Source organism: Dubosiella muris (assembly GCF_004793885.1).
GTDB classification, from domain to species: Bacteria; Bacillota_I; Bacilli_A; order Erysipelotrichales; family Erysipelotrichaceae; genus Dubosiella; species Dubosiella muris.
Map to the genome: position 1 here is coordinate 1 of NZ_SRYG01000002.1, position 182,826 is coordinate 182,826.

A 182,826-nucleotide genomic window follows, 5' to 3' on the forward strand; every position below is an offset into this window, starting at 1 on the left:
AAAAGAGCTGCAACGCTCTAGTGATTTCTAAAAATCACTGATTCGTTACAGCCCCTTTTTTTTTGAATGGAGAAAAGAAAAAGATATAGCGCAAGCTATACCTTGAATTTACTCGGGCATCATCAACAAGGCGCAAAACCCGTCCTCGGGCTGGTAGCACTGGATGGCGCGCGGAACGGAGAGAAATTGAAATACGCGCTGTCCTCCGTTTAAGGCGACATCCGCGATTAAAACCAGGGTCTTTTTCTCGATATTGAACAAATAGAGCGATTGATTCAACACGTTTTCCTCCTGTTTGTCAAACAAACGCAAACAGGCGTCGTTGGCGTAGTGAACGATATAATCGAGTTCGTGGCCGTCGTGGTCGTATTCGATTCCGACCAGCGCGAACGGCAAAGGGCAATCGTCGAAAATCGCGCATTGCGCGTCGATTTCGAGCTCCTGGCTTTTTTTCGAGGTGTTGAATTTCTTTTCGTGCTCGTATTTTAAAAGGCGGGGCATCCGCGCCCTCCCTTTAAATATGCTCCCGTCGCGCATCGTGTACAAATCGTCCTTGATGTTGACGATTCGGCAGGTGGCGGCGACGATTCCTTTGTTGATGGAGAGAAATTCGTCGACCGGCAGCTCGTCCACGATCGCCTTGAGTGGCGTGTACGTCTCGACAATCCGCCCGTCGATGAGGTAAATACAAGTCTTTCCCTCTTCCCGTTTGATGTATTTGATTTCGGTTGGTTCAATATGATTTTTCAGGAAGAAGCGTTGAATCTTTTTTTCCATAAATACATTCTTTCTTTCTTTTGAATTCATTATAAACCTTTATCGAAAAAAAATCGAAAAAAATATTGAAAAGAACAATACATTCAAAAACGATTCTGCCACTTGCATTGTCCGACGACATTGGGTATTATAGGAGTTGCCCAAGGATATTTAATTTTTCCTACAAGTTGAGATAAGGGAGAACGGATGTTGGTCATTTGTGTTGAAGACCCGCTACGCGTGGGGATCCTAATTTTGATCACAGTTCACCCACCTGTATATACAGGGAAAAGTCTCTGTTCTTGGGTATCATATGATAAAAAGCGGCACTGCCGCTTTTTTTATCGCTTTTTTTGCGCCAAATAGCGCGTCGCTTTTTTCGCCTGGGAAAACTGATCCATCCGCCTGATGGTGTACAAGATGTTGTCTTTCACAAAGTGGGTTCCCGTTTGATGAAAAGAGAAAGCCACGCCATTCGCCTTGGCGTCCTGATAAATTCGCTCGATCCACTCAAACCGGCAAGGCCGGGCGTACCGGCCGTTCTCGCCGGAAACGGAAACGAGTTCAATCCGCATTTGGGAAAACCAGACCCGAAAATCAATCGGCTCCAGCAGCGGCGCCGCGAAAACCGCCTTGTGTTTGCACGGAATCTTCGAAAACAGGTGCAGCCGCTCATCGGCCCGACGCTGGTTTTCACAACTGACGGCGATCATGACATGCTTCCAGCCTTCGCCCCAGTCCGCCGGCAGACATTGCCCGATTCGCTCCACCCGCTTTGTGGCAATCAAAAAACGCAAATCTTCGCGAAAGCGAATAATCGACCACGCCTCATCGCGCCAAAGATCCGCCTCCTCCAAAAAGAAGTCCGATGTAAAACAAACCGCGACCTCGGTTCCGGACGGAATTTTCCAAAATCCGTTCCGGTCTTTGCGAAGCGGCAAGTCGAACGCGGAGCTGGATTTGCATACAAGCTCCGGATCGCGCCCATGCCGCAAATCGGAGGTGTGCATGAAACAGTATTTGCAGCCTTCCGAAAGCTTATGGCAGCCATGCCACGGGTTCCATCCCGCCTTGTTCATTGAAATACCTCCTCAAAATCCAAAGGGAAGCAGCGTCGCAAATCTTCCGCCTCCAGCTCCACCACACCCGGATCGGGCACTTCCTCTTTTTGGGCGATGGACTCGATGAGCGCAAGCAGCGCCTGGCCATCGACCATTTGCACATGGGTACAGCGGGCAAACGAAGCTGCCTCTTTTGTAAACGAGCTCGTCGTCACAATGAGCAGGTGAGGCGCCTGGAAAAGCTCGTTGGCGCCAACGAGCTTTTGGACGACGGGCCGGGAAATCTTGGACGAAGGCTGGTACAGCTTACATTCCACCAGACCGAACAGCGCGCCATCTCGCTCAAGCCGCAAGTCAAACCCGCCATCGTTGGATGCCGGCGTCTGCGTAACGGTATAGCCAAGCTTTTCAAAGAGCGTCGCGCAATACGTTTCAAAACGGATGGGATCGCGTTCAAAGCGTCGAATGAGCTTTTGAAGCGTGATGTCGGCAAACGACTCGCTCCATTCCTCGCGCCGTCGTCGCGCTTTTTCGCGCTCCTCCTTGCACAAGTCAATCTCCCATCCCTGGGCGCGAAGCTGTTTTGCAAGCCGAAGCAAAAGGGCAGGCTGTTCGCATATGATCCGAAACGATCCGATCCAGAGCACGCTTTCGGGATAGATCATTTCGTTTTCTTTTTTGCGGCGGTCCTTCGTGCCATCCGCCTTGGCGTGTTTCCAATACGGAAAGCGTAGCACGAAGCGGCCCGGGGAAACGACACGGCCTGATTCCTGCGCCCGGCATTCGTCCGGCAATTCGACGCCGTAGATCGTTTCAAATCGTTTTTTTCTCTTGGTGTTTTGCCAATTCTCGATCCATCCAGCCATAAAATCTGTCCTTTCTTTTAAAAACTACATAAATTTTATCATATTTTTGGAAAGAAGAACACATTCCAAGCCGGGAAACCGCTTGCCGGACCCGATTTCTTTCGTTACAATGAAAAAAACGGAGGACTTTTATGATACGGACAATCATCCATGACGAAGCGATTCTTTCCCGGCCATCCAAACCCGCCATCAAGGCCGATCGAGGTATCGGCCAGGATTTGCTGGATACGTTAAAGGCGCATTCGCACCATTGCGTCGGCATGGCGGCTAACATGATTGGCGAGCTGAAAAACATCATCGCCATTCAGGACGGGGACGACTATGTGCTCATGTACAACCCGGTCATCACCAAAAAAAGCATCCCATACCAGACGGAGGAGGGATGCCTGTCGGTGCGCGGCGTGCACGCCTGCACCCGCTACGAGCTAATCGAAGTCGAATACAAAGACAGCCGATTCAAACGGCGGACGCAACGCTTTGCCGGCTTCACGGCGCAAATCATCCAGCACGAAATCGACCATCTGCACGGCGTCCTGATTTAAAGACGCAGCCACGACGAATACGTCCGGTCGATGAAAAACGCGCCCAGCGGAGCGGTGACCAAAATGGCGGTGACCGCGATCGTCAAAATGGTTTCCCCGCAAGCCAGACCCATGGAAAGCGGCACGGCGCCAATGGCCGCCTGCACGGTCGCCTTGGGCATGTAGGCGATCATACAAAACGCTTTTTCCTTGCGATGGAGTCCCGTGCCCAGCAGGCAGCACCAGACGCCTGCCATGCGCACAAGCAAAACGCCTAAAATCAAAACGAGAGCCGGCAGAAAACTACGCGTGGCGAACGCCACGTTGACCGAGGCGCCGACAAGCACAAACAGCACGATTTGCGCCATCGTCCAAATCGAGGAAAACGAAGTCGAAAGCGATTTCGCTTTTTTTTGATTTTGGCGTGCGACGACCATGCCCGCCGCCATCGTCGCCACCAAGCCGCTAAACGCGACCGGCCCGTTGAGCGTGTCCTCAAGCGTTACAAGCAAAAAGCACACGCTCAAGTACACGAGCACTTCCTCGACGGGATTGAGCTTCCAGCGCTTGAATCCTTGCAGCAGCAGCCAGCCTGTCGCGATGCCGCCCGCGATGCCCAAACCGATTGACGTGGGAATGCGCCAAAACGTGGACAAGTCGACACCCTGGCCCGACTGCATCGAAAGGACGACACTAAACAGGACGAGCACGACGATGTCGTCGGCGCTGGCTCCCGCCAAAATCATTTGCGGAATGCTTTGTTTTACGCCGCGGCCCGATTCCATGACTTTGAGCATGTGCGGCACGATGACCGCCGGCGACACCGCCGCTAAAACGCAGCCCGCCAGCGCGGCGTCCAGCCGCGAGAGCGGAAAGACGAGCGGCGCGAGCAGCGTCGTCGCGGCGATTTCGAAGACAGCCGGAACGAAACACATCAAGATCGCCGGCCGTCCGGCTCGTTTTAAATCGGCCAGATCGAGGTTCAGCCCGGCCCGGATCAAAATCACGATGAGCGCGATCTTGCGTAGCTGCGCCGAAATATCCAGCACGCTTTTGTCCAGCGCGTTCAACCCGTACGGTCCGATGAGGATCCCGGCTACAAGCATCCCAAGCAGGGAAGGCAGTTTGAACTTTTCGCACAGCTTGCCAAGCAGCAAGCCGGCGCCAAAAAGAATCGCGAATGAAAACAACATGAAACAATCTCCTTTCACACAAAAAAAGCCGATGGCCCATACTGAAAACAGCGTAGGGATCATCAGCTTTCGCGGTTCGATTTCTCTGGAAGATACCATTTCCGGTTTCATTGTATCATCGGATCATAAAAAGCGGTATTTATTTTTTCTCCTTTTTTGCGTTTTGCCACAAGTGGATCTGCTTTGTGTTGGAGAGCGCCGTGATAAAGTTGTCGTGCGCCATCGGGTAAGCCGCATACAACTTGTCTAGAAACTCCTTCATTTCCTGGCGCTGCGTGAAGCCGTCGTTTGGACAGACGCGCCGGACACTGGGAATGCCGTTTTCCTCGACGACGCCGACGATCTCGCTTTCCTTGAGATACACCAGAGGGCGAATCATGTCCATATCCATGCGCGACATGTACTGTTTTGGCAAAAACGTCGCCACCTTGGATCCGTGGATCATATTCAAAAACAGCGTTTCAACCGCGTCGTCGCCATGGTGGCCCAAAGCGATCTTGTTGCAGCCAAGCGCCTTCGCCTTTTCGAACAGCACGCCTTTTTTCAACGTCGAGCAAAGCGAGCACTGGATTTTACCACGATGCAGATTTTGTTCTTTTTGCAAAATTTCGAAGATTCTCGTTTTCTCGATGTAGAGCGTCAAGCCATGCTGTTTGGCGAACGCTTTCATTTTTTCGTGCTCAAAGTCCTCGAAGCCGACATCGACGTGAATGCCGCACAACTCGAAATTTTTTCCTTTGAATTTTTGATACATGCCTAAGGCGACGAACAAAAGCATGCTGTCTTTTCCGCCGCTCAAGGCCACGGCGATTTTATCCCCGTCGCCAATTAAATCAAAATCGCGATCCGCGTTCCGGATCGCCCGTAAAACCGATTGAATTTTCATAAACTCTCCATTTCGTTTCGATTATAGCACACGCCAAAGTTGCCAAACCATGAAAAACCACATACAATGAAACAGGTGATAAAACATGATGGATGGAATCCTCGTAATCAACAAACCGTACGGCATGACGAGTCACGATGTCATCGCCCGGTTGCGAAAAAAATACAAACAAAAAAAATTCGGCCATACCGGCACGCTCGATCCCAACGCGACCGGCGTGCTTGTCGTCCTTTGCGGGCGCGCGTGCAAGGCGCTGCAGTTTTTGGAAAACCAGGACAAAACGTACATCGCGACGATGGCTCTTGGCAAAAAAACGGACACGGACGACATTTGGGGCGAAGTGGTCGAAACCAGGCCGGTTCAGCCCATTGAAAACTTGCAAGCTGTGCTCGACACGATGGTGGGGGCCCAGAAACAGCAAGTGCCGGATACGTCGGCCAAAAAAATCGCCGGCAAAAAGCTGTACGAGTACCAGCGGGAAGGCAAGGAAGTGCCCCGCGTATTCGCCGATATTGAGATTTACCGCGCGAAGGTGCTGGATGAGCAGGCGATGCGCTTTGAAATCGCGTGTTCAAGCGGGACGTATATCCGCTCGATTTGCCGGGACATCGCGGCCAAGACCGGCAACGTCGGGACGATGACTTCGCTGGTTCGCACGCAGGCGGGTGGATTCGACTTGTCGCAAGCCGAAGATCTGGACGCGCCAAGCCACACGCTGCATTCGCTCGAGTCGGCGTTTGAAACGATGGAGCGCGTCGCCTACGAGCCGGTCGACGACGTGTACAACGGCAAGCCGATCGCCTGCCAGGCGGAGGCCCAGCGCATCGCCATCACAGATGCCGGAAAAATCATCGCGATCTACGAGCGGGACGAAAAAGGCGTGTACCGCTGCAAAAGGGGGTTGTGGTAATGGAAATCGTGGAAATCGAACACACGGCGATTCCCTCGCTTCCCGAGACGGTTTGCTGTGTGGGGTATTTTGACGGCTTGCACAAAGGCCATCAGCTTCTTTTGAACAAGACGCTCGATTTGGCGAAGCAGGAGCATTTGGCCAGCGGCGTCATTTTGTTCGATCCCGATCCGTGGACGATTTTTCATCCCGAGCAGACGCTGGACTACTTGACTCCGCTGCCCAAGCGGCTCAGCATGCTGGCGAAAAAAGGATTCGACTTTGTGTACATTCTTCGCTTTACGAAATCGTTCGCGGCCTTGCATGAGCAGGCGTTTCACGACGTGCTCGTCGCGATGCATGTCCAAACGCTTGTGTGCGGCACCGATTTTCATTACGCCGCCAAAAACAAGGGAAATGTCGACAGTTTGAAAAGTGATCCGCGCCTGCGCGTCGTCGCGCTGGACCCCTTCATGGAAACCCAACAGCAAAAAATCTCGTCGTCGACTATCGAACGTTACGTCAAGGAAGGGAAAATCGAGCTGGCGGACGAGCTGCTTGGCTATATGTATTCGCTGGACGGAATCATCGGAAAAGGGTTCCAGCGCGGCGGAAAGCTGCTGGGCATCCCGACCGCCAATCTGGAATGCGATCCGGACTATGTGCTGCCCGCCACCGGCGTCTATGCCGGTTTTGTGCAAGTCGGGCGGCGTCTGGTGCCGGCGATGATCAACATCGGCTACAATCCGACGTTTGGCAACGAGAAAAAAACGATCGAGGCCCACTTGCTTGATTTCAACGAAAACTTGTATGGACGCCGGGTGCGGTTTTTATTTGCGGTCCGGCTGCGTCCGGAGCAGAAATTCGCGTCGATCGAGGCGCTGAAAGCGCAATTACACAGAGATATCGTGAGCACACGCGACATTCTCGCAAAAAAAAGCGTTAAAGATTGGTGCTTTGACTAGAATTTGTTATAATGAGGAAAGAAAAGGTGATAATTTTATGGCAAAAGAATTTATTCAGCTCACATCGAAAGATGATTTGGGAACGGTAACGTTAAATAAAAGCGTTTTCTCGACGATCGCGGCCAACGTGATCGAGGAAGTCGACCACGTACAGATCTTTGAATCGAACAAACCATTCAAAAACGGGATCACGACGCGGATCGAGGACAACAAATTGTTTTTGAACATCCCGGTCAAGATCGACTACAACGCGAATGTGACCGATGTATGTGCGGCTCTGCAAAACAAGATCTTTGAAAGCATTTCTTACATGACCGACCATAAACCGGAAGCGATCCAGATTGATGTAGTCGGATTCATTTTCTAGGAAATCTTCTCAAGAGATTTCCTTTTTTCGCATAAGGAGGAATCATAATGAGCGAAAATCAACCAAAACAGCTCACACGGCACGACATGCGCGAAATCGCGCTTCGCTGTGTGTATCAGCATCTACTGCTCGGAACCGATATTCGGAAGTGCGTGTTTGACGCGATGCGCGGCAACAACAACATTGACGGATATTTGTACGCGTTGACGATTGGAACGATCGAACACGAACAAGAGTACATTGACATCATTTCCAAATACTTGCGCAAAGACTGGTCGTTCGACCGTTTAAGCGTTTTGGAGCAGGCGATCCTGCTCGTCTCTTTGCAGGAGATCCTTCAAAACGACATTCCCAAGCCGGTCGTCATTAACGAGGCGATCAAGCTGGCGAAAAAATATTGCGACGATGATTCCTACAAACTGATCAACGGCGTCCTCGATCAACTATGAGCGCCCGCGTCGTTCCCGTATCGGCGCTTTTAACGCGCTTAAAAAACGTCATCGCGCAAAGCGTGCCGCTGGATGGCGTTTGGATCCAGGGCGAAATCAGCAACCTCACCAAACACCGCAGCGGCCACTACTACTTTTCCATCAAAGATTCCCGCAGCGAAATGAGCTGCGTCATGTTCGCCTCCTATGTCAACCGCCTGCGCTTTAGCGTGGAAGAAGGCATGCAGGTGCTGGTCAACGGCTCCGTCAGCATTTACGAGCAGCGCGGATCGCTCCAGCTGTACGTCAAGGCGATGCGCCCGGAAGGCATCGGCGAGCTGTATCTTGAATTTGAACAACGAAAACGGCGTCTCGAACAGCAAGGCTATTTCAGCGAGGAAGCCAAAAAGCCGCAGCCGGCCTGGATCGAAAACATCGGGATCGTGACCGCGCGCGACGGAGCCGCGCTTCAGGATGTGCTGGTCACTTTGAAAAAACGCTGGCCGATGATGAACGTCACGCTTTATCCCGCTCTGGTGCAAGGACGCGACGCGCCCGCCTCGCTCATGCAGGCCCTTCGCCGCGCCGACCGGGGCGGCCATGACGCGCTGCTGCTTGTGCGCGGGGGCGGAAGCTTTGAGGATTTGTTTTGTTTTAACGACGAAAACCTCGTCAAGACGATTTACGATCTCGACACGTTTCTTGTCGCCGGCATCGGGCATGAAGTCGACACGACGCTGGCCGAACTGGCCGCTGATGTGCGCGTCGCGACACCGACTTACGCCGCCCAGCGCGTGTCCCGCGACCAATACGACGCCTTGCGCTGGATCGAAGGCGCCAAACAGTTTTTAACGGACCGCACCCGGCAAATGATCGCGCATAGCCGCACCGTGTTGTCGAGCTATGAGAACAATCCGTATTTGCGCGATCCGCTCATGTGGGTCGTTGAAAAACAAATGCGGCTCGATCAGCTGTCCGGCGCGCTGGAAAACGCCTTGACGAAACGATACGAAATGGCATGCATCCGGGAGCGTTCGCTCAAAGACGCGCTTTGGGCCGCCTCGCCGCGGCACGCCATCGAGTCCGGCCGGCAGAAGCTGGATTCGGCGCGAGGCTTGCTGAATCAAAACACCAGGACGCAGCTGCGTCATCAAAAAGAGCGGTTCGCCCGCAGCGTGGCACTCTTGGACGCCTGTTCGCCGCTACAGGTTTTAAGCCGCGGCTACGCGATCGTGCAAGCCGAAGGCAAAGTGGTGCGCGCCGTCGACGAGGTTCGTCTTGGCGAGGAAGTCCGAATCACGGTATCGGACGGCACACTGAAAGCGGCTATCACAAAAAAGGAGAAAACGAATGGCTGAAAAAACGACATTTCGCCAGGCGATGGAGCGGCTGGACGAAATCGTAACCAAACTCAACTCCAACACGCTGGAGCTGGAAGAAGCGATGAAACTGTTCGAGGAAGGACTGAAGCTTTCCAGGCAGTGCGAAACGCAGCTCAAGCGGTTTGAAAACAAGATGAACGCGTTAATGGTGGATGAAGGAGAGAAAAAAGATGTCTGATTTCAACGCCTATATCCAGGAAAAAATTTTCGCCCTGGCCCCTTCGCCGGTGCGCGACGCGATGGAATACTCGTTGATGAATGGCGGCAAGCGCGTTCGGCCGCAGCTGCTTTTCGACGCTTTGAAGGCGTATGGCATCGCGCCGGAAGCCGGATATCCGATGGCGGCCGCCATTGAAATGGTCCACACGTATTCGCTCATTCACGACGATTTGCCGGCGATGGACGACGACGACTTGCGCCGCGGCAAGCCTTCGTGCCACAAGGCGTTCGACGAGGCCACCGCGATTTTGGCGGGCGACGGCTTGCTGTCGTACAGCTTTCAGATGGCGCTGCAAAGCCCGGTCAGCGATCGGCAAAAAGTGCAGCTCGCCGACAGTCTGGCGCAATACGCCGGATGCGAAGGGATGATTCTTGGCCAGTCGCTGGATTTGGAGGCGGAACAGCGCGAGGATTCGACGCTGGATCAGATTTTGGAAATCGACCGGTACAAAACCGGCCAGCTGCTTGTCCTGCCGCTCGTGTCGGCGGCGATTTTGGCCGACCGCGAGCAGGACATTCCCGCCTGGATCGCCATTGGCACGGCGCTGGGCATCCAGTTTCAAATCGTCGACGACATTTTGGATGCCACGAGCACGGAGCAGGAAATGGGAAAATCGCTCAGCGACGCCCGCAATCACAAAGCAACGGCCGTGTCGCTGCTTGGACTGGAAGAAGCCAAGCGCTACGCCAGACAATCTCTGGAAGGCATCGAGGCGTGGCTGGACCGGCTCGCGCTGGAAGACGAGGCGCTACGAAGCACGATCCACGCGCTGCTGGATCGAAAAAAATAAAACATTAGAATAGGAGGCGGCGTATGAAGATTACCGATATTCAATCCCCGGATCAAATCAAGTCGATGTCGACCAAACAGCTGCAAGAGCTGGCGGACGACATCCGCATGTTCCTGATTGGCTCGATTTCCAGAACCGGCGGGCATTTATCCAGCAATCTAGGCGTCGTGGAGCTGACGATTGCGCTCCATTATGTCTTTCACTCGCCTAACGATAAATTTTTGTTCGATGTCGGACACCAAAGCTACACCCACAAGATCCTGACCGGACGCGCCGGCGCGTTTTCGACGCTTCGCAAGCACAACGGCCTTTCCGGTTTTCAAAAACGAAGCGAAAGCGTGCACGACGCCTGGGAGGCCGGGCATTCTTCCACTTCGCTTTCCGCCGCGCTGGGGATGGCGATCGCCCGGGATTTGCAGCATGAAAACTTCGAGATCATTCCCATTATCGGCGATGGCGCCCTGTCGGGAGGCATGGCGCTGGAAGCGCTCAACGACATTGGCGTCAGCCACAAAAAGATGATCATCATTTTTAACGACAACAACATGTCGATTTCGAAAAACCACGGTGCCATTGAGAAACGGCTGACCAACTTGCGCTCGTCCAGCTTGTACCGGCATATGAAGCAAGACGTCAAGACAAATTTGAATCAGACGAAAACCGGCGTCAATTTGCTTCATTCCCTGACGCATTTGCGCGACTCGCTCAAAGACTCGCTCGTGGACGCCCCTTTGTTCAAAGAATTCAATCTGGATTATCTTGGACCAGTCGACGGACACAATATTCCGGCTTTGATCAAAGTGCTGGAAACCGCCAAAGAGCACGAAGGTCCGATCGTGGTGCACGTCATCACCCAAAAAGGGAAAGGATACAAGCTGGCGGAGCAGGACCGCACCGGAAAATGGCATGGCGTCGGCCCGTTTGATCCAGCCACGGGAAGACTGCTTGTCAAGCTGCCGCCACAGGAGATTTCCTGGTCGCAAGTCATTTCCAACACGTTGATCGACTTGGCGGCGAAAAATCCAAAAATCGTAGCCATTACGCCCGCGATGGCGCAAGGCTCGAAGCTGCTGGAATTCGCCAGCCGCTACAAAGACCGCTTTTTTGACTGCGGTATCGCCGAACAGCACGCTGTGACGATGGCGGCCGGCATGGCGGTGGGCGGCCTGCATCCTTTCGTGTCGATATACTCGTCTTTTTTGCAGCGGGCTTACGATCAAATCAACCACGACGTGGCGAGAATGAACGTGCCGGTGGTGTTTGGGATCGACCGGGCCGGTCTTGTCGGCGACGACGGGGAAACGCATCAAGGCATTTACGACATCGCGTTTTTGCGCAGCATTCCGAACCTTGTCCTTTCGCAGCCAAAAGACGCGAAAGAGGCGCAAAACCTGCTTTACAGCGCGTTCGCGTACAACGGGCCGTTTTGTATCCGCTACCCGAGAGGCAACGTCCATTACGCGCCCAACGAGCGGTATGAAGCCATCGAAATCGGGACGTGGACGTGTCACATTGTCGGGATACCGGAACAAATCGTCATCACTTACGGACCGGATGTCGACCGGCTCATTCAAAAAGCCAGGGAAAACGCTATGGGCGTCATGGTCATCAACGCGCGCTTCTTTAAGCCAATCGACACGAAAATGCTCGACACGGTCTTTAAGGAAAACCTTCCGGTGACCGTGTTCGAGACGGATTGTGAAATTGGCTCGCTATCGAGCGCGATTTTGGAGGCGATGAACAAGAAAGACCACCAAATCGACATCATTGGCATTCAGGACCACTTTGTTCCGCAAGGCTCGATCCGGGTGCTGCGCCAGGAGGAAGGCATTGATATCGACACGGTGTTTGAAAGGCTGGAGCGCAAAAATGCCTAGGCTCGATCAGGCGTGCCAATCGTACTTTCCGACGCGGACGAAGGCGCAGGACGCCATCAAAGCAGGACGGGTCATGGTCAATGGCAAAGTTGTCACGAAGCCGGCGTATGTCGTCGACGAAGCCGATCAAATCGACATCGAGAAAAAAGAAGTGGAATACGTATCCCGGGCCTTTGAAAAACTGGACGCCGCCCTGCACGCTTTCGATATCGACTTGACAGGACAAACCGTTCTCGATATTGGCGCCAGCACGGGCGGCTTCACGCAGGCGGCGCTTCTGGCCGGCGCGCGCAAAGTGTACGCGCTCGATGTCGGCCACTTGCAGCTGGATCCGGGTTTGGATGCCGACGAGCGAGTCGTTAAAATGGAAGGCAGAAACGCCAAAGCCATCGAGGCGAACTGGTTCGACGATCCAATCGACTTTCTTTGCATGGATGTCAGCTTCATTTCCGCCAAAACCGTTTTAGCCCACGTGCTGCCGGTTTTAGACGTCCGGCATCTGGTCGTGTTGGTCAAGCCGCAATTCGAATGCGGACCCCAGGCTTTGAATAAAAAAGGCGTATTGAAAAATCCGAAGCTGCGCCAGCGCATTTTGGAGGATATGGAATCGTTTCTGCGCCAGTATTATAAAAAAGTAGAGCAAATCGACTCGCCAATCAAAGGGCGAAGCGGAAATTTGGAAGCGCTGCTTTACGCAAAAGAAAAGAGGTGAAAGACTTGATCGAACAATTAATGGTCAAAGACTATATTTTATTCGACCGCGCGTTTATCGACTTCAACAAGGACATGTCCGTCATCACGGGAGAAACCGGCGCCGGAAAATCGCTGTTGATTGACGCGCTTTCGTATTTGTCCGGCAACCGGATCACGGGCAATATCGTCCGCCACGGCAAGGAGAAAGCGATTTTGCAGATGGTGCTCTCCCGGCCCAATCCCGAAGTGATCGCCATGCTGGAGGACAACGGATTTGAAATCGAGGACAATCTCATCATTCAGCGAACCGTGACAAGCCAGGGAAAAAGCACGATTCGCATCAACCAGCAAGTGAGCACCCTTGGCTTCGTGCGCTCGCTCATGGCGAAACTAATCGACGTGCACTCGCAAATGGATACGATTCAGCTGATGGATCCGGCGGTTCAGCTCGATTTGCTGGATCAATACGCGAAAAACGCCACGCTGAAAGAAGAAGTGCAAACCCGGTACAAAAGCTACAGCGCCGCCAAACGGGCGCTGTCGAAAGCGCAAAACGAAACGTTTTCCGACGAGGAGCTCGAGTCGTTGACAAACGAGCTCAACGCCATCACGGCCGCCAACGTGCAGGAAAACGAGCTGGCCGAGCTTCAGGAAAAAATTCGCCAGCTTTCGCGCGCCCAGCAAAACCTTGACGAGATGGGCGAGTGCATCTCGATGTTGACTAAAGACAACGGCATTCTCGACTCGGTTTACGAAACGTACAAAATCATGCGCAAAAACGAACAGCTGGAAAGCGAAAGCGAGTCTTTGCATTCGATTTACTATTCGCTTCAGGATATTTCCGAGACGATCAAGGACAAACGCGAGGAAATTTTTAACGCCCACGAAGATTTGGACGCCTTGCAGGAGCGGGAATACGAAATCAAGAAGCTGTACCGAAAATACGGCGGCAGCTATTCGCAAATGATGGAGCGCGCTAAGGAATTCGAAGAGCGAATCGACCGGATCATCCACCGGCAGGATGTTTTTGAAAAGCTGGAAAAGCAGCTTCAAACGAGCGAGGAAAGCTATTTTCAGGCGGCTCGCGCCTTGTCAAAATCCCGCAAGGCGGTGTTCGACGCGCTGTCGCAGGAAATCGAGACGCATTGCCGCGACTTGATGCTGGAAAACGCCCGGTTCCAGGTGGAGGATCACGAAAAGAAGCCGGCTGCCGATGGCATTGATGAAATTGAATTCGTCGTTTCGATGAATCCGGGTCAGCCTTTTTCGCCTTTGAAGCGTTCGGCCAGCGGCGGGGAGCTCTCCCGTTTGATGCTCGCGCTCAAGACGGTGTTCCAGACGCAGGAAGGCATCGACACGATCGTGTTTGACGAAATCGACACGGGTGTTTCCGGCAAAGTCGCCCTGGCGATGGGAAGCAAAATGTATTCGTTGTCCAAAAGCCACCAAGTGTTGTGCATCACCCATTTGTCTTCGGTCGCTGTGTGGGCGGATTCGCATTACTACGTGTCCAAATCGCAAAACGAGCAGGAAACGACGACTTCGATTCGCCAGCTTGACGAGGAGGAATCGCTCAAAGAACTCGCCATCATGGCCAGCGGCAGCGCGAAGGAGAGCGCGGTCGAGTCGATGCGCGAGCTTCGAAAGGAAGTCCGGCATGGCTAGCGTGCTGTTCCATATTGATTTGAACGCCTTTTTCGCGAACGCTGAAATTTTACGACACCCTGAATTGAAAGATAAGCCGGTCGCGATCGGCTCCCTCTCTTCGCGCGGCGTGCTTTCGACAGCCAACTACGAGGCGCGCAAGCACGGCGTCCATTCGGCGATGCCCGTTTACCAGGCCAAGGAATTGTGCCCGGAACTGGTTGTCATTCCCGGAGACTACGCGTATTACCGGAAGCTGTCGTCCCGGTTTTTCGCGTATTTGCGCCGCTATTCCGCCAAGCTGGAGCCTCTTTCGATCGACGAGTGCTTTCTGGATGTCACGGAGCCGATTCGAAAGTATCCGCGGCCGCTGGACATGGCGGTTCAAATCCAGCAAGGCGTGCTGCAAGAGCTTGGCCTGACGTGCTCGATTGGTGTGGGACCGACGCGGTTTCTGGCGAAAATGGCCAGCGACATGAAAAAGCCAATGGGTATCACGGTGCTTCGCAAATCGGAAATTCCCGCCAAGCTTTGGCCGTTGCCGATCGAGGAGATGATCGGGATCGGTAAAAAAACCGTTCCGGCGCTCAAAAAAGAAGGTGTGGAACGAATTGGCGATTTGGTGGATCCTAGATTCGAGCCGGCTGTGCGGCGGCTGCTTGGGAAAAACGCGTTCGCCATGATGCAAAAGGCGAAAGGAAACTCGTCTTCGAAGCTGGAGTTTTCCACTTCCCACAAAAGCATTTCCGTGTCCAAAACGTTTAAAACCGACTTGTATACGCTGGAGGAAGCGCAAACCCAGGCGCAAATCCTGACGCGCGAGCTGTGGAACAAGCTCGTCCGCGACAAGCAAAAAGGACGGCTCGTCTCGCTCGTTTTGCGCGACACGACGTTCCACAATCAAATGCGTTCGAAAACCCTCAACGCGATGACGGACAACTATGCGACGATTTGGGAGGTCGTTTCCGAATTGCTGCTGGAGCATTTCGAACCGGTCGGCTACCGGCATATTGGCGTGAGCATCGGCTCGCTCAAGCGCGCCGATCAAATCATCGAGCAGCCGACGATTTTCGAAGAGCCCGTCAACACGACGCAAGACATTGTCGCGAGCCTGAACCGCTCGCTCGATTCGAAAGTGTTTATGACAGCGGGCGATTTGCTGAAGAAGAAAGAAAAGGAAGGAAAGAACGAGCATGGTCAATGAAAGCGATTTGCGGCTGGACTATTTGGTGGATCCATCCATTCAGCTGTATCAAGATCCGAATCATTTTTGCTTAAACACGGACACGCGTCTGCTCGCGCAGTTCATGCGGATAAAAAAAGGCGAAAGCGTGCTCGATATCGGAACGAACAACGCGGCGCTGCTCGTTTACGCTTCCCGCTTTTCGTGTTCGAAGCTCATTGGCGTCGAAGTGCTGCCCGAGTCGTTTGAGGTCGCCCAGCTAAACGTCCGGCGTTTCATCGACGGGGAGGTGGAGCTGATCAACGCCCCGATCCAGCGTGTCGAGCACGAGCCGGTGGATGTCGTCGTCAGCAATCCGCCTTTTTTTGAGTTAAAGGAAATGCACCCCGACACGCGGCTGGACTTGCGGGCTAAAGGACGGTTCGAGTTGAACTGCACGCTCGAGGAGCTGGTCGCCAGCGCCGGACGGCTGCTCAAATCCAACGGCCGTTTTTATTTAGTGCACCGGCCCGACCGGATCTTTGAGATTTTCGCGGCGCTGCACGCGTGTCGTTTCAGTGTCAAGCGCATGCAGGTGGCTTACGACCGACGCTCCAAAGGGGCCAAGTCGCTGTTGATCGAAGCGATCAAGGAAGGCCACACGAAGACGACGATCGAGGACAGCTTATGGATATGACGTGGGAGCAGGCGCTCAATCAATACGAGATCCACATCCGGGTATTGGAAAACAAATCGCTGCGCACGACCGAGGCGTATATGAACGATTTGGTTCATTACGCGAACTGGATGGAGCAGCAAGGGCGTAAGACGCCAAGGCACGTTTCCATCGTCGATTTGGACCGGTTTATGAACGGGTATCGCCCGGGGCACGCCAGCGCCTCTTGCGCGCGCATGCTCTCGTCCGTTCGCTCGTTCCATCGCTTTCTGGCGCTCAAAGACGAAACGATGCCGGATCCAACGCTCAATTTCAAGCAGTCCTCGTCCTCCAAGCACTTGCCGGTGTATATGAGCGAGGCGCAAGTAAAAATGATCCTTGATTCTTTTGGTCCGGGTGATTATGATGAATTGGGAAAGACGGTGCTTGAAACCTTGTACGCCTGCGGATTGCGGGTGTCCGAGCTTTGCGCACTCGATCTCAACGATGTCAAGACGAAAGAGCAAATCGTTCGAATCCGGCACGGCAAAGGCGACAAGGAGCGGATCGTTCCTATCGCGCAAACCGCGGCCCGGCAAATCGAGCGGTACATTCGCCACGTTCGCTGTTCCAGCGCCTCTTCGAAGGAGAGCGCGCTGTTTGTGAACGGAAAAGGCCATCGGATCAGCCGGCAGTACGTGCACGCGCTCATCAAAAAGAAAGTGGCGGCGCTCGGGCTTGATCCGCGTATTTCCGCGCACAGTTTCCGTCATTCGTACGCGAGCCACCTGCTGGATGGCGGGGCGGATTTGCGCGTCGTGCAGGAACTGCTCGGCCACGCCGACATCAAAACGACGCAAATTTATACGCATATTCAAAACAAACGTCTAAGCGATGCGTATACGCGTTTTTTTCCAGACTTAGACGGGGAAGGAGATAACGATGTCTTGTGAAGGATGTCCAAACCAGGGAAGTTGTTCGAAAGACGCCTCCAGCTGTTCGGTAGAAACGAACGCCCAATCGAAAATCAAACACGTGATCGCGGTGCTGTCCGGAAAGGGCGGCGTCGGAAAGTCGACGATCACGGTCATGCTCGCGCGCGCGATGCAAAAACAAGGACTGCGTGTCGGGATCATGGATGCCGACATCACGGGTCCATCCATTCCGCGACTGATGAACGCCCACGAGCGTTACGCCTACGCGACAAAGGAAAATGAAATCATTCCAGTCGATGTCGACGGTATCAAGATCATGTCGCTGAACTACCTAGTTCAAAATGAAAGCGATCCGGTGATTTGGCGCGGCCCGATTTTGGGCAATGTCGTCAAGCAGTTTTACACCGATGTCGTCTGGGGCGAGCTGGACGTGCTGCTCATCGACATGCCGCCGGGCACCGGCGACGTGGCGCTGACGATTTTGCAGTCGCTGCCGGTTCAAGGCGTGCTCATGGTGTCCACACCGCAGCCAATGGTGTCGATGATCGTGACCAAAGCCATCAAAATGTGTCAGGAAATGCACGTTCCTGTTTTGGGAATCGTGGAAAACATGGCGTATTTCGAATGTCCGAACTGCCAGGAAAAAGCGTTGTTCTACGACGAAAACGAACTGGAGCAATTTCTTCATGAAAGCGGAACGAAGCTGTATGGACAACTGCCGATGAACAGTTTGATTCGCAATGTCCACCAGTACGACGCTTACGATTTGAAGCAGCAGGAAGCGACGATGGAAACGATGGCGCAAATCGCTAAAGCGGTGTATGCCGACGTGGAATGACCATCCGGTCGCCGTCGTCCGCAAACCGCATAACAAAAAAATTTATATGCGATACCAGGATGGAGCCCTCGTCGTTACGGCTCCATCTTTTATAACGGACGAGCAAATCCGGCAGTTTCTTTTCGACAACAAGGAATGGATCGAGCGCCAGGAAAAGAAACAGGCAAACACCGCGCTGCGCGAAGGCGGTTTTCTTTATTTGTTCGGCGAGCGGTACGGGCTGAAAAAAGGGGAATCGACACGGATTGAGAACGGCACGCTGTTTTATACGGACGAAACAGCATGGAAGTTGTTTATCCGCCATTACGCCACGCCCAGACTGCGCGCGCGCTTTGAACAAGTCCGGCTTCGATATGGATTCCAGGCGGTTGACTTGCGCTTTGGCTTTTACCGCTCGAAGTGGGGAAGCTGCACGCCGGCCAGGCGCTGTATCTCTCTCAATGTGAATCTCGCTTTCGTCCCGCTCGAATGTGTCGAGGCGATTATCCTGCACGAGCTTTGCCATCTGGAACATCCGGATCATTCCAAGGCGTTTTACGCCGCCATCCATCGAAGGATGCCCGACTACGACGAGAGAATGGCCCGCTTAAAAGATATAGAGATCCCGCATTTTTAGGGATCTTTTCTTTTGTCTCCTTTGTAGACATAAAATTCTACAAGTTGTCTACATGGGGCGGTGTGTTTCGGCGAAACGAGAAAAGAAAGAAACAAAAGGCGAGGCGCAAAAAAACACGAAAGGAGAAAGATCTTTCGTGCCAGGTTTTCGTTTTTTCTCTTTTCGTGCCGGCTCAATCGCTTTGATTGAGCGAAGGGGGAGGTGAATCGTTGAAATCACAAAAAAAACCGCATCACTGCGGCTTCTCAAAACTTGATTGCTGTTCGTATTTCCGAATCCATTCCAATATTTCTTCCGGCGATTCCTTCAATCCGGTTCGAATCCATTTGGATACGACAAAAATAAAACCACCGGCCTTATAAATCAACCCGTTCAGGATAACGGGATCGTCCAGATCCGCGTTGCGATATTTTCGAAACATGTATTGAAGCAGGTCGATTAAATACGATTGGCTGGCTTTGGCAAGATCGGGTGTTTGCTGGATCTTCGTCATCAAGACCGGTTCGTCATAAACGAAATGCAAACATTTTCGATACCATACCTCGGTCGGCTCGTCGCCGATTTCAGGCTCTTTCTCTAAAAGAGCGTTCACTTTTTCTTTAAAATACTGAATAATGATATCTTCCTTGGAAGAGTAGGTTCGATAGTACGTCATGCGGGAAACTCCCGCTTTGCTCGTGATTTCAGACACAGTGATATCTTCGTATCGCTTTTGCTGTAGTAGGATCATCAGAGCTTCAAAGATACAACTTCTAAGAAATTGGCTCGATTTCTTTTTTTTGACCATGATTCGCGTCCCTTTCTAAGTGAGTCTATATTTGAATGGTGATGCTGTTGATGTAACAAAATTTGCTGTGCTGTTATCTAAATGTATTATAACGAAACTCAAAATTCGATTAAACCTGAAGGGTGCAATAAATTACACATTTTGATTTTTGTAACTCTTTCTATGCTTCAAAAGTATGGAAAACCATCGAAAAAAAGCATTCGATTTTTTTAATCGGGATTTTTATAATGAAAACGGAAAGCAGGAAAGGAAAAAAATATGAGGCAAACACTCGCCGCATTCACCACCAAAACACCAAAGACCACCCGAATGTTCACCAATGAAGCGCTCGGAAAACTCATCGTGCCGCTCGTCGTCGAGCAAGTCCTCGTCATGCTCATTGGCATGATCGACACCATTATGGTGTCTTTTGCCGGCGAAGCCGCCATCAGCGGCGTCGCCCTCGTCGATATGATCAACAATTTGTTCATCACCGTGCTCGCCTCCCTCGCCACCGGAGGCGCCGTCATCGTCTCCCAGTACCTTGGCTCGAAAAACAAGGCCGAGGCGGATCTGGGCGCAAGCCAGCTTATCTTAAGCGCCACGCTGGCCGGAACCGGGATCGGCGTTTTCTGCCTCGTCTTCAGACAGCCAATGCTCACACTGTTTTACGGCGGGGTCGAAGCCGACGTCATGGAAGCGTGCGCCGTGTATTTTCTATTCACGCTTTGCTCGTTTCTCTTTCTTGGCTTGTACAACGCCGGAACCGCCATCTTTCGCAGCATGCAAAAAACCGGTACGACGATGGTTGTCTCGCTTTTCATGAACATCTTGAACCTCGTCGGCAACTATTTGGGGGTGTTCGTCTTTCAAATGGGCGTGGCCGGCGTCGCCATCCCGACCCTCGTTTCGCGGATGGCGGGCGCCTTTCTCATTTTCGCGCTCACGCTGCGCCCGGGCCAGCCTGTCCAGGTCCGCTGTCCGTACGTGCTTTCGTGGCAGGGAGCCATGCAGCGCCGCCTCTTTCGCATCGCGGTGCCAAACGGCATCGAAAACGGATTGTTCATGCTTGGCAAAGTGCTCGTCACGAGCATCGTCGCTTTGTTCGGGACGACGCAAATCGCGGCCAACGGCGTATCCAACTCGCTGAATACAATTGCCATCCTCGTCGTCAACGCCATCAATCTGGCCATCGTCACCGTGATCGGGCAATGCGTGGGCGCCCGGGAATTGGAACAGGCACGCGCCTACACGAAAAAGCTCATGAAGATCTCCTATGTCGCGACAGCCGCCTTGTCGTTGCTCGTATGGGCGATTTTGCCGCTTTTGCTGCGCCTTTACGACATGAGCGATGCCACGTACACTCTCACTTTCCATCTTATCCTGATCCACAACGCCCTGGCGCTGCATCCTACTTCGTTCAATTTGGCCAACGCCATTCGCGCCGCCGGCGACGTGCGGTACACGATGTGGGTCGGCATCGCGTCCATGCTTGTTTTCCGGCTTGGCTGCGCCTTCTTGTTTGGTGTCGGACTTGGATGGGGAATTTATGGCGTATGGCTGGCGATGGGCGCCGACTGGCTGGGTCGATTCATCGCGTTCCTCTTTCGATACCACTCTGGAAAATGGCTGCGCCATCGGGCGATCTAACACAAAGAAGAATGGCTTTGGGCATTCTTTTTTTGTCGTCCATGATATAATCTTGGAAAAGGAAATGAGTGAATTATGAGTAAGACACATCACCGATATATGCAAAACCGCGAGTTATCGTGGCTGAAATTTAATCAACGCGTTTTAGAGGAAGCCAGCGATCCAAACGTTCCTTTGTTTGAACGGCTGAAATTCCTCTCGATTTTCACAAGCAATCTGGACGAGTTTTACATGATCCGGGTCGGCACTTTAACCGATTTGTGCTATGGCGATCCCAACCATGTCGACAGCCGCAGTCAAATGACGGTTCAGGAGCAGCTGCAAGCCATTTTCAAGGAAACCAAGCAGCTGTACGCAATGCGCGACACCATATACAAGGCGCTGGAGGAAACGATGATCGACCTCCAATTCGCCAACCGCGCATGGAAAGACTTGTCCCGCAAACAAAAAAAGCATCTTCAAAAATATTTCCGGGAGCGGATCCTGCCTTTGTTGTCGCCGCAAATCATGGACTTCCACCATCCGTTTCCACACCTGGTCAACCAGCAGTTGTACATTGTCGTCGAACTGTATGAAAAGGAAAAAAAGAAGTTCGGCATCGTGCCGGTTCCTCCGTTTGTCGAGCCGTTTATCAAGGTTGGCGAGGAGGGACAGAACTTCCTGCTGATGGAGCAGCTCATCATCAACAACCTGGATCAAATTTTCACCAAGAGCACGATCAAGGACGCCGCCGTCATCCGCGTGACCCGCAACGCCGATGTCGAAATCGACGACGACCGGGCGAAAGACGACGAGGATTATCTCGACTTCGTTAAAAACGCGCTCAAAAAACGCTCGCGGCTCGCGCCGCTGCGCATGGAGGTGTACCGGTCGATTCCCGACTCGATGCTCAACTATTTATGCGAGCAGCTTGACATTTCCAAGGCGCAGGTATTTTTGTCCAAAACCCCGCTTGAATTGAAGTTTTTGTTCGATTTGATTGGCAAGGCGCCGCAGGCGATGAAGGAAATGCTCGCGTATCCGCCGTTCGCGCCGCAGCCATCCAAATACGTCGATCCCGACCGTGGCGTCCTGTCGCAGGCGCTCGATCACGATATTTTGCTGAACTATCCGTATCAGACGATCGACCACTTTTTGAATTTGCTCAAAGAAGCCAGCGACGATCCCGACGTGCTGTCCATCAAAATCACGATTTATCGTCTGGCCACGCCATCGAGAATTTTGGACTATTTGATTCGCGCTTGCGAAAATGGCAAGGAAGTCACCGTTTTGATGGAGCTGCGCGCCCGCTTTGACGAAGACCACAACATTCAGGCGGCCCAATGGCTCGAAGAAGCCGGATGCACGGTTCTTTTCGGTTTCGAGCATTATAAAGTGCACTCGAAAATTTGCCTCATTACCGTGAAAACGAAAAAGGGCTTGCGGCTTGTGACGCAAGTGGGGACCGGCAACTACAACGAGAAGACCGCCAAGCAATACACCGATCTTTGCCTGATTACCGCCAACGAGCAAATCGGCCGGGATGCGGCCGCCTTTTTCCAAAACATGGCGCTGGCCAACGTCGAAGGCCAGTACGAGCGCCTTTTGGTGGCCCCGTCCTCGCTCAAACAAACGGTTTTGAAAAAGCTCGACGAGCAAATCGAACGGGCCAAAGAAGGCAAGGTGGCCGAAGCGTGCTTCAAAGTCAATTCGATTTCCGACACGGAAATCATGGACAAGCTACGTGAGGCGAGCTGCGCCGGCGTGAAAATCGTGATGGTCGTCCGCGGGATTTGCTGCCTGCTCCCCGGCGTCGAAGGCGAAACCGAAAACATCGAGATCTACTCGATTGTCGGCCGTTTTCTGGAGCATTCGCGCATCTACATGTTTGGGCCGAAAGAGGAGAGGACGATTTATATCGCCTCGGCCGATTTTATGACCCGCAATACGAATCATCGCGTCGAGGTGGCGGTTCCTGTTGAAAATCCGATGCTGAAGGCCGACATTGAAACGTATTTCCACAATTTGCTGATGGATAACGTCAAGCGGCGCCGGCTGACTTGTACCGGCTGCTACGAGCCAATCGAAAGCGAAAAGGAAGACCGGTTCGACTCCCAGCAATATGAGCTGGAAGCCGCCAAAGACCATCCTTGCTTGTATAAGAAAAAGGAGAACGCCTTCCAGCGGTGGTTCCATCAGCGAAGACGAGGAACAAAAAAAGAACAATAAACAAAAAAAGGGGGAATTTTGATGACAAAGGAAGATTTGCTTCGCGAGCAAATCCGCCAGTACGGCCGCGTGGCGATCGCCTACAGCGGGGGCTGCGACTCCGACTTTTTATGGACGCTTTGCAAAGACGTGCTTGGCGAGGAAAACGTGCTGCCCATTTTTGTGCGCGGGCCAATGATCAGCGAGGAGGACGCAACGGCCGCGCTCGGGCGGCTGGAGGGGACGGCCCATCTTGTGCTGGAACTGGACACGCTCTCCATTCCGGCGTTTCGACACAACGCCCGCGACCGGTGCTATTGGTGCAAGCATGCCTTAATGAAACAAATCCAAGACGCCGCGCATCAGCGCGGCTTTGATGTGGTGATCGACGGACAAAACGCGGACGATCAAGCCGAGTATCGCCCCGGAAAAGCGGCTTGCCAGGAACTGGGAATCGTGTCGCCGATGGCGCGAGTCGGACTTGACAAGGCGGCGATACGGAAATGGGCGAAAACGCTGGGCGTGCCGACGCACGACAAACCCGCCAACGCCTGTCTGGCGTCGCGTTTCGACTATGGAACGACGCTGACGCGCGAAAGCCTGGACCGGGTGGCGCAAGCCGAACGCTATTTGCACGATCTTGGCGTGCTGCATGTCCGGGTCCGGGACATGGACGGGCTGGCCCGGATTGAGTGCGAGCGAAAAGACTGGAAAAAAATTTTGGAAGCCAAGGAGTTTGTCGACACATTTCGCCGGCTTGGCTACCGGTATGTCACCTTGGATTTGAATGGCATCACAACAGGAGGGTATGATCGAAATGGGAATCCAACAAATCGACTTTGAAAAACAATACACGATCGACTATGAACGAAAAAAGAGGACGGGCGCGCCCGAAATCATTTACGGGGAAGGAAAGACGAAGGAGCAAATCGAAGCCATCATCGCCGACATGCTGGAAAACGGCCAGGACGCGATTTTCGCTTCCCGTGTCGACGAGGAAAAAGCGGCGTACTTGCAGGCTCGTTTTCCAAAACTGGAATACGACAAGGCGGCCCGGGTACTCGTCTGGCGTCAAGACTGGAACACGGTGAATCCGGGACGGATTTGTGTCGTGTGCGCGGGAACCAGCGATGTGCCGGTCGCTATGGAAGCGGTGTGGATCGCCCGGTTTTTAGGCAACGACGTCGATTTTGTTTGCGATGTCGGCGTGGCGGGCATTCATCGTCTGCTGGCGCGAATGGATCAAATCAACGCCGCCAACGTCATCGTGGTCGTCGCGGGCATGGAAGGCGCGCTCGCTTCCGTCGTTGGCGGGCTCACAAATAAGCCGGTGATCGCCGTGCCGACGTCTGTAGGCTACGGCGCCAACTTCCAAGGTCTTTCCGCGCTGCTGTCGATGCTCAACTCGTGCGCAAGCGGCGTCAGCGTGGTGAATATCGACAATGGATTCGGGGCCGGATTCATGGCGCATACGATCAACTGTCTGGCCCGGCGCGGCGAGTAAAAAGCGGTATCCGGACGGATACCGCACACATATGATCTGATGCTCAGGGTCCCACCCCGCATTTGAAATAGGGGGTATATCCCAAAATTGGGCATGGTCCTTTAACACCATCTCCACGCAAGGCAGATTAAGCAGAAAAGAAGGATCACGACCGAATCCTTCTTTTGATATTTCTTCATTTTTAGGTAAAGCCGTGAATCAGAACAAGCTCTCTTGTTCAATTCCATTTTATGGATTAAAATGAAAAAAGTCAATTTATAATTCATTCTTTTCATGGATTTGTTTCAAAAATGCTTCAAGAATGAAGTAATTTGCAAAATAATTAAAAGAATGCACAAATGAATCTGTCTGTTTTCAATTTTCTTTCCACTCTCTGGAAAAAAACGAGAAAGTTATAGAAAATATAGTCTTTTAAAACGCTTTCTGTTATACTTTCCCTATCCCGCATGGAAGGAATAGGCGATGAACTATATATTGGTGGAAGCGCTTCCTTTTAAAGCCGGCACCCGCTCGCTGCTCAAAGAAGCCCGTTTCGATTCTGTCGAGGCGCTTCTGGAGCTGCCAATCGCAAAGATCGCGGCGCTGCCGGAAATCGACGCCGACAGTTTGGAAGAAATCGCGTCGTTCAAACGTCAGGTGGAAACCTGGCGGGCGCAGGGAATCGAAGTCCGGTTCAATCAGTCGCTGGATGGCCAGGCCACTGGCGACCATTGCTCGCTGCTGCACTATTTGTTTCCGCAAATCCAGCCCGGCGAACCGGTTGATTTCTTTTTTCGGGACGAGCAGGGAAACCAGGTTCGGGATCGTCTTGTAGACGAGGCCCGGATCTCGAGCCGTCTGAAGCATTCGCTGAAGGCCTGCGGTATTTTAGGGCTGAGGGAAATATTTCAGCTTGACTACCGGGCGCTGGACGATATTCGAAAGCTAGGGGAAAAATCAAAATCCGAATTGCTGGTGTATTTAAAAGAGAACACATGGCTTCAAATTGAAAAATAAGAGCGAAAACCAATCCAATGGATCGGAATTCGCTCTTTTTCTAAAGCAATGTTTCGATTTCATCGTCCGTTTCGATGAGCTCGTTTTCTTTGGCGATCGCGCGCACAAGCGGCAAGGCGCTTTCGGTCGCGAAAGCCATCAGCTTTTTAAACAGCCACGGATGCTCGTCCTTGCGGATCTCGAAGTTGTAGGAAAGCATGCCAATGGCTTCGCGAATCGGTTCCGATTCGAAGCTACACAACAAGTCGTACATGGGAACCTGGTACGCCCGGAAATCCAAGCCGCCCGACAACGTCCAAAAGACGTAGGCGTAATGGTTTTCTGGCTGCTTTTCGTCGCGGACAACGACTTCGGCCACTATCGGATTGGCGTCCCAGTTTTCCGGGTCAATCAAAACGTAGTTTGCGCGAAGATTGATTTGTTTCATGGCGCTCCTCCTTTCCTTTTGTTTCATTATACCGGCAGCGCCTTGTAAAAAAGAAGGAGAAGGCTCCCTACAAAAAAAACACCGCAACGGGTGTTTTCTATTGGTGAACAGGCTAGACGTTGATGTCGGCGTGCAAACCGAGATCGGCTTTGTTTTGGGCAAGAACCGGATCGACGTAGTCTTTGAAAAACTCCTCGGTTTGCTGCGGGGCGCGGCCGACAAAGTTTTTCGGATCCATGACTTCCAAAATTTGCTCTTTCGTCATGTTGAATTTCGGATCCGCCGCGATCAAGTCGATCAAGTCGTTTGGCTTGCCTTCTTCTTTCACGTGCTTTCCGGCTTCCATGGAGTGGACACGAATGGCTTCGTGCAGCTCCTGACGGTCGCCTCCCGCTTTGACGGCGTCCATCATGATGTTTTCCGTCGCCATGAACGGCAGCTCGCGCAGCAAGTCTGCCTCGATGACTTTCGGATACACGACCAGACCATCCGTAATATTCAAATACAAGTCCAGAATGCCGTCAATGGCTAAAAACGCTTCGGCCATGCTAATGCGCTTGTTAGCCGAATCGTCGAGCGTGCGCTCGAACCATTGCGTGCTGGCCGTCAAAGCCGGATTGAGCGCGTCGCAAATCACGTAGTTGGCTAAAGCCGCCATGCGCTCGGAACGCATCGGGTTACGCTTGTATGCCATGGCGCTCGAACCGATTTGTCCTTTTTCAAACGGTTCCTCGATTTCTTTCATATGCTGGAGCAGACGGATGTCGTTGCTGAACTTGTGGGCGCTTTGCGCGATGCCGACCAGCGCGTGCAGCACCCGAGTATCGTATTTGCGGCTGTAGGTTTGACCCGAAACGGGGAAGCAGGCGTCGTACCCGAGCTTTTCGCAAATCAGCCGGTCGATTTCTTTAACCTTTTCCGTGTCGCCTTCGAACAGCTCCATGAAGCTGGCTTGCGTGCCGGTCGTTCCTTTTTGTCCGAGAAGCTTTTTATGGTCGAGCAAGTACTCGATTTCCTCGTAGTCCATAAGCAAGTCATGCGCCCACAGCGCCGCCCGCTTCCCAACCGTGGTGGGCTGGGCCGGCTGGAAGTGGGTAAATGCCAGGCAAGGCAGATCCTTGTATTCGAGGGCGAATTTTTCCAAAGCGGCCAGCACATTGACGAGTTTCTTTTTCACCAGCTCGAGCGCCTCGTGCATAATGATCAAATCGGTGTTGTCGCCAACGTAGCAGCTCGTCGCGCCCAAATGGATGATTCCTTTGGCGCTTGGACATTGCTGGCCATAGGCGTACACGTGGGACATGACGTCGTGGCGGACGATTTTTTCGCGTTCCTGCGCCACGTCGTAGTTGATATCGTCCTGGTGGGCGATAAGTTCGGCGATTTGCTCGTCGGAGATGTCCAGGCCAAGCTCCTGCTCGGCTTGCGCCAGCGCGATCCACAAGCGGCGCCAGGTTTTGAATTTTTTGTCGTTGGAAAAAAGCGCCTGCATTTCCCTGGAAGCGTAGCGCTGCGAAAGCGGCGACTGGTAAATGGATGTGTCCGCCATCTTACTCACCAAACCCCAATCGTTTAAACACTTCCTGGTACGCGCCTTCCGGATCGCCCAGATCGCGGCGGAACCGGTCTTTATCGAGATGCTCTCCGGTTTCGATATCCCAGTACCGGCACGTATCCGGGGAAATCTCGTCCGCGAGCACGATCGTGCCATCGGCCGTCTTGCCAAACTCGAGCTTGAAGTCGATCAGCTCGATGCCGATTTCCCGGAAAAAGGCTTTCAGAAAGTCGTTGACTTTGAACGCATAGTCCGTAATCGTGTCGATTTCCTCCTGTGTCGCCGCGCCAATGGCTTTGGCCATGTACGAGTTGATGAGCGGATCGCCCAGGTCGTCGTCTTTGTAGGAGAACTCAAGCGTGGAGCATTTCAAAGCGGTTCCTTCCGGAATGCCGAGCCGTTTCGAGAACGATCCAGCCGCCTTGTTGCGGATAATGACTTCGAGAGGGATGATATCGACTTTTTTCACATACGTTTTGCGGTCGTCGATTTCCTCGACAAAATGCGTTGGCACGCCTTGCTCTTCGAGCTTGCGCATCAAAAAGTTCGTCATCCGGTTGTTAATGGCGCCTTTTCCAACGATCGTGCCCTTTTTCAAGCCGTTGAACGCGGTGGCATCGTCTTTGTAGTCGACGATCACCACATTGGGATCATCGGTTAAAAAAACTTTTTTCGCTTTACCTTCATAAATCATATCCAGTTGTTTCATTGTCTTTCCTCCATGTTTTACTTTCTCATTATACTCGATTTATATAAATAATCGAGATATGTTTTCGATTTCATGATTCACAACTTCGGTTTCCGTACGGTATAATGGGACAGTGAAAGGAGCGAATTATGCGCTTTTTATCTATATTGGCAACAAAATCAAGCGCGGCCATCCTTCAAAAGATGGGACGGGGCGGCAGTATGCCTGGTCAAATCGGATTGAAGCTGGACCCGCAGATTCTCAAAAAACTCAAGATCCACGCCCCGGTCATTTTGGTGACGGGCACCAACGGCAAGACGAGCACGGCGAACATGATCGCCAGCTTGTTTGAGCAAGCCGGCTACGAGGTGATTTCCAACCGCAAAGGGGACAACTTGCGGGAAGGCATCGTGACGACGCTGCTGTCGCACGCCGACCTTTCCGGACGGGTGAAGGCGGGAGCCATCGTCCTGGAAGTGGACGAGCTCAATATCAAACACATTTTGCCCAACCTGCCGGTGAGCGCTTTGGTCGTCAACAACTTTTTCCGCGACCAGCTCGACCGGGCCCGGGAAATGGAACAGCTGATTGAAAGCATCGAAAACGTGCTCCCCGGCTACGATCAGACTTTGATTTTAAATGGCAACGACCCCAATGTGGTCCGGCTTTCCCTGAAAGCGCCGCGGGCCCATATCGTTTATTTTGGCTTGGCGAAAAACGAGGCTTCCGTCACGTCGACAAGAGAGGCGAGCGAAGGAAAGTTTTGTCCGCGGTGCGGGCACCGGCTCCAATACGCGTACTATCAATATTCGCACATCGGATCGTTTTCGTGTCCGCACTGTCATTTCCGGACACCGATTTTGAATGTCGAACTCAAAAACATCGACTTGAAAAACCACACGTTCACGCTGCATGGCGAAACGTTCAAAGATCCGTATGACGGCTTGTATTCGATGTACAACTGCGCAGCGGTGCTGGCGGTGGCCGACTTGTACGACATTTCCAGCCATTGCGTGAAGGAAGTGTTCAAGCACGCCCCGCAGCCGAAAGGGCGCAACGAGCGGTTTGAACTGGATGGCCGGTCCATCATTTTAAACCTTGTAAAAAACCCGACCGGCGCCAACGAAGTCATGAAAGTCATCGAGGAGGACGAGGACAAAAAGTCGATCGTCATCGTATTGAACGACCGGGAGCAGGATGGAACGGACGTCAGCTGGATTTACGACACCCATTTTGAAAAGCTGATGAAGCCGACAACGCATCGAATCGTGACGACGGGAACGCGCGGATTCGACATGGCGCTGCGCTTGTACTATGGCGGCTATCAAGGGGTCCTGGAGGAGAAGGAAACGATCGAGCAGGCGCTGGATGAAGTGTTCCGGGATCCGGACGACATTTATGTCATCGCCACGTACACGGCGCTGCTGCCAGCGCGCAACGCAATCGTAAAGCAGGTGAAAAATTATGGATAGAACGATGCGAGTGGCCTGGATGTATCACGACGTGATGGATCTGTATGGCGACACAGGCAACATGATGGTGCTGAAAAAACGGTGCGAGGATCGCGGGATCCGCTTCGAGCTGGAAACCGTGGGCATTGGCGAAAAAGCGGATTTGGCCGCATTCGACTTGATTTTTCTTGGCGGCGGGGCGGACAAGGAACAAATGTCCATCATTCCCGATTTGCTTTCCCGCAAGGAAAACATTCAGGAAGCGATGGATAGCCGCACGTTCGTGCTGCTCATTTGCGGCGGCTACCAGCTGTTTGGAAAATATTACGAGGCCGCGGACCATTCCCAAATCCCGGGGCTTGGCTTTTACGACTACCATACCGATACAGGCAAGGAAGGATCCCGCTGCATTGGCAATGTCGTCATCGAAGCGGATCTGGATGGATTGAAAACGAAAATCGTCGGCTTTGAAAACCATGGCGGACAAACGGTCCATGTCGAGCATCCGCTTGGAAAGGTTTTGAAAGGCTACGGCAACAGCTTCGATGCGGGCTATGAAGGCTTTTACGACGGCCGGATCCTGGGCACGTATTTGCACGGGCCGCTGCTGCCAAAAAATCCGGAAGTGGCGGATTTCGTCATCACAAAAGCGCTACAAAAAAACGATCCGGACTTTAAACAAAGCGATTTGAAAAAGCTGGAGGATGTTTGGGAGACCCGGGCGCGGGAAGCGATTTTATCCAAGCTGGAACAATGAAATTTCAAAGAAGTCAGGCGAATTGGTTTGACTTCTTTTATTTCGTATAATAAAACGTAGAAAAGAGGTCATCGGTATGATTCAAATCATTTCGGATTCAGGAACGTTGTATTCGCAAATCGAGGCGGAAAAGAAAGGGCTGTATACGATTCCGCTTCAAGTCGTTGTGGATCACAAAAGCTATAAGGATTATGAGTCGATCACAAGCACGGAGCTGCTGCAAATGATCGACCAGAAAAAAGTTCCTTCCACCTCGCTGCCAAGCGTTGGCGAGCGGATCGAGCTTTACAATACATTAACGGGTAAGGGAGACGAGGTCATCGACATCACGATCGCCAATGGATTGTCGGGCGCTTACGCTTCGGCGCAAATGGCGAAAGAAGAATGCGAGCATCCTCAAATGGTGACGGTCGTGGACTCCAACACGCTGGCCGGCCCGATGCGTGCGCTGGTGGACGAGGCGCTCAAGATGGCGCAGGCCGGCGATTCGAAAGAAGCCATCGTGGCGATGCTGGACCATTCGATTCCGACGGAAGTGTCGTTTTTGATTCCGCAGGATTTTTCCTTTTTGAAGCGTGGCGGCCGCATTTCGGGCGTGGAAGCGGGAATCGGCGGATTTTTAAAGCTCATTCCAGTCATGATGCGCAAGCAGCAAAGCCACGAGGAAGGCTCGCGGCTCGTGAACTTCTCTTTGTGCCGGACGATGAAAAAAGCGTTCGTCAAAATGGCGGACCACATGGAAAAAAAAGGGGTCGGAGCCGGCTATACGATTTACATTTCGCATGCCAACAACATGGAGGACGCCGCCAAGGCGGAAGCGTATTTTGCCGAGCGCTTTCCAGACGCCAAGCTCGTCGTCATGCCGCTTTCTCCGGCGTTCATCACGCAGGGCGGTCCAAAGTGTCTGGCGGTGCAGGCCATTCAAATCATTCAGTGATTCAAAACAGGACGAAAACTTCGCGTTTTCGTTTTTTTTCGCCTTGTCTAGCCAGCGAATAGCGGTGTATGATGGAAAACAAGGAGAATCAACGATGTATTTTGACGACTATTTTTCACCGCTAGGAAAAATGCGGATCACCAGTGATGGCGAAGCCATTACCGGCTGCTGGTTTGAAGACCAAAAGCAGCCGGCTACCAAAAGCGAACGTTCCCCGTGTCCGGTAATCGTACAAGCCAAACAATGGCTTGACGCCTATTTTCAAGGAGAGCGCGTGCCGGTGACGTTTCCTCTTCGGCCGGATGGAACGCCGTTTCAAAAGGAAGTGCTCGCGACGCTGACAAATCTTGCGTACGGGCAGACGACGACGTACCAGGCGGTTGCCCGGCAAATGAACAAAGGTTCGGCCCGGGCGGTGGGCAGGGCGGTGGCGCGCAACCCGATTTTGATTTTGATCCCGTGCCACCGGGTGCTTGGCGCGAACGGAAAGCTGACCGGATACGCGGGCGGCCTGGCGCGCAAGGAGGCGCTTTTGCGACGGGAAGGGGTTTTGTGATGAAAACGCTGTGGTTGATTGGCGGACCGATGGGAATCGGAAAGACGACCGTTGGCCAGGCTTTGAAGAAAAAGCTCGACCGCGCGGTGTTTTTGGATGGCGACTGGTGCTGGACGCCGATCCATTTGTCGTGAACGAGGAAACCAAGACGATGATGATGCAGAACATCGCTTTTTTGCTTGCGCAGTTTTTGTGTTGCACCGTGTACGAAAACATCGTGTTCAGCTGGGTGATGGACGAACAGGAAATCATAGATTCGATTGTGGACGCCGTATCCTACAAAGAGGCGGTGCGCATTGCGGCGTTTTCATTAGTGGGCAGCGAGAAATGCCTGACGAAACGGCTAGAAAAAGACGTCGCGAACGGGATCCGTCAGCCGGATATCGTGGCGCGGTTATGCGCTCTTAAGCGGCAAATGGAAAAATAAAAAGTCTGCGTGCAGACTTTTTTAATCCGTGTTTATCGCTTGTTTGGCTTTGCTGCCGGTCAGGCACGGATAGCAAAGCAGCAGGCCAATCAGACTTAAAGCGACGCCAATTCCTAATACGAGGTGGACGCTGAGCATATCCATCAGCACACCGCCAAACAACGATCCGATGATGCCGGCCATGGTAATGAACATCGTGTTGACAGTTTGTCCCATTAAAATGTCGTATTCCGAAACGACCTGGTTGACATAGTACACGATGGCCGGGGTGAATAAGGCGTAGGCGCCGATTTGCAAAAAGGCGGCGAGGTAAATGCCCCAGACGTTGAAGGCGAAAAACGTGACAACGTGCTTGGCTAAATAAAAGACGAGCGATATTTTCAGCAAGCTTTCAATGCGGAATCGTTTGGCGAGTTTTTCGAAGCCAAACATGGCGGGCAGTTCGACAATGGCGGCGATAAAGACGGCGATTCCCATATTGGCGCTCGTGCCATGGACATTTTGAACAACTTGAATGTAAAAATTGTTAATGATGGAATGCGTCGTGTAGACGAGCATATAGCCAGTCAAAACGATTGTCAGCGTCTTGTATTTGGTCAGAAACTGAAGCAGCGTGATTTTGGATTTCTCTTCTTTGGCTTCAAAGGCTTTTTCGGTTTTTTGTTCCGGTTTGGACAGCTTGAGCCGATAGCTATGCACGGCCAGCGCGCTGATGAGCGCCAGAAGGAAATAAATCAGGGGCAGGATGCTGGGGGTTAGCGCGTCGATCAAGTAGCCAAGCGCCATGCTGACGATGGCGTAGGCGGCCGAACCGAGGCCCCGGGCCAAGCCATAGTTGATTCGCACGCCGAATTTCTCATACATGAAAGCGGCGGTATTGATCAGCGGCATCCCGCTCATCATGCAGGCGAAAATCAAAACGGTAATCATGGACAGCACGATGTTGCGTCCCCAGACGCGGCTGGATACGAACAGGAACAAGGAACCGAGCATGATGACAAGCAGCATCGCCAAAATCAGCCGCTGAAGAGGCACGTCGGGGTGTTTGTCGCCATACGAGGCGCAAAGCGGCTGTAAGATGAGCGAAACGACGGAATACAAAGCGAGGATGAGGCCGATTTCGGAATTGGAGTAGCCTAAGTCCAGCAAGTAGTTGGACGCGAAGGCGAGCATCGAGGCCATCATGGCGAAATACGAAAAGTTGATGAATTGATAGCGGGTGTTGAGTGACTTCATAATCCATTCTCCTTCGTCGTGTAGACGCTTTCATTATACCTGAATCACGCGTCTTTTCGAGGAGAATTTCTGGTTATCCAAAGGACTTTTCCGTTTTTCGAAGTAAGTATAACGTATAAATTTTGTAAACGACGGTTTTGATGGCGGAATCCATGAGTTTTTGCTCGTTGGAAGGGTCGGTGTACAGCTGGTACGTCAGCTGATCCGTTTCGAAAATCTCGTGGATGCTGTTTTCAAAAATCGCGATGAACCGGTCGTAGTGAAGCCCGATCTGGTCTTCTCCCATCGTGCGGTACAACTCGATCATTTCCGAAACCTCGTTGAGGGAGAAGCACTGTTTCAAAATGCATACGACGATTAAATAGCCAATATGCGCCTGCTTGTAATGTTTCTTGATGGGCGGGGTGATCATGCTGTTTTTCACGTAGTTGTTCACCATGCTTTTCGTAATAAAGACGGCCGGCTCTTCCATGGCCAGGCCTTGCAGGGCGCGGTTGATGTACTCGACGATTTGGTCCATATACAAGTCGATGTCGGGAAAATCGTTCCATTTGGGACATGAGAAAGCGAGCATGTCTTCTTTGATTTGGGTTGCGTTCTTTTTCATGTTCGAATCATAGCATAATCTTTAAAACCGTTCAATCTAGTTTTTAATACTAGATTATATTGACTTTCAAATCAGACCCTCTATAATGAACGGTAGAAAAGAGGACTTGAATATGGTTAAAATTATTAGCGATTCCTCCACTTTGTACACGACAAACGAAGCGGCGGCGAAGGGGATCGCGGTCGTTCCGCTCAATATCGTGGTGGATCAAAGCTCCTATAAAGATTTGGACGAGATGACGTCCACGAAACTGCTGCGGCTCATTCAGGAAAAGAAAATCCCGAGCTCGTCGCAGCCAAGCATTGGCGAAAAACAAGCGTGCTATGAACAATATCTCGAGGAAGAACAAATTCTGGATATCACGATGGCGCAAGGCTTGTCGGGAACGTACGACTCCGCCTGCATGGCGAAGCAGCTCGTCGACTCGGACAAGATCACGGTGTTCAACTCCAAAACCTTGTGCGGCCCGCACCGGGCGCTGGTGGACTACGCGAAGAAACTGAGCGACCAAGGCATGAGCGCGCAGGAAATCGTGGATTCGCTTGCGTCATGCGTCGAAACGGAAATCTCCTTTCTCGTTCCTCGTGACTTTTCCTTTTTGAAGCGCGGCGGCCGGGTCTCGCAGCTGGAGGCCGGCGTGGGCGGCTTTTTGAAACTCGTTCCAACGATGATCAAAAGCGCGAACGGGAAGCGGCTCGAGTCTTTCTGCGTGACAAAAACGTTTAAAAAAGCCGTAAAAAACATGATCGCGGAAATGAAGAAACGCCAGGTGGATTCCTCGTATACGTTTTTTATCTCCCACGCGTTCAACGAGGACGACGCCTTGAAAGCGCAGACGCTTATCGAGGAGCAATTCGAGGGCGCCCGCATCGTTTTGCTGCCGCTTTCGCCGGTTTTTATCGCCCAAGGCGGACCGGAATGCGTGGCGGTCCAGGCGATCCGCATCGCTTAAAAAGATTGGAAAGAAGCCCATTTTCTGATACTATTGAGTGGGTGATAGAATGAAGAAGTTTTTAAAGATCCTTTGCGTGTTTTGCATTGGCTTCGCCTTGACGGGCTGTTCCTCGAAAGAGGCCAAAACGGAAATCAAGGACGGAGTGGAATTTGAGCTGCTTGACGCGTTGCAGGTGACAAACGATACGACCAACACGGTGTACTATTATTTTTTAGGAAGCTTGTCCAACAACAGCAAAGCCGCGTATCATATGAGCGAGCTGTCGTATAAAGTGACGGACCAGGAAAACCAGGATGTCCACGCGATCGCCAGAGATCAGGCGACCAACATGGAAACGGTTCCGGCGGAGCAGTCGACGTTCGTGTATGGCTATGTGGGGTATCCCAACAACAACCAGAAAAACATGGGCATCTACTTTCCGAAAAACAAGGCGTTTTTATCGTTCGATTCGGTCAAGGTCCGCAAGATCAGCGATAAAAACGTGACGTATTCGACCGAAAACAAGTTTACCTTGTACGACGACAAGTCGTTCCAGTTCGATGTCGACGCCTCCAAGATGACGTATGATTTCGCGGATGGCAACTCCGTCGTGCAAGGCTTGACGATCACGTATACGAATAAGACCGACAAGCGGCTTGTCGTGCCGTACATCACGCCGGTGGCCACGCTGAAGGGAATCGACTTGAACGACTACAAAGACCGTGGCGACTTCAAGTCGATGGATCTTAAGCAAATCAAGGGCGTTGATTTTAAAACTAACGATATGGCGCCGAAAACGGAAGACATTGCGGGAAACGCGACCGGGTATCAATGCTTTTACCTGACGCCGAAACAGTCCGTCACGTGCAAGATCAACTTCACGTTTGAGCACGCGATTCCGGATTTCTCCAACTACAATCCGAAAGCCATTCAAATTGATTTGAATTCGGCGGCGCTTGGATATTCGCAAACGATTAGCGTCAAATATTAACAACAAAAACTGTTCAGCTCTGGACAGTTTTTTTATATAATGGGGGCATGGAAGAAAAAGTATACACCACACCGCTTGGCGATATTCACTATTGGATCCAATGGAAGGGAAAGGACGCGCAGACGCTCGTTTTTCTTCCCGGTTTAACGGCCGACCACCGTTTGTTCGACAAGCAAATCGAATATTTCGCGAACAAAGCGAACCTTTTTGTTTGGGACGCGCCGGGACACGCTTCCTCGTATCCGTTCTCCTTGCGTTTTTCAATGGACGACGAGGCGCGGTGGCTGATGGCAATTTTGCGAGAAAACGGCTTTTCCAATTTTGTTTTGGTTGGCCAGTCGCTTGGCGGCTATATCGGACAAGTGTTCACGCAGTTGTTTCCTGGCGCGCTACAAGGATTCGTGGCGATTGATTCGGCGCCGCTGCAACGCTGCTATATCACGAAAGCAGAGCTGTGGCTGTTAAAGCGCATGGAACCTGTCTATCGCTATTTGCCTTGGCAATGGCTGTTGAAGCAAGGCACAAGGGGCGTCGCGACAACCGAGTATGGCAGAAAGCTGATGCGTTCCATGATGCTTGTGTACGATGGCGACCAGCCGCGCTACGCGGCGTTGTCCGGCCATGGATTTCGCATGCTTGCCGAAGCGATAGAAACCAACCGCCCGTATTCTTTGACTTGTCCGGTTCTTTTGATTTGCGGAACAAAAGACCAGGCCGGCTCCTGCCGGCGCTATGCGAAAGCCTGGCACAAAAAAACCGGATTTCCGTTGGTATGGATTGAAAAGGCGGGGCACAATTCGAATACCGATGCGCCCGCGCAAGTCAATTCCTGTATCGAGCGGCTCATGAACAGCGCGCGAAAAAACACTTGATCCATTTATGTTCATCAGTGAAAGACAATTATGGGAACAATATCGAAACGGAAAAAAATGGAATTTCGATTGAATTTTTGGAAAAATATTAATTATAAAAATGGAAAACCCGTCGATTTAAAAAACCGGCGGGTTTTGTAGTCAAAAGACGCATCAATCGAATGAAAGACGCGTTCGAAAGCAAAGAATCCAAATCGTTGAAAAGAGATCCAAATACAGGCTACAGCAAACGATCCGGAAAACAACAACCACATTCATTACATAATATATATTATGCGAAGTAGTAAGTGAAATATAATTAGTCTGGATTTTTATCGCTTCCTACTGATTTGAATATCCAGATTTACTTTGGTATTTTTGGGTATTTTTAATTTGAATTGGTGCAAAAATGGTGCATTGTTTTTAGCCGGGTTAAAATCCGGATTCTTTCGCTAATCAAAAAAAAACAGAGAGAACATCCTCTCTGCTGGACCTTGTTGGCTTATACGATGGTTGCTCCAAACGGCATCAAAGCGAGCTTCGCCATTTTGAAGCACTGCAAACCAAACGGAATGCCGATAATCGTGCAGCACAAAATCAATCCATTGACCACCGCCTCCAAAGCGAGCGGGATGCCGCTCAACAACAGCCAAAACACATTGGCTAAAGTCGACATCGTTCCTCCGCCGTAGACGACTTCCTTTCCGAATGGAAAGAAGGCGAGCGACGCGAATTTAAAGCACTGGACACCGATGGGAATGCCAACGATGGTGATACACCAAAATAAACCGGCGACAAACCACGACAAACCTTGCCATAATCCGCAAAATATAAACCAGAGCAAATTTCCTAAAAAACTCATATTGTTCCTCCCTAGCGATTTGTTTTATTGTATCCTAAATAAGAAAACCATTCACGTCTTGTGAATGGTCGGTTGTTTAAAATTCTTTCGCTCTTGCCAAATAGAAGTGGCGCGCGTTGGCGTTGGCGACCTCGGCCGCCCTTCCCTCCAGCGCCGCTTTTTCCAGCACCGGATCGTGCAAGATCATGTTCAGCTGCAAAGCCATCTGGTACTGCTCCTGCATGACGCACGCTTTGATCTTTCTACGCAAATTTTCCTCGCCAATGAGCTCCAGCATCGTTTGCCGGTATTCCTCCTGCGGAACCGGAATCAAATTCGCCGCCTGGCCGTCGAACCAGCCTAAATAGCCGGTATAAATGGCTTTGACGGCCCATTCCACGAGGGAGAAGTATTCGCCAAGCGATTTTGTTTTGAAGCGCTCAGGCAGCTTTACCGCTTCGGCCGTTTCGTTCAGTGTCAAGCCGTCGTTCATGCAGCGCAGCGTTTCAAAGAGCACATACTCCAAAACGTCCCGGTAATTTTGAATGGATCGACGCGCCTCCTCTTTCCCGAGCAAAGGCCATGTGTGCCCCGGCAGAATCGTTTCCGCATCCAAAGCCAAAATCTGATCCAGAATTTCAATCCAGTTGGCTACATCGCGATACGACGAACCCCGCACGCTGTACATATTCGGAAAGACATTGGAGTAATTGTCCCCGACCGCGAGCACGTTGTATTCCGGCAGCAAAACCGAAATGGAATCTTTCGTTTCACCCGGCATGCTGATGAGCTTGAATTTGACGCCGTCAATTTCCCGTTCCACCGACTTTCCGGTATACAACGTCGTCGGCTCCAGCGGCACTTGCGAAGCGCCCGCCTTGATAAAGCCTTCGCGGGGGCCCAAACCATGGGTAATGGCGTCCTCGTCCGACAAGCCGTATCCCCGGGCGAAAATCTTTCGCATATTCAAAATGTTCTCCAGGCGGTCGTAGTACTTCAAATCCTCTCTCGCTTTCGCGAACGCGATGACTTCCTGCACCGTATCCGAAAATACGCCCGCTCCGCCCGTATGGTCGGGGCAAGTGTGGGTGTAAATAATCGTCCGGACCGGTTTTGGCGTGATCTTGCTCAATTCCTTCCGCAAATTTTTCGCGTACCGGTCGCAATCCAGCGCGTCGATCAAAATCACCGAGCTTTTTCCGATGACCGCCGTCGCGTTGCTGTTGCCAAAACCCGTAAAGAAATATACGTTTTCCGCAATCGCATACATCTTTTTTTGAAAATTCTCATTTGTGAACCGGATCAACAATTGTTCTCCATTCATAGTGTGTTTCCCCCCCACTAACTTCATGTCAAAATTGTTAATTCCCAAATTGTTTAACTTTCTTAAATTGTCTATTTCATTATAAAACAAAAAAGACAAAAAATGAATGAATATATACGTAAAACTCTATTTTTAATCTGAGAATTTCGCTTTCTAAGAAAAAAAGAGCTACAGAAACCCGTTCTGAAGCTCGATTTCATTTATCGCAACGCGTATTCTTCCAGACAAAGTCCGTCTTTTGTCATGGCTTGCGCCGCGTCCTTTCCCACATAACGAATGTGCCATGGCTGGCCGTTCATCTGCGTGTAAACCGCTTTGTCCTCCGGATAGCGCACGATAAAGCCATGTGCCGGCAGCCGGTCCAAAAGCCAGGCGTATTGCTCGTTTTGCGCGATATTCTGCTGGGCGTTTTCCCCCTCGCCGATCTGGATGTCCGCGCTCAGTCCCGTCTGGTATTCCGAAGAGCCGGGTCGGGAAAACGAGGCGTCGACCGCCGCTTCCCCATGGGCTTTTTTCAATTCCTCGTACGAGGCTTGAATCGAATCGTAAGGAATAAACGCGGTCATGATCCGCAAATCGACCTGGTTTTCTTTGGCTTCGGCTTCCAGCGCCCGATAGGCGTCGGCCGCCTCCTTGCGCAACGCGATGACGCCCTGCTCGTCCTGGACGACCACGTCCAAATCTTCCGGCATATAGTCCGAAGGCAACGTGTTGTACTGGTTGACCAAAACCGTGATCGAATCCGGATCCTTCACTTCCGCGGCGGACGTGTAGGGCTCCTGATCCAAATTCATCGCGACCCGTTTTTTGACTTCCGCCTCGCTCAAAGACGGATTCGCATCCGCGAATACGCTTTCCCGGGTGGAATACTTTGGCTGTTTTTGCTCCTGCCGCGTCTGTTCTTGGCCTTGCTCCTGGCCCAGCGTCTGAAGCATCATGAACCCGCCAATTCCGATTCCCGCGACCATGCCGACGCAAATCAAAACGATAAACAATTTTTTCATAATCGGATTCCGCCCTTTCCTATTCCCGATCTTTATTACATTTGGCTTTCAGTGTGGATGACGGTTTAAATTTTGGCAGTTTCGAAGCCGGAATGTCCATCGCGGTCTTCAAAACCGGATTGATGCCTTTGCGCGCTTTCCGGTCGAAAATCACAAACTTTCCAAACCCTGTGATGTCCACCTGGCCATCGCTGGCAAGCGCGTCGCCCATTTCGTCGAAAATGCGGTCGATGACCCGAATCGCGTCTTTTTTCTTCATGCCGTATTCTTCCATGAGAATCAGCGCCAAAGACGACTTGTTTACATATTTCGCCATTAAAATTCCGCCTTCAGCTTACGAATCATCAAATCGTTCGCGCAGTCTTTTGGTTCTTTGCCTTCATAAAGGATTTGGTACACTTCTTCGCAAATTGGCATGTCGATGCCTTTTTCCTTCGCCACTTCGTGAACGATTTTAGCGGTTCGCACGCCTTCCACTGTCTTGGTGTTGTCGCGGAAGAAATTTTCTACCGTGTTTTCCGAGCCGATTTGATGGCCCGCCTCAAAGTTGCGGGAGTGGACGCTCGTGCAAGTGACAATCAAATCACCAATTCCCGTCAACCCGATAAAGGTTTCCTCCTTGCCGCCAAAGTACGTCCCGTAACGAATCATTTCCTGAAGTCCACGCGTAATCAAAGCCGCCCGGGTGTTGTCGCCATAGCCCAAGCCGCTCAAAATGCCCGAAGCGATCGCCATGACGTTTTTAATGGCCGCGCCCAGCTCGCTTCCGACTTCGTCGTTGCCTGTGTAAATGCGCAGATACTTGTTCGAAAACAAGTTTTGAATGGCGATGGCGTCCGCGTCGTTTTGCGAAACCGCGTCGATCGAAGTCAGCTGCCGAATGACGACTTCCTCCGCGTGGCTTGGACCGATCAAAGACACGACGCTCGAAAGATGGTCAGGCGAGATACAGCGTCGAATGACGTCCGAAAGACGCTCGTTCGTTTTCGGATTGAACCCTTTCGCAACATTGACCACAATGGCTTTTTTTGTCAAAAGCGGGTCGATTTCCTTGCAAATCGGTTCGATCGCGATGGTCGGAACCGCCAAAACGACGACATCCGCGTCTTTCACGACGGAAAGATCCGTCGTCGCGCGCAAGACCGGATTCAACGCGGTTTCCGCAAAGTATTTAGAGTTTTTATGATTTTCATTGATATCGTTGACTTCAGCAGCATTGACGCCGTAAATCGTCACATCCTGCCCGTTATCGGCTAGAGTTTGCGCAAGCGCTGTCCCCCAGCTTCCGCTGCCGATTACTACCGTTTTCATGATATAGTTTGCCACATTCTTTTTTTGTTAAGCATACGGAACGAATTTGGCGAATGTGGCATCCTTTCCTCAATCGAATGTGCCGTTCAGTATGAGAAATCGCCCGCTACGATTTTTTACGGGCGATGATATGGATCGGCGTTCCGACAAAGCCGAACGCCTCACGCAGTTTATTTTCAATGTAACGCTTGTACGAAAAGTGGAAGAGCTCCGGATCGTTGACGAACAACACGAACGTCGGCGGTTCCACGCTGACCTGGGACGAATAATAAATCTTTAGCTGCCGCCCGTTGTGCGGTTTTGGCGGATTCATCATTTGCGCGTCCAAAACGACGTCGTTGAGCACGTTGGTCGGAATCCGCAGCGTGCACGCGTCGTGGACCTGGTCGATCAAAGGAATCAAATTCGACACTTTCGCGCCGGTTTTGGCGGATACGAACGCGATCGGCGCGTAATCCAAATATTTGAATTCTTCGCGAATCTTCTTCGTGATCTGGTTCATCGTCTTTTCGTCTTTTTCCACGCTGTCCCATTTGTTGTAGACGATAATCACGCCTTTTCCGGCTTCGTGCGCCAAACCCGCCACATGCTTGTCCTGCTCACGGATCCCCAGCTCGCCGTCAATCAAAAACAACGCGACATTCGACCGTTCGATCGCCCCCTGGGCGCGCAAAATCGAGTACTTCTCGATGGACTCGTAAATTTTGCCCCGTTTGCGGATCCCGGCCGTGTCGATGATCCGGTATTCCCGGTCCTCGTGCCGGAAAGCGGTGTCGATCGCGTCCCTGGTCGTTCCCTCGATGTTGGAGACGATCGAGCGCTCTTCTTTCAGGATCGCGTTTACAAGCGAGCTTTTACCAACATTCGGCCGACCAATGACGCAAAACGAGGTAATGCCCTCATACGAAGGCAAATTGCGATCCGGCATATCCTTGACGACTTCGTCGAGCAAATCCCCCAGTCCAAGGCGATGCGTGCCGCTAATCGGGATCGGATCCCCCAGACCCAGCTCGTAAAATTCATATGTGTTCATCCGCAAGGATTCATTGTCGGCTTTGTTGACCGCCAAAATAACCGGCTTCTTCGATTTTTGCAGCCGGCGCGCGATCGCGATGTCATCGCTGACGACGCCTTCCCGGGCGGATACGAGCATGACGATCACATCCGCTTCCTCGATGGCGATGTCGACCTGCATGTTGATTTCCTCGGAAAATGGCTGGTTTTCCAGCTGGATCCCGCCCGTGTCAATGACCCGGTACTGCTGGGTCAGCCACTCCACCTCTCCATAAATTCGATCCCGGGTCACGCCCGGCGAGTCTTCGACGATGCTTTTGCGTTCGCCGATCAATGCGTTAAAAATTGTTGATTTGCCTACGTTCGGACGTCCGACCAAGGCTATGGTTCCACGAATCATACGATTGCTCCTTTCTAGAGCGCTTTATCAATAATATCCTGTACGACTTCCTCCACCTCGTCGATGGTCAAGTCCGAAGTGTCCACCTCGATGGCGTCGTCCGCCTTTCGCAGCGGCGACACTTTTCGATGGGTGTCCTGATAGTCGCGGGCCACGATATCCTGATAAATCGTTTCATAATCGCTTTCGATTCCTTTTTCTACGTATTCATTATACCGTCGTTCGGCTCGCGCTTTTGGCGAGGCGCTCAAAAAGATTTTCACTTCCGCGTCGGGAAGCACGGTCGTCCCGATATCCCGGCCGTCGACGATAAAGTTTTTTGGCTCCGTGGCTTTTTGCTGGAGCGCCACCATGCGCTCGCGAACCATCGGAATCGTCGCGATCTTCGATGTGAAATTGGAAATTTCATTCACCTTGATCGCCTCGGTCACGTCGTTTCCGTTCAAATACACGACGGGTCCGTCAAACGAGATGCGAATCGTGTCCAGCAGCCGCTGAAGCGCCATCTCGTCATCGAGGGCGACATCGTTTTGCCGGATGGCCAAAGCGACGCAGCGGTACATCGCGCCCGTGTCGAGATGGGTCATGTGGTTGTGTTCGGCCAGCCGGTTGGAAATCGAGCTTTTGCCGACGCCGCTTGGCCCGTCGATCGCGATATTGATCTTACGCATTAGGCCGAGATCCCCATGACGAAGTAAATCGTCATCGCGATGGAGGCAAGCAGCAGAACGATCAAAACGATCAAGGCGATATTCAGCCACATACCGGATTTTTTCGACTTCTTCTCCGATAAATCGTTGTCGTAGTCTTCCGCGCGCATCCGCATTTTCGCGCTCGGCATTTCCACATCCTCTTTCACGACGACTTTTGTTTCTTCCCGTTTTGGCTTGGACGCGGCCGTTTTTTTCTTTTTCTTCTTTTTTCTAGGGCGGACGGGCTCTTCTTCAAAGTCGATTTCCTCCTTGCGCGTCATCAGCACGTCGAGACGGTCCGTATCCGCCTTTTCGTCCGCGCGGATGTCGTTGCTGGAAAGGACGATTTTTTCAATTTCCTTCTTTTCCTCGGCTTTCGCCTGCTCGATCATCCGGTTGACTTCCTCCTGACTGATTTCCGTTTCCTTGATCGCGACCGGATTGATGCGCGTCAGCTTTTGATTGGGCATCAAAGAGGAAAGCGCCGACTCCTCGCTAATGGATTTAGGCAGCTTCATCGTCGAACCGCCTTCGTCTTCGTCCTCCTCCATCGGCAGGAAGTGACGCGTCCGCTTTTTCGTTTCGGCCGGCGTGTCGAGCTGCCGCAAAATGTTGATTTGCGTATCGTCCGTGATTCGCGTTCCGTTGTCGATATTATACTGTTTCACTTCGCCAAGCAGCTCGTCCATGACAGGACTCGTCCGAAAATCGCTTTTCGCGCTTTGACGCGCTTTTGGATCCTCGTGCACATGCATCGGTCTGGACGCATGGGAAAGCTGATGGTTTTGCACCCGTGACAATCGAGGCTTGACCGGCTGGCTTTGCGCCGCCGTCGTTTCCTCGTCCAATTTATCTCTAAATTCCTGGTATTTTTTGGTTCTTGACAATTGAGCCATAGTGACCTCCCTTAAGTAATCTCATATATTATACACAAAACAAGAGTAAATAAAAACCGTCTGCGCATAAGTATCGGGCAAAACAGAAAAAAAGACATAGAAAAACTATGTCTGATTGCAAAAGACTATTTCGCGCGGCCCGAGTATTTTCCGTCGCTCGTATTGATGACGATCATCTCGCCCTCGCCAATGAAAAGAGGCACTTTCACTTCAAGGCCTGTCTCCATCACGGCCGTTTTCATCGCGTTGGTCGCCGTGTCGCCTTTGACCGCCGGCTCGCATTCCACGATTTGCAGCGTCGCCTTGTCCGGCAGGGATACACCAATGATTTCGCCATCGTAACTGGTGATGTTCACGTTGTCGTTGGCTTTGATGAATTTTCTCTCCCACTCCAGACGAGCCGTAGGAATCTCGACTTGCTCGTACGTTTCGTTATCCATGAAAACCATCGCGTCGTCCGTGTCGTACAAGTACTGCATTTCCTTTTTCTCGATCATGGCAGGTTCCACTTTTTCGCCGCCGCCCCAGGAAAGCTCGACGTTGCTTCCTGTCCGCAGGTTGCGCACTTTCGCTTTGACAACCATCGCGGAACGCGCTGTTTTGTTTTGGGAAATATCAAGAACGACATAAATATCGTTATCGACGCAAATCGTTTGTCCCGGTTTTAAGTCATTTGAGTTGATCATGATTATCTCTCCTTTTTTCCACTATTAAATGTAATGAACTTGGCGGTTTTTGTCAACCGCAAGAAAAAAAGCACCGAAGTGCTTTCTTTCTGTATCGAAAGGAATCGATATGAATAATATACTCACATACTTAAGGAAGGATGTATGTATGCGAGAAGTTGAGATTGAGCCTTGTCTCAACTTTTATCCGTCCTTATAGTACACCTATCGAAGAAAAATGTAAACCCTTACAAATTATTTCTTTTACAAAATTCACGATTCGGATTTCGAGCGGATGTACGCGTCCATCGCCGCCGCGCTTTTCTTTCCGGCGCCCATCGCGCTAATGACGGTCGCCGCGCCGGTTACGGCGTCCCCGCCAGCGTAAATGCCCTCTCTGGACGTCTGCTCGTTTTCATCCACGATCAAGCAGCCGCGCCGGTTGACTTCCAACCCTTGCGTCGTGTGGCGAATCAAAGGGTTTGGCGACGTTCCGATCGCCATGATCATACAGTCGGCGTCAATCGTGAAATTGCTTCCCTCGATCACGACCGGGCGTCTTCTGCCCGAGGCGTCCGGCTCGCCAAGTTCCATGCGGACGCACTCGACTTTCTCGACCCAGCCTTCCTCGTTGCCGATGACCGCGACTGGATTGCACAGCAAATCAAAAATGATGCCTTCCTCCATCGCGTGCTCAACTTCCTCCTTGCGGGCCGGAAGCTCTTCAAGCGAGCGTCGGTACACAATGTGCACTTCGGAGCCAAGCCGGCGAGCGCATCGCGCCGCGTCCATCGCCACGTTGCCGCCGCCGACCACGACGGTCTTGGCCGGACGCTGAATCGGCGTGTCCACGCCTTCCTTGTACGCCTTCATCAAGTTGATGCGGGTCAAAAACTCGTTGGCCGAATACACGCCTTTGAGGTTTTCACCCGGCAGTCCCATAAAGTTTGGCAGACCCGCACCCGAGCCAATAAAGATGGCTTCGAAGCCGTCCTCGATCAGCGCGTCGATCGTGTCGCTGCGCCCAACCACGAAGTTTGTGACGATCTCGACGCCAAGCTCCTTCAAATGGCTGATTTCCGCCTGCACGATTTCCTTTGGAAGCCGGAATTCCGGAATGCCGTACATCAGCACGCCGCCCGCGACGTGAAGCGCCTCGAAAATCGTCACGTCATATCCCATGCGCGCCAAATCGCCAGCCGCCGTCAATCCCGCCGGTCCGGCGCCCACGACCGCCACCTTGTGGCCGTTGGATTGCGGCTTGCTCAACGGCGCGTCGTGCTCGTTGCGATGCGTGTCCGCGACAAAGCGTTCCAGACGCCCGATCGCGACCGCCTCGGTCTTGATTCCGCGCACGCAGTATTTCTCGCACTGGCTTTCCTGCGGACAAACCCGGCCGCATACCGCCGGCAAAGACGAAGTCATGCCGATGATGCGGTACGCTTCCTCGAAATCGCCCTCTTTGATTTTTTCGATAAACTCTGGAATGTTGACATTGACCGGGCATCCCTGGACGCATGGCTTGTGTTTGCAATGAAGGCAGCGCTGCGCCTCCTCGATCGCCATTTGCGGCGTGTAGCCCATGGCGACTTCTTCAAAGTTGGTGATCCGGACTTCCGGTTCCTGGGTCGGCATCGCGACCTTGTTCGGGGACATGTTCGGCATTATTGAACCTCCTTCTTTAAAAGACGGCACGCGGCGTCGCGTTCGTGCCGTTCAAAATCGCCATACGCGCGGTTGCGGCTCATCGCCCCGTCAAAATCGACGGCGTGGCCGTCGAAATCCGGCCCATCCACGCAGGCGAACTTGATTTCATCGCCGACCTTCAAACGGCATCCGCCGCACATGCCCGTGCCGTCGATCATAATCGGATTCATGGACACGATTGTCGGGATTCCGTATTTTTTCGTCACTTCACAAACAAATTTCATCATGATCACCGGGCCAATCGCGATGACCTTATCAAACTTCTCACCGCTTTGAATGAGCTCTTCCAGCTTTTGCGTCACCAGACCTTTTTCGCCCGCGCTGCCATCATCCGACATCAAATAATAGGCATCGGACACCGCCTTGAACTCATCTTCCAAAATCACCAGATCCTTGTTGCGAAAGCCCGAGATCGTCGTCACGTCCGATCCCGCTTTGGCAAACGCCTTGGCAGTCGGATACGCGATCGCGCAGCCTACGCCGCCGCCAATCACGCACACCTTTTCACCTTCGATCTCGCTTGGCTGGCCAAGCGGGCCGACAAAGTCCGCCAGACTGGCGTCTTCCTCGAGCTCGTTGAGCAGCATCGTCGTCTTGCCCACGATTTGGAAAATGATCGTCACTTCCCCGCTGTCCGGATCGCTGTCGGCGATCGTCAGCGGAATGCGTTCTCCCTCGTCGTGAACCCGTAAAATGATGAACTGACCCGCTTTGGCGCGTTTGGCCACGTGGGGCGCGTCAATCACCATTTTGGTCACCGTTGGATTCAAGACTTCTTTTTTTAAGATTTTATACATTCCAAAGTCACCTCTCTCGTTTTTTGATATTACCTATCAATTATACTGAAAATTGTTTCAATGGTCTAGGCTGAAATTTTCAAAAGTTCGATGCTTCCGGAGCCACTGCACGCCAAAATCGCACAAATCGCGCATCGGCACGACCCGGCCCAGCTCGTTTTTTACGACGAAACCGCCCTGCCTTTCGTAGTCCATGCCAAGGCAAGCGAAGTCGCTGTCGTCGTAGTCATACTCGTCAAACGTCTTCCAAACCCGTTTTCCATCGACAAGAACGCTGGCGCCCTGACGCACGAGAGGAGTCGAGGGCAGATGAGCCTCGGACCAGTGCAAACACGTGCAGTTTCCATAGTCCACCCCCAGCAAAAGCACTTTCGCCTCGCGCGCGTACAACGTCTGAAGCGGTGAATCCGCCCCGAGCCCAAAGTCCAGTCCGTGACGTTCCACGATCGTTTCGGCGTGTGTTCCCCAGGCGGCGAACGAAACCTGGGGATGGGCGGAACGAACCACGGTTGGATCCATCAAAAAGTGCTCGACGACCTGCCCCATGGCGCGAACCGGACTCGTTCGGGAAAACGGCGGCATCGTGGCGCGGATCCGTGGCCACCACGAGGCGGGAACCGGCGGGTCCTGCCAGTATGACGGTTCGGAATTGGCGCCGGACTGGGCGGGCATGACAATCGTTCCCGCGACGGATTTCAACGCCTGGACGACGGTTTCGGCGCCGCCAACGACCCATCCAAGTTTTGAAAGCGAGGAATGCACAAGCACAATATCCTCTTTGCGGATCCCAAGATCCAAAAGCGCTTCGCGCAACGAGTCAAAGGTATGGGGCGCCAAGGTTTGCGCCACGACTTCTTTTTCTGTTGATTTCATCGGTTCCCTCTTTCTAAAAAAAGCGCATTCAAGCGCTTTTTTTGGTCTTTGTTTTTCCTGCGTCGGTAAAATCGCACACGTCGAAGTGGACCATTGGCAAATCTTCCGGCAGTCCCTCGTTGTACGTGCGGTTGCCGATAAAACGCAAAAAATCCTTTTCTTCGGCTTTGTCGTCAACGGCCGCCAAAAACAGCCGGATCGCCGTTTCGCCTGTGATGAGCGCCTTGTCGTACAAATCGAAAAACGATTCGGTCGACACGCGGTTCTCGTCGGCGGGATGGATCCACTTTTTATGCGTCAGGTTGCAGATGTCATAGTCGTCCACCGGGGCGTTTGGCACGATCAGTCCGGATGCCAGGTTTTTCGTGCCGGTCAGCTTTTCAAGGCTTTTGAGCGAAGCCAGTTTGACGCCTTTTGGATCGTGCTCCAGTTTTTGGACGCGGTGCCAGTCGTCAAGCGCGTCTTTGATTTGATGCGGCGCGATTTGCTCGTTGAAAACGGCCTCGATCGCCGGCACGTAAATGCGCGCGACTGCCCTGGCTTCCTCGAGCGAGCAGTTGGCGATCGCCGGCGTGTCGAATTGTTTTGTCGTTTCGCCGTTTTTCACTTTCAAAACGATCGAATCCAGCACCGATTCCATCCGGTGGTGGTTCCAGCTGTTTTGCGCCGAGCCGTGCCCCGTCCGGTAGTACACGTATGGATGGACGGTCGAATCGAGCGCCCAGTGGCTTAAATGACCGCACACGTAGGCGATCATGTCCTGGCGGATCGCCGGATCCTTCTCGTGTCGAATCGAGCGCAGCGCGCTTTCATAAAACGCGTTGACATGGCCTTTGTGCAGCTGCCCGCCATAGCGGCGCAAGGTAGCGCCTTTGAGCGGTCCGCCGGCGCCAAATCCATAAAAAAACAAGTAATCCGGTCCGTTGCTGCCTACGGTGAACAAATGCTCGCGCGCGTGCAGCCAGCCGGCATCGGGAAAGCGGTCCGCCATTTCTTTTGCGAACAATGAATGGGTAATGATGTTAGGCATAGTCCATCTCCTTTTCTAGTTGTTTTAAGTAATCGAGCAGCGCGTGCCAGACGACATACTCGGCGTACGTATCCATCATGCAGTACACCCGGATGGCGTGCTGGATGAGCTGCTTTTCGTTTTCGTCGGCCCGGTCGTAGTGCCGGTAGGCGAACACCGCGTTCATCCCGTCCTGGATATCCAGATCCTGGTACGAGTAGTCGGCGTTAAACACCGGCAAAACGCTTTTAAGCGAGTAGTGGCCCCGCATCCGGTTGTCGTAGTACAACCCCTGCTCGAACGGCTTGGACAAGTCGATCATCCGCGAGTACACTTCCTCGAGACGCTGCGCGTACTGGGGAAACTGCATGCCAAGCTGGACGAGCCGCAGCTTTTCGGCGCCCTCCATGTTGTACACTAAAATCGACCCTTTTTTCGGAATGTTTTCCAGCAGCGACTCGATAAACGCCTCGCGGCAGTCCCCGGTCGCGAAAAAATCCATATGGGATAGCGTTCCGTCCTTTTGCTCGACATGCAAAGAGTATTGAAAGCACAGCACGTCGAAAGGATGCATGTTCGGGTACGGGGGAACCGGAAACGTGTCCCATTCAAAATCAAGATAGGAAATGGGATATTCCACCTGCTCCATCCACGTGGACAGTGCGAACGCGTCGCAAAACGGCGCTTGCGTTTTCGACGCCATGAACTGCGCGTACTGCAACGCGAATCCTTCCATCTCGTCCGGATCCATCTCGCAAATGCGGCGGACGCCGTTTTCGTACGCGTCCAGCTTGGCGCGCGAGGTCGTCAAAAACAAAACCGAGTCGTCCGGCTCGTTTTGATCCTGGAAACATAAGTCGTAATAAGCGCATTTGCGCCCCGTCGTGCAGGCGCGGGTGCGCTGGGCGGGCGGCTGCTCTTTTTCCAGCAGCGCGCAAGTCTGGTCGATTAAAACGTCGAGATCGAGCTCGCATTCTTCCAGCAGCTCGCGAATCGTCTTGTTGGCTTTGTTGCGCTTGTTGAAAAGCGAATCGCTGCGAATCAAAAGCTTGGACAAGTCCAGCTCCTGCTCCCGCACATAGTCCTTGTTCAAATAGACGCTGTAAATCTGATCTACCTTGTAGCCAAGCCGTTCCAGGATCTGGACGTCGATCGCGATGTGCAAAATCTCGCTTTCCTTTGGATACGCGCTCAAAAACGGATAGTACAGCACGAGTCCGCGCTCCGTTTTTTGGAGGGCCGGAATTTTCGTGCGCAACGTCTTGTACTCGAACCGCGCGAACCGCACGACTTCGTTTTCCGCGATCAGCGCCGCGCTTTGCGCGTTGGAGTCCCCCGTTTTGCCGACCGCGCTTTGCTCGAATCCGAGAAAGCGGCTCCACAACGACGAAAACGACGTTTCCATATGGTAAAAGTTTTCCTGCTTTAATTTTTTATGTCTACTGTTCCACGCATATCGTTGGCAACGCTGCGCATGGAGAATGTCACTGACGTGTATCATTTCATCACCAGCCTTATCATACACAATCCGCCTGCCTTGTGCCAAACGGAACGAGCCGCAGCTCCTGATTTTTTCTATTCGTTTTCATATTCGCTTTCCAAATACTCCCGTCGCTCGAGCCGTCCTTTGGCGTCTTCCTTGATCAGCTGGTACAAACACGAGAAAACCGGAATAAAGAGAACCATCCCGATCACGCCGGCCAGATTGGCGCCAAGCGTCACGGCAACCATGACATAAATTGGCGGCAGCCCCACGGATTTTCCAACCACGTTGGGATAAATGAAGTTTCCCTCCACTTGCTGAATGCAAACAAACAATATCATAAAGTAAACGCCCTGCATTGGACTTTCGATCGCGATAAAGAGCGCCGAAATGATGGCGGCGCACAACGCTCCGAACATCGGAATGAGCGCTCCGATGCCGACAAGGATCCCGCTCAAAAACGCGAACGGCATCCGGAACAGCGACGAGAACGCGATCACGAGCGTGCCAAGAATCAAGCATTCCGTGCACGTGCCGCTAATGTAGTTGGTGAACGTGTTGCGCACCAGCTGCAAAACGTGGATCGTCTTCTTGTAGTGGGCGCCGGACAAGTACGCCTTCATGAGCACGTGCCCTTCCTTGACGACGGCTTTCTTGTGAAACAGGACGATGATCGAGAACATGATCGCGATTAGCGACGAAAACAAAATCGAGAACGTGTTCGAAACGACCGAGTATACGGAGCCGACGATTTCGCTCACGTTGCCGGAAACGACCCATTGCAGCACGCTGTCGATCATGGAGGAAATGTTGCCCAGATCGGCGTTGAGCGTGCGCAGCCACGAGTGGACGAGCGGAACGGGCTTGGAGGCGTAGTACGCCCAATGGTAAAGATTGTAGATCGTTTTGGGCATAACGGCGATGATCGTCTGCATGCTGGAGGCCACGCGCGGCACGACGATGAGCGCGAACACGAGCAGCAGCGCGACGATGACGAAAATGGCGCCGACGTTGGCGAAAAAGCGAATCGCTTTGTTTTCCTTTCGTTTCCCCGCGAAGCAAACCATGCGGACGAGATTGTTGGCGATGGTGTTCAGGACAAAGCCCATTCCCCCGCCAATTAAAAACGGCATGCAAATATTGAGGACGAGTCCGAAGATCCAGAGGATCTTTTCAAAGTACAGGGCGAGCATCGCGATGGCCACGCCAAATAAAATGATTCGCCGGTAAAGATTTTCCTTTTCTTTCATTGGTTTTGATATTTTCAGCATAGGTTGACTCCATGATTCCCAGTGGTTTACTTTTAATTTTAGCATAATTTAAAGCGGTTTGACGGGAAATGCGTGCAAAATGAAAGAAATTGAAAAGATGAAACAATATGCTTTGACAAACGGAAAGTCGTGGTGTATGAATAGCTTTGTTAAAATAGGTAGGTGGAATATGAGCGATACGAAATATATTTTTGTGACTGGCGGCGTGGTTTCCGGCCTTGGCAAAGGAATCAGCGCGGCTTCTTTGGGACGGCTGCTGAAAGCGAGAGGCTATAAGGTGACTTCGCAAAAGCTGGATCCTTACATCAACGTCGATCCGGGAACGATGTCGCCGTTTCAGCATGGCGAGGTGTTCGTGACCGACGACGGCTTGGAAGCCGATCTCGATTTGGGCCATTATGAACGGTTCATCGACGAAAATTTGCATACATACTCGAATCTGACGACTGGAAAAGTGTACTGGAACGTCATCAATAAGGAGCGGGACGGCAAGTATTTGGGCGAAACCGTCCAAGTCATTCCGCATGTGACCGACGAGATCCGCAACTTCATCATCCAGGCCGGCCGCCACGCGCAAGCCGACATCGTCATTACCGAAATCGGCGGCACGACCGGCGACATGGAAAGCCTTCCCTTCCTGGAATCCATACGGCAGGTGCCACTCATCGTGGGCCGCAGCAACTGCTTGTTCATGCACGTGACGTACATTCCGTACTTGTCTGGCAGTAAGGAGTACAAATCCAAACCGACGCAGCATTCGGTCAAGGAGCTTCAGTCCCACGGCATCAATCCGGACATGATCGTCGCGCGCTGCGACGAAAAGATCCCGCAAAACGTCCTGGACAAGATTTCCTTGTTTTGCAACGTGAGCAGCGATTGCGTCATTGAAAACACGACGCTGGAATCGTTGTACGAAGTCCCGCTGATGTTCGAGGATCAAAACGTGGCCGACATCGTCTGCGACAAGCTCGGCCTGGAAAAACGCCAGCCCGACCTGGAAGAGTGGCGCACGATGGTCGACAACATCAAAGCGTCCAAAGACCACGTGCGAATCGCGCTTGTCGGCAAGTACGTCCAGCTCCATGACGCGTATTTGTCCGTTTCCGAGGCGCTCAACCACGCGGGATTCAAAAACCACGTCCATGTCGATATCGACTGGGTCGATTCGGAAACGCTCGATCCGCAAGCGCTCGACACGGTGTTCAAAGACGTGGATGGCATTATTTTGCCTGGCGGCTTTGGCGGCCGGGGCATCGAGGGAATGATCGCGGTGGCCAACTACGCCCGCCGTCGCCAAATTCCATATTTGGGCATTTGCCTTGGCATGCAGATCGCGGCTATCGCGTTTGCGCGCGATGTGCTCCAGCTGCCGGACGCCAACAGCTATGAGTTCGATCCGCAAAGCGGCAACACCATCATCGACTTTATGGAGGATCAAAGCGACTCGATCCGCAAAGGCGGAACGATGCGTCTTGGCGCCTATCCGTGCGCGATCCGTCCCGGCTCGCAGTTGAGCGCCTACTATGGCAAAGACTTGATCGAGGAGCGGCATCGCCACCGGTACGAGTTCAACAACTTCTATCGCAGCGAGTTCGAGCAAAACGGCATGCGGATTACGGGCACGAGCCCGGACAAGCAGCTGGTCGAGGCGATCGAGTACGCCGACCACCCGTACTACGTGGGCGTCCAGTACCATCCGGAATTCAAATCAAGACCGAATCGGCCGCATCCCCTGTTTCTTGGCTTGATTGAGAACAGCATCGCGTATCGAAACAAAAAGGCGGCGTCCGCTGCCCAATAAAGCGGTTTTGTTTGTCCTTTTCTTTTTTGAAAAGGACTTTTTTTACGGTTTGTGAAAAACATGTGGTAAAAGATGGTATGATGTTTTGGAGAAAAAAGGAGAAGAGAGAATGAAAATCGTTGACAAGTATTTTGGATGTGATGTCTTCAGCAAACGGGAGATGGAAAAATATTTGCCGAATTCCATTTATAAACAAATGGTCAAGGTCATGGAAGACGGCGACGAGCTGCCGCCGCAAATCGCCGACGTCGTCGCCAACGCGATGAAAGACTGGGCGATGGACAAAGGGGCGACCCACTACACCCACTGGTTCCAGCCGATGACCGGCATCACCGCGGAAAAGCACGACGCCTTCATCAATCCGACCGGCCCGAACACGGTCATTTCGGATTTCCGGGGCAAGGAGCTCATCAAAGGCGAGCCGGACGCGTCCAGCTTTCCAAGCGGCGGATTGCGCGCGACGTTTGAGGCCCGGGGCTATACGGCGTGGGATCCGACCAGCTATGCATTCGTCAAGGAAAAGACGTTGTACATTCCGACGCTGTTTTGCTCGTACGACGGCAGCGCCCTGGACAAAAAGACGCCGCTGCTGCGCTCGATCGACGCGCTCAACACGTCGGCGGTGCGCCTGCTCAACCTGATGGGCTACGACACGAAGAAAATCAATATCACCGTCGGTCCGGAGCAGGAGTACTTTCTCATCGACGAGGCGATGTACAAGCAGCGCCTGGATTTGATGGTCACGGGACGGACGCTTTTTGGCGCCCCGCCCGTCAAGGGACAGGAGCTGGACGACCATTATTTCGGCAATATTAACGAGCGTGTGAAAGCGTACATGGAGGAAGTGGACGAGGAGCTTTGGAAACTGGGCGTATTCGCCAAGACCGAGCACAAAGAAGTGGCGCCTTGCCAGTTCGAACTGGCGCCGGTGTATACTTCGACCAACCAGGCCAACGACCAAAACCAGCTGACGATGGAAATCCTGCAGCGGTGCGCGACCCGGCATGGCTTTGTGTGCCTGCTACATGAAAAGCCGTTTGAAGGCATCAATGGCTCGGGCAAGCACAACAACTGGTCGTTTACGACCGACGAAGGCGAAAACGTGCTCGAGCCGGGCGACTCCCCGCAAGACAACATCCGCTTTTTGACGATGCTGGCCGCCATCATCAAGGGCGTCGACGAGTATCAGGACTTGCTGCGGATCTCGGTGGCGAGCGCGGGCAACGACCACCGTCTGGGCGCCAACGAGGCACCGCCGGCCATTATCTCGATTTACTTGGGCGAGGAGCTGACGAGTATTTTGCAGGCAATCGAGGAAGGCCGCGAATACGTCGACCAGATCGACAAGAAGCTCGAGCTTGGCGTCAGCGCCCTGCCGCAAATCGCCAAGGACTCGACCGACCGCAACCGGACTTCCCCGTTCGCGTTTACCGGCAACAAATTCGAGTTCCGGATGCTTGGCTCCAATTTGAACATTTCGTGTCCGAACACGATTTTGAACACGATCGTGGCCGAGGAGCTCGACCAGTTCGCGACCGAGCTGGAATGCTATCCAAAGGAAATGATGACCGAGGCGCTCATTGGCATCGTGCGCCGGACGCTCAAAGAGCACAACCGCATCGTCTTTTCCGGCAACGGCTACAGCGAGGAGTGGAAACAGGAGGCCGCGCGCCGTGGCTTGCTTGAGCTGAAAACGACAGCCGACGCCCTGCCCCACTACACCGATCCGAAAAATCTGGCGCTTTTCGCCAAGCACAACGTGTACCAGCCTCACGAGCTGCACGCCCGCGAAAACATCTTGCTAACAAACTACTACCAGGTCATCGTGATCGAGGCCAAAACGATGATTTACATGCTGCGCAAGGAGATTTTGCCGGCCATCTTCTCCTACGAAGCGAAACTGGCGCAAATCATCCAGACGAAAAAATCGTGCGGCATCGTGGCGCCAATGGAAGAAAAGATTTTGAAAGACATCAACTCGCCGCTGGAAATCGTGTCCGACCACGTCGACAAGCTGGAGACGCTGCTGCAAGTCAATCCGGAAAGCGAAAAAGAGGCGGCGCGGTTCGCGGCCGACGCCTTGCTTCCGCTCATGGAAGCCATTCGCGCCCTGACGGATACGATCGAGAAAAACGTGTCGAAATCCGAATGGCCGCTGCCGGACTACAATGATATTTTATTTAAGTCTTTTCAATAATTTTCAATGTTTTCAAGTTTTAAATCTATTCCGTTACCGTTTACAATAGTAAATGCATAGAGGAGGCAAATTATGAATAAAAAATTCGTTTTAGGTGCTCTTTCGCTGTTCCTGTTGGCTGGATGTGGCACAAGCACAGATACAACTAAAGAAGAAACAAACGAAGAAGCAACGACAACGGTTGACGAAGCCGGTGGAGCGCAGTCGAGCGCGGAAGTAACGGACGCGGACGGCGCGGTTACGAAAGCGGAACTGGAAGAGGAAAACGGAAAAATCACTTCGGTTTCGATCGACGTCATCGACAAAGACGGAAAATCGAAGAAAGAACTGGGTGACGAGTACAACATGAAGCAGGCTTCCGCCATTGGTAAAGAATGGTACGAGCAGGTAAAATACCTCGAACAGTTCATCATCGACAACGGAATCGACGCGGTGAAACTGAACGCGGACGGTTACGCGGAAAACGAAGACCTGAAATCCGGATGCACGATCAACTTGACGGACATCATGGAAGCAGTCAACGAAGCCAACAACAACAACGCCCAGAAATAAGAAAACTGATTTTTAAGGCATAGACCTGCGCAAGCGGGTCTTTTTTTATAAGTTATACTTTTATAAAGACAACTTTTTGTTTTGTCTGGTTTGCGGTCATTCCGATTGAAACGCCCTTTGAAAGCGCTAGAATAGAGTTAACAGGAGGCCAAGAATATGTACAAAAAAATCTCACTCGCAGCACTTTCCCTCGTCCTGCTCGCTGGATGCGCCAATGAAACCGCAAAAGAACCAGCCGCAGACGACACGGGCACGAAAGACATCGCAAACGAAACCATGAAAGGAACGTCCCAATACGACAATGGCGGCATCGTCAATGCCACCGTTGAAAAAGAAGGAGAAAACCTTTCAAATGTCATGATCGAATTCGTGGACAAGGATGGAAACGCCATTACGGAACTCGATCAGTTGTACGGGCCTGACAAAGACACCCAGACCAGTATCGACACGGAATGGCTGGATCAAGTCGACTATCTTGAAAACTACATCAAGGAGCATGGCGTTGATTCGATTACCGTGGATGAAAACGGAAAACCAACCAACGACGATTTGAAAGACTATGTCAGTCTGGACGTTCGTCCAATGCTCGAGGCAGTCAAGGGCGCCATCGGGAACGAAGCCGACGACTAACAGAGAATTTCCTTCGTTATGAAATAAGAAAAAAAGCCGATTTGTGAAAGAACCGGCTTTTTTTGGCGTCAAAACCCGAGATTGTCGTTGACAAGAATCACATGGATGCGTTCCGGATGTCTGGAAAAGCGGGTAATCAAAAACTGACAGCAAATCGTATCCGGCGACTTGCAGTCGAAGCAGGTGCCGGTTTTCGCGCACGGCGTATTTAAATCGAAACGCTGGGCGTTGATCGGAGCCGCCACGTTGCGCGCCCGCTTCATCGCCTCGTCGACATCCGAGCACACTTTGTTCATTCCCGCGATGAAAATCACGCGGCGCGGTCCTTGCGCGATGGCCGACACCCGGTTGGCGTTGCCGTCGATGTTGACAAGCACCCCGTCTCTTGACAGCGCGTTGATCCCGGACAAAAAGACGTCCGCGTCGTAGGCGGCCAGCATCGCGGCCCGCTTGTCTTCGCACTCGTCCCGGTCGATAAACGTGTAGTCTTTCGTTTTCAGCGCGTCCTTCAACCCGATTTCCTCCACGCTGACGCCTCCGCCCATCGTAATCGTGCTGTGCTTTGGAATGAGGTCCAGGGCGATGCGCAGCGCTTCCTCGCGGCTGGCGGCGTAATGGCCTGTCATATTCCGGCTCGCCAGTCCCTTGATGACGACTTGCGCCAGTTTGGCGTTGCGCAAGCTTTCAAAATCATTCATACTCTTTCTCCTTTGTGTTCCCTTCCATCTTATCAAATCCATAGACTGAAAAAAAGATGCCCGGCATCCAGGCATCTTTATTTCAAATGTTTTCTTAGCTCGTTTAAAACGACATCCACGTCGATCGGCTTTGGAATATGGGCGTCCATGCCCGCTTCCCTCGCCTTTTTGGCGTCGTCGACAAACGCGTCGGCCGTCATCGCGAAAATCGGCACGTCGCGATCTTTTCTTCGCAGCGCCCGAATGGCTTTCGTGCTTTCAAATCCATTCATTTTTGGCATCCGGATATCCATGAGCACCGCGTCGTAGTAGCCCGCTGGCGAACGGGCGAACATGTCCAGCGCCTCCTGGCCGTTTTGGGCCCACTCCAGCAAAAAGCCTTCCTCCTCGAGCAAGTCGTGGGCGATTTCCCAGTTCAGCTCGTTGTCCTCGGCCACAAGCAGGCGCCGGCCGGCGAACGAGAACGTTTCCGGTTTGGCGGCTGGCTCGGTTCCGGTCTGCCGGTTGGCGAACGGAACGAGTCCGGCATACAGCGAAGAGGCGAACAACGGCTTTTGAATGAATCCGTCGACGCCGGCATCCAAGGCTTCTTGCTCGAAATCCGACCAGTCGTACGCGGAAATCAAAATGATCGGGATGTGGTCGTCCAGCGTTTTGCGGATTTGGCGCGCGATCTCGATTCCATCCAGATCGTCCAGCTTCCAGTCCAGAAGAATCGTGTCGTAGCGCTTTTGGCGCAGACAGGAAAGCGTCTGGTGCCCGTCCGTGATGTAGTCGGCGCGAATGCCGATTTCCGCCAAAGCCGACTGTGCCGTTTGGCAAAGCTGCTCGTCGTCGTCGACAAGAAGCATCGTCCAGTTTGGCAGACAAAGTTTTTCATCCGGATTGGGCGCTTTTTCCAAATCCACCACGATGTGGAACGTGCTGCCCTCGTTGACTTTGCTGTCGATCAAAATCTCGCCATGCATCGCGTCCACGATGTGTTTGGTAATCGCCATGCCAAGGCCGCTGCCTTCCGTGCGCGTGACGCGCAAGTGGTCGTCGCGGGCGAACGATTCGAAAATGACTTTCTTAAAGTCCTCGCTAAACCCGATTCCCGTATCCGACACGATAAAATGGACTTCGACGTTTTGATCGGAAACCGAAGACGCCTTCTCGTACAAACCGATACGAATGCTGCCCTGTTCAGGCGTGAACTTGATCGCGTTGGACATAAGGTTGAGCAGCACTTGATTGAGGCGCAGCGCGTCGCAATACACGTTTTCAGTGATGATGTTCGAAACCGAGACGTCGAAATTTTGATGTTTCGCCTTCATTTGCGGCTGCACGAGCGCGACGAGGTCGTTGACGATCGTCTTCAGGGACACGATGTCGTTGGACAACGTCATTTTTCCGCTCTCGATTTTCGACATGTCCAATATGTCGTTGATCAACCCAAGCAAATGCTTGCTGGAGAGCGTGATGCGCTTCAAGCAATGAAGCACCCGGTTCTTGTCGTCGATGTTCGTCGTGGCGATCGCCGTCATCCCGATGATCGCGTTCATCGGCGTACGGATATCGTGGGACATGTTGGACAAAAACTCGCTCTTGGCCTGGTTGGCTTTTTGCGCCTCGACTTTCAGCTTTTCCGACACCTTGATTTGCTCCCGGGAGTAAATGTAGTAGCGGTAAAACAAGTAAAACAAGCCGGCCAAAATAATGAGCGTGCCGCCAATGTACAAGGTCAAGTCGGTTCTTGTCATGTCGTTGACGATGTTGTTGATGGGGCCAAACGGAAGTTCCGTAATCAAATACCACTCTGAATACGGCAGCGGCGTGGCGAAAATGTAGCTTTCCTGCCCGTTTTCGCTCAGCACCCCGGTAAAATCCTCGTTTTTGTCAATCGCCTGTTTCAGCTCGGCTAGTTTTTCCGTGTTTTTCTCGTCCTTCCACTTTTCAAAATACGTTCCGGCGAACTCGTGTCCGAACTCGCCCGAGTCGCGGATGACATACGTTCCGCCTTTTCGAATGATGGCCGATTCCACCATGGACGAGTTCTCGCTTTGAAACAGCGACTCCGCCAGCGAGGAAGCCGGAAATCCGACAACGAGCGCGACCGATTTTTCATCGCCTGGCATGGGATAGGAAACCGGATAGCTGAACAAGATCGTCCGCTCGCCATTGTCGCCAAGAACCGAGGCGATTTGCGTCTTGTCCTGCACCAGCGCCTCGACAAACTCCCTGGAGCCTTTGATGACAATCGGATCGCCATACACTGTGACGAATTTGTCGTCATCCATGTACAGCGACGCGCATTCGAAACCACGCAGGCGGGCTTCCTGCTCCAAACCGGCGAAAAACGCCGTTTCGTTTTCCGAAAGATCCAAACCGTCGACGAGCGCCTTCAACTGCATAATGCGCAGCTCGACAATCGTTTGAAAGTGCTGGATGTTTTTCTCGTTGATGCCTTTCATGTAAATTTCGCCGATCTCGTCAATCGAATTGCGGCTTTTTTGATTCGTGCAGTAAAACACGAAACTGAACATAAAGGCGGTGACGAAACAAAAAACAACAAACGAAAGAACGAGTTTGCGCGGAATCGTCAATTTCTTACGCTTCATAGCCGACGTGCCTTTCGATTGCCGTCATGACGCGCTCGTATTCCGTTTTCAGCTCGTCTGCTTTCGCCGCTCCTTCATCGCTCCATCCAAAACGGAAAAGCTCGCAAAGCGTGTCGGCTTTTTGGTATAAAGCCGTCATACTTAAGTTTTGCGCCACGCCTTTGATCGTATGCAAAGCCAGGAACGCGGCCTTGTCGTCATGCGCCGCGATGGCCGCTTCAAACCGGGAAAAGCTGGGATCGTCCGCGAACTTTCGCAAAAATTTAACGATGAGCCGATCCGCGCGCAGGCGGCGCTTCGCTTCCTCGTAGTCGCCATCCATCGCTTTATAACATTGTTCCAAATTCATATTCATTCCTCTTGGGCAAGATGGTCGATTCGATACGCGTTCTTGCCGCTTTTCTTCACTTCATACAACAGCCGGTCCGCGGTTTCAAACAAGACGTCGTAATCGCGGGCGCACGTTTCGGTCGTCGCGACCCCGACGCTTGTTTGAATCGGATATCCTTTGTATTCGCCTTGAATGCTATGGAAAATCCGGTCGATCACCGGCGTAATGTGGTCGTGGTACTGCAAAAACACAACAAACTCGTCCCCGCCGATGCGCGCGGCCACGTCGTAGGAACGAATACAGCGCGTGATACGGCTGGCGAGTGTTTGCAGCACCTCGTCGCCAAATTTATGGCCGTTTTCATCGTTGGCCGTTTTAAAGTTGTCCAGGTCGATAATCATCAGGGCGAAATGGTCGTTCGTCTTTTCATCCAGCCGCGACTGAATGAGCACCGGCGCGTACGCTTTATTCACCAGGCCGGTCAGCCCGTCGTGGTGGGCGCTGCGCTCCAGCGCCTCCCGCTTCACTTTTTCGTCATGGACATCCACGATCAATCCAAAGTAGCCATGGCATTCCTCCTCGTTGAAAATGCCATGCAAAATAAAGTTGAACCAGTGCGGCTCCCCATTTTCCTGAAGCGCCAGCTCCAGTTCGCATTCCGGTCGCTCCCACGAAAGCTGGCGGATTCGATCGCACAGGCGTTCAATGTTATCCTGTCCGAGCACCGCCATGAGATCGGGCTGGTCGAGCGGGTCGGCGATGACGAAGTCCAGGTTAAACTTATGGGCGGCCAGCATGCTAAGCGTAAGCACGGGTGGACTGAAGGTGTACTCGAACCGCATTTCCTGCGAGCGGCTCGTGTAAAACGCGTACTTGGTGCGTTCGTACACCAAATTCGAAATCGACTTCTCGTTGTAAACCGGCGCGCTCGTGGACAAGGACGAAGGATCGGCGGACGCGGATGGATCCGGGCCGAAATCGACTTGTTTCAACCGGCGGCGGGCGCGTTCCAGACAACGCAGCAGCCGCTGGGAAAAGCAGCCGCATTCCCCGTTCAAAATCATGGTCAGCGCCTGTTCGGGCGAAAAGGCTTTTTTATACACCCGCTCTTCCGTCAAGGCGTCGTACACGTCGGCAAGCGCGACAACCTGGGCCGAGATTGGAATTTGCTCGCCTACCAGGTGGTCCGGATAGCCTTTGCCGTCGTAGCGTTCGTGGTGCCAGCGCGCGATTTCGATCGCGGTTTTTACAAGCTCGTCATGCTGGTAGCTTGGCACCTTTTCCAGCATTTGGGCCCCGTAAATTGTATGGCGCTTCATTTGCTCGAATTCCTCGTCCGTCAGCCGGCCGGGCTTGTTCAGGATTTTCTCGTCGATCGACATTTTTCCGACATCGTGAAGGGCCGAAGCGAGCGCGATACGCTCGATTTGCTCGTCGTCCATCGTGAAGGTCGGATCCATGGCGCGCAGTTCCGTGAGCAGCAGCTTCGTCATCGCCCGCACATTCAAGACGTGCCGGCCCGACTCCTCGTTGCGGAACTCGACAATGTGGCTCAGGATGTTGATCAGCATGTTGCTTTGGCGCGTTTTTTCCTGCACCTGGGCGGCGACAAGCCGTTCGAGATGTTTTTGGCGCGCGTCGAGCAAAATCATGTTTTCGACCCGGTGCGTGACGATCGAGGCGTCAAACGGCCGGGAAATGAAGTCGTACACGCCAAGGTCGTACGCCTTATGAATGTAGTCGGCGCCGGTTTCCGCGGAAATCATGATGACGGACAACTGCGCGTTCCATCCGCGTTCCCGCATGACTTCCAGCACCTCGAAGCCATCCATTTCCGGCATCATGTAGTCAAGCAAAACGAGCGAGAGTTCGAATCCGTGATCGTTCATAAGCCGGATCGCCTCTTTACCGTCTCCCGCTTCGATCAAGTCGTATTTGTCTTCGAGCATATCCGTTAAAATGAGGCGGTTGATTTCCGAGTCGTCGACAATGAGCACTTTAGGTTTAAACGACATGGAGCTTTTTTTCCTTCAGCTTTCTGGAAAGCGTCGTTTTGTCCTGAGCGTACGCGATCGCGCTGTCGCGCGTGATCCTGCCCGCGTTGAACAAGGCGAGCAGCGCGTTGTCCATCGTTTGCATGCCGCCTTCCTGGCTGGAAAAGATCACGTTGTCGATTTGATGGATCTTTCCTTCCCGAATCAGGTTGGCGATCGCCGGCGTGACGATCATGACTTCGAAGGCGGGTACGAGCGTGCCGTCGATACCGGGCACAAGCTGCTGGCTGACCACCGCTTTGAGCACCATGGACAGCTGGACGCGGATTTGCGCCTGCTGGTTGGCCGGAAACGTGTCGATGATCCGGTCAATCGTTTTCGCGGCCCCCAGGGTGTGGAGCGTCGACAGCAAAAGCTGGCCGGTTTCCGCCGCGGTCAGGGCCGTTTGAATCGTGTCGAAGTCCCGCATTTCCCCGAGCAAAATCGTATTGGGGGTTTGGCGCAGCGCCGCCCGCAGCGCCGAGGCGTAGTCTTGGGTGTCCAGACTGATTTCGCGCTGGGAAATCAAACAGTTTTTGTGCGGGTGGATGAATTCGATTGGATCCTCCAGAGTGATAATGTGGCCGGTTTTCGTCCGGTTGATTTCGTCGATTAGGCACGCCAGCGTCGTCGATTTTCCCGAGCCGGCCGGTCCCGTCACGAGAATCATCCCGTTTTTTGTGCGCGCCAAGTCGATGACGGTTTGCGGAATGCTCATTTGTTTCGGGTCGGGCAAGCCGAATGGAACGATGCGGATCACGGCCGCGTACGAGTTGCGTTGCTTGTAGGCGTTGCAGCGAAAACGTCCCACGTTGCGAATCGAAAACGAGAAATCGTCGTCTCCGGTTTGTTTCAAGGTTTCCTGGCTCCTGCTGGCGTTTTCATAAATCTGGCTGATTAGCTCCAGACTTTGCGCGGGCATGACGGGCTGGCTGCCAAATGGCTCCATGCGTCCTTTGACTTTCACGTGGATCGGCGCCCCGGGCACAATAAACAAGTCCGATCCCCCTTTTTGGAGGCTGTCCTCCAGTATTTCTTCGATGTTCATAGTCTCAATCCTTTCCATCCCAGACCGGGATCGGTTCGGTTTGATCCCACGTGTTCTGGTTTTCAACGTATCGTTCGGCAATCACGTACCGGCCGTCCCGCTTTTCAACGCGGGCAATCAAATACTGGCCGTCGAGAATTTGCACGGAAATGTATTTTTTATCCTCGTCCATCCTGGTTTGATTCATCGCGTCCACCTGCTCGCTAATAGAGGCGAGCGCCTCGTAATAGCGGCTCGAATAGTCGATGGAAGAGCGGCTCATCCGGTTTTGCAAGTCGGCCTGGTAAAGCGCCAGCAGCGAAAAGCACGTCAAGGCGAGCACAAGCGCGATCAGCACGAACGAGGCGGTGCCGACACCGTTTCGCTTCATTTTGATTCCTCCTTGCTGATGGTCGTGTGGAAGTCGATCAACGTCGTTTCCTGTTCCTGGAGCGTGAGCGTGATCGAAGCGAGCGTCTCGGTTTCGCTGCGCTCGACACACAACAAATACCGGCCGTCTGGATCCAGGTTCATTTCCTCGTTGAAGCGGTACACCCCGTCTTGCGCCACCGGCGTGGCGGGATCGGCCATCCACTGGTTCATCAAATCCTCGAGCAGGATCTGTCCGTTGGCAAGGGCGATGTTTTGCTTGGAAAGCGTGAACGCTTTCGCGAACATTTGCAGCAGGATAAGCGAGGCCAGCGAAAAGAAGACGATGACGAGCATCAATTCAATCAAAGCCGGATTGCGTTTTCTTTTCATACGCCTACCTCCTGGACGTGCAAAACCTTTTCAAACCCTTCCCGGTCCGTGAGCCGGATAACGAGTTGTCCGTTGTCCGGACGGATCGAAAAATCTTCGACAGCGACGATCTTTTCGCCCTGCCCGTCTTCCAGCGGCAGCCCGTCCAAGGTGTAAAATTCGCAAAGAGTCCCGTCTTGTTCGTAAATATACGTGACGAGGTCGCCTTTTTTGAGCACGAGCACGTCATGGTCGGCGCCAACGGCGTCAAGACGGTTGCGCAGCTTGTTTTGAATGTACGTCATGGCGGTGCGGCTGTCGTGGACGCGTCCGCTTTCCGAAACGATGTTTTCATAAACGCGCGCCCCGATCACGACGAGGAACAAAGCCAGAAGCGCGAACATCGCGTAGACGAGAAACAAACTAAGCGAAGCGAACGTGTTTTTTTGTCGATTCATGGCCGGCTCCTTTCCGTCACCTGCACGCGCGGGCGGATGTTGTCGGCAAAAATATCGTAGACGATCATGTACGTGTCGGGGTCGTACGTGAATCCGTGCTCCTTGATCATGGATTCAAGCGAGGGCGGATAGCGCCCTTCTCTGGCGTACGTGTCGACGATGATTTGCTCCAGGGCGGTTTGGATCGTTTGCGTCGACTGGCGATACGCCGTTTTGGATATCCAGTCGAACACGAACAAAAAACAAAGCATCACGGCCACGAATTCCGCCAGCATGAGCGGTTTGTTTCGTTGTTTCGTTTTCATGGCCGGCCCTCACGTCATGGACATCAGGATGCCGACAAGCGGAAGCATGATGGCAAGCAGGATGCCGCCCACGATCAGCGTGAGCAGCGCGACGAGCACCGGCTCGATCGAGGCGACAACGCCGTCGATTTCGCTTTCGACTTGGTGGTTGTACAAGTCGGCCAGCTCGGTCATGACGGATTCGATTTGACCGGTTTGGTCGCCGACCTCGATCATTTTCTCGTGGATCGTGTCGTAAAAGCCGTTGGCGATCATGGCTTCGGTGAACTGGTTTGTCTGGCGCATCGTATCCAGACTGACTTGCGCCATCGTCCGGGACTGGGCATCGGGCATGAAATCGGGCGCCATTTCCATCGTTTCATCCAGCGAGAAACCGCTGCGCATCGCCATCGCGACGATGTCCGCGTAGCGGGCGGCCGCCTGCCCTTTGTGGATTTTTCGAAAAAACGGAAAGATTTTGGCCGCGCCTTTGAGCAGCGTTTCGGTTTTCCCTTTTTTCCACATCGCGATGACGACGATCGCGAAGACGCTCAGCAAGATGGCGAACACCATGACGGCGTAGCCGACAAAGATCCCGGCTGACAAAATCGTCTGGGTGGAGCCGTCGAGGCTGACGCCCATGTTGCGGAACACCTGCATAAAAACCGGGATGACTTTGACGACCAAAATCGCGATGACGACGCTCATCATCACCACGAGCGTCACCGGATAAAAAATGGCGTTTTGAATGTTCTCGTTGCGCAGCGCCTCTTTTTTATAATACTTGGACAGCGAATCGAGCACGACATCCAGATTTCCCGTCCGTTCCGCGATTCGCACCATCTCGATCATGTATTTTGGAAACCGGCCGGTGCTTTCGAGCGCCTCGTAAAACGGCAGGCCTTCTTCCAGCGCGCCGGCAATACGCTCGAACAACGCCTGCTCGCTGGTGTTTTCATACGTCGAAACGAGAATGTCGGCCCCGTCGTACAGTAAAATGCCGGTTTTCAGGATCATGGCCCATTGCGCGCATAAGAGCGAAAGCTGCGCCGGATCCAGCTTTTTCAAGTTTGTTTTTTTCTCCATCATCAATACCTCCTGTCGTCGACATAGTCGCTTTGCTCATTGGAGTTGGCGGACCCGTAGGTTGGATCGTACCAGCGCCACTGGCCATCCACATACACTTCGTTCCACGCGTGGTAAATCCCCTCGCTTGTCAAGTTTCCCATCACAAGCCGGGAGGGGATGTCCTGCGCCCGCAGCATGGCGGCCATGAGCGCGGCGTAGTCGAAACAAATGCCTTTCTTTTCTTCCAGCACACGGGTCAGATCCGGGATGTAGCCCGACTGCACGCTGGCCGCCTTGTCGGTGTCGTACGTCATGTAGTTTTCAATGTACCGGTAAATCGCGTCGACTTTTTCCTGGTCGCTAGAAAGCGACTGGCAAATGTCGTACGACAACAAAACCGCCGGATACTCGCGTGTGTACCACACAAGCTGGTTTGGAAAGACAAACACGCGGTTGTCCTCCTCGAGCGCCACCGCAAACGATTCGGAAAAAATTTGCGCGTAGCTTGTTCCTTCGGTGTTTTGGTAGACGGAAATCGTGTACTCGCCATCGCCCATTTGAAGCGGAAACACGACATATTCGCCATCGGATGGCAAATCGTATGTGTACTGGTCCGCCTCGTGGCTGATGCGGCACTTCAGACGGGTGTCGAATCCGCTCAGCGTTTTGATCATCAGGTAGCCGTCGGCGACATTGGACACGTCGACGAGGATCTGTCCGCCGGAAAGCACCTGGGCGTTTGTCGCTTTCGGCTCGTGGATCTCAATCGGCCCTTGATAAACCGATCCCGGCTCGATTTCATGGAACGGCTCCTCCTGACTGGAACAGCCATTAAAAAAAAGGCAAACAAACCCCAAAAAGAACCCGATCCATTTGCGTGTGCCTTTCATTCCCTTTCCCCCTTCTCGTTTTTTGAACGCGAATTATTGTAAGTCATCCTATTTTATCACATAAATTCACATTGTTCAATCACGCAGGCATATTCCTTGTGTCAAGCAAATGACTGTGTGATAATATATCTTTTTTTCATAAAAAAACCTGGAATTTCCAGGTTTTAGTGCGCCACGTGGACGTAGCCGATGAGCGGCTTGTCGCATTCGACGGATGTGACAACGGTTTGATTGCCCAGCCATCCGCCATGGACGGCTTGGCCATCGCCAATGTAAAGGGCGACGTGGCCGCTGTAAATGATGATATCGCCCGGAACCGGGTTGTTGGTGTAGCTGCCAAGCTGGGCGTATTCTTCCGGCCAGCCGTGGAAGTCGATGCCAACGGCTTTGAGCGCGTTGGTGACAAGCATCGTGCAGTCCTTGTAGCGTCCCACTTGCGAAAGCGCCGCCTGGGCGATGCGGTCGTAGAAATCGTCTTTTTCCACGACGACTTTCATCGCGCTTTTGGTTACGTTTCCGCTGGCGTCCTTGGCTTCGATGTTGACAGTGTATTCGCCGGGTTTGGCGTAGTCGATGGACTCATCGACTGTCAATTCCACCTGGCCGCTGTTGTCGCTGGCTTCGATGTGCTCGTTCAAATCGAGCGTTTGGTTTTCAGTCGTTTTCACGACTTCGGGAACGCGGATCGTTGGCGCCTGCCCGTCGCGGACGTCGATCACGGCGTTTTTTACCGAGACGATTTCCTTTTCGGAAGAGAGGGTGTTGGTTGGCTTGTTTTCGCCCACCTTGGCGGTGCGGCTTTTCATCGCCATTTTCACGATTTGATACCCTTCCTTATCCAGGTCGATGCCCTGGATGTCGATGATGGCGTCATCCAGCAAATAGCACAATCCGTTTTCCGTTTCTTTCAACGTGTATTGTTTTAGGTTTTTATGAAAGGCTTCTTCGACGATCGACGTCAGGGACGTCTCGTCTTTGTAGGCTGCTTCGTAGTATGCCATGGGGGAATGCGGCATTGAATTGTTTACGTTTTGGTCCGCGGCAAAAACCGGGGCGAACGCGTTGAATCCAAGAGCGATCCCAGCCGCAAAGCCGAATATTTTCGTTTGTTTCATCGTTCGTTTCCTCCTGTTTTCCAGTCTGATTTCGGACTGTTTGTTTCACAAGTCCCGACTTTACACGAGGAAACCGAACTTTTCAAACACATTCGTTGATTTTCCACGAATTTTATGCATTTATCTATACTTAGACGAAAATATTTGCACAAAACAAAAAAGAGAGCGAAATTTGCTCTCGAAAATCACAAATCACGATTTTTTAGTCAAGATCATGGCACCTTTGGCTGGAATTTGGACGCACCAGTCCACAAAAACCGGCTGCGAATCCGCAAGCCAGTCGACGCATTCCGCCTGAAAATCCACACCGAGGTCAACTGGCGAGTCATCAAGATTGATGGCGGTCCAAACCGTTTCGCCATCCAGCTCCCGGGCGTACACGCAAGCGGTGTTCGTCAACGCAACCTGGCGGTACGACCCTTCGTACAACGGGCGCAAGGCGTGGTGGATGTCGATCAGCGTATGGATCCAGTCCGTGAGCTCGTTCCATTCCAGCGCCTCGACGGCCGGGCGCAGGGCGGTGTCGTTCCAGTTTTTCTTTCCTTCCATTCCCCACTCGCTGCCGTAATACAAGCACGGAATGCCCGGCATCGTCATGAGCATGGCGTAGATGAGGGGCAAGTCGGCTTTGACGTTCAAAATGGAGGCGATGCGTTCCACGTCGTGGTTGTCGACAAAGTTGAACAAGTGCTTGCCTCGGTAAAGGCACCATTGCTCGTTGCCGAACTGCCGGTTAAACGAATACAGGATTTCAAAAAAATTGCGGGTGTTGAAGCTGGAATACAACCCTTTGTAGCACTCGTAGTTCGTGCAGGAGTCGAGCATTTGCTCGTTGACCCACTGGTTGTAGTCGCCGTGCAGCGTTTCGCCCATTAAAAAGAAATCGGGACGAATCGACTTGGTAAACGTATGGAGGGCGCGTAAAAAATCAGGGGCCAGACAATATGCGACGTCGAGCCGCAAGCCGTCAATGTCGAATGTGTCGATCCAGTCTTGGACGATGGAGCATAGATAGTCGACGACGGCTGGATTGTTCAAGTTGAGTTTGACAAGATTGGCGTTGCCTTCCCAGTTTTGATACGACAAGCCGTCGTCGTACTCGTTGTTTCCGTTCAAGTCGATGTCGAACCAGGAAAGATACGGGGAGTTTTCGCGGTTTTGGAGCACGTCGGCAAACGGGGCGAACGCGCGCCCGACATGGTTGAACACGCCATCCAAAATGACGCGGATATCGTTGTCGTGGCAGGCGCGCACGAACGCGCGCAAATCGTCGTTGTCGCCCAGACGGACGTCGACTTGCGTGTAGTCGGTCGTGTCGTAGCCGTGGGAGATGGACTCGAAGACCGGATTGAGCAAAACGCAGTCGATGCCTAGTTTTTTCAGACCGGGGATCCACGAGGTCAGTCTTGTTAGCCGATGCGTCTTTTTATGATCGTTTTCAAAGGGAGCCCCACACGCTCCCAGGGGGTAAATTTGATAAAACACGCTGGATTCATACCACATAGTTTTTTCCTCTTTTCTACGCCGCGTCGATGCGGTTTTTGATGTAGTCGTACATTTGGGTCGTGATTTCGGGTGTTGGCTCGTTGAACAAAATCGTACCGCTGTCCGCGGTCACGATCGCGATGTAGTCTTTGTGCGTCAAATACAAATACGCGCTGCATCGGCCGATCGTTTGAAAATCGGCGTTTCCATTGTAGTAGTGTTCAAACTCCACGCCTTCCTGGATCCCTTTTCGTTTCAGGTCGTAGTTTCTCAGCAGCTCGATCGAGCGGATTTGATCGTACGGCACTTGCTTGTAGATGAGGCCGTTAAACTCGATAAACCGGTCGGTGCAGGCGATTTCGGCCGGACCGGTCGCGGGCGCTTCGAGCGCCACCCCGATCATGACCATAAGAAAAGAGAACAGGAAAGCATAAACCATCATCCAACTGTACTTGTTCATGTTCCTATTCTCTCATATTTATGACTGTCAGTCATCTATTTTCATCCACGTTTTCCTCGCACAGCGCCGCCCTCACCGCGACGCGGCGGACGCCGAAAGGCGTGCACGTAAACAAAGTGAGGGCGTAGTCGGATTCGACCATGCGTTTCACTTCGGTTGGCTCGAGCACTTCCACTTTCTCGATTTGATAGCGGTACGACGCACTTGAGGTGCGGATCGTGATTTCATCGCCAAATCCTAACTGGCCGATGCGGCCGAAATGGCTGTCGGCGTTGTGGGCGCAGACGACAAGATGCTCCCCGTCGTTGGCGTACAGGCACGGGTACTGGTCCATCGCCTCTTGCGAGTAGGTGGACAGCACCGGAAGCTCCAGCTCGAGGGCCGGAATGAGCAGGTCGCCGAAAAAACGCTCGTCGGCCGGATTTTTTTCGGATGGCGTACGCAAAGCGGAGAGCTGCTGTCTGGCCAGCGCCGCCTTGGTCATGTTGTCGTTCCACTCGAACAGCCAGACGGCCAGCGCGGCCAAAATAAACAGGCAGCCCAGGCGCGTCAAATGCCGGGCGGTTTTATTTTTCATACGGTTCTCTCAACAGCCGGCCGCCAAGCAAACATGTAATGCCCAACATGGCGAAAACATAGATCAGCCATCGGGGCTGGGCGGTGTATGGCAGCGTGGCGTCGTGGCGGCTGGATCGTGGAAAATCGGGATTCGACACGACGGGCGCGGTTTTGGGCGTTTCCTCGACTTGCATGCCATCGGCTTGCAAATGGACGAGGTGCGGCTTGAACGGCTGCCGGTTGGGGGCGTGGCGCGTTTGCCGCAGCAAATACAGACCGGGTTCAAGCTGTTCAAAACGGATCGTGTTCGACGTAATGGCGGCGGTTTGGGGTTCGACGCCTTGGTCAAGCAGCGCGGCGACGAGTTCGTCGACTTCCAGATTTTGAAGCTCGACAGGGACCGCGTACAGAGCGACTTCACTTTCGCGATCTTCCAAATGGAGCACGATGCTTCCGTCGCTGGCGGCGCACACCGGTTGAAACCATGCTGTCATCCCAAGGGCGCATACAAGGCCCAAAAGCACGCTCCATAGCTTTTTCATCATTTTTCCTTTCTTCTCGAAACGAGTTGCGCGATGAGCGCGACCAGCATGCCAAGGCACAAAAAGATTCTTGGCCACGGAATGGCGTAAGGTTCGGGCTTGTCGTCCAGCGGAATCCGGTGTCCGCGCACGAGCAGGCGGTGCGTGTTCACCTCGAAGGGCGTACACGTCACCAGCGTGCAAAGATCGGCGTCCGGGTCGATTTCGACATAGGTCTCGTCGCCTGGCAGGACGGTTTTGATTTGATCGACTTCGTACAAAAGCCGCTGGTCGATCGTTTCAATTTGAAACCGGTCCCCTTTTTTCACCCGGTCCAGATGCGTGAACAGCTGGGCGGAAGGCAATCCGCGATGGCCGGAAAGAACGGCGTGCGTCCCCTTGCCGCCGACAGGCAGCGAGGAGCCGGGCATGTGTCCGATGGCCACGGCCAGCACGCCTTCGTCGGTCCCGTGGTAAATCGGGTACGTGATACCTAGAGTTGGAATCGACACCGATCCCATGACGCCGGTTTTTCCCGGATCCAGCAAGTCAAGATACGTCGCCCATTCCGATTCTGAAAAATTCCAGCGATCTTCCCGGGTCAAAAGCGTCTTGTTGTAGGAACGAGCCTGCGCGACCATTTCCTTCTTGAACGGCTCGTCCAGATCTTCCACCATTTGCGCGTATTCGGTCAGCATATGCGTCTGATGGATCGAGTTCCACCAGTCGGCCGCGGTCGGATAGGCAATCAAGCCAATGCCAACGAGCAGCATCCAGACGCTGAGCCGGTCAAGCCAATCGGGCTTTCGTTTCGTCTTTTTAGTCTTGTTCGTGACGGCGCCGTGCCATTCGAATGCCAAGGCCGCCTAGCGCCAAAAGACCGCCGACACCGTAAATCAGAGTTTGTCCAAACGCACCGGTCGAAGGCATTGTGAAGCCTTTGCCGTTTTCCACGACAACGCTCATCGTTCCAGATTGATCAATGCTTGTTTTCTTAACACCGTTCGCATCATTCGAATTTGTGTTAAAATCAACCGGTGAAGTAGCCTCACCAAAATCATAAACTCGTGATTTATTCGCAATAACCTCTACCGATTGCAATCCTTCCATGATATTATAACCAACGGGGGCTTTGATTTCCTTTAGGTAGTATGTTCCCGCATCCAATCCTTGGATTTCAAATCCTCCATTTTCTCCTGATATCAGCTTCGAAGCTGATTTTTCATCCTTTGTCCAACCCGTAAATTTATGAGATGTAGCATCCATCATCGCGTAAGAAGGGTTCTTTTGATCCGTATTCAATAAATAGAATTCCGCTCCTTTCAATGGCGTCTTTTTATCACTCGCATCTTTTTTTGTTCCAGACAATTTGTACGTCAGTACCAGAACCTTATCTTCCGGCGTTACAGCGTAGTCTGAATCCGTATACGGATGGTTGGTATACGCAAGATAGACTTTGTTCGTGTTTGGTGTATCGTTTCCATTTGCAATTCCAACAAGAGCGTTTGAATTGAGTTGGGCTGTGTAAGTTACTATTACCTCTTCACCACCATGATCTTTTAAGTTTGAAATTTTTACATGCAGTGAACAACCGTCTTTTGTTTCTTTTTGACCGTTAACAATGGTATAGTCTGTCCCTTTCGTTAATTTATCACCATCCAATAAAACCTCAATACTATCCTCGTTCAGATTCAACCCTTTACTTAGCGTATCGTGAAATTCATAGGTGTATTCATCATAATGCGTAGTCTCTGGAACTGTTGAAGTGATTTGGAACGGAACATCGTCTCCAATAGAATAATCCGCCACATCCTGATAATTTAGTGCACCATTTTCCCCATTGTTTTCTCCAACTTGTTTCTTAACAGTTGGCGTCTCAGCTTTTCTTTCAATCTTCATATCGCTTGTCAATTGTAGCAATGATTCATTCCACGTGAAATCCGGATTCGTCGTATTTTTTGTTACATCTTTGATCAAATAATACCCGGGAACCAGAGATACAGAGGTTCCTGCAATACTTGTGCTTGTTTCACTCAAATGTTTTGAAATCAGAAGAGCGATTTCTCCGGCACGTCTTTCTTTTTCCGTTTCATCACTACCTTGAGATACATACGTTTCAATCGCTTGCGCCACTTCTTTTGGTGTGGGATCTGTTGTGGTTGTTGAAATGATGCTTTTTGACCTCAAAGAGCTAATCAAATTATCTCGATCAACTCCATCGCCCCATTTCACATTGGATAATACTCCATTTGAAACATCACCCTTAAAGATTTGATAGGCGGCAAATGTGTGACCCTTTAAACTCTCAGGGATTGTCAGGTTCACTGTTGATTTGGTACCTGTTTCCGAAATGTCCGTTGACGTAGTGTCCCCAGTTTCCGTTGCTTTTATCGGAACGGCAACTGTCATTCCCCAAAGCAAGCACACGAGGGCAAGTGCTCCCTTCATCCGATTTTTAAAACTTTTTTTCATGTTCTCTTGTTACCTTTCTTTCGATTTTCGTCGATTCCATATCCGCACACAGATCAGACTTGCGATCATTACACCTCCTACATATGCACTGATCTGATTTTTATTCGCGCCGGTTTCCGGAAAAACAAATCCCCCGTTTTCCTTCCGCCGGTTCGTGACGACAATTTCAACCCCCGTTTCAGTCGTCAATTTTTCATACGTGGCATCGAAACCAGCCATTGGCTGTTCCTGCACGTCGTATGTATAGTAAACTTTTTTTCCGTTGATATTTTCTTCGGTTATCAAGTCAGGGATTGTCGTTTTATAGTCGTTTTGGTTGTTGAGCGGGATAGATTCAATAACTGTTCCATTCAACTCTGGTTCGATGAGTGTTACTTTTGGAAATCGTAAGCCCCAATTCTCCGCTGTTAAAATCAAGTTATTTTCCTGAAGCGGAATCCGGTAAGTAAAACGAGTATAGGTCTGCCAGGTTTCCTCTCCCGGAATCCCGGAAATAGATTCAACAGGTGAGTATCCGTTCCAATTTTGGTCATGGATAATCCCATCCCCAGAGCTAACATTTAGTAATTCAAATGTGATTTCAAGAACCGAACCTTTTTTAACTGGCACATTCGTCTGTTCCAGTAAAACAGTTCCACTCGATTTAATATTCAAACTATATTGAAACGAATCATCCGGCGGCTCGTCGTGAGTGTACCGAATCAAGTCCACCTCCGCCTCCCGGGTAGGACCGCTCAATTCCACACCTTGCGCGTCCAGCCATTTCTTGCGTACCGTCAATGAGGTCGTGTTCGCTTTGTTCGTGATATACAAGTTGGACTGGTTCATGTAGGTGTGAGTGTTGGGATCGGTTTCAAATCCATCGGGCATGAACGTTGTGCTTGACGTGTCCGTACCGACGATATAAAAGTAAAATGGTGTTTCGTCCAGCAAATAGCCGGATGGCGCTTCGATTTCCTTTAAGTAGTACGCGGTGTTGAAAGCCAAATCATTGAATTGTATGGTTCCGTTCGCGTTGCTGACTTGCGCCGACTTGTTGTCTTCTTTTACATAGTCATTTTTTTCCTTGTCATAGCGGTACAAATCAAACTTAGCGCCTGGCAGAAAAACGTTGATATCTTGTTCATCCACTTTTCGCAACGTCACATAACGAGTGCCCGCGTTCGCGCTGGATGTGATTGTCTTGGCGGCCACCGACGTGCTTGATTCGGCATACGACTTGTCGTTTACCGTCAATTCAATCGAATTGCCAATGCTTTGTTCTAGCGTCTTTCGTCCCCAAACCTGATAGCAATACGTCAGTTCAAGCGATTTGCCATCCGGCACATCCAAATCCAAATCAATTTGCTGCATGTCCGGATTCCACTGTTCGGGACCGATTTTATAGCGAAGATGCCAGTCTTTACGGTCAATCTCCTTTTTCTCTCCGTCGCCTGCCACTTCATACAACACGGTTTTCTCCGGCATAAAGTATACCCGATACGAATCGTAATCGCCTTTGTAGTGGTATTTAAGCCGGTCGTGCAAATGAATCAAGCCATCCTCGCCTCCAAATGTTTTTCCATCCGGATTGATCACGACGGTATACGACAATACACCCGTCGAAGAATCGTAGTTTCCTGTTTTTTTCAAGGCGTTTTCAAACAAGTTTTTCGTAATGGTCTGCGTTTGCTCGTCCGTATCGACGACGGTTCCCTCTTCTAAAACCTGGCATTCGTTTTTAAAGAGGCCCGTGGCGTTTTTAGGATGGTCTGGATCCACATTCCACGAAAAATCATCCTTGATGGAAAAGGCAAGCGTCAGCTCCAATGTCTTTCCACGCCATTTCACGATGAATTGTTCATCGAGCGCAAGCGACAACGTGTTCTCTTGAAGCGTGAAATTAGCATCAACTTCTTTCCCGTCACAACGGACTTTTCCCTCTTCGAACCGCAATCCTTGGGGAATGCTGTCCTGCACAGTCAGTGGTTTCGTTTGATTCTCTTCGATGTATTGGGCGATTTTCCAAATTACCTGTCCGTTTTCAAGTTCTTCGAACCGATGCGCCGTTTCCTTTCCGGACGCTTTCGGATCCGTTTTCTCGATTCGATTTCGAACGGTAGACTCCCAAATCGTTTGCGTCTGCTCGACTTTTTTCAATAGATCTTCCTCTTGAATGATTTCCGCCTGGTTTTTGACATGGATCCGCCGAATTTTTGGATCAGTCGTCTCGTCGTTGCGCCAAGTCAGGTTTTGTTCCACCAGCTTTGCCTCGACGACAAACGTGATTGTCTTGCCCTGATTGGCTTGAACAAACGCCTCATCCAATGTCCACGTCACCGTATTTCCCTGCACCTCCGGTTTCAATTCCTTGTCTTTGACAAAAGCGTTGGAATACGTCACTTCATTAGGAAGCGTGTCGACAAGCGTCAGCGCCTTCGTTTGGTGTTCCGGAATGTTTACAACGACTTCCCATCGCAAAATATCGTCTTTCAGCTCTTTTCGACTATGATAGGTCCAGCTACTGCCAGGCGAAAGCGGATCGTTTTTTCTTAAAATCGGTTTTACCGTCAACTCGCCCGAAGCGTTCGCCTCTTTTCCACGGTCTTTCAAAACGCCGTTGTTGTAGAGGTTCCCCTCTTCTATTTCTACTGTCGAGAAATACGTAAATTTAATCGTTGTTCCTTGCGGAAGCGAAGTTTTTCCGGTTATTTGAAACGTTTTCGCTTCGCTTTCCCATTCTTCTTTCACCCAGGAAAAGTCGATGGTATCGGATGTGAATCCATTTTCGTTCTCTACTTGATTGTTGGTCACGCCAAACGCGTTCGCAATCGCCTCCATCAGCGCTTTTTTCTGCTCTGCCGAGTACGAGGACGTTCCATCGCCCGAAAGCCGGTCGGTATACGTCCATCCCGGTGAAAGAGAGGAATAGTCGAGGTTTAAGCGCACCATCCATTCGGCTTCGTACAAATTCGGTCCAATCGGTTTCAGCGCGACGCCTTCTTTTTGAATCGGCTGAGCGTCTTCGCTGTCCGGCACATACACGCCGGTTTCCTGTTCGATTTTTTCTTCTTCGTTTTCCAGAACCACCTTGTTCAACGTCTGACTCGTGCCAAGAAGCACGTCGGCCGGCGTCGTGTAGGTAATCGTATACGTTGTGGTATCTGTACTTGAAAACGTGTAAGGAAGCGAAATTTTATCATTTCCGTCGACGGATGGCTTGATCGACACTTCCTTGACCGGAATCTGATTCCATTCGTCCTGAAGGGTCCAGCCGTTTAAATCCTCGTTCGCCTCGTTCAGCGTCACCGTCCATAAAATCGTTTTTTTATCCGCTTGCAAAACGCCAGTTTTTTCCAGCATCTTGCTCGTAAATGTCAAATCCGGCCCCCAGCTGCCTGTTTTGTTCGCGTCTGTGGTTTGCGCTTCCACATAGTTTTTGATCGTGTTCGTTTCGTTTTTCAGCGAATCCGCCTCCATCTCGTAGGTGATCGTGTACGACTCGTTCGCCAATAAAGGCGGCAGTGTCAGCTGAAACGATTGGTCCTGAAAGGAAGGCTCCACCGGCGAAACGGATGTTCCATCGCTTTTTTTCACAACGAGCGAGTTTTCCTTATACGTCGCGCTTCCGCTTTTCAACACATCCGTCACGACAACGTCTTCCGTTGTGTCCCCTGTTGCCGTTACCGTGATGGTGTAGCTCATCGTTCTGCCTTCTTTTTTCTCTCCGGTTTTTTGGACTTGAAGGCTTCCTTTTTCCGGCTCGGGATCAAGAGCTGGTCCGGTCAAAGTAAATTGATTGGAATTGTTGAATCGAATCACGGTTTCTGTTGAATTGTCAAGAACGATCTCCTTTCCTTTGATGTCAAATTGCAGATCGCCATAAACCTTTCCATCGACGTTTTCAGAAACGAGTTTTTCATAAAATTGCAGGACAACCTGCCCTGACGTGTCGATAGAATACGTGCCCACTGCCGTGCCTCCATTTTGGATGGTGCCAGAAACCGGACTTGAAAAAGTCAGTTGCGAAGGAAGCTGATACGAGCAGGATGGACTCTCCGCAGTTAGCGTCCCTTGCGGAAGCTCATATTTGATGGTAAGTTGATAAGTGTCATTCGGTTTGATCTCGATTGGTTTCGCCGAATCAATCGACTGAAATTCCGAATTCCACTCCGGGCGCACTTTCCAGGAAACAGAAAGAATCGTATTTTCAAAAGAATAAGAGGAGGACGGTGGCTCCTCGGCCCGCACAGGAAACGATGTTCCCTGGATCCACAACAAGAGCGCAAGAATCCAGGCAAACCAAATACGAATCCGATTTGCCACATGTACATGAGATTTCTGATTCATAAAAATTCCTTTCGTAAAAAAAACTCGGAAAGACAGTGTCGTTCCGAGGGTGATGCTTATTCAACTGAAGTGAGGGGTAAAGCAAAAATCCACATCGAACGACTTCTCCGTTGCGCGTTTCGATTTTGGAACCCCAAAAAGCGAAACTGCCGAACCGGTGTTTCGCTTCTTTCGTTTGATTGCCTTCCTTCCAATTCCCTTTCAAACCTTCTGCCAAAACACACGATACACGGATCGAGTTCTTTGTTCATCCTCATTGTAGACGCTTTCAAAAAAACTTCCACCCCTAATACATCATTATGTTATAACTATTGCCAACTTTTCCACTTTTGATACCGATTATACCAAATCAGCCGAAAAAACAAACCTGTTAGGTTTATTTGACAACAATAAAAAAAGAAAAACTGCGGGTGGAATTATAATATATTTCCGTCCCACAGTAGAAAATAAATCGTGGTATCGCGATTTTTCTATTATTTTTTAACTCCGGATCAAATCGTGAAATGCAATGTCGAGCACTTTTTCCAAATCGTTCGCGTTCGCCTCGATTTGCAGCCCGATTTTCCCGCCCGAAAAAAAGATCGTATCGTACAAAACGGCCTCTTCCTGGGCGAAGGTCTTCAACTCTTTTTTCATGCCCAGCGGCGAACAGCCGCCCCGAATATAGCCTGTCGTCTTTGTCAAGTCTTTCAACGGAAGCATCTCGACGTGTTTGACGCCGGCTGCTTTCGCGCACTTTTTCAAATCCAGCTCCTTGTCGACAGGAATCATAAACACGAAATACTCCTTCGTGTTGGCTTGCGTCACAAGCGTTTTAAACACCCGCTCGACAGGCTCGCCGATTTTCTCGGCCACCGCCACCCCGTCAACCGGATCATTCTTTTTATGCTCGTACGCGTGCTCTATGTATTCGATCCCGTTTTTTTCCAGGATCCGCATCGCGTTGGTCTTTTCGCGCTTCAAGCCTCACCACTCCTTTTCATATCCATGCGCGCCAGCAGCTGGTCGGCGATTTGCGCCCGCGTCGCCCCCGTGTCCATCGCGCTTTTTTCAATGTACCGGTGCGCTTTCGCCTCGCTCCACTGGAACGTGTGCATCAACTCCATTTTGCAGCGGTCGATCGTCTTGATCTCCACCAGCTTCTTTTGGGCGCGCGCCACCTTTTGCTCCAGACGAGCCGTCTGGTCCATGAACCGCTCCAGCATCGCAAGCACTTGCGCGACCACCATCTTGGAAACCGGCGTCGACAGCACAAACACTTTCGCCTCCCGCATCTGGTACGCCACTTGATCATACGCCTGCGGCTTGACGAACAAGAGGACGTACGTGTCGTAAACCACCGCGATTTCATGGGCTTGCTTGGGCTGCGCCAGCTTGGGCGCCAGCACGAGGTCAAAGCGCTCCCGGCTCAGCCGGTGCTTGGCTTCCACCGCGTTTTCGGCAAACACGCACGCCCCATACAACGAAGCCGGAAACAACTCCTTGTAAAGCGCGCCGCTTTTCTTTTCCGCGATGACGAGAACCTTTTTCCGCTCCTTCATACCATCCTCACCGGTATAAGGCGATCAGTCGTTCCGGAAGCCACTGGCGCAGCCACTCGTCCTGTACCGTTCGATTATAAGCTTCCTCTTTCGTGGACGGAAGCCGTTTGATCGTCGTCAAGTCGCAAACGATATCCAAAGGCTTTTCCAGCGGAATCTCGTTTTCGATTCCATCCAGCCCCGCCCGGATCAGCAAGCTGAAGCACAAGTACGGATCGCACAACGGATCCGGCGAGCGCAGCTCGAAAATATGGTCGTTTTTCGGATCGACGTGAATGAGCTCATGCGCATGCGCCACCGACCAGGCGATTTGATCCGGCGCGTTTTGTTTTCCCAGCCGCGCGTACGACGCCTCAACCGGGTTCAAAAACAACGTCAACGCGTCGATATGCGCCAAAATCCCCGCCAGAAAGTGTTCGATCTGATGTCGCGGCATCGTTTTCGCGAATTTCATCTTAATATGCATCCCGTTGCCCGGCTTGTCCTCCAGCGGCTTTGGCGAAAACTCCGCATGCAAGCCGTTTGCGTCCGCCACCGTCCGCACGACCCATTTGAACATCGACGCCTCGTCAGCCGCCTTCAACGGCGTCGAAGAGTGAAAGTCGATCTCGTTTTGGCCCGGCCCCGCCTGGTGATAGGAGGAACGGGGCTGCAATCCCATCGTCGCCAGCGTCATGCAAATTTCGCGCCGCACGTTTTCGCCCTTGTCCTCCGGCGCGACATCCATGTATCCCGCGTAATCCAACGGCCGCCACGTGTTGTTGCCCACCTCGTCCTGCAAAAACAAGTAAAATTCAAATTGCGTCGAAATATTGAACAACACATCCATCCCGGCTGCCGCCCGCAACGCGTCCTTGAGCATTTTCCGGCAGTCGAGCGCGTACGGCTCGCCATGGGCGTCGTACAAATTGCCCACCATGCACACCACGCTGCCATCAATCGAGCGCCACGGCAAAATCGTCAACGTCGAAATATCGGGTTTGACATAAAGCGTCGCGTCTTTCAACGAAGACAAGCCAAAAATCGCGTTCGCGTCGATCGCGATGCCATGCTTCAGCGCCTTGGGCAAAAGATCCGGCAAAATCGAAATATTCTTTTGAATGCCAAACACGTCAAAAAACGCCAGCCGGATAAACCGGACATCCTCCTCTTCAATAAAATGCAGTAATTCTTCTATTGTTGTCATCATAATCTCCAATCCTCTTCATTATAAAGAGCTATGTAAAAAATGAAAACAAAAAAATTCATTTCATCGGTTTCCAAAGTGTTTGATTCGTCTTTGAAAGCTTTTATCTATTTTCTGAAACAAATGAAATAATTTTCAGAAAATGGTTGACATCTTTCGGTGAACCGCTATAATAAGGGCATGTCAACGGCAAAGGCGTCGTAAAGCATTCCCAATGGGATGACTCTACCCGCTTTTGCCGTTTTTTTATCAAGAAGGAGAATCAATATGGATAAGGTCACAGAAATGTACGGCACCAACGTATTTAACGAACAAACGATGCGCCAGCGGCTCCCGAAAGAAACGTTCAAGGAACTGGAAAAAACCATTCAGGACGGCAAACCGCTCAACATCAAAATCGCCAACGCCGTCGCCCACGCGATGAAAGTTTGGGCGATTGAAAAAGGCGCCACCCACTTTACGCACTGGTTCCAGCCAATGACCGGCGTCACCGCCGAAAAACACGACAGCTTCATCAATCCCCAGGACGATGGAACGGTCATCATGGAATTTTCCGGCAAAGAACTCATCAAAGGCGAACCCGACGCGTCCAGCTTTCCAAACGGCGGCCTTCGCGCCACGTTTGAAGCCCGCGGCTACACGGCGTGGGATCCGACAAGCTACGCGTTCATCAAAAACGGCGTCCTGTGCATTCCGACCGCCTTTTGTTCCTATACCGGATTCGCGCTCGACAAAAAAACGCCGCTGCTTCGCTCGATGGAGGCCATCAGCAGGCAGGCGCTGCGCGTGCTCAAGCTTTTCGGCAACGAGGACGTCCGCTCCGTCAAAACGACGCTCGGTCCCGAGCAGGAATACTTCCTCGTCGACAAGCAATACTTTGAGCAACGCAAAGACTTGATTTACACCGGCCGCACCTTGTTTGGCGCCCCGGCCCCGAAAAACCAGGAAATGGAAGACCACTATTTCGGCACCATTAAGTCCCGCGTCCAAAAATTCATGAACGAGCTCAACGAGGAGTTGTGGAAGCTTGGCATTAGCGCCAAAACGGAACACAACGAAGTCGCCCCGGCCCAGCACGAGCTCGCCCCGGTCTTCTCGACGACGAACATCGCGGTCGACCACAACCAGCTCACGATGGAAATCATCCAGCGCGTCGCCAAAAAGCACGACCTCGTCGCCCTGCTGCATGAAAAACCGTTCGACGGCATCAACGGATCGGGCAAGCACAACAACTGGTCGATTTCCACCGACACCGGCGTCAATTTGCTCGAACCCGGCGACACGCCGTATGAAAACGCCCAGTTCCTCTTGTTTTTGACGGCCATCATCAAAGCCGTCGACGAGCACCAGGATTTGCTGCGCCTCGCCGTGGCGACCGCCGGCAACGACCATCGCCTGGGCGCCAACGAAGCGCCTCCGGCCATTATCTCGATCTTTTTAGGCGACGAGCTGACCGCCGTGCTCGAATCCATTGAAAACGACACGACGTACGATGGCGTCGGCAAGGAACTTATGAAAATCGGCGCCGACGTGCTGCCAAAATTCACAAAGGACACGACCGACCGCAACCGGACTTCGCCGTTCGCCTTCACCGGCAACAAATTCGAGTTCCGCATGCCGGGCAGCGCCCTCTCCGTCGCCCAGCCAAACATCATGCTCAACACCGTCATCGCGGACGTGTTGTGCGACTTTGCCAACGAGCTGGAAAACGCCGACGATTTCGAAAGCGCGCTCCACGCGCTCATCCAGCGCACGCTCAAGCAGCACAAGCGCATCGTCTTCAACGGCAACGGCTATGACGACGCGTGGGTCGAGGAAGCCAAGCGACGCGGCCTGCTCAATTTAAAAACGACTGTCGACGCCCTGCCGTACAGCATCCTGCCGGAAAACATCGCCCTGTTCGAGCGCCAAGGCGTCCTCAGGCGCGACGAAATCGTTTCCCGCTACGAAATCATGATGGAAGAGTACACCAAAGTGCTCAACATCGAGGCGCTGACGATGATCGACATGGCCAAAAAACAAATTTTGCCTTCCATCGTCCGATTCGAAAAAGAGCTGGCCGACACGATCGTATTGAAACGAGCCGTGCTGGAAACCTTGCCATCCAGCTACGAAACGGGCACGCTTGAAGCTATCTCGACCGCGATGGAGCAAGCGTTCGCGGCACTCAAAGCACTGGAAGTCAAAGTCGCCGAGCTGCACCAAATCGACGATTTCGAACTGGCCGCCGCGTTTGTACGCGATGTCATCATTCCCGCCATGGACAGCTTGCGGGCGCCATGCGACCAGCTTGAAATGCTGACCGACACCGAACTCTGGCCGTTCCCGACGTACGGAAAACTGTTGTTCGGCATCATCTAAAAACAAAATGCAAGTCAACCACCGACAGGAAACTGTCGGTGTACTTTTCAGGAGGTAAACGTATGTGTACGATATTTGGAACCACAAACTACAAACTTGGCGAAAGCCGCATTGCCAAAGCGCTGGAAAAAACAACGACTCGCGGTCCCGACGACCAGCGCATCGAACCGTTTGAATCGGGCTGGCTTGGCTTTCAGCGCCTCGCTATCATGGGCCTGCACGACGAAGGCATGCAGCCTTTTCACGCCCCGAACGGTTCCATGGTCGTATGCAACGGCGAAATTTACGGATTCCGCCCGATCAAAGAAGAACTCGAAGCCAAAGGCTACACGTTCCAATCCGATTCGGATTGCGAAATCCTGCTGCCGCTTTACGAGGAATATGGATGCGAGATGTTTAAACGACTCGACGCCGAGTTCGCCTGCGTCTTGTACGACGCCCGATCCAAGCAGCTTGTCGCCGCCAGGGATCCAATCGGCATCCGGCCGCTCTTTTACGGCTACGACAAAGAAGGCTTCCTCTATTTCGCCTCGGAAGCGAAAAACCTCGTCGGCCTCGTCGATCCCGTGCTCCCCTTCCCGCCGGGCTACTACTGCATCGGACACCACTTCGTGAAGTACGCCGACGTCAGCGACATTCGCTCGTACCATGACGACGACATGGAGCAAATCGCCACGTCCATTCACGACTTGCTCATCGAAGGCGTCAAAAAGCGCCTCGATGCCGACGCCCCGGTCGGCTACCTGCTTTCGGGCGGGCTGGACTCCTCGCTCGTGTGCGCCATCGCCCAGCGCGAAAGCGACAAGCCGATTCGCACATACGCCATTGGCATGAGCGCGGATGCCATCGACTTGAAATACGCCAGGGAAGTCGCCGACTACATCGGCAGCGACCACCACGAAATCGTCATCGACGACCACGACGTACTCGACAGCCTCGACGAAATCGTCGCCGCTTTGGGCACCTACGACATCACCACGATCCGCGCCAGCGTCGGCATGTATTTGTTGTGCAAAGCCATACGCCAAACAAGCGATGTGCGCGTTTTGCTGACTGGCGAGATTTCCGACGAGATGTTCGGCTACAAATACACGGACTTCGCGCCAAGCGCCGAAGCGTTCCAGGCCGAAGCCGAAAAACGGATGCGCGAAATCTACATGTACGACGTGCTGCGGGCCGACCGCTGCATCGCCTCGCACTCGATGGAGGCGCGCGTTCCGTTTGGCGACTTGAAATTTGTCGACTACGTCATGCACATCGACCCGGCCCGCAAGCTGAACACGTACGGCAAAGGCAAATACTTGCTGCGCCACGCGTTCGCGGCCGACAACCTGCTTCCCTATTCGATCCTGATGCGGGAAAAAGCGGCGTTTTCGGACGCGGTCGGCCATTCGATGACCGACACCATCAAGCGCTACGCCAACGCTTTGTATACCGACGAGGCGTTCGAGCAAAAAGCGAAGCGCTACACCCACGCCACGCCATACACGAAAGAGGCGCTGTTGTACCGGGAGCTGTTCGAAAAGCACTATCCGGGCCAAAGCCGGATGGTCAAGGACTTCTGGCTGCCAAACCAGACATGGGAAGGCTGCCAAGTCAGCGATCCATCCGCCCGCTACTTGTCCAACTACGGGGACAGCGGCGTATAAACAAAGGAGGAACACTATGCGATTTACCATGAACGAACACGACGCCTGCGGAATTGGAGCCGTCGTCCAAATCAACGGGCAAAAAAGCCACCAGGTCGTCGACCAGGCGCTGCAAATCGTCGAAAAGCTCGAGCACCGGGCCGGCAAGGACGCCTGCGGCACCGTCGGCGACGGCGTCGGCATCCTGCTGCAAATTTCGGATTCCTTCTTCTCAACGCTGCCTTTCGCGCTCGGACAAGCCGGCGACTATGGCGTGGGGATGTTCTTTTTTCCGCAAGACAGCCTCAAGCGAAACCAGGCGATGAAGCTGTTCGAAACGATCGTCGCCAAAAAGGGGGCCGAATGGATCGGCTGGCGCGACGTGCCGTGCGATCCGTCCATTCTCGGACAGGCGGCGCTCGACTGCATGCCCGCCATCGTGCAAGGCTTTGTCAAACGGCCCGAAAGCGTCCAGCCCGGACTGGATTTCGACCGCCTGCTCTACTTGATTCGGCGCGAGTTTGAAAAGTGCGCCAAAGACACGTACGTCGCCTCGCTTTCGTCGCGCACGATTGTTTACAAAGGAATGTTTTTAGTCGACCAGCTGCGCCAGTTTTACTTTGACTTGCAAGACGAGCGCTATCAAAGCGCGATCGCGATCGTCCACTCGCGCTTCTCGACCAACACCACGCCATCGTGGCAGCGCGCCCATCCTAACCGCCTCATCGCCCACAACGGCGAAATCAACACGATCCAGGGCAACGAAAACCGCATGCTGGCCCGCGAGGAAAGCATGCATTCGGCTCTCATCGAGTCCGCCTATCAGGAAGTTTTACCCGTCATGGACGTGACAGGCTCGGATTCCGCGCGGCTGGACAACACGCTGGAGTTTTTCATGATGAACGGCATGGACCTGGTCAAAGCGCTCATGATCACGATTCCGGAGCCTTTCAAGCACACGAAAATGAGCCAGGCGAAAACCGACTTCTACCACTACTTTGCCACGATGATGGAACCATGGGACGGCCCGGCCGCCATCGTGTTCTCGGATGGCGATATTGTCGGCGCCCAGCTTGACCGCAACGGACTGCGGCCGGCCCGCTACTGCATCACGAAAGACGGATTGCTTGTCCTCTCTTCCGAAACGGGCGTTCTGGATTTGCCAGCCGATCAAATCGTTGAAAAATCGCGGCTCGAGCCTGGCCGCATGCTGGTGATCGACACCAAAGGCGAAGGCCTGATCCAAGACGAGGATCTCAAAGCACGCTACGCCAGCGAGCATCCGTACGGCGAATGGCTCCACCAGTATTTAGTCCATTTGAAAGATTTGCGCGCGCCCGACAAAAAGACGCGTCTGCACACCCAGGCGCAGCGCGACGCGTTGTACAAGTTTTTCGGCTACACGTACGAGGACATGAAAGAACAAATCTTGCCAATGGCCAAAACGCACAAGGAGCCGATCGCCAGCATGGGAACGGACATTCCGATCGCGCCGTTTTCCAAACGCAATCCGCCGCTGTTTCAATATTTCAAGCAGCTCTTTGCCCAGGTTACGAATCCGCCCATCGACTCGCTGCGCGAACAAGTCGTCACCGACACGACCGTGTACATTGGCTCGGATGGCAACCTGCTTCACGACACCGGCAAAAACTGCCGCGTTTTGGAAATCGAGCATCCGATTTTGGACGCGCAAGACATGGATAAAATCAAAAATCTCGACCGGGACGGGTTCCATCCGCACATTTTATCGACGTTGTTTTACCGGGGCATGCCGCTCAAAGACGCCATCGACCATTTGTTTGTCGAAGCGGATCGGGCGTATCGCAACGGCGCCAACATCTTGATCTTGTCCGATCGCGGCGTCGACGAAAGCCATGTCGCCATTCCTTGTCTGCTCGCTGTCTCGGCGCTGGAGCAGCACTTGATCCGGACGAAGAAAAAAACCGCCGTCTCGCTCATTGTGGAAAGCGGCGAACCCAAACGCGTGCACGACTTCGCGTGCCTGCTTGGCTATGGGGCCAGCGCCATCCATCCTTATTTGGCGCATGAGTGCATCCAGGAAATGATCAGCCTCGACATTTTGGACAAAGAGCCAAGCCGCGCCATCGCCGACTACAACGAGGCGATTTTAGGCGGTATCGTCAAAATCGCGTCTAAAATGGGCATTTCCACGCTCCAGTCGTACCAGGGTGCGCAAATCTTTGAAGCCATCGGCATCCACCAGGACGTCATCGACACGTATTTCACGAACACAGTGTCGCGCATTGGCGGCATCACGCTGGCCGAAATCGAACACGACGTGCTCGTCCACCACGACAAAGCGTTCGATCCTTTGCGTCTTGGCGTGGACACGTCGCTGGATTCGATCGGCTTCCACAAGCTACGTAGCGGCAAAGACAAGGAAGACCATTTGTACGACCCGAAAACGATCGTCCTGCTGCAAAAAGCGTGCCAGGAAGGCGACTATGACGTGTTCAAGCAATACAGCGAACGGCTGCACGCCGAGCACCACCCGCACACGCTGCGCTCGTGCATGGAATTCCAGTCGAGCCGCGAGCCGGTCGCAATCGACGAAGTCGAAAGCGTCGCCTCCATCGTCCGCCGCTTCAAAACGGGCGCGATGTCGTATGGCTCGATTTCGCAAGAAGCCCACGAGTGCATGGCGATCGCGATGAACACGATTGGCGGCAAGTCCAACTCCGGCGAGGGCGGCGAAGAGCCGCAACGCTTTGGCACCTTGCGCAACAGCGCCATCAAGCAAGTCGCTTCCGGGCGATTTGGCGTGACGAGCGAATACCTCGTCTCGGCTAAGGAAATCCAAATCAAAATGGCGCAAGGCGCCAAGCCGGGCGAAGGCGGCCATTTGCCAGGCAACAAGGTGTATCCGTGGATCGCGAAAACGCGCTGCTCCACGCCAGGTGTCACCTTGATTTCTCCGCCGCCGCACCACGACATTTACTCGATCGAGGACTTGGCGCAGCTCATTTATGATTTGAAATGCGCCAATGACGACGCGCGCATTTCCGTGAAACTCGTTTCGGAAGCGGGTGTGGGCACGATCGCCTGCGGCGTGGCGAAAGCGGGCGCCCAGGTCATTCTCGTTTCCGGCCACGACGGCGGAACGGGGGCGGCTCCGCAAAGCTCGATCCACCACGCGGGGCTTCCTTGGGAGCTTGGCGTCATCGAAACCCATCGCGCGCTGGTCGAAAACCATTTACGAAACCGCGTTTTCGTGGAAACGGATGGCAAGCTGATGACCGGGCGCGACGTGGCGGTCGCCGCCTTGCTGGGAGCCGAGGAATTTGGTTTCGCGAGCGCGCCGCTTGTCACGATGGGATGCCGGATGATGCGCGTGTGCAATTTGGATACGTGTCCATTTGGCATCGCGACGCAAAACACGACGCTGCGCAAGCGGTTCAAGGGAAAGCCGGAATATGTCATCCACTTTATGGAATACGTGGCGCAGGAGCTGCGGGAAATCATGGCGGCGCTCGGTTTTCGAACGGTGGACGAAATGGTCGGCCACAGCGAATGCTTGCGAATCCGGCCAACGGATCGTCGCGACCACCATATCGAACGGCTCGAGCAAATGCTTGGCGATCCCCTGCCGCTGGCTGACGCGACCAAGGATCCTTACGATTTCGAGCTGGAATCGACAATCGACCAGACGCAAGTGCTGCCTGCTTTCGCTCCATTTATGAAGAAGAAGGCGAAGCCGCACGAGGCGTCGTTCGCGATTCGCTCGCTCGATCGCGCGTTTGGCACCCAGTTTGGCGCGCAAGTCACCCGTCAATACCAAAACACGCTGGAAGACGACACGTTCGTCTTGCGGCTGCGCGGCGTGGGCGGCCAGTCGTTTGGCGCCTTTCTTCCCAAAGGCATCACGTTTGATTTGCGGGGCGAGGCGAACGACTACGTTGGCAAAGGCTTGTCGGGCGGCAAGCTAATCGTCGCTGTCGAGGAAGACGCGGCGTTCAAGGCGGAAGACAATGTCATTATCGGCAACGTGGCGCTGTATGGCGCGACCAGCGGCGCGGCGTTCATCAACGGCAAAGCCGGCGAGCGGTTTTGCGTGCGCAACTCGGGCGCGATCGCAGTCGTGGAAGGCTGTGGCGACCACGCGCTCGAATACATGACGGGCGGGATCGCCCTCATTCTTGGCCGGACGGGGAAAAACGTGGCGGCCGGCATGTCGGGCGGTGTCGCGTACATTTACGACGAGGAGCACGACTTGTACGAGCGGCTCAACGACGAGCTGGTCGAGCTGGAAACGGTCGAGCACAAACAAGATATCGAAACGATCGCCCGCCTGCTGCGCTCGCATGTAAAGGCGACCGGATCCGCGAAGGCTGGCGCGCTGCTTGCGCACTTTGACGAGGCGCTCGTTCATTTCAAGAAAATCATTCCGCGGGATTTCAAGGCGATCAAAGCCGAAATCAAGCGTTTGGAAGATTTTGGGTTCACACACGACGAAGCCGAGCTGAAAGCGTTCGCTTCAATTCACGCATAAGGAGGCACTATGGGAAAATCGACTGGTTTTTTACAATATGGACGCGCGGAAAATCCGCATCGTCCCGTACAGGCGCGCATCAAAGACTTTGAGGAGCTGTACGAAACGCAAAGCGAAACCACCCGAAAGGAACAGGCGGCCCGCTGCATGAACTGCGGCGTTCCGTTTTGCCAATCGGCCATCGAGCTCAAAGGCATGGTGACGGGCTGTCCTTTGCACAACTTGATTCCGGAATGGAACGACGAGATTTACCAGGGCAATATCGCGTACGCGCTCAACCGCCTGCTCAAGACCAATCCCTTTCCGGAATTTACCGGCCGGGTTTGTCCGGCGCTGTGCGAAAAGGCGTGCATCAATGGCTTGGATGGCGAACCGGTGTGCGTGCACGACAACGAGAAATTCATCATCGAGTCCGCGTTCGAGCAAGGACTGATGAAGCCGCGCAAGCCCGCGGTTCGCTCGGGCAAACGCGTCGCCGTCATCGGAGCCGGTCCGAGCGGTCTGGCTTTGGCCAACGCCCTCAATCAGCGCGGCCATCTCGTTTGTGTGCTGGAGCGCGAGGAAGAAGCGGGCGGATTGCTCATGTATGGCATTCCGAACATGAAGCTGGATAAGCGTGTCATCCAGCGGCGCGTCGAACTCATGAAAGAAGAAGGTGTGACGTTTGAGATGAATACAAGCGTCGGGCGCGACGTGTCGTTCGACCAGCTAAAAGAGCGCTACGACGCCATCGCGGTGTGCGCGGGCGCGAAAAAGCCGCGGCCGGTGGCCGGCTTCGAGGACGATATTCATGGTGTCGCGTACGCGGTGGACTTTCTTTCCGCCACGACGCGGCGCCTGCAAGCCGGCGCTCCCCTGCCCGACTTGCGTGAATGCCATGTCGTGATTGTCGGCGGCGGAGACACGGGCAACGACTGCTGCGCCACGGCGATCCGGCTTGGGTGCACGAAAATCACGCAGCTGGAAATGATGCCGGAGCCACCGGTAACCCGGCTGGAGTCCAATCCGTGGCCGGAATGGCCCAAGGTCAAAAAGACCGACTACGGCCAGATCGAGGCGATCGAGGTGTGCGGTGGCGACCCGCGCGTCTACCAGACGACGATTGAATCGCTGGATACGGACGAGGGCGTGATCAAAGCCGTTCACACGTGCCAGGTGGGCATGACAAGCCATGGCCCGGAAAAGATCGAAGGCACGGAAGCGATCCTTCCTTGCGATCTTTTGCTGGTGGCAGCCGGATTTGTCGGAATCGAGGATTCGCTCAAGGAGGCGGCCGGACTGGAAACGACGCCGCGCAACACGATCAAGACGCTGCCGTGGCGCTACCGCTGTCAGGCGGATGACAAGCTGTTCGCGGCCGGCGACGCCCGTCGGGGCCAGTCCCTGGTTGTGTGGGCGATTCATGAAGGACTGGAATGCGCCAAGGAAATCGACCAGTTTTTAATGGGATACTCCAATATGGAGTCTTAGTCCGGGAAACCGGGCTTTTTTTATATCTTTTATTCGCCTTGTCATAGACATTTATTTGAAACATCTATAATATTATATATATCAGGAGAAAGGGGCTGACTATGGGAACATGGATTCAAAAACTCATTCATTTTTTAGAGCGGTGGACACCCGCGCCGGAAATTTCCATTGATCCGGATGGATTGGAAGACGAGCAGCCGGCCATCGTCGACGACTTTGCCAACTGCTCGGTACGCGATATTTTGTATTGTCAAATGCCGGTGTCGGCGCAAGACCGTCTGCGCATTAAGCCCGGGCACGATGTCCGGCCGTATTTGGTGATGAAAAAGGGCGAAAACGGGTTTTGGGGGTACCCGATGACGACTTCGCATCAGCGCTACGCCTACGATGAAAAGCTCATGTACAATTTGCGGGAAACCGGCCAGAGCGAAATCAAAAGCTCGTGCTTCTTGTTTGTGCCAAGCGTGTATGTGCCCGCTGAAAACGTCTTTTATCCGTGGGGACGGCTGGATCCTCGCTGGGAGGGCGCCATCGAACGGCGAATCGCCTGTCAAAAAAGCCGCCACATGTATTGCTCGTATCATTCGTTTGGCTTGCCGGTGCCGATCAAGGAAAGCGACGTCGTCTTTTTGAAAGACGGCCGGATCGGTTTTGTGGAGTCGCTTCACAACAACAAGGCGAAAGTCCGCCTGCTGCGGGAACATAGCCGGGGATCGCTTTCGTGCCCGGTTTCGATTCCGCCTCAAACGTGGTGGATGGACTTGGCGTCTTACGCGTTTTTGGCGGTGCAGGACCTCGCCTTGTACGCGATTTTACCTAAAAAGGACATCGACGCGATTCGTGGCTATTTAAAGCCGGAAACCGCTCCGGCGCCGGCAGCCAAGCCAAAGCCGAAGAAGCGCTATCCAATCGACCCGAGCCGGATTTTTTATCAATATCCGCCGGGTACGGTTTTGGAGCTGGGCTACAAGGAAAAACAATTTGTGTACTTTTTTTCGACGCAAAGCGCCGCCTACGTGTTTCCGGACGAGCTGCACGACCTGGGGCGTTTCAAACTCGTGGAAATCAATCCGGAACATTACCGGCCGGTCGCCAGCGTAAGCGACGACGAAATGCTGGAGAGCTGCGCCAAGCTTCAAAACGACAATTTGCCGTATGGCGCGGCGGTTAGAAAAGTCAAGGCGGATTATTTGGCCTCGTACGCCACCAAAAATCAAAGCGACTTGCATTAAAAAAGAGAAAGAACCCCGCTTTCTCTTTTTTACATTACTTTTAACGTTTGGCTTTTTTTATTTTTTCTTTCCACACGGGATCGTCACGCAAAAAGGCGTACGCCGGATCTGTTTCCATTTTTTGAGTCAGCCCGATTTTGTTTCGCCGGTTCAACAAAGCAGGATCCGGCCTGTTTCGAACGTCCTCGAAAAGCGGATCCAAAGCGAGCTCGTACCGGGTGTCCGGGGCGTGTAAAATCGTTTCGATCCAAAAAAGGCTGCTCTTTTTGTCTTTTTCCATCAGCGCCATCCGAAGCCGCGCGTGGTCGCTGAACGCCGGGTACAATCCGAGCGTCTGGACAAGGGAGTCCACGACTTGCAACACGCGGATGGCCCGGTTCGTTTTTTTGTCCCGCTCAAGCGCGTCGGCCAGTCCCATCCAATGCGCGACAAGATGCAACGCGTCGTTCAGCGCTTTTTCCGAAAGCGCGGCGCATGCCTCTCTCGTTTTCCCTTGTTTTTGAAGGGAGGCGATTTCCAGTTCGGATCGGTCGACAGTCACAGCCGGCAGCGTATGGATCCACCGCTCCGCCTCTTTCCATTCGCCTCGCTCCAGCTTTTTGCGAGCGACTTGCATCGCCGAGGTGTGGGCGACAGCCTGATTTTTGCTTTGGGCGCTTTTTTCATACCAAGCCAAAATTTGATTCTCGATTTCCTGCCGGCCGTTGAAATCGTCTGCCGCCAGACGCAAGCCGTTTTCCATGAGGAACGCGACGCATGCCATCATTTCCACACTGTCGGGATATTGCCGAAACAGTTCCCTCGCCTTGTCATATGCCGCCTTGACGCCGTCCCGTTGAAGGAGCGTCTGAAGCTGTTCAAGCCACGTGTCCATGTCCGATTCGGACAGCGAATCGTGAAAACCGAAAAGATCGTTCATATCGACGCCAAGCTGCCGGGCCAGACCGGGCAGCAAGGTAATGTCCGGAAAACTTTTGCCGTTTTCCCACTTGTTGACGGCCTGGGCGCTCACATGCAGCGCCAGACCGAGCTGTTCCTGCGTGATTCCTTTCTTTTTCCGGTTTTCCCGGATGATTTCTCCAATTTCCATGGTCTTTCTCCTTTACTTTATTGTAAAAAGAAAGAAAACCGCTGTCGAGTGAGGGCTTCGACAAGTCCGCCTTGAAAAAATCAACTATAGGTTTATCGTTTACAACGCTGTGATGGTCGCCAAAAAACCAAGCACGATGCCGGGTACGTTGGCGGCCACGATCGGCCAGTTTTTCGGCTTGCTGAAGAGGCCGTACAAAGTCCAAAGCACGCAGTTCAAGCACGCCGCCAAAGGCTGGATAAACGTGCCTTTATGGCCGGCTAAATTGTCCTGGATCTGGGCGATATACGACACGTACATCACGACCGACATAAAGGTCGCGGCCCATCCCAAATACTGGATCGCTTTAGAGTCTTGTGGTTTTGTCATCATATTATCACTTCCTGTGTTTTATTATAATAAATTTTGTTTTCCAATCCGCAAAAAAAGCCCGCTTTTTTGCGGACTTTTGATTGGCGAACGTATTCCAAAGCGGGTTAACACAAGACGCCAAGAGCGCTTCCGATTTTTCCACCTTGGATAAGAAAACACTTAACCGCGCGTTGAAGGGTCGTTTGCTCGGGAAGCGAGTGAATCGGCGTATCGACCGGCCTTTGATACAGCCATTCGATGAACTCGTCGTCGATTTTGTCGGTCGCCAAAATAACGTCTAGCCTCTTCCAGCGAAGCGAGCGCGTCTTTCATTTTACTCGACTTCGACGATCATCTCGATTTCGATCGGCGAGCCAAGCGGCAGTTCCGGCACCGCCACCGCCGTGCGGGCGTGCTTCCCTTTTTCGCCAAGGGCCTCGCCTAAAAAGTCGCTCGCGCCATTGGTCACCACGTGCTGCGACACGAAGCCCGGCGCGCTGTTCACAAAGCTTTGGACCTTGACGATTTTTTTGATTTGATCCAAATCGCCGATTGTCGCCTTGATGGCGGCCAGCGCGTTGATCATGCAAAGGCGGGCGGCTTCCTGCGCCTGCTCGAGCGTCACGTCGCTGCCGACATGCCCCTCGTAAATGAGCGCGTTGTTTTGGGTTGGCAGCTGTCCGCTTAAAAACAGCAGGTTTCCCGTTCGACTCACCGGAATGTAGCTTCCTTTGGGCGCCGCCATCTCTGGAAGCTCGATCCCCATTTCCTTTAATTTCGTTTCGACTTTCATGTTCGTTTCTCCTTTGTTTTCCTTTTTTAAATCCATCCGCAAAAAAATGGAGGTGTCCATCGGACTGTCGTTGTAGCGCGAGGCCGGCTCGAATCCGCAACGCTCATACAGGTGGAGCGCGCCTTGTAAAAACGGCAGCGTATCCAGCCACATCGACTCGTAGCCCATGGTTTTCGCCTGCGACACGATTTCCTCGACAAGCCGGCGGCCAAGATGCCGCTTTTGGAAAGCCGGCCGCACATACAGGCGTTTCATTTCGCAGCGCTTCGCGTCCAGACGCCGCAAGGCGACACAGCCCGCCACGTCCCCATCGACGGTCGCAAGCAATAACGCCCCGTCAGGCGCGCCGTATTTTTCTTCCAGATGCGCTCGTTCCGCCTCGTAGTTTTGCACATCCAGATAAGCCTGGAACGCCGGATCGTTGGCGACGAGCATTTGCGTGTACTCTTCGAAAAGTTCACAAACGGCGTCAGGATACGCCAGCCCGGATCGTATTTTGATCATATCGTTCCTTTCTATTCGAAAAAGTCCGGTCGCCCGGACTTTTTGTTTTTCCTACAGTTCTTCCCCGTTCGTTTCAATGACGTGTTTGTACCAGCCAAACGATTTTTTGCGGCTGCGCTCCAGCGTTCCGTTGCCGTCGTTGTCCTTGTCGACATAAATGAAGCCGTACCGTTTCTTCATTTCGCCAGTCGAGGCGGAAACGATGTCGATTGGCGCCCACATCGTGTAGCCGAGCAAATCCACGCCTTCGTAGTCGACCGCTTCCTTCATAGCCGCGATATGGTTGCGCAAATAGTCGATTCGGTAGTCGTCGTTGATGGAACCGTCTTCCTCGACCACGTCGACCGCGCCAAATCCGTTTTCCACGATCATCATTGGCTTATGCCAGCGGTCCCATTGCCAGTTGAGGGCGTAGCGCAAACCGGTTGGATCAATTTGCCATCCCCATTCGCTGGCCGCCACATGGTCGTTCGCGACAAGATCCTCCCACTCGTGATAATCGTAAGCCGGATCCTCTTTTTGGTCTTTGGTCGCGAAAGACATGTAGTACGAGAAGCCAACATAGTCCACCGTACCTTCGAGCAAGTCTTTTTGCTCCTCTTCGCTCAAGTCGATCTGGATGCCGTCGCGCTCCCACAACTTGCGGATCATTGTCGGCACGACGCCGGTGCAGTGCACGTCGCCAAACCAATAGCGCGTGTTCATCGCGTTGTACGTTTTCATGATATCGGCCGGTTTGCACGAATATGGATAGATCGGACAGAACGCGATCATACAGCCAACCATCATGTCCGGGTCGATTTCATGGGCGGCTTTCACCGCTCTGGCGCTGGCGACCAGCTCGTTGATGGCGGCCTGGTACATGAGCTGTTCCATATTGTCGCCTTCCTTGACAAGGATGCCGCTGTCCTGAATCAAGTGATGGGCGCTGTTCCACGAAGTCTGGTTGTTGATTTCGTTGAACGTCATCCAGTATTTGACTTTGCCTTTGTAGCGCTCGAAGCATACGCGGGCGAATTTGACAAACAAGTCGATGACGCGCTTGTCCGCGAATCCGTTGTATTTCTTCACGATGCCCCAAGGCATTTCAAAGTGGGAAAGCGTGATGACCGGTTCGATGCCGTGCTTGCGGCACTCGTCGAACATGTCGTCGTAGTATTTCAAGCCTTCCTCGTTTGGTTCTTCCTCGTCTCCGTTCGGGAAGATCCGCGTCCAGGCGATCGAAGTCCGGAACGCCTTGAATCCCATCTCGCCAAACAATTCGATGTCGCCTTTGTAGTGGTGGTAAAAGTCGATCGCCTCGTGGTTTGGATAGTTTTCTCCTTCCAAAACGCCATCCGTCACGCGGCGAGGCACATCCCGGGTCCCGGCGGTCATGACGTCCGCGACCGAGATTCCCTTTCCGCCTTCCTGCCAGCCTCCTTCAAGCTGGTGAGCGGCCACAGCGCCACCCCATAAAAAATCCTTTCTAAAAGCCATAATTTCTTATTCCTCCATCTGCTTTTATTATAATTGGAAACCGCTTAGAAATCATCAAAAAGAAAACAATCCGTGTAATTTATTGTGCTATAATTCCAACGAAAGGATGATACTATGAAAACAAAACAGCAAAAACCGATTGTCGGAATCATCGCGGCGGTCGTCGTCGTTTTGATCGCGGGCTATTTCTTTTGGCACCGCCAAAACACGCAAACCGAAACGGCGACCATCGACACGTCCAAAACGTATTTGGCCGACATCGTCGTCAAAGACTACGGAACGATCCAGGTGGCGCTTGACCCGAAAGAGGCGCCGTTGACGTGCCAAAATTTCATTGAGCTGGCCAACGACGGCTTTTACGACAACTTGACGTTCCATCGCATTATGAAAGGGTTCATGATCCAGGGCGGCGATCCCAACGGCGACGGAACCGGAGGCTCCGAGAAAACGATTCAAGGCGAGTTCCAGTCTAACGGCGTCGACAACAAACTCGCCCACGAGCGCGGCACGATCTCGATGGCCCGCTCCAGCGATCCCAACAGCGCCAGCAGCCAGTTTTTCATTTGCGACGCCGACGATCCGTTTTTGGATGGTGACTACGCCGCGTTTGGCCACGTTGTAAAAGGCATGGACGTCGTGGACAAGATCGCTAGCGACGCCAAGCCGCTCGACAACAACGGCACGATCGCCAAAGACGAGCAGCCCGTTATCGAGACGATCCAAATCACCGAGGAATAAACCATGGACAACGAAGTGGTTTTCCGCCACGACGCGCGTCTGCGCGCCGAGTCCATCGCGATTCGCACCGAAGTGTTCATCAAGGAGCAAGGATTTCGGGACGAGTTTGACGCGTTGGACGAGCGTTCCAGACACCTTGTGGCGTTTGTCGACCGCGTCCCTGTCGGGACGACGCGGTATTACCGGATCGACCAGAACACGTTCGCCATCGGGCGTTTGGCGATCGTGAAGTCGCACCGCGGCCAGGGCCTTGCCAAAGCGCTGATCCGCCAGACCGAGCGCGCCATTAAAAAGGAGGGCGGAAGCCAAATTCAGCTTCACGCCCAAAAACGGCTCCAGGCCATGTATGAGAAATTCGGATTCTCGTCGCTTGGCGTCGAAGACGAGGACGAAGGCGTCCCTCACATCTGGATGGCGAAGTCCATCTAGCATCCGGAAGCGAAAAGCGTTTTCTTTTTCCGCTTCCTTTTTTTTCGTCCGCCTGTATGAAAACAAGCTTGATCATGCGAAAGGATTTTTTTCCACAACTGTGCTTCAATACGTTTATGAAAACAATTCAAAAAGTACAATGGCTGACGGCCGCCTTGTTTGGCGTTCTTGGCCTGATAGCTATCCTTGCGCCTCAATCGTCGGCTTTCTTGTTGATTCGAACGATGGGCTGGCTGGGCGCGTTGTCCGGATTTTTCTTTCTTGTGGACGCGGTTCGTAAAAAGCGAAGCCTCGACGGCGTAGGCGGATTGCTTTGCCTGCTCTTTTTTGTCTGGGTGCTCGTAGGCTGGAACCACGACGACTCGATTTTGCAAGTGTTGTTTTGCGTCTATTACGCGATCATCGCCATCGTTTTTCTCATCCAGGCGTTTTTGGATGGAAAAGAGCGCGTCCAGGACTGGAAAGCGGAAACTGCGCTTGGACTGTTGTACGCGGCGCTATCCGCCTCGGGCGCGTTCGGTCTGGCGTACATCCAGAACTTGTTCGGCTTGTATCTTTGGCTGCAAGCGCTCCAGCTCGTGCTGGAACTGTATTTTTTTCGCCATCCTTACAACGTTCGCTATGCCGCCCTGCGCCCGTGGATGTGCCTGCCGGCGTGGATCGTCGGCGTTTTGCCAAGCTTTGTGATTGGCTTTCTTGTCACGCGGCGCATGGAAAACAAAGCGACGCATTTTGACGCGAGAAAAACTGACGAGCAACCCGATTTGCGCGTATGGATCCATACCGGAACGTACGGAACCAAGCTGTACGGCCATATGACGTTTTCAAGAGATTCGATCATGTATTCGTATGGCAACTACGACGTGCCGGCGATGAAGCTTTTGAAAACGATTGGTCCCGGCGTGTTTTTTTCCGTCAACGACGAAATTTACGCCAACAACTGCTGCATCGTCGAGCAGTGTCCGCTTTTTGAATACGGGATCCGGCTGACCGGGAAACAAAAAGAGGCGTTCGAAGCGATGAAAGACAGCATTCTGGCGCAGTCGAAGCCATGGCATTGCGCCTTGCAAAAAGCGGAATGGGCGCATGGACCGGTCGACTTCCAAGATTTCGAGCACGTGTACGCGAACCGGCTTTGGTACCGAACGTGCGCCCTCTTTCGCAAGTACACAAAAACCCGCTGGGCGTGGTATTCGCTGCTTGGCAACAACTGTTCCAACTTTGATTCCGCGATGCTGAACCAGATCGGGCTTGACATCCCTGTCAGTCACGGCATCGTTTCTCCCGGCGAGTTTTTTGAATATTTCGAGGAAGCGTATGAAGATCCGGATTCGAACGTCATCTCCAAGAGCTGGCATTCGGCTCGCGTTCCTTCGACTTTGTTCCCGACGATCGACTAGATCATCGGGATTTTTTTTCTATCGGATCTTTGATGTCTTTCACATGCTCGTCAATCACATCGAGCAAATGAAACGTCCCGTCTTCGTATTCGTATTCATAGATGACGCAGTTGGCGAACTTTCGCATTTTCCGCGCCCGTTTGGGTTCGACCCGGTTCGCGAATCGAAACGAATTGGAACCGTGCGCGACGATCAAAATGCTTTGGGCGTCGTCTTCCTCCACGAGATGCCGGATCGCCCTCTCAACCCGGTCTTCCACCTCTTTTGGCGACTCGCCGCCATGCGCCACATAAAACGTGTTCAAGTCGTCGCCTTTCTTGCAGCCAAGATCTGTGCTTTCCCCTTCCAAATCCCCGTAGTGGAACTCTTTCAAATCCTCGTTGCGCGAATACGGCATCGACGTGATGTCTTTGAGTGTTTCCTCCGTGCGGTGCAGCGTCGAGCAGCACGCTTTGTCAAACTGGATTCCCCGCTTTTCAAAATAAGCTTTCGTGGCGCGTGCCTGGGCGTGGCCAAGCGGCGTCAAAGGCGAGTCGCACCACCCTTGGATCTTGTTTTTTTATTAAAAAGCGTTTGTCCATGACGAACGATATAGACTTTCTTTTTCATTGATTTCTCCTGTTTTTCGTGTTTGATAAAAAAAGCATACCACCATTGGATATGCTTTTCCCATTCAAGTGAATGTTATTTCTCGTTTTCGATCGTCGCCTGCGCCGCGGCCAGACGGGCGATTGGAACCCGGTAAGGCGAGCACGAAACATAGTTCAAGCCCATTTTGTCGACAAAGTGAATCGAAGCCGGGTCGCCGCCATGTTCGCCGCAAACGCCCAGTTTGATATCCGGACGCGTTTGACGACCAAGGTTGGCTGCCATTTCCACGAGCTTGCCGACGCCGTTTTGATCCAGACGGGCAAACGGATCGTTTTCATAAATTTTCGCCGAATAGTACTGAGGCAGGAACTTGCCGGCATCGTCACGCGAGAAGCCGAACGTCAACTGCGTCAAGTCGTTCGTTCCAAAGGAGAAGAATTCCGCTTCCTTGGCGATCTCGTCCGCCAAAAGCGCCGCGCGCGGTACTTCGATCATCGTACCAACGTGGTATTTCATATCCGAACCGGCTTCCTTGATAATCTCGTCCGCCGTTGTCGTCACGATTTTCTTCACGTATTTTAATTCAGCTAAATCACCAATCAACGGCAGCATGATTTCCGGCACGATGTTCCATTCCGGATGCGCCTTGTTGACGTTGAGCGCCGCTTTGATGACCGCCGCCGTCTGCATTTTCGCGATACCCGGGTTGGAAACCGCCAGACGGGAACCACGGTGGCCCATCATCGGATTGACTTCGTGCAAGTTCGAAATAACCTGATTCAACTCGTCTTCGCCAATGTTCATTTCGCGAGCGAGCTCTTTGATGTCATCCGGGTTGGTTGGCACGAACTCGTGCAGAGGTGGATCCAGGTAGCGAATCGTCACCGGACGTCCTTCCATCGCCTCGTAAATGCCTTCGAAGTCTTTTTGCTGCATCGGCTCTAGTTTGTCAAGCGCCGCCTTCATTTGATCGTCGGTTTTCGCCACGATCATTTCTCGGATTGCCTTGATCTTGTCGCCTTCGAAGAACATGTGCTCGGTACGCACAAGACCGATGCCCTCGGCGCCAAACGCAACCGCCTGCGCCGCGTCGCGTGGCGTATCCGCGTTCGTGCGGATCTTCAGACGACGACGGTCGTCCGCCCACTTCATGAATCGTTCGAAGTCGCCCGAAATCGTAGCCGGCACAGTCTTGATCGCCTCGCCATACACGTTTCCGGTCGAACCGTCGATCGAAATCCAGTCGCCGCGGTTGAATTTTTTATCGCCAATCACGAAATAGCCTTCGTCGTCGTGCATTTCAATGTCGCCCGCGCCCGATACACAGCAAGCGCCCATGCCGCGCGCCACCACGGCCGCGTGACTCGTCATGCCGCCGCGCACCGTTAAAATACCTTGGGAAACCGCCATGCCTTCAATGTCTTCCGGCGAGGTTTCCAGACGGACAAGAATGACTTTCTTTCCTTTTTCCGCTTCCTCTTTCGCTTCTTCCGCCGAGAAAACGATTTGACCGGATCCGGCGCCTGGCGAAGCAGGAAGCGCGGAAGTCACCGCCTCGGCCGCCGCCAGGGCGTCTGCGTCGAACATTGGATGAAGCAGCGAATCCAGCTGCTGCGGCTCCACCATCATCAGCGCTTCGTCCGTGTTGATCAGCCCTTCGTCCACCATGTCGCAGGCGATTTTCAAAGCAGCTTGCGCGGTCCGTTTTCCATTACGGGTCTGGAGCATGAACAATTTTCCGTTTTCGATCGTAAATTCCATGTCCTGCATGTTTTTGTAGTGATTTTCAAGTTTCGAGCAAATATCGACAAACTGGTCGTATGCTGTCGGCGACACTTCCTTCAGCTGGTCGATTTTCTTCGGTGTCCGTACACCCGCCACGACGTCCTCGCCTTGCGCGTTCATCAAAAACTCGCCATACAGCTTGTTTTCGCCAGTCGCCGGGTTGCGGGTGAAAGCGACACCCGTTCCGCAATCCTCGCCCATGTTTCCAAAAACCATCATCTGCACGTTGACAGCCGTTCCCCAGTCGCCCGGGATGTCGTTCATGCGGCGATAGTAAATCGCCCGGTCGTTGTTCCAGGAACGGAACACGGCCTCGATGGCTTCCATCATCTGCTGTTTTGGATCCGTCGGGAAGTCTTCTCCAAGTCCCGTGCGGTAAAATTCCTTAAAACGCTCCACCAGCGTCTTCATATCGTCGGCGGTCAGCTCCAAATCGTCCTTGATGCCGCGTTCCGCTTTCAACTCGTCGATGATTTCCTCAAAGCGCTTTTTCGAAAGGCCTTTGACGACGTCCGCGAACATCTGGATGAAGCGGCGGTACGAATCGTACGCGAACCGCGGATTTCCACTTTTTTCCGCGATCGTTTCCGCCACGACGTCGTTGATTCCCAAGTTCAAGATCGTGTCCATCATCCCCGGCATGCTCGCCCGGGCACCGGAACGAACCGATACGAGCAGCGGGTTTTCCGCGTCCCCGAACTTCTTTCCGGTTTCCTCTTCCAGTTTCGCCAGATATTCCATGATCTGCGCCTTGATTTCATCGTTGATTACTTCGTCGTCTTCATAATACTTGTTGCAGGCTTCCGTCGTGATCGTGAACCCGTTTGGAACCGGCATTCCCAATTTGCTCATTTCCGCCAGGTTCGCTCCTTTTCCGCCAAGGAGATTGCGCATGTTCGCATCGCCTTCGTTAAAAAGGTAGACATACTTTTTTTCCATTACATTTCCTCCCTCAAATTTTGTAACCGTTTACATCATAAGGAGTATAACACATTATGTGATTTGATACCACAAAAATTAAAAAAAAAGCATCTTTCGATGCTTTATGTAATGTCGAGTACAAGCGATTCCTTTGATTCGTTCTTTCGAACGTCCCGGCAAATATCCAAATTCGCGCAGGAAACCGGACAACGATCTTCCAGCCGCAGCCGGATATGATGCGGAGTGAACGACGTGATCTCCTCGTCGTCAAACCCGACGACCATGTTGTTTTTCGATAAAATGATCGGCCGCTTTAAGATTGACGGGTTATTTTGAATGAGGCGGATCAATTCATTGGTCGACAGCTCGTTAAAATCCTTCTTCAAGGAACGATACACTTTCGAACGAAGGGAGATGATATCCTGCGTCCCGTTTTCACAGCGGGAAAGCAAGTATTTGATTTCATCTTCTTTCATCAAAGTGGTGTAAATGTTTTTTTCGATAAATTCAATGTGATTATCCCGCAGCCACTGCTTCGCCTTGCGGCAGCTCGCGCAGCCCGAGGATGAGTAAAGTATTAGCATAAATCCTCCCGCTAACCCATTTGAATTGTATCATTGTATTTAACGGAAAGTAAAGTATCCAAGAAAAATAAATATTTATTCTTCGAAAGATGATTGCTCGCTGTGATAGAATAAGACCAGCGCTAGGAGGAATCATACATGAAACGAATGTTAAGCGGAATCAAACCGACCGGTCGCCTGCATCTAGGCAACTACATCGGCGCGATCAGCCAGTTTAAAAAATATCAGGAAGAATACGAGATGTTTATCTTCATCGCCAACGAGCACGCCATCACCGTGCCCATCGAGGCCAAGGATCTGCGCAAAAACACGAAAGATCTGATCGCCTTGTATTTGGCCAGCGGTCTGGACCCGGAAAAAGTCACGATCTTTTTGCAAAGCGACGTGCCGGCCCACGCCCAGCTTGGCTGGGTCATGACTTGCATGGCCTACATGGGCGAGCTTCAGCGAATGACCCAGTACAAAGACAAAACCGCCAAAGGCGAAAGCGGCGTCACCGCCGGCCTGTTCACCTATCCGCCGCTTATGGCCGCCGACATCCTGCTTTACGACGCGGACTTTGTTCCTGTCGGCGTCGATCAGAAGCAACACGTCGAGCTTACGCGCAATTTGGCGGAACGGTTCAATCATCGCTATTCCGACACGTTTACCATCCCGCAGCCGCTCACAAGCACGGTGGGACAAAAAATCTACTCGTTGCAGGATCCGGAAAAGAAAATGTCGAAATCGGCCACCGATCCGAAAGGAACGATCGACCTGCTCGACGATCCGGCTGCGGCCCGGAAAAAAATCATGTCCGCCAAAACCGATTCGCTCGGCGTTATTCGCTTCGATCCGGAAAACCAGCCTGGATTGGCCAACTTGCTGACGATCCAATCCGTTTTATCCGGTGAGCCGGTCGAATCCATCGTTCAACGCTACGAAGGCAAAGGGTACGGCGATCTCAAAAAGGAAATCGGCCAAACCGTGTTTGATTTTCTAACCGACCTGCAAGCCCGCTACCGCGATATTTTGGACAGCGGAAAAGCCGACGAGGTTCTCAAAGCCGGCGCGCAAAAAGCGGCCGCCATCGCCAACAAGAAAATTCGAAAGGTGTACAAGAAAATCGGATTTACCGTATGATCGACCTCGACACCCTTTTATCGCAAGCCGCCGATCCAAACTACAAGACGTTTCACAGCCGGCTCGTTCCCGGCGTCGCGCTGCGCGGCGTCCGGACTCCCGCGCTTGAGCGGATCGCGCGCGACTTGGCGAAACAGTACGGCAAACAGGCATTGGACACCCTTTCGCCATCCGACTATGAGAAAACCGTGATTTACGGCATGCTCGTCGCCTACGTCCCGCTTGCGTTCAACGACCGGCTCGCCTATTTGGAAACGTGGCTCGCCCATAACGACAACTGGGCGTCCAACGATCTTGTATGCGCCCGCCAAACGTGGATGCGCAAACACAAAGCCGATCTCGTTCCCTTTTTAAACGCCTGGATGGAAAGCGGAGATCCCTGGAAACAACGCTTCGTGTACACGACGCTGCTATCCCACTACAAACAAAGCGACGATTTGCCCGTGATTTTCGAATTGCTGCGTCATCCCTACGTCTGCTCGTATTACACGCAGATGGGTCTGGCGTGGCTGCTTTGCGAATTGCTTCTTCGCGCCCCGGAATCCATCGAGCCCTGGCTCGTGCAAGGACGGTTTGACGCGTTCACGACGCAAAAAGCGTTCCAAAAGGCGATCGAATCCAAACGGCTTCCGGAAACGAGCAGGAATCGGTACCGGTCTTTAAAAAAACAAATCCAGCCGGCTTGATGGCTGGTTTTTTTCGTGTCGAAAAAAAAGACCCTTGGCCTGCCAAGGAGTCCTACAAATAAAATACCATTAAAATCGCGATGCCCAAAAAGATCCGATACCATCCAAAACCTTGAAACGTATGGTTTTGGATCCAGCGCAAAAACCATTTGATCGTGACCACGCTCACCACAAACGTCACCACCACGCCAAGCGTCAGCAAAATACCTTGCAAAAACGAAAGCGTGTTTCCGTTGTGAAAATAGGCGAACCCGTCCGCCAGTCCTGCCAGCACCATGACCGGCACCGCGATCAAAAAGGAAAACCGGCTCGCGACGGCTCGGGAGCAGCCTAAATACATACCGCCCAAAATCGACGCACCGCTGCGCGAAGTCCCCGGTACAAGCGCCAGGCATTGAAACAGCCCAATCGACAGCGCGGTCTTGGAGTCGATGCCATCCAGCCGCTCGATCGTCACCTTTGGCTCGTGAAACGAAATGAGCACGAAAATGATCCCGTACGCGATCAGCGTGATTGCGAAAACAAAATAAGCGTTCAAGTACGTTTCGATAAGCGAGCGGCACAAAAACCAGCCGGCACAAACCGGCAGCGAGCCGCACAACACGTTGCCCCACAGCCGCCACGTATTGAGCCGTTCCGCCCGCCGCTTTGTTTTCGACCACGGATTGAGAGTCTGGCAAAACACGTACAGCACCGCCGCGATCGAGCCAATTTGCAAAATCACTTTAAAAAACACATAAAACGATTCGGGATGGAGCGGCCAGCTACTTTGCAGCAAAAGCAGATGGGCTTTCGCGCTAATCGGCAGCCACTCCGTAATTCCCTGGACCAGTCCCAGAACGATGGCCTGGAGAAAGTCAAAAAAGATACGCATCGTCTCGATCAATCCTTTCCAAACGCCTGAACGATCCCCTTAAATATCTCCCCTCGCACCTCATAGTTTTTAAACTGGTCAAACGACGAGCAGGCTGGCGACAGTAAAATCACATCGCCCGGCTCGGCGATTTGGATAGCCTGGCCAAACGCCTCCTCCATCGTCTCGACACTTGTTTGTCGCGAAAAAACATCCTGAAAACGCGCTTTCGTTTCCCCAAACGAAAAACAGTGCTTTACTTTGTCGTCGTATTGCTTCAAATCCTCAAACGAGATGTGCTTGTCTTTGCCTCCGCAAAGCAAAATCACGTTTTGATCGAACGCCGAAAGCGCCGCGCACGCCGCGTGGGTGTTGGTCGCCTTCGTGTCGTTGTAAATGCGCACCCCGTTCCATTCACGCACGAACTCGATTCGATGCTCCACGCCATGAAACGAGCGAATGACTTCTTGAATGTCGGCGATAGACACGCCTAGCTTGTACGCCATGCAGGCCGCCATCATCGCGTTGCCGCAGTTGAAGTCGCCCACGATTTTAAGATCCGCCACGTCGAACAGCTTCAAGTCGCCAAGCCAGGCCGCCCCGTTGGCTTTATACAAGTCCACGTCGGTTCGCGTCAAGGAAAAGTCGATCACCGTGCAAGGAATGTCGCAAGCGTAACGCATGATTTCCGGATCGTCCACATTGCGGATGAACCAGTCGTCCGACTGGCAGTTGGCGTAAATCTTCATCTTCGAGCGATAATACGACGCCAGGGAATCCATGTAATCCAAATGATCCGGCGCCAAATTTGTCACCGTGGACACGACAGGATGAAAGCGTTCGGTACCCAGCAACTGAAAATTCGACAGCTCCAGCGCCACATCCAGATTTTCGTGACCGTGTTCCAAAACGATTTCGCTGAGCGGCACGCCGATATTTCCGGCCACCTGCGCGGCCTGGTCCTTCTTTTTCAGCATTTCGAACAGCAGCGTCGTCACGGTCGTCTTGCCATCCGTTCCTGTGATCGCGCCATATCGAAAGCCTGGCGCCAGACGATACGCCGTTTCAATTTCCGTATAGATCGGATTTCCCCGCTCCACGAAATAACGCACGAACGGCGCCGTGTAAGGAATGCCCGGGTTTTTCACGATCAAGGCGTATTCGTCGTCTTTTAAAGAATCCGGATGCCCTTCGTCGAATACTTGAATGCCTTCCAGTCCTTGCCGGTCGATAGCTTTCATGTCCGTCAACACGACGTCGTATCCTGCTTTTCGCAAAAGCTTCGCGGCCGCTTTTCCGCTGCGGGCCGCGCCAATGACCAATGCTTTTTCCATTTTACATCACTCCTAACCATAAACCGAGCAACGCGCAGACGATGCCCGCGATCCAAAAATTGCGAACGACTTTTTCTTCCGGCCAGCCGCCCTTTTCGTAATGATGGTGCAGCGGCGCCATCCGGAAGATCCGTTTTTTCGTCCGTTTGTAATGGGTGACTTGAATGATCACGCTCAAAACTTCCGCCACGAACACCGCGCCGATGAGAATGAGCAGGATTTCCTGCTTCAGCACCATGGCCACGGCCGCGATCAAGCCGCCCAAAGCCAGACTGCCGGTGTCGCCCATAAAAATTTTGGCCGGATGCAAGTTGAACACCAGGTAGCCAAGCAAGGCGCAAATCACGAGCCCGATCAAAAAGCCGACATTGGCTTGCTGCTGAAAAAAGGCGAACGCCAAAAACGGAACGAGGGCGATGACCATTTGCCCGGCGCAAAGCCCGTCCACGCCATCGGTGAAATTGACCGCGTTCGTTTCCGCGGTGAACATGATGAATACCAAGAAAAAGTACCACACGCCTAAGTCGATCGTTTGATCCAAAATCGGGATCCAGACGCCAGTCGAGGCGGTCGAGCGGTACAACAGGAAAAACACGACAGCCAAAACGGACTGCATCGCGAATTTCACCGCGGGCTTCAAGCCCTCATTGTCCTTCTTGACCACAATGATATAGTCGTCAATAAAACCAATCAACCCGTACCCGACGTACGCCAGCAAAATGATTCCCGTGTTCATGTCCAACAGTTTGAACGGCGTGCACAAGGAAAGAAGAAGAAAGACGAGCGTCGGAACGAGAATAAACGCGAGTCCGCCCATCGTTGGCGTCCCGTTTTTCTTTTTATGGGACTCCAGCCCTTCCCCGCGCTCCGTCTGCCCGAATTTGATTCGATGCAGGTAGTCGATGAGTGCCGGCATAAGTCCGAGCATGAGTCCGAGCGTCACGAGGCAGCCCGAAATCATATAAAGTGCTGATGACACATTCATAATTCTTAAACCTCACATTTCATTCCCGATTATAGCACAATTTGTGAAAAATAAAGTAAAACTGATGAATAAACACTTGAAAAACAGTAGGCAGAATGCTATTATATCTAAGCAATTGTGCAAATGGAAGTAAAGGGGGACAGCAAGATGTCAAGAAGATGTGCAGTATCTGGTAGAGGTCCTTTATCTGGAAACAAACGTTCTCACTCTATGCACGCGACTCGTCGTAAATGGAATGTTAACCTTCAGAAGGCGACAATCATGGTAGACGGCAAACCGAAAAAAGTTCGCGTAAGTGCTCGTGCCTTGAGAACATTGAAAAAGCAAAGCGCTATTTAATCTTTACTGGAAAGAGAAGAGGGATTTTCCCTCTTTTTTCTTTTGCGCCACAAAAAGCCGGAAATCTCAAGCGAAGAATTTCCGGCTTTTTTCCCGATAATCGTGCGCGAGCTGATCGTTCCATGGATGAATCGTCCGATAGACGATTGGACTTCCCCGCTTTCCGTATTCCGTTTCCAAAAAATCATAATACGTTCCCGGCGTGATGATGCCCCGCACGCTCAACACGTCGCTGCCAAGCTGCCCGAGAATAATGTCGATAAAAGCGGCGCAGTTGTCACCCAAAACCCAATACGTTTTGAACTTCCCTTTTTTCAGCTTGTAAAACTTCGCTCCCGTCCGGTAATGAAGCCGGGAAGGATAGTCGTGCCGGTACGCCGCGAAATTGTCGTAGCCGTCTTCCTGCTCGATTTTCGTGTACCAGCGATACGCCCGGCGCTCCAGCAAGTCAAGCTGCCGCTCCACTTCCTCGATCTGCTCTTCCTCCAGATGGATCCCGTATTCAAAGATGGAGTTTTTTTCCGCGCGCATCGCGTTGGGAATGTACTTCTCAAGCGGCACGTTAAAAAACGCCCCGTCGCCAATCGTCTGGTTGAACCGAAACGACGTCACGTCGTAGTTTCCATAGCTATAGACGACATCCTTGTACGCGAAACAAATGTGGCCGACTTTCTGGAACCCCTCCGGTCCAACGTGCACCATGACTTTTAACGGCGTCGACTCGTCCATTTTCCGGTCATACAGTTCCGGCGTCTTTCCTTCCGACAAATACTTGTTCACCGAGCGAATCGCCCAATCCGGAAAGAACACACACAAAACTGGCGGCAGCATAATGCGAATATGCCGTTTCCAGCGATACCGGACTTCCGGCTGCACGCTTTCCCAGGCGTCATGTAAATACTGGATGCCAAGCACCACAAAATACAAGCCGAAAAACCGCATCAGCAAACCGGTTTCAAACTCTGGATTGAACAGCAAAAACCCGCCAAGCAACGCGTACAAAAGCGTCAAAAACAAAAAGCCTATTTTCCCCGGAATGTGGTTGATGACATGAAGCACGTACTGGACCAGCATCGCCAAAGCGCACACAAGACAATACGCGCCAAACGTCACCCGGATGATCCATTCCGGAAAATGGGTATACTCTTTCAGCACGATCACAAAGAAAAAAGACAGGACGGAAAACAGCAAATCCGCCTTTTTCTTTTCCTTTGAGTACATATACGCCAAATACACGCAGTTCAACAAGCAATACACGACCGTCAAATCCAATATGAACGAGTATACTTGCGCCGGCATCGCCACGCAAATAAGACCGCACACCATCAGCATCCCGCCAATGGCGACGCGAACAAGCAAATCTTTCATTCCCGATTCTCCTTAGCGGTCCGTCATCACGCACAGCACAGCCCCGGAAGCAATCGTCACGATCCCTTCCTTTGCCACAATCGAGTTAGACAACGTGTAAATGTCCGCCACGTCGATCGCGCGCGAATCCAGCGGATACAAAAACCCTTCCAAAGTGATCACGCTTGGCTCCAAAGCGAAAAATGAAACGTTTCGAAAGCGAGCCGGCAGCCGGTGGACGCCCGCCTCCAAACAAAACGCCACCTGCCCTTGATCGTACAGCACCAGATTACGCGCCCGGTACGCGAGCAGCCGCAAATTCGCGATCGTGTGGTCGACACGTCCGCCAAAGGCGCCCGCCAAAACGATGCGATCGAACCCTTTCTCCTTGGCGATCGCGACCGCCAGCTCCGCGTCCGACTCGTCTTTCATGACCGGATGGCGCTCAATCGGAACCGTTTTTTTCATTTGTTCCAACGCGTCCGGACTCATCGAGTCAAAGTCCCCGACCGCGAAAGCCGGCGCAATGCCCGCTTCCTGAAGCCGCAGCGCCCCGGCGTCGACACCAATGTACGTCGCGCCCGTCACGACCGGAATATCCGTCGCCCTTGGCGTCGCTAAGATAGCCGTCTTCATTCCAGCATGCCGGCAATCGAGGAAATGACGTCGTTTTTAAACACGTAACTGCCGGCTACCAAGACGTCGCAGCCCGCGGCGACCGCCTTCTTGTACGTTTTGTCGTTGATGCCTCCGTCGATTTCGATCCGGAACGGCAAGTCTTTTTCCATTCGCTGCCGGTGCAGCCATTTCACTTTTTCCAGCTGGTCTTCCATAAACGACTGGCCGCCAAATCCCGGTTCGACACTCATGATCAGAACCAAATCCAAATCCGGCAGAATGCCGGCAAACGGTTCGATCGGCGTTCCGGGTTTCACCGTGATGCCCGCTTGGACGCCATGGCTGTGGATCTCGCGCAACAGCGCCCGGATCCGTGCCGGATCGTTGTCAAGCGCCTCGGTATGAAACGTAATCAAGTCGGCGCCGTTTTCCATAAAGACTTGCGCGAAAAAAACCGGGTCCTCCACCATAAGATGAACGTCCATAAACAGAGGGCACGCCTTTTTGAATCCACGCAAAATATCCGGACCAAACGTCAGATTCGGAACAAAATGTCCATCCATCACATCAAAATGAAGCCATTCGGCGCGCGAGCGTTTCAACAAATCTAGCTGGTGGTCGACATCCGAATAGTCCAGCGATAAAATCGAAGGCGCGATAATCAAATGATGCTGTTTCATTTATAAGTCTCCTTTCGCGGCGTCGCTTCCACGATCGCCTTATAGTCTTCATACAATGCCAAAGGCACCTTTCCTTCCTCGACCGCCTGTTTTAGAGCGCAGTCCGGCTCATTGAGATGGCGGCAGTCCGAAAATCGGCACGCGCCCACATACGGAGCGAACGCCTTGATCTTGCGATCCAGATTCGTTTTATCCAGCAGCGTAAAATCCAGACTGGAAAAACCTGGCGTATCCGCCACCCAGCCGTTGGCCACCGCATGCAGCTGGCAAAACCGCGTCGTATGTTTGCCGCGGCCAAGCGCCTTGGAAATTTCCTGCGTCTGAAGCTGGAAACCTGGATCGAGCCGGTTGAGCAGCGAGCTCTTGCCCGCCCCCGACTGGCCGCACAGCACGCTTTCCTTGCCGGCCAGCGCTTCGCGCAACCGGGTGTCGTCGCTGCCGGGATACGTTTTCAGCACGTCGTATCCGCACGCTTGCAGCGCGTCGAGCTGCGCCTCGATCTGGTCGCGTTCCGCTGGCGAGGCGAGATCCCATTTCGTCAGGCAAATGACGGGTTCCACGTCGGAAAGCGACACGAGAATAAGAAGCCGGTTCAGCAAGTGGATCGAGAAATCCGGATCCTTGCAGCTCGTGACGATCAGCGCCTGGTCGACGTTGGCGATGACCGGACGCAACAATCTGTTTTTTCGCGGACGCACTTTGACAATGCGATACGAATCCTGCACTTGCTCGTACTCGACGCAGTCGCCGACGACCGGCGCGGTTTGCCGCCGCATTTTTCCGCGCGGAATCGCGACGACGATTTCCTGCTCGTTTTCAATCGTGTAGTGATTGGAAATGATTTTTGTGATGGTTCCTTGTTTCATGGTCAATAATACAGTGTGACGACACTGTCCGTTCCTTCCTGTGTGTATTCGCTGCCAGCCGGCGGCGAGGTGGAGGTCACCTTGTTGAGCGTTGAGCCACTCACCTTGCGCGTCAGAACCGCGATGCCTTGCGAGTTCAAATAGTCTTTCGCCTCTTCCACGTCCATGCCAATGAGCGTGGACGGAATCGTGATTGTCGGATATTGGGAAACGACAAAATGAATCGGCACATTGGCGTCCGGGTCGATGCGGTCTCCCGGTTCGAGCAGCGACTGCTTCAAAATGACGCCGGGATTGGTGTTGGGTTCTCCCTGATACTCGATTTGCACATCGAGATGCACGTTTTGCGCCGCCAGTTCCTGCTGGACGCTCGCCAGCTCAAGACCGGTGTAGTCCTGCACAAGAAAGCCAAGCCCTTTGGACACGACCACGTCGATCGGCGAGTCGCTCAAAATGACGGATCCTTCTTTCTCGCTGGCGCGAATGACGCGGCCTTGTTCGACCGTGTCGCTCAACGCGTTTTCAAAACGTACGTTTTCCAGCGAGAAATGCGCCTGCGTCAAAGCGTCGCGCGCTTCCTGCTCGGTCATGCCGACGATTTCCGGCATCGTTTCATAGCCTAAAAAGCCGCTAAACCGGATGGCGCCTGTCACCGTGCCGATGGCGACCGCCAAAACGCACACGATCGCCAGCCCGGCCGTCCACATGCCCACCGTGATCCATTCATGCCGCTTCTTTTTGCGAACCTCCGGTTTGCGGGCGGCTTTTTTTTGCACTTTCACATGCCCGTCCTCGACTTCGATAATGTCCATCGTCGGATGTTTGAGCACGAGCCGCGGCATATTGCGATACGCCGTTTCCAAACAATGCTCTAAATCGTACAGCATCTCGTCGGCGCGCTCGTACCGCTCCTCCACGTCTTTGGCCGTCGCCTTGAGGACGATATTCTCCACCGACTGCGGGATGGAAGGGTTGAACAGCCGCGGATACGGCATCGGCTCGCGCAAATGCTTGATTGCGATTTCCGTCGGCGTACTCCCTCGAAACGGCACGTCGCCAGTCAGCAGCTCGTAAAAGACGATGCCCAGCGAGTAAATGTCGATTTGCCCGTTTGGCTCCTTGCCTTGCGCGGTTTCCGGCGCCAAATAATGCGCCGAGCCCATGACGGTGTTGTAGTAAGTCAGCTGTACCGCGTCGTTGGCGATCGCGATCCCAAAATCCGTGATCTTGACGGTGCCGTCGTCTTTGACCAGCACGTTTTGCGGTTTGATGTCGCGATGAATGATGTGGTGGGCGTGGGCCGTGACGATCGCGCTCGTCAGCTGATGCATGATGCCAATCGCCTCGTGGTAGTCCAGCGCCCCGCGTTGGGAAATGAGTTGTTTTAGCGTTCGGCCACGCACGTATTCCATGACGATATAATGGCAGCCTTCCGACTCCCCGACATCGTAAATGTCGACGACGTTTGGATGGGAAAGCTTGGAAGCCGCGCTCGCTTCCCGCTGGAACCGCACCAGCGTGACCGGATCCTCGGCCAGCTTGTCCCGCAGCACTTTGATGGCGACTTCCCGGTTCAGGATCTGGTCGAACGCCAAATACACATCCGCCATGCCTCCCTGGCCGATGACCGCCTTGATTTTGTATCGTTTCGCTACGATGTCGATCATGGCCGGTCACCTGCCTCTTTTTCCAGCAGCACGATCGTGCAGTTGTCCATGCCGCCGGCCTGGTTCGCCTTGCTGATGAGAAGATTGACCTTTTCAGACAGCGACAGCCGCAAGTCGTTGACAATGTCGCAAATCGCGCTTTCGCTCACATAGCCGTGCAGTCCGTCGCTGCACAACAGCAAGTGCCGGTAGTCGGAGTCGATTTTGTGCAAGTCCATCCGGTAGACGCGCCACACACCCAGCGCCGAAGTCAAAGTGTTTCGCTGCGCGTGCGACTTGGCCTCCTCCTGGGACAGCTTGCCTTCCCGCATAAGCTGGGCGATGACCGAATGATCCTCGCTCATTTGGATGAAGCCATCCGCGTAGTCGGCGTACAACCGGGAATCGCCCACATTAAATATATAAGTCGCGAAGCGGGTAATGAGGGCGCCCACGCACGTCGTTCCCATCCCCCGCTGGGTTTTGTTGCGCATCGAGCGCGCGAAAATCTGGTCGTTGGCTTTGTTCAGCATTTCCCGGATCCAGCGCTCGACTTGATAGTCTTTTTTCAAAACCGGCGACTTCATAAATTCATTGTACAGACACGTCGTGGCGATATTGCTCGCGACCTCGCCCGCCGCGCTGCCGCCAATGCCATCGCACACAAGCGCCAGCCAGTCCCCGTTGTCGTTGCGGGCGATGCAGTAGTCATCCTCGTTGGTGCTTCTTGTCTTTCCAATATCTGTATTCCCGCAAACTTTCATCGCTTCCTCCTTCCCGTTTCCACTTGTTTTGTTCGTTTCCTTGACCCCTTGTTCATGTCCTTCCCCTTTCTGTTTTGGCTCACGCGTCCAAATCCGACTCGGCTTTTTCCTGACGGGCCTTGATTTCCTTGATTCGCAGCTGGCCGCACGCGGCGTCAATGTCGTTGCCATGCTCCTTGCGAATCGTGCACCGGACGCCTTCTTTCATCAACGCGTCGTAAAAGACCATCGCCTCCTCGCGCGTCACGCTTTGAAACGTCTTCTCGTCCACGCTATTGTACGGAATCAGGTTGACATAGGCGTTGAACCCTTTCAGCAGCTTGGCCAGCTGGCGCGCATGCGTTTTCGAATCGTTGACGCCTTTGAGCAAAATGTACTCGAAAGTGAGCCGCCGGTTGTTTTTGGCGCCATACTCGCGCAACGCGTCCATCAGCTCCTCGAGCGGATACGCGTGGTTGATTGGCATGAGCTGATCCCGCAACGCGTTGTTGGGCGCGTGTAGCGAAATCGCTAAATTGTATTGCGTGTGGGCGTCGGCAAACGCGCGAATCTTCGGCACGACGCCGCACGTCGAAATCGTGATGTGTCTGGCGCCGATCCCGATGCCGCGGTCGTGGTTGAGCGTCGCCAAAAAATTCATCACGTTGTCATAATTGTCAAATGGCTCGCCGGTTCCCATCACGACGATGTGCGAAAGCCGGTCCCCTGTCTTGTCCAGTTCCCGCTGGACGTTCATGAACTGCGCGACCATTTCGCCGCTTGTCAAGTTCCGTTTCTTTTTGGTCAGCCCGCTGGCGCAAAACGCGCACCCCATATTGCATCCGACTTGGCTGGAAACGCAAATGCTTTTGCCATAGTCAAAATGCATGAGGACGCTTTCGAGCAGCGCGCCGTCCTGCGTCTGAAACAAAAATTTCGTCGTTCCATCCGCCGCCACCTGCTTGCGCACCAAAGTCAGCGGGTCGATGATAAACTCTTTGGCCAGTAGCTCCCTTGTGTCTTTTGACAAGTTGCTCATCTCGTCAAACGATGTCGCCCGCTGCCGGTACAGCCATTGAAAAATCTGGTGTCCTCGAAAGGATTTCCATCCGCAAGACTGCGCGAATTCCCCCATTTCCTCGTAATTCAGGTCGTAAATACTTTTCATATTTTTTCTTCCTTTCGTGTTCCAAAGTGTTATTATAGCACGTCGTCCGCTGATTTTTTCAGCTTCGCGACGTAAAATCCATTGGTCGTTTTCGATGGCTCGATCGTTTTTTCCATATCCAGGCTAAACGCGGGATGGGATTTTAAAAACTTCGCCACCTGCTTCTCGTTTTCCTTTTGATTGAGCGTACAAGTCGAATACACGAGCACCCCGCCCGGTTTCACATGAGCGGCCGCCTGCTCCAAAATCGCCGCCTGCACAGGAATGAGCGTGTCCATCGTGGCTGGATCCAAATGCAGCTTGATGTCCGGCTTTCTCGACAGCGTTCCATAGCCGGTGCAGGGCACGTCGCACAACACCCGGTCATATAGCCCCAAACCGCTTAAATCCGTCGCGTCCTGACAGCGCGCCTCCACGTTTTTTAAATGGAGTCGGCGAATGTCGTTTTGGATGAGCGCCACCCGGTGCGGATGCAAGTCAAGCGCCACGACGTGTCCCCGGTCACGCATCGTCTCGGCGATCGCCATCGTTTTTGTTCCCGGCGCGGCACACACATCCAAAATCATCTCTTCGGGTTTTGGATCGAGAACGCGGACGATTTCATACGCCCCCAGATCCTGCGGCGACACGACACCTTCGCGATACAAAGGATCGGCTTCCAGCGTGTTGCCGGTATACTGGTAAATCGGATCGCGCAACTCCTGAAGCCGGTCAACCTCCGGCTTGTCTTTCATAACGTTGCGGCGCACCGACAAAGACTGGGTATCCAGGCTCGCCTTCGCGAAAGCGAGCGCCCGATCCGCCCCGTACTGGGCGATCCACATTTTAACAAGCCAGGGCGCGATCGAATACGTTGTCGCGATCTCGTCGACATCGTCCCGGAACTCGATTTTCCGCTCCCGGTCCACCTTGCGCAAGATGGCGTTCACAAAACCCGCCGCTTGCGGACGAATCATTTTCGCAAGGGAAACGGCTTCGCTGATGACGGCATACGCCGGCACCTTTTCCAAAAAGAGGAGCTGGTATACGGACATCGTCAGCAAAACGCGGATCTTTTTGTGGACTTTGTTCCCGTTAGAGTACTGGCTCCACATCCGCTGGCAATACGTGTAGTTGCGCAGCGTGCCGTAAAAAATCGTCGTCGCCAGCGCCCGGTCTTTCTCGTCGACTTCGCGCAAGTGTTTTTTTAAATACAAGTTGCTGTAGGCGCCATCCGCGACGACCGCGCACAACGCCTCCAAAATCCAGTTTCTTACCATGGTTTATTCCTCCAGCATCAATGGATGCATATTGATTTCCATTTTCACATTGGACCGGTCGAAATGATGGACCAGATCCCACATCACCGTTTCCAAATGCGGCTGACTTTTGTCTTTTACCAGCAGCCGCACGCGCTTTTTCTTCATGCGCATCGAGATTTCAATCGGCCCAAGCACCCGCACGCCGTCCAGTCTTTCTTTCGCCTGCCTGGCGACGCGCTCCGCTTTTTCTAAATCGTCATGCGAGAAAACGATCGTGGCCATATACACATAAGGCGGATAGCTGCCCAAATGCCGATACTGCATTTCACGGACGAAAAACGACTTGTAGTCGTGGTTTTGCACGCTTTTCATGACGTAATGGTCCTGATCGAACGTCTGGATCAGCACCTCGCCTTCCTTTTCGGCGCGCCCGGCGCGTCCGGACGCCTGTTCCAGCATCTCATACGCGATTTCGCTTGCCCGGTAATCCGAGCGAACGAGTCCGGCGTCGGCTTGCAAAATCCCGACAAGCGTCACATTCGGAAAATCCAGCCCTTTGGCGACCATTTGCGTGCCAATCAAAATATCGCCTTCGTTTTCAAATTGTTCGAGCAGCCGGGCGTGGGCGTTTTTTTTCCGCGTGCTGTCCGCGTCCATGCGAACGATGCGAGCTTGCGGAAAAAGCGACTGGATGCGCTGCTCGAGCTTTTCGGTTCCCATGCCGTGATTGAAAAAATGCTTTGATCCGCAATGCGGGCACGTGTGGTCGAAAGCGTACACCGTTCCGCAGCAATGGCACATGAGCGAGTCGTTGGAGCGATGGTACGACAACGCGATCCCGCAATCCGGACACGTGATGACTTCGTTGCAGGCCTGGCATTTGACGACGGGCAAATAGCCGCGCCGGTTCAGCAGCAAAATCACCTGCTCCTTTTTTTCGAGCCGTCTGGCGATCGCGTCCAGCAGGCTTTGCGAAAACCCCTGAACGACCGGTTCCTGCCGCAAGTCGATCATTCGAATCGCCGGCATCGTTCTGGCGATTCGCTGTTTGAGCTCGACCAGCTCGAACACGCCCCGATACGCTCTGGCGTACGATTCAAGCGAAGGCGTCGCGCTGGCGAGAACGACTTTGCAGTGATGATACGCGCCACGCCACAGCACGAGGTCGCGGGTGTGGTATTTGGGCATCATGTCCTGCTTGTAGGACGTGTCGTGCTCCTCGTCCATTAAAATCAATCCAAGATTGGAAAACGGCATAAAACACGCGGAACGGGTGCCGACGACGATTTGCACTTCGCCGGTTCGCACTTTCTCGTACTGGTCGTATTTCTCGCTGGCGCTCATTTGCGAATGGTAAATGGCGATGTTTTGACGAAACCGCGAACGGACGCGGGCGATCATCATCGGCGTCAAGCCGATTTCCGGCACGAGAAAGAGCACTTGCCTGTTTTCGGAAAGCGCTTGCTCGGCCAGCCGCAAAAACACTTCCGTCTTTCCCGAACCCGTGACGCCATGCAGCAAAAACACGTCGTGGCTGGACGCGCTGATTTGGGCGATGGCATCGCGCTGCTCGTCCGTCAAGGCGAACGTCTGGTCTTCCTTTTCCGGCAAATCCAGCGCGCTTTCCTTGCGCCGCTTCTCGACGCGCAAATACCCGCGCTCCAAAAACGAGCGGGCATGCGACTTGGCCAGTTTTCGAAACGCGCTAGCCTTCATTGGCAGCGCATCTTTGAGCCGCTCCCACGTTTCCTGTCCTTTTTTTGTCAAAGGCTGCGTGGAATCGCCGGCGACAAACCAGTCCTCGTACACCACACTGGCGCGGCGGGTGGCGGGGCGCAAAGCGGGTGGCAGCATCGCTTTGAAACAGCTCATCATGCTCGAAACGTACGTATCGGCCATGTAGGCCGCCAAGCCAAAGAGCTCCTCGTTGAGTAGCGGCTGTTCGTCCAGCACTTCGATCACGTCTTTGATGCGGGAAGGATCGTCGGGCTGCTCGCACGCTTCCATGACAATCGCCACAAGTTCGCGATGGTTGAACGGCACTTTGACGCGCATTCCCCGTTCAAGCGCCGCGTCGTGACGGTAAGTGAAAGTTTGATTGAGATCGAGCGCGACATGCTCGATCCACACGTTGTAGAATGGCATACGATTATTGTATACCGAGATCGCCGAGGTGTGCAAACAAATGGCGCGAAAACAAAAAGGCGGTCCAAGCCGCCTAGTTTTCTGAAATGACCGCGCCGGAATTTTCCAGCGACATTTTTGAAATGTGTTCCGTCAGCCGCATTCCCTCAATTTGACACGTCATGCCGGTTCGGGAATGATCGTAAACGAAGCCGCACTTTTCCTGCACCCGTCTCGATTTTTCGTTGCCGTCGAAATATCCGCACCACAACGTGGACAAATGAAGGTCTTCTTTCGCGTACCGGATCAGCGCCGCGACCGCCTCGGGCACCAGTCCCTGCCCCCAGTACGGAACTCCGATCCAGTATCCGATTTCCGCTTCCTGGCTGGAGCGCGTCAAACGGGAAGCCTCGCCAATCATCAAGCCCGCGCTGCCAACCGGCTCGTTCGTTTCCTTTAAGACGATAGCGTACGTGCCGGGCGCCGAAAGAATCGTTTCAATGATTTGCCGGCTGTTTTCCACGCTTGTGTGCGGTGGCCAGCCCGCGCAAGGGCCAACGCGCGCATCGCTGGCGTACCGGTACAAGGAAGGGGCGTCTTCCGTTCGCCACGGGCGCAAAATCAGTCTTTGCGTTTCAAGATTCATAGACGTTCGATTCCTTCCATGTACGTTTTCAAATTGGCGTCCGCCTCGACGCGCGGAACGATCTGGCCTTCTTTTTTCGTGGTGGCCACGACGCAAACGCCCGGACCATGTCCGCTGGTAAACGAGTCGGAATGGACGATGACGCCAATCGACATCGCGCCGCGCAAGTAGTGCGGCCCATAGGTGCAATCGTGGTCCTGGATCGCGACAAAGTCGCCAAAGCGCAGCTTGTCGATGCCGTACTGCTTGTTGGCCGCCTCGTCCTGGGTCATGATGTCGTAGTCGCCTTCCATCATCGTCTGGCTGCCAAGTCCGCTCCCCATCAAATGCGCCGGCACGATCGTGACGACCGGCCACGACAAGGCGCCGTTTTCTTCACGCACCGGCATGGCGGCCAGCAAGTCGGGATCAAGGTTCATCATATGCACGTCGGGATGGTCAAGCAGTTTGAGCCCCTGCCCATACGCCTTGATTAAAAACGTTTCCGTCCCATCCATGTTTTCAATGACGTCCGGCGGAAAACAAGCCATCGTGTGGTCGACGCCGCCATGCGTTCCGCTGACGTAGCCTGTCTTCCCTTTTTGCTCGCCGTTTAAAATCTTTACTTCGTTGCCGACGCACGAGAACGTTTCCAAAGCGTGGTTTTCCTTGGGGCCGGCGTTGGCCATGGAAACGCCAGGCTCGATATGGTCGCCCGCGATGTTCATACACGAATCCCCGATGGCGTGCGAATACACCACGCCGCCGGTCCCGATCGGCATTCGGCCCTTGCCGTCGTAGCCGACATAAAAACCGGATACCCGCGGATGGTCGACTTTCGCGTTGAGCGCGATTTTGACGAGTTTATCTTGATTGATGTTCATGTTCGATCTCCTTGTTCCGTTTGGTGAAGGCGAAAACCGCGGCCGAGCTGGCGGTATCGAGGGCGTTGCGGTAGTCGCGGCCATATTGAATATAGATGTTTTCATCGGCGTGTTTGAGAATCTTTTTCGAAAGACCGCGCATGGCGCCGCCAATCGCGATGCAGCAAGTCGAAGGAAAGTCATATGTCGCCAGCGGGACGGCGTCTTTGCGATGCGCGCAAAGAAGCGGAATATGGTGCTTTCGCAAATAGTCGACGCATTGTTCCTCGCTGGCGTACGCGATGTCCAGTTTTTCGAACGCGCCCGCGCTCGCTTTTAAGATCGTGTCATACGCGTTGGACCAGTCCCGGGGCGGCAAAATGAGCAAATTGGCGCCCGCCGCGTAAATCGTGCGGCACACGCTGCCCAGGTTGTAAGGGTCCTCCAGCCCTTCGATGTAAAAAACCGCGCCGCTTTTTTTCCCAATCGTTTCAATGCTTGGAATCACGAGATCCTCGGCTTCCAGCGCCATGCCGCCATGGGTTTTGGATCCGGTTAGCTCGTCGAGTTTTTCCCGGGGCGTCTGAAGCACGGCCACGCCGGCTTTTTTCGCTAAATGAATAATGTACGAGAAGTCTTTTGTTCGCTTGTTGGGATCCACGTACAAGGGTCCCGCTTTCCGCTTTCCTGCCTCTAAAATCGCCTTGCAGGAAATGGTTCCTTGATAAAATTTGTTCATGGTTCCATTATACGCCGTTTTCCGAAAATGTCCGTTTAAATTGGGTTTTCCAATCGAAAACAAGATGATAGAATAAACACAATGCAGAGGAGGTGCTCGATGCATATTGAAATTTCAAAAGAGATGCGGAAGCGAATCATCGTCTATTCCTCATCTTTGATCCTCGCCATTCTTGCCTATACATTAATCAACCGGTTCGATGAAGTGATGGGTATTGCTGGCCGGATCACCAGTATATTGTTTCCGTTCCTGCTTGGTTTCGCGATCGCGTTCATTTTAAATCAGCCCGTCATGACCTTTGAGGAAAAAGTGCTGGGGCGCACAAAGCTGAACGGGCCATCCAAGCGGATTCTTTCCGAGCTTGTGATTTTCATCATCGCGATTGGATTGCTCATTTTGATTGTCGGCATGGTCGTTCCTTCGTTGATCGACTCGATCAAGACGTTCACGACCAATGTCCAGGAATACTCCAACACGCTGTATGAGTACATGGACTACATCGCCAAAACGTTCAACATTTCCTCGGATATGATTTCGAAGTGGTTCGCGGATCTGGATCTGCTGCCTTCGATTACCGAGGCGTTGCGCTCGTACTTGCCAAAAATCGCGGATTATTCGGTGGGGTTTGTCAAGGAGATCGCCAACTTCATCATCGCGATCGCGGCGGCGTTTTACATTTTGCTGGACAAGGAATCTTTGATTCGCGGAATCAAAAAGCTGAACTATTCGATTTTTTCCAAAGAGATCGCCAACTATTTGACTTTGTTCTCGCACGACGCCAAGGAAGTGTTTGAACAATACATCGTCGGCAACTTGCTGGATTCCCTGATCGTGGGCGTGATTTGCTATTTCGGGATGCTGATTTTCAAGATCCCCTACGCGCCGATGATTGGATTTATCGTGGGCGTCACCAACGTCATCCCGATTTTCGGTCCGTTTCTAGGCGCCATTCCGGTCATTATCATTTTGCTGCTCATCAATCCGTGGTTTTCGCTGATCTTTGCGATCTTCATTTTGGTTTTACAGCAAATCGACGGCAATGTGCTCAAACCGGTTATCCTTGGCGACAAGCTCGGGATCTCGGGTTTCTGGATTTTGTTTAGCGTGACGGTGGGCGGCGCGCTGGGTAGCATTTTGGGAATGTTCCTTGGCGTTCCGGTGTTCGCGCTTATTTACGCCAGCTTAAAAGATTTGGCGCAAATCAATCTGGAGCGAAAAAACATTGAAATCAACGACGAGTCCGGCATTATCCGGTAAACGAAAAGCGCGTGGCGCTTTTTTTGTATCTAGCGTGCAATATTTCGCGGAATGAATACAATGAAACTAGAATTGGAGGGATTTTTTGGATTTTTTCATCGACTGCATCCTGGATGCGGGGCACGACACGTGGCTCATGCTGCCGCTGTTGTACATCGCGTATTTGGTGATTGAATACTTTGAACGAAAGGACTCGAAAGACGATAAGCTGTTTTTCGCGCTGCAAAAGTACGGGCCGCTCGTTGGCGCGCTGATCGGGCTCATCCCGCAATGCGGGTTCAGCATTTTGGGCGCGATGCTCTTTGTGCAAGGAAACATCACGATCGGCACGCTGCTGGCGGTGTTTATCGCGACAAGCGACGAGGCGGTGCCGATTCTTCTCGCCGAGCCCGCCTTGTTTTCGACTTTGATTTTTTTGCTCCTATGCAAATTCATCCTCGCGGTGGCGGTTGGATTTTTCGTCGACCACGTTTTGTTCCGGCACCAGAAGATTTTGCGTTTCGAAGATCTTCCGGAAGAGGAGGACGTGGAAGTGTTCGAGGAGGATGAAAACAACGCGAGCGCCTGCCCTTGCTGCTATCCGGAGTACCCGATGGCGCTAAGCGCCTTGATCCGGACGATCAAGATTTTCGCCTTTGTCTTTTTGACGACAATCGCGTTCAATTTGCTTATCGGATGGATCGGCGAGGCGACCTTGTCTAAATTCCTGCTGACGGGTTCTCTTTTCCAGCCGGTGCTGGCCGCCTTCTTTGGTTTCATTCCGAATTGTGCGGCGACCGTTATCCTTTGTCAGCTGTTCGCGCTTGGCCAGCTGTCGTTTGGCTCGTTGCTGGCTGGATTGATTACGAACGCCGGTCTGGGCTTTCTCGTTTTGTTTCAATATGGCGAAAACAAAAAGACGATCGCCAAGATCGCCTTCCTGTTGTGGATCGTCGCCGTCGTGTGCGGCGTCGCGTTTCACTTGTTCGCTTGACGGTATCGCTCGATATCGTCTTTTTTTGCGCTATTCAATGGGCTGCTGGTAAAAGTTGCCGTAAAAGTTCGCCGTTTTGTACGTGTTGACGATGACTTTGGGATCCGCCTTGCGCACCTGGTCGATGACTTCCCTGGCCTGGTACGAGCTGACAACCGTTTTGCAGATGTAAAACTTTTTGTTGGAGTACGCGCCGTGGGCTTCGATAATGCTCATGCCATGCCGGCAGCAGCTCATAAACGAGTCGATCACAAGCTGGGGTTTGGCGGTCGTGAACTCGATCGTGATTTGCTCGTAGCGCTGATACAAACTGGAAATCGTCTTCGTGGACAAAAACTGGAAGATGATCGAATAGCCGGCTTCCTTCCACCCGAATACGAATCCGTAGCACACATACATAAAGCAGTTGAAATAAAATACATAGTCCCAAATGCCTTTATGGATCTTGTTCGAAACGTATTGCGCGATAAAATCCGTTCCGCCTGTCGAACCTCCCGCTTTGAGCGCCAGAGAAATGGAAAAGCCCCAGAGCACACCGCCAAACAAGATGTTGAGCACCTGGTCGGTGAAGAGCGGTTCGAACTGGCAAAATGTCAGCAGCAGCGACACGAGCGAAAACTGGATCGTGCTCAAAAGGACAAACCGTTTCGAAATGGCTTTGGCGCATAAAAGCGCGGCTGGAATGTTGAGCAGCAAAATCCCGGCCGACGTCGTGAAATCGACGTGGAACAAAGCGAACGCCTTGTGCATAAACAGCGCGATTCCCGTGAAGCCGCCGGAAATGAGATTGCATGGGTCCATAAACACATTGATGATGTACACTTGAAGAAAGGCGCTCACGCACACCATCGCCAAGGACAAGATCAATCGAAAGACTTTGTTTCGATTCAATCTTTTAAAAAATTCAATCATAATGTTCTCCTGATAATCGCTTCCATTATAACAATCTTTTCTTCAGTTGACAGCCACAAATACCAGTCGTTTCTTTTTCATCGAAAAGAGAAGCATTTTTTTCAAAAAAGAGTTGATTTTCAATCGGTGTCATGGCATAATAACTAAGCAATTGGTTCCGTAGCCAAGTGGTAAGGCAATAGACTGCAACTCTGTGATCATCGGTTCAAATCCGATCGGAACCTCCATTTTTTTTGGGGTCGTGGCGAAATCGGCAGACGCAACGGACTTAAAATCCGTTGGGAGTTTATCCCGTGTGGGTTCAAGTCCCACCGTCCCCACCATACTTTTGCGATTTAATTCCTCGTTCGAAGGAATTTTTTTTTGCGTCGACTCCTCGACGTCTTTTTATTTTTCCCTTGATCTTTCCCACAAAAAAAGGGCTTTCGCCCTTTTCCCGTTTGGTTTAGTCGCGGTTGCTGCTCATGCCCAGCAGACGGAGCACGTACAGGAAAATATTAATGAAGTCCAAATACAGCTCCAGCGCCATAAAGATCGCGAATTTCTCCTGCGTCATGCCCGACGTGTTAGCCATCAGCTGATTTGTCCGCTGCACATCCCAGGCCGTGATGCCGGTAAACAGCAGCAAGCCCACGATACTGATCAGCCGGGTGTTCATGTTGAATCCAAACAGCATCAAAATCACCTGCGTGATAATGAGCGCGCACAAGCCGCCAAGACAAATCGTTCCAAAGCTCGAGAGATCTTTTTTCGTTGTAAACCCGATGACCATCAGGCACGCAAAGTAAACCGCGCTCACTAAAAACGCGACGAAAATCGTTCCCAGCTGGTAAACGATTCCCAGGGATGTCAGCGAGATTCCCATCGTGATGGCGAAAACGACAAACAGCACTTTCATCGTCAAGCTTGACGCGCTGCGCATCGCTCCGGTAAATCCAAACGCGATTCCGAATTGCACAAGCATCAAAATCAGCGGCATCGGCCCGCGGATAATGGCGAAATACAAGTTGGTCGCGTACATCAAATACGAGGTGGCGGCCGTGATCAGCAGCCCGAAAAACATCCACGTATATGTTTTCAGAAGCCCGCGGCGCTGCTCGCTCACTCCCGTGAAATTCGAATAGTTATAATCATGATATTGAGGCATCCATTGCCCTCCTTTCCTAAATTACTACTCATTATAACACACGAACAATAAAAACATAGACAAAGGCATACCAAATCGGCATGCCTTTTCAATCAATTAATCTTTGCGAATGAACTCAAGCAGTTCTGTAGCCGCTTCGTGCAGTCCATGACGGTTCATCTTGTCAAAGCCAAGATGCGTGTAAATCTCGCCGACAAACACGCCGTTGTCTTTCAAAGACTGGAACACTTCGTCGATGAGCGGCTCGCACACGTCCTGCTGCTGCATCGGACCGAACGGATTGGCGAAATACGTTGTCGAAATGCCGACTTCCTGCGTCGTTCCCAGCGCCATTCGCTTCCCTTGCTTGCACGTTTCCTTGACTTCTTCCACTTCCAGCTCTTTCAAACCATATTCGTCGGTGTAGTTGTTGGCGTAGGCGAACAAGTCGATCTTGTGGTTCGATACGACCATGCGGTATGGGGCCGCCGGCACGATCATGCGCGAGTTTGGATTTTCCGGCGCCATGAACACCGAACGGTCCATATCCCGGTATGGCGTTCCCGGATCGAGATCGTCCAGACGAATGAACGCGCCGATCTCCGTTCCTTGTCCATACGGCACGCCGTTTTCGATGTGGATCGTTCCCATATCGTCGAATACGACGTCGATGTCTTTAATGATGTCTTTACCAACGACTTTGAGCGCTTCGATCGACTCCGATTTTCCGGCGCCCGAGTCCCCCATCAGCATGATGCCTTTGGTTCGCCCGTCTTTTAACGTGATATTGACAAACGCGCCGTGGATTGGCAGCCATCCCTGGCTCATCATCGCCAGATTGTGCAGCGTCAGCGCCATTTTCTTCATATAGCCGAAATATTCCACCCGCGGATGATCCGAGATCGAACCGACCCAAATATCGTTTTCCGTGTCGTGGTAGAACGTTGTCTCGTTTTTGTTGTCCTCGTTGCCGTACAGCACGATCAAGTCCGGTTTCTCCTTGGCCTCTTCGCGCGTCGCCAGCTCGAACAAGTTGGCCAGGGAAAGCGCCGTCGCCGTGTATTTCGAGTTGAAGTACACAAAGCAAAGCAGCTTGCCAACTTTCATTGGGAAGCAGAACCAGTCGTCTTTCTCGAACCGGAACGTATTGAGTGGATTTTGGTCAATCTCGGTAAACATGCCCGTTCGCTTGCTCGATTTTGGATGCAAAATCATTGGCGTCCGCAGCATGACGGTGTCAATGATCGGAATGTCCTCCAATTTCTTATATTGATCCGGTTTTGTAAATTCCTTCGCCTTATGCACCGAGAAACAAGCGTTGGTTCCCGCCTGCACCTGGCGATACACGAGGTTTGGCCGGCCCTGGACCTTTTCCTCGAACAACCGGTAGGTACGCAAGATCAAATCGTTCAGCGAGCTGTCTTTCTGCACCAAGTTGTTGATTCCAAAATCCGGCGTTTTCTCCGAATACATGTAACCAAACCGCTGCAGCGAACGCCACTCTTTGTAAATCTCTTCCAAAAGCTCCAAAAGCAGTTCGCGCTCCGTCAAATAGTCGCTGTCGATTTCCTCGATTTTAAAAATCGCTAATATTCGCAAGAATGTCACAAAGTTTTCCGTCGCCTCATCCTCCGTAAACTTTCCATGACGAGTGACATAATCATATAGTTTTGGACTTTTTTCTTGAACCGAATGAATAAAGTACCCGATAAACCGTTTAAACGATTCCGACCCGAGAAGGGTCTCGCGATTTTTCGGATAGGCCTTATTGTAATTCAAAATTACTTGTCGACTTCCAATATGAATTTTATTTTGCATTCTATACTACTCCTCCCATAATATAATCAACTATACATGAAACTTTTTGAAAAGTAAATGAAAAGAAAAGAAATTTTCTGAAAGACAAACAAAAAGGTGAAACTGTTTCACCTTTTTCAAATTATTGCCGATAAATCGCATCCAGACGCGACTTCGCTTCCTCGATTGAAATTTCCTCTTTGCCTTCCTTGGCCCGTTCGACCCATTCCACCAGGCCGTCCTTGGCACCGCGGCCCACCGTGATCCGGTATGGCACGCCAATGAGCTCCATATCCTTGAACTTCACACCCGCACGTTCCTTGCGGTCGTCCAGCAAAACATCGTATTTGTTTTCAAGGCAGTACGCGTACAAGTCGTTCGCGCATCCAAGCTGCGTCTCGTCCTTTACCTGCACCGGCACGATGCACGCTTTGAATGGCGCGACCTCCAGCGGCCAAATGATGCCCTGGTCGTCGTGGTGCTGTTCGACGATCGCCGCCATACAGCGCTCCAGCCCGATGCCGTAGCTGCCCATCCAAACCGGCTGCTGCTCGTTGTTCGCGTCCGTATACAGCAAATTCATCGACTTGGCGTACTTTGTTCCCAGCTTGAACAAGTTGCCGACCTCGATACCGTGGTCGAACGTCAGCTTCGCGCCGCACTTCGGACAAATGTCCCCTTCCTTCACCTGGCAAAGGTCAAGCACGGCCTTTGGCGTGAAGTCGTCCACGTTCACGTTGACGTAGTGGTGGTCCGTCTTGTTGGCGCCCACGATGAAGTTGCGCATCTTTTCGATTTGCCGATCCATATACACTGGCACATTCAAACCAACCGGTCCGGCGAAGCCGACTTTGGCGCCTGTCGCCTTTTCGACATCCGCGAAGTCCGCCAGCTCCATTTCCGCCGCGCCCAGCGCCTTGAGCGCCTTCGTCTCGTTGAGCTCACGATCGCCCGGAATGCAGAACGCGACGATGTTTCCGTCGACGTTATACAACAGCGTCTTCACAAAGTCTTCCGGCTGCTTGCCAAAGAACGCGGCCACTTCCTCGATCGTTTTCGCGTTCGGCGTCTCGACAAGCTCCATTTCCTTCTTTTCCTCGGTTGAAGCCTCTTTCGTGTCCATGACTTCCGTGATTTCCAAATTGCTCGAGAAATCGCACCCTTCGCAACCGACAACGATGTCCTCGCCGATATTCGTAATCGCCTGGTACTCTTCCGACAACAAGCCGCCCATCGCTCCGGTGTCAGCCCGCACGATTTTATACGTCAAATCGAAGCGGTCGAAAATGCGGCAGTAGGCGTCGTACATCTTGTCGTATTGCGCGTCCAGACCGGCCTCGTCGATATCGAACGTGTAGGCGTCCTTCATAATGAACTCGCGCACGCGGATCAAACCGTAGCGCGGTCTTGTCTCGTCGCGGAACTTCGTCTGGATCTGGTACAAGTTGTACGGAAAATCCTTATACGACTTGCCGTCCATGCTGGCCGCGATGGCGAACAACTCCTCGTGCGTCGGGCCGAGCACGTACTTTTTATTGTAGCGGTCCAGCAGCGTAAACATGTTGGACCCAAACGCGCTGCGCCGTCCGGATTGCACGTACACGTCTTCCGGAATGAGCGCCGGCATCAGCAGCTCCTGCGCGCCCTTGGCGTCCATTTCCTCCCGGACGATGTTTTCGATCCGGGACAGCACGCGCTTGCCCATCGGCATGATCATGTACATCCCGTTCGAGCTTTTCTTGATCATGCCCGCGCGTACGAGCAAATTGCCGGAAACCGAATCCTCGTCTTTGGAGTTTTCCCGCAATGTATAGAAGAAACTTTCACTTAATTTCATGTTATCCTCTCCTCTTTATTTGATTTTACGGATCATCGCGTCTTTCTCGATCGGTCCGTCCCATTTAGTATACACGATTTGCATCGGTTTATTGCAAACTTCGAGTTCAAAACCATCTTCATCGGTGATTTTGCCAACTTCGATTGCGGTGCTCGAAATATTCGGCCCGAAAATCTCCAGCGTCGAATACGGGCGGAAGTGGTTTTTCACCTGCAAGACAGCCGTTTTGGTGAATGGATCGAAGTCGAGCACCGAAGCCACGTATTCCTGCGTGACGATTTCATCGTGATCCACGTACAACTGCACATTCTCGTCCGGGATCCCCCGATAAAAGCCTGGCCCGGTCGGCCGGTTTTCCGCCTTGCGGATCTCGCGCTCGATGGCTTCAATGTCTTCCGCTTCCAAGTGGCCTTTCTCGTAAATCATGTCAATGAGCCGCCGATAGCTGGAAACGACCGTCGCCAAATAGTACGCCGATTTCATGCGCCCCTCGATTTTCAGCGAACTGACACCGCATTGGATGAGCTTTTCGACGTATCGAACCGCCTGCAAGTCTTTGGAAGACATGGAAAACAAATCGGATGGATCCGAGATTTCCGCGCCTCGCTCCATCAAATGGTACTTCCAGCGGCAGCTTTGCGCGCAGCCGCCCCGGTTGGCGTCGCGCAAAGTCATATGGTTGCTTAAAACGCAACGTCCCGAATACGAGATGCACATCCCGCCGTGGATGAACACTTCGATCGGCAAAATGTTTTTCTCGCAAATCGCTTCCACTTCGTCGAGCGTGCATTCCCGGCCTAAAACGACCCGATCCACACCCTGTCCTTTCCAAAAGCGAACCGCCGCCGAATTGGTGGACGAATGCTGCGTGGAAACGTGGATCTCGTAATGGCATCCAAGCGCTTTCGCCCGTTTCATGATCGCGGGCGACGCCACGATGATCGCGTGGACACCCGCTTTGTCGAGCGCTTGCAAGTAGTCGCTCAAACCATCAAGATCTTCATCGTGCGGCAGCAAATTCACCGTCACGTGGACTTTGGCTTGGTGAGCGTTGGCGAAGCGCACGAGTTCGGCGATGTCGTCCAGTGTGAAATTGGAAGCGCGGGAGCGCAGGGAAAACTGCTTTCCGCCAATGTACACCGCGTCGGCTCCATATAAAATCGCGATTTTCGCCTTTTCAAGATTTCCGGCTGGCGCCAGCAATTCGATTTTTTCCATTTAATCCACCTTCTTCTTGACTGTCGTCTGCCCATACCAGCGATCGCTTCCCGCCAAAGGGCGCGCCGGCTGTCCGCCCGCCAAAACCGCCGCGTACGCTTTGGCGGCCTCGATGATTTCCTCGTCATTCAAAAACAAGGAGTCGAGCCGAAACCGCCGGACTCCCGCGTCGTAAAGCGCTTGAATGTAATCCAGCGACTGAATTGGCTCGGCCGAGAATACGTGGGTTCCGCTTTCATCTTCCAAAACAGGCATCGCTTCGTCGCGGGTTTGCTCGACAAGATCATAGCGATCGCTCTTTTTTTCTTTGCCGATATGACGCAAATAATTGGTCACAAGCGGACGGCGCGAATACAAAATGGAAAAGTAGCCGTGAATCAAAATTTCCGCTTGCGGACAGTTTTGAACGATGCCCACGATTTCCTCGAGCGAGAGCTCGTGGGCGAGCGACACGCTTTTTACGCCCAAATCGAGGTAAAAGCGAACGTCTGGCGTATTGGTCACGAGCGTTTCGGGTTGATAAACGAGTTTCTCCTGCAGACCGAGCCGCTGCGCGATTTCAAACACGCCCTCGTCGGCGTAATAAATCGCGTCCACATCGACGTCTTTGAGCGCCTGCAAAAAATGTTCTAACCCGTCGACTTCCTCTTCCATAAACAGCTTGAGCGCGTTGACGGCCATTTTCAAGCCGTGTTGCTCGCAGGCCGCTTTCCAGTCGGCGAGCGAGTCGATCGGTTGTTTGGCTTCGCTGCGCAGCGAAAAGCCTTCAAACGCCACCACGACTGTGTCGATGGGGCTTGCCTGAAAGGCGGGCAAAGACGCCATGGACTGTATCGTACTAATAAACATGGACTGGTTTCCTTTCTATTCGTTGAAACGAGAAAAACCCGATTGGACAATCGAGTTGTTTATAAAGCATCAAATTCCGTATTTCTCGTCGTACTCTTTGAAATATGTCGCGTACTCGCCGGTCTTTTCGCGGCGGTACTGGCTTAAATACGCGTGAGAATCGTAGTCGGATGTCGCCATTTCGAGCAGACACACCGCGACATTCGAGCAATGATCCGCGATGCGTTCCAGATTGTTGAGCAGCTCGCTGTAGTAAATGCCCTGATCGAGCGAGCAAATGCCATCGCGCAGACGCTGGACGTGGCGCATCTTGAGCTCGTCGCATAAAATGCTGATGAGATCTTTTAACGGTTCGACATGTTTAGCTGTGTCCATGTCCTGATTTTCGAACGCGTCGATCGTCAAGTCCATAATGTCCTTGGTCGCGCTTTCCAAAATCGAAAGCTCGTGTTCCGCCACCGACGAGAACCGGATTCCTTTTTCAGACATGTCCTTGCCGATGTGGGCGATATGGTAGGCGTGGTCGCCGGTACGCTCGAAATCGCCAATGCAGTGCAAATATTCGGACACTTCTTTGGATTGGATCTCCGTCATTTCCTTTCCAGTCAGCTGGATCAGGTAAGCGCCGATTTTGTCTTCGTACTTGTCAACTTTCTTTTCCCTGTTTTGCACTTTTTTATACAGCTTGTCGGAGAAATCGCCATACAGCGTAAACGCGCGGCTCAAATTTTTCAAACAGCTTTTCGCCATCATGACAATCGAGCGGTGGCACTGGTTGATGGCGATGGCCGGATACGACAGGAATCGCTCTTCGAGAAGCTCGAAATCGTCGTCTTCGTCGTCATCCTCGTCCTTTCCGGGTACAAGCAGCGTCACGATTTTCTCAATGCCTTTGACAAACGGGAGCAAAATGATCATCGCGGCGGCGCGGTACACCGTGTTGAGCAGGGCGACCGAGAACGGCGACATGGTCATTGAGTAAAAATCAAAGTGGACGAACGCATTCACGCTGTAAAACAGCGTGGTTCCTAAAATCATCGCGAAAACATCGTTGATCAAATAAACGAGCGCCGTTCGTTTTCCGTACTTGTTCGTTCCCATCGCCGACAGCAAAACCGGGCAGGCGGCGCCGATGCCGATTCCCATGATCATTGGATAGGCGGACTGGAAGACGATCGCGCCGGTTACCGACAAAGCCTGAAGCACGCCGACGGCCGCGGATGCGGATTGAAGCACCGCGGTCAGCGCGATGCCAAACACAATGCCAAGAACCGGATTGGTAAACGAAGTCAGCATGGAAACGAAAGCCGGCGAATCTTTCAGCGGCGCCACCGCGCCAGACATCGTCTGCATGCCGATCATCAAGATCGCGAAGCCAAGCATGATATTTCCCAGCTGCCGATACACGTCTTTTTTAAGAAAGGTGCGGAAGATGATTCCAAGAATCGCGACGATTGCCGAGATGGTCGCGGTCGACAAAAGCTGGGCGATTCCCTGCTGTCCGTCGATGTACGACAAGCAGAGGATCCATCCGGTAATACTTGTACCGATGTTCGCTCCCATAATGATGCCAATCGCCTGCGCGACTTTCATCATTCCGGAATTGACGAAACCGACGACCATGACGGTCGTAGCGGAAGACGACTGGATCACGGCGGTGACGGCCGCTCCCAGCAAGAGACCTTTGAGAGGCGTGTTCGTGAGTTTGTATAAAATGAGTTCGAGCTTGTTTCCGGCCATTTGTTTCAGCCCGTCGCCCATCACGCTCATTCCATACAAAAACAGCGCCACCCCACTCAGCAAGGTCAAGACCAACACGATAGTATTTATGTCCATTGTTGCCTCCTAAAGTGTCTTTTTACTAAACAAGGCTATTATACCTGAAACGTTGATGAAAAGTAAATGATCTGAAAAATGGATTGTTTTCCGGGAAAAAACTTTTTTCGTCAATCCCCCTTTATTGACTCTCGCAAGGGTTGTTTTATAATGGAAACAACAGGTAAAAAAAATATGAACAAATACTCTCAACTGAAAGAAAAAACCGCGCACGGCACCAAACGCAAGCCCATTTGCCACTTGATGTTCGACATCAAAAACCAGCAGTCCATCTATCCGGATAATTTTTTCGTGGACCGGCACTGGCATCCGGAATGCGAGATTCTCTACGTGGAAAAAGGAATGCTGGAATTGGAGCACAACTTGAATAAACGCGTCTTGCATCAAGGCGATATCGCGTTGATCGACCCCGAGGATTTGCACGAGGTGACGGGATGCTCGAACGACACGATCCACCACGCGATTCTTTTTGATCCTTTGCTGCTGTCGACAACAATGAAAGACGCGTTTCAGGAAGATATCGTCGACCACTTTCTGGAACGGCGCGTCGGATTCACGACAGTGCTCTCCGCGGATCGTCTGGCGTACTCGCTGGTGGAAGCGCAAGTCAAGGATTTGATTGAGTGCCTGTCCCACGAAACGGAGTACTCCTACTACAAAGCCAAGGTCATGCTGTTTCAGTTGTTTTTGACTTTTTACGAAATGAAGCTGTTTATTCCAAAAAACGCCAATTTGAACGAGGAGCAACGTCTTGGCATCGACCGCTATAAGACGATTCAAATGTACATTGAGGAGCATTACAAAGAGGAGATCCATCTTGAGGAGCTGGCCGCCTTGATCGACTGCTCGGAAAATTACGTGGGCCGGCTGTTCAAGCGCATTCAGCACGACTCCCCGATCCACTATTTGATCCAGTATCGAATCGAAAAAGCGTGTGAGCTGCTGAAGAACACGACCTTGTCCGTGCTGGACATTAGTTTGGAAGTTGGCTTTACCAATGTTTCCTACTTCATCCGCCAATTCAAGGAATACAAAAAAACGACGCCTTTACGATATAGAAAAAGCTTTCAGTCTTCACGCTGAAAGCTCTTTTAATAATTCAATTAACTGCTTTTCGGAATAGACGACATAGTCCGCCGCTTCTCCTTCGGGACCATGGTGGCGGTTGAAGTGGATCGTTTTCATGCCGACGTTTTTCGCGCCCTCCATATCATTTCCATACGAATCGCCGATATAGTACCAGTCCATCGCGTTTTCGTTCAACGTATCCATCACTTCGGTGAACGCTCTTGGATCCGGCTTGGCGTAGCCGATCTTTCCGCTTGTGAACACGTGGGACGGATGAAAGTAGTCAAACACGCCCAAAGTTGACAGTTTGGCGTATTGATGGCCATGATCTCCGTTGGTCAAAATCGCCAGATCCGCGTCGGTTTCCTGAAAAAAGTCGACAAGCTGCGGGTCCATCGCGATATTTTTTTGATAATCGCGGTACATCTTCTGAAATTCGTCCGCGAACGCGTCATCCACCGGAATGCCGTAACGGCTGCATACGGTTTTAATGCGGTGGCGTCCGGATTCGTCAATCGAAATTTTTCCGGTCTGGATTTGATCAAAGATCTCGTCTCCCGCCTTTCGATAATCCAAATAAAACCGTTCCATGTCGATTGGATCCAGCTGTCCGTCGGCGAATAAATGGCTCGCGCTCATTCGAAACGGCCAGGAAAGATCGTATAAAGTATCATCACAGTCAAAACATAGTTTCAATTTCATATCCAAAATACTACACGCTTTTGCCGGTGTTGTCAAAACCAACGCAAAAAAGACAGTCGTGAGACTGTCTTTCAAGCGAATTAAATACCTTCTTTTTCAATCGCAAGCAACCGCTCGTGACGACGTTTCGCATCGCTGATCGCTTTCGCGAACATCTGATCGGCCGCTTCTTTGCCTTTCAGTTTCACGAGTTGCGCGAAACGGTTTTCCTTCATCATGAAGGCTTCCATCTTCGAGTAGTCTGGCTCTTTCTTCGTGTCGATTGTCAAAGGTTTTTCTTTTCTTGGGTCGTAACGGTAAATGTCAACGTATCCGCATTCAACAGCTTCGCGCTGTACTTGCTGATGGTTTCCAAGTCCGCCTTTGATTCCGTGCTCAACGCATGGTGCGTACGCGATGATCAAAGATGGTCCATCGTAGCTTTCCGCTTCCTGGAAGGCTTTCAATGTCTGCATCTTGTCTGCACCCATACATACCGATGCCACGTATACGTGACCGTAAGTCATGGCAATCTGACCGAGATCTTTCTTGGCTGTCGTTTTACCGCCGGCCGCGAATTTCGCGATCGAGGAACGCTGGCTCGATTTCGAGGACTGTCCACCTGTGTTCGAGTATACTTCCGTATCCAGAACGAGGATGTTGACGTTGACATTGTTTGCCAATACGTGGTCTACTCCACCGTATCCGATATCGTATGCCCAGCCGTCGCCACCGATGATCCAGTTCGATTTTGTAACCAGATCGTACTCGGCAAGCGTTTTAACATCTTCTTCAACATCCGCTTTCGCAACGAGTTCTTTGATTTTCGGTGCGAGTTCGCGTTGTTTTTCGCGGTCGTTTCCGGCTGCCAAGTATTGTTCGAACAAGTCTTTCAGTTCAGGAGTTACCTTATCCAGGTTTTCTTCCATGATCTTGTATACTTTCGAAGCGGTGTAGTTGTTGGCCAAAGCCATACCGTAACCGAATTCGGCGTTGTCTTCAAACAGCGAGTTTGCCCATGCCGTTCCGTTTCCGTCTTTATCTTTGACAAATGGAGTCGAAGGGTTGGCGCCACAGTAGATGGACGAGCATCCTGTCGCGTTGGCAATTTGCATGTCTTTACCGAACAGCTGCGAAGCCAGACGGTAGTATGGAGTTTCACCACATCCAGGGCAAGATCCAGGAACCTCGAAGTAAGGCATCTGGAGCTGGCTTCCCTTGATCATTGTTTTCGGGAACAGATCCGATTTGTATTCTGTTTCTTTGAACAGGTAGTCTGCCAGAGGGTCGAGATACAGCTGCGAGTTGATATCCGCCATCTGAAGCGCTTTGTTTCCGCCTTTTCCAGGGCATTCGCTGACGCAAAGACCGCATCCGACACAGTTCGAAGGCGATACTTGTACACGCCAACGCAGATCCGTGTTTGGTTTTCCCATCAAAGGCAACGTAGCGAATCCTTCAAATTCTTTTGGCGCGTTCGCGATTTCTTCCGGAGTCAGAGCGAATGTACGGATCGTCGCATGAGGACATACGAACGAGCAGAATCCACACTGGATACAGTTTTCCGGAATCCATTCTGGAACGTTTGTCGCGATTTCACGTTTTTCCTTGAACGCGATGTTGTTTTGCATCGTACCGTCAAGCACTTTGTTTTTCGTGAAGGCGCTGACCGGCATGTCGTATCCTTCAAGAGCGTTGATTCTCGAAGCGTATTCATCCCAGTAAGGATCACCGGTTTCTTTGCGCAGGCTTCCGCTAGGCAGTTCGGCCCATGCAGGATCTACGGCAACTTCTACGACGCCTTCTTTTCCGGCGTCAATAGCGCGGTAGTTCAATTCAACGATCGCGTCGCCTTTTTTGCCATACGATTTCTTAGCGGCCGCTTTCATCAATTCAACGGCTTTGTTGATTGGCATGATTTGCGGGTTCAAAGCGAAGAACGCCGACTGCAAAATCGTGTTCGTACGACGTCCCATGCCGATGGTTTCGGCGATAGCCGTCGCGTCGATGATGTAGAATTTCGCGTGTTTTTCTGCCAGTTCCTTCTTCAGACGGTTTGGCATGTGTTTTACAACTTCTTCCGGCGAGAATGTCGTGTTCAACAGGAACGTTCCGCCGTCTTTCAGGTTTCTTGCCAGATCGTATTTGAACATGTACGAGTCAAGCGAGCAGGAAATGAAGTCCGCGTTGTTGATGTAGTAAGTCGAGTGGATCGGGCTGTTTCCAAAACGCAAGTGGGAACGCGTTACACCACCGGCTTTTTTGGAGTCGTACGCATAGTAACCCTGCGCATACATATCCGTGTTGTCACCAATGATTTTAATCGACGATTTGTTGGCGGATACAGTACCATCCGAGCCAAGACCCCAGAACAGACACTCTGTGGCATCGCCTTTGATTTTGTATGATTTGTCCACTGGCAGCGAAGTCATCGTTACGTCGTCTTCGATACCGATCGTGAAGTTTTCTTTTGGTTCGTCTTTTTGCAGTTCGTCGTAAACCGCTTTGATTTGGTTTGGCTCCGTGTCGTGGCTACCAAGACCATAACGTCCGCCGACGATGTCGATGTCTTTGCCTTTCAATGCGGCCAAAACGTCGAGATACAGCGGATCGCCCATCGCTCCGCCTTCTTTCGTACGGTCGAGAACGGCGATTTTCTTTACGGTTTCAGGAAGAACGGCTTCCAGATATTTTGTCGAGAACGGACGATACAGATGCACTTTGATCAATCCGACTTTCTCGCCTTTGCTGTTGAGGTCGTTTACGACTTCAAGCGCTGTTTCCGTAACAGAACCCATCGCAACGATCACGCGGTCTGCGTCTGGCGCACCAACGTAGTTGAACGGCTTGTAGTCGCGTCCAGTGATCTCGGAGATCTTCGCCATGTAGTCGGCTACGACATCCGGTACGTTTTCATAGTGCTTGTTTCTTGCTTCCACGCCCTGGAAGAAGATGTCATCGTTTTCGTTTGCGCCACGCGTAACAGGGTTTGTGTGTGGCTGCATTGCGTTTTTGCGGAATGCGTCCAGCGCTTCCCAATCAATGAGTTCCTTGTATTTGTCTGTGTCGAACACTTCGATTTTATCCACTTCGTGCGAAGTACGGAATCCATCAAAGAAATGAACAAATGGAACATGACATTTGATCGCCGTCAAATGAGCGACACCGGCCAGATCCATAACTTCCTGAACCGAGTGGCTCGAAAGCATTGGAACACCAGTCTGGCGGATCGCGTAAACGTCTTCATGATCGCCGAAGATGTTCAAAGAACGGCTTGCCAGTGAACGGGCCGCAACGTGCAGAACGACCGGAAGGTTTTCTCCGACCCATTTATAAATGTTCGGGATCATCAACAACAAACCTTGGGATGCCGTGAATGTCGTTGGCAATACACCCGCCTGAGCGGCACCATGAACCGCTCCGGAAGCTCCGGCTTCCGATTGTAATTCGGCAATTTTTACAACTTCGTCAAAAGCGTTTTTTCTACCTTGACTTGCCCAGACATCCATTACTTCGGCCATTGGCGAAGATGGGGTGATTGGGTAAATACAGCTCATTTCAGTAAGAGCATAGGCATTATGGGCGGCAGCAGTGTTACCATCCATAGATTGAAACTGTTTTGCCATTAAAGTATTTCCTCCTTCGTTATGTAAATACACAATACATAGCAGTATCATTATAATTCTTTTTATCTCGTTTTGAAAGCGATTTTTTTAAGAAAACCCGGGAGTTTTCAACCCAAAAACAGTGAAAGCGGCCAAAGATTTCATTTCCCTGTCCTTTTCCGTCCCATCGCCTGCTTTTTTCGTGGTCTTTCTTCCCCGTTGTCCCATATCGCAATAAAAACCGCGGCTTATCTATTCCGCGGTTTCATTCGTTTTTCCAGCGCCACAAGACGCTTTCTTCCTTCTTCAAACGCGTCCGCCGGCACTCTTTGTTCCAGCATCCGCCATTTTTTTTGTTCGGCCACCAAATACGCCCCGTACGTCGCGTCCTCCACGACGTGATACCCGTAATAATCGGATGCCTCGTCGCCTGGCTCGTTTCCTTTTCTCACGTACAAAATCGGATAAAAGTGGTTTCCCTCCTGCACGAAACGCTCTTTTTCGATGCGCCATCCCGCCTTTCGCAAATACGAACGCAACAAATGCACGTCCTTATGCGGGGATAGGATCATCGAATCCAGCCGCATGGCGCGCGCTTTCGAACGCTCCAAAATGTGTTCGATCAGCTGGCCTCCCATTCCCGCGATCACGATTTGATCTACGTCGCCAGGCAGCCCCTCGATTCCGTCCATCAACAAGCATGGGATATCGGCTTCCTCCTGCTTGAAAAGCGCGCGGGCGCGTTCGAGCGGCTTACTCGCCACATCGCAAGCGTACGCTTTGATTCCTTTGTCCTGGACGCACCATAGCGGGATATAGCCATGATCGCAGCCGATATCCGCCACCACGTTTCCATCGACCCAGGCGTAAATCGCGTCAAGCCGAAGCGAGCGCCGAATCATGACTTCACAAAGTCTTTCAATCGTTTCGAGCGGTTCGGATGTTTCAGCTTCCGAAGCGCCTTGGCCTCGATTTGACGAATCCGCTCCCGCGTCACGTTGAATTCCTTGCCGACTTCCTCCAGCGTCCGGGTCCGGCCATCAAGCAGTCCGAAACGTAAACGAAGCACTTTCTCTTCCCGTTCCGTCAAGCCTTGAAGCACCGCGTTGATCTCGTCTTTGAGCAGCTGGTTGTTCGTGTAGTCGTCTGGCGAAAGCGTGTCTTTGTCTTCGATAAAGTCGCCCAGATGCGAATCGTCTTCTTCACCGATTGGCGTTTCCAGCGAAACCGGATCCAGGGCGATTTTCTGGATCTCGCGCACTTTTTCGGCGCTGATGCCTTCCATCTTTTCGGCGATCTCTTCCGGAAGCGGATCCCGGCCCAGATCCTGCACGAGCTGACGCTGGATCCGGGTCAGCTTGTTGATTGTTTCCACCATGTGGACCGGAATTCGAATCGTTCGAGCCTGGTCGGCGATTGCCCGGGTAATCGACTGGCGGATCCACCACGTCGCGTAAGTGGAAAATTTAAAGCCTTTCGTATAGTCGAATTTTTCAACCGCCTTGATCAAACCGCAGTTTCCTTCCTGGATCAAATCCAAAAAAAGCATTCCGCGGCCGACGTATTTTTTCGCGATTGAAACAACCAGACGAAGGTTCGAGGAAATCAAAAGCTGCTTGGCCTGCTCGCCATCGTCGATCTTCCGGTCGAGCGCCTTCTTTTCCGCTTCGTCCAAATTTGGATCGGAACCCAGTTTTTCTTTGGCTTCCGCCCCGTCCTGGATGCGCTTGGCAATGATTGGCTCCTCTTTGGGATCGAGCAAAGGAATTTGTCCGATTTCCTTTAAGTACATTTTGACCGGGTCGTTGATCTTGGCGTGGGACGCGTTGGCGAACGACTGCTCCAACTGCGAAATCGAATCGTCGATTGAGTTTTCGTCGTCGTCCATGTCGTCCGAGAGATCGTCTTCCCCTTCCAGTTCGTAATCGTCGCTGTCGACGACGAAGGTGATGTTGTTTTCTTCACACCAGTTAAACAATTCATCCGTCGTCTCGTCATCCAAATTCAAATGCGAGATCGAATCCATGAACTCGTTTTGCGTGATGTCGATGTTGCTGTCGCGGACAGCCTCCAGATACACTTTCGCGTCGTCAAGCGAGGCGAATTTCTTTTTCGTTAATTTTTTTTCCAGTGCCGGCATTGGATCAACCTTCCTTTCGATTTCTGATTTTATTGCGTTGTTCGATCAGCACCGCCTTTGTTTTCGCGAGGGTGGCTTTTTGAATCGGATCGTGAAGAACCTGGATTTGTCCGTTGATCTTCTCGATCTGCTCGTTGATCGTACATTCCTTGATTTTCCATAAACTGTCTTCAAACACCTCGTCGCTTAGCTCCTCGCGCTCGTACGCGATCAAAGAGGCAAGCAAGTCGCGCACCTCTTCCTCTTCGATGGAAGCGAAAAGCTGGTCCGCGTCGATTTCGTCATGAAGCCGATAAAGATCGTAAATATAAAGAGACAACCGTCGATACAAATCGTCTTTGAAAAAGCCGATTTCCTCCTTGAAGCGTAGCGAGTGCCGTTTGGAAGCCAAAATGGAATTTAAAATGAAAAATTCCGCCTTTTTCCGTCCGCTTTGCGGCGCTGGAATGTACGTCGGGCCTTTTGGGCGCGGCGTGGCTTTCGCCACGGTCTGCGGTTTTTGAGCGCTCGAGGAAAAATCGAAGCCCGTCATCTCTTTGAGACGGTTCCAGTACGCCGCCTGTTCAAACGGCAGTCCTCCGTTTTCGATGGCGCGGTTCATTTCCTGCGCGAACGCCTTCTTGTCTTCGTAATTGTCCAAATTGTATTGATCCGGCAAATATTGAAACAAAAATTCGACAAACGAAATCGTGTGGTCGGCAATTTGTTTCACTTCGTCGGCGCCATAGGCGCAATACACCTCGTCCGGATCTTTGGCGTGCGCGTCGCTTACGATTGAAAACGGAATGCCCGCTTTCGATGCCGCCTGTCCAAAATGATACGCCGCTTTGCGTCCCGCCTTGTCGTTGTCGTACCAGACGTGAACCGGCACTTTGAGCAAGCCAATCAGCCGCAGCTGCTCGTCGGTCAGCGCGGTCCCCAGACAGGCGATACCTTCATGCAGTCCCGCCTTTTCCAAACCGAGAACATCCATCGCCCCTTCGCACAAAATCAGGCGTCCCGCTTTGCGGGCGTGCTCTTTGGCGCGGTGATAGTTGAAAATCAGCCGTCCCTTCTCGTAAAGCGGCGTCGAAGACGTGTTGATATACTTGGGCACAAAGTCGTTGTCCCCAAGCCGGCGGGCCGTATACCCGACCGGAAGCCCTTTTGAGTCATGAATCGGAATCATGATCCGGTCGAAGAACACCGCCCGTCCCTCGTTGAGCACCCCGGCGTCCCGCATCCGTTCCTCGCCAAAATGCTTGGCTTTTAAAAAGTATTCCGACTTCTTTCCTTCCGGGGCGTATCCGATTTGAAAGCGTCGAATCGTTTCCTCGTCGAATTGACGGGCGTGCAGCGCGGCCAGCGCCGCCTTGCCATCCTCGCTAAACAATTCGTACTCCAAATAATCTGAATATTCCCGCAGAACTTTTCGCTCCTGCTCAAACGGATCCTTTTTTTCCTTGATTTGGATTGAATCGAGCGCCAGCGGATAGTTGATCCACTGCGCCACTTTGTATACGGCTTCCGGAAACGTGATTTTTTCGTATTTTTGCACGAACGAGAACACGTTGCCTCCCGCTCCGCACACAAAGCATTTGAAAATTTGTTTTTCCTCGGAAATGGACATGGACGGATCGTGGTCGTCATGAAACGGGCATTGCGCCTGATAGTTTTTTCCTTTTTTTTCTACCGAGATATATTTCGAGATGATATCGACGATATCCGCCTGCGCGCGAATCGCCTTCATATCCTCCTCTTTGATCCAGGCCAAGTCCCGCCTCTAAAACTGCGTCCGAACGCGCAGATATTCGCAAAGATCCTGAATGGCGACGCGTTCCTGCTCCATCGTGTCGCGATCACGCACCGTCACACAGCCATCGTTGGCGGTGTCAAAGTCAACCGTCACGCAATATGGCGTGCCGATGCTGTCCTGACGACGATACCGCTTTCCAATGCTTTGGGCGTCGTCGAATGTCGTCGAAAAGTTTTTCGCCAGAAGAGCGAACACATCCATCGCCTCCTCGCTTAGCTTTTTCGAAAGCGGCAGGACGGCAGCCTTGTACGGCGCCAGATTCGGATGGAGCTTCAACACGAGGCGCGTGTCGTTTTCACCAACTTTTTCTTCGGTATACGCCTCGCACATCACAGCCAACAGCAAACGCTCCACGCCCACGCTTGGCTCGATCACATACGGGATGTATTTTTCATTCGTCTCCTGATCGAAATACTCCAGAGACTGCTTACTCGTGTCCTGATGCGCCTTCAAATCGAAATCGGTTCGATCTGCGATTCCCCACAGTTCCCCCCAGCCGATTGGATGGGCAAAATTGTACTCGATATCGCTTGTGCCGTTGGAGTAATGGGCGAGTTCCTCTTGCTCGTGGGCGCGCAGCCGGATATTTTCCTCTTTTAAGCCAAGGTCTTTCAAAAAGCCAACGCACGCGTTGCAGTAATATTCAAACCACTCCAGATCGGTTCCCGGTTTGCAGAAAAACTCAAGTTCCATCTGCTCGAACTCGCGGGTCCGGAAAATAAAGTTTCCCGGCGTGATCTCGTTGCGGAAGCTCTTTCCAATCTGGCCGACGCCAAACGGCAGTTTTTTGCGCATCGTCCGCTGCACGTTTTTAAAGTTCACAAAAATTCCCTGCGCGGTTTCCGGGCGCAAGTAAATCGTGCTTTTCGCGTCTTCAAGCACACCCTGGAACGTCTTGAACATCAAATTGAACTGACGGATCGAAGTAAAATCATGCGCGCCGCATTTCGGGCAAGCGATACCCCGCTCCCGAATGAACGTTTCCATTTCCTCGTTGCTCATGCCCGCCGGATTGACTTCCCCATTTGTTGTTTCCTCGATCAGCTGGTCCGCGCGGAATCTCGACTTGCACGCCTTGCAGTCCATCAGCGGATCCGAAAAGCCGCCAACATGTCCGCTGGCCACCCACACGTTGGGGTTCATCAAGATCGCGCTCTGGATCCCGACGTTGTGGACGCTTTCCTGAATAAATCGTTTCCACCACGCGTTTTTGATATTATTTTTTAATTCAACGCCTAAAGGGCCAAAATCCCACGTATTGGCCAAGCCTCCGTAGATTTCGGATCCCTGATAGACGAATCCGGAATTTTTCATATGGGCTACTACATCATTGAATGTTTTCTCGTTCACTGTATTCTCCTCTTTCCATCTTCACACCATTCCTTGTCATAAGGATAGACTGTTTCATTATAGCACGTTTCCTTACTCAATGCCACAACCGAGCCAACGCGAAAAACAGGTTCCAAAGAACCTGCCCTTCTTCTTTTCTTATTTCGCCTCCAGCGTGCGAATGGAAGCCAAAAACCGGACGCTCGCCAGCTCCGTGTGCGAAAACAGCTCGAACCATTTCGCCAAAAACAAAAAATCGTCCAAGTCGTACCGCGCGCTTTGCGCAAACGGCTCCACCAGCGTTTCCTTCACAATAAACAAGGCGCGGATTTTTTCCAGTTCGGTTTTTTTCCACTTTGGATAGCGCCCCTGGTTGCAGCGCACGCATAAGAACCCGCCATCCGGCTTGGAGAGCGTCTCAATCTGCCGTTTCGAACCGCACCCTACGCACGCATCGACATGAGGCGCGATGCCTTCGTTTTTCAAGATTTGCGCCATCAAAAGACAAGCGTACGTCAGCGCGGACGACTCTTTTCGATTGTACGCCTGCCACACTTCTTTTAATAAAGAGGAGTACATCGGTACGATCGCGACCCGAAACAGGCAGTCCCGCAAAACAAAGCAGACGCTTTGGGCGACCAAATCGTCCTGGATCGTATGATAATACGCCAAAACGCTTCCTTTGATCAAAAAATCCATCGTGGACATTTTGCGATCCGCCACGATGAGCGAGACTTCCGAAAACGGATTGCACAGCCGCCGGTTTTTCGAAGCCGGGTTTTGAATGCCCCGGGCATACACACTCTGGATGCTTTCCGGTGTCAACACAAAGACGATGCCGTCTTTGTCCTTGTAGTCCTGCAGCGCGACAACAAGACCCGCCACATCGCTCATCGGGTGCCTTCGTTGAGCTCGTCCAATCCGAATTCACGGATTTTTTGCTCTTTGTTGCGCCAGTTTTTTTCCACGCGCACATACAACTCCAAGTCGATACGCATGCCAAGCATTTTGGAAAGCTCACGCTGCGACGCGATTCGGATCTCCTTGATCATCGAGCCTTGCTTGCCAATCAAAATGCCTTTTTGCGAGTCCCGGTCCACAATGACGAGCGCGTTGATAAACGCCTTCCCGTCCCGAATCTCCTTTTTTTCAAGCACGACAGCGATGCTGTGGGGAATTTCCTCCTCGGTTTTGTTGAGGATCTTTTCGCGAATGACTTCGCAAATCCGGAAATTTTCATCGTGGTCGGTTTTCATTTCGTCCGGATACATCGCCGGGCCGTCCGGCAAATAGTTTTTGATCGTGGCCAGCACTTCATCCAGATTTTCCTGGTCTTTGGCGCTTAAAGGAATGATTTCGTCAAAATCGTATTTTTGCTGCCACGCCATCAAAGCCTGGATCATTTTTTCTTTTGAGAACCGGTCGATTTTGTTCACCAAAAGCAAGACCGGTTTACGCAACGACTTGATGCGGTTCAAAATGAACTCGTCGCCCGGACCAAACCGCTGGGTGATGTCCACGATCCACGCGATCACATCGCAGTCCTCCATCGCAGTATAGGCGTTTTTATTCAGCACGCGGCCAAGCTGCTGCTGCGGCTTGTGGATGCCTGGCGTGTCGACAAACACGTACTGGACGTCGTCTTTCGTCAAAATTCCGGCGATGTTGTTGCGCGTCGTGTTCGGCGTGTCGGTCATGATCGCGATTTTTTCTTTCATTAAAGCGTTTAACAGCGTGCTCTTGCCGGCGTTGGGACGACCGACGATCGCGATAAACCCTGATTTATAATTTTCCATAGTAATACCTCATCCTATCAATTTGGGAACCATGATGACAATGGCGCTCACGAAGGCGAATCCGCACACGATCATGACGGCGGCCGCGGCCATGTCCTTGATCAGGCCCGCGCGCGGATCGCGTTCCAAAGAAATGTAGTCCACGCAGCGCTCGATGCACGAATTGAACGTTTCCGCCACGATCACCAGCGTCACGCAAAGCAGGATCCACAACCATTCCCACACGGAACAGCGCAGGATGGCGGCCGCGAAAAACGCCAAAAGCCCGCCGATAAACTGGAACCGGATGCTTTTGTCTTTCATGATTCCGTTTGTGACGCCTTGCCAGGCGTATTTGAACCTACCTTGCAACCACTTCATCGAGAATCTCATCTTGCAGTCCAAACATCACTTTTTCTTCTTCTTCCGTCATGTGGTCGTATCCAAACAAATGGAGCAGCCCATGGCAAAACAAAAAGCACGCTTCCCGGCGCTGGGAGTGGCCGTATTCCTTCGCCTGGTCGGCCACCGCCTGCACGTTAATAAAAATATCGCCCAGCTCCTCCTCTTCCTCCTCGATGAGAATGTTGGAAGAATCGTCTTGAAGCGCGAAGGAAATGACGTCTGTCGGCCGGTCGATTTGCCGGTAGTCCCGGTTGATTTCGTGGATCTTTTCCGGCGTCACGAACACGACCGACATCACGTACGGTTTGTCTTTGCGCAGGATTTCACACGCCCGTCTGCCGATGCGCGCGAAATCGTCGGCATACGTTTGTGCCATTTCGTTTTCCGTTTCGTTCACTATGATGATTTCCATAAACTCAGTATATCCTTTCTTCTCCTGAAAAAAAAGCCGGATCACTCCGGCTGCGTTGTTTGTCTTTGAATAAAGGTGTATCCGATCTCGATATCTTTGTTGTCCTTGACTTCGTCATCGTTGACGAGCATTTTTGTAAGCAGACGCATCGCGATCGCACCCATATCGTAATCCGGGAAGTTGAACGATGAAATCGTCGGACGCATCATCCGCAAATACTTGTCATCCAAAATCGAAATCACTTGCGTATCCTGCGGAATTTGATAATGCGCTTCGTTGCAGGCGTTCAGGAAAGCGATCGCCTGCGAGTCGCGGAACGTGATCACGAGTTCCGAAGGCTTGTGGGTCTTGAAGTACTCGGATAGGAAATCGTAGGAGGAACGGTACGTCTCGTCATACGAAACGTATTTCTTGAACTCCATGCCTTTTTCCTTGAAGGCGCGCTCGACGCCATGGCGAAGCTGCGACATCATCGAGAGATTCAGCTTGTCCTCCACAAGGGAAATGTCCGTGATTCCCTTTTCAAAGTACTCGTTGACCAGCTCGTAGGCGAGCTTTTCAAAGTCGACGTACACATTGCCGACGTTGCCGACTTTCTTGTCTTCGATTTTGCTGCCAACCACAACCATCGGGATTTGATACAAGTGCAACACTTCCAGCTCTTCTTCCGAAAAATTGTCGTTGAACAAAATCACGCCGTCGACGCGGGATTTGATGATCGACTCGATCACATCCTGCATTTTGGAAATTCCCTTGCTCGTGGTATGGAGCATGATATTGTAGTTGTAGATCTTGGCAACATCCATCAGGCCGTTCAAAATCTTGGCGTTGTAGGCGAACAGCTTCTCCGACATCACAATCGAGATCGTTGTGGTTTTGGAAAGAGCGAGTCCCTGCGCGATCGCGTTTGGCTTGTATCCTAGTTTTTCGATGGCTTCCTGTACGCGGATCCGGGTATCCTCGCGCACGACGTTGCTGTCGTTGATAACCCGGCTAACCGTGGCTAGCGAAACATCCGCTTCCTTGGCCACATCGTAAATGGTGATTCTTTTCATTGATAACTACTCCTCGTCCTTGTCCTCGTCGGATTTCATTTCGATTTCCTTGGGAGCCTGCGGCGTCTGTTTTGGCTTGAAAAACTTGTTGATTCCCGAAAAGATCGCGTTGTTCAGTTTTTCCGTCGCGTCCTGAATGTGGTCGACCGCATCTTTCAGGTTTTCATTGGCGCGCAGCTTTTCGATTTGCTCGTCGGCTCCATCGAAGACCTTTTTGATCGACGGATTTTGGCAGAGGGCGCCTTTGAGCTCCTTGAATCCTTCCCCGATCAAAGTACCGGTTCCTTTCAAAAAGTCTTTGCCCGCCTCCAGCGTCTGCTGAAATTCCGGACTGTTGGACACCTCGATCGCTTTTTCGCGCGCTCCGTTGAGCACCGCGATCGTCTGATCCTTCGCTTTTTCAATGTTGGCTTTGATCGCTTCCGGATCCGAATTTTGCTTCAACCACGCTTTCAAATCCGCGAAAATCTTTTTAATTTCGACTTCGGCGTCGTCGATGACTTCCTCGTTGGCCTCGTTGTTCGCCTCCTTGAGCGTCGCCAGCTCGTTGAGCGACTGTTTTTCCGTTTCGTCGATCATTTCGTCAATGGTTTGCTGGTCGTCGGCTTTCGGAGCCTGTTCCTCGTTTTCCGCCGGCGTCACGCGCACTTCGATTTCCTCGTTTACTTCTTCGTTATCATTCGGCTTCTTTTCCTGATTCATCTCTGACATAAATAATTTCCTCCTCTTCGTATGGGTCGTCCTGCACCGCGTTTTGGATCACGTCCACATCCGCTTTCAGAACCTCTTTTTCCTTATTCAATTTCGCGCTCAATTCATCTTTTTTAGCGGCGAGCTCTTCTTTTTTCTTTGTCATCCACGACTTCGCCTGCTCCATATCTTTATTCAGCGTCGCGGTCGCCTTTGTGACCATTTTCCGGGTCGCGCCATGGACGTCATCCACCGTTTTGGACAGCGATTCCACCGTGCTCAACGGTCCGTCCAGCTTTTTCAGCTCACTTTCCGCGGTCAACAAAGTCAGCGATACGTCTTTTAACGTTTCGATCAGCGTTTTGATCAGCAAGATCAAATAGATCAAAGCGACGACACCAAGCACAGGCAGCAGATAGGTGGCGACTTGCGCGATGGCGCCAAACAATGCGTCTATACTCATTTTAATCACCTCTTCAGGAATTATACCATGTTCCAACTCGGAAAATGAACTGTTTTGAAAAAAATTTTCAAAACTTTGTAACCGCTCCATTTGTGCCCGCCTTCCGTCAAAAAAAGCCATGCCCCAAATAAAGGCTGGCTTTTCTTTTATAAAATTTCTTTTAATTTGTCCTTGAGCAGGTAAATATCCTTGCTGGACATGAAAATGTATACCGCCGGTCCCATCGCTTTAAGCGCCTCGGCGCTTGGCTCGTCGATCTCAAGCAGCCGCGCGCCAGGACAGCGCGCCAGCAAATCGTCGATCGTCACCGTGATCGTCTCGTCCTCGCGAACCGCGTTTTTCGGAAAATCGAGCAGGCACACTTGATCCGCCGTATTTAAACTGCTTGCGAACCGGTCCAGAAAATACTGAAGCCGCGAGTAGCGGTCCGGCTTGTACAGCGCCACGATCTTCTTGCCCGGGTATCGGCTTCTGGCCGCCTCGATCATAAATTCGATCGCGGTTGGATGGTGGGCGTAATCGTCAATCAGCACGCTTTCGCCCACTTCCTCGCTCACAAACCGTCTGGCGATGCCTTTGTAGTCCAGCAGCCCAGCCACGATCTCGTCAGGCTCCATACCAAGCGTATGCGCCAAAGCGAACACGCCCAGCGAGTTGATCAAAAACGGATAGCCGATTTCCGGCAGCTTCACATGGTGCAACAGCGCCCCATGGAAAAACACGTCGTATTCGATGCCATCCGGCCCTTGCGACACGTTTCTGGCCTGGTAGTCGTTGCCCTCGTTCAAGCCATACCGCACGACCGGCACCGTATAGGAAAGAGTCGGCAAATACGGGTCGTCCCCGCAAATGACCGCTTTCTTTTTGATTTGATTCACAAAGGACTGGAACGCGTCGATATAGTCCTCCATGTTTTTATAATAGTCAATATGGTCGATTTCCATATTCGTGACAATCGCGTAATCCGGATGGTACGCCAGAAAGTGACGCTTGAATTCGCACGATTCCAAAACAAAGTTTTTCGCGTCTTTCGGCATGTGGCCGTGCCCGTCTCCGATAAGGAAACCGGTCTTTTCAAAACGGGAAAGCACCGACGCGAGAATGCCCGTCGTTGTCGACTTGCCATGCGTTCCCGCCACGCAAATCGACGTGTAGCGCTCCAGCAAATGGCCCAGGTATTCGTTGTAGTAGTACGTTTTGACACGCGGATTGTCCAGCGCCGCTTTCACTTCCGGGTGCCGGCTGTCAAACGATAACCCGACGATCACCGTATCGCCATCTTGAATGTTGGCGGCGTCAAAAGGCAAAATCTCGATGCCGCGCTCTTCCAGACCGTCCTGGGTAAAAATGTATTTTTCAATGTCGCTTCCCCGCACTTCCTTGTTTTCATCGTGCAGGATCTCGGCCAGCGCCGCCATGCCCGTTCCTTTGATTCCAATGAAATGAAACGCCATTATTTTTTGTCCTCTTCTTTTTCCGGCTCTTTCTGGTCGAGCATGTCGTCCAGGTCAAGCTTTGGCTTCGCCGCGCTGGACGCCTCCTGATACGTCGGGATCGACGCCACCGGAGCGGGTTCCGGAATGTTGTTGCCATACATCGGCGAAATGATTTCGATCATCGACGTATCTGTTTCCGGTTTTGGAAGCTGCACCGCGTCATGAACTTTGTCGAATTCTTTTTGCGAATCTTCCATATTGCCAAAAATCGGCGAAATAACCGACTGGTATTCCACTTCCTCCACCACTTTGCGCTTCCGGTTCAATTTCGAGCGGTCAAAATGGTAGCTTTCGTTTTTCCGCTTTGGCTTCGACGAAATCGTGTCGACATCCAGCCCTTCAAAAATACTTTCATCCACGGCGTTTTCGCCTGTAGCCGGCTGGCTGACAGGGGTTGGCGTCGGCATCGTGAACACAGGCTGCGGAATTTCACTGACAGGCTCGGCAGCCGGTCTGGAAACCGTTTCCTCAAAATGAACTTGCTCGTGCGTCGCTTCCTCTTCGTTTCCTTGTTCGTCTTCGACTTCTTCTATATCTTCTTCCACATCTTCTTTGAAGATGGCATGCATCAAATCTTTTAGCATTCGGTCTTTCCTCCTTCATTAAGCGTTTCGGTAAAATAGTGTTCGATCTCCTCTTTCGTTTTTCTCAAAGACGAAATAAACGAACTAATCTGGCGTCCGTTTTCGTACGCCACAAAACTTGGAATGCCCATGATACCAAGTTCAATCGCCAAACCAAGGCATTCGTCCCGATCCAGCTCGTAAAAATCCATTTTGCCGGCGAATTGCTTTTCCAGCGCCGGCAAAAACGGCTTAATATAAATGCAGTCACCGCACCATGGTGCCGTAAACAAAAACATATGAATGCCCGGCTGAGCAATGACCTTGTTCATTTCCTCTTTGGAATGGATCTTGTTCATATTGTCTCCTTCTCAAACACCGCCCGATAAATCGGGTTGCCCTGTTCGATAAATTTTTCCTCGTATTCCGTGATCGCGTCCTCATCGTGCGTTTCGCGCCGATAGTCGACGCTTAGCTCCAGCAGTCGAAACCCGTTGGCCAAAAACTGCGGAACGGAAAACTCGAATAACGACGCGTTGTCCGTCTTCATGATGACCTGCCCGTTTGCCGCGAGTACGTCAATGTACTGCTTCAAAAAGGAAGGGGCCGACAATCTTCGCTTCGCGTATCGCTTTTTCGGCCACGGATCGGAAAAGTTCAAGTGGATCACGTCGATTTCGCCCGCCGCGAACCACTCCGACAAATGATCCGCGTCGCCCTCGATGAGCGCGAGCTTTTTTTCCCTCGGGTCGTCGTCCATCTTTTTGGCCGCGATCCCGGCCGCGCTCTCGTTTTTCTCGATCGCGACAAATCCGGCTTCCGGCGTCATGGCCGCCATATCCAGCGAGTATTTGCCTTTGCCGCAGCCAATCTCGACATGCAGCGTGGACGTGCCGAGCCGCTTTTTCCATTTTCCCTTACAGCTGGACGGGTCTTTGACAAGCACCTTGCTTTCCGGCAAGTACTCGACCGCCCATTTCACTTTGCGCATCCGCATCGGTCTAGCCCGCCAGCGCCACGATCGCGTCCGCGTAGATCGCGATGGCCTGCATAAGTTCCGACACTTTCACGCCTTCGTCGCGCTGATGCGGTCCGCCGACGAATTGATCGGTCGTCTTCACCTCGTTTGGCAGCTCCGGTCCAAACGAAACAAAATTGTCAAACATGCGCGCGTACGTTCCGCCGCCAATCGTCTTGGCGCAGGAGAACGTGTCATTGGTGTATTGCCGGTAAATGTTCATCAGCTTTGTCACAAGCTCGGAGTTTGGATCGACGAACAACGGCGCCGAATCGGAATCGAGAGTCGCTGTGATGTTCGACTTCACCGCCGCGCACGCTTCGTCGAATCCGGCCATGATCGCTTTGGCGTCCAAATCGTTTGGATAGCGGATGTCGACCAAGATATCCGTGCGTTCGGGATCCATGCGCACAATGCCTGTGCTCATCGTCAAAAAGCCCATATACGCCCCATCCTTGTTGATGTGCTCGGGCTTTCCTTGCCAGTCCTTCAAAAGGCTGTACAAATCTTTCGCCAGCTGGTCGTCATAGGCGCAGCCGACAAAGTTCAGCAAATGAAGCGCCGCGTTCACGCCGTTGTACGGCATCGCGGCATGGGCAAAAACGCCATCCACATGCAGGCGGATGCCTTCGTCCGTCTGGTCGATGGAGCCTTTCAAATCGTTTGTTTTCAAATAAAACGCGAACTGCTCTTTTTGCCGGTCGCTGATTTCCTTCACAAAGCAATCCGCTTTGCCAATGACGATATTCGGTCTTTCGCCGGCGTTCAGCTTTTGGATTACCGTCTTGTCATGGGAATGCAGCGAAACATGCGCGCCGCCCTTTTCACCGTAAATGACCGGAAAATCGGCATCCGGCACAAAACCGCTTTGCGGGATCTCGCCATGCGCTTTGTAGTATTTCATGCAGTCCATGCCCGACTCCTCGTCGCAGCCGGCGATAAGCATAACCCGCTTCTTCAACGGGATGCCGTGCTCTTTGATGAGTTTGAGGGCGTAGTACGCCGCCAGCGTCGGGCCCTTGTCGTCCAAGACACCCCGACCAAACGCGTAGCCGTCGTCGATCGTCACTTTTAAAGGTTCCTTGGTCCAGTCCTCGCCAATCGGCACGATATCCAAGTGGCCAAGAATACCTAGCGTTTCCTCCTGATCGCCGTACGAGATCACGCCGGCGTAGCCGTCGATGTCTTTCGTGGCGAATCCATCGCGTTTGGCGATGTTTAAAAACGCGTCCAGCGCCTCACGCGGCCCGTCGCCGAATGGCGCGTTTTCCTTTTTGGTTGACAGGTCGCGCGTCGACTGGACGCGAACCAATGTATTTAGATCGTCAAAATAGTTTTTTTCATTTTCTTTGGCATATTTTAAAAAGTCCATGATTCCACCTCGTTCTTATTCTAACACACTTTGGAAACAGGAAAAAACGAAAAAGGCGTTTTCACGCCTTTCGAACTTTTCTATTCGCCTTTGTCTTCTTTGGCTTTTTGTTTGTCGTCGTGTTTTTTCGGACGAGGCAACAGCGCCTTCGCCGACACGTTGATTCGACCCTTGTTGTCGATTTCCGTCACTTTGACGTCGATGATATCGCCAATCTTGAGCACATCCTCAACTTTCTCCACCCGGTTGTGCGAAATCTTGGACACGTGCAGCAAGCCGTCCGTGTGGCCAAACAAGTTCACAAACGCGCCGAATTTCTCCAGTCGAACGACTTTGGCCGCGTACACGTCGCCGACTTTGGCTTCGCGCACGATCTCCTTGATCATTTCCTTGGCGTGGTCGATGGCCGCCTGATCGGTATGGTAAATCACGACCTGGCCATCGTCGTCGATGTCGATCTTCACATTGTCGCTTTCCGCGATGATCTGGTTGATCATCTTGCCGCCCGGACCGATGACGATCGAGATCTTATCCGGGTCGATATGCATGATCGCGATCTTTGGCGCGTACGGCGACAATTCCGCTCTTGGCGCCGCGATAGCCTGCGCCATGTTGTCCAGAATTTCCAGCCGCGCCTTGTGGGCTTGCGCCAGCGCCTCCTCGAAGATCTCCTTCGTGATGCCGCTCACCTTGATATCCATTTGCAGCGCGGTAATGCCTTTCGCCGTGCCGGCCACTTTAAAGTCCATATCGCCAAAATGATCTTCCATGCCCTGGATATCGGTCAGCACCGTGTACTGTCCGGTTTCCTCGTCCATGATCAATCCCATCGCGATGCCGGCAACCGGCGCTTTGATTGGCACACCCGCCGCCATCAGCGACATCGTGCCCGCGCAAATACTCGCCTGCGAACTCGAACCGTTGCTTTCAAGAACGTCCGCCACCGTCCGAATCGTATACGGGAACTCGTCCACGCTTGGAAGCACTTGAAGCAACGCTCTTTCACCCAAGGCGCCATGGCCGATTTCCCGGCGTCCCGGCGATCCCATCCGGCCGGTTTCGCCGACGCTGTACGGCGGGAAATTATAATGATGCATAAAGCGTTTGGCTTCGACTTCCGTCAAATCGTCGATGATCTGGTTTTCGTTGAGGGCACCAAGTGTCGTTGTCGAAAGCACCTGCGTCTCCCCGCGCGTGAACATCGCGCTGCCATGGACGCGCGGAAGCAAGTCCACCTGGGAGTCCAGCGGACGAATCTCGTCGATCGCCCGTCCATCCGGACGAATTTTATCCTCGACGATCAGCCGGCGCACTTCGTCAGCTTCGATGTTGTGGCAAATTTGTCCGACTTGCTTGAGTGTCAGCGCCTTTTCTTTTTCGCTTGGGTACTCCCTTTCTTCAAACGACGCCACCGCCTGCTCGGTCAGCTCGTCGATTTTGCCGTAGCGTTCCAGTTTTTCCTTGATGGAAACCGCTTCGCGAATCGCGGCTTCGAACCCGTCCCGGACTTCCTTTTCAACCGCCTCGTCGACATGGTACAGCGGGATCTCTCGTTTCGGCTTGCCGACCGCCGCGATAATCGTTTCCTGAAATTCGCACAGCTCCTTGACTTTTTGCTGTCCGAACATCAAAGCCGCCAGCATGTCTTCCTCGCTGACTTCCTTCGCGCCGGCTTCCACCATGTTCAGGGCTTTCGCCGTGCCGGCCACCGTCAAGTCGATGTCACTTTTTTCCGCCTGCTCCGCGCTTGGATTGACGATGAACTCGCCATCCACGCGGCCGACTTTGACACCCGCGATCGGTCCGTTAAACGGAATGTCCGAAATGCAAAGCGCCAGCGACGCGCCCAGCATCGCCGCCATTTCCGCCGGCGCGTCCTGGTCCACGCTTAAAATGGTGTTCACGACTTGCACCTCGTTGCGGAAACCTTCCGCGAACAGCGGACGAATCGGCCGGTCGATCATGCGCGCGCTCAACGTGGCATGCTCGCTTGGACGGCCTTCCCTTCTTAAAAATCCACCCGGAATCTTACCAACCGAATACAGTTTTTCCTCAAAGCTGACAGTCAGCGGAAAAAAATCAATTCCTTCCTTCGGCGTATTGCTCGCGCAAGCCGTCGAAAGCGTTACCGTGTCCCCGTAGCGGATCACGACCGCGCCGTCGGCCTGCTTTGCGATTTCTCCTGTTTCCACGGTGATCCCCCGACCACCGAATTCATAATGAAACTCCTGTTTCGCCATTTTTTCACCTCATTTTTCACAAATCAAATCTTATCATAGAAAAACGCAAAAAAAAAGCAATCGAAGCTTCGATTACTTTCTCAGTCCTAAACGGGCGATCAATGTTTTATACCGGTTCAGGTCTTCTTTTTTCAAGTAGTTCAACAAGTTTTTACGACGTCCAACCATCTTCATCAAACCACGCATCGAATGGTAGTCGTGTTTGTGTTCTTTGAAGTGCTCTGTCAGACGGTTGATTTGTTCTGTCAATACCGCGATTTGTACTTCTGGCGATCCCGTATCCCCTTCGTGGCGGGCGTACTCTTTCATGATCGCTTGTTTTTCTGCTTTCAGCAACATGTTTGTTTCCTCCTGTAAATTGTATACCTTTTGAACCGAGTCGATGGTCGGAGTGTCCATAAACACAGTCCAAAATCCTTTATATCTTACTCGAACAACGCAAGAAAATCAACCAAAATCGAGTTCAATTTTTCCATCCCCGATTCCGTGGTTTTCAGCGCGCCGCGCTCAACCATCAAATCGCCGTCGTATTTCGCCAGCAAAGGCGCCGCCATTTCTTCCAGCCGCAAGCCGTACTTCTCAAAAAACGAAGCCAGATCCACGCCAAAACAAGTGCGAAGCCCCATCATGACCGCTTCAAAAGGCGCGTTCACCGGCTCGTATTCGGGACGGGGCCCCTTCTCAATGTACTCAAGCAAATCTGGCGCGTTCGTGTACCGTCTCCGGTTTTCCCGTCCGCTCGCTCCGCAGCCAATGCCGACAAAATCCTGGTCAAGCCAGTACGCCAAATTGTGGCGCGACAGTTTGCCGTCCCTGGCGAAGCTGCTAATCTCATAGTGACAATAACCATGCGCCTTCATCGTCTGGACGATCCATTCGTATTCGTCCGCCTCCAGATCTTCATCCACCGCCTGCAAGCCTTGCCGGCCAAACACCGACCCTTCTTCCAAAATCAGCGAGTAAATCGACAAATGGGCGATGTCCAAACGGAAAAAACGCGCCAGATCGGCTTGGACGTCGGCCATCGACTGTCCCGGAACCGCGAACATCAAATCAATCGAAATGTTGTCGATGCCCGCTTCTTTGATCGCCTCGACCGCCTGCTCGATCAATGCCGGCGTATGATGGCGCCCAAGCTTTTCAATCGTTTTCGCGTTGAACGACTGCACGCCAAGCGAAATGCGGTTGACTTTGCACTGCCGGTACATTGCCAGCTTTTGGGCGCTTAGCGATTCCGGGTTGCATTCGACGGTTACTTCGCTTTGCGCGTGCAAATGCGGAAGCAAATCTTTAACCAGACGAAAAAACTGGCTGTCGGAAAGCACGGAAGGCGTGCCGCCCCCAATGTAAAGGGTGTCGATTTTCGTATCCGGCTCCAGCCGGCTTCGAATTTCCGCCCCGACAACGTCCAGCCATTGCTCGATTCGGGCGGCACTTGGAACCGTGCGGAAGAAATCGCAATACGGGCACACGCTGGCGCAAAACGGAACGTGGATATACCAGGAAGCGGGCGTCATCCTTCGTCGTCCATCGACAAAACCGCCATGAACGCCTCTTGCGGAATTTCCACGGAGCCGACCATCTTCATGCGTTTCTTTCCTTCTTTTTGCTTTTCCAGCAGTTTTTTCTTTCGCGAAATGTCCCCTCCATAGCATTTGGCGAGCACGTTTTTGCGCAGCGCCTTAATGTTGGTGCGGGCGATGATCTTGCCGCCAATCGCCGCCTGGACCGGGATTTCGAATTGCTGCTTTGGAATGAGATCCTTGAGCTTGACCGTCATCGCGTTGCCGCGGTGGTAGGCGAAATCCTTGAAAACGATCGTCGACAGCGCGTCGACGATTTGCCCATTCAGCAAAATATCCATTTTCACAAGCTTGGATGGCCGGTATTGCGAAAACGCGTAGTCGATGCTCGCGTAGCCTTTTGTGCTCGATTTCATCTTGTCGAAGAAGTCGTAAATGATTTCCGACAGCGGAATCTCGTACGTCAGCTCCATGCGCAGCTCGTCCAGCACTTGCATGTCGACGTATTCTCCCCGCTTTTTCTGGCACAAGTCCATAATGGCGCCGACGTATTCTTTCGGCACCATGATTTGCGCCTTCACATACGGCTCTTCGATCCGGTCGATGTTTTGAGGGGCCGGCAGCGCGGCCGGGTTGTCGACGGAAATCATCGTCCCGTCGGTTTTGTACACATGGTAAATAACCGAAGGGCTCGTCGCGATCAAATTGAGGTTGTATTCGCGCTCCAGCCGTTCCTCGATCACATCCATATGAAGCAAGCCTAAAAATCCGCACCGGAAGCCGAACCCGAGCGCCTGCGACGTTTCCGGCTCGTATTGGAGCGCCGCGTCGTTGAGCTTGAGCTTGGCGAGCGCCTCCTTCAAATCGTCGTAGCGGGCGTTGTCGACCGGATACAAGCCGCAATACACCATCGGCTGCATTTGCCGATATCCTTGCAGCGGCGCGTTCGCGGGCTCGTCGACTTTTGTGATCGTGTCGCCGACCCGCACGTCTTCGATGCTTTTGATCGCCGCGCTGATCCAGCCGACATCGCCGGTATTGAGCTGGTCTTCCACGACTTCTTTTGGCGTCCGCACGCCGACCTCGATCACTTCGTATTCCGCGCCGGTCGCCATAAAGCGGATTTTGTCTTTGGGCTTGATGGAGCCGTTTTTCACGCTAATGTAGGCGATGACGCCCCGGTAGGGGTCGTACAAAGAGTCGAACACAAGCGCCTGAAGCGGCTGGTCCGGACTTCCCGAAGGGGCCGGCAGCTTGGCGACGATTTGCTCAAGCACTTCTTCGACGTTCAATCCCGACTTGGCCGAGATTTCGACCGCCTCGGAGCAATCCAGTCCGATCAAGTCCTCGATTTCCTGTTTGACGACATCCGGCTGGGCGCTTGGCAAATCGACTTTGTTGAGCACCGGCAGGATTTCCAAGTCGTTTTCCAAAGCCAGGTACACGTTGGCCAGCGTTTGGGCCTGCACCCCTTGGGCGGCGTCCACGACAAGCACCGCCCCGTCGCAGGCGGCCAGGGACCGGGACACCTCGTAGGTGAAATCGACATGGCCCGGAGTGTCGATCAAATGAAATAAATAGTCTTCGCCGTTTTTGGCGTGGTAAACGAGCTGTACGGCGTTGAGCTTGATCGTGATGCCCCGTTCCCGCTCCAGCTCCATCGAATCCAGCAGCTGGTCTTTCATTTCCCGTTTCTCGACGGTGTCTGTCAGCTCGAGGATCCGATCCGCCAACGTGGATTTTCCATGATCAATGTGGGCGATAATGGAAAAGTTGCGAATATGCGATTGTTCCATGGAACAGTTTCTCCTTTCAAAATTGCGTTTTACTGGGCGGTTTCGCCGACAAGGCTTCTTCCTTGTCCGTTAATAAAATCGCGAATCGCCATCTTGGGTTTGCCTTCCAGCTGGCACGTTTTCAAGTGAAGTTTTCCTTGGTGCAGCTCCAGGCACAACGATTTCTTGTCCGGCTGGGAAAACAGACCGCACGTCGTGTTGTCCGCCGGAATATATTCATAGTCGTAAATTTTCAGCTTTCGGCCTTTGACGAGAACATATGCGCCCGGCTCGTCGCTGAGCGCGCGGATTTGACGAACAATCGAGTCGTCCGTCGACGTCAAATCCAGATGCTCTTCCTCGCGGGTGAGAATCGGCGCGAAGGTCGCCTTTTCCTCATCCTGCTCGACAAACACCGCTTGTCCGCTCAGCAGGACAGGCAGGTTTCGTTTCAATAGCGTGGCCGCCGCGTCCCCCATTTTCAAAAACAGCGAAGTGCTCGTGTCTGTCGGCGCAATCGCGATTCGTTCCACATCCAAAACCGGTCCCGCGTCCATTTTGCGCACCATTTTCATCAAAGTCATGCCGCTTTCCGTGTCGCCATGCATAATGGCGCGCTGGATTGGCGCCCCGCCCCGGTACGCCGGCAGCAGCGAGCCATGCAAATTGACGCATCCAAACGCAGGATGGTCGAGAACGCATTGCGGAACAAGCTGGCCATAGGCGCATGTCACGATCAAATCGCAAGGCGTGCCAACGACTTTTTCGCAGTCGTCTTTGATCCGGACCGGCTGAAACACCTCGATTCCGTGTCGTTTCGCCACTTGCTTGACCGCCGACTCGACCAGCATCTGCTTGCGTCCGGTTTTTTTGTCCGGCTGCGTCACTACGAGATCCACAATGACATCGCTGTCGAGCAACGCTTCCAGAACCGTCGCGGCAATGGGAGGCGTCCCCATAAATATGACATGTTTTTTTTCCATTTTTTGTCCCATCCTTTCGTTTGGCTGTCGTTGTCTTTCGACCGCACAACGTATTATACCTGAATTTTTCGAACTTGTGTTGCTTTTGAAATCAAATTTTGCTATAATCTCAATGCATTTATGTCAGGAGGTGTACAACCATGCCACAAATCAAATCACAAATGAAACGTGTGAAAACCAACAATAAAGCACACAAGTTGATCGTGTCGAAAAAATCGGCTTTGAAAACAGCGATCAAAAAAGTGCTTGCCGCCGTTGAAGCCAATGATAAAGAAGCCGCTGTGAAAGCTTTCGCAGACTGCACTTCGAAACTTGACAAAGCGGTCGCAAAAGGCGTTCATCATAAAAACTATGCGAACCGTCAAAAAGCACGTCTGGCAAAATTGATCAACTCGATCGAAGGTTAATTCCTGACGTGTTCCTGTACCGTTGCGATATCGTGGATATCGCTTTTTTTTTATTTTCAAAAAGCCGGAAAATCCAGTTCCCGGCTTATTTCATCATCAGCGAAAGCGCGAAGTTCTCAAATCCCTCGTCTTTGTCGATTTTTCCGCTTTTCATATTTTGGTCGAGATCGGCGAGTTTTTCCAGCCAGTCAAGCAACGCGTCGGGATCGAAACGGCTTGCCTTGCGCATCGAAAGCTGCACCCGGTACGGATGGGCTTTCAGCGTCTGGGCAATTTCCTCTTTTCCCAGCTGCCGGTCCATCAGCACGCGCACTTGAAACAAAAAGCGGATTTGCGAAGCGATTAGCGCGGTAATCGCCACAGTTTCCATATTTTGCGCGCGAAAATTCCGGTAATACGCCATCAAAAGCAAGCCGTTTTGATCAAACAAGGCATCTGTCATTTTAAACACGTCGTCGATCGGCTCGTTGACCATGAGCGCTTTGACGTCGGCAAGACCGACTTCCCCGGCGTAAATGGAAAGCTTCTCGATCTCGCTGCGAATGCGCAAGGCGTCCATCCCGATATGGCTCGTAAAATAGCGCAGCGCCTCCCCGTCCATTTTCAATCCGGCTTCTGTCATCGCCTCCCGAATGTAGCCGGGCTGGTTTTTTTGATCCAGACGAATGCAGGCGAAAACCTGCGCGCCTTGCGCCAGCGCCTTGACCGCTTTTTTCCGCTGGTCGATTTTCTCGCTCGGGACGCAAAACACGACAATCTCGTCGGTGTCCTTGCGTTTTACAAACGCGTCCAAATCGTACGTCGTGGTGTTTCGCGCGCTCAAAAACGTCGCGTTCTGGATCACGATCATCTTTTCCTCGTCAAAAATCGAATGCGAATCCATTTCTTCCAGCACGGCTTCCATCGGATCCTGCAACGCGTCGTACGTCGACACCGTTTCCATGTTGTGCTTTTTTTTCAACGCCGCCACTTTCATGCTCATGCGCGAAGCGTCGGTTCCATGCAGTATATAAATCATGGTTTCAGTATGCCTGAAATCGGCGCGCAAATCAACCGCGATCCAGCATCCCGATCTTTCCTTTCGCGCTTTCCACAAAACAAAAGCGTCCGAGCGAAAAAATATGGACCATTCCATCGTCTTTGGTCATGAGCGTGTCGATTTCCAAATTTCGCAAATTCTGAATGACCCGCGGATGCGGATGGCCGTACCGGTTGTTTTCACCAACCGAAATCAGGGCGAGTTGCGGATTGGTTTGCGCCAGAAAGGAAAAATCCGAGCTTGTTTGCGAGCCATGATGCCCCAGCTTCAAAACATCGACTTTTGACAAGTCGTATTGTTTTAGAAGCTGCCGCTCGATTTCGACGCCGGCGTCCCCCATCCACAAATAGTCGATGCCATCATACGAAAAGTAGCTCACGATGCTTTCGTCGTTTTCCTCCTGGACTTCACGCGCGGGCAGCAGCGAAACAAACGGATAGTCCACATCGACTCGCTCATCTCGACTCGTCACGATTTGCCGTACCGGTATTTGTTTTTGGAGTTCCTCCACGCCGCCGCTGTGATCGAAATCATTATGGGTCACGACCACCGCGTCCAGCTGTCGGATGCCTCGCGAACGCAAAAACGGCACGATCACGGTGGCTACGTTGTCCCGAAAGACGTTTTGTCCCGCGTCAATCAACACGGCGCTTTTTTGAAACGGCTCCACGAGCAGCGCGCAGTCGCCCTGCCCGATGTCGAGCATGTAAACATGGAAAAAGGGATCGAAAAACAAACTGGCCGCCAGCACGCCAAACGACAGCAAGCCGGTCCGAATCGTTTTTTTCCAAGACGCGCCCAACAGCACGCAAGCCAGAAAACAAAGCGCGCACGCAAGAAAGGGGATCGTCGAACGAATCGTCCACGTCAGCCACGTCTGGTCGGGCAGGCGCTTCAGCCACGCCAGCCACGGCCAGGAAACGGGCAGCAGCGAAGCGATCAAAAGCAAGGCATAGCCTTTTTTGAACACCCCCGTCAGCACGAGCGCGACCAAATCCAGCTGCGAAAAGAAGAGCACCTGCAAAAGGGCAAGCGCCAAAAGCTGAACCGCTTTTTGGTTTCGACCGCTCCATCCTTTTTGATGGATCCATGTCCAGAGAACGGGGACGACGAGCACAAGATCAAGCGCGCCGGCCGGCCGAAGCAGGACATAGCCAATCATGGGCCACGCGAAAGCCAGACGCCAGTCATCGGTATGCCATTTCGTCAGCTGGACAAGTGTAAGCCGAATCAAAGCCGGATGAAAAAAGAAAAAGATTCCATATCCGATCACGCCAAACGCCGTCAGCGGTCTGGACCAGCTTGAACCAAACCGGCGCCGCATCCATCGCTCTCCAAAACAAAAGAGCGTGACAAGCGGAAGACCAAGGGTGGCAAAAAACGACTCCTTCTCGGCGATGCCATACAACGCCCCCAGCAAAAACGGATCGTCCCGGGCTTGCAATGACCGGAAAATCCGAGCTTGTACCGAGTTGGAGGCGGCAATCAAAACCGGATCGCGCGCGTACAGTTCCACCCCTTGTTTGGCCATGTGCGCCTCAAAGGAAAAAAGGGAAAGATTATGAAGCGAATGAATCGGCTCAAGCGTCTGGACCGCGTAGCGGTCCCCATATGCCGCGTTTGGCACCTGGTAGAGAACGATTTTCGCTCGTCCGTTTCTTGCCAGAGCGTAATTCGCCTTGACTTCGTAGACGGTGTATTCGCCCGGCTTCGCTTCGGCGCTGGCGCACGAAAATCCGAGCCGAAGCAAAGCGAGTCCCAAAAACAAGGCGCTTGTCCACGTTTTCGGAAAGCGGAACGCGAAATACAAGCTGGCGAAGCCACAAAAAAACAAGCAGTAAAACGGGTCGAGCATCGCGGAAAGCCAGACGCCCAGTCCGACAAGCAGCCAGGCGTTCACAAGCAAATTTGCTCCTTGATTTTTTCAAACATCTTCTCGCCGATGCCTTTCACGTTTTGAATGTCCTCCAGCGCTTGAAAAGGCGTCTGCTCGCGGTACTCGATAATTCGCGCGGCGATGGCCGGACCGACGCCAGGCAGCGTCTGCAGCTGTTCGCTGCTCGCGGCGTTGATGGATACAAGCGCGGCCTGCGTTGGATCCGCCAGCGGGATCACGATCAAATCGTCGGGGCGCAGTTCGGCCATCAAGGCGACGCGGGAGAGATCGGCGTTTTCATGCAAGCCACCCGCTTCCTCAATCGCGTCTTCGACGGTCGCGCCCGTTGGCAGTTCGTATGTCCCTGGATTTTGGATTCCTCCTTTGATTTCAATGCGGACGTGGCGCGAGCCCGGTCGTTCCAGCCGGACCGGTTCATAGCGGCCGGCCAGCGCGTAGCTGAACATGAGCAGCAGCAAAAGGGTTAAAATTTTTTTCGTCATACCTTTATATACGACAAAAAAGGAGAAAACCGGACATTTTTTCTCCAATTTTCTCCATTTTTTCTTTTTTTACTTAATATCAATGATTTTTACATCGTATGGAACCGTCGCCTTGGCGATCGTAACCACGTCTCCCACCTTTTTATCGAGAATCGCCTGCACGACCGGGGACTCGTTCGAGATCTTGCCTTCGAATGGATCGGCTTCCGTCGTTCCGACAATGGTGTAGGTCGCGATCTCGTTGTCGCTTAAATCCTCAATCGTCACAACCGAACCAATGTGGATGACTTTTTGATGGCTCTCGTCATCGCTTTCCTCAATGATTTCCGCCTGTTTCAAAATGGCTTCGACTTCACGGATCCGCGCTTCGACCTGGGCCTGGTGTTCGCGGGCCGCGTCGTAGTCGGCGTTCTCGGACAAGTCACCTTGGGCGCGGGCTTCCTGCAGCTCGACGATGACTTGCGGACGAACGTTATGGACGAGGTTTTCCAGTTCTTTGACTAGATCGTCATACCCTTCCTGCGTAACATAAAATTTTTCGCTTGGCATGTTTTTCACTCCTTAACAATACTTCCAATTATAGCAACCTTCCCATTGTTATTCAATGACGAGATGAAGCTCCTCCATCAGTTTTTGATGGTCCTCATAATTTGATGAATAGTACACTTGTCCCGGATTCGTCTTCACGTTGTAAATGTCGGCGACAAAAAACAAGTAGTCGTTTTTGTTCGGTTCAAGCGCCGCGACGATCGCGTCCTTGCCGGGATTGAGTATCGGTCCGGCCGGGAGCCCTTCGATCTGGTACGTGTTGTATGGCGAGTCAATATCGTATTGCGTCTCGCAGTCTTCCGGCGAATCAAACTGGTCGTACAGCGCGTAGCATACGGTCACGCTTGATTCCAGCTTCATATTTTGATCGAGCCGATTGTGGAACACGCCGGAAATTTCTTTCATGTCCTGCGTCGAGCCGGATTCGAACTGGATGACGCTTGCCAGCGTCACGATGTCCTCGACATCCATGCCGCTTTGCGCGAATTGCGTCTTGTATTGGTCGTACACGGCTTTGAATTGATCCAAAAACATCCGTGTCACTTCATCAAGCGTCGCGTCGCGTTCGATGAAGTATGTTTCCGGAAACAAATAGCCTTCCAGCTTCACCTTCAAATCCGGATTGGAAAGCGCGGCCGGATCCAAGAACGGATACGACTTGGCGAGCGTTTTGATATACGCCTCGTCGTTCCACAGCTTCAGGATTTGCTTTTCGGTAAATGGCAGCTGCTTGGACAAGTTCGCCGCGATTTCCTTGGCCCACTGTCCTTCCGGGATCGTAAAGCGGATCGACTGATCCATGATGTTCTCGGGATTGGCCAAGTACGCGAGCACCTGCTCGGTGCTCATGTTGTCGTTTAACAAAAACACGCCCGCGTAATGGGTGTTGTGATGGGTCAGTTTGGCGTACAAGGAGGCGACATTCGCGTTTTTAATGATTCCCTGCTTTTCCAAATTGGCCAAGACCGACGGAAAGCTCTCGCCTTCCGCCACTTCAAATTCCACTTCCTTATTTCCATTTCCCGCCGGCTGCAAGCTAACATAGCCGTACGCGGCCAGTCCGCCCGCGATTACGAGCAAAAACAGCGCGACGACCAGAAGCAGCCTTCCAAAATGGAACGTTCGCTTTCTTTTAGGCTTCGGCATTCTCTTCGTCCTCGACAAACGTGTTGATCACTTCCTCGACCATGTCCCATTCCTCTTCGGACTCGATCGGGATCAGTTGTCCCTGGTCGTCGTAGCGGGAAGCGAAGACCTCGCCATCGTCCGCGCCCGCCCGCTGGAACACGACGTATTGTGTCCCGTCCGGGGCGTCGAACGTGAAAAGAATCGTCATTTTCACTTCGTTTCCATTTTCATCGGTTACATATAAACTGTTTGAATCCAACATCTTTTTTCCTCCTGAAAAAAACGGGGCTTAAAATCCCCCGTTTTGTCGATCTAAATAACTTTGCAGAATCTGCACCGCCGCCATCTGGTCGATTACCTTCTTCCGCTTCTTTCTTGAAACGTCCCCTTGAATAAGCAATCGCTCCGCGCTGACGGTCGTCAAACGCTCGTCCCACAAATCCACCTTGATTCCATGGGCTTCCAGCTGTTTTGCGAAGTCGATCGAAATCTGGCCCCGAATGCCGATATCGCCATTCATGTGTTTGGGCAGACCAAGCACGACTTCCTTGACTTTTTGTTCCTGAAGGATCGTGAGCACTTCATCCAGACATGTGTCATAATCATCCGATTCGAACCGAACGGTTGTCAGAGCTCTGGCAATCAATCCCAGGGCGTCGCTGATCGCGATCCCGCACGTTTTGCTGCCGAGATCCAATCCTATAATCTTCTGCATTATTTTTCCAAATACGCGCGAACGAGTTCCTCGATAATCTCGTATCGTTCGATACGCTGGATGAGATTCCGAGCATTTTTATGGGATGAAATGTAAGCCGGATCGTTGCTGATCAAGTACCCGGCAATTTGGTTTTCGGAGTTGTATCCCCTCTCCTCCAATGCCTGACTCACTTCACGAAGAATCGTCTTGATGTTTTCACGACGGATCTCTTCGGTCGTAAACGTCATCGTCGCTGTTACGTCTCTCATTCTCATCACACTCCTAACATATAAAACATTGTACCTTAACCGCTAAAAAATGAAAAGCGATTTCATTCTTGTTTCCTTGAAACTACGCGATGGACGGCACATACGAGCGCACGAGTTCAATGGCCTCGTCCACCTTCGAAGCGTCCTTGCCGCCAGCCTGCGCCAGATCCGGCTTGCCGCCGCCGTTGCCGCCGCATACGTTGGCCGCCATTTTGACGATTTGGCCCGCGTTGGCCCCTTTGGCTACCGCGTCCTTGCCCGCGCCGGCAACAAATACGACTTTTTTGTCATCGGCCGCGATCAGCAGCACAAGCAATCCAGAGTCTTTAGCTTTGAGGTTGGCGACAATGTCCTTCATCGCCTTGCCATCCATGCCTTGCACTTTTTTGATGAGCAAGTCGAAGGCACCCGCTTTGACTTTTTCCTGGATCCACTCGTTTGCGCGCAAAGCGAAAATCTTGTTGTTGAGCTGGTCGAGCTCTTTTTGCAGCGCCTTGGCGTTTTGCAGCTGCTGCGCCACTTTTTCCTCGATATCCTTGATACCTTTTTGCTTCATCGCGGCCGCGATCGTATCGAGCTGCCCGTGTTCATGCGCGAAATCCTCGTACGCCGCGTACCCCGTCTTCGCCGTGATCCGGCGCGAATCGGAACCGATGCTTTCCTCGCCTACGATTTTGCACACCCCGATATTCGCCGTGTTGTCCACGTGGCATCCGGCGCAAAACTCTTTCGACACGTCGCCCATCGTCACGACGCGCACTTTGCTGCCGTACTTCTCGTTAAACAACGCGGTCGCGCCCGATTGACGGGCTTCTTCGATATCCATAATTTCCTTTGTGACCGGATAGGCGCCGGCGATGTACTCGTTGACGATTCGTTCGACTTCCGCCAGCTGATCGGGCGTCAGCTTTTCAAAATGATGGAAGTCAAACCGCAAATAATCCGGGCCGACAAAGCTTCCGGCTTGCTGAATGTGATCGCCCAGCACTTTTTTAAGCGCGCTTTGCAGCAAATGGGTGCAAGAGTGGTTCGCCGTCGTGCGGGCGCGCTTGGCTGCGTCCACGCTTTGATGCACCAAGTCGCCAAGTCGAAGCACGCCTTCCTTGACGTGGACTTTCACAAGGTTTTGCGCGTTGCGCGTCTTTTGCACATCCACCACTTCAGCCAGCACTCCATCGCCCGACACCGTTCCGGCGTCGGCGACTTGTCCGCCGCTTTCCGCGTAAAAGCAAGTCCGGTCGAAAATGACGTCGCCTTCGCCTTCGATCGCGTCCACCATTTCGCCCTCTTTGAACAAGGCGATGACTTTGCCCTCGCATGTCAGCTCGTCGTAGCCGACAAACTCGCTTGGAGTCGTGAAGTTCATGAGCGCCTCGTTTTGCGAAGCGAAGGAATCTTTGGCGTTGCGGGCGGCGCGGGCGCGGTCTTTTTGCGCCTGCATTTGCTCGTCGAATTGCTCGCGGACGATTTTCAAGCCGTGCTCTTCGGCGATTTCCTGCGTCAATTCAAACGGGAACCCGTACGTGTCGTACAGTTTGAATACGACTTCGCCCGAAAGTGTGCCGTCTTTGGCGTTGGCGATTTCCTCGTCCAGCAGCGCCTGGCCGTTTTTCAACGTCTTCTTGAACGTTTCCTCTTCGTTTTTGATCAGCTTCTCGTTCATGGCGGTGTGCTCGGACAAATACGGATAATAGTCTTTCATCACTTCGTTGACAACCGGCACGAGCTTGTACAAAAACGGCTCGTCGATTCCAAGCTTCAAGCCATAGCGGGCCGCCCGGCGCAGGACGCGGCGCAGCACGTACCCGCGACCACTGTTCGAGAAGTTCGCTCCGTCGCTTAAAGCGAACACAATGGTTCGAATGTGGTCAGCGATGACACGGTACGCCATCTTGTACTCGCCCTGGTATGGATCGTTCGCGATTTCTTCGGTCGCGTGGATGATTGGCAAAAACAAATCGGTGTCGAAGTTCGTTTCGCCATCCTGGATCAAAGCGACAAGCCGCTCGAGTCCCATACCGGTATCAATGTTTTTTTGCGGCAGCTCTTTGTAGTCCTTGCGGTCAAGCGCCGGATCGCAGTCGAATTGCGAGAACACGACGTTCCAAACCTCGATGTAGCGGTCGTTTTCCAGCTCTTCGAAAAACAGACGCTCTCCCAATCCTTCCGGATCGTATTTTTCGCCACGATCGAAGAAGATTTCCGAATCCGGGCCGCCCGGTCCCTTGCCGATTTCCCAGAAGTTGTCGTCTGTTTTCAAAATGTGGGAAGGATCCACGTGGCACACCTCGGTCCAGATGCGGTACGCGTCCTCGTCATCGGTATACACGGAAACATACAGCCGGTCCTTGTCGATTCCCATCCATTGCTCGCCGGTTAAAAAGTTCCAGGCAAACGGAATGGCTTCCTCTTTGAAATAGTCGCCAATCGAAAAGTTGCCAAGCATCTCGAAAAAAGTATGGTGCCGGGCCGTGCGGCCGACGTTTTCGATGTCGTTGGTCCGAATGCTTTTCTGGGCGTTGGCGATGCGGTTGCAGCGCGGCTTCTCGGATCCGTCAAAATACTTTTTCAGCGCCGCGACGCCGGCGTTGATCCACAACAGCGTCGGATCGTTGTTCGGGATCAAGCTCGCTCCCGGCTCGATCATATGTCCTTGCTCGGAAAAATAATCGAGAAACTTTTGTCGTACTTCGTTTCCTGTTAGTTGTTTCATTCCTAATCTCCTTTTTCAATAAAAAAACGTCCCTATTGCTAGGAACGTAATGATTACGCGGTACCATCCTGCTTCATTTTTCGATTTCGAAAAACGCACTCGTCTGCCGATAACGCGGGCTCGCGGTCCAACTCCAAAGCAGCTTCCCCCACGGCTTTCTCGAGGTTTCCACCAGCCACCTCGTCTCTATCAAGAAAAATCCATAGGCTACTTGTCTTTTTCATGGTCAAACTAAGGATATGGTATCAGGATTTTTGCGATTTGGCAAATCCATTTTTACTTCATCGCCTCCTGGATCCGCTGCTGAAGAGTCGTCATTCGAATATGGCTTTGCTTGCGGCGCACCCTCTGGCCAAAAAGCGCCGGATCCCCGACGACGAACAACTCCTTTTTCGCCCGGGAAACGGCGGTGTAAAGCAGACGCTTGTTGAGCATGTGGGCGGTTTGGGGCTCCACGACACAATACACCCGGTCGTATTCGCTGCCTTGCGCCTTGTGGATGCTAATGCAGTAGGCATGCGACAAATAGTAGAGGAAATCTTTCGAGAAATCGACGATTTGACTGCCGAAATCCACCGTGATGATGCCATCGTGAATCTCGCAAATGTAGCCGATATCGCCATTGTACACGTCGTCTTCGGGCAGATTTTTCAAAAGCATCACTTTGTCGTCTTCCCGAAACCATACCGTTCCGGCTTTCACCTGCCGCTTTTTCCCGTCGTTTGGATTGATCATCGCCTGCATCGTGGCGTTGATGGCGTCGATGCCAACCTTTCCTTTATACATGGGCGCGATGATTTGCAGCGACATTCGCTCCTGCTCGTCGTATTGCGCGATGGCTTTCTTTAGCGTTTCCAGAATTTGACCTTGCCCGCGCTCGATAAAATTCGCTCCATCCGCAAACGCGAGCGGCTGCTCGTCCCGGATCAAACGGGCGAGCTGGGCGATTCCCGAGCCGCTGGACTGCCGAAAGATCTTTTCCAAATGGACAATCGGGTAAATGCCGCTTTCAATCAAATCGTTGAACACCTTTCCCGGTCCCACGCTTTCCAACTGGTCCTCGTCGCCAATCAGCAAGATCCGGCAATACGGCGGCAGCGCCCGCAGCAGCGCCGCGAACAAATGGGTGTCCACCATCGAAAACTCGTCCACGATCAAAATGTCGACATCCAGCGGATCGTTTTCGTCCTTTCCAAACTGGTTGTCATCCAGGTTCCACTTCAAAAGCGAGTGAATCGTTTTGGAGTCGTTGTCGGAAAGCTGGGAGAGGCGCTTGCTCGCCCGCCCGGTCGGGGCGCAAAGCTGGATCACAGCGTCTGGATACACCATGCGCGCGATTTGCAGGATGCCTTTGACGGTCGTCGTTTTTCCGGTTCCCGGCCCTCCGTTCAAAATCGTAGCGGAGTGTTCAAAAAAAGCGTGGATGGCTTGTTTTTGAATGGCGTCGTATTCGATGTTGAGCATAAACTCGACTTGCTCGATTTTCTCGTCGATGTCTTGCGCCGCGACAGGCTCGACATCAAACCAGTGCGTCCGCAGCCCCTTGGCGATCAAGATCTCGTCTTCGTACAACGAAAACGGATAAATCTTTTCTTGTTCCGCCTGCAAGTTCTGCCGGCCAATCAAGTTGGCCAGCGCCTGCTCGAACGCCTCTTTTTGAACCGACTGAAACCGTTCCTGCACAATCGGATACGGAATGTACGTATTGCCCGAACGCATCGCCATTTGCCGGCACTCCTCGTAAATCATCGCTTCCAGACGCCGCAAATCATCGGCTGGCAGCTCGATGGCGTCCGCCAGCCGGCACGCTCCCTTGTAGCCGAAGCCATAAATTTCGTAAAGCGGCCGAAACGGGTCTTCCTCGATCGTTTTGAGCGCGTCGTCTTCGTACGTGTTTTCCAGCAGCGTGATTTGCCGGTTTGTCAATCCGTATTCAAGCAGCTTGATGTAGTTGTCGTTAAAACCGGTAAACTGGCAAATTCCATCGGTGATGATGTCGATTTTCTTTTGCGGAAACCGGGGAACCTGCTGCAGCACTTGCGGGTTTTGACGAATTTGTTCCAGACAATCCTCCCCCAGCGTGTCGTAAATCGTTTCGGCGCTTTTTTTGCCGATTGTCGGAAACGTGTCAGACGACAAAAAATGAACGACCGCCTCTTTGCGGGTTGGCAAAACGAGTTTGGCCCGGTCGATTCGAAACTGCGTCCCGTAGCGCGGATGCTCGACGTATTCGCCTTCCAGCTCGTACTCGCCCTCCTCTTTTGGATCGACGAGGCGGCCGGCGCCGGTGAATTCATGGTAGTCTTCGGTTTCTTCAAAGGAGGCGACGACGTAGTGGTTTTCCTTGTTTTCAAAAATGACAAAATCCAGCCGCGCCTTCACGACCTCACGCATGCGCCATCCTCCGGGCGCCGGTTTGAATGATTTGCTCGTTTAAATCTTGTCCGTTTCGATACACAAAGTCGATGACGCCGCCCCCCAGGCATTTTTGCCCGTCATACAGCACGGCTTCCTGCCCGCACGTCACGCCGGCAATCGTTTGCGGATAGCGCAGCCGCACCGTCGTTTCGTCGATCCATTCCAGTTCAACGTCCTGGTCCGGCTGGCGGTAGCGGAACTTGCAAGTCAGGCGCTTGGGCACCTCGGCGTGGTCTTTCACGATCCAGTTCATTCCGCTGACAATGGCTTCATCGGAGTCGAGCCATTGTTTTCTTGTGTGGTGGCAAACATAGAGCACGTTTTTATGGACATCTTTTCCAATGACGAACCACGGGCCTTTATCGCGCGTGATATTCAATCCTTTGCGCTGCCCGATCGTATAATACAACACGCCGATGTGCTCGCCGAGCGTCTTTCCGGTATCCACGTCGACGATGCGTCCCGGCTTGCTTGGCAGGTAATTCGTTAAAAAATCCCGGAAATTGCGCTCGCCAATAAAACAAATACCGGTGCTGTCCTTTTTCGTCATGACAGATTCCAAATCGAGCTCCTTGGCGATGCGCCGCACTTCCGGCTTGTCGATGCCACCCAAAGGAAAAAACGTTTTCGCGATGGCGCTTTCCGGCACTTGGCACAAAAAATACGTTTGATCTTTATTCGTGTCGTGGGCGCGCGTCAAATACGTGTAGCCGTCGATTCGCGCGTTGGACGCGTAATGTCCGGTGGCGACCGCGTCGAATCCGTTTTTCATCGCGTAGTCGAAAAACGCGTCGAACTTAATGTATTTGTTGCATAAAATATCCGGATTCGGCGTGCGTCCGCGTTCGTATTCCTTCAAAAACGTCACGAATACCTGATCCCAGTACTCCTGGATGAAATCGACGCGCCGCAGCGGCAGGCCAAGATGGTCGGCGACCGCTTTGGCATCCAGATAGTCCTGCTCTTGCGGGCATACGCCTTCCATGATCGTCGGATTGCCAAGAATGTCATTGTTGGCAAAGCTGTCCCAGTTGCGCATAAAACAGCAGGTCACGTCGTATCCCTGCTCTTTGAGTAAATAAGCGGCGATAGCCGAGTCAACGCCACCGCTTAAGCCGAGTAAAACTTTCACACTCACACCTCCATCAACCATTGCGTTTTTTTCTTTCACCTGGCGCAAAAAAGTGAAAGAAAAAAACGAACCTTTCGGTTCGTTATAGACAAATGGTGCCCAGGACCGGACTCGAACCGGTACGGTATCGCTACCGGTGGATTTTGAGTCCACTGCGTCTACCAATTTCACCACCCGGGCATTTCCTTGACTGCCCATTTATAATAGCAAACCTTTTTCCAAAAAGCAACACCTGTTTTTCAAAAATCCGAAACAATTTGAATATCCGCGATAAACGGATACGTTTCGCGCAGCGACTGGCACAAATTGCGCGCCGCCCCGGAATCGACGGGCTCCACAAAACGAAGCCGATACTCGACACGGTCGAACAGCGTTCCAACGCCCGCAAGCGCCTCTTGCTCCAGCTCAAAAAGCGCTTCGTCCCCTGAAATCGTTCGTTTTCGGGTCCAAATGTAGCCCGACGTCTTTTCAAATGTCCGAATCGAATCGCCCACGACGCAGATCTCCCCTTCCATTGTCTTCATAAAGCCCTCGCACGGGTAAAAGCCGGCTTCATCCAGCCGCTCCATCACTTGCCGCCGCACATCGAGCGCGCGTTGCGCCAAACCGAGCGTTTCCGGCTGCAAATCCACGACATCCACTTTGCCAAAGCATCCGCGCGCCGGCGCGACGTTTTGAAAGCGGACGCGTGTTTCATCAAACCGCTGGCGAATGCGCGTGATTTGATCTGGCGTAAGAATCGTTTCAAACTGGCTCACCACGACGTGTTCGGCCAGATTCTCCACAATTTGGTGGAGCGCCACGACTACCATGTCATAGTGTTGTTTTGGCTTTTCGAATTGCGAAAGATCGAGCGTCACCGTTTGGGCAAGCATGGAATCCAAGGGTTCGACGATCATTTTCCCTTCCCGGATCGCGTCCCGGATTTCCTGGTCAAACATTTCCTCCAGCCAAAAATGGCGGAGCATTTGTCTGGCGACGTACTGGTTCATTCCTTGATTGGAAAAGCCGGCTCCTGTGGCGGCCGAAGACAAATACGAGGCGATCAGCGAAGTGTGCCGGTCGAGATGTTCCGTAAGTTTGCGCACGTTTTCCCGCTGTTTCCGGTAGAGAATGTACGCTTTGGACACTTCGGTAAAGCCCGACTCGGACAGCACTTTTTCCACACTGTCCTGAATTTGCTCGACGCCAATGCGGTTTCCGTCCTTTTTCGCATCGAAATCGGCGGTGACCCGGAGCGCGAGCAGCTCGATAACGGACTCGTCCCATTCTTTATGAAGCGACCCAAACGCTTTTTTTATGACGTTGACGATTTTCCCGATTTGAAAATCGACGAGATTGCCATCTCTTTTTTCGACGATATATTTCATTGTGCTCCTCTTTCTATGGCCAGGGTTTTCACAAGAGGCCCCACCGTCTGCTCCAAGGCGTCAATTTCCGCTTTCGAAAAGCCGTGAAGCCCTTCCTCGATCGCGTTCGCGCCGGGTTCGTAGTTGCGCCACACCCAATGCCCGTCGTGGCCAACGATGGAAGCCATCTCCTTTAAAACATCCTCGTTGTGAAATTCGCGGATCAATGTCGTGGCGAAGCGGTGGGACACATTGGCTTGGCGCAAAGCGTCCAGCGTTTTTTTGATTTCCGAGGTGTCGATGTCATGAATGCCTGTCGCTTCCGAATAGCCGGACCACGCGCTTTTCAAGTCGATTTCCACTTCATCCAGAAGACCGTTTTCAGCCCAGCGCGCGACCGGCTCGGGATACATGCCGTTCGTTTTGATTTTTACGGCGTACTTTTCCGCTTTTAAAAATTGAAGAAACGATTCCAGCTCTGGATGTAGCCCGACTTCGCCGCCTTCGATCGCCACGGCGCGAAGATGCGTTTTGTGGTGCGTCAAGTATGTTTTGACTTCTTCGGAATGAATGACCTTTTGTCCTTCTTTTAAAAAAACGAGATGCTTTTTTTGGCAGCCCGGACAGCGCAAGTTGCACCCGCCGATTTCCAAAACGGAACAGGGGTGCGCGCCAAATCCGCGCAAAGACAGCTTTTTCCATCCATAAAAGCGCAAGCCTTCCGGCTCGAGCTTGGCGTATTCGTTGGCCCGCTCGCACATGGAGCCGTAAACGGCTTCGAACGAGCGCATCGTGTCGTCGTCGATATTTTGAATGATGTGATTCCACCAGTCGATCCGGATTTTGTAAATTTGCGCGATGATGCGTTTCGCCTTGTACGTCGTATACAAGTGCTTCACCCGCTTGTCGCTGGCGGATGGACGCACTTCCACATAATCGAGCGCTTCCAGTTTTTTTATGTTTTTCGTTACGGTGCCTTTGTCGTAGCTTCCCTTTTCCACGATGTTTTGCATCGTGATGCCTTCCTGCTCGAAAATGAAAAGCAGGATCGGCAGCTGGGCGTAAGTCAAGTGAAAAGGCTCCAGTTTTCGGTCGTAATACTTTTGGGTGCTGCGGTACAGAATGCTGATATCCATTAAAAGGTCTTCATGGTTGTTCATACTCATATTTTACACAAAAAAAAGAAGGTGAAAACCTTCTTTCGCGTTTATTGGACTTTTGCGTCAATGTTCTCATCGCGGACAACGACGTCGTGCGCCCCGCCTTCCACGATACTCGTGGAGGAAACGAGCGTCACTTTCGCATCGCGCTGCAATTCCTCGATTGTCAGACAGCCGCAGTTGCACATCGTATGCTTGATTTTGGAAATCGTCAGTCCGACATTATCGCGCAGGCTGCCCGCGTAAGGAACGTAGGAATCGACGCCTTCGACAAACGACATTTTATTTTCGCCGCCGACATCGTAACGCTGCCAGTTTCTCGCCCGGGCCGAGCCTTCGCCCCAGTATTCTTTCATGTAGTTCCCATTGATGCTGACCCGTTTGTTCGGCGCCTCTTTGAAACGGGCGAAATAACGTCCAAGCATCACAAAATCCGCGCCAAACGCCAACGCCAGCGTAATATGGTAGTCATGCACGATACCGCCATCGGAGCATACCGGAATGTACACGCCCGTATTGCGGTAGTATTCGTCACGCGCCTGCGCCACGTCCAGCGTCGCCGTGGCCTGACCGCGGCCAATGCCTTTTTGTTCGCGCGTAATACAAATCGATCCTCCGCCAATGCCGACTTTTACGAAATCCGCGCCGGCCTCGGCCAAAAAGCGGAATCCGTCGCCGTCGACCACGTTGCCGGCACCGACCTTTACCGTGTCGCCATAGTGCTTGCGGATCCATTGAATCGTTTCCGCCTGCCAGCACGAGTAGCCTTCGGAGGAGTCGATGACCAAAATGTCGACACCGGCTTCCACCAGAGCCGGCACACGCTCGGCGTAGTCGCGCGTATTGATTCCGGCGCCCACGACGTAGCGCTTGTTGTCATCCAGCAGCTCGTTTGGATTTTCCTTGTGCGAGTCGTAGTCTTTCCGGAACACGATGGATTTCAAATGCTGTTCCTCGTCGACGATTGGAAGCTGGTTGAGCTTGTGATCCCAAATGATATCGTTGGCTTCCGAAAGCGAGATGCCGTCCATACCAACGATCAGTTTCTCGTACGGGGTCATAAACTCCTTGACTTTTGTGTTTTTATCCATTCTCGATTCGCGAAAATCGCGGGAAGTGATCAAGCCGACGAGTTTACCGTCCCGCTTGCCCGTATCGGTGACCGCCATCGTCGAGTGGCCTGTTCTTTCACGAAGATTTAAAACATCCGCCAGCGTGGATTCCGGGGAAAGGTTGGAGTCGCTGCCGACAAATCCCGCTTTGCTGGATTTTACATTGCGCACCATTTCGGCTTGCGATTCGATTGGCTGGCTGCCGAAAATAAAACTGACGCCGCCTTCGCGCGCCAGCGCGCAAGCCATTTCCTCGCCGCTGACCGACTGCATAACCGCGGACACCATAGGGATGTTTAAAGAAAGCGCGGGTTCCTCCCCTTTTCGAAACTTTACAAGTGGGGTTTTCAAGGATACGCGATCCGGCGTGCAGTCCGGTCCCGTGTAACCTGGAACGAGTAAATATTCGCTGAATGTTCGTGATGGTTCTTTAAAAAACTTTGCCATGTTTTCCTCCAAAATTCTTTTTATCAATTATATGCTTTTCAAATCAGAAATCAAGCTTGTTCTTAATTATTGAAATGGTATACGACCACGCTGTACGGCGCGATTTGCAGGTTGGTCGCGTACTTCTCGTTGCATTGCCCGTTGTCAAACAAAACCTCGCCCCCTTGATGGACCACGTACTGAAAATGCTGGCTGGTCGGGTTGAAAAAAACGATATTGGCGTCGCTGCCGCAGCTCGTCTTGTAAACGAGAACTTGATTGTCGATCGTTTCAAAATGGACGTTGTTTGAAATTTGCTCGCTCGTTGTCAGCCGGAACGCCGGATGCTGGCGGCGCAGCTGGATGAGCGTTTTTGTCGCCTCCACGATTGGCATGTGCCGGTTGCGGCGTTCGTAATCCATTTGATTGACATTATCCGGGTGGTTGTACGTGTTGCCCTGGTTGTGCTTTGTCCGCCCGAATTCCTGCCCCGCGTGCAAAAACGGAATGCCCTGGGCGAGCAGGACCATCGCGTTGGCCAAAACCTGCCGCTTTTCCCGCAGCTCCCGTCCTTCGCCATGGCAGGCGACGCGGTTTTTATCCCAAAGCGTGTGGTTGTCGTGACATTCGACAAAATTGACGACTTTTTGCGGCGAGTTAAAAACAAAATCCTGGCAGCTTCCCGCCATCACGGCTTGGGCTTCCGCGATTTTATCCAAATTGCCGCTGGCGTAGCCTTTTTGCACAAGATCGCCGTTGGAACCGCGAATCGTTTCCCGAAACCGGTCGGAAAAATGGCCGACATGCGGCATTTGGTTTTGATTTTGCTGGGCGGCACGCAAATTTTCCGGCAAAAAGCTTGGCATGTTCCAGCCCTCGCCATAGATCATGAAGCCTGGTTTGATTCGCCGGCACTCCTCGCTGAGTTCGTTCATAAAATTCAAATCGAGAATGCCCATTAAGTCAAAGCGGAAGCCGTCGATGTCGTAAAGCGAAATGATTTTCCGGCATGTGTTGATAAAATAGCGTTTTGACATGATGGGCTGGGTGTCGATGTCGTTGCCGCAAAAGCTGCCGTTGGAAAATTCGCCGTTTTGGTTCATTAAAAAATAGTAATTCGGAACGAGCGTGTCGAGGGCGAACCGCTCTTTTTCATACACGTGGTTGAACACGACGTCCAAATTCACTTTCATTCCATTTTCGTGGCAGCGATGCACAAGCTCGGCCAGCTCGCGAACCCGGGACAACGGATCTTCGGGATCGAGCGCGTAGCTGCCTTCGGGCACGCGGAACTGGACCGGATCGTAGCCCCAGTTGTAGTAGCGGTCCGGGTAATCCTCGTCCACGCTGCCAAAATCAAAGACAGGCATGAGCTGCACGTGGGTGATGCCAAGCGATTTCAAATAAGAAAAACCGACATCTTTCGCTTTGGTCGTTTCGTTTTCCTCGATGAATCCCGCAAATGTTTTTGGATGCTCCACCCCGATGCCGGACTGGCTTGTCATGTCGCGGACATTGGCTTCGTAAATAATGGCGTCCGTGTTGTACTGAAGCGGCTCCATTTCGACTTTTTCCGGCAAACGCATGCGCTCCGGGTCGATGATGATACTGTTTCTCCCGTTCGCGTTCGAAAACAGCGAATACGGGTCGATGCATTCTTTCCATTCCCCCTCGCGCCGGACTAAAAACGAATACGCCTTCCCGTGATGGTCGCCTGCCAGTTCAAACTCAAACAAGCCGTAAGGGCGTTTCGTCATTTCGTACCGCTGCTTTTCCTTCCCGTCGTCGAGGCACAGCAGGATGCGCCGCGTCGTGGGCGCCCATAGTCGAAACGTCGTTTTTTCCTTGGTGTACTCCACGCCGAGGTCGTCGCGGATGTTCGTAAACTGTCTGGAAAACCGCTCTGTTTTGACGATGTGCGAATATTTAGCCGGCGTGGTTTTACAATGCTCGTCATAGACGTTGTATTCCTCGCCGACTTCTAATTCTTCATTGATTGATAATTTATAATGGGTATATCCGTTGTAAAGATCGGATCGTTTCTGTATGGACAAAGGGACGATCCTCCCTTGTGAATCTTTTAGGTGAAACGAAGAGCTTTTCCCCTCAAAAAAATTTTTGGACATATACACGTTGATTGTCGAGTAATCGTCGATATATGCCTCGTATGGTTCTTTCATCCTCATGATTTAAGGCTCCTTCCCATTTTAACTATTTTACCATGGGTCTTTCCTTGTGCGTAGGGGAAATGTTAAAATAGTTTTTAGAGTGTAAGGAGAGAAGGTAATGGAAAAAGTACGAATCGAAACCGATGTATTGGGGGAAATCGCCGTTCCTGCCGATAAGTATTGGAAATCGCAAACGCAGCGCAGTTTGGAAAATTTTCGTATTGGAACGGAAAAAATGCCCAAAGGCATCATCCGCAGCTTTATGATTTTGAAAAAGGCGTGCGCGCAAGCCAATTTGGCGTTTGGAAAAATCAGCGAAAAGCAGGCTGACGCCATCGTCCATGTATGCGACGAGGTGCTGGCGGGCCAGTGGATGGATCAGTTTCCGCTCAGCGTGTGGCAAACTGGTTCAGGCACGCAAACGAACATGAATGTCAACGAAGTGATCACGATGCTTGGCAACGCCTATGCCGGTGAGCAGATTTTGAGCGCGAACGACGTGGTGAACTGTTCCCAATCGTCCAACGACACGTTCCCGGCCGCCTTGCATATTTTATGCGCTCTGGAAGTGCATGAGCGCCTGCTTCCCGCTCTGGATCGAATGATTGCCCAGTTCTCTGTTTTGGAAAAGGAGAACGCCGGAATCATCAAGATCGGGCGCACCCATTTGCAGGATGCGACCCCTCTTTATTTTTCACAGGAATTAAGCGGCTACCGTTCGATGCTTGAACATAGCCGCCAGCAAATTCTCGCCGCTTTGCCGTTCATTTACGAGCTGGCGTGCGGGGCGACCGCCGTTGGTTCGGGCATTAATTGCCCGGTTGGGTTTGATTTGGATGTGACAGGACGCATTAGCGCCAGCACGGGGCTGCCTTTCGTTCCGGATCCAAACAAGTTTCACGCTTTGACCAGCAAAGACGCCTGCGCGTTTCTTTCCGGAGGATTAAAAGCCCTGGCCGCCAACTTGATGAAAATCGCAAACGACATCCGCCTGCTGGCAAGCGGTCCTCGCTGCAATATCCACGAAATCGACATTCCGGCCAACGAGCCCGGATCTTCGATTATGCCCGGCAAAGTCAATCCGACGCAATGCGAATCCATGACGATGGTTTGCGTGCAAGTCATGGGCAACGACGCCACCGTCGGTTTCGCCGCCAGCCAGGGCCAGTTCGAGCTGAACGTTTTCATGCCGGTTATCGCCTACAATTTGGATCAAAGCATTCGGCTGCTGTCGGATTCGATGAATTCGTTTTGCACGCACTGTCTTTCGGGATTGAAGGCAAATGAGGAAAAAATGCGTGAATACGTCGCCAACTCACTCATGCTGGTCACTTGTTTGAACCCTGTCATCGGTTATAAAAAAGCAGCTCAAGCCGCCCAGTACGCGCATCAAAACGACATTAGTTTAAAAGAAGCGATCACAACGCTGGGTTATTTGAGCGAAGAAGAATTCGACCGCTATGTCGACGCGAAAAAGATGATTCATACGGAATTGTAAGGAGCGAATCGCTCCTTTTTTCTTCCTTTTGGGCACAAAAAAAATGCCGATTGGCATTTTTACATGAGTGGAGAAAAGATCCTTAAAATATTGCGGTAATAGCGCACGAGCGGATTGACGTTTCGACACTCTTCATAGGTCACTGGATGCGAATCTTTAAAAATTTGCTCCAGGTCTTTTTTTATCGCCGGCAGACATTCGGTTTTGTACAGCCAGATTCCGCATTCATAATTTGTGTAATAAGAGCGGAAATCCATATTGACCGTTCCGACCAAAGCGCTCTGCCCGTCGCTGAGACATACTTTTCCATGAATAAATCCCGGTGTGTATTCATAAATCTTGACCCCTTTTTTAATTAAGTACTCGTAATTGCTTTTGGTCACTTCGTAAACGAGTTTTTTATCCGGAATGCCTGGAACGACGATGCGAACATCCACACCGTTGTTGACCGCCAGCACAAGCGCGTCGATCATTTCGGCGTCAAGGACCAAATACGGTGTCGTGATCCAAAAATAGTCGACCGCCCCATTCAACATATTCAAATGCATATTCTTTCCCGGATTGGCGTCGTCTGTTGGCGAATCCGAAAACGGAATAATGTATCCTTTGCCATGGATCTTCTCAAACGCCTGATCCGGAAGGAGAAAGTCGTCATATTGCGAATTTTCATGGGACTGGTAATTCCATATTTGTAAAAAGGAAATCGTAAACATTTCCACGCCTTTTCCTTCGATCATGATTCCCATGTCTTTCCAGTATCCAAAGCGCTCTTTCGTGTTGATGTACTCGTCCGCGATATTGATCCCGCCCGTATACGCCTTGAAGCCGTCGATAATGATCATTTTGCGATGATCCCGGTTGTTCATTTGAACCGCGAGCTGCGGACGAATCTTGTTAAAGGAATACGTTCGAATTCCCTGTGCGTTCAACCACGTCTCGTAATCCTCTTTTAAATGCGTGATCGTGCCGAAATCATCATAAATCAAACGCACATCCAGCCCTTCGTTGACTTTTTCCAGCAGCACGGCGAGAATCTCGTCCCACATATTTCCTTGATCCAAAATGAACGTTTCGATAAAAATGAATTTCTTTGCCGATTTCAACGCGTCCATAATGGATTTGTACATCACTTCCCCGCTTTCGAAGTATTTTGTCTTGCAGTCTTCGTACACTGGAAAATATCCATTCGACCAGGCCATGGAAATCATCTTGTCCAGCGTGTAGTCTTCTCCGTTTGTCTTTTCGAGCGTTTTGATGTTTTGCAAGGCGTAGCGTTTGTAATCCGAATACGCCTGTCGGTCTTTGCTCATTAAAACTTTCGGAATTTTTCGTCCGCCAAACAGCAAATACGTGATCCCGCCAAAAACCGGAACGGATAATATCAAAAAGACCCAAAGCAGCTTTGAACTGGAATCCGACTCGCGGTTGCATACATGGATCGCGATAATCGTACTGAGCACAAGCATGAAAAAATAAAAAAACTGAAACCTTGTTGAAAAATACGTTATGATGAAGATAATGGCAATTATCTGCAACAAAAGCGATGTCACGATATAAAACGCTTTTGATTTTAATAGCTTTAAAATTTTTCTCATAAACACCTCGGAGCGATTATAACACAAAACAAGAATCGGGGTTCTTAACAATTTATGAAACCGACTCTGCCTCACCCTCCTCCTTTCTTTTATTTTTTTTATCATAGCGAAACTCTATTTTTTTTCAAAGCATAAACACCTTTCCATTTCTATTTTTCCTTAGCATATGCTGTGCATCCAGACGCGAAAAGCGTCATAATAATAAGGTATAAGGAGGCTATAACAATGTATGATATGATTGTGATCGGCGGCGGGCCTGCTGGTGTCGCCGCGGCGATTTATGGAAAAAGCCGGGGCAAAAATGTTCTCGTTTTGGAAAAAAACAAAGTGGGCGGCTTAATTGGCTCGGTTTCCACGGTAACACATTATCCCGGCATTGTGGAAGAAGAAACCGGAGCGACATTCGCTGCTCGATTAAAAAAACAGGCAGAGTCCTCTGGCATTCCGTTCCAATATGAAGAAGTTACGCAAGTCGATTTGGAAAAATCGCCCAAAACGATCCAAACAAACAAAAACACCTATGAAGCAAAAGCCGTCGTGATCGCCAATGGCGGATCAGGCCGAATGCTTGGAATTCCTGGCGAAACGTTAAAAGGAATGCGTTTGAACGCGCCAAGAGATGGCGAAGCGTACAAAGGCAAAAACGTCTATGTGATTGGCGGTGCCGATGGCGCGGTCAAAGAAGCGTTGTACTTATCCAAACTCGCAAAGGAAGTCATGCTTGTTTGCGTGGAGGATGAACTGGCATGTATTCCTGAATTTAAAGAAAAGGCGCTGCATACGCCCAATTTAAAAATCATGCCGCATTCCAGCTTAGTGGAAGTGCTAGGCGACGGAAAAGTGGAGGAACTCGTCTTCCAGGATAACCAGACTAACGAGAAAACCCACGTAAAAGACGATCAGGCCGGCGTGTTTGTTTATGCCGGAATCGTTCCAAACACGAATGTGTTTCCACAGCTTGACAAAGACGAAGCAGGCTACATTGTAACCGACGAGCAAATGGAAACATCCATTCCGAATGTATTTGCGGCTGGCGACATTCGTTCCAAAAAAATTCGCCAAGTCGCGACCGCGGCGGCCGATGGCGCCATTGCTGGCATTCAAGCGGCTTCGCGCATTTAAAAAAAGAAAACGCAGCGTAAGAAATTTTTGGTTCTTACGCCGCGTTTTTGTTTGCCAAATAAAAAAAAAGAGCCGAGCAACGTCCTATTTTCGCAGGCG

At 52.3% G+C, this 182,826-nt stretch carries 168 protein-coding genes, 3 tRNA genes, 1 riboswitch and 1 other annotated feature; of the genes, 53 read left to right on the forward strand and 118 right to left on the reverse strand.

What is annotated here, in order from left to right:
* Positions 1-108 precede the first annotated feature (108 nt).
* From E5336_RS00890 to E5336_RS00900, 3 genes are all read right to left on the reverse strand, one after another.
* Entirely contained in the window at positions 109-777 is a 669-nt protein-coding gene (locus tag E5336_RS00890; protein WP_168353495.1) for a LytTR family transcriptional regulator DNA-binding domain-containing protein, read from the reverse strand.
* Between the two features lie 320 nt (positions 778-1,097).
* Positions 1,098-1,835 carry a DUF5131 family protein gene (locus E5336_RS00895; RefSeq protein ID WP_135979212.1) on the reverse strand — a complete coding sequence of 246 codons (738 nt, stop codon included), beginning with the start codon at positions 1,833-1,835 and terminating at the stop codon, positions 1,098-1,100.
* Positions 1,832-2,683: a restriction endonuclease gene (locus E5336_RS00900; RefSeq protein ID WP_135979213.1), complete on the reverse strand. Its 852-nt coding sequence runs from the start codon at positions 2,681-2,683 to the stop codon at positions 1,832-1,834. The genes E5336_RS00895 and E5336_RS00900 overlap by 4 nt, the downstream gene beginning before the upstream one ends.
* A 131-nt stretch (positions 2,684-2,814) precedes the next feature.
* Here E5336_RS00900 and E5336_RS00905 point away from each other — a divergent pair, with 131 nt between their 5' ends.
* Entirely contained in the window at positions 2,815-3,225 is a 411-nt protein-coding gene (locus tag E5336_RS00905; protein ID WP_135979214.1) for a peptide deformylase, read from the forward strand.
* Here the strand turns inward: E5336_RS00905 and E5336_RS00910 are convergent.
* Together E5336_RS00910 and E5336_RS00915 are read right to left on the reverse strand one after the other, a co-directional pair.
* Positions 3,222-4,397 carry a cation:proton antiporter gene (locus tag E5336_RS00910; protein WP_135979215.1) on the reverse strand — a complete coding sequence of 392 codons (1,176 nt, stop codon included), beginning with the start codon at positions 4,395-4,397 and terminating at the stop codon, positions 3,222-3,224. The two genes, E5336_RS00905 and E5336_RS00910, sit on opposite strands and share 4 nt — an antisense overlap.
* 46 nt (positions 4,398-4,443) lie before the next feature.
* Positions 4,444-4,509: riboswitch (Fluoride riboswitch) on the reverse strand.
* Positions 4,510-4,536: 27 nt separating this feature from the next.
* Complete coding sequence (locus E5336_RS00915; protein ID WP_135979216.1) at positions 4,537-5,283, reverse strand: tRNA 2-thiocytidine biosynthesis TtcA family protein; 747 nt, start codon at positions 5,281-5,283, stop codon at positions 4,537-4,539.
* 85 nt (positions 5,284-5,368) lie between these two features.
* Here E5336_RS00915 and truB point away from each other — a divergent pair, with 85 nt between their 5' ends.
* From truB to E5336_RS00990, 15 genes are read left to right on the forward strand one after another with little or no spacing between them, the layout of a single operon-like run.
* A complete protein-coding gene (gene truB, locus E5336_RS00920; RefSeq protein ID WP_338400911.1) occupies positions 5,369-6,193 on the forward strand; it encodes a tRNA pseudouridine(55) synthase TruB in 825 nt (274 codons plus the stop codon).
* The gene (gene ribF / locus E5336_RS00925) at positions 6,193-7,137 is read left to right on the forward strand and encodes a riboflavin biosynthesis protein RibF (RefSeq protein ID WP_135979217.1); all 945 of its coding nucleotides are present in this window, start codon (positions 6,193-6,195) and stop codon (positions 7,135-7,137) included. The genes truB and ribF overlap by 1 nt, the downstream gene beginning before the upstream one ends.
* 37 nt (positions 7,138-7,174) lie before the next feature.
* On the forward strand, positions 7,175-7,504 hold the full coding sequence (locus tag E5336_RS00930; protein ID WP_135979218.1) for an Asp23/Gls24 family envelope stress response protein: 330 nt from the start codon (positions 7,175-7,177) through the stop codon (positions 7,502-7,504).
* Between the two features lie 47 nt (positions 7,505-7,551).
* A complete protein-coding gene (gene nusB / locus E5336_RS00935) occupies positions 7,552-7,953 on the forward strand; it encodes a transcription antitermination factor NusB (RefSeq protein ID WP_135979219.1) in 402 nt (133 codons plus the stop codon).
* Positions 7,950-9,290: an exodeoxyribonuclease VII large subunit gene (xseA, locus tag E5336_RS00940; RefSeq protein ID WP_135979220.1), complete on the forward strand. Its 1,341-nt coding sequence runs from the start codon at positions 7,950-7,952 to the stop codon at positions 9,288-9,290. The genes nusB and xseA overlap by 4 nt, the downstream gene beginning before the upstream one ends.
* Positions 9,283-9,492 carry an exodeoxyribonuclease VII small subunit gene (gene xseB, locus E5336_RS00945; RefSeq protein ID WP_135979221.1) on the forward strand — a complete coding sequence of 70 codons (210 nt, stop codon included), beginning with the start codon at positions 9,283-9,285 and terminating at the stop codon, positions 9,490-9,492. The genes xseA and xseB overlap by 8 nt, the downstream gene beginning before the upstream one ends.
* Positions 9,485-10,324 carry a polyprenyl synthetase family protein gene (locus E5336_RS00950; protein ID WP_135979222.1) on the forward strand — a complete coding sequence of 280 codons (840 nt, stop codon included), beginning with the start codon at positions 9,485-9,487 and terminating at the stop codon, positions 10,322-10,324. The genes xseB and E5336_RS00950 overlap by 8 nt, the downstream gene beginning before the upstream one ends.
* Positions 10,325-10,347: 23 nt before the next feature.
* On the forward strand, positions 10,348-12,201 hold the full coding sequence (gene dxs / locus E5336_RS00955; protein ID WP_135979223.1) for a 1-deoxy-D-xylulose-5-phosphate synthase: 1,854 nt from the start codon (positions 10,348-10,350) through the stop codon (positions 12,199-12,201).
* Positions 12,194-12,913, forward strand: a complete 720-nt coding sequence (locus E5336_RS00960; RefSeq protein ID WP_135979224.1) for a TlyA family RNA methyltransferase — start codon at positions 12,194-12,196, stop codon at positions 12,911-12,913. The genes dxs and E5336_RS00960 overlap by 8 nt, the downstream gene beginning before the upstream one ends.
* Positions 12,914-12,918: 5 nt before the next feature.
* On the forward strand, positions 12,919-14,559 hold the full coding sequence (gene recN / locus E5336_RS00965) for a DNA repair protein RecN (RefSeq protein WP_135979225.1): 1,641 nt from the start codon (positions 12,919-12,921) through the stop codon (positions 14,557-14,559).
* The gene (gene dinB / locus E5336_RS00970; protein ID WP_135979226.1) at positions 14,552-15,742 is read left to right on the forward strand and encodes a DNA polymerase IV; all 1,191 of its coding nucleotides are present in this window, start codon (positions 14,552-14,554) and stop codon (positions 15,740-15,742) included. Before recN ends, dinB begins: the two co-directional genes overlap by 8 nt.
* Positions 15,732-16,397 carry a tRNA1(Val) (adenine(37)-N6)-methyltransferase gene (locus tag E5336_RS00975; protein WP_135979227.1) on the forward strand — a complete coding sequence of 222 codons (666 nt, stop codon included), beginning with the start codon at positions 15,732-15,734 and terminating at the stop codon, positions 16,395-16,397. The genes dinB and E5336_RS00975 overlap by 11 nt, the downstream gene beginning before the upstream one ends.
* Positions 16,388-17,308 carry a tyrosine-type recombinase/integrase gene (locus E5336_RS00980; RefSeq protein WP_135979228.1) on the forward strand — a complete coding sequence of 307 codons (921 nt, stop codon included), beginning with the start codon at positions 16,388-16,390 and terminating at the stop codon, positions 17,306-17,308. The genes E5336_RS00975 and E5336_RS00980 overlap by 10 nt, the downstream gene beginning before the upstream one ends.
* A complete protein-coding gene (locus tag E5336_RS00985; protein ID WP_135979229.1) occupies positions 17,298-18,128 on the forward strand; it encodes an Mrp/NBP35 family ATP-binding protein in 831 nt (276 codons plus the stop codon). Before E5336_RS00980 ends, E5336_RS00985 begins: the two co-directional genes overlap by 11 nt.
* Positions 18,112-18,744, forward strand: a complete 633-nt coding sequence (locus tag E5336_RS00990) for a M48 family metallopeptidase (protein WP_135979230.1) — start codon at positions 18,112-18,114, stop codon at positions 18,742-18,744. The genes E5336_RS00985 and E5336_RS00990 overlap by 17 nt, the downstream gene beginning before the upstream one ends.
* A gap of 232 nt (positions 18,745-18,976) precedes the next feature.
* On the opposite strand, the gene E5336_RS00995 is transcribed toward E5336_RS00990, so the two are convergent.
* Positions 18,977-19,531 (reverse strand): TetR/AcrR family transcriptional regulator, encoded by a 555-nt coding sequence (locus E5336_RS00995; RefSeq protein WP_135979231.1) that lies wholly within the window; start codon positions 19,529-19,531, stop codon positions 18,977-18,979.
* Positions 19,532-19,789: 258 nt separating this feature from the next.
* On the opposite strand from E5336_RS00995, the gene E5336_RS01000 reads away from it, so the two are divergent.
* The 5 genes from E5336_RS01000 to E5336_RS01020 all read left to right on the forward strand — a co-directional run bounded on the left by E5336_RS01000 (position 19,790) and on the right by E5336_RS01020 (position 25,847).
* Positions 19,790-21,160, forward strand: coding sequence for an MATE family efflux transporter (locus E5336_RS01000; RefSeq protein WP_277820720.1), 1,371 nt, complete (start codon positions 19,790-19,792; stop codon positions 21,158-21,160).
* 75 nt (positions 21,161-21,235) lie between these two features.
* Positions 21,236-23,368, forward strand: coding sequence for a polyphosphate kinase 1 (gene ppk1, locus E5336_RS01005; protein ID WP_135979232.1), 2,133 nt, complete (start codon positions 21,236-21,238; stop codon positions 23,366-23,368).
* Positions 23,369-23,389: 21 nt separating this feature from the next.
* On the forward strand, positions 23,390-24,190 hold the full coding sequence (gene larE, locus E5336_RS01010) for an ATP-dependent sacrificial sulfur transferase LarE (RefSeq protein WP_135979233.1): 801 nt from the start codon (positions 23,390-23,392) through the stop codon (positions 24,188-24,190).
* Positions 24,165-24,851, forward strand: a complete 687-nt coding sequence (gene larB, locus E5336_RS01015) for a nickel pincer cofactor biosynthesis protein LarB (RefSeq protein WP_277820721.1) — start codon at positions 24,165-24,167, stop codon at positions 24,849-24,851. The genes larE and larB overlap by 26 nt, the downstream gene beginning before the upstream one ends.
* A 462-nt stretch (positions 24,852-25,313) precedes the next feature.
* Positions 25,314-25,847: a DNA-directed RNA polymerase subunit alpha C-terminal domain-containing protein gene (locus E5336_RS01020; RefSeq protein WP_135979235.1), complete on the forward strand. Its 534-nt coding sequence runs from the start codon at positions 25,314-25,316 to the stop codon at positions 25,845-25,847.
* Between the two features lie 40 nt (positions 25,848-25,887).
* On the opposite strand, the gene E5336_RS01025 is transcribed toward E5336_RS01020, so the two are convergent.
* The 3 genes from E5336_RS01025 to purC form a co-directional block, all read right to left on the reverse strand.
* The gene (locus tag E5336_RS01025; protein WP_135979236.1) at positions 25,888-26,274 is read right to left on the reverse strand and encodes a hypothetical protein; all 387 of its coding nucleotides are present in this window, start codon (positions 26,272-26,274) and stop codon (positions 25,888-25,890) included.
* Positions 26,275-26,386: 112 nt separating this feature from the next.
* On the reverse strand, positions 26,387-27,823 hold the full coding sequence (gene purB / locus E5336_RS01030) for an adenylosuccinate lyase (protein ID WP_135979237.1): 1,437 nt from the start codon (positions 27,821-27,823) through the stop codon (positions 26,387-26,389).
* A gap of 1 nt (position 27,824) precedes the next feature.
* Positions 27,825-28,538 (reverse strand): phosphoribosylaminoimidazolesuccinocarboxamide synthase, encoded by a 714-nt coding sequence (gene purC, locus E5336_RS01035; RefSeq protein WP_135979238.1) that lies wholly within the window; start codon positions 28,536-28,538, stop codon positions 27,825-27,827.
* A 128-nt stretch (positions 28,539-28,666) separates the two neighbouring features.
* On the opposite strand from purC, the gene E5336_RS01040 reads away from it, so the two are divergent.
* The 6 genes from E5336_RS01040 (at position 28,667) to E5336_RS01060 (ending at position 32,645) form a co-directional block, all read left to right on the forward strand.
* On the forward strand, positions 28,667-29,989 hold the full coding sequence (locus E5336_RS01040) for a Mur ligase family protein (RefSeq protein ID WP_135979239.1): 1,323 nt from the start codon (positions 28,667-28,669) through the stop codon (positions 29,987-29,989).
* Positions 29,982-30,725, forward strand: coding sequence for a type 1 glutamine amidotransferase (locus E5336_RS01045; protein ID WP_277820722.1), 744 nt, complete (start codon positions 29,982-29,984; stop codon positions 30,723-30,725). Before E5336_RS01040 ends, E5336_RS01045 begins: the two co-directional genes overlap by 8 nt.
* Positions 30,726-30,801: 76 nt before the next feature.
* Positions 30,802-31,662 carry a DegV family protein gene (locus E5336_RS01050; RefSeq protein ID WP_135979240.1) on the forward strand — a complete coding sequence of 287 codons (861 nt, stop codon included), beginning with the start codon at positions 30,802-30,804 and terminating at the stop codon, positions 31,660-31,662.
* Between the two features lie 94 nt (positions 31,663-31,756).
* The gene (locus tag E5336_RS01055) at positions 31,757-32,218 is read left to right on the forward strand and encodes a methylated-DNA--[protein]-cysteine S-methyltransferase (RefSeq protein ID WP_135979241.1); all 462 of its coding nucleotides are present in this window, start codon (positions 31,757-31,759) and stop codon (positions 32,216-32,218) included.
* Entirely contained in the window at positions 32,218-32,352 is a 135-nt protein-coding gene (locus tag E5336_RS12520) for a hypothetical protein (protein WP_277820723.1), read from the forward strand. Before E5336_RS01055 ends, E5336_RS12520 begins: the two co-directional genes overlap by 1 nt.
* Positions 32,325-32,645 carry a hypothetical protein gene (locus E5336_RS01060; RefSeq protein ID WP_135979242.1) on the forward strand — a complete coding sequence of 107 codons (321 nt, stop codon included), beginning with the start codon at positions 32,325-32,327 and terminating at the stop codon, positions 32,643-32,645. The genes E5336_RS12520 and E5336_RS01060 overlap by 28 nt, the downstream gene beginning before the upstream one ends.
* Before the next feature lie 21 nt (positions 32,646-32,666).
* On the opposite strand, the gene E5336_RS01065 is transcribed toward E5336_RS01060, so the two are convergent.
* Together E5336_RS01065 and E5336_RS01070 are read right to left on the reverse strand one after the other, a co-directional pair.
* On the reverse strand, positions 32,667-33,881 hold the full coding sequence (locus E5336_RS01065; RefSeq protein ID WP_135979243.1) for an MFS transporter: 1,215 nt from the start codon (positions 33,879-33,881) through the stop codon (positions 32,667-32,669).
* Between the two features lie 73 nt (positions 33,882-33,954).
* Positions 33,955-34,488: a DUF1836 domain-containing protein gene (locus E5336_RS01070; protein ID WP_135979244.1), complete on the reverse strand. Its 534-nt coding sequence runs from the start codon at positions 34,486-34,488 to the stop codon at positions 33,955-33,957.
* 112 nt (positions 34,489-34,600) lie between these two features.
* On the opposite strand from E5336_RS01070, the gene E5336_RS01075 reads away from it, so the two are divergent.
* From E5336_RS01075 to E5336_RS01085, 3 genes are read left to right on the forward strand one after another with little or no spacing between them, the layout of a single operon-like run.
* Positions 34,601-35,440 (forward strand): DegV family protein, encoded by an 840-nt coding sequence (locus E5336_RS01075; RefSeq protein WP_168353497.1) that lies wholly within the window; start codon positions 34,601-34,603, stop codon positions 35,438-35,440.
* A gap of 49 nt (positions 35,441-35,489) precedes the next feature.
* Positions 35,490-36,413: a hypothetical protein gene (locus tag E5336_RS01080; RefSeq protein ID WP_135979246.1), complete on the forward strand. Its 924-nt coding sequence runs from the start codon at positions 35,490-35,492 to the stop codon at positions 36,411-36,413.
* Positions 36,414-36,460: 47 nt separating this feature from the next.
* Positions 36,461-37,285 carry an alpha/beta fold hydrolase gene (locus E5336_RS01085; RefSeq protein WP_135979247.1) on the forward strand — a complete coding sequence of 275 codons (825 nt, stop codon included), beginning with the start codon at positions 36,461-36,463 and terminating at the stop codon, positions 37,283-37,285.
* 481 nt (positions 37,286-37,766) lie between these two features.
* Here the strand turns inward: E5336_RS01085 and E5336_RS01090 are convergent, their stop codons facing one another.
* From E5336_RS01090 to E5336_RS01160, 15 genes are all read right to left on the reverse strand, one after another.
* Positions 37,767-38,126, reverse strand: a complete 360-nt coding sequence (locus E5336_RS01090) for a YccF domain-containing protein (protein WP_135979248.1) — start codon at positions 38,124-38,126, stop codon at positions 37,767-37,769.
* Between the two features lie 76 nt (positions 38,127-38,202).
* Positions 38,203-39,429, reverse strand: coding sequence for an alkyl sulfatase dimerization domain-containing protein (locus tag E5336_RS01095; RefSeq protein WP_135979249.1), 1,227 nt, complete (start codon positions 39,427-39,429; stop codon positions 38,203-38,205).
* A 200-nt stretch (positions 39,430-39,629) separates the two neighbouring features.
* On the reverse strand, positions 39,630-40,433 hold the full coding sequence (locus E5336_RS01100) for a M15 family metallopeptidase (protein WP_135979250.1): 804 nt from the start codon (positions 40,431-40,433) through the stop codon (positions 39,630-39,632).
* A 19-nt stretch (positions 40,434-40,452) separates the two neighbouring features.
* Positions 40,453-40,749, reverse strand: a complete 297-nt coding sequence (locus tag E5336_RS01105) for an HU family DNA-binding protein (protein WP_135979251.1) — start codon at positions 40,747-40,749, stop codon at positions 40,453-40,455.
* A complete protein-coding gene (locus E5336_RS01110; protein ID WP_135979252.1) occupies positions 40,749-41,744 on the reverse strand; it encodes an NAD(P)H-dependent glycerol-3-phosphate dehydrogenase in 996 nt (331 codons plus the stop codon). Before E5336_RS01110 ends, E5336_RS01105 begins: the two co-directional genes overlap by 1 nt.
* A 106-nt stretch (positions 41,745-41,850) precedes the next feature.
* Positions 41,851-43,158, reverse strand: a complete 1,308-nt coding sequence (gene der / locus E5336_RS01115; protein WP_135979253.1) for a ribosome biogenesis GTPase Der — start codon at positions 43,156-43,158, stop codon at positions 41,851-41,853.
* 14 nt (positions 43,159-43,172) lie between these two features.
* Positions 43,173-43,829 (reverse strand): (d)CMP kinase, encoded by a 657-nt coding sequence (cmk, locus tag E5336_RS01120; protein ID WP_135979254.1) that lies wholly within the window; start codon positions 43,827-43,829, stop codon positions 43,173-43,175.
* Entirely contained in the window at positions 43,829-44,746 is a 918-nt protein-coding gene (locus E5336_RS01125) for a hypothetical protein (RefSeq protein ID WP_135979255.1), read from the reverse strand. Before E5336_RS01125 ends, cmk begins: the two co-directional genes overlap by 1 nt.
* Before the next feature lie 125 nt (positions 44,747-44,871).
* Complete coding sequence (gene efp / locus E5336_RS01130; RefSeq protein ID WP_135979256.1) at positions 44,872-45,432, reverse strand: elongation factor P; 561 nt, start codon at positions 45,430-45,432, stop codon at positions 44,872-44,874.
* Positions 45,433-45,684: 252 nt separating this feature from the next.
* Positions 45,685-47,076 (reverse strand): NADPH-dependent glutamate synthase, encoded by a 1,392-nt coding sequence (gene gltA, locus E5336_RS01135; protein WP_135979257.1) that lies wholly within the window; start codon positions 47,074-47,076, stop codon positions 45,685-45,687.
* Entirely contained in the window at positions 47,076-47,915 is an 840-nt protein-coding gene (locus E5336_RS01140) for a sulfide/dihydroorotate dehydrogenase-like FAD/NAD-binding protein (protein WP_135979258.1), read from the reverse strand. The genes gltA and E5336_RS01140 overlap by 1 nt, the downstream gene beginning before the upstream one ends.
* A gap of 57 nt (positions 47,916-47,972) precedes the next feature.
* Positions 47,973-48,788, reverse strand: a complete 816-nt coding sequence (locus tag E5336_RS01145; RefSeq protein ID WP_135979259.1) for an AAC(3) family N-acetyltransferase — start codon at positions 48,786-48,788, stop codon at positions 47,973-47,975.
* Between the two features lie 28 nt (positions 48,789-48,816).
* Entirely contained in the window at positions 48,817-49,818 is a 1,002-nt protein-coding gene (locus tag E5336_RS01150; protein WP_135979260.1) for a zinc dependent phospholipase C family protein, read from the reverse strand.
* Entirely contained in the window at positions 49,811-51,202 is a 1,392-nt protein-coding gene (locus E5336_RS01155) for a DUF2779 domain-containing protein (protein ID WP_277820724.1), read from the reverse strand. The genes E5336_RS01150 and E5336_RS01155 overlap by 8 nt, the downstream gene beginning before the upstream one ends.
* A gap of 170 nt (positions 51,203-51,372) precedes the next feature.
* Positions 51,373-52,551 carry an AI-2E family transporter gene (locus E5336_RS01160; RefSeq protein ID WP_135979262.1) on the reverse strand — a complete coding sequence of 393 codons (1,179 nt, stop codon included), beginning with the start codon at positions 52,549-52,551 and terminating at the stop codon, positions 51,373-51,375.
* 169 nt (positions 52,552-52,720) lie between these two features.
* Between E5336_RS01160 and E5336_RS01165 the strand changes: the two genes are divergently transcribed.
* The 4 genes from E5336_RS01165 (at position 52,721) to E5336_RS01180 (ending at position 57,731) form a co-directional block, all read left to right on the forward strand.
* On the forward strand, positions 52,721-54,352 hold the full coding sequence (locus E5336_RS01165; protein ID WP_135979263.1) for a CTP synthase: 1,632 nt from the start codon (positions 52,721-52,723) through the stop codon (positions 54,350-54,352).
* Positions 54,353-54,461: 109 nt separating this feature from the next.
* Positions 54,462-56,549: a glutamine synthetase III family protein gene (locus E5336_RS01170; protein ID WP_135979264.1), complete on the forward strand. Its 2,088-nt coding sequence runs from the start codon at positions 54,462-54,464 to the stop codon at positions 56,547-56,549.
* Between the two features lie 72 nt (positions 56,550-56,621).
* Complete coding sequence (locus E5336_RS01175; RefSeq protein WP_135979265.1) at positions 56,622-57,101, forward strand: hypothetical protein; 480 nt, start codon at positions 56,622-56,624, stop codon at positions 57,099-57,101.
* A gap of 156 nt (positions 57,102-57,257) precedes the next feature.
* The gene (locus E5336_RS01180) at positions 57,258-57,731 is read left to right on the forward strand and encodes a hypothetical protein (protein ID WP_135979266.1); all 474 of its coding nucleotides are present in this window, start codon (positions 57,258-57,260) and stop codon (positions 57,729-57,731) included.
* 68 nt (positions 57,732-57,799) lie between these two features.
* On the opposite strand, the gene E5336_RS01185 is transcribed toward E5336_RS01180, so the two are convergent.
* The 22 genes from E5336_RS01185 to E5336_RS01290 form a co-directional block, all read right to left on the reverse strand.
* Positions 57,800-58,429 (reverse strand): lactate utilization protein, encoded by a 630-nt coding sequence (locus E5336_RS01185; protein ID WP_135979267.1) that lies wholly within the window; start codon positions 58,427-58,429, stop codon positions 57,800-57,802.
* Between the two features lie 77 nt (positions 58,430-58,506).
* Positions 58,507-61,029: a response regulator gene (locus E5336_RS01190; protein ID WP_135979268.1), complete on the reverse strand. Its 2,523-nt coding sequence runs from the start codon at positions 61,027-61,029 to the stop codon at positions 58,507-58,509.
* On the reverse strand, positions 61,019-61,378 hold the full coding sequence (locus tag E5336_RS01195) for an Hpt domain-containing protein (RefSeq protein ID WP_168353498.1): 360 nt from the start codon (positions 61,376-61,378) through the stop codon (positions 61,019-61,021). Before E5336_RS01195 ends, E5336_RS01190 begins: the two co-directional genes overlap by 11 nt.
* A 2-nt stretch (positions 61,379-61,380) precedes the next feature.
* A complete protein-coding gene (locus E5336_RS01200; protein WP_135979270.1) occupies positions 61,381-63,375 on the reverse strand; it encodes a bifunctional diguanylate cyclase/phosphohydrolase in 1,995 nt (664 codons plus the stop codon).
* Complete coding sequence (locus E5336_RS01205) at positions 63,365-64,441, reverse strand: type IV pilus twitching motility protein PilT (protein ID WP_135979271.1); 1,077 nt, start codon at positions 64,439-64,441, stop codon at positions 63,365-63,367. The genes E5336_RS01200 and E5336_RS01205 overlap by 11 nt, the downstream gene beginning before the upstream one ends.
* A 4-nt stretch (positions 64,442-64,445) precedes the next feature.
* A complete protein-coding gene (locus tag E5336_RS01210; RefSeq protein ID WP_135979272.1) occupies positions 64,446-64,811 on the reverse strand; it encodes a hypothetical protein in 366 nt (121 codons plus the stop codon).
* Complete coding sequence (locus E5336_RS01215) at positions 64,808-65,182, reverse strand: type II secretion system protein (RefSeq protein ID WP_135979273.1); 375 nt, start codon at positions 65,180-65,182, stop codon at positions 64,808-64,810. Before E5336_RS01215 ends, E5336_RS01210 begins: the two co-directional genes overlap by 4 nt.
* Entirely contained in the window at positions 65,179-65,619 is a 441-nt protein-coding gene (locus E5336_RS01220) for a DUF4860 domain-containing protein (protein ID WP_135979274.1), read from the reverse strand. Before E5336_RS01220 ends, E5336_RS01215 begins: the two co-directional genes overlap by 4 nt.
* Positions 65,616-65,924 (reverse strand): hypothetical protein, encoded by a 309-nt coding sequence (locus tag E5336_RS01225; protein WP_135979275.1) that lies wholly within the window; start codon positions 65,922-65,924, stop codon positions 65,616-65,618. Before E5336_RS01225 ends, E5336_RS01220 begins: the two co-directional genes overlap by 4 nt.
* A gap of 9 nt (positions 65,925-65,933) precedes the next feature.
* Complete coding sequence (locus tag E5336_RS01230; RefSeq protein WP_135979276.1) at positions 65,934-66,992, reverse strand: type II secretion system F family protein; 1,059 nt, start codon at positions 66,990-66,992, stop codon at positions 65,934-65,936.
* Positions 66,992-67,861, reverse strand: coding sequence for a transglutaminase-like domain-containing protein (locus E5336_RS01235; protein ID WP_135979277.1), 870 nt, complete (start codon positions 67,859-67,861; stop codon positions 66,992-66,994). The genes E5336_RS01230 and E5336_RS01235 overlap by 1 nt, the downstream gene beginning before the upstream one ends.
* 164 nt (positions 67,862-68,025) lie before the next feature.
* Positions 68,026-68,976 carry an NlpC/P60 family protein gene (locus tag E5336_RS01240; RefSeq protein ID WP_135979278.1) on the reverse strand — a complete coding sequence of 317 codons (951 nt, stop codon included), beginning with the start codon at positions 68,974-68,976 and terminating at the stop codon, positions 68,026-68,028.
* A 192-nt stretch (positions 68,977-69,168) separates the two neighbouring features.
* Positions 69,169-70,479 (reverse strand): alpha-amylase family glycosyl hydrolase, encoded by a 1,311-nt coding sequence (locus tag E5336_RS01245; protein WP_135979279.1) that lies wholly within the window; start codon positions 70,477-70,479, stop codon positions 69,169-69,171.
* Positions 70,480-70,495: 16 nt separating this feature from the next.
* Positions 70,496-70,921: a hypothetical protein gene (locus E5336_RS01250; RefSeq protein WP_135979280.1), complete on the reverse strand. Its 426-nt coding sequence runs from the start codon at positions 70,919-70,921 to the stop codon at positions 70,496-70,498.
* Between the two features lie 31 nt (positions 70,922-70,952).
* Positions 70,953-71,498, reverse strand: a complete 546-nt coding sequence (locus tag E5336_RS01255) for a sortase (protein ID WP_135979281.1) — start codon at positions 71,496-71,498, stop codon at positions 70,953-70,955.
* On the reverse strand, positions 71,488-72,021 hold the full coding sequence (locus E5336_RS01260; protein ID WP_277820725.1) for a hypothetical protein: 534 nt from the start codon (positions 72,019-72,021) through the stop codon (positions 71,488-71,490). Before E5336_RS01260 ends, E5336_RS01255 begins: the two co-directional genes overlap by 11 nt.
* Entirely contained in the window at positions 72,021-72,860 is an 840-nt protein-coding gene (locus tag E5336_RS01265; RefSeq protein WP_135979283.1) for a class C sortase, read from the reverse strand. The genes E5336_RS01260 and E5336_RS01265 overlap by 1 nt, the downstream gene beginning before the upstream one ends.
* The gene (locus E5336_RS01270) at positions 72,820-74,472 is read right to left on the reverse strand and encodes an isopeptide-forming domain-containing fimbrial protein (RefSeq protein ID WP_135979284.1); all 1,653 of its coding nucleotides are present in this window, start codon (positions 74,470-74,472) and stop codon (positions 72,820-72,822) included. Before E5336_RS01270 ends, E5336_RS01265 begins: the two co-directional genes overlap by 41 nt.
* Positions 74,473-74,481: 9 nt before the next feature.
* Positions 74,482-78,423, reverse strand: coding sequence for an isopeptide-forming domain-containing fimbrial protein (locus E5336_RS01275; RefSeq protein WP_277820726.1), 3,942 nt, complete (start codon positions 78,421-78,423; stop codon positions 74,482-74,484).
* An 858-nt stretch (positions 78,424-79,281) separates the two neighbouring features.
* On the reverse strand, positions 79,282-79,764 hold the full coding sequence (ybaK, locus tag E5336_RS01280) for a Cys-tRNA(Pro) deacylase (RefSeq protein WP_135979286.1): 483 nt from the start codon (positions 79,762-79,764) through the stop codon (positions 79,282-79,284).
* Positions 79,761-80,342: an ANTAR domain-containing response regulator gene (locus E5336_RS01285; RefSeq protein WP_135979287.1), complete on the reverse strand. Its 582-nt coding sequence runs from the start codon at positions 80,340-80,342 to the stop codon at positions 79,761-79,763. The genes ybaK and E5336_RS01285 overlap by 4 nt, the downstream gene beginning before the upstream one ends.
* Positions 80,343-80,349: 7 nt before the next feature.
* Positions 80,350-81,531: a glutamine synthetase family protein gene (locus tag E5336_RS01290; protein ID WP_135979288.1), complete on the reverse strand. Its 1,182-nt coding sequence runs from the start codon at positions 81,529-81,531 to the stop codon at positions 80,350-80,352.
* A gap of 264 nt (positions 81,532-81,795) precedes the next feature.
* On the opposite strand from E5336_RS01290, the gene E5336_RS01295 reads away from it, so the two are divergent.
* From E5336_RS01295 to E5336_RS01315, 5 genes are all read left to right on the forward strand, one after another.
* The gene (locus tag E5336_RS01295; protein WP_135979289.1) at positions 81,796-83,889 is read left to right on the forward strand and encodes a glutamine synthetase III family protein; all 2,094 of its coding nucleotides are present in this window, start codon (positions 81,796-81,798) and stop codon (positions 83,887-83,889) included.
* Positions 83,890-83,951: 62 nt separating this feature from the next.
* Complete coding sequence (gene asnB, locus E5336_RS01300) at positions 83,952-85,538, forward strand: asparagine synthase B (RefSeq protein WP_135979290.1); 1,587 nt, start codon at positions 83,952-83,954, stop codon at positions 85,536-85,538.
* Between the two features lie 16 nt (positions 85,539-85,554).
* The gene (gene gltB, locus E5336_RS01305; RefSeq protein WP_135979291.1) at positions 85,555-90,027 is read left to right on the forward strand and encodes a glutamate synthase large subunit; all 4,473 of its coding nucleotides are present in this window, start codon (positions 85,555-85,557) and stop codon (positions 90,025-90,027) included.
* A gap of 9 nt (positions 90,028-90,036) precedes the next feature.
* On the forward strand, positions 90,037-91,497 hold the full coding sequence (locus E5336_RS01310) for a glutamate synthase subunit beta (protein WP_135979292.1): 1,461 nt from the start codon (positions 90,037-90,039) through the stop codon (positions 91,495-91,497).
* A 101-nt stretch (positions 91,498-91,598) separates the two neighbouring features.
* Positions 91,599-92,729 (forward strand): hypothetical protein, encoded by a 1,131-nt coding sequence (locus tag E5336_RS01315; protein ID WP_135979293.1) that lies wholly within the window; start codon positions 91,599-91,601, stop codon positions 92,727-92,729.
* A gap of 40 nt (positions 92,730-92,769) precedes the next feature.
* Here the strand turns inward: E5336_RS01315 and E5336_RS01320 are convergent, their stop codons facing one another.
* The 5 genes from E5336_RS01320 to E5336_RS01340 all read right to left on the reverse strand — a co-directional run bounded on the left by E5336_RS01320 (position 92,770) and on the right by E5336_RS01340 (position 96,946).
* Positions 92,770-93,819, reverse strand: coding sequence for a helix-turn-helix domain-containing protein (locus tag E5336_RS01320; protein WP_135979294.1), 1,050 nt, complete (start codon positions 93,817-93,819; stop codon positions 92,770-92,772).
* Positions 93,820-93,918: 99 nt separating this feature from the next.
* Positions 93,919-94,191, reverse strand: coding sequence for a SemiSWEET family transporter (locus E5336_RS01325; RefSeq protein WP_277820727.1), 273 nt, complete (start codon positions 94,189-94,191; stop codon positions 93,919-93,921).
* Positions 94,192-94,295: 104 nt separating this feature from the next.
* Positions 94,296-94,460, reverse strand: coding sequence for a hypothetical protein (locus E5336_RS12330; protein WP_168353500.1), 165 nt, complete (start codon positions 94,458-94,460; stop codon positions 94,296-94,298).
* Between the two features lie 44 nt (positions 94,461-94,504).
* Complete coding sequence (locus tag E5336_RS12525) at positions 94,505-95,467, reverse strand: Atu1372/SO_1960 family protein (protein ID WP_277820728.1); 963 nt, start codon at positions 95,465-95,467, stop codon at positions 94,505-94,507.
* 51 nt (positions 95,468-95,518) lie between these two features.
* Positions 95,519-96,946, reverse strand: coding sequence for a 6-phospho-beta-glucosidase (locus E5336_RS01340; RefSeq protein WP_168353501.1), 1,428 nt, complete (start codon positions 96,944-96,946; stop codon positions 95,519-95,521).
* A gap of 114 nt (positions 96,947-97,060) precedes the next feature.
* Here E5336_RS01340 and E5336_RS01345 point away from each other — a divergent pair, with 114 nt between their 5' ends.
* The 3 genes from E5336_RS01345 (at position 97,061) to E5336_RS01355 (ending at position 99,513) form a co-directional block, all read left to right on the forward strand.
* Positions 97,061-97,684: a peptidylprolyl isomerase gene (locus tag E5336_RS01345; RefSeq protein ID WP_135979296.1), complete on the forward strand. Its 624-nt coding sequence runs from the start codon at positions 97,061-97,063 to the stop codon at positions 97,682-97,684.
* A 3-nt stretch (positions 97,685-97,687) separates the two neighbouring features.
* Positions 97,688-98,113, forward strand: coding sequence for a GNAT family N-acetyltransferase (locus E5336_RS01350; RefSeq protein ID WP_135979297.1), 426 nt, complete (start codon positions 97,688-97,690; stop codon positions 98,111-98,113).
* A gap of 116 nt (positions 98,114-98,229) precedes the next feature.
* A complete protein-coding gene (locus E5336_RS01355) occupies positions 98,230-99,513 on the forward strand; it encodes a DUF308 domain-containing protein (protein WP_135979298.1) in 1,284 nt (427 codons plus the stop codon).
* A gap of 1 nt (position 99,514) precedes the next feature.
* Here E5336_RS01355 and E5336_RS01360 read toward each other — a convergent pair whose 3' ends face one another.
* The 3 genes from E5336_RS01360 to E5336_RS01370 form a co-directional block, all read right to left on the reverse strand.
* The gene (locus E5336_RS01360; RefSeq protein ID WP_135979299.1) at positions 99,515-100,063 is read right to left on the reverse strand and encodes a histidine phosphatase family protein; all 549 of its coding nucleotides are present in this window, start codon (positions 100,061-100,063) and stop codon (positions 99,515-99,517) included.
* Between the two features lie 134 nt (positions 100,064-100,197).
* Positions 100,198-102,828 carry a pyruvate, phosphate dikinase gene (gene ppdK / locus E5336_RS01365; RefSeq protein ID WP_135979300.1) on the reverse strand — a complete coding sequence of 877 codons (2,631 nt, stop codon included), beginning with the start codon at positions 102,826-102,828 and terminating at the stop codon, positions 100,198-100,200.
* A 104-nt stretch (positions 102,829-102,932) separates the two neighbouring features.
* Positions 102,933-103,394, reverse strand: coding sequence for a Spx/MgsR family RNA polymerase-binding regulatory protein (locus E5336_RS01370; RefSeq protein ID WP_135979301.1), 462 nt, complete (start codon positions 103,392-103,394; stop codon positions 102,933-102,935).
* A gap of 138 nt (positions 103,395-103,532) precedes the next feature.
* Here E5336_RS01370 and trpS point away from each other — a divergent pair, with 138 nt between their 5' ends.
* Positions 103,533-104,516, forward strand: coding sequence for a tryptophan--tRNA ligase (gene trpS / locus E5336_RS01375; RefSeq protein WP_135979302.1), 984 nt, complete (start codon positions 103,533-103,535; stop codon positions 104,514-104,516).
* A complete protein-coding gene (locus E5336_RS01380; RefSeq protein WP_135979303.1) occupies positions 104,513-105,202 on the forward strand; it encodes a DNA alkylation repair protein in 690 nt (229 codons plus the stop codon). Before trpS ends, E5336_RS01380 begins: the two co-directional genes overlap by 4 nt.
* Before the next feature lie 52 nt (positions 105,203-105,254).
* Here E5336_RS01380 and E5336_RS01385 read toward each other — a convergent pair whose 3' ends face one another.
* From E5336_RS01385 to mraY, 3 genes are read right to left on the reverse strand one after another with little or no spacing between them, the layout of a single operon-like run.
* Positions 105,255-106,076 (reverse strand): undecaprenyl-diphosphate phosphatase, encoded by an 822-nt coding sequence (locus tag E5336_RS01385; RefSeq protein ID WP_135979304.1) that lies wholly within the window; start codon positions 106,074-106,076, stop codon positions 105,255-105,257.
* Between the two features lie 8 nt (positions 106,077-106,084).
* Positions 106,085-107,389: a UDP-N-acetylmuramoyl-L-alanine--D-glutamate ligase gene (murD, locus tag E5336_RS01390; protein ID WP_135979305.1), complete on the reverse strand. Its 1,305-nt coding sequence runs from the start codon at positions 107,387-107,389 to the stop codon at positions 106,085-106,087.
* Between the two features lies 1 nt (position 107,390).
* Complete coding sequence (gene mraY / locus E5336_RS01395) at positions 107,391-108,374, reverse strand: phospho-N-acetylmuramoyl-pentapeptide-transferase (RefSeq protein WP_135979306.1); 984 nt, start codon at positions 108,372-108,374, stop codon at positions 107,391-107,393.
* Between the two features lie 147 nt (positions 108,375-108,521).
* On the opposite strand from mraY, the gene rpmB reads away from it, so the two are divergent.
* Positions 108,522-108,713, forward strand: a complete 192-nt coding sequence (gene rpmB, locus E5336_RS01400) for a 50S ribosomal protein L28 (RefSeq protein ID WP_135979307.1) — start codon at positions 108,522-108,524, stop codon at positions 108,711-108,713.
* A 66-nt stretch (positions 108,714-108,779) separates the two neighbouring features.
* Here rpmB and E5336_RS01405 read toward each other — a convergent pair whose 3' ends face one another.
* From E5336_RS01405 to E5336_RS01460, 12 genes are all read right to left on the reverse strand, one after another.
* A complete protein-coding gene (locus E5336_RS01405) occupies positions 108,780-110,081 on the reverse strand; it encodes a DUF308 domain-containing protein (RefSeq protein ID WP_135979308.1) in 1,302 nt (433 codons plus the stop codon).
* A 12-nt stretch (positions 110,082-110,093) separates the two neighbouring features.
* The gene (locus E5336_RS01410; RefSeq protein ID WP_135979309.1) at positions 110,094-110,696 is read right to left on the reverse strand and encodes a thiamine diphosphokinase; all 603 of its coding nucleotides are present in this window, start codon (positions 110,694-110,696) and stop codon (positions 110,094-110,096) included.
* Positions 110,693-111,358 carry a ribulose-phosphate 3-epimerase gene (gene rpe, locus E5336_RS01415; protein WP_135979310.1) on the reverse strand — a complete coding sequence of 222 codons (666 nt, stop codon included), beginning with the start codon at positions 111,356-111,358 and terminating at the stop codon, positions 110,693-110,695. Before rpe ends, E5336_RS01410 begins: the two co-directional genes overlap by 4 nt.
* Positions 111,355-112,224 (reverse strand): ribosome small subunit-dependent GTPase A, encoded by an 870-nt coding sequence (gene rsgA / locus E5336_RS01420; protein WP_135979311.1) that lies wholly within the window; start codon positions 112,222-112,224, stop codon positions 111,355-111,357. Before rsgA ends, rpe begins: the two co-directional genes overlap by 4 nt.
* A gap of 2 nt (positions 112,225-112,226) precedes the next feature.
* The gene (gene pknB, locus E5336_RS01425) at positions 112,227-113,891 is read right to left on the reverse strand and encodes a Stk1 family PASTA domain-containing Ser/Thr kinase (protein ID WP_135979312.1); all 1,665 of its coding nucleotides are present in this window, start codon (positions 113,889-113,891) and stop codon (positions 112,227-112,229) included.
* Positions 113,888-114,805, reverse strand: coding sequence for a Stp1/IreP family PP2C-type Ser/Thr phosphatase (locus E5336_RS01430; RefSeq protein ID WP_277820729.1), 918 nt, complete (start codon positions 114,803-114,805; stop codon positions 113,888-113,890). Before E5336_RS01430 ends, pknB begins: the two co-directional genes overlap by 4 nt.
* The gene (gene rlmN, locus E5336_RS01435) at positions 114,714-115,781 is read right to left on the reverse strand and encodes a dual-specificity RNA methyltransferase RlmN (RefSeq protein WP_135979313.1); all 1,068 of its coding nucleotides are present in this window, start codon (positions 115,779-115,781) and stop codon (positions 114,714-114,716) included. The genes E5336_RS01430 and rlmN overlap by 92 nt, the downstream gene beginning before the upstream one ends.
* Before the next feature lie 32 nt (positions 115,782-115,813).
* The gene (gene rsmB, locus E5336_RS01440; protein ID WP_135979314.1) at positions 115,814-117,040 is read right to left on the reverse strand and encodes a 16S rRNA (cytosine(967)-C(5))-methyltransferase RsmB; all 1,227 of its coding nucleotides are present in this window, start codon (positions 117,038-117,040) and stop codon (positions 115,814-115,816) included.
* A 3-nt stretch (positions 117,041-117,043) separates the two neighbouring features.
* Positions 117,044-119,167, reverse strand: a complete 2,124-nt coding sequence (gene priA / locus E5336_RS01445) for a replication restart helicase PriA (RefSeq protein WP_135979315.1) — start codon at positions 119,165-119,167, stop codon at positions 117,044-117,046.
* 73 nt (positions 119,168-119,240) lie between these two features.
* On the reverse strand, positions 119,241-119,792 hold the full coding sequence (locus E5336_RS01450) for a GNAT family N-acetyltransferase (protein ID WP_135979316.1): 552 nt from the start codon (positions 119,790-119,792) through the stop codon (positions 119,241-119,243).
* Positions 119,789-120,655, reverse strand: a complete 867-nt coding sequence (locus tag E5336_RS01455) for a DUF4438 domain-containing protein (protein WP_135979317.1) — start codon at positions 120,653-120,655, stop codon at positions 119,789-119,791. Before E5336_RS01455 ends, E5336_RS01450 begins: the two co-directional genes overlap by 4 nt.
* The gene (locus E5336_RS01460) at positions 120,636-121,373 is read right to left on the reverse strand and encodes an RNA methyltransferase (RefSeq protein WP_168353503.1); all 738 of its coding nucleotides are present in this window, start codon (positions 121,371-121,373) and stop codon (positions 120,636-120,638) included. The genes E5336_RS01455 and E5336_RS01460 overlap by 20 nt, the downstream gene beginning before the upstream one ends.
* Before the next feature lie 99 nt (positions 121,374-121,472).
* Between E5336_RS01460 and E5336_RS01465 the strand changes: the two genes are divergently transcribed.
* Together E5336_RS01465 and E5336_RS01470 are read left to right on the forward strand one after the other, a co-directional pair.
* Complete coding sequence (locus E5336_RS01465; RefSeq protein WP_168353504.1) at positions 121,473-122,630, forward strand: AI-2E family transporter; 1,158 nt, start codon at positions 121,473-121,475, stop codon at positions 122,628-122,630.
* Between the two features lie 85 nt (positions 122,631-122,715).
* Positions 122,716-123,603 carry a putative manganese transporter gene (locus tag E5336_RS01470; RefSeq protein WP_277820730.1) on the forward strand — a complete coding sequence of 296 codons (888 nt, stop codon included), beginning with the start codon at positions 122,716-122,718 and terminating at the stop codon, positions 123,601-123,603.
* A gap of 30 nt (positions 123,604-123,633) precedes the next feature.
* Here E5336_RS01470 and E5336_RS01475 read toward each other — a convergent pair whose 3' ends face one another.
* The gene (locus tag E5336_RS01475) at positions 123,634-124,515 is read right to left on the reverse strand and encodes a YitT family protein (RefSeq protein ID WP_135979320.1); all 882 of its coding nucleotides are present in this window, start codon (positions 124,513-124,515) and stop codon (positions 123,634-123,636) included.
* A 153-nt stretch (positions 124,516-124,668) separates the two neighbouring features.
* On the opposite strand from E5336_RS01475, the gene E5336_RS01480 reads away from it, so the two are divergent.
* Both E5336_RS01480 and E5336_RS01485 read left to right on the forward strand, forming a co-directional pair.
* Positions 124,669-124,742: transfer RNA gene (locus E5336_RS01480), tRNA-Cys, on the forward strand.
* A gap of 8 nt (positions 124,743-124,750) precedes the next feature.
* Positions 124,751-124,838, forward strand: a tRNA-Leu gene (locus E5336_RS01485).
* A gap of 122 nt (positions 124,839-124,960) precedes the next feature.
* Here the strand turns inward: E5336_RS01485 and E5336_RS01490 are convergent.
* The 6 genes from E5336_RS01490 to E5336_RS01515 form a co-directional block, all read right to left on the reverse strand.
* Positions 124,961-125,662, reverse strand: coding sequence for a Bax inhibitor-1/YccA family protein (locus E5336_RS01490; protein WP_135979321.1), 702 nt, complete (start codon positions 125,660-125,662; stop codon positions 124,961-124,963).
* A 96-nt stretch (positions 125,663-125,758) separates the two neighbouring features.
* Positions 125,759-127,249, reverse strand: a complete 1,491-nt coding sequence (locus E5336_RS01495) for a phosphoenolpyruvate carboxykinase (ATP) (RefSeq protein WP_289113704.1) — start codon at positions 127,247-127,249, stop codon at positions 125,759-125,761.
* A gap of 331 nt (positions 127,250-127,580) precedes the next feature.
* Complete coding sequence (locus tag E5336_RS01500) at positions 127,581-129,275, reverse strand: proline--tRNA ligase (protein ID WP_135979323.1); 1,695 nt, start codon at positions 129,273-129,275, stop codon at positions 127,581-127,583.
* Positions 129,276-129,290: 15 nt separating this feature from the next.
* A complete protein-coding gene (locus tag E5336_RS01505) occupies positions 129,291-130,493 on the reverse strand; it encodes a peptidase U32 family protein (RefSeq protein WP_135979324.1) in 1,203 nt (400 codons plus the stop codon).
* On the reverse strand, positions 130,494-131,342 hold the full coding sequence (locus E5336_RS01510) for a peptidase U32 family protein (protein ID WP_135979325.1): 849 nt from the start codon (positions 131,340-131,342) through the stop codon (positions 130,494-130,496).
* 69 nt (positions 131,343-131,411) lie between these two features.
* Positions 131,412-133,178 carry a Na/Pi cotransporter family protein gene (locus tag E5336_RS01515; protein WP_135979326.1) on the reverse strand — a complete coding sequence of 589 codons (1,767 nt, stop codon included), beginning with the start codon at positions 133,176-133,178 and terminating at the stop codon, positions 131,412-131,414.
* A 174-nt stretch (positions 133,179-133,352) separates the two neighbouring features.
* Between E5336_RS01515 and E5336_RS01520 the strand changes: the two genes are divergently transcribed.
* On the forward strand, positions 133,353-134,261 hold the full coding sequence (locus tag E5336_RS01520; RefSeq protein WP_168353505.1) for a helix-turn-helix domain-containing protein: 909 nt from the start codon (positions 133,353-133,355) through the stop codon (positions 134,259-134,261).
* Here E5336_RS01520 and E5336_RS01525 read toward each other — a convergent pair.
* The 23 genes from E5336_RS01525 to fmt all read right to left on the reverse strand — a co-directional run bounded on the left by E5336_RS01525 (position 134,253) and on the right by fmt (position 159,566).
* Positions 134,253-134,948 (reverse strand): HAD family hydrolase, encoded by a 696-nt coding sequence (locus E5336_RS01525; protein ID WP_135979328.1) that lies wholly within the window; start codon positions 134,946-134,948, stop codon positions 134,253-134,255. The two genes, E5336_RS01520 and E5336_RS01525, sit on opposite strands and share 9 nt — an antisense overlap.
* A gap of 80 nt (positions 134,949-135,028) precedes the next feature.
* A complete protein-coding gene (nifJ, locus tag E5336_RS01530) occupies positions 135,029-138,553 on the reverse strand; it encodes a pyruvate:ferredoxin (flavodoxin) oxidoreductase (RefSeq protein WP_135979329.1) in 3,525 nt (1,174 codons plus the stop codon).
* Positions 138,554-138,780: 227 nt separating this feature from the next.
* The gene (locus E5336_RS01535; RefSeq protein WP_135979330.1) at positions 138,781-139,434 is read right to left on the reverse strand and encodes a tRNA (adenine(22)-N(1))-methyltransferase; all 654 of its coding nucleotides are present in this window, start codon (positions 139,432-139,434) and stop codon (positions 138,781-138,783) included.
* Positions 139,431-140,672, reverse strand: a complete 1,242-nt coding sequence (rpoD, locus tag E5336_RS01540; protein ID WP_135979331.1) for an RNA polymerase sigma factor RpoD — start codon at positions 140,670-140,672, stop codon at positions 139,431-139,433. The genes E5336_RS01535 and rpoD overlap by 4 nt, the downstream gene beginning before the upstream one ends.
* A gap of 4 nt (positions 140,673-140,676) precedes the next feature.
* Complete coding sequence (dnaG, locus tag E5336_RS01545) at positions 140,677-142,425, reverse strand: DNA primase (RefSeq protein ID WP_277820731.1); 1,749 nt, start codon at positions 142,423-142,425, stop codon at positions 140,677-140,679.
* A gap of 9 nt (positions 142,426-142,434) precedes the next feature.
* Complete coding sequence (locus E5336_RS01550) at positions 142,435-143,817, reverse strand: glycine--tRNA ligase (protein ID WP_135979333.1); 1,383 nt, start codon at positions 143,815-143,817, stop codon at positions 142,435-142,437.
* Between the two features lie 138 nt (positions 143,818-143,955).
* Positions 143,956-144,690 carry a DNA repair protein RecO gene (recO, locus tag E5336_RS01555; protein WP_135979334.1) on the reverse strand — a complete coding sequence of 245 codons (735 nt, stop codon included), beginning with the start codon at positions 144,688-144,690 and terminating at the stop codon, positions 143,956-143,958.
* Positions 144,687-145,592, reverse strand: a complete 906-nt coding sequence (gene era / locus E5336_RS01560; protein ID WP_135979335.1) for a GTPase Era — start codon at positions 145,590-145,592, stop codon at positions 144,687-144,689. Before era ends, recO begins: the two co-directional genes overlap by 4 nt.
* 9 nt (positions 145,593-145,601) lie before the next feature.
* The gene (locus E5336_RS01565) at positions 145,602-145,952 is read right to left on the reverse strand and encodes a diacylglycerol kinase family protein (protein ID WP_135979336.1); all 351 of its coding nucleotides are present in this window, start codon (positions 145,950-145,952) and stop codon (positions 145,602-145,604) included.
* Positions 145,933-146,388: an rRNA maturation RNase YbeY gene (gene ybeY / locus E5336_RS01570; protein WP_135979337.1), complete on the reverse strand. Its 456-nt coding sequence runs from the start codon at positions 146,386-146,388 to the stop codon at positions 145,933-145,935. Before ybeY ends, E5336_RS01565 begins: the two co-directional genes overlap by 20 nt.
* 41 nt (positions 146,389-146,429) lie before the next feature.
* Positions 146,430-147,443 (reverse strand): LacI family DNA-binding transcriptional regulator, encoded by a 1,014-nt coding sequence (locus E5336_RS01575; RefSeq protein ID WP_135979338.1) that lies wholly within the window; start codon positions 147,441-147,443, stop codon positions 146,430-146,432.
* A gap of 6 nt (positions 147,444-147,449) precedes the next feature.
* The gene (locus E5336_RS01580; protein ID WP_135979339.1) at positions 147,450-148,154 is read right to left on the reverse strand and encodes a hypothetical protein; all 705 of its coding nucleotides are present in this window, start codon (positions 148,152-148,154) and stop codon (positions 147,450-147,452) included.
* Complete coding sequence (locus tag E5336_RS01585) at positions 148,120-148,596, reverse strand: hypothetical protein (protein WP_135979340.1); 477 nt, start codon at positions 148,594-148,596, stop codon at positions 148,120-148,122. Before E5336_RS01585 ends, E5336_RS01580 begins: the two co-directional genes overlap by 35 nt.
* A 146-nt stretch (positions 148,597-148,742) precedes the next feature.
* Positions 148,743-150,050 (reverse strand): UDP-N-acetylmuramate--L-alanine ligase, encoded by a 1,308-nt coding sequence (locus E5336_RS01590; RefSeq protein WP_135979341.1) that lies wholly within the window; start codon positions 150,048-150,050, stop codon positions 148,743-148,745.
* Positions 150,050-150,676 carry a hypothetical protein gene (locus E5336_RS01595; RefSeq protein ID WP_135979342.1) on the reverse strand — a complete coding sequence of 209 codons (627 nt, stop codon included), beginning with the start codon at positions 150,674-150,676 and terminating at the stop codon, positions 150,050-150,052. The genes E5336_RS01590 and E5336_RS01595 overlap by 1 nt, the downstream gene beginning before the upstream one ends.
* On the reverse strand, positions 150,670-151,014 hold the full coding sequence (locus tag E5336_RS01600; RefSeq protein ID WP_135979343.1) for a thioredoxin family protein: 345 nt from the start codon (positions 151,012-151,014) through the stop codon (positions 150,670-150,672). The genes E5336_RS01595 and E5336_RS01600 overlap by 7 nt, the downstream gene beginning before the upstream one ends.
* Entirely contained in the window at positions 151,011-151,652 is a 642-nt protein-coding gene (gene trmB, locus E5336_RS01605) for a tRNA (guanosine(46)-N7)-methyltransferase TrmB (protein WP_135979344.1), read from the reverse strand. The genes E5336_RS01600 and trmB overlap by 4 nt, the downstream gene beginning before the upstream one ends.
* Positions 151,653-151,656: 4 nt before the next feature.
* Positions 151,657-153,045, reverse strand: a complete 1,389-nt coding sequence (pepV, locus tag E5336_RS01610) for a dipeptidase PepV (RefSeq protein ID WP_135979345.1) — start codon at positions 153,043-153,045, stop codon at positions 151,657-151,659.
* Between the two features lie 80 nt (positions 153,046-153,125).
* The gene (gene pnp / locus E5336_RS01615; RefSeq protein ID WP_135979346.1) at positions 153,126-155,285 is read right to left on the reverse strand and encodes a polyribonucleotide nucleotidyltransferase; all 2,160 of its coding nucleotides are present in this window, start codon (positions 155,283-155,285) and stop codon (positions 153,126-153,128) included.
* Between the two features lie 72 nt (positions 155,286-155,357).
* Positions 155,358-155,624: a 30S ribosomal protein S15 gene (gene rpsO, locus E5336_RS01620; RefSeq protein WP_135979347.1), complete on the reverse strand. Its 267-nt coding sequence runs from the start codon at positions 155,622-155,624 to the stop codon at positions 155,358-155,360.
* An 86-nt stretch (positions 155,625-155,710) separates the two neighbouring features.
* Complete coding sequence (gene hemW, locus E5336_RS01625) at positions 155,711-156,802, reverse strand: radical SAM family heme chaperone HemW (RefSeq protein ID WP_135979348.1); 1,092 nt, start codon at positions 156,800-156,802, stop codon at positions 155,711-155,713.
* Entirely contained in the window at positions 156,799-158,604 is a 1,806-nt protein-coding gene (lepA, locus tag E5336_RS01630) for a translation elongation factor 4 (protein ID WP_135979349.1), read from the reverse strand. The genes hemW and lepA overlap by 4 nt, the downstream gene beginning before the upstream one ends.
* A 29-nt stretch (positions 158,605-158,633) precedes the next feature.
* The gene (gene fmt / locus E5336_RS01635) at positions 158,634-159,566 is read right to left on the reverse strand and encodes a methionyl-tRNA formyltransferase (RefSeq protein ID WP_135979350.1); all 933 of its coding nucleotides are present in this window, start codon (positions 159,564-159,566) and stop codon (positions 158,634-158,636) included.
* A gap of 140 nt (positions 159,567-159,706) precedes the next feature.
* Between fmt and rpsT the strand changes: the two genes are divergently transcribed.
* Positions 159,707-159,973, forward strand: a complete 267-nt coding sequence (gene rpsT / locus E5336_RS01640; protein WP_135979351.1) for a 30S ribosomal protein S20 — start codon at positions 159,707-159,709, stop codon at positions 159,971-159,973.
* A gap of 85 nt (positions 159,974-160,058) precedes the next feature.
* Here rpsT and holA read toward each other — a convergent pair whose 3' ends face one another.
* From holA to pulA, 16 genes are all read right to left on the reverse strand, one after another.
* On the reverse strand, positions 160,059-160,991 hold the full coding sequence (holA, locus tag E5336_RS01645) for a DNA polymerase III subunit delta (RefSeq protein ID WP_168353506.1): 933 nt from the start codon (positions 160,989-160,991) through the stop codon (positions 160,059-160,061).
* 31 nt (positions 160,992-161,022) lie between these two features.
* Complete coding sequence (locus tag E5336_RS01650; protein WP_135979353.1) at positions 161,023-162,912, reverse strand: ComEC/Rec2 family competence protein; 1,890 nt, start codon at positions 162,910-162,912, stop codon at positions 161,023-161,025.
* On the reverse strand, positions 162,909-163,391 hold the full coding sequence (locus E5336_RS01655; protein ID WP_277820732.1) for a ComEA family DNA-binding protein: 483 nt from the start codon (positions 163,389-163,391) through the stop codon (positions 162,909-162,911). The genes E5336_RS01650 and E5336_RS01655 overlap by 4 nt, the downstream gene beginning before the upstream one ends.
* A 69-nt stretch (positions 163,392-163,460) precedes the next feature.
* Positions 163,461-163,940 carry a transcription elongation factor GreA gene (gene greA / locus E5336_RS01660; protein WP_135979354.1) on the reverse strand — a complete coding sequence of 160 codons (480 nt, stop codon included), beginning with the start codon at positions 163,938-163,940 and terminating at the stop codon, positions 163,461-163,463.
* Positions 163,941-163,988: 48 nt separating this feature from the next.
* Entirely contained in the window at positions 163,989-165,086 is a 1,098-nt protein-coding gene (gene mltG / locus E5336_RS01665; protein WP_135979355.1) for an endolytic transglycosylase MltG, read from the reverse strand.
* Positions 165,073-165,330, reverse strand: coding sequence for a DUF1292 domain-containing protein (locus E5336_RS01670; protein ID WP_135979356.1), 258 nt, complete (start codon positions 165,328-165,330; stop codon positions 165,073-165,075). Before E5336_RS01670 ends, mltG begins: the two co-directional genes overlap by 14 nt.
* Before the next feature lie 27 nt (positions 165,331-165,357).
* Complete coding sequence (gene ruvX / locus E5336_RS01675) at positions 165,358-165,783, reverse strand: Holliday junction resolvase RuvX (RefSeq protein WP_135979357.1); 426 nt, start codon at positions 165,781-165,783, stop codon at positions 165,358-165,360.
* Positions 165,783-166,034, reverse strand: coding sequence for an IreB family regulatory phosphoprotein (locus E5336_RS01680; protein WP_016318699.1), 252 nt, complete (start codon positions 166,032-166,034; stop codon positions 165,783-165,785). Before E5336_RS01680 ends, ruvX begins: the two co-directional genes overlap by 1 nt.
* An 82-nt stretch (positions 166,035-166,116) precedes the next feature.
* Positions 166,117-168,747, reverse strand: coding sequence for an alanine--tRNA ligase (gene alaS, locus E5336_RS01685; protein WP_135979358.1), 2,631 nt, complete (start codon positions 168,745-168,747; stop codon positions 166,117-166,119).
* A gap of 37 nt (positions 168,748-168,784) precedes the next feature.
* Positions 168,785-168,980: a binding site (T-box leader), on the reverse strand.
* 43 nt (positions 168,981-169,023) lie between these two features.
* Positions 169,024-171,141 (reverse strand): SF1B family DNA helicase RecD2, encoded by a 2,118-nt coding sequence (recD2, locus tag E5336_RS01690; RefSeq protein ID WP_135979359.1) that lies wholly within the window; start codon positions 171,139-171,141, stop codon positions 169,024-169,026.
* The gene (gene mnmA, locus E5336_RS01695) at positions 171,134-172,297 is read right to left on the reverse strand and encodes a tRNA 2-thiouridine(34) synthase MnmA (RefSeq protein WP_168353507.1); all 1,164 of its coding nucleotides are present in this window, start codon (positions 172,295-172,297) and stop codon (positions 171,134-171,136) included. Before mnmA ends, recD2 begins: the two co-directional genes overlap by 8 nt.
* A gap of 93 nt (positions 172,298-172,390) precedes the next feature.
* Positions 172,391-172,477 (reverse strand) — tRNA-Leu (locus E5336_RS01700).
* Positions 172,478-172,536: 59 nt separating this feature from the next.
* Positions 172,537-173,667 (reverse strand): ATP cone domain-containing protein, encoded by a 1,131-nt coding sequence (locus E5336_RS01705; protein WP_135979361.1) that lies wholly within the window; start codon positions 173,665-173,667, stop codon positions 172,537-172,539.
* On the reverse strand, positions 173,664-174,806 hold the full coding sequence (locus tag E5336_RS01710) for a radical SAM protein (protein WP_168353508.1): 1,143 nt from the start codon (positions 174,804-174,806) through the stop codon (positions 173,664-173,666). Before E5336_RS01710 ends, E5336_RS01705 begins: the two co-directional genes overlap by 4 nt.
* Positions 174,807-174,853: 47 nt before the next feature.
* Positions 174,854-176,365 carry an IMP dehydrogenase gene (locus E5336_RS01715; RefSeq protein WP_135979363.1) on the reverse strand — a complete coding sequence of 504 codons (1,512 nt, stop codon included), beginning with the start codon at positions 176,363-176,365 and terminating at the stop codon, positions 174,854-174,856.
* Positions 176,366-176,427: 62 nt separating this feature from the next.
* Positions 176,428-178,530, reverse strand: coding sequence for a type I pullulanase (pulA, locus tag E5336_RS01720; protein ID WP_277820733.1), 2,103 nt, complete (start codon positions 178,528-178,530; stop codon positions 176,428-176,430).
* Between the two features lie 100 nt (positions 178,531-178,630).
* Between pulA and E5336_RS01725 the strand changes: the two genes are divergently transcribed.
* A complete protein-coding gene (locus E5336_RS01725; protein WP_135979364.1) occupies positions 178,631-180,010 on the forward strand; it encodes a class II fumarate hydratase in 1,380 nt (459 codons plus the stop codon).
* Positions 180,011-180,069: 59 nt separating this feature from the next.
* Here E5336_RS01725 and cls read toward each other — a convergent pair whose 3' ends face one another.
* Positions 180,070-181,476 carry a cardiolipin synthase gene (cls, locus tag E5336_RS01730; protein ID WP_277820734.1) on the reverse strand — a complete coding sequence of 469 codons (1,407 nt, stop codon included), beginning with the start codon at positions 181,474-181,476 and terminating at the stop codon, positions 180,070-180,072.
* Positions 181,477-181,830: 354 nt separating this feature from the next.
* On the opposite strand from cls, the gene E5336_RS01735 reads away from it, so the two are divergent.
* The gene (locus tag E5336_RS01735) at positions 181,831-182,727 is read left to right on the forward strand and encodes an NAD(P)/FAD-dependent oxidoreductase (protein WP_135979366.1); all 897 of its coding nucleotides are present in this window, start codon (positions 181,831-181,833) and stop codon (positions 182,725-182,727) included.
* The last annotated feature ends 99 nt before the right edge of the window (positions 182,728-182,826 follow it).

Excerpts from the sequence above, each read along its gene's own strand:
- E5336_RS00890 (WP_168353495.1), bottom strand. The coding sequence starts at position 777 with ATGGAAAAAAAGATTCAACGCTTCTTCCTGAAAAATCATATTGAACCA.
- E5336_RS00895 (WP_135979212.1), bottom strand. The coding sequence starts at position 1,835 with ATGAACAAGGCGGGATGGAACCCGTGGCATGGCTGCCATAAGCTTTCG.
- E5336_RS00900 (WP_135979213.1), bottom strand. The coding sequence starts at position 2,683 with ATGGCTGGATGGATCGAGAATTGGCAAAACACCAAGAGAAAAAAACGA.
- E5336_RS00905 (WP_135979214.1), top strand. The coding sequence starts at position 2,815 with ATGATACGGACAATCATCCATGACGAAGCGATTCTTTCCCGGCCATCC.
- E5336_RS00910 (WP_135979215.1), bottom strand. The coding sequence starts at position 4,397 with ATGTTGTTTTCATTCGCGATTCTTTTTGGCGCCGGCTTGCTGCTTGGC.
- E5336_RS00915 (WP_135979216.1), bottom strand. The coding sequence starts at position 5,283 with ATGAAAATTCAATCGGTTTTACGGGCGATCCGGAACGCGGATCGCGAT.
- truB (WP_338400911.1), top strand. The coding sequence starts at position 5,369 with ATGATGGATGGAATCCTCGTAATCAACAAACCGTACGGCATGACGAGT.
- ribF (WP_135979217.1), top strand. The coding sequence starts at position 6,193 with ATGGAAATCGTGGAAATCGAACACACGGCGATTCCCTCGCTTCCCGAG.
- E5336_RS00930 (WP_135979218.1), top strand. The coding sequence starts at position 7,175 with ATGGCAAAAGAATTTATTCAGCTCACATCGAAAGATGATTTGGGAACG.
- nusB (WP_135979219.1), top strand. The coding sequence starts at position 7,552 with ATGAGCGAAAATCAACCAAAACAGCTCACACGGCACGACATGCGCGAA.
- xseA (WP_135979220.1), top strand. The coding sequence starts at position 7,950 with ATGAGCGCCCGCGTCGTTCCCGTATCGGCGCTTTTAACGCGCTTAAAA.
- xseB (WP_135979221.1), top strand. The coding sequence starts at position 9,283 with ATGGCTGAAAAAACGACATTTCGCCAGGCGATGGAGCGGCTGGACGAA.
- E5336_RS00950 (WP_135979222.1), top strand. The coding sequence starts at position 9,485 with ATGTCTGATTTCAACGCCTATATCCAGGAAAAAATTTTCGCCCTGGCC.
- dxs (WP_135979223.1), top strand. The coding sequence starts at position 10,348 with ATGAAGATTACCGATATTCAATCCCCGGATCAAATCAAGTCGATGTCG.
- E5336_RS00960 (WP_135979224.1), top strand. The coding sequence starts at position 12,194 with ATGCCTAGGCTCGATCAGGCGTGCCAATCGTACTTTCCGACGCGGACG.
- dinB (WP_135979226.1), top strand. The coding sequence starts at position 14,552 with ATGGCTAGCGTGCTGTTCCATATTGATTTGAACGCCTTTTTCGCGAAC.
- E5336_RS00975 (WP_135979227.1), top strand. The coding sequence starts at position 15,732 with ATGGTCAATGAAAGCGATTTGCGGCTGGACTATTTGGTGGATCCATCC.
- E5336_RS00980 (WP_135979228.1), top strand. The coding sequence starts at position 16,388 with ATGGATATGACGTGGGAGCAGGCGCTCAATCAATACGAGATCCACATC.
- E5336_RS00985 (WP_135979229.1), top strand. The coding sequence starts at position 17,298 with ATGTCTTGTGAAGGATGTCCAAACCAGGGAAGTTGTTCGAAAGACGCC.
- E5336_RS00990 (WP_135979230.1), top strand. The coding sequence starts at position 18,112 with ATGCCGACGTGGAATGACCATCCGGTCGCCGTCGTCCGCAAACCGCAT.
- E5336_RS00995 (WP_135979231.1), bottom strand. The coding sequence starts at position 19,531 with ATGGTCAAAAAAAAGAAATCGAGCCAATTTCTTAGAAGTTGTATCTTT.
- E5336_RS01000 (WP_277820720.1), top strand. The coding sequence starts at position 19,790 with ATGAGGCAAACACTCGCCGCATTCACCACCAAAACACCAAAGACCACC.
- ppk1 (WP_135979232.1), top strand. The coding sequence starts at position 21,236 with ATGAGTAAGACACATCACCGATATATGCAAAACCGCGAGTTATCGTGG.
- larE (WP_135979233.1), top strand. The coding sequence starts at position 23,390 with ATGACAAAGGAAGATTTGCTTCGCGAGCAAATCCGCCAGTACGGCCGC.
- larB (WP_277820721.1), top strand. The coding sequence starts at position 24,165 with ATGGGAATCCAACAAATCGACTTTGAAAAACAATACACGATCGACTAT.
- E5336_RS01020 (WP_135979235.1), top strand. The coding sequence starts at position 25,314 with ATGAACTATATATTGGTGGAAGCGCTTCCTTTTAAAGCCGGCACCCGC.
- E5336_RS01025 (WP_135979236.1), bottom strand. The coding sequence starts at position 26,274 with ATGAAACAAATCAATCTTCGCGCAAACTACGTTTTGATTGACCCGGAA.
- purB (WP_135979237.1), bottom strand. The coding sequence starts at position 27,823 with ATGGCGGACACATCCATTTACCAGTCGCCGCTTTCGCAGCGCTACGCT.
- purC (WP_135979238.1), bottom strand. The coding sequence starts at position 28,538 with ATGAAACAACTGGATATGATTTATGAAGGTAAAGCGAAAAAAGTTTTT.
- E5336_RS01040 (WP_135979239.1), top strand. The coding sequence starts at position 28,667 with ATGCGCTTTTTATCTATATTGGCAACAAAATCAAGCGCGGCCATCCTT.
- E5336_RS01045 (WP_277820722.1), top strand. The coding sequence starts at position 29,982 with ATGGATAGAACGATGCGAGTGGCCTGGATGTATCACGACGTGATGGAT.
- E5336_RS01050 (WP_135979240.1), top strand. The coding sequence starts at position 30,802 with ATGATTCAAATCATTTCGGATTCAGGAACGTTGTATTCGCAAATCGAG.
- E5336_RS01055 (WP_135979241.1), top strand. The coding sequence starts at position 31,757 with ATGTATTTTGACGACTATTTTTCACCGCTAGGAAAAATGCGGATCACC.
- E5336_RS12520 (WP_277820723.1), top strand. The coding sequence starts at position 32,218 with ATGAAAACGCTGTGGTTGATTGGCGGACCGATGGGAATCGGAAAGACG.
- E5336_RS01065 (WP_135979243.1), bottom strand. The coding sequence starts at position 33,881 with ATGAAGTCACTCAACACCCGCTATCAATTCATCAACTTTTCGTATTTC.
- E5336_RS01070 (WP_135979244.1), bottom strand. The coding sequence starts at position 34,488 with ATGAAAAAGAACGCAACCCAAATCAAAGAAGACATGCTCGCTTTCTCA.
- E5336_RS01075 (WP_168353497.1), top strand. The coding sequence starts at position 34,601 with ATGGTTAAAATTATTAGCGATTCCTCCACTTTGTACACGACAAACGAA.
- E5336_RS01080 (WP_135979246.1), top strand. The coding sequence starts at position 35,490 with ATGAAGAAGTTTTTAAAGATCCTTTGCGTGTTTTGCATTGGCTTCGCC.
- E5336_RS01085 (WP_135979247.1), top strand. The coding sequence starts at position 36,461 with ATGGAAGAAAAAGTATACACCACACCGCTTGGCGATATTCACTATTGG.
- E5336_RS01090 (WP_135979248.1), bottom strand. The coding sequence starts at position 38,126 with ATGAGTTTTTTAGGAAATTTGCTCTGGTTTATATTTTGCGGATTATGG.
- E5336_RS01095 (WP_135979249.1), bottom strand. The coding sequence starts at position 39,429 with ATGAATGGAGAACAATTGTTGATCCGGTTCACAAATGAGAATTTTCAA.
- E5336_RS01100 (WP_135979250.1), bottom strand. The coding sequence starts at position 40,433 with ATGAAAAAATTGTTTATCGTTTTGATTTGCGTCGGCATGGTCGCGGGA.
- E5336_RS01105 (WP_135979251.1), bottom strand. The coding sequence starts at position 40,749 with ATGGCGAAATATGTAAACAAGTCGTCTTTGGCGCTGATTCTCATGGAA.
- E5336_RS01110 (WP_135979252.1), bottom strand. The coding sequence starts at position 41,744 with ATGAAAACGGTAGTAATCGGCAGCGGAAGCTGGGGGACAGCGCTTGCG.
- der (WP_135979253.1), bottom strand. The coding sequence starts at position 43,158 with ATGATTCGTGGAACCATAGCCTTGGTCGGACGTCCGAACGTAGGCAAA.
- cmk (WP_135979254.1), bottom strand. The coding sequence starts at position 43,829 with ATGCGTAAGATCAATATCGCGATCGACGGGCCAAGCGGCGTCGGCAAA.
- E5336_RS01125 (WP_135979255.1), bottom strand. The coding sequence starts at position 44,746 with ATGGCTCAATTGTCAAGAACCAAAAAATACCAGGAATTTAGAGATAAA.
- efp (WP_135979256.1), bottom strand. The coding sequence starts at position 45,432 with ATGATCAACTCAAATGACTTAAAACCGGGACAAACGATTTGCGTCGAT.
- gltA (WP_135979257.1), bottom strand. The coding sequence starts at position 47,076 with ATGCCGAACATGTCCCCGAACAAGGTCGCGATGCCGACCCAGGAACCG.
- E5336_RS01140 (WP_135979258.1), bottom strand. The coding sequence starts at position 47,915 with ATGTATAAAATCTTAAAAAAAGAAGTCTTGAATCCAACGGTGACCAAA.
- E5336_RS01145 (WP_135979259.1), bottom strand. The coding sequence starts at position 48,788 with ATGAAATCAACAGAAAAAGAAGTCGTGGCGCAAACCTTGGCGCCCCAT.
- E5336_RS01150 (WP_135979260.1), bottom strand. The coding sequence starts at position 49,818 with ATGCCTAACATCATTACCCATTCATTGTTCGCAAAAGAAATGGCGGAC.
- E5336_RS01155 (WP_277820724.1), bottom strand. The coding sequence starts at position 51,202 with ATGGAAACGTCGTTTTCGTCGTTGTGGAGCCGCTTTCTCGGATTCGAG.
- E5336_RS01160 (WP_135979262.1), bottom strand. The coding sequence starts at position 52,551 with ATGCTGAAAATATCAAAACCAATGAAAGAAAAGGAAAATCTTTACCGG.
- E5336_RS01165 (WP_135979263.1), top strand. The coding sequence starts at position 52,721 with ATGAGCGATACGAAATATATTTTTGTGACTGGCGGCGTGGTTTCCGGC.
- E5336_RS01170 (WP_135979264.1), top strand. The coding sequence starts at position 54,462 with ATGAAAATCGTTGACAAGTATTTTGGATGTGATGTCTTCAGCAAACGG.
- E5336_RS01175 (WP_135979265.1), top strand. The coding sequence starts at position 56,622 with ATGAATAAAAAATTCGTTTTAGGTGCTCTTTCGCTGTTCCTGTTGGCT.
- E5336_RS01180 (WP_135979266.1), top strand. The coding sequence starts at position 57,258 with ATGTACAAAAAAATCTCACTCGCAGCACTTTCCCTCGTCCTGCTCGCT.
- E5336_RS01185 (WP_135979267.1), bottom strand. The coding sequence starts at position 58,429 with ATGAATGATTTTGAAAGCTTGCGCAACGCCAAACTGGCGCAAGTCGTC.
- E5336_RS01190 (WP_135979268.1), bottom strand. The coding sequence starts at position 61,029 with ATGAAGCGTAAGAAATTGACGATTCCGCGCAAACTCGTTCTTTCGTTT.
- E5336_RS01195 (WP_168353498.1), bottom strand. The coding sequence starts at position 61,378 with ATGAATTTGGAACAATGTTATAAAGCGATGGATGGCGACTACGAGGAA.
- E5336_RS01200 (WP_135979270.1), bottom strand. The coding sequence starts at position 63,375 with ATGTCGTTTAAACCTAAAGTGCTCATTGTCGACGACTCGGAAATCAAC.
- E5336_RS01205 (WP_135979271.1), bottom strand. The coding sequence starts at position 64,441 with ATGAACATCGAAGAAATACTGGAGGACAGCCTCCAAAAAGGGGGATCG.
- E5336_RS01210 (WP_135979272.1), bottom strand. The coding sequence starts at position 64,811 with ATGAAGCGAAACGGTGTCGGCACCGCCTCGTTCGTGCTGATCGCGCTT.
- E5336_RS01215 (WP_135979273.1), bottom strand. The coding sequence starts at position 65,182 with ATGAAAAGAAAACGCAATCCGGCTTTGATTGAATTGATGCTCGTCATC.
- E5336_RS01220 (WP_135979274.1), bottom strand. The coding sequence starts at position 65,619 with ATGAATCGACAAAAAAACACGTTCGCTTCGCTTAGTTTGTTTCTCGTC.
- E5336_RS01225 (WP_135979275.1), bottom strand. The coding sequence starts at position 65,924 with ATGAAAACGAAACAACGAAACAAACCGCTCATGCTGGCGGAATTCGTG.
- E5336_RS01230 (WP_135979276.1), bottom strand. The coding sequence starts at position 66,992 with ATGATGGAGAAAAAAACAAACTTGAAAAAGCTGGATCCGGCGCAGCTT.
- E5336_RS01235 (WP_135979277.1), bottom strand. The coding sequence starts at position 67,861 with ATGAAAGGCACACGCAAATGGATCGGGTTCTTTTTGGGGTTTGTTTGC.
- E5336_RS01240 (WP_135979278.1), bottom strand. The coding sequence starts at position 68,976 with ATGAAACAAACGAAAATATTCGGCTTTGCGGCTGGGATCGCTCTTGGA.
- E5336_RS01245 (WP_135979279.1), bottom strand. The coding sequence starts at position 70,479 with ATGTGGTATGAATCCAGCGTGTTTTATCAAATTTACCCCCTGGGAGCG.
- E5336_RS01250 (WP_135979280.1), bottom strand. The coding sequence starts at position 70,921 with ATGAACAAGTACAGTTGGATGATGGTTTATGCTTTCCTGTTCTCTTTT.
- E5336_RS01255 (WP_135979281.1), bottom strand. The coding sequence starts at position 71,498 with ATGAAAAATAAAACCGCCCGGCATTTGACGCGCCTGGGCTGCCTGTTT.
- E5336_RS01260 (WP_277820725.1), bottom strand. The coding sequence starts at position 72,021 with ATGAAAAAGCTATGGAGCGTGCTTTTGGGCCTTGTATGCGCCCTTGGG.
- E5336_RS01270 (WP_135979284.1), bottom strand. The coding sequence starts at position 74,472 with ATGAAAAAAAGTTTTAAAAATCGGATGAAGGGAGCACTTGCCCTCGTG.
- E5336_RS01285 (WP_135979287.1), bottom strand. The coding sequence starts at position 80,342 with ATGAAGGAGCGGAAAAAGGTTCTCGTCATCGCGGAAAAGAAAAGCGGC.
- E5336_RS01290 (WP_135979288.1), bottom strand. The coding sequence starts at position 81,531 with ATGATGACAACAATAGAAGAATTACTGCATTTTATTGAAGAGGAGGAT.
- E5336_RS01295 (WP_135979289.1), top strand. The coding sequence starts at position 81,796 with ATGGATAAGGTCACAGAAATGTACGGCACCAACGTATTTAACGAACAA.
- asnB (WP_135979290.1), top strand. The coding sequence starts at position 83,952 with ATGTGTACGATATTTGGAACCACAAACTACAAACTTGGCGAAAGCCGC.
- gltB (WP_135979291.1), top strand. The coding sequence starts at position 85,555 with ATGCGATTTACCATGAACGAACACGACGCCTGCGGAATTGGAGCCGTC.
- E5336_RS01310 (WP_135979292.1), top strand. The coding sequence starts at position 90,037 with ATGGGAAAATCGACTGGTTTTTTACAATATGGACGCGCGGAAAATCCG.
- E5336_RS01315 (WP_135979293.1), top strand. The coding sequence starts at position 91,599 with ATGGGAACATGGATTCAAAAACTCATTCATTTTTTAGAGCGGTGGACA.
- E5336_RS01320 (WP_135979294.1), bottom strand. The coding sequence starts at position 93,819 with ATGGAAATTGGAGAAATCATCCGGGAAAACCGGAAAAAGAAAGGAATC.
- E5336_RS01325 (WP_277820727.1), bottom strand. The coding sequence starts at position 94,191 with ATGATGACAAAACCACAAGACTCTAAAGCGATCCAGTATTTGGGATGG.
- E5336_RS12525 (WP_277820728.1), bottom strand. The coding sequence starts at position 95,467 with ATGATCAAAATACGATCCGGGCTGGCGTATCCTGACGCCGTTTGTGAA.
- E5336_RS01340 (WP_168353501.1), bottom strand. The coding sequence starts at position 96,946 with ATGGCTTTTAGAAAGGATTTTTTATGGGGTGGCGCTGTGGCCGCTCAC.
- E5336_RS01345 (WP_135979296.1), top strand. The coding sequence starts at position 97,061 with ATGAAAACAAAACAGCAAAAACCGATTGTCGGAATCATCGCGGCGGTC.
- E5336_RS01350 (WP_135979297.1), top strand. The coding sequence starts at position 97,688 with ATGGACAACGAAGTGGTTTTCCGCCACGACGCGCGTCTGCGCGCCGAG.
- E5336_RS01355 (WP_135979298.1), top strand. The coding sequence starts at position 98,230 with ATGAAAACAATTCAAAAAGTACAATGGCTGACGGCCGCCTTGTTTGGC.
- ppdK (WP_135979300.1), bottom strand. The coding sequence starts at position 102,828 with ATGGAAAAAAAGTATGTCTACCTTTTTAACGAAGGCGATGCGAACATG.
- E5336_RS01370 (WP_135979301.1), bottom strand. The coding sequence starts at position 103,394 with ATGCTAATACTTTACTCATCCTCGGGCTGCGCGAGCTGCCGCAAGGCG.
- trpS (WP_135979302.1), top strand. The coding sequence starts at position 103,533 with ATGAAACGAATGTTAAGCGGAATCAAACCGACCGGTCGCCTGCATCTA.
- E5336_RS01380 (WP_135979303.1), top strand. The coding sequence starts at position 104,513 with ATGATCGACCTCGACACCCTTTTATCGCAAGCCGCCGATCCAAACTAC.
- E5336_RS01385 (WP_135979304.1), bottom strand. The coding sequence starts at position 106,076 with ATGCGTATCTTTTTTGACTTTCTCCAGGCCATCGTTCTGGGACTGGTC.
- murD (WP_135979305.1), bottom strand. The coding sequence starts at position 107,389 with ATGGAAAAAGCATTGGTCATTGGCGCGGCCCGCAGCGGAAAAGCGGCC.
- mraY (WP_135979306.1), bottom strand. The coding sequence starts at position 108,374 with ATGAATGTGTCATCAGCACTTTATATGATTTCGGGCTGCCTCGTGACG.
- rpmB (WP_135979307.1), top strand. The coding sequence starts at position 108,522 with ATGTCAAGAAGATGTGCAGTATCTGGTAGAGGTCCTTTATCTGGAAAC.
- E5336_RS01405 (WP_135979308.1), bottom strand. The coding sequence starts at position 110,081 with ATGAAAGATTTGCTTGTTCGCGTCGCCATTGGCGGGATGCTGATGGTG.
- E5336_RS01410 (WP_135979309.1), bottom strand. The coding sequence starts at position 110,696 with ATGAAGACGGCTATCTTAGCGACGCCAAGGGCGACGGATATTCCGGTC.
- rpe (WP_135979310.1), bottom strand. The coding sequence starts at position 111,358 with ATGAAACAGCATCATTTGATTATCGCGCCTTCGATTTTATCGCTGGAC.
- rsgA (WP_135979311.1), bottom strand. The coding sequence starts at position 112,224 with ATGAAACAAGGAACCATCACAAAAATCATTTCCAATCACTACACGATT.
- pknB (WP_135979312.1), bottom strand. The coding sequence starts at position 113,891 with ATGATCGACATCGTAGCGAAACGATACAAAATCAAGGCGGTCATCGGC.
- E5336_RS01430 (WP_277820729.1), bottom strand. The coding sequence starts at position 114,805 with ATGGCAACGACATTGACGCCGCGTGCGGCCAGCTGCGAATCAAGGAAA.
- rlmN (WP_135979313.1), bottom strand. The coding sequence starts at position 115,781 with ATGAAAAGTATTTACGACCTGAATTACGAGGAAATGGGGGAATTCGCG.
- rsmB (WP_135979314.1), bottom strand. The coding sequence starts at position 117,040 with ATGGTAAGAAACTGGATTTTGGAGGCGTTGTGCGCGGTCGTCGCGGAT.
- priA (WP_135979315.1), bottom strand. The coding sequence starts at position 119,167 with ATGCCATTCTACAACGTGTGGATCGAGCATGTCGCGCTCGATCTCAAT.
- E5336_RS01450 (WP_135979316.1), bottom strand. The coding sequence starts at position 119,792 with ATGAATCTTGAAACGCAAAGACTGATTTTGCGCCCGTGGCGAACGGAA.
- E5336_RS01455 (WP_135979317.1), bottom strand. The coding sequence starts at position 120,655 with ATGAACATCAATCAAGATAAACTCGTCAAAATCGCGCTCAACGCGAAA.
- E5336_RS01460 (WP_168353503.1), bottom strand. The coding sequence starts at position 121,373 with ATGAACAAATTTTATCAAGGAACCATTTCCTGCAAGGCGATTTTAGAG.
- E5336_RS01465 (WP_168353504.1), top strand. The coding sequence starts at position 121,473 with ATGCATATTGAAATTTCAAAAGAGATGCGGAAGCGAATCATCGTCTAT.
- E5336_RS01475 (WP_135979320.1), bottom strand. The coding sequence starts at position 124,515 with ATGATTGAATTTTTTAAAAGATTGAATCGAAACAAAGTCTTTCGATTG.
- E5336_RS01490 (WP_135979321.1), bottom strand. The coding sequence starts at position 125,662 with ATGCCTCAATATCATGATTATAACTATTCGAATTTCACGGGAGTGAGC.
- E5336_RS01500 (WP_135979323.1), bottom strand. The coding sequence starts at position 129,275 with ATGAAATTAAGTGAAAGTTTCTTCTATACATTGCGGGAAAACTCCAAA.
- E5336_RS01505 (WP_135979324.1), bottom strand. The coding sequence starts at position 130,493 with ATGGAAAAAATCGAATTGCTGGCGCCAGCCGGAAATCTTGAAAAGGCG.
- E5336_RS01510 (WP_135979325.1), bottom strand. The coding sequence starts at position 131,342 with ATGTTTATTAGTACGATACAGTCCATGGCGTCTTTGCCCGCCTTTCAG.
- E5336_RS01515 (WP_135979326.1), bottom strand. The coding sequence starts at position 133,178 with ATGGACATAAATACTATCGTGTTGGTCTTGACCTTGCTGAGTGGGGTG.
- E5336_RS01520 (WP_168353505.1), top strand. The coding sequence starts at position 133,353 with ATGAACAAATACTCTCAACTGAAAGAAAAAACCGCGCACGGCACCAAA.
- E5336_RS01525 (WP_135979328.1), bottom strand. The coding sequence starts at position 134,948 with ATGAAATTGAAACTATGTTTTGACTGTGATGATACTTTATACGATCTT.
- nifJ (WP_135979329.1), bottom strand. The coding sequence starts at position 138,553 with ATGGCAAAACAGTTTCAATCTATGGATGGTAACACTGCTGCCGCCCAT.
- E5336_RS01535 (WP_135979330.1), bottom strand. The coding sequence starts at position 139,434 with ATGATTCGGCGCTCGCTTCGGCTTGACGCGATTTACGCCTGGGTCGAT.
- rpoD (WP_135979331.1), bottom strand. The coding sequence starts at position 140,672 with ATGCCGGCACTGGAAAAAAAATTAACGAAAAAGAAATTCGCCTCGCTT.
- recO (WP_135979334.1), bottom strand. The coding sequence starts at position 144,690 with ATGAGCGATGTGGCGGGTCTTGTTGTCGCGCTGCAGGACTACAAGGAC.
- era (WP_135979335.1), bottom strand. The coding sequence starts at position 145,592 with ATGGAAAATTATAAATCAGGGTTTATCGCGATCGTCGGTCGTCCCAAC.
- E5336_RS01565 (WP_135979336.1), bottom strand. The coding sequence starts at position 145,952 with ATGAAGTGGTTGCAAGGTAGGTTCAAATACGCCTGGCAAGGCGTCACA.
- ybeY (WP_135979337.1), bottom strand. The coding sequence starts at position 146,388 with ATGGAAATCATCATAGTGAACGAAACGGAAAACGAAATGGCACAAACG.
- E5336_RS01575 (WP_135979338.1), bottom strand. The coding sequence starts at position 147,443 with ATGAAAAGAATCACCATTTACGATGTGGCCAAGGAAGCGGATGTTTCG.
- E5336_RS01580 (WP_135979339.1), bottom strand. The coding sequence starts at position 148,154 with ATGTCAGAGATGAATCAGGAAAAGAAGCCGAATGATAACGAAGAAGTA.
- E5336_RS01585 (WP_135979340.1), bottom strand. The coding sequence starts at position 148,596 with ATGAGTATAGACGCATTGTTTGGCGCCATCGCGCAAGTCGCCACCTAT.
- E5336_RS01590 (WP_135979341.1), bottom strand. The coding sequence starts at position 150,050 with ATGGCGTTTCATTTCATTGGAATCAAAGGAACGGGCATGGCGGCGCTG.
- E5336_RS01595 (WP_135979342.1), bottom strand. The coding sequence starts at position 150,676 with ATGCTAAAAGATTTGATGCATGCCATCTTCAAAGAAGATGTGGAAGAA.
- E5336_RS01600 (WP_135979343.1), bottom strand. The coding sequence starts at position 151,014 with ATGAACAAGATCCATTCCAAAGAGGAAATGAACAAGGTCATTGCTCAG.
- trmB (WP_135979344.1), bottom strand. The coding sequence starts at position 151,652 with ATGCGGATGCGCAAAGTGAAATGGGCGGTCGAGTACTTGCCGGAAAGC.
- pepV (WP_135979345.1), bottom strand. The coding sequence starts at position 153,045 with ATGGACTTTTTAAAATATGCCAAAGAAAATGAAAAAAACTATTTTGAC.
- pnp (WP_135979346.1), bottom strand. The coding sequence starts at position 155,285 with ATGGCGAAACAGGAGTTTCATTATGAATTCGGTGGTCGGGGGATCACC.
- rpsO (WP_135979347.1), bottom strand. The coding sequence starts at position 155,624 with ATGTTGCTGAAAGCAGAAAAACAAGCGATCATGAAAGAGTACGCCCGC.
- hemW (WP_135979348.1), bottom strand. The coding sequence starts at position 156,802 with ATGACGCCCGCTTCCTGGTATATCCACGTTCCGTTTTGCGCCAGCGTG.
- lepA (WP_135979349.1), bottom strand. The coding sequence starts at position 158,604 with ATGGAACAATCGCATATTCGCAACTTTTCCATTATCGCCCACATTGAT.
- fmt (WP_135979350.1), bottom strand. The coding sequence starts at position 159,566 with ATGGAAAAAAAACATGTCATATTTATGGGGACGCCTCCCATTGCCGCG.
- rpsT (WP_135979351.1), top strand. The coding sequence starts at position 159,707 with ATGCCACAAATCAAATCACAAATGAAACGTGTGAAAACCAACAATAAA.
- holA (WP_168353506.1), bottom strand. The coding sequence starts at position 160,991 with ATGATTTATATACTGCATGGAACCGACGCTTCGCGCATGAGCATGAAA.
- E5336_RS01655 (WP_277820732.1), bottom strand. The coding sequence starts at position 163,391 with ATGACGAAAAAAATTTTAACCCTTTTGCTGCTGCTCATGTTCAGCTAC.
- greA (WP_135979354.1), bottom strand. The coding sequence starts at position 163,940 with ATGCCAAGCGAAAAATTTTATGTTACGCAGGAAGGGTATGACGATCTA.
- mltG (WP_135979355.1), bottom strand. The coding sequence starts at position 165,086 with ATGCCGAAGCCTAAAAGAAAGCGAACGTTCCATTTTGGAAGGCTGCTT.
- E5336_RS01670 (WP_135979356.1), bottom strand. The coding sequence starts at position 165,330 with ATGTTGGATTCAAACAGTTTATATGTAACCGATGAAAATGGAAACGAA.
- ruvX (WP_135979357.1), bottom strand. The coding sequence starts at position 165,783 with ATGCAGAAGATTATAGGATTGGATCTCGGCAGCAAAACGTGCGGGATC.
- E5336_RS01680 (WP_016318699.1), bottom strand. The coding sequence starts at position 166,034 with ATGAGAGACGTAACAGCGACGATGACGTTTACGACCGAAGAGATCCGT.
- alaS (WP_135979358.1), bottom strand. The coding sequence starts at position 168,747 with ATGAAACAACTAACAGGAAACGAAGTACGACAAAAGTTTCTCGATTAT.
- recD2 (WP_135979359.1), bottom strand. The coding sequence starts at position 171,141 with ATGCGTGAGGTCGTGAAGGCGCGGCTGGATTTTGTCATTTTTGAAAAC.
- E5336_RS01705 (WP_135979361.1), bottom strand. The coding sequence starts at position 173,667 with ATGAAATATATCGTCGAAAAAAGAGATGGCAATCTCGTCGATTTTCAA.
- E5336_RS01710 (WP_168353508.1), bottom strand. The coding sequence starts at position 174,806 with ATGAACAACCATGAAGACCTTTTAATGGATATCAGCATTCTGTACCGC.
- E5336_RS01715 (WP_135979363.1), bottom strand. The coding sequence starts at position 176,365 with ATGGCAAAGTTTTTTAAAGAACCATCACGAACATTCAGCGAATATTTA.
- pulA (WP_277820733.1), bottom strand. The coding sequence starts at position 178,530 with ATGAGGATGAAAGAACCATACGAGGCATATATCGACGATTACTCGACA.
- E5336_RS01725 (WP_135979364.1), top strand. The coding sequence starts at position 178,631 with ATGGAAAAAGTACGAATCGAAACCGATGTATTGGGGGAAATCGCCGTT.
- cls (WP_277820734.1), bottom strand. The coding sequence starts at position 181,476 with ATGCTTGTGCTCAGTACGATTATCGCGATCCATGTATGCAACCGCGAG.
- E5336_RS01735 (WP_135979366.1), top strand. The coding sequence starts at position 181,831 with ATGTATGATATGATTGTGATCGGCGGCGGGCCTGCTGGTGTCGCCGCG.